This window comes from Aeromonas sp. FDAARGOS 1406, assembly GCF_019048565.1.
Classification (GTDB): Bacteria; Pseudomonadota; Gammaproteobacteria; order Enterobacterales; family Aeromonadaceae; genus Aeromonas; species Aeromonas caviae.
This window is the reverse complement of sequence record NZ_CP077378.1, coordinates 3,635,172-3,862,915: the sequence shown is the minus strand read 5'-3', so window position 1 is coordinate 3,862,915 and position 227,744 is coordinate 3,635,172. Positions and strand designations below refer to the sequence as shown.

Genomic DNA, 227,744 nt, shown 5'->3' with positions numbered 1-227,744 from the left:
ATCCATGATGATGGCGACGTGACGGGGCAAGGACGAGCTGGCGCTATCGCCTAGCGCTGCCAAAAGCGACATTCATTTCTCCCACAAAGACAAAAGCGCCGTGCAGGGGCACTACACGGCGCTCGTAATATACCTGTCGGAGGCTTAGATTTCCATTAGCTCCTTTTCCTTCACAACCAGGGCGTCATCCACCAGCTTGATGAAGGTATCGGTCAGCTTCTGGATCTCTTCCTGGGCGCGACGGTCGTCGTCTTCGGAGATCTCTTTCTCTTTCAGCAGGGCTTTCAGGTCGGCGTTGGCATCGCGACGGATGTTGCGAATGGCAACCCGGGCACCTTCGGCTTCGGCACGGACGATCTTGGTCAGATCACGGCGACGCTCTTCGGTCAGCGGCGGCAGCGGCACGCGCAGAGTCTGGCCATTGCTGGACGGGTTCAGGCCCAGATCGGAGGTCAGGATGGCTTTTTCCACCGCCTGGATCATGGAGCGATCGAAGATGGAGATGGAGAGAGTACGGGCATCTTCTGCCACCACGTTGGCCAACTGCTTCAGAGGAGTGGCAGCACCGTAATACTCCACCTGGATGCCGTCGAGCAGGCTCGGGTGAGCACGGCCGGTACGGATCTTGGACATCTGGGTCTTCAGCGACTCTACGCTTTTGCCCATGCGGTCCTTGGCGTCGTTTTTAATCTCGTTGATCACAGTGGTTTTCCTTTTGGCGAACGAGCCGACGGGCGGCTCGTATCTATCTTGTTGACTGGCGTAATGGACAAGCGAGCCTGGGGCTCACACTTGCCTTACTTGCTGGCCTGGTGGATCAGGGTACCTTCCGGCTCACCCATGATCACGCGGCGCAGCGCGCCCGGTTTGTTCATGTTGAACACCCGGATCGGCAGATCGTGGTCGCGGGCCAGGGTAAAAGCAGCAAGATCCATCACTTTGAGTTCTTTTTCAAGAACTTCATCATAACTCAGTTCCTGATAGAGCACGGCATCCGGGTTCTTGACCGGGTCATCGGTGAACACGCCATCGACCTTGGTGGCTTTCAGCACGACGTCGGCTTCGATCTCGATACCGCGCAGGCAGGCTGCCGAGTCGGTGGTAAAGAAGGGGTTGCCGGTACCGGCAGAGAAGATCACCACCTTGCCGGCGCGCAGCTGGCTGATGGCTTCGGCCCAGCTGTAGGAGTCGCAGACCCCTTGCAGGGAGATGGCCGACATCAGGCGGGCATTCACATAAGCACGATGCAGGGCATCACGCATGGCCAGGCCGTTCATGACGGTCGCCAGCATGCCCATGTGGTCACCCACCACGCGATTCATGCCTGCCTTGGCAAGGCCGGCACCACGGAACAGGTTGCCGCCACCGATGACCAGACCGACCTGAACACCCAGCTCAACCAGCTCTTTGATCTCTTGGGCCATCCGTTCCAGCACCGCCGGATCAATGCCGAAACCCTCGGATCCTTGCAGGGCTTCACCACTCAACTTCAGAAGAACACGTCTGTATGCAGGCTTGGGATTGGTACTCATGTCACTGATTCCTGGTCATATAAAGACCGCGACATAAGTCGCGGTCTGGGGAAACGGAAAAACCGGTTCGATTAGGCCTTCTGAGCGGCCGCGATCTGGGCTGCTACTTCAGCAGCGAAGTCGGTCTCTTGCTTCTCGATGCCTTCGCCCACTTCGAAACGGGTGAAGGAAACAACGTCAGCGCCTTCTTTCTTCAGCAGCTCGGCAACGGTCATGGAAGGATCTTTCACGAACGGTTGACCAGTCAGGGAAACCTCACCGGTGAACTTCTTCATGCGGCCTTCAACCATCTTCTCGGCGATCTCTTTCGGCTTGCCGGAGTTGATGGCGATGTCGATCTGGATTTCGCGCTCTTTGGCAACGACTTCGGCAGACACGTCTTCCGGTTTGACGAATTGCGGGCTGTTGGCAGCAACGTGCATGGCCAGATCTTTGGCCAGCTCGTCGGTACCGCCAACCAGCTTGGTGATAACACCGATGCGGGAGCCGTGAACGTAGGTGCCCAGGTTGTCACCTTCAACCAGCATCACGCGACGCAGGTTCATGTTCTCACCGATCTTGGCGATCAGGTTGGTGATGGTCAGCTCGACGGACTCGCCGTTGCCGAAGTCGGCGGCTTTCAGCACGTCAACGTCAGCGATTTTCTGGGTAGCAGCGATCTCGACGATCTTCTGACCCATGGCCAGGAAACCGGCATCCTTGGAAACGAAGTCAGTCTCGCAGTTCAGCTCGATCATGACGGCAACGTTGCCTTCGGTACGGGCGAAGATCACACCTTCAGCGGCGATACGGCCAGCTTTCTTGGCGGCCTTGGCCTGACCGGATTTACGCATGTTCTCGATAGCCAGCTCGATATCACCGTTGGCTTCTTCCAGCGCTTTTTTGCAATCCATCATGCCAGCGGCGGTGCGCTCGCGCAGTTCTTTTACCAGGGCGGCAGAAATGTTTGCCATGTCCAGTATCCTCGGTCTTGAATTGACAAGAAACAGGGGCCACAAGGGCCCCTGCTAACCAATTACATCAGCTTGGTTAATAAGGGCTTTTCAGTCCTTATCAATTACTCAGCTTCAACGAAGCCATCTTGTTCGGCTTGAACAACGATGTCCTGCTCGCGGGCTTCCAGAACGGTGTCAGCAGCAGCGTTCAGGTACAGCTGTACGGCACGGATAGCGTCGTCGTTACCCGGGATGACATAGTCAACGCCGTCCGGGTTGGAGTTGGTATCAACGATGGAAACTACCGGGATACCCAGGTTGTTGGCTTCTTTGATAGCGATGTGCTCGTGGTCGGCATCGACAACGAACAGAACGTCAGGCAGGCCGCCCATGTTCTTGATACCACCCAGGCTCTTCTCCAGCTTTTCCATTTCGCGAGTACGCATCAGCGCCTCTTTCTTGGTCAGCTTGTCGAAGGTACCGTCTTCGCTCTGGGTTTCCAGATCTTTCAGGCGCTTGATGGACTGACGAACGGTTTTCCAGTTGGTCAGCATGCCGCCCAGCCAGCGGTGGTTAACATAGAACTGGTCGCAACGCTCAGCGGCTTCTTTGACGGCTTCAGACGCGGCACGCTTAGTACCTACGAACAGTACCTTGCCTTTCTTGGCAGCTACGGAGCTGATGAAGTTCATTGCATCGTCAAACATCGGAACGGTTTTTTCCAGGTTGATGATGTGAACTTTGCTGCGGGCGCCGAAGATGTAGGACTTCATTTTCGGGTTCCAGTAACGAGTCTGGTGACCGAAGTGAACGCCGGCTTGCAGCATGTCGCGCATAGAAACTTTAGCCATTTTATACCTCTGTATTGGGGTTAGGCCTCCACACATCCCATATAACCGACCCGTTAAGGCACCCCGGCATATGTGTCGATGTGTGTGTGTTGTTGAGTAAGGGTGATGGCATGAGGACACGAGTTCCCCATTCCGGCGCGCTTTATACCATAACTTTGGTCATGACACCACCAGCCCGGGTGCTAAAAATGGATCCCGGACCATGGTGCGACCGCCTGATGACGTTGCGATGACGATCACACTGGAAGTAAACGGGGGTTGGGGATAAAATTTCGCCCTGATTGCAAACGCATCTATTTTTCATTACCTGGTTGTTGGGCATCGGCAGGATGCGCAATCAGGCCCCAAGAGAGATCCCATGTCCATTAAAATCAAGACACCGGAAGAGATTGAAAAAATGCGTGTCGCCGGCCAGCTGGCCGCCGACGTGCTGGTCATGATCGCCCCCCACGTCAAGGCGGGCGTCACCACAGACGAACTGAATACCCTCTGCCACGACTACATCGTCGACGTGCAGCAGGCCATCCCCGCGCCGCTCAATTACCACGGCTTCCCCAAGTCCATCTGTACTTCGGTGAACGATGTCATCTGCCATGGCATCCCGAACCACAAGAAACTGCGGGAAGGGGACATCATCAATCTGGACATCACCGTCATCAAGGATGGTTATCACGGCGATACCTCCGCCATGTTCATCGTGGGCCAGACCACCCCCCTGCGTCGCCAGCTCTGCAAGGTGGCCCAGGATAGCCTCTATGCCGCCATCAAGCGGGTGCGCCCGGGCATGTGCATCACCGAGATCGGCGCCGTCATCCAGCCCATCGTCGAGCAGGCAGGCTTCTCCGTGGTACGCGACTACTGCGGCCATGGCATCGGTGCCGAGTTCCACGAAGAGCCGCAGATCCTCCACTACCGCAACGGCGGCAAGCTGGAGCTGAAAGCGGGCATGTGCTTCACCATCGAGCCCATGGTCAACAGCAAGAAGTACCATTGCAAGGTCAATCCGAAGGATGGCTGGACCGTCACCACCAAGGACGGCGGCGACTCCGCCCAGTGGGAGCACACCCTGCTGGTGACCGAGGATGGCTGCGAGGTCCTGACCCTGCGCCCCGACGACACTATCGAGCGTTTTATCCGCCACGTTTGACATTCAACCCCGGCCGCGCGCCGGGGTTGCTCTTTACCCGGCCCGACCGAGAGTGTGACATGCCATGGATGCCAGCCTGCTTTCTCCCCATCTGCTCCCAGACGATCAGCTCACCCGTGACAACTGCAAGGAGTACCTGAGCCGCTTTCTCGCCTGGCTGCACGAGCGCTTCGACGCCGGTGACAACATCATCGAACTGGTGGCCACCCGCTCCGAATACATGGACGCGCTGCTGACCAGGCTCTGGCACAAGTTCGGCTTCGACAGGACCGAGCTCACCCTGATCGCGGTAGGCGGCTATGGCCGCGGCGAACTCCATCCCCACTCCGACATCGACCTGCTGCTCCTCTACGAAGGAGATGAACTGGACGAGGTGCTGGGGCTTCGCATCGGCGAGTTCATCACCCTCTTGTGGGATCTCAAGCTGGAAGTGGGGCAGTCGGTGCGCAACGTGGCCGAGTGCATCGAGCAGGGCCGCAACGACATCACGGTTGCCACCAACCTCATCGAGGCCCGTTACATCACGGGTCGCCTGGCGGGATTCGAGCAGTTGCAGGTGGCCACCCAGCCCCAGCACTTCTGGCCGAGCGAAGCCTTCTTTCGTGCCAAACGCGAAGAGCAGGCCCTGCGCCACCAGCAGTTTCTCGGCACCGCCTACAAGCTGGAGCCGGATCTCAAGAACAATCCCGGGGGCCTTCGCGACATCCAGACCCTGGCCTGGGTCGCCCGCCGCCACTTCGGCGCCACCACCCTGTTCGAGATGACCAGCCACGGTTTTCTCAACCGGGCCGAGTACCGGGAGCTGCTCGACTGCCAGAATTTCCTGTGGAAGGTGCGCTTCGCCCTGCACATGGCCATCAACAAGGGGGACAACCGCCTCTTGTTCGACCGCCAACGCACCGTGGCCCAGATGCTGGGGTTCGAGGGGGAAGGAAACGGCCCGGTCGAGCAGATGATGAAGCGCTTCTACCAGACGGTGCGACGGGTGGCCGAACTCAACGAGATGCTGCTGCAACTCTTTGACGAGGCCATTCTCGGCAACACCGCCATGGACGTGCGCCGCATCAGCGACGAATTCCAGCTGCGCGGCCGCCTCATCGATGCGGTGGACTCCGAGCTGTTCGGCCGGGATCCTGCCGCCATCCTGCGACTCTTCTACCAGATAGCCCAGCACCCGGAGATTGCCGGCATCCACTCCGCCACCTTGCGCCAGTTGCGCGAGGCCAGACGCACCCTCAACTGCTGGCTGCAAGATCTACCCGAGTGCCGCCGTCTCTTCATGGCGCTCCTGCGCCACCCCAACGGCATCGGCCAGCCGCTCACCCTGATGCACAAGTACGGGATCCTCGCGGCCTACCTGCCCCAGTGGAACCTTATCGTCGGCCAGATGCAGTTCGACATGTTCCACGCCTACACGGTGGACGAGCACACCCATCGGCTGCTGCAAAACATCCATCGCTTCCCGAATCCGGCCAGCCGCCAGACTCACCCGCTCTGCCACGAGGTGTTCACCCAGTTGCGCAAGCCCGAGCTGCTCAGCATCGCCGCCCTCTTCCACGACATCGCCAAGGGCAGGCGCGGCGATCACTCCGAACTCGGGGCCGTGGATGCGCTGGAGTTCTGCCAGTTGCACGGGCTGGATCGCTACGAGAGCCGACTGGTCGCCTGGCTGGTGCGCCACCATCTGCTGATGTCGGTCACCGCCCAGCGCCGCGACATCTACGACCCGGATGTGGTCACCGACTTCGCCCAGAAGGTGCGGGATGAATTGCACCTCGACCTGCTCTATTGCCTGACCGTGGCCGACATCTGTGCCACCAACGACAGTCTGTGGAACGACTGGAAGGGCACCCTGCTGCGCGAACTCTACTTCGCCACCCAGAAGGCCCTGCGCCAGGGGTTGGAAAACCCGCCGGACATGCGCCTCAAGATCCGTGAAAACCAGCGCCAGGCCAGGCAGATCCTGACCCAGCGTGAGGTGCCACAGGAGGCGGTCACCGCCCTCTGGAACGACTTCAAGGCCGATTACTTCCTGCGCCACAGCCCGGAGCAGATCGCCTGGCACTGCCGCAAGATCATCGCCCACGGTGACAACCCGGCCCCCCTGGTGCTCATCGGCAAGCATCCCATACGGGGCGGTAGCGAGGTGTTCATCTATTGCCGCGATACCCCCAACCTCTTTGCCACCGTGGCCTCGGCGCTGGATCAGAAGAACCTCAGCATCCACGACGCCCAGATCATGAATTCGCGCAACGACTACGTGCTCGACACCTTCATCGTGCTGGAGCCAAACGGCGAGCCCATCAGCCCCAACCGTACCGCCACCATCAAGAAGGCGCTGGAGAAAGCCCTTCAGGAGCCGGGCAAGCTGGTCCTGCGCAGCAAGCCCCTGTCTAGACGCCACCGCCAGTTCAGCGTGCCGACCAGGGTGGTCTTCCTGCCCCACAAGGGGGAAAACCGCCACACCCTGCTGGAGCTGACGGCCCTAGACACTCCGGGCCTATTGGCCCGTATCGGTGCCGTGTTCCAGCAGTGCGGCCTCTCCCTCCATGCCGCCAAGATCACCACCATCGGTGAGCGGGTGGAGGACTTCTTCAGCCTCACCACCCTGGCCGGAGAGCCGCTGAACCCGGAGGAGCAACAGGCCCTCGAGGAGAGGCTGGTCAATCAGCTCAACCCCCAGGAACCGGTTGGCGAGAGTGCCTGACACGCTCGGATGAAGCCTCGAAAGAGGCTTTTTGACGTATTGATTCCTCAATCAGAACAAATGGTTGGACCACTCAAGTACAATAAATCGCCCTGATTCTGAAGAAATCGGCGAGAGCCCTTAAAAACGATTGGAAAAGTGTGATACAACAAACAGAATTTTATAAAGGAAACCTGTCATGACCCAGTTGCAACAGACCATCGAAGCGGCCTTCGAGCGCCGTGACTCCATCACCCCCGGCTCCGTCGATGCCGCCACCAAGGCCGCCATTCTGGAAGCCATCGACCTGCTGGACTCCGGCAAAGCACGGGTTGCCGAGAAGATTGCCGGCGAGTGGGTCGTCCACCAGTGGCTGAAGAAGGCCGTGCTGCTCTCCTTCCGCATCAACGACAACGGCATCATCAAGGGCGACGATGCCCAGTACTACGACAAGGTTCCCTTGAAGTTCTCCAACTACACCGAAGAGCAGTTCAAGGCTGCCGGTGTACGCGTCGTGCCGCCCGCGACCGCGCGCAAAGGCTCCTTCATCGCCCCAAACACCGTGCTGATGCCCTCCTACGTCAACATCGGCGCCTTCGTCGATGAAGGCACCATGGTCGACACCTGGGCCACCGTGGGCTCCTGCGCCCAGATCGGCAAGAACGTGCACCTCTCCGGCGGCGTCGGCATCGGCGGCGTACTGGAGCCACTGCAGGCCAACCCGACCATCATCGAAGACAACTGCTTCATCGGTGCCCGTTCCGAAGTGGTGGAAGGGGTGATCGTCGAGGAAGGCTCCGTCATCTCCATGGGGGTCTTCATCGGCCAGTCCACCCGCATCTATGACCGCGAAACCGGCGAAATCCACTACGGCCGAGTCCCGGCCGGCTCCGTGGTCGTTTCCGGCTCCCTGCCCTCCAAGTGCGGCAAGTACAGCCTCTACGCCGCCGTCATCGTCAAGAAGGTGGATGCCAAGACCCGCGCCAAGGTCGGCATCAACGCCCTGCTGCGCTCCATCGACGAGTAATCCACGCCGATGTCATCAAGGGCACCTCTGGTGCCCTTTTTCATGCCCGCTCTCATGGGTGGACGCCAACTCTCCTGCCCCACCAGCACTGCACACCCCCATGAGACGATACCGCTTATGGCAGTGCTGACAAGGCGTTCACCCCTCCCCCTTGGCTCGCTGATTAAAAAAGACCTTTTTGACACCAATTTGAATTTGGCGCGCCTGTCACAGGCAAGGCGTCCGGACTCGGGTAAGATAGAGGGGTCAGGATCGTTTCAAACCAAGGAAGCCCGATGTACGAGAATCTCAAGAGCCTGGGGATCCAGGAACCCACCTCGGTGGACAGCTACACCCTGCGCCAGGAAGCCAACCACGACATCCTCAAGATCTATTTCAAGAAGCAGAAGGGTGAATTCTTCGCCAAGAGCGTCAAATTCAAATACCCTCGCCAGCGCAAGACCATGCTGGTCGACTCGGGGACCCATGAGTACAAAGATGTCACCGAGATCAACGCCAACCTCAAATACGTGGTGGATGAGCTGGACAATCTGACCCAGGGCGGCCAGCCTTCCGCCGATCCGGACATCAAGCAGAAAATACTGCGCGACTTGCGTCATCTGGAAAAGGTGGTGCAGAACAAGATCAGCGAGATAGAACGGGATCTCGAAAAGCTTTAAGCCGGTCTGATGCAGCAAAGGCGCCCAGGGGCGCCTTTTTCATTGGGTCACACCATGCTGGCGCCGTCAGGAAAGCCCCCGCACATGTCCCGCCACCAAACGCAACCCAGCAAAAAGGGAGGCTTGCGCCTCCCTTTTCGGAACTCGGATATCGGAGCGACAATCAGTTGCTCTTCATCCAGATGTCCATTTCAGTTTTCAGGTTGTCGGACTTGGTGCCGAAGATGGCTTGTACACCGGAACCCGCCACCACCACACCGGCGGCGCCCAGCTTCTTCAGACCAGCCTGGTCAACCTTGGCCACATCCTTCACACCGACACGCAGACGGGTGATGCAGGCGTCCAGAGAGGCGATGTTCTCTTTGCCACCGAAGGCGGAGACCAGTGCAGCAGACATCTCGTCCTTGCTTTGACCGGCAGAGGACTCTTGGGCAGCTTCGTCTTCACGACCCGGGGTTTTCAGGTTCATGGCACGGATGACCACGGTGAAGACCACGTAGTAGATGACTGCGTAGACCAGACCCAGACCCACCAGCAGCAGCATGTTGTCGGCACGCGGAGATTGCACCACGAAGTCGATGAAGCCGTTGGAGAAGGTGTGACCGTGAACGACACCCAGCATGTTGGTCAGCACGTATGCCAGACCGGCCAGCAGAGCGTGGATGGCGTACAGTACCGGGGCCACGAACAGGAAGGAGAATTCGATAGGCTCGGTGATACCGGTCAGGAAGGAGGTCAGGGCAGCAGAAGCCATGATACCTACGATCTTGGCGCGGTTTTCCGGCTTGGCGGAGTGCGCAATGGCAAACGCGGCAGCAGGCAGACCGAACATCTTGAACAGGTAGCCACCCGCCAGCTGACCGAAGCCGTTGCCGGCAGCACGGGAAGCGTCATCAGCAGTCAGGAAGCAGGTCATGATGCCGTGTACGGTTTCACCGGCGGCGTTGACGCAAGTACCAGCCTGATAGAAGAACGGCACGTTCCAGATGTGGTGCAGACCGAACGGGATCAGGGAGCGCTCAACCACGCCGTAGATGCCGAATGCCAGGACCGGGTTCTGGTTGGCAGCCCAGTCGGAGAAGGCACCGATGGCACCACCAATCGGCGGCCAGATGAAGGAGAGCACGACACCCAGACCGATGGAAACGAAACCGGTGATGATGGGCACGGCGCGCTTGCCGGCGAAGAAGCCAAGGTACTCTGGCAGCTGGATCTTGTAGAAGCGGTTGAACGCCCAGGCAGCCACGCCACCGGCGAGGATACCACCCAGCACACCGGTATCGATCTTCTCGACACCCATCACAGGCGCCATCACAGTCAGGGTGGCGGTCATGATGCCGTAGCCGACGATGGCGGACAGGCCGGACACACCGTCGTTATTGGTGAAGCCAAGGGCGACGCCCACGGCGAACAGCAGAGCCATCTGGCCGAATACGGAACCACCGGCCTGCTCCATCAGTTGGGAGACGATTTCCGGCAACCAGCTGAAGTGGGCAGCCCCCACCCCCAGCAGAATACCTGCAACGGGCAAGACCGATACGGGCAGCATCAGCGCCTTACCGACCTTTTGCAGATTAGAGAAAGCATTTTTTAACATGTGTGCGCTCCTGAATGGATTTTTTTCCGACAACGACTCAGGGCAGTTTATTGATGACGATGTTTTTCATCCGTCACTGCGCCAAGTGAGTTTCCCGGGTTGCTTATTTTGACCAGCAGAATATAACCCAGCGGGGGTGGAAATGCCTCTGTCGGAAACAAGGGAATAATAAATTTGGAGGAGAGATCACAAGATAATAAATAAGCAGAGAGGGGACTATCTTGAATATTATTTCGTATTGTTATAGCTTCGCCGCAAAAAGAAATAAACCACTTCAAAATAAATCACAAAGAAACCAAATAATACTGAACAATACCCACCGTAACAAAATGTAACTTGTTGCGGATTTATATTATCCAGTCTACCGATTAAAAAGGCCTCCAACAAGGGAGGCCTCCAATAAATATCGATTTTAATAAACCGAGATATTTAGTTCTTCTGTGAACGTTTCACTGCATCAATAAAGACCGATTTCGCCTTGGTTGAACCTGCACGCTCGGCTTCATTCACGAGTTGCATCGCCTTGTCGATGTCACCGGCCTTCACCGCTTTCTCGATCTGGGCGTTGTAGAAGCTCTCGGTCTCGCTCAGCATGGCGGGAGCCGGTTTGCTCGGCGCTGCGGCAACGGCTGCCGTGGTGGCCGCCGTCGCAGCCACGGCAGTGGTAGCAGGCTTGGCCTGGCTCATCGCCACCTTGTCGGCGTATTCAGGCTTGAACACGGCTTCCAGGCCTTGTCCCTTGGCCATGTCCGTGACCTTGATCTGTACCAGACCCCAGGGCGAATGGGGGATCACGGGGTCCTTGATATCCGGCTCGACCGTGCCGTTGGCACGGGCAAAGGCTTTGGCGGGGTGCAAGATGGTGGTGCTGCCCGCCGTCTCGTTGGCTGGCGCATAGACCACCATATAGGTTTCAGTGGCGGGATTGCCCGGCATGCTGCGGTCCACAAACACACGCCCCTCAATCCTGTCGTTGTCGAGCAGGTGGGCTGGTTGATAGGCAAAGACCGACTCACCCAGCACGCGAGTCACCTTGAACTGGGCATCCAGCATGATCACCTTGGGAACCAGGACCGTCTTGCTGACCTGGGAGGCCAGGGTGATGGCCAGATTGCCGGTATTGGCCGGCAGACGATAGGCGGCAAAATAGCTCATGCCCTCGTCAAACTGATAACTGGGCTGCTTGCCGTCGATGGCCAGCAGCGTCTCGCCTTCCGGCAGGGAGACATAATTGAATTCGTTGAACCCTGTGCAACAACTGGTTGCCTGGGAGAGCGCCTGCTTGGCCTGATCGGCATTACTCAGAATGGAGGCGTGCTCCTGCACGGGCACCACCATGCTACCGGAACAACCGGCCAGCAGCGCGGTAACCATGGCCGCGATAGACATCTTTACCAGTTTCATTCTTCTTATCTCCATAACCCGGTTGCCACATCATGCGAAACAAAACTGCCCCCATAAGGGGGCAGTGACTAACTTAACTGAAGATATTGCTTACCACCAGGCTTCTGCTTGTACGCCAACCTGATAGGTGTCTTTGGAGGTGTTGCCTTCAAAGGCGTTCTGGTCTTCGGTGTTATTCAGGTAGGTGGCGAACACGCGGATTTCCGGACGGGCCCAGAAGCTGGAGCCGGCAGACCAGGCCTGAGCCAGGGTCAGCTTGTAAGCGCCATCTTTGTCGGTGGTACCGGAAGTGGACTTGCTCTTGTCCTGGAAGTAGCCGCCTTCGAAGATGGTCTTGTTGAAGTCATCCCACTTGTACATCGGGCGAGCGACGACAGACATGGTTTCGTACTTGTCGTTGCCGTTCCACATCTCGTTGCCTACCCCGTAGACCAGCTGGTGACCCATCTCCCAGGAGTTGCCCATCGGGATGACGCCCCAGTTGATGATACGGTAGCCATCGGCACCGGCTTTGGCTTCGGCACCATACCAGGAACCGTCACCGTAGAAGGCCATGGTCTTGGAGTAGCCTTCGGTACCGTACTGCAGCACGGTCTTGTTGAAGCCACCGAAGATGCCTTGAGTCAGTTCGGCAGTCAGCATGACGCCGTTCTTCATGTTGTCGTTCTTCAGATCTTTCTGGGCGTCGGTCTCATTGACCAGGGCATACATGGCGCCCACTTCCAGAGAGCCGTCCTGCCACAGCGGGATGCCGGCATAACGCACGTCCAGGGTGTTGACGTTCAGATCTTCGTTCTTCTGGTAAACCGGATCACCGTTGCCATCTACACCAGTCTGGGTGTACTGACCGAAGACATCACCCGCGCTGCGGTCGTTGCGTACCCAGGCCAGGGAGAGCTTGCCAGGACCAGCCTGGATGCCTTCGATACCGGCGCCGGCACCGGAGATGTTCCAGTAGTAGAAGTCAGAGATGTGGATGTCGTGACGTTGGTAGAAACGCTTACCGGCCCACAGGGTGGCTTCCGGCGCGAAGCCCAGCAGCCCCTTGGCTTGCACGTTGAACTGACGCAGGGCGAAGTCGGAGTCGCCGTTGCACTGCTTGGCATCGAAGTTACAGACGGTGCCGGTACCTTCCCAATCGTTGGAGCCGTTGGACGCCATGGCGAACATGGAGTCTACGTAGAAAGTCTTGCCATCTTTGTTGAAGACTTCCTGACCCAGCTGGACTTCGCCGTAGGTATCATTTTCGTTACCCAGACGACCAACCTTGTTGACGTTGTATTTGACCATGTCCCCGTCACCGGAAACACCGACACCGGAACGGAAGTAGCCGTGGAAATCAACGGCGAAGGCGGCTTGGGAAGCCAGGGCTGCGGTTACTGCTGCAGCGATCGGGAGCCACTTTGCTTTCATTTTCATTTTCCTTATTCCCGCTGAGAGGAGTGTGATCCTGATATTCAAGTTCTTATCACCGGAAAAACGTTTTGGTGATAACCGAGGTCGATTATAGGTACCCAAATTCCCTGCAAACATGAGCTGATTCACAAAACGATGACAAATCGCACGCCACAGACAGCCACAGCAACAAAATGTCAATAAATTTTCATTTTTTGGCACAAACCACCCGAGATAAGCACAAAAAATAAAAACAACAACCAAAGAAAGCGCTTTCAAATATTAATTCGCGACGAGAGTTAAGTGATAAATCCGTGTCACAGTAGCAAAAACATGACTGAAATCGCTTTCAATGCGGAACTTTTAATTTTTCAATTTGTCGTGGGTGATGATGAATATGGCCAACCGGTTATCATGATTGGCGAGAAAAATAACCGGACGAAAGAGAGGATATATTTGGGGGCTGAGGCGTGACGCCCCAAAAATAAAACACCCCCGTCAGCACACTCACGGAGGTGAATTTATTCTCGGGGAGAAGGGTCTGGCTACAGTCTATTTTCCCAGGTTTTCAACCAGGCCAGCGCCGCCACTTCAGGCTCATCTTCTACCGTCGCATCGATTTCCAGACGCACAACCAGTGGCTCGGCAGCCAGCTCCTGCAACAGAGCATCCAGCGTTCGCCCCGCTCCGCAGAAGTGTTCATAGCTGCTGTCTCCCATGGCGATGAGGGCATAGCGCCATCCCTTCATATAAGGAGCACGATCGGCCAGGGCACTGGCAAAGGGCTGCAAATTGGGCGGTATATCCCCCTGCCCCGTGGTGGCGGTCACGATGAGCAGAAAGCGGGAGGCATCGATGTCGGTCAGCGCCGCGTCATCGAAGATCTGGCAGACATGGCCATTGGCTTGCAGGTGGTCACAGAGGGTCTCGGCCACCAGCATGGCCGAGCCGTAGACGGTGCCGACCAGGATGTCGATCTCGGCCATCAGCGACTCCTCAGGGACAGATATTGGACCCGGCAAGACCGGGATGGGTAGGAAGAGCCCCCCTGAACAGGCGGGGGGCACGCGATTGCGCAGGCGATATCTCGTTGAGCCATAAGTCATTCCTCTGACGTACCTGGGCTACAGCATGCCACAGCCCGGTCAGAGGCAACAGATGGAAAGAGGCTCAGGCGCCGTAGTCTTGCTCGCTGGCAGGCCAGCCCAGACGGGCGAACAGACCCAGCACCTCGGGGCCCAGGGGCGCCTGGATCCGCATCGGCACCTTGAGCACCGGATGCTCGAAGCTCAGACGGTGCGCGATCAGCAGTAGGCGGTCGCACCCGTAATGCTCGCGAAAGAAGCGGTTGTGCCGGCCATCCCCGTAGGTGGTATCACCGACGATGGGGTGGAACAGGTGATCCAGATGGCGGCGCAGCTGGTGCTTGCGCCCCGTCTTGGGAAAGAGGCGGACCAGGCTGTAGCGACTGGTGGGATGCTTCTTGGAGACGGCGAAGGGCAACTCGACCTGATGCAGACGACGAAACGCGGTCACCGCCTCCTGGGCGGGGCGATCCGGGTCGCTGAAGGCATCGGCAATCTTGTCCAGCTGCTCCTTGAGCGGATAGTCGATGAGCCCCTCTTCGGGGGCCCATCCCCGCACCAGTGCCAGGTACTCCTTGTGGACCTTACGGGCAGCAAAGGCCTCGGTCAGGGTGCGGGCCACGGCAGGATCGAGAGCAAACAGCAGCACACCCGAAGTGGGCCTGTCCAGTCGGTGCACGGGGTAGACATGACGACCCCCGATCAGATCCCGGGTCATCTGCATGGCGAAACGGGTCTCGGCCTTGTCGAGCCAACTGCGGTGCACCAGGAGACCGGACGGTTTGTTCACCGCCACCAGCCAGTCATCCTGATAAAGCAGTGTCGGCTGCAAGGCATCCGCTGTCCGGGTCTGCTCGTCCATCATTGTTCGACCACTTTGCCGGAGAGCAGCAGATCGAAACGGGCGATCAGACGAAGCAGGGCCTCGACCTCCGCCAGCTCCTCTTTATAGACCTCACTCGCCATGGGATAGAGGGAGACGCTGGTCGGCAGCGGAGCCTGCAGCAGCACCAGCTGCTCCATGCGCGGGATCAGCACGAACTGCAGCCACTGATCGAAACTCAGGGTATCGACACAAAACGGCAGCTCGCTTGCCAGCGCCTCGCTCCCCGGATGGTCGGCTTGCCAGCGTTCCAGACGTTGCAACTCGGCAGTCAGCTCTCCCAGCAGACCGGCAACCAGCAGATATTGATTCATCTCGCTCACTTCCTCATCGCGGGCCCGGTCTGCGACGGGGCCCCACTCAATACGGCCATCAAAAAGGGGCGCTACTATACACCGACCCCGCAATGGCTGCCATGTTACCGTCACCTTCATCCCCTGCATCACCGCCTCTGGCTATCTGGTGCAGCCCCCTTATAATCGCCCGCATTATCTTCAAGCGGGATCTCTTCATGTCTTCCATCAACACCCTGACCGAGTTTCTGACCCAGGCCGATACCCAGTTCCAGCTGTTCGATCTGGGCCGCCAGGTGCGCCCGCTCCCCAGCGACCTCTTCGTGCGCATCGAGCAGCAGCAGGAGCCCTACCCCTGGCCGTTGCAGCAGCACGCCTGGCTCGGCGTGCACTTCTTCCAGCCGACCGAATCCAGGCACTACCTCTGGTTCCTCAAGTTCGCCCTTGATGAACGCGGCCTGCTCATCTCCAGCGGCCCCAAGCATTTCATGGATCAGGTGGTAGAGACTCTGGGCTACAAGCTCACCGGTGAACTGGACGAAGAGAAGGCCCAGCGTCTGGCGGACAACCCCTACACCTTCCGTCCGGCCGAGGCCAAGATGGCCAGTGTGCACGCCAAGCTGGCCCGCCAGCTGGAACAAGCCCCTTCCGCTTACTACGAGGCCCTCTGCCACTATCTGGCGGCGCCGGGGGAAGAGGGGTGGCAGGCCCTGGGACTGCAAGGGTTTGCAGATCTCGCGGAGCAGCTGCAGGTTGAACGCAACCTGGCACTGGTCTGCAAGGCCTTGCCCGTACTGCCGCAGGCCCCCCTCTACGCCCTGTGCCAGAGCCTGGAGAACGCCCCCCTGCCTCCAGCCCTGCAAGGCGCATTGCTGGAGCGCATCGGCAAGGAGCAGGAGTGCGCCGAGCCTGACCCCGAAACCCTGGCCTATCTGTGCCGGGCACTGGCCTCCTGCCCGGGCAACGGACTGCGCACCAACAAGCTGCTGACCCTGCTGCAAACCCGGCCAAGCCCCTCCCTGCTCCTCGCCATCGCTGGCCGCCTCTGGCCCGATCTGAAACACCCCGAACTGCTCGGCCTGTTTCTGGAGCAGCTCGCCCTGCAACCCACCCAGTTCTTCAACCAGGTATTTGCCGAGCTCGTCACGCTACCGGCATTGCGCAATGATATGCTGGCAAAACTGCGTGACCCCGAACGCAGCGAGGCCCTGGGTCTGGCCATCGGTCGCCTGTTCGCTGCCACCTAGGCCCGACACAACGGCCCTGTTGCCTGAGGTGAACAGGGCCCCACACACATCACAGAAGGAACCCGCTGATGGGAGAAATGCTTGGGATCTTGCTGCTCGGCCTCGTTGGCTGGGCCTTCTGGCAACAGCGCCGCCAGGCGGAGTTGGCTTGGCAATACATGCGCCGCTACTGCCAGCACCACGACCTGCAACTGCTGTCGCTGGCGCGGACACACCGTGCCCTGGGGCACAAGCCCCTGCGCCTGCTCACCTACTACCAGTTCGAGTTCTCCAGCGACGGAGAGAGCCATTATCAGGGGCAGCTCTGCATGCAGGGGCTGCATGTCGCCGGTGTCGAACTGCCACCCCATCGTCTCCCCTCCTAGATTTGAGAGCACGGGGGCTGGCTATACTCTTCCACAGCCCCCTTCCAAGGAGTACCGACATGGAATTGCTCACCCATGACATGGCCGCCCTGTTTGCCCAGCTGGGGCTGGCCAGTGACGACATCAGCCAGCAGCGTTTTATCCGCGACCATCCCATCGATCGCCATACCCAGTTGCCCGACGCGCCGTTCTGGACGCCTTCCCAGGCAGGCTTTCTGCGCGATGCCCTCAGCCACGACGCCGACTGGGCGGAAGCCATCGACCAGCTGGATGTGATGCTGCGCCAGGGGACCTGATCCCCGCACTCCCGGCGGCCAGCGTTGGGTAGACGCGGAGCCGCCAATCCCCTCCCTCTCGCCACCCACGCCCTTCGCTCCGCTTTCCTGATGGACAGGCTTTGATTAAGCTCTGTGCCACTATCCACCCGCAGCAAGACGGCCGTGCAGGAGCCAAGATGTCAGCCCAAGAGATCATCCAGATAGCCAACGAACTCAGTGCCAGGGGGATCACCCCCTCTACCGCCATGGTCAAGGCCCGCCTCAGCCATCCCGTGCCCATGGCCGAGCTGCTCAAGGTGTTGAGCCAGTGGAAGCAGCAACCCCAGCCCGCGTCGACAGCGCCCGCCCCCGCCAGTGCCCCCGAGGCGTCCCCCCTGGCCACGGAAAGCGTCACTCTTCAGCAGCTGAGCGAGCAGCTCGCCCGGCTGGAGCAGAAGGTCGATCGCCTCACCGATCTGCTGCTCAACCAGAAGCCGGATTGACCCATCGCCATGTATATCCTCGAACTCACCTTTGAGTGCTACCGCGATACCTCCCTCGGGGAGGCCGAACGGGCCATCGTCCACTACCTCGACATGCTGCGCTATCAGGGTCAGATCCTGGGGCGGGAGTTTCCCACCAGCATGCACGAAGGCTATTTCGTCAGCCGGGTGGTCTGCCCGGAGCAGGACAGCCTGCACCCTGACAACCAGAGCGAGCTGGTCGCCCTTGCCGAGCAAGGTCTGCACCAGGCGGGCCTGCTCGCCCCCAAACTCCACCTGCAAGGGGCGGATCTGCTCTCGGACAGCACGGACCCGTGCGCAGAGCAGGGGGAGCGTTCCAGCTGGATGCTGCTCTACACCAGCTTCCTGCACAGTTGCTCTCCCCTGCGCTGCGGCGACCACTTCGCTCCCATACCGCTCTATCGGCTGCCCGCCGTCGCCAACGGTGACCACAAGCAGATCATCAAGTGGCAGGAAGATTGGGAAGCCTGCGATCAGTTGCAGATGAACGGCTCCATCGCCGAACACGCCGCCCTGCACGAAATCGGCGAGGTGGGCAGCCGCCTTCATCGCCGGGGCAGCGATCTCGCCAGACGGCTGGAGCTCCTGAGCGGCATCCCCACCTATTACTATCTCTACCGGGTAGGTGGCCTGAGCGCTACCGAAGAGCGGGCTCGCCCCTGCCCTGGCTGTGGTGGCCCATGGGCGCTGGCCGCCCCCCTGCACGAGATCTTCGACTTCAGGTGCGAGCCTTGCAGGCTGGTCTCCAACCTCTCCTGGGACTTCAAGGAGTAGGTGCCCACCGCGCACAATGGCGCATTAAAAAGAGAGGGCCTTGCCAGGTGGCAAGGCCCTCTCTTTTGGGGCATCACTGGGGCAAGGTTTCCAGTCGCGCCAGAAAGGCCGGCAACGAGGAGGCCAGCGTCAGGCGCCGCCCGGAGTCCAGCCACTCCAGCCACACCTGGCCGCTCTCGTTATCGAGGGAGACCAGCGTCATCTCGTTGCGGGTCGTGGCAATGAAGAGTGAAGGGGATCGCTTCAACTTGCGCAGCATCAGCAGGTGGCCGATGAGGTTCTCCTTGAGCAGATCCAGATCGGCATCGTTCCACGGCAGGATGAGTTCGATGCGCAACCCCTTGAAAGAGCAGGATAGAGGGCGGCTGAACCAGTGGCCAAACAGGGCGATGGCGCTGGGATGCAGGGTCAGCTCCAGGGCGTTCGCCATGGCCGTGAAGTCGGCTGCCTGCTCCCGCTGGAACGGACGCCAGGCGACCCGCCCCTCCCTGGGTTCATCCAGCTCGCAAGGAGAGCGCCAGTCGGCCTCCCAGTCACACAGGGGCAGCCCCCGCCTTCCTTCGCCATCGCGCTGCCAGCGTAAAAAGAACTGCTCCAGGGCAGACAGGACTTGATCCGACATCGATATTCCCCACAATAGCGGCCTCTGATGGCCGCAAGTACCTGATCGAAAAATCGGGCCATTGCACCATCAAACCCCTTATCAGACAAGCGTGAGCAAACCAGCATGAGCAAACAAGAGAGATACGCCGGCGCCAGTGTGCTGCAAGGCCTGAGCCTGGGGCAGCAGTCCGCCTACATCAGCCAGTACACCCCGAGTTTGCTGCAGCCCGTGCCACGCAGCCTGAACCGCGACGATCTTGGCCTGAGAGGTGAACTGCCGTTCCAGGGGTGCGACGTCTGGACCCTGTATGAACTCTCCTGGCTCAATGCCAAAGGCAAGCCCGTGGTTGCCATCGGGGAGGCCTTTGTGCCTGCTACCAGCCCGAATCTCATCGAGTCCAAGTCGTTCAAGCTTTACCTGAACTCCTTCAACCAGACCCGCTGCGACTCCCTGGAGGCGGTGCAGGCGCTGCTGGTTCAGGACCTGAGTGGCTGCGCTGGTGCCCCGGTGAGCGTCACCCTCTTCACCCTCGACCAGGCCCCCCACCAGATAGCCCAGCTGCCCGGTGAGTGCATCGACAGCCTGGATATCGAGGTGGACGGCTACGAGTTTGACGAGACCCTGCTGCAAGGGGCCGCCGGTCACGAGATCGTGGAGGAGACCCTGCACAGCCACCTGCTCAAGTCCAACTGCCTGGTGACCAGCCAGCCGGACTGGGGATCCGTGGTGATCCACTATCGCGGCCCGCGTCTCGACCGGGAGAAGCTGTTGCGCTACCTCATTTCGTTCCGCCAGCACAACGAGTTCCACGAGCAGTGCATCGAGCGCATCTTTACCGATCTCAAGCACTTCTGCGCCCCGGAAAAACTGACCGTCCATGCCCGTTACACCCGCCGCGGCGGCCTGGACATCAACCCTTTCCGCAGCGACTGGGAGCCGGTTCCGGCGAACCTGCGCCTCATTCGCCAGTAATCACCGGCGCCGCCATCCTGCGGGCTGCGGCCCGCTGCGCATCACCTCAGTAAACTCTGGACGGGCGGGGGTGGGCTTGGATAACATGCCTGCACCTCCGTGCCGTTCTTAATCCAATGAATCAACTGTTTTTTCTGGCAATGATGATGTCCTCCCTGTCGGCTCCTGATCTGGATCTGGCCAAGGAGCAGTTGTCCATCGACCTGCAGCAGGCCCAGACCCTGGTGCTGACCGATCCCGCCAGATGTGCCCAGATTGCCACCTCCTTCCTCGAACGCACGGCCAACAATCCCAAGCAGATCATCAGCAACCGTCAGGAGTACGGCTATCGCGAGCCGATGCTGAACTACGGTACCGCCACCCAGACCACGGGCGCCTATCTGCTCAAGGGGGAGTGTCTGCAGCAGCTAGGGCAGTTCACCCAGGCACAGGAGTCCTTTGAGCAGGGCATCGCCATGGCCGAGAAAGAGCAGCAGTTCGAGCTGCAGGCCCATGGGCTCTATCTGCTGGTTAGAAGCCGCAACCTGCAACAGCATACCCATGGCGCCGCGTCCCCCCTGCTCGACAAACTCGACAAACTGCTGGCCAATCCCGACCTCAAGGAGAGCCAGTTGCAGGTCTACAGCCGCTTGCTGCGCGTCAACGCCAGCATAGAGGAGCGGCAATTCGATCTCGCCAAACAGCAGCTGGCAGAGACCCGCAAATGGGCGGATCACGCCAAACAGCCTCTGGCCAGGGCCTGGACCAGCGCCGTGGGCGGGGATCTCTATCAGGCTCTGGATCAGCCCCAGCTTGCACTGGGGGAGTACATCGAAGCACAACAGCAAGCCAAGCCCCTGCAGGATCCCCTCTTCCTCGGCCTGCTCTCGAACCAGATGGTCAGCCTCTATCAGGAAGAGCAGGAGCCACAAAAAGCGCTGCAATACGCCAGCGAGGCGGCCAACTATTTTCATGCTCTCGGCAATCCTTCCATGCTGAGCGACGCCCTGATCGTGCTCGCCCGTCTCAACCGGGATCAGGGCGAGATGAACATGGCGCTGGTCTATTTCTTCAATGCCCTCGACCTGCTGGACGAGAGCAGCAACCGTACCCGCATCGCCCATCTCAAGTTCGAGATAGGCAAGACCTACCTGCAGACCGGCAACCTCAACCTGGCGCGAAACTACCTGAACGCCGCACGCCAGTCCCATGAGCTGGGGGATGACAAGGAGTCGCTCATCGACACCCTGCTGTTGCTGGGAGAGCTGCACCTCAAGCAGCAGGAGGCGGGCATCGCCATCCTGCAGTTGGAGAACGCCCTCACCCTGGCCAACCGGATTGGGGACATCCGGCGCCAGTTCGAGATCTTCCGCCTGCTCTCCGTCGCCTATGAGCAGAAGGGTTACCTCCAGCAGGCCCTGGAGAGCTACAAGAATTACCACCAGCGCAGCGAACTGGTTCGCCAGCAACAGCTGGCGCTGGAGCAGGAGGCGGTGCGCGACAACTACGCCCAGGTGGAGCGTGTGCAACAGGTCAAGGAGCTGGAACAGCAACTCGACGTCAGCCAGCACCAGCAGGAGCGATACCTCTGGACCAGCGTCAGCACCGGGCTGCTGCTGGCACTCTTCATCTATCTGTTCTTCACCCTCTGGCTGAAACTGCGGGTCGCGCGCCTTCATGCCAAACAGCTGGGAGAGGCCCTGCTGGTAGAGCCGCGCAGCGGCCTGGCCAACTGGCAGCGACTGATGAGCCGCTGGCCGCGGGAGATGGCAAAGCGCCAGCAAAAATCCGAGCGCTGGTACCTGAGCGAACGCCCCACCAGCGAATTTGACGACAAGCTGCACTACCTGCTGTTCCGGGTTCCCTTCCTGATCAACAGCCTGGAGCAGCACGGCTATCAGGTCAGCCGCGAGATAGAGCAGGCCTTCGGCCGTTACGTCAACGAACTGACCCCGCAGGATGGCCGCATCTACGACCTGCGCGAAGGCCACCTGCTCTATGTGGTGCCCCAGCGCCACGTGGCCCAGTTGCATCAGCTGGCCCAGACCCTGCTCGACACCCTGGCAGCCTTCCCCTGCGAGCACCAGCTGGACAGGCGCATCAGCCTCGGCATCGTCAGCCATCCCTTCCTGCCCAAGGCAGCCATGGCCCTCGATCACCACGGCCTGTTCGATCTCTGCTACCTGGCCCTCTCGGGTGCCATTCAGCTCAGCGAAAAATGCCAGCAGAGCGTCTGGCTTGAGCTGGCCGCCATCGATTGCCAGCAGGCCGCATTTTTTAACGGAGATGTGTGGCAATGCTGCTTGATGGCAATTGACAAGGGACTGGTAAAAGTAAATTCTTCTCATGAAAAGCAATGGGTTAACTGGCTTGCGCTTTCACGGATGAAGGTTGCGGACAATCCTTGACAAAAAGGTACTCAACGGGGTCTTTGATTGGCTTTCTGTTGCTGGACGAAACAAAAACGATAATGACAACAGGGCGACCTGAAGAATGAATGATATGGCTGCCGTAACAGGACAACTGGCAAGACTCAGGGAATCCCTCCAGCAGAAACAGCAGGAGCTTGACGGCATGGCGAGCTTCTCCGATGCCGAACGCACCCGCAGTATCCAGTTCATCGGCAAGTTGATGCAAGCCTGTCGCGGCCACGATCGCGAGCTCGACAACCGGCTCGCCAAGCTCAAGCAGAAACTTGAAGGCAACCCTCCGCTCACCTCCATCGATGCCGATCTGATCGCCATCGAGAAGCTGTTGCAGCAGCACAGCCACACCATGGAAGAGTCCATCAGCCTGACCCGGGCAGCCATCGATCTCGGCAGCAAACAGCTCAAAACCATCAAGGGGTTTCCGGAAGATACCCGCCGCGCCCTCAAGGAGTTTCTCGCCAGCCCGGAGAGTTACGGCATCGGCGATCACCAGAAGAAGGTGATCCGGCTGCTGGAGTTCTACCAGCAGGCGATCAAGATCCAGCTGCTGCCGCGCAAGCCGCTGATCCCCCCTTCGGCGGAGATCCCCACCGAGCTCTCCAGCCCGGCCCCTACCGACTCCTTTGACATCAAGGCACATGCCCAGATTTCAGACGAGTTGCAGCGTCTCATCACCGAGCTCGACTTTGCCGGCGCCGTGGGCGAGAGCCTCGCAGACATCCGCCGCCAGTTGCTCGGGGGCATCACCCCTGCCCTGCTGGCCGAAGTCTGCCTGCAGATCATCGAACTCATCATCGAGGGTACCCGGGAAGAGCGCAAAGCCTCCCAGGCGTTTCTCAGTACCCTGAACGAGAGTCTCTCCTCGGTCCATTACAGCTTTACCGAATCCCTGGATGAAGGGCGGGCGCTGCAAAATGCCGCCCATCTCAGCGGACAGGCGCTGGAGCGGGAACTCGCCGCCATCGATCGCGCCATGGCAGCCCATGACTCGCCACAGATACTCAGGGGCGCCATTTCTGGGCATCTGGACACCATCCGCCGGCTGCAGCAGGAGCGGGAGGAGATGGCCAACCGCGAGCGCCACCTGCTCACCCACCTCTCCAACATGGAAGCCAAGCTCAGGTTGATGAAGGACGAGACCGCCGAGTACAAGAAGCGGCTCAGCATCCAGAAACACAAGCTCTTCCTCGACAGCCTGACCCAGGTACACAACCGGGCGGCCCTGGACGAGCGGCTCGAGCTCGAATACAAACGCTGGCTACGCTATGGCACCCCCCTGTGCCTGGCCATCATCGACATCGACCACTTCAAGCACATCAATGACAATTACGGCCACATGGCCGGCGACAAGGCATTGAAGGTGGTTGCCAAGGCCCTGCAGAACGCCTTGCGCGACACCGACTTCATCGCCCGCTTTGGCGGTGAGGAGTTCGTGGTCCTGCTGCCGAACATCAATCCGGACAAGTACCAGAAGCCGCTGGAGAACCTGCGTCAGACCATCAAGAGCATCCCGTTCCGCTTTCGCGATGCCAGGGTCGAGATCACCATCTCCATCGGTGCCACCCTGTTTCGGACCGGCGACCATACCACGGATGCGTTCGAGCGCGCCGACAAGGCGCTTTACAGTTCCAAGCACTCCGGCCGGGATCAGGTCAATCTCGCCTGAATCCGCTTTGAGGGGCGGCTAAAAAAGCGGCAAACGCACAGTCCCCCTATTCCCCTGCCCACCCCCTTGCCTCTACTATCGAACCCGAGGGATGCCAAAGCATCCCGTTTTCTCCCCAGGGAAAGCACAACGATAACAAGCGAGTGAAAGGGGAAATTATGATTACACACATCAATCCCGTGGGCAGCATGGACCTGCTGTCCCAGCTCGAGGTGGATCGCCTCAAGCAGACGGCCTCCAGCGATATCTATCAACTGTTTCGCAACTGCTCGCTGGCGGTCCTCAACTCCGGCAGCCATACCGACAGTTCCAAAGAGATACTGGAACGTTTCAAATCCTTCGATATTCACGTGATCCGGCGCGAGCGCGGGGTCAAGCTCGAGCTGTTCAACGCCCCCGAGCACGCCTTCGTCGACGGCGAGATCATCCGCGGCATCCAGGAGCACCTGTTCTCCGTGCTGCGGGACATTCTCTATGTGTCGACCCAGCTCGAGTCCAATCGTCTGGTCAACCTGACCAGCTCCACCCATATCTCCAATGTGGTGTTCGCCATCCTGCGCAACGCCAAGGCGATCCTGCCCGGCGCCGATCCCAACCTGGTGGTCTGCTGGGGCGGCCACTCCATCAACGAGGTGGAATACCAGTACACCCGGGCGGTGGGTAGCGAGCTGGGTCTGCGCGAGCTCAACATCTGTACCGGCTGCGGTCCGGGTGCCATGGAGGGCCCCATGAAGGGGGCCGCCGTCGGCCACGCCAAGCAGCGGGTGCGCAACGGCCGTTACATCGGTCTCACCGAGCCTTCCATCATCGCCGCCGAACCGCCGAACCCCATCGTCAACGAGCTGGTGATCCTGCCGGACATCGAGAAGCGGCTGGAAGCCTTCGTGCGTCTGGGTCACGGCATCATCATCTTCCCGGGCGGGGTCGGCACTGCCGAGGAGCTGCTCTACCTGCTCGGCATCATGATGCACCCGGCCAACGATCGCCAACCCATCCCCATCGTGCTGACCGGCCCGAAAGAGAGCGCCGACTACTTCCGCGCCATCGACGACTTCGTCAAGGCGACCCTGGGGGAAGCCGCCACCAGTCTCTACCGGATCATCATCGGCGATGCGCCCGAGGTGGCCCGCGTGATGAAGGAGGCGATGCCGAAGATCCGCGAATACCGCAAGTCGGTGGGAGATGCCTACTCCTTCAACTGGTCCCTGCGGATCGAGCCCGAGTTCCAGCTGCCGTTCGAGCCGGATCACGCCAGCATGGCCAGCCTGGATCTGCATCGCAACCAGCCACCCCAGCTGCTGGCAGCCAACCTGCGCCGCGCCTTCTCAGGCATCGTCGCAGGCAACGTCAAGGAAGGGGGCATCAGGGCCATCGAGAAGAAGGGTCCCTTCAAGCTGCACGGCGACAAGGAGCTGATGCACCTGATGGACAGATTGCTGGAAAGCTTCGTCAAGCAGCAGCGCATGAAGCTGCCGGGCAGCCAGTACGTTCCCTGCTACGAGATAGTCAAATAGTCGGGACATCACAATGCACCGCACCGGAGGGGCCCATGGGCCCCTCTTTTATTGACTGGTCTTCTACGGGGTTAGCAGGAGACGCCACCATTGTTACAATGGCAATCCCCGACGCCCGGAGTGCCCCATGCCACACCTGCTCATCATCGATGCCCTCAACCTCATCCGCCGACTGCACGCGGTGCAGAGCCAGCAGGGACTGACCCCGGCTCAGGCCCTGCTCGCCACCCGTGCCAACCTCATCAACACCTGCAAGAAGCTCCTGGCGGCCAGCAAGCCGACCCACGCCATCGCGGTCTTTGACGGTGAGGTCCACAGCTGGCGCAAGACGCTCTATCCCCCCTACAAGGAGGGCCGCACCCCCATGCCGGATGAGCTGAGAGAAGGGCTTGCCGACCTGCAGGACGCCTTCTGGGAGTGCGGTGTGGATGCCCTGCTCTCCCAGACCGACGAGGCGGACGATCTCATCGCCACCCTGGCAAGCGGCATTGCCCAGCACGGCGCCAGCGCCACCATCATCTCCACCGACAAGGGGTTCTGCCAGCTCATCTGCCCGCAGATCCGGGTGCGGGATTACTTCAACAAACGCTGGCTGGATGCCGCCTTCGTCCAGCAGCAGTACGGCGTTACACCGACCCAGCTTGTGGACTTCTGGGCCCTGACCGGTATCAGCGGCTCCAACATCAAGGGGGTGCCCGGCATTGGCCCCAAGACCGCCACCCAGTTGCTGCAGCAATACGGGGACCTGGCTGCCATGCTGGAGGCCTGTGAGCGGGAGGAGGCCACCAGACCCCTGCTCAAGCTGCGCCAGCACCGGGAAGAGGCCCTGCTGGCCCAACGCCTGGTCCGGCTGCAGCACGATATCCCGCTCGGGTTCAACCTGCGGGAGATCCGCTACCCTCCCATCCCTGATGCCGGGGCGTGATCCCCAGCACACCATTTCCCAAGACAGGCCGTACCTGTTGACATAAATGGGTAAAATGTAAAGAAACATGGAGAATGTGGTGCAAAAATGGTATAAAGCCGACGAATCCTCCCCCTCTGTTCCCTAGAAGTGGATACGCCTCATGTCAAAAAGAAAGATTACCGTCATCCCGGGCGACGGCATCGGCCCCAGCATCATCGAATCCGCCATCCAGATCCTGACCCACGCGGGTTGTGACTTCGACTACGAATACGCAGACGCCGGTCTGGTAGCCCTGGAAAAACATGGCGAGCTGCTGCCCCAGGCCACCCTCGACCTGATCGAGAAGAACAAGGTCAGCCTGAAAGGCCCGCTCACCACTCCGGTCGGCGGTGGCTTCACCTCCATCAACGTCTCCCTGCGCAAGAAGTTCAATCTCTACGCCAACGTGCGCCCCGTCCTCTCCTTCAAGGGCACCAAGAGCCGTTACGACAACATCGACATCATCACGGTGCGCGAGAACACCGAAGGCATGTACTCCGGTGCCGGCCAGAAGCGCAGCGATGACAACCAGAGCGCCGAGGCGATGAGCATCATCACCCGGGAAGGGGCCGAGCGCATCGTCACCTTCGCCTTCGAGCTGGCGCGCCAGGAAGGACGCAAGAAGGTCACCATCATCCACAAGGCCAACATCCTCAAGTCCACCTCCGGCCTGTTCCTGGAAGTGGCCCGTCAGGTCGCGGCCCGCTACCCGGACATCCAGAACGAGGAGATGATCGTCGACGCCGCCTGCATGAACCTGGTGATGTACCCGGAGCGCTTCGATGTGATGGTCACCACCAACCTGTTCGGCGACATTCTCTCGGATCTCTGTGCCGGTCTGGTGGGGGGGCTGGGCATGGCGCCAGGCGCCAACATCGGTGAAGGGGCCGCCATCTTCGAAGCGGTACACGGCTCTGCGCCGGACATCGCCGGCAAGAACATCGCCAACCCCACCTCGGTGATCCTCGCCTCCATCCAGATGCTGGAGTATCTCGGCATGCAGGACAAGGCGGAGCGCATTCGCGAGGCCGTGCGGACGACCATCGAGTCCGGCGATCGGGTGACCCGTGACCTGGGGGGCACAGCGTCCACCAGCGAATTCACCCAGGCCATCATCGACCGTCTATAAATAGAATCCAACCATATGATTTTAAAAGGGAGCTTCGGCTCCCTTTGTTTTATGCCAACGCCTCCCTACCTCCCTCGCCAGATGAATACTATGTTGATATGAGGGATAAGGAGATCCACCATGCGTGCTACTTTCATCTTGCTGATTGTCAGCAGCAGTGCCACGGCATTAGACAGGCCAGTCGACAATGCCTGGTTGACGCCGCCTCCCCAGCACGAGGCGCCAGCCAAGCAGACCTGGCAATCCACCCTGGATACCAACGATCTGCTCAAACAGCCCAAGCCGCTCTCCCTGGGGGTGGATATCACCACCGACAGCAACGGTAATCGGCAGATCACCCCCTATCAGAAACTGAACCTCACGGCAGAGAAGAGCGTCAGCCTCTCCTTCGAAAAGCAAAAGCCCAGGATCAAGTTCAACGCTGGCGGCATCAACACCTCGGTCAAGCTTCGCGGGGATGGCGTCAAGATGCAGTTCAACCCCAGTGACAAGACCATTCCCCTGCAAATTGAGCTGAAGATCACCGACGACGAGTCCATGATGCGTCTGGACTACCGCTTCTGATGGCCCAGACACAAAAAAACCGGACGTCACCGTCCGGTTTTTTCATGCCCTGTTCCCGATGCTGCTTCAAGACTTGGGAGACAACTTGGAGACCCAGAACTTGTTGTAGACGTGCACCGTGATCTCTTCGCGATCGTGATAGAGCTGTTTGGCCTGAATGATGAAGCCGCTGTCGATCTCGGCCAGCAGTCCGCGCAACACCTCGATGTTGTGCACCGCCTCGGCGTAGCGCTTCTTCATCGGCAGCTTGAGGTTGAACATGGCTTCCTGACAGTCGTTCTCCCTGAACCAGTCGGCCACCATGTGGGTCACTCGCGCCGGTTTGTCCACCATGTCGCACACCAGCCAGTAGGTATTCTTCTTGCTCGGCCGCCACACGAAACCATCGTCACGGATGTGCTTCACCTGACCTGTGTCCATCAGGGATTGGGCCATCATGCCGTTGTCCACCGCCGTCACCATCATGCCGCGACGCACCAGCTGATAGGTCCAGCCACCCGGGCAGGCACCAAGATCCACGGCCTTCAGGCCGGAGCACAGGCGTAAGTCCCACTCTTCCTTCGGCACGAAGACGTAGAACGCCTCTTCCAGCTTGAGGCTGGAGCGGCTCGGGGCATCGGCCGGGAATCGCAGGCGCGGGATCCCCATGTGGAAGGCAGAGTTGTTGAAGGAGTAGGAGTACCCCAGCATCAGGTGGTCGTTGGCCAGGAAGAAGGCGTGGAACACGGGACGGTTCGGGGTCTCCTTCTTGGTCAGGATCTCGTTGCTGCGCAGCGCCTGGCGAAGCGGCACGGTGAACTTGCGGCAGAAGGCGGAGAGCTCCTTCGCCTCGTTGGTGTCGGCCGTCTCCACCCGCAGATCCCCGCAAATGGCGTAGCCACTCGCCGCCTCCAGGATGGGAGAGACCCGATCGCTTATTTCCAGATCTTTCAGCTCGTGGGTCACCACCAGCATCTGGCGAATGAAGATGAGCTCGCGGAACGGCAGCTTGCGCGCCAGCAGATCGGCCTGCTCCTCGTCATACAACTCGAAGATCACATAGCCGCTGTCGTCCTTGACCCGGGCAAAGCCGTAGCACTGCATGTTGCCGGCACGCTCGGTGATCTCTGCCGCCGCCTCTTTCTCAAAACCCGGGCGGCAATAAAGCAGCAGATTATTCATTCTTTCCTCCAAGACGACAGCCGACCCACATCAGAGCCGCCCATCCCAACATAAAACAGAGGCCACCGGCCGGGGTGATGAGCCCCAGCCCCTTGCTGCCAAGCAGCACCATGGCGTAAATACTGCCGGAGAATCCCAGGATCCCCAGCACAAAGACGGCGCCCGCGAAGGTGATCACCTTGCCGCGCACGCCGCACAACCCCAGCACCAGCAGGGCCAGGGCGTGGAAAAACTGGTATTGCACGGCGGTGTTGAACGCCGCCAGCAACGAAGGGGCGATGCCGGTCGCCGCCAGCCCATGAGCGCCGTAGGCCCCGAGCATGGTGGCCGTCAGACCGAAGAAACCTGCCAGCACCAGCCAATGTCGTTGGATCTGCATCTTCTCTCCTTGCACGCTTCTTCTCTCGACCCGCTCGAGATGGTCAGGAGCGGCCCAACGCCGCGATAAAACCCTTGATCCGCTCCGCACCCAGGCGCAGGTTCTCCTGCTCACTCATGCCGCTCGCCTTTCTCGGTTTGAAACCATGATCCCCGTCGGTCAGCCAGTGGACCGATACGGCGGGTGAGAAGGGGAAATCGGCCAGCTCGGCGCGGGAACCGAAGGTATCGCGCTCCCCCTGCAGCAGCAGCGTGGGCGTCGTGATCTGCTTGAGCACCTCGCCCCGCCATGCGTCGGGCTTGGCCGGGGGGTGGAAAGGATACCCGAGAACGATCAATCCTGCAGCATTCATCTTGTCGCCCCCCTCGCAAAATAGCTCGGCCGCCATCCTTCCCCCCATGGACTTGCCCGCCAGAAACAGCCGGGGATGGGCAAACTGGCGCACCATCTCGCGCCAGTGCGCCAGCAGCACGGGTTGTCTGTCCGGCGGCCTGCGTTTGCCGTCCTGAGCCCGTTTGGTCATGTAGGGGAAGTTGAAGCGCACCACCTCGATCTCCGGCCCCGCCAGCAGTCGCGACAACTCGGCCAGGAAGCTGTGCTCCATGCCCGCCCCCGCGCCGTGGGCCAGCAGAATGCGAACGGGGGCGTCACTCGCCCCCTCTCTTGTCAGGTCAGTCACCAGGTCAACTCCTCAGGCATCGGCAAGGCGGGCACGCCTGCGGGCCTCTTCCTGCTCGACCAGTTCCAGCATCCAGTCGCGAAAAGCCACTATCTTGCCCTGATCGGACTGCTGCTCCTGACACACCAGATAGAAAGCGTTCTTGCTCACCAGCACCTGCTCGAACGGGCAGATGAGACGCCCCGCCTCGATCTCCGGCTGGGCCAGCACGCTGTGGCCGAGCGCCACCCCCTGACCGTGGATCGCCGCCTGGATCACCATGGTGGAGTGGCTGAAGATGGGCCCCTGATTGACATTGGGCGCGTCGATATCGAGCTGGCGGAACCAGGCCTTCCAGTCGCGCCGGGAGGTGTCGTGCAGCAGGGTGTGACGGGTCAGATCGTCCGGGGTGCGCAGGGGCTTGGGGCCGGTCAGCAGCAGGGGGGAGCAGACCGGGATCAGGTACTCGGTGTGCAGCTTGTCCGAGCGCAGCCCCGGCCAGTTGCCGCGGCCGTAGTAGATGGCCACGTCCACGTCGTCGGTGAGGGAGCCCTCGTCCATGTCCACCGCCTTGATCCGCACATCGATGTCCGGGTGGCGTTCGCTGAACTTGACCAGGCGGGGCACCAGCCACTGGATGGCGAAGCTCGGCTGCAGGGAGACGGTGAGCGCCCCCTTGGCGCTGCGGGCCAGCAGCTTGTCAGTCGCCTCGGAGATGGAGGCAAAGATGTCCTTGATATCGAGGAAGTAGCTCTGCCCCTCCTCGGTCAGTAGCAGGGAGCGATTCTTGCGGCGAAACAGCTTGATGCCGAGATACTCCTCCAGCGCCTTGATCTGGTGGCTGATGGCTGCCTGGGTCACGAACAGCTCTTCTGCTGCGCGGGTAAAGCTCAAGTGACGAGCCGCGGCTTCAAACGCTTTCAGTGCATTGAGCGGAGGTAAACGACGAGACATGGAATCGGCCGACGATGAATTTTTCTAATGGGGCGCATTATAAATTGTCGGTTGCGGGTCGACCAGTGAATAAACATAATTCGCCACGCAATTCGTTGTCATATGGCTCACACCTTCTCTTCCATGTTGGTTTACATGTGGTTTTTGTGAGTGAGTCGACAGTGATTGTGGTGTTGTGTTTCTTCCTCTGCGGGAAGAAGGGCTAAATCAGGTCGATTTAACCCAGTCTGTCATCTGAATGTGTTTGGCGCCTCCGGTTGGATGGCGCCTTTTTTCTTATCCTCCCCTACACCCGGAACTGGCCCACCAGTTGCTGCTGCTTGTCCGCCAGTTGCGACAGCTCGCGCCCGTTGTCAGCGGAGGTCGCCGCTTCCGCCCGAATGGTATGGCTCACATCGCGAATGTTGCTGACGTTGCGATTGATCTCGTCCGCCACGCCGCTCTGCTCCTGCGCGGCCCTCGCGATCTGCTCATTCATCTGGTGGATGGTGCCGACAGCCTGGATGATCTGCTCCAGCACGCTGACCGACTGCTCCACCTTGGTGAGGGTCAGATCCGCCTGGTGATGACCGGTCAGGATCGCCTTCACCACCGCCTCCGTCCCCGACTGCAACTGGCCGATGAGGTTCTGGATCTCGACGATGGCGTTCTGGGTTCGGCCCGCCAGGTTGCGCACCTCGTCGGCGACCACCGCAAAACCGCGCCCCTGCTCACCGGCTCGGGCCGCCTCGATGGCCGCGTTCAGGGCAAGCAGGTTGGTCTGCTCGGCAATCCCCTGGATCACCACCAGGATGTCGTTGATGTTGTCGCTGTTGGCGGAGAGGTGTTCCACCACTGGTTTGGCGTCGCTTATCACCGTCATCAGTCTGGACATGGCCTCCTGGGTCTGCGCCACCACGGACTTTCCCTCCTGAGCCGCCGTGTCGGCCTCATCGGCCGCCGCCACCGCCGCATTGGCATTGCCGGCGACCTGCAGGGCGGTAGCGCTCAACTCTTCAAACGCGGTCGCCACCAGATCCACCTCCTGATACTGGGACTGCATGCCGGCGCTGGTACGGGCTGCCCCTTGCGCCGCCAGGGCCGCACTGGCCCGAGTGCCCGCAACGGTGTCGATCACCTGGCTGATGGTGGATTGCAGTTTGTCCAGGAAGTTGTTGAACCACTTGGCCAGCTCGCCTATCTCGTCATCCCTGCGCAGATCGATGCGCTGGGTGAGATCCCCCTCCCCGCTGGCGATGTCCTTGAGGCGTGCCACCACGGCACGGATGGGCGCCACGATGCGCTGGGCCATCAGCCAGATGCAGAGCAGGGCGAGCGCCGAAATCCCGCCACCTATCGTGAGCTGGGTGGCCACGATGCGCTGGGCCTGATCCTCAAGCTCCCCTTGCAGTTGCAGGGCCGAGGCGAGCACCACGGCGCGGGGCAGCTCGATATAGGTGCCCCACTTGCGATCCGTACCGCGCATGCTGACCGGCACGAAGGTCTGCAACAGTGCGCCATCCGGGCTCCAGCGCGTCACCACATCTCCCTTGGTCAGCCACCCCTTGAGATCCTGCGCCAGCCCTTGCTGCTCCAGCAGATTGCCAAGGGCGACGGGGAACCCTTCCACGCCGGCCACCCGCCCTTCACTGCTGAGCAGAAGCATCTTGCCCTGCCCCTTGTAGAGGGTCCGGCCCATCTCTTCCACCAGGCTCTGCAGGGTCCCCAGGGAGATGTCGACCCCCACCATGCCAAGCAGGGAGCCCTGGTCCAGCAGCGGCACGGTTACCGAGGTCATCAACACCTGCTGGGTCCCCACCTCGTCCACATAGGGTTCGAGCAGACAGAGCGCCTTGCTGCGGATGCTGCAACTGTACCAGTCGTTCTCAAGGCCGCCGTGTCCGGAGGGCTTGTCGTTGGCCAGTATCGCCTCGTCCATCACCTCCAGGGTCACCTTGCCATCGACCCTGGCCCAATAGCTGGAGAAACGCCCCTTGTCGTTGGCCCCGAGCGCCGTCGACCCCTGATAGTTGTCATCCTCCCCGTCGAGCTGGTTGGGTTCGAATACCGCATAGACACCGAGCAGGTTCGCTGACGACTCCGCCGCATCCTGCAACTGCTGGTTGACGGCATTGCGCAGCGCCTCGGAGTGAACGAAGTTGTCGGCCGCGTTCTTGCGCTGGAACAAGATACCCTCGGCAAGCAGGGTCGCCCTGAAGTAAGCCTCATCGAGGTAGCTGGTCACCCGGGCTGCCTGGGTCGCTCCCATGGCCTGCATCCAGTTTTCTGCCGCGTGCTGCCCCTCCAGGGTGGTGGAGGTGAGCACCTGCTCCTGCATGCGGGCCGCGTTGAAAAGAGAAGAAGCCACCAGCGCGACGGCACTGGCCAGCAGACAGCAACCGGCGATCAGGGTGATCCGTCCCTGAACAGAAAGAGAACTCATGCCACTATTTCCTAACGTCTACAGATGTGAACACTGTATCGGTTTTGGATACAAAAACTTAACTAAATCAGCAGAAATCCAGGCTTAATTGATTGATTTCACCCGCTCCGGGCAAACCAACGACCAGACCGAGCAGGCGAATGGGCTTTCCTTGAGCCCGTTGCAGTCCCTCGTGCAGCAGATCGTGGAAGCGGGCCGCCTGATAACTCCCCTTGCGATAAACGGTGGTCTGGTGAAAATCGGCAAACTTCAGCTTGATCCCCTGCCCCATCAGCATCTCCGCAGGGCAGGCCTTGGCAAAACGCTGCTCCAGCTCGGGAATGAGCCGGCTAAGCACCTGCCAGCAGGCGTCCTCGTCCAGCACGTCGCTGGCGAGCGTCGTCTCCACACCGATGCTCTTGCGCACCCGCCTGGCCTGCACCGGCTGATCGTCATGCCCCCAGATGCGGCCGGCCAGCATCTCCCCGAGCTTGCCGAAACGGGCGATCAGCTCCTCGTTGCCGAGCTGGCGGGCATCTTCGCACGAATACAGCCCGAGGGACTCCAGCCGCTCTGCCGTCTTGCGGCCGATGCCGGGCAACTTGCCAAGAGGGAGCTGACGCACGAACTCGTCCACCTCCTGGGGGCGGATGACGAACAGGCCGTCAGGCTTGCGCTGCTCCGAGGCGAGCTTGGCCAGAAACTTGTTCCGCGCCACACCGGCCGAGGCAGTCAACCCAAGCTCGGCGCTGATGGCGGCGCGGATCTCCGCCGCCATCATGGTGGCGCTGCCACCGCAGCGGGGACTCTGGGTCACGTCGAGATAGGCTTCATCGAGGGAGAGCGGCTCCACCTGCTCGGTGTAGCGCAGGAAGATGGCGCGCAACTGGCGCGAAGTTTCTTTGTAGACGGCCATCCGCCCGGGGATCAGCACCAATGGCGGACAAAGCTTTCTGGCCAGGGCGCTCGGCATGGCGGAGCGCACCCCGAAGCGGCGCGCCACGTAGTTGCAGGTGGAGATGACCCCGCGTCGGTCGGCGGCGCCACCAATGGCGAGCGGCACCTCCCTGAGGGCCGGGTTGTCCCGCATCTCCACCGCGGCGAAGAAGCAGTCCATGTCGATGTGAATGATCTTGCGCATGGCCGTGTCTGTTGCTATGTCGACAGCCTCCCGAACAGATCATAGGGATAGACCCTGGGCATCCGGCGAGGAGACATGTCGAACGCCAAAAATACTGTATGGATAACCAGTTGGACGTTCCATGCTACCCCAAGCCTGTCATTTCTGCCAGTCTGCGCGCGGGCGCGGCGGCATAGACTCTCAAGGCCACATCCACACGAGACTCAAGGAGGAGAAGCATGAGCATCATCCGGGCGGGGCTCTGCCTGCTGCTGTTGCCGCTAGCGACCATGGCCAAGGATCACCCGACAGCCGAATGCAGCTGGCTGTACAAGCGCATCGAGATACTGGAAACCGCCATCAGGCAGGGAGATGAACTGGGCACCAGGGAAGAGCTGGCAAAGCGAAAGAAAGAGTTCAAGGCAAAGGCATGCAGCCAATATGACTACTGACCCCATGCCACATATAAAAACGAGCCGACCCAGGGGTCGGCTCGTTTCGTTGCAAGGCTGCCTTCAGAGCGATATCCACCGTTAGATGATGCGGTTGTCCACCAGCATCTTGCGACGGGCCTCTTCTTTGGCCATCTTCTTCTTGCGGTTGTCACAAGGCTCGGGGCAGTCGCACTCCTTCTCGATCCCGATGGAACCCAGGCCGCCACAGGAGCCGGAGATGGACTTGCGCTGGAAAATGTAGCCGATGGCCATGGCCACCACGACCATCAGAAACACCCCGAAGGTGATCAGAAAGATCTGCATGTAGTTACCCCTTACTTCTTGACCAGATATGGTTTGAAGGCATCCGAATAGGCCTCTTCGAACCCGTCATCCGTCTTGGTGATGGTGAAGATGGCCAGCCCCCGTTCCTTGGCATAGGCCAGGCTCTTCTCCGGCCCCATGACCATGAACACGGTCGCCAACCCGTCTGCAGTCATGCAGGAGGGGTGGATGACGGTCACCGACACCAGGCGGTGCTGGATGGGCTTGCCCGTCAGCGGATCCATGGTGTGGGAGAAGCGCTTGCCGTCCAGCTCGTAATAGTTGCGGTACTCGCCCGAGGTGGCCACCCCGTTGTCACCGGGCAGGATCACCTCCTGTACGGAACCGGCATTGACGGTCGGCTTCTCGATGGCGACACGCCAGGGATGCCCCTTGCCGTTGACACCATTGATGCGCAGCTCGCCGCCGATCTCCACCAGATAGTTGCGCGCCCCCTGGGACTCCAGGTACTCGGCCACCTTGTCCACGCCAAACCCCTTGGCAATGGCGGAGAGATCCACGTAGAGGTCCGGGATGTCCTTTTGCAGGGTATCGGCATCGGCAGAGGTTATCACATGCAGATTGCCAAGGCCCGTCTTCTGCCGGGTCTGGGCGATCAGCTCGTCGGACGGCACCTTGGTCGGTCTGGCATCCGGCCCAAAGCCCCACAGATTGACCAGAGGACCGACGGTGACATCCAGCGCCCCGCGGCTCTCGCGGCCAATGTGAATGGCCTCGGTCACCACCCGCGCGGTATCGCGGGAAACCACCACAGGGGTATTGCTCTTGTGCTGGTTGAAGCGTGACAGCTCGGAATCCGGGCGATAGGTCGACATCTGATCGTTGACCCGCTCCAGCAAGACGTCGACCTCGGCTTGCAGCCTGGCGGCATCCTGAACAGCGCTATCTGCCACCTTGATGGAGTAGTAGGTACCCATGGTGCTGCCGGTGATGTGGATCTCCGGCTTCGATTGGACCGTTTCCTGACCGCACCCAGTCAAGAAAAAGGCTAGCCCGAAGGCTAGCCAGGTCTTTACAACGCTGCGCATGGATTAACCACCGAAGTCATCCAGCAGGATGTTCTCGTCTTCAACACCGAGGTTTTTCAGCATGTTGATGACGGCGGCGTTCATCACGGGAGGCCCGCACATGTAGAACTCGCAATCCTCAGGCGCCTCGTGGTTCTTGAGGTAGTTCTCGAACAACACGTTGTGGATGAAGCCGGTGTAGCCATCCCAGTTGTCTTCCGGTTGCGGATCGGACAGGGCGACGTGCCACTGGAAGTTGTCGTTCTCGGCCTGCAGCATGTCGAAGTCTTCGACATAGAACATCTCGCGCTTGGAACGGGCACCGTACCAGAAGCTCATCTTGCGCTTGGTCTTCAGACGGCGCAGCTGGTCGAAGATGTGGGAGCGCATCGGCGCCATACCCGCACCACCACCGACGAACACCATTTCGGCGTCGGTGTCCTTGGCAAAGAACTCGCCGAACGGACCGGAGATGGTCACCTTGTCACCGGCCTTCAGGCTGAAGATGTAGGAAGACATCTGGCCGGGAGGGGCAGTCCAGTTGCTGGGCGGCGGGGTTGCGATCCGCACGTTCAGCATGATGATGCCGAACTCTTCCGGATAGTTCGCCATGGAGTAGGCACGGATGATCGGCTCGTTGACCTTGGACTCCAGCTCGAAGATCTTGAAGCGATCCCAGTCGCCACGATACTCCTCGGGAATATCGAAGTTCTTGTACTGCACGTGGTGGGCAGGCGCTTCGATCTGGATATAACCACCGGCGCGGAACGGCACGCTCTCACCATCCGGGATCTGCAGCTTGAGCTCCTTGATGAAGGTGGCCTTGTTGTCATTGGAGATGACGGTACAGTCCCACTTCTTCACGCCGAAGATCTCTTCCGGCAGCTCGATGTCCATGTCGGAGCGGACGGTGACCTGGCAGGCCAGACGCTCGCCATGACGGGCTTCGCCCTTGCTGATGTGATCCAGCTCGGTCGGCAGGATGTCGCCGCCGCCGGATTTCACACGCACCTTGCACTGACCACAGGAGCCGCCGCCGCCACAGGCGGAGGAGACGAAGATACCACTGCCGGCGAGCACGCCAAGCAGCTTGCCACCCGCCGGGCTGGTCACAGCCTTGGCCGGGTCGCCGTTGATGCTGATTGTCACGTCACCGGCGGTCACCAGCTTGGACTTGGCGAACAGAATGACTGCCACCAAGGCCAGCAGGATCACGGTGAACATGACCACACCCAGAATAATTTCCATCTATATTTCCTTTCCGATTACAGGGAAATACCAGAGAAGGACATGAAGCCCAGCGCCATCAGACCCGCGGTGATGAAGGTGATGCCAAGGCCACGCAGGCCTTCCGGAACATCGGAATATTTCATCTTCTCGCGGATCCCTGCCATCGCGACGATGGCCAGCATCCAGCCTGCACCCGAACCCACGCCATAGACCACGGACTCAACGAAGTTGTAGTCACGCTGCACCATGAAGGAGACGCCGCCGAAGATGGCGCAGTTCACGGTGATGAGCGGCAGGAAGATACCGAGGGCGTTGTAGAGGGCCGGGAAGTACTTGTCCAGGGCCATCTCCAGGATCTGTACCAGGGCCGCGATCACCCCGATGAAGGTGATGAAGCTCAGGAAACTCAGATCCAGACCGGATACCAGGGCACCGTCTTTAAGCACGTAGTTGTAGATCAGGTTGTTGGCCGGGACGGCAACGGTCTGAACCACGATAACGGCAATCCCCAGGCCCATGGCGGTCTTGACCTTCTTGGACACCGCCAGGAAGGTACACATCCCCAAGAAGAAGGAGAGCGCCAGGTTCTCGATGAAGATCGAGCGAATCAACAGACTGATATAGTGTTCCATACCTTAATCCTTCGCCTCCACCTGCTTGGGATCCTTGGTGCGCACGCCCCAGATGATCAGACCAATGATGAAGAACGCACTCGGCGGCAGCAGCAGCAGGCCGTTGGGCACATACCAGCCACCATTGTTCACCAGCGGCAGCAGCTCGATGCCGAACCAGGTGCCGGAACCCAGGATCTCGCGCACGGTGGCCACGGTCAGCAGCACGGCGCCATAACCCAGACCGTTGCCGATACCGTCCAGGAAGGAGGGCAGCGGGGCACTCTTCATGGCGTAGGCTTCGGCACGACCCATCACGATACAGTTGGTGATGATGAGGCCGACGAACACCGACAGTTGCTTGGAGATGTCATAGGCATACGCCTTGAGCACCTGGTCAACCACGATAACCAGCGAGGCAATCACCGCCATCTGGGCGATGATCCGCACGCTGTTCGGGATCTGGTTGCGGATCAGGGAGATGAACAGGTTGGAGAAGGCGGTGACCGCGGTAACGGCCAGCGTCATCACGAACGCCGTCTTCATCTGGCTGGTAACGGCCAGCGCGGAACAGACACCCAGCACCTGCAGTGCGATGGGGTTGTTGCCGAGCACAGGCGTCAACAGCAACTTTTTCATTTCGCTCTTGTCAGCCATTGTTGATTTCTCCTGCACGTACCTTGGCCAGGAAGGGACCGAAGCCCTTGGGGCCCATCCAGAAGTCGAAGGTGTGCTGTACACCATTACCGGTCAGGGTTGCACCAGACAGGCCGTCGATTTCATGCTCGGAACCAGCCGGAGCATGGCCCTTGATCACCCGCAGCGCAGGCTGACCGTTCTGGTCGAACAGCTTCTTGCCGACGAACAGTTCGCGCCAGGCCGGGTTCTCGATCTCGCCACCCAGACCCGGGGTTTCACCGTGGTCATAGTAGGTGATGCCCTTGATGGTCTGACCGTCGGCCGCGACCGCTACGAAGGCATACATGGTGGACCACAGACCCTGGCCGTAGATCGGCAGGATGATGTTGTCGACCTTGCCTTCGGCATCTTTCGCGAAGAACACGGGAACCAGCTTGGAGATCTGACGCAGGCCGGCCTTGTCGTCGGCCGGGGCCAGACGGATGCTCTTGGCCGGATCCTTGGCGGCGACTTTGGTGTCGAAGTTGTCGGCGTCGCCGTCAACGAACTCACCGCTGGTCAGATCCACCAGACGCGCTTCAATCTTGTCGCCATAGAGCTGGGCCAGATCACGCTTGGCCACGGCGCTGATGTCGACGCCGGCGACGGACAGGATGTTGCTTTGCTTGTCCAGTGCCTTGTTTTCCAGCTGGGCCGGACGCAGACCCACGGCAGCCACGGAGACCACGATGGAGCAGACCAGACACAGACCGGTCACTACGGCGAGGGTGCCGGTAGTAGAGTCTTTATTAAACGCCACGTGCGATCCTCCGCTTGATGTTCGCCTGCGCCACGAAATGGTCAAACAAGGGGGCAAACAGGTTGGCGAACAGAATGGCCAGCATCATGCCTTCCGGGAAGGCGGGGTTCACTACCCGGATCAGCACCACCATCACGCCGATCAGGGCGCCATACCACCACTTGCCCTTGTTGGTGAAGGCAGCGGAAACGGGGTCGGTCGCCATGAAGGCCATGCCGAACGCGAAGCCACCCAGCACCAGGTGCCAGTGCCACGGCATGCTGAACATGGGGTTGGTATCGGAACCGATGACGTTGAACAGCAGGGAGGTCGCAACCATGCCGACCATGACGCCGGCGATGATGCGCCAGGAGGCGATACGCATGTAGACGATCATGGCCGCACCGATGAGGATCATCAGGGTGGAAACTTCACCGATGGAACCGGGCAGGTTGCCAAGGAAGGCGTCCATCCAGCTGATGGCTTCACCGGTGGCACCGTTGATCAGCGCCATCTGGCCGCCCTGGGCCCACTGGCTCAGTGCGGTTGCGCCGGAGAAGCCGTCAACGGCAACCCAGACCGCATCGCCGGAGATTTGACCCGGGTAGGCGAAGAACAGGAAGGCACGACCCGCCAGCGCAGGGTTCAGGAAGTTTTTGCCGGTACCACCGAACACTTCCTTGGCCAGCACCACACCGAAGGTGATACCCAGGGCAGCTTGCCACAGGGGCAGCTCGGGCGGCACGATCAGGGCAAACAGGATGGAGGTCACGAAGAAGCCTTCGTTGATCTCGTGCTTGCGCACCATGGCGAACAGCACTTCCCAGAAACCACCGACGATGAAGACGGTGATGTAGATCGGGAAGAAGTGCGCCGCACCGATCAGCATCTTGCTGCCGATGCCGGCGACGGCCGGATCCAGCGAGGCACCGAACAGGGTGGCCAGGGCGTATTGCCAGGAATCGGCACCGGCCGCGCTGCCCATGTGGGCGATGGCGGCGATGGACTGGTTGCCGACGTTGTACATGCCCCAGAACATGGCCGGGAACACAGCCAGCCACACCATGATCATCATGCGCTTCAGATCGATCGCATCACGGACGTGGGCGGCATTGCGGGTCACGGAACCCGGGGTATAAAACAGGGTGTACGCCGCTTCGAACAGGGCATAGTACTTGGCGTACTTGCCACCCGGCTCGAAGTGATGTTCCATATTTTCAAGAAGTTGCTTGAAACTCATCGCTTAACCTTCCAGTTCGATCTTGGTCAGGCACTCACGCAAGACGGGGCCGTACTCTGTCTTGCCGGGGCAGACGAAGGTACAGAGCGCCAAATCTTCCTCATCCAGCTCCAGGCAGCCGAGCGCCTGCGCGCTGTCGGTGTCACCGGAGATCAGATCCCGCAGCAGCAGGGTCGGCAGGATGTCGAGCGGCATCACACGCTCATAGTTGCCGATAGGCACCATGGAGCGATCACTACCGTTGGTGGTGGTAGTGAAGTTGATGAGTTTGCCCTTCATCAGGTGAGAGAGGGTGGTACGGGTGATGGAGAACTTGTTGGCACTGGGTTTGACCCAGCCCATGAACTCTTTCTCACGGCCTTCGCCCAGCACGCTCACCTGGTTGTGGAAGCGACCCAGATAGTCATGGACCCCTTCGGCCTTGGCACCGCTCAGCAGGGAACCGGAGATGATGCGGTTTTCGTCCGCACGCAGCTCGTTGTTGGTCAGCTGGCTGAGGCTGGCACCCAGACGGGTACGCAGCAGACGCGGCTTGATGACGTTCGGGCCAGCCAGGGAGATCACCTTGTCGGTGAAGATCTGGCCAGTGGTGAACAGCTTGCCGTAAGCGATCACGTCCTGATAGTTGATGTGCCACTGCACCTTGTTGGCACCGACCGGATCCAGGAAGTGGATGTGGGTGCCCGGCAGACCGGCGGGATGCGGACCGACGAACACTGCTTCCTTGACCTGGGCCAGGGAGGAGTGCGGCAGGCTGGCTTCGCCCTTGCAGACGTGGACGGTACCATCGGTCAGGCGGGTCAGCACGGCCAGACCGTCGAGGAAGGCCTGGGCCTGCTCCTTGATGATCAGCTCCGCACTGGCGGCCAACGGGTTGGTGTCCATGGCGGTAACGAAGATGGCGCGCGGGGTGGAGCCCACGGCCGGCACCTTGCTGAACGGGCGGGTACGCAGCGCGGTCCATTGGCCTGATGCGACCAGGATCTCCTGCACCTTGCTGCGCTCGAGCTGTGCCAGCTCGGCGGAGGCAAAATGCTCAAAGGTCACCTGCTCGTCGGACCCATCGATGTCGATGACAACGGACTGGAGAACACGCTTGGCACCACGGTTGATCTCAGAAACCACACCGGTGGCAGGGGCCGTGAATTTAACGCCGGGATTCTTCTTATCTTCGAAGAGCTCCTGACCTTTAATGACGCGATCACCTACTTTGACAAACATAGTAGGACGCATCCCCACGAACTCTTCGCCGAGTGTAGCAACACGGGTGATGGCCGGGCCATCGTAGATTACTTGCTCCGGAGCACCCAGCACGGGGATGTCCAGTCCTCTTTTAATTGTAATCATACTCACTTGCACTACCGTTAAGGGAAGACAGGTTGGTTAGCGCCGAGAAATACATCACGACGAGTTGTTGAATGAGCCCGTCAACATCGCGGAAAGCTGTCGAAGAAATAAACAAATCAGCAACATACAGGATCATTCAAAAGCACCTGAGTTTACCACCTTAGGCGAGTTAGCCGCCACGCCAAATGGGGAAAATCCCCGCCCTATCACAAAATTAACCTTCACTGAATATTTCGCGCACGTCCTTGCAAACCGTGGTTTTAAAGGACTTTTCGCAAAACCAACCATATAGAGGTATTCTTCAGGCACAAGAAAAAGGATTAGAAAAAATAATGCTCCTCCCCCTCATCCCTGGCTGCACACCATTCGTGATAGCGCTGTTAATGGCCCGAGGAAGGCGCCATCAGAAGGTCCAACGGCTCACGCAAAGGGGGATTTGCTGACGCAACCCGGCGTCTTTGGCGCCTGCTCCCGGGCCTGCCACTCGGATTCGGTATAGGTATGCAGCGCCAATGCATGAATGGCTCCCGCCAACTCGTCGGCCAGCACCCCGTTCACCTGACGATGGCGCCCCAGCAAACGCTGTCCCTCAAACGCCTGGCTCACCACGACTACCTTGAAGTGGCTTTCGGAGCCCGGTGCCACCCTGTGCATGTAGCTTTCATTGATCACTTCCAGGTGGCTCGGGGAGAGCGCGGCGGCCAGCTTGGCCTCTATCTGTTGTTGCATGCTCACGGTAAGGACTCCTCGTTGAATATCCGGCCATTGTAGCCAGGGTTGTGCGCCCGATGCATCAGGTACGAAGGATCCGCTCGCTCTCGCCGTACCGGACTGGTGAATTTCTCCGCCGCCGCTAGAATAGCGCCACTTTCACCGCTGCCGGGCAACACGGGGCAGACGGTCGCCATTCATCAATCACACGTTGGACTCTTGCCTATGCAAACCCTGCTCGACACGGCCCACTGCCGCCTGACCCTGTATCGTTACCCGCGGCAGAGCCAGGATCCCCTGCAGGCCTGGGATGCGGCGGACGAGTACCTGATAAGCCACCTTGCCGAATCGCAGCAGGCACCTGACGGCCCCGTCATCATCATGAACGACGGCTTCGGTGCCCTGGCCGGCTATCTGCATGCCCACGCCCCCGTCTGCGTGACCGACTCCCACATCAGCGAGCGGGCCACCCTGGCCAATCTGGCGGAAAACGGGCTGGATCCCCACGCCATCACCCTGCAGGATGCCCTGGCCCCCCTGCCCGATGCCCCCGTCCTGGTGGTGATCAAGGTCTCCAAGTATCAGGCGCTGCTGGAGCAGCAACTGCTTGCCCTGCGCGGGGTCGTGACCCCTGCGACCCGCATCATTGCTGCCGGCAAGGCCAAGGACATCCACACCTCCACCCTCAAGCTGTTCGAAAAGTATCTGGGGGAGACCCGCACCTCGCTCGCCTGGAAGAAGGCACGCCTCATTCATTGCACCCCGGCCGCCGAGCGCCCGTCCCTGACCAGTCCCTTCCCGACCGTCTGGCCGCTGGAAGGCACCGACATGCTCATCCACAACCATGCCAACGTGTTCTCGCGCACGAGCCTGGATATCGGCGCCCGCTTCATGCTGGACAACCTGCCCATCCACAGTGCCCGCAGAGTGATCGATCTGGGATGTGGCAATGGCGTGCTCGGGCTCTCCCTGCTCGCGCGCGACAGCGAGGTGGAGGTGACCTTCATCGACGAATCCCGGATGGCGGTGGCGTCCGCACGGCTCAACGTCGAGCACAACCTGCCCGATGCCCTGCCCCGTGCCCACTTCATGGTCAACAACTGTCTCGATGACGTTCCCGTCGGGGCAGCGGACAGGATCCTCTGCAATCCCCCCTTCCATCAGTTGCAGGCGATCACCGATCACATCGCCTGGCAGATGTTCAGCGATGCCCACCGGGTGTTGCCTCAGGGGGGCGAACTCTGGATAGTAGGCAACCGTCATCTGGACTATCACAACAAACTCAAGCGCCTGTTTGGCAACGCACAAGTCGTTGCGTCGAACAGCAAATTCGTTATTTTGAAAGCCATCAAACGCTAAAGATAAAGCTAAAGGAAACCCATGATGAAAAAGTCACTCTTGCTGCTGGCCGCTCTGGTATTGGGCGGTTGTGCTACTCACTGGCCCGAGAGCGCCCTGCTCAACCCGCAAGTCATCCCCTCCAACCAGCAGTACTACTCCGGCAACCGCATCACCATGGAAGGGGTGGACAAACGTGAAGCCGCCTATGTTTTCTCCATCAAGAAAAAAGAGAAGGCCCCTGTGCTGGTGAACAGCAGTCAGCCTCTCAACAGCCTGCTGGCTGAAAAACTGGCGGAAGGGCTGCGCAGCCAGGGCCTGGAAGTGGGCAACAGCGGCACCACCAACCTGACGCTGGCCATCTCCACTGCCGCCGTCACCGTGGAAGAGAAGACCTTCACCTATGTCACCAAGTCCCGCGTCAGCCTGCAGGTGATTGCCGACTTCCAGGGCAGCAAGCTGACCAAGCAGTTCAACATGTCCTCCAGCAAGGAGGGCCCGGGCGAACCGAGCATGGCCGATCTGGAATCCACTCTGAACCAGCAGCTGGGCAGCGTGCTGCAGCAGATCATGGCCGACGAGGCACTGCGCGGTTATCTCAAGGGCCAGCCGAGCTGAGCGAGGACATATAAATGAAGAAACTCTGGTTACTGGTCACCCTGATCGCCCCCCTGGCTTTTGCCGGTCAAAAAGTCCAGATGGAGACCAACCATGGCACCATCGTCGTGGAGCTGGCCCCCAAACTGGCGCCCCAGACCGTGAAGAACTTCCTGCGCTACGCGGCAGACGGCAGCTATGACGGTAGCCTGTTCCACCGGGTGATCCAGAACTTCGTGGTGCAGGGTGGGGGCTACAACCAGCAGTTCCAGCCCCTGCCGACCTTCGATCCCGTGGTCAACGAGTCCAGAGGCGGCCTGCCCAACAAGCGCGGCACCATCGCCATGGCCCGCACCCAGGCGGTCGACAGCGCCACTCGCCAGTTCTATTTCAATCTGGTGGACAACGACAACCTCAACGCTAATGCCGGCGCCGGTTACACCGTGTTCGGCCAGGTCGTGAAGGGGATGGAGGTGCTGGACAAACTGGCCCAGGTCCAGACCGGCTACAGCTCCATCCTGCGTGCCAACGACGTCCCCACCAGCCCCATCATCCTGAAGAAAGTGGTGCTGCTCGCGGACAAATAACGCGGCCCGGATCACATTCCACCGCGTCCCTGAACGGGTCACCAATCTCTTTTTCTATACTCTGCTCCCCGATGTGTGCCACGCATCGGGGAGCAGAACCAGAAGGAGGAGCCGGTGACCTGTCATGATTACATAACCCAACACGCCGGCCCGCTGGCCCAGGCGGTTCGCCATTTTCTGGCACGCAAGATTCCCTATCAGCAGCTGGAAGACTTGAGTTGGCAGCTCCTCTCCCATTGGCAGGCGCTCTGCGTGATCCCCATGGACAAAGCCCCCGCCAACGAGCAGGAAGGGGTGTTCTGGCATCTGCTTCACAGCCTGCACCTGTGGGATGAGCAGCACCTCCTCTGTGATGACGCGCTGCGTCTGCAACTCATGGCCTGCGCCAATTTTCTCGCCGACGGGGGCCCCTGCCCGCACCACTGCATCGGCTCACGCCCCTGAAACCTGCCGCTCCCCCCTCGGCTTGCCTTGGCTACGCCTGCCGAACCTGACAAAATGACCCCCTTTTCCCCGAGGAGTCAGGCAGTTGAACAATCTCCGCCCGCCCAGCCACACACCGGGCCGCGCCACCCGCTGGCGAGATGCCCTCGCCGTCTATCTGGAAGCGCGGGTACTCATCCTGTTTGCCATGGGATTCTCCTCCGGCCTGCCCTTGCTGCTGGTCTTTGGCACCCTCTCGTTCTGGCTGCGCGAAGCGGATGTCAGCCTGACCGACATCGGCTACATGAGCTGGGTAGCGCTGGCCTACGGTTTCAAGTGGCTGTGGTCGCCCCTGGTGGATCGGCTGCCCCTGCCCCTGCTGTCACGGCTGCTTGGGCGGCGACGCAGCTGGATGCTGTTCTCCCAGGTGCTGATCGCCCTCTCCCTGGTGGGGATGGCCTATTGCGATCCCAAGACCCAGCTCGCCCAGCTGGCCCTCTTCGCCCTGCTGGTGGCCTTCTCCTCTGCCACCCAGGACATCGTCATCGACGCCTATCGCATCGAATCCGCTCCCGAGCGGCTGCAGGCGGCCATGGCCGCGTCCTATATGACGGGGTATCGACTCGCCATGATCATGGCGGGAGCGGGGGCGCTTGCGCTGGCGGCCTGGCTCGGCAGCAACAGCGGCTATGACTATCGCGGCTGGCAGCTCACCTATCTGCTGATGGGAGGGCTGATGTCTCTTGGCATCCTCACCACCCTGATGAGTCACGAGCCGCAGATCGATCTCAAGAGTCAGGACGAGCAGCAGATGGCGCGCAAGGCCACCCTGCTGGCACGGGGTTGGTCACCCACGCTGGCCGGGCTGGGGGCCTGGACCTACGAGGCCATCTGGTGTCCCTTCGCCGACTTCTTCCGCCGCTACGGCTCCTCGGCCCTGCTGATCCTGGGGCTTATCGCCTGCTATCGCATCTCGGACGTGGTGATGGGGGTGATGTCCAACAGCTTCTATGTGGATCTGCAGTTCAGCAAGACGGAAGTGGCCACCATCACCAAGGTCTATGGCGTCATCATGACGCTGGTGGGAGCCGCGCTCGGGGGCGTGCTGGTGATGCGCTTTGGCACCCTGCGCATCCTGTTCCTCGGCGCCGTGCTGACCGCCAGCACCAACCTGCTGTTCGCTCTCCTCAACGAAGTGGGCCACAACCTGGAGCTGCTGACTCTGATCATCTCGCTGGACAACCTCAGCGCCGGCATCGCCACGGCTGCGTTTGTGACCTATCTCTCGAGTCTCACCAACGTCGCCTTCTCCGCCACCCAGTACGCCCTGTTCAGCTCCATCATGCTATTGCTGCCCAAGTTGCTGGCGGGGTTTTCCGGTCGGGTAGTGGAGCAGATCGGCTACAGCCACTTCTTCATCGGCACCAGTCTGCTCGGTATTCCGGTGATGATCCTGATCATCATGGTTGCCAAACGAGGCAGCACCTTGTCACCACAAACGCACAAATAGCAAGCGTTTGCGCATTTTAGGGGGTGATTAGATTCACAAATCCTGACAAAGTTCCCTGGTGCTTGTTTATCCGTTGAATTTATTTGGCTAGAATCCCTCCCGCTCCTTGTGGGCAGGCTACGGAAAACCTCAACTAACGCACAAGAGACCAATAAAATGGCCAAATTTACCAAGACTCTGATCGCTGCCGGTCTGCTGGCTGCCTCCGCCACTCCGGCCTTCGCTGCCGACTACAGCGGCGACATCCACAAGAACGACTACAAGTGGGTGCAATTCAACGTGATGCACACCATCGACCAGCGCCCCTACATGGGCAGCGACTACAATGACACCTACTTCGAAATGGAATTCGGTGGTCGTTCCGGCCTATTTGACTTGTACGGTTACGTCGACGTCTTCGATATCTTCGACTCCCGTCACAGCGACAAGCACGGTGGCCAGAACATCTTTATGAAGTTCGCTCCGCGTCTGTCCCTGGATGCGCTGACTGGTAAAGACCTGTCCTTTGGTCCGGTTCAAGAGCTGTATATCGCCTCCCTGAACAACGTTGACGACTCCATGATGGAAAACCAAATCGGTCTGGGCGCTGACGTCATGGTTCCGTGGTTCGGCAAGGTCGGTATGAACCTGTACGCACGTCACGCCACCGAGAGCAGCTTCGACACTGAAGAAGGCAAGTGGAACGGTTATCAGTTCTCCATGAACTGGTTCAAACCCTTCTACACCTTCTCCAACGGTTCCTTCCTGTCCTATCAGGGTTACCTGGACTACCTGTTCGGTCGTGACACCTACGACAACGAGAACCAAAACGAGACTGGCGTGGCCACCTTCCACGGCCTGTACTGGCACTCCGACCGCTACGCCGTCGGTTACGGTCTGAAGTACTTCAACGACGTATACGGTCTCAAGAACGGTGCCTTTGGCGGTCTGAACACCACTGGTTTCGGCCACTACTTCTCCGTGACCTACAAGTTCTAATCGAACCTGTCGTCGACGGACGCAAAAAACCGGAGCCATGGCTCCGGTTTTTTTATGGCTTGATGCCGGGAGAAGGGGGAGAGCTTACCCTCCCCGCCCGCCATCAGTCGCGGAAGTTCTGGAACTGCATCGGCTGGCCCAGTTCGGCGCCACGCACCAGGGCCATGGTCTCTTGCAGATCGTCGCGCTTCTTGCCGGTGACCCGCACCTCGTCGCCCTGGATGGCGGCCTGCACCTTGATCTTGGAATCCTTGATGAGCTTCACCAGCTTCTTGGCCACTTCCTTATCGATCCCCTGCTTGAACTTCACGGTCAGGTGGAAACGCTTGCCGGAGTGGACGCTGTCACCCACGTCCATGGAACTGTTCTCGATCTGGCGCTTGAGCAGGGCGCCGCGCAGGATCTCGACCATCTGCTTGAGCTGGAAATCGGCGTCGGCTTCCAGCTTTACTTCTTCCTTGTTCAATTCGAAGCTGGCTTCCACACCACGAAAATCGAAACGGGTCGCCAGTTCACGGTTGGCGTTATCAACGGCGTTCAACACCTCGTTCATTTTGACTTCAGAGACAATATCGAATGACGGCATAGCCGGGCTCCTCATGCTGTACTTCAGGTTGTGCTGACAGGTGGGCAAATCTACCAGAAAACGGGCAAATTTGCTGATTTCGATGGGATTGCTCTGCTAGAATCCCCTGCGCACAGGAATGGTGAGACCCGTTAGAACCCGTCCAGGAGCGGTCGCGAGAGGTCCGACACTCGGTGAAGTGCAGCCCAGGAACCCGTATGGTCATGCATACATGAGGCTCCCTGGCTGCGCATGAGCCTTGAGCACGACCCGGCAGTCAGCTCATGCACCGGTTCCAGGTATTCACCAAGCGACATCTTCCCTTATCCCGGGTTGGCGGTTGACAGGATGGCAGCCCTTCCCATGATCGAGCCTCTTCATGCCAAGCGGATTACGCGACAACAACCTGAAAACACGCCGTCACCCTGTCTCTCCCGAGTGGACCTTGCTGGGCTGCGGCGCCCTGGGCGGCGTCTTCGCCTCCCTGTTGACCCAAAGCGGCCAAGCAACCCGCCTCCTGCTGCGCGAGCGCCATCGTGCCACCTTGCACCCCGGCGTCGACTTTACCTCCCTTGAGGGGCATACCCAGCTCCTGGCCATCGAACGCGCCTTCATCGACAAGCCGGGCAGCATCAAACGCCTGCTGGTGATGACCAAAGCGGGGCAGGTGATATCGGCCCTCACTCCTCTGGTCGGGCAACTGGCGGCAGGGGTGCCCATCGTGCTGCTGCACAACGGCATGGGGATCGCCGATCAGGTGGTCGCACTCTTCCCCGACAACCCGGTGATCGCCGGCGTCACCAGCCATGGCGCCATGCAGAGCGGCCACTTCGTGTTCCGCCACACCGGCAAGGGGGAGACCTGGCTGGGCCCTGTCAACGAAGCGGCCCGTGCCCATGCCCACCTCGCCGACGAGCTGGCCAGCGCCCTGGGTCAGGCCGGCTGGGATGAGCAGATCCTGACACGCCAGTGGCAGAAACTCGCCGTCAACTGCGCCATCAATCCCCTCACCGCGCTCTACAAGCTCAAGAACGGCGAATTGGCCGGTCCGCGTTTTGCCGATGCCCTGCAGCAAATCTGTGTGGAAGTGGCTGACGTCATGCGGGCCGAAGGTCAGCCTACCGGCAGCGAAGAGCTGTTGCGCCGTGTCATGATGGTGGTGGAGCTCACCGCCGACAATTACTCTTCCATGTATCAGGACATGGAACAGGGCCGCGAGACCGAGATCGAAGCCATCACCGGCTTCCTGCTGAACAAGGCCGCCCTTCACGGTATCGCGGTGCCGGTCAATCAGGGCCTCTATCAGGCCGTCAAAGAGAAGCGCTGAGCAGAGCAGCTGGCAAGCAAGGAGTGCTAGATGAGCGTACTGGTATTGGTGGCCCCCGGGTCGGAAGAGATAGAGACGGTTGCTATCGTCGATACCCTGGTTCGGGGTGGCATCGATGTGGTGCTGGCCTCCTGCTGCCCCACCGGAGCGCGCCAGATCCGCGCCTCTCGCGGGGTGCAACTGGTGGCGGATTGCCATCTCGACGAGCTGACCACCCGTGACTTCGATGCCATGGTCGTACCGGGCGGTCTGCCCGGCAGCGAAGTGATCCGCAACACCCCCCTCGCCATCGACCTGCTACGGGAGCAGGCAGGCCTCGGCCGCTGGCGCGCCGCCATCTGCGCCGCACCCGCCGTGGTACTGCACCATCACGGCTTGCTGGGGGATGCGAGCATCACCTGCCACCCGGGCTTTCAGGCCCGTCTGCCCGCGACACAATTGAGCACGGCAAGGGTAGTGACCGATGAAGCCCATCGCCTGATCACCAGCCAGGGCCCGGGTACCGCCATCGAGTTCGCTCTCGAGATAGTACGGGTACTGCGAGGTGACGAGGCAGCCCGTACGGTGGCCGGTCCCATGGTGTTGCCCCCTTCGGTGTTGCCATAATCGCATCAATCACTTCTCTGAAAACGGCAGAGCCCCCTTGTTTGGTCTATGTTGGCTGCTCTTGTGCTAGATAAAACAATCCGGGCTTCCCCGGCCTGGCACCGGCTGTTAACATGCGCCCCTTATGCCTGTTATGTGCTCTGGGGTGGCCGTCACGCCGCCCTGACCCTGCCCTGTGCGGCCTCTGCCGCCTGACTCCGGTTATGCCGACCGGCCGGTTTACCCGGCCATCAACAGCCAATCCAACCCTGTGATCCCCGCCATTTCCCCTGATTTGCGGGCCTGTGGCCATGGATCCTCAACGAGCGAGAAAATCTCCATGCTGGAACGTGCAAGACAAGAGTGGTTCTCCAACATACGGGGCGATCTGCTGTCGGGCATCGTCGTCGCCCTGGCGCTGATCCCGGAGGCCATCGCCTTCTCCATCATTGCGGGCGTCGACCCCAAGGTCGGCCTCTATGCCTCCTTCTGCATCGCCGTGGTCATCGCCTTCGTCGGCGGTCGTCCCGGCATGATTTCCACCGCCACCGGCGCCATGGCACTCCTGATGGTGACCCTGGTCAAGGAACATGGCCTGCAGTATCTGCTGGCAGCCACCCTGCTCACCGGCCTCTTCCAGATAGCGGCGGGCTACCTCAGGCTCGGCAGCCTGATGCGATTCGTCTCCCGCTCCGTGGTGACCGGCTTCGTCAACGCCCTGGCCATCCTTATCTTCATGGCCCAGCTGCCCGAGCTCACCAACGTCACCTGGCAGGTCTACGCCATGACCGCGGCCGGGCTTGGCATCATCTATCTGTTCCCGCTCGTTCCCGTGGTGTGCAAACTGCTCCCCTCCCCCCTGCTGTGCATCGTCATCCTGACGGCGGTGGCCATCACCCTGGGCATCGACATCCGTACCGTGGGCGACATGGGCGAGCTGCCCGATACCCTGCCGGTCTTCCTCTGGCCCGACGTGCCCCTCAATCTGGAGACCCTGGTCATCATCTTCCCCTATTCAGCGGGGCTGGCGGTGGTGGGACTGCTCGAGTCCATGATGACGGCAGCCATCGTCGACGAGATGACCGACACCCCAAGCGATCGCAACCGCGAGTGCAAGGGTCAGGGGATCGCCAACATCGGCGCCGGTCTGCTGGGAGGCATGGCGGGGTGCGCCATGATTGGCCAGTCCGTCATCAACATCAAATCCGGTGGCCGCGGCCGCCTCTCCACCTTCGTGGCGGGGACCCTGCTCATCCTGATGGCGGTCTTCATAGATGAGTGGATCCGTCAGATCCCCATGGCAGCCCTGGTGGCCGTGATGATCATGGTCTCCATCGGCACGTTTTCCTGGGAGTCGGTATGCAACCTGAAGAGCCACCCCCTCTCCACCAACCTGGTGATGGTGACCACCGTCGCCGTGGTGGTCGCGACCCACAACCTGGCACTCGGGGTCTTCGTGGGGGTGCTGCTCGCCTCTCTCTTCTTCGCCCACAAGGTTGCCCGCGTCATGCTGGTCAAGAGCGACAGCGAGCGCAGCGGCGCCGTGCGTACCTATCTGGTGCGGGGCCAGGTCTTCTTTGCCAGCGCCGAGCAGTTCCTGGCCGGTTTCGATTTCAGGGAGGAAGTGGAGAAGGTGGTCATCGACCTGACGCACGCCCACTTCTGGGACATCACCGCCATCACGGCCCTCGACAAGGTGGTCATCAAGTTCCGCCGTGAGGGGAAAGAGGTGGCGGTCATCGGCCTGAACGACGCCAGTGCCACCCTGGTCGATCGCTTTGCCATCCACGACAAACGCCAGGAGGGAGAGCCCCTGCTGGCCGAGCATTGATCCCGGCGCCCCATTAGGGCGCTGCCTGCAAGCCATAAAAAAGCCCGTCTCTCCCCATGAGATGGGCTTTTTTTGGGCTGTTGGATCACAGTCAACACACGCGCCTCGGCTTGCCCATACTCAACCGATGCGGCAATACGGGGTCATGGCCTGCCGTCAGGGTGCAAGAGGGGCCATGAAAGCAGGAACAGGGTGCCGCCCCGCCCGCCGGGTTGGCAAACAGCACTGCCGCCGTGGGCCTCGGCAATGGCCTTGACCACGGCCAGCCCGAGCCCGCTGCCGCCACTCTTGCGTGAGCGTGACGGATCCCCCCGGCGAAACGCCTCGAAGATATGGGCGGCGACCTCCTCGCTGATGCCAGGCCCTTCGTCTTCCACGCTCAGGATGCACTGGGTGCCCGAACGATGCAGGCGCACGGTCAGCATGCCCGGTACCGCGTGCTTCTGGGCATTTTCCAGCAGCGCCATCAGGGCCTGACGGATGCGAAGTGCATCGCAACAGACACAGAGTTCGGCATCGAGCTCCCGTTTGAGGGTGAAACCGCTCGCAGCCAGAGGGGTGGCAAACGCCTCGAGCACCACGGCAAGCTCATCAGCCAGCCTGACCTCTGTTCGTTGCAACTCCAGGTGGCCGCTGTCGTTGAGGCTCAATACCCGCAAGTCTTCGATCAGGTGGGTCAATCCCTCCACCTGGCGCAACAAACCTTCAAAGAGCGCACGCTCTGGCGGAAATACCCCTTCGGCCAGCCCCTGCAATCGGCCACGCAAGATGGTCACCGGGGTGCGCAATTCGTGGGCGATGGCGGCATTCCAGAACTCCCGCTCGCGGGTCATGCTTTGCAGTCGCTCGGCCATGGTGTTGAAGTCCCGCACCAGTTGCGCCGTCTCCCCGATCGCCTGTTCATCCAGCGGCACGCGCGCATCGAGTTTGCCCTCTGCCACCTCTCGCAGGCTGTTCGCCACCGAATTGAGCGGGGTCAGGATGCGCCGAGAGAGGCGCACCGCCACGTACAGCGCCATCCCCAATGCAATGAGAATGGTCGAGCCAATCCAGATCATCTCGACCCTGGAGGGCATCCAGCTCTCGGAGATGCTGCCAGGCACATAGGTCACGGCAATGGCGTAGAACACATAGGTGCCGATCACCGCGAGGCAGATGATGCCGAGCGCCATCAGCCCCAGGGAGCGGATGATTTGCCTGCGCAGGCCGGGTGCCGATGTCACGCATCGCCCCCGAAGCGATAGCCGACGCCCCAGACACTGGCGGGCACCCCCTGGATGCCCTGTGCCTCCAGCTTCTTGCGCAGCTTGCTGATGTGGCTGTCCACCGTGCGCTCCTGGGTATCCCCCTCCGGCAGGCAGTGGGTCAGCAGTTCGGCGCGGCTGAACACCCGCTTGGGTGCCCGCATCAGGGAGGCGAGCAACTTGAACTCGGTCAGGGTCAGATCCAGCATCTGTTGCCCCTCATCACGGCAAATGCTGGCCTCGTGGCTCTCCAGATCGATCTGGAAGGGGCCGACCCGCAGTACCCGGGCCGTGGTCTGTTTCGCAGCCTGGCTGCGTCTGAGCACCGCCTGTACCCGGGCCACCACTTCGGCCGGGTTGAAGGGTTTGACCACATAGTCATCCGCCCCCATGCGCAGCCCCATCAGCTTGTCGAGGTCCTGATCCAGGGCGGTCAACATGATCACCGGCGTGTCGCAACGGGCACGGATCTCGCTGAGCACCTGCCAGCCGTCGAGCTGCGGCATCTGCACATCCAGCAGCAGGAGATCGGGTTTGCATGCCTGGTGCATGGCCAGGGCTTCGCGGCCATCGGCGGCATGCAGGGTGCGTAATCCGTGGCGTTGCAGGTAAGCAGCGAGGATGTCGGCTATCTCGGCTTCATCCTCTGCAATCAGTACCAGTGACTGGGCCGCCGGGTTGGCGGAAGCAGGAAGATACGACATGGTCGGCCTCGAAAATGGTGGGTTTGAACTTTATCACCGCCTCCATGGATTCTCCACAAAGCCTCGAATCATTCGCAATAGCCCCTCGCCATAATGCCCGCTCGATGTGCTCTCGCGGCAACACCATGCCCGGGAGGCGGTTTAACGAGGTGAATATGATGTTTGTCAAACAGCGGTATGCGGGCGCTTTGCTCGCCGTCATTGCCGTATTCGGATTGGCAGGTTGCGATGGGGCGACGCAAGCGCAAGATGCGCCGGCCCTTCCTCAGGTGTCGGTGATGACGCTGGCAGGTCAGGACCTGGTCATCAGCGAGGATCTGCCCGCCCGGGTAGCCGCGGTGCGCAGCGCCGAAATTCGGGCCCAGATCAGCGGCATCGTGCAGCGCCGCCTGTTCGAGCAGGGTGCCGAGATCAACGCAGGCACCCTGCTCTTCCAGATAAATCCGGCCCCCTTCAAGGCGGATGTCGACAGCGCCGCCGCCGCATTGCAGCGCGCGGAGGCCGTGCTGGCCCGCGCCCGTATCCAGATTGACCGTCTGGTGCCGCTGCTGCGCACCGAGGCCATCAGCCGCCAGACCTATGACGATGCCGTCTCCCAGCGTGATCAGGCGGCCGCCGACGTGGCTCAGGCCAGGGCGACCCTGGCCCGGCACCAGCTGAACCTGCAATTTGCCAGCGTGGAAGCCCCCATCGCCGGGCGCATCGATCAGGCGCTGGTGAGTGAAGGGGCCCTGGTGTCCCCCACCGATGCCACCCCCATGGCCAGGATCCAGCAGATCGATCAGGTCTACGTCGATGTGCGTCAACCGGCCTCTGTGCTGGACACCCTGCGCCAGCAGGCTGGCTCGACGGCACCGGAACTGGCGGTGGACATCCTCGGCAGCGACGGCAAGCCGCTCGGCATGCAGGGGCACATCCTCTTCTCCGGCATCGAGGTGGATGCCGGGACCGGTGACGTACTGCTGCGGGTACTGGTGGACAACCCGGAGCGGCGGCTCTTGCCCGGCCTCTACGTACAGGCGCGCATTCCCCGTGCCCGCTATGCCAACGCCCTGAGCGTGCCTCAGCAGGCGGTGGTGCGCACATCGGGCCAGACCAGCGTGTGGGTGGTGGATGGCCAGGGGCAGGCACAACTGGTTCCGGTCAACACCGCTGAACTGGTGAATAGCCAGTACCGCATCGCGTCCGGGCTCAACGCCGGACAGCGGGTGGTGATCGAGGGGATCGACCGCCTGACCCCGGGGACGCAAGTCATTGCCCATCCCTGGCAATCCCCCGCCGTCAGCCAGCAGGCTGACGGCGGTAACCGTTGAATCGGAGACATTTTCATGCCGCAGTTTTTCATTCATCGCCCGGTGTTTGCCTGGGTGATCGCCCTCTTCATCGTGCTGGCGGGGGTCATCGCCATCCCCAAGCTGCCCATCTCCCGCTATCCCTCGGTGGCGCCGGTGTCGGTGACCCTCTATGCCACCTATCCGGGCGCCACGCCGCAGACCCTGAACGATGCGGTGGTGAGCCTTATCGAGCGCGAGCTGTCTGGGGTGAAGAACCTGCTCTACTTCGAGTCGTCGGTAGATGCCTCCGGCAGCGCGCAGATCACCGCCACCTTCAAGCCGGGCACCGATCCGGAGCTGGCCCAGATGGACGTGCAAAACCGCATCAAGGCGGTCGAGCCTCGCTTGCCACAGGCGGTGCGGCAAACCGGCCTGCAGGTGGAGTCCGCCTCGTCCGGCTTTCTGATGATGGTCGGCATGACTTCACCGGATGGCCGCTTCGATGAGGTCGCGCTGAACGACTACATGGCCCGCAATATCGTGCAGGAGCTGCGCCGCATCGACGGCGTGGGGCGAGTGCAGCTGTTCGGCGCCGAGCAGGCCATGCGCATCTGGGTGGATCCGGGCAAGCTCGCCGCCTACGGGTTGACCATCAGCGAGGTGGCGCAGGCCATCGAGCAGCAGAACGTGCAGATTGCACCGGGGCGCCTCGGCGACGAACCCGCCCTGCCTGGCCAGCGACTGACGGTTCCCCTCACGGTACAGGGGCAGCTGACCACTCCCGAGGCATTCGCCGCCATCGTACTGCGGGCAGGTGCCGATGGCGCCAAGCTGGTGCTGGGTGACGTGGCCTGGGTCGAGCTGGGGGCGCAATCCTACGCCTTTTCCAACCGCGAGAACGGCGTGGCCGCCACCAGCGCTGCCATTCAGCTCTCCCCCGGCGCCAACGCCGTGCGCACCGCCGATGCGGTGCGCACCCGTCTCGCTCAGCTCGCCCCCACTCTGCCGGCGGGCATGGCCTATTCGATCCCGTTCGACTCGGCCCCCTTCGTCAAGGTCTCCATCGACAAGGTGATCCACACCCTGCTGGAAGCCATGGTGCTGGTGTTCCTGGTGATGTTTCTCTTCCTGCAGAACCTGCGCTACACCCTGATCCCGGCCATCGTCGCCCCCATCGCCCTGCTTGGCACCTTCGCGGTGATGCTGCTGGCCGGTTTTTCGATCAACTCCCTCACCATGTTCGGCATGGTGCTGGCCATCGGCATCATCGTCGACGACGCCATCGTGGTGGTGGAGAACGTCGAGCGCCTGATGGCCACCCAGGGGCTATCGCCCAGGGAGGCGACATCGCGGGCCATGAAGGAGATCAGCGGGGCGGTGATCGGCATCACCCTGGGGCTCACGGCGGTGTTCATCCCCATGGCGTTCGGCAGCGGCTCCGTGGGGGTCATCTACCAGCAGTTCACCCTGTCGATGGCGGTGTCGATCCTGATTTCCGCCTTCCTCGCCCTGACCCTGACGCCGGCGCTCTGCGCCACCCTGCTGCGTCCGGTCAGCCCGAGTCACCATGAGAAGCGCGGCTTCTTCGGCGCCTTCAACCGGGGCGTCGAGCGACTCACCGCAGGCTACGGCGTTCGGGTCACCCGGCTGGTCGGGCGCAGCGGACGCGTGATGGCTATCTTCGCCGCCCTCTGCGCCGTGCTGGCCATTGTGGCCACCCAGCTGCCCTCCTCTTTCCTGCCGGACGAGGATCAGGGCTATTTCATGACCTCCATCCAGTTGCCGACCGGCGCCACCAGCGAGCGCACCCTGGCCGTCATCAAGGAGTTCGAGGCCCATGTGGCCTCTCGCGAGGCGCTCGACACCAATCTGGTGGTGCAAGGCTTCAGCTTCTCCGGCGCCGGCCCCAATGCGGCCATGGCCTTCACCATGCTCAAAGACTGGGACCAGCGTCATGGTGCCACGGCTGCCGAAGAGGCTGAGCTGGCACAGGCCGCCATGGCCAACAGCAAGGAAGGCACCGTGATGAGCCTGCTGCCGCCCGCCATCGACGAACTGGGCACCTCTTCGGGTTTCACGCTCTTCCTGCAAGACAGGGCTAACCGGGGGGACGCCGCGCTGCTGGCCGCCCAGGCGCAACTGCTGGCACTGGCGGCCCAAAGCGAAGTGGTGAGCGATGTCTATCCGGACAGCCTGCCCCCCGGCGAGAGCATTCACCTCGAGATCAACCGGCAGAAGGCCGAGGCCATGGGACTCTCGTTCACCAGCGTGAGCAGCACCCTGTCGGCGGCGATGGGATCGCTCTATATCAACGATTTCCCCAACGGCGGGCACATGCAGCACGTCATCCTGCAGGCCGACGCGTCGGCGCGCATGCAGCTCGATGACGTACTCGGCCTGCGGGTGCGCAATGCCAGCGGCGGCATGGTGCCCCTGCGGGAGGTGGTGACGCCGACCTGGCGCCAGTCGCCGCAACAGATGATGCGCTTCGAGGGCTTCCCCGCCGTGCGTCTCTCCGGGAGTGCCGCCCCCGGGGTGTCCAGTGGCGCCGCGATGGCGGAAATGGATCGCCTGGTGGCGCAACTGCCGCCAGGCTTTGCCCTGGCCTGGACGGGACAGTCGCTGCAGGAGCGCCAGTCGGCGGCCGAGGCCCCCCTGCTGATGCTGCTGTCGGGACTGGTGGTGTTCCTGGTGCTGGCCGCGCTCTACGAGAGCTGGTCCATCCCGCTCTCGGTGATGCTGGTGGTACCGCTGGGTCTGCTCGGCGCCGTGGCGGCGGTGATGCTGCGCGGCATGCCCAACGACGTCTTCTTCAAGGTGGGCATGATCACCATCATCGGTCTGTCGGCCAAGAACGCCATCCTCATCGTGGAGTTTGCCCGCCAGTTTCATGGCGAAGGACGCTCGCTGCTTGATGCCGCTGTGACCGCCGCCCGCCTGCGTCTGCGCCCCATCCTGATGACATCACTCGCCTTCACCCTCGGTGTGGTGCCGCTGATGCTTGCCAGCGGTGCCAGCGCGGAGACCCAGCATGCCATCGGCACCGGCGTGTTCGGCGGCATGATCAGCGGCACCCTGCTGGCCATCTTCTTCGTGCCGGTCTTTTTTGTCTTCGTCATCGGCACCCAGGCGCGCATTCAGGCCTGGAGGGCCAGACGAGCCACGCAGCGGAGAGCGTCATGATGTTGCCCCCTGATGTCTGGCGCTCGGCAATGCCGGCAGGGGGCTGCAGGGAGTGGCTCTCAGCCCTCACTTCCAGTGTCATCACGGGCGCTGTGGTGGCGGCCAAGGTGAGAAGGCATGGGCTGGCAGGAGAGCACGGGAGGCGGGATTATCGTCACTGGCGGCAGCAATCTAACGGCCCAGACAATGACAGCGTTCAGACAACAGAGGCCATCGAGACCGTGAAAGAGACAGGCTCGGCGTTCGAGCCAGACATCCACCGGACTGACGGGCAGCCTGGCCGTGCTCGTCCGCATCTTGTTGGCCACCATTGAAGGAACTGACGGGTGGGAGAGCCCCGCTCAGGTTGTCACTCAATGGCACCTGCATGTAGCACGCGAATACGAAAAAGCCCAACTGAATAAATCAGTTGGGCTATATAGATGGCGGAGGAGGTGGGATTTGAACCCACGGATGGTCGCCCATCGCCGGTTTTCAAGACCGGTGCATTCAGCCGCTCTGCCACCCCTCCGCAGCAGTGCGACGCATATTACCCATGCCCCCAGCCCTTGTAAATCCCCACTCCGTTTGTTTGCCCATTTATTGGGCTATCTGGCGCACAAAACCGGCAAAACCGCTACAAACCGTGCTTTTTCAAGCGTATGGCTTGACTTGAAAACAGACTCACCCACTATAGGGGCCACTACCACATCCCCAGCAAGATGGACTTATGAGAATCAAACATGCCCTGTTCGCCGCCCTGACCGGCGCGACCCTGCTTGCGGCGCCCGTGCAGGCGAGCGAGCTGACCAAGAGCGATGTCGAGCAGATCGTGCGCGACTATCTGGTCAAGAATCCGGAGATCCTGGTCGAGATGTCCAACGCCCTGCGTGCCAAGCAGGAGAGCCAGCAGGCCGAGAACGACAAGACGCTGATAGAAGCCCATGCCAAGCAGCTCTTCGCCAACCAGGATCCCGAGAGCGGCAATCCCAAGGGCAGCCTGACGGTGGTGGAGTTCTTCGACTACAACTGCGGCTACTGCAAGCGCGCTCATCCTCTCATTCAGCAACTGCTCTCTGAGGACAAGGAGATCCGCTACATCTACAAGCAGTTCCCCATCCTGAGCGAAACCTCCTACTACGCCGCCCGCGCGGCGCTGGCGGTGAAGCTCGGCCAGCCCGACAAATACCAGACCTTCCACGACAAGCTGTACGCCCATCAGGGGCCCCTCTCCGACGAAGCCCAGGTGAAAGACATCGCCAGAGCCGCCGGCGTGGACTGGAGCAAGGTCGAGGCGAAGATCAAGGACGGCAGCATCGATCAGAATCTGGGTACCAACCGGGCGCTGGCCGAAGCCATGGCTATTTCCGGCACCCCGGCCTTCATCATCGGCGATCAGATCCTGCGCGGCGCACCGCGGGATCTGGCCAGCCTCAAGGCCATCATCAAGGATGTCCGCGCCGGCAAGAGCATTCAGTAACCCGCGCGTTGTGCATGAAAAAACGCCCCGGCATGCCGGGGCGTTTTGCTATTCATGCTGCAAACCATCAGGTCTGATGGGCCGTCGCGAGAAGCTGTCAGCAAGGCGAAGAGCAGCGCAGGGACCCGAGTTTATATGAATAAATGAGGTTCCTGAGCAGCGCATGACCCTTGATCACGGCTTCGCAGCAGGGCCATAACCGTTCGGGTTCTGGCTTTGCCAGCGCCAGGTATCCACCATCATCTGCTCCAGACCCCGCTCAGCCTGCCAGCCCAGCTCGTCACGGGCCAGGGCCGGTTCAGCCCAGCACTCGGCAATGTCGCCGGGGCGACGGGGCTTGATCTGGTAGGGAATGGCACGGCCACTGGCTGCCTCGAACGCCTTGACCATCTCCAGCACGGAATAGCCCTGACCGGTGCCAAGGTTATAGGTGAAGACGCCGGTATCACTCTTGATGCGGGCCAACGCTTTGAGGTGACCGATGGCGAGATCCACCACGTGGATATAGTCGCGCACCCCGGTGCCGTCTGGGGTCGGATAGTCGTTGCCAAAGACCCCCAGCTCCTTGAGCTTGCCCACGCCGACCTGACTGATGTAAGGCAGCAGGTTGTTGGGGATGCCGTTGGGATCTTCACCGATGAGGCCGCTCTCGTGAGCCCCCACCGGGTTGAAGTAGCGCAGCAGCACGATGGCCCAGCGAGGATCGGATTTGGAGAGGTCACGCAGGATCTCTTCAACCATCAGCTTGGAGCGGCCATAGGGGTTGGTGGCGCTGGTGGGGAAATCTTCCCGCAGGGGTACCGAGGCCGGATCCCCATAGACGGTGGCCGAGGAGCTGAACACCAGCCGGAACACGCCGGCCCTGGCCATCTCTTCGCACAGCACCAGAGTGCCGGTCACGTTGTTCTGATAGTAGGTGAGCGGGATCTGGCCGGATTCCCCCACCGCCTTGAGGCCGGCGAAGTGGATCACGGATGCTATCCTGTGTTCGGCAAACAGCCGTTGCAGGCAGGCTCTGTCCAGAATGTCCCCTTCCACGAAGGTGACCGGCTTGCCGGTGATCCGCTCGACCCGCTTGAGAGACTCGGGGGAAGCATTGGAGAGGTTGTCCAGTACTACGACCTGCTGCCCGGTACCAAGCAGCTCGACCAGGGTGTGGGAACCGATGTAACCGGCTCCCCCCGTCACCAGAATTGTCATTTTTTATCCCGTACTTTGCTGAAACTGGGGTTGAGTCTACCCGCACGACCCGCCCGAGAAAAGCTCGGGATACCAATGACGCCCGTCAATACTCCAGGCTCACATCCCCTCTGGCGGTGCAGGAACAGGCCAGCGCAACCCCGTTCTCGAGGTCCTGCGCGCTCAGGGTCATCACGCTCTGGCGCTCGATTTCGCCTTCCGTGGTGCAGCGACAGGCGCCGCACACCCCGGCGCGGCAAGCGGCCATCATGGTCTCCCCCACCCCCTCCAGTGCCGCCAGCAGGGTCTGGCCAGGCAGTATCTTCACTTTCTTACCGCTCTTTTTGAGGGTTAGCCAGAAGTGGTCGCTATCGGCCGCAACTGGCGCCGCGCTTGAGGCCACTCCAGGCAGGCCGAACGACTCCTGATGCAACTGCTCGGGGGGCAGCCCGAGCCCGGCCAGCATCTCGCTCACCACCGCCATATAGGGGGCTGGCCCGCACAGATAGACATGGCGGCTCAAGAGATCCGGCGCCAATTCCTTGAGCATCCCCGGTGTGAGCCGGCCAACCCAGGGATGAGCCGTTGGCGCCTCTTCCCCTACTTTCTCCAGCACTAAAGCATGGCGCACACCGGCATGAGCCTCGGCCAGCGAAGCCAGTTCCCTCGCGAAGATCACATCCCCGGGGGTTCTGGCGCTGTGAATAAAGCGGATATCGGCGTCCGGCCGCTTGGCGAGCTCGTCCCGCAGCATGGCCCACATGGGGGTGATACCGGAGCCGGCGCTGAGCAGCAGCGGCCGCTCGCAGGGGAGCGCGGTCAGGTGAAAATCGCCGAAGGGGCCGTCTACCCGGATCTCGTCCCCCACTTGCAGGCTCTGGTGCAGATGGTGAGAGACCAGCCCCACATCCTTGATGGTGACCTGCCAGAAAGGATCCTGCGGGCTGGAGGAGAGGGTGTAGGCGCGGCAGTGGGGATGGCCGTCAATCATCGTGTGCAGGGTGACGCACTGGCCAGCCAGCACGGAGGGCAGGTCGCCAGCCAGGGGTTCAAATTGCCAGCTCGCCACGTCGTGGGTCTCTGCCCGGCGGGCTATACAGCGCAGGCTCAAAGAGGTGGAGGTCATCGCAAGGCTCCTCTTGCTCGGAAATAGCGTTGAAAAAAGGCGAGCCATCAGGCTCGCCAAAGGCTTACAACATGCTGAGCGTGTAAGGCTGTATCTTTGCTCAGGCCGCCAGGATCTCGGCGAGATCCGCGTCTGCCGTGGTGGTTCCTTTCAGGCCGAACTGCTCCTCCAGCACCTTGAGCAGGGCCGGGGTGAGGAAGGCCGGGGCGGTCGGGCCGGTGCGGATGTCCTTCACACCGAGCGCCAGCAGGGTGAGCAAAATGACGATGGCTTTTTGCTCGAACCAGGAGAGCACCAGGGTCAGGGGCAGATCGTTGACGCCGCACTCGAACGCGTCGGCGAGCGCCAGCGCCAGCTGGATGGCGGAGTAGGCATCGTTGCACTGACCCACGTCCAGCAGACGGGGAATGCCGCCGATGTCGCCGAAGTCGAGCTTGTTGAACTTGTACTTGCCGCAGCCCAGGGTCAGCAGCAGGCTGTCCTGCGGGATCGCCTTGGCAAACTCGGTGTAGTAGGCGCGCTCGGCACGGTCACCGTCACATCCCCCCACCAGGAAGAAGTGGCTGATTTCGCCAGCCTTGACCTTGTCGATCACCGCAGGAGCGGCCTGCATCAGGGCGTTGCGGGCAAAACCGATGGTGATGAAGTGCTCGAGCTCAACGTGCTTGAAGCCTTCCAGCGCTTGCGCCTTGGCGATAACGGCGGAGAAATCTTCCCCTTCCAGGTGGGTCACACCGGGCCAGCCGACGATAGAGCGGGTGAAGATGCGATCCGAGTAGTTGCCCACGTTCGGGTCGATGATGCAGTTGGAGGTCATCACCACGGCGCCCGGGAAGTTGGCAAACTCCTTCTGCTGGTTCTGCCAGGCGGAGCCATAGTTACCCACCAGGTGCGGGTACTGCTTGAAGAAGGGGTAGGCCAGGGCCGGCAGCATCTCGCCGTGGGTGTAGACCTTGATGCCAGTGCCCCTGGTCTGCTCCAGGATGAGCTTGAGATCCACCATGTCGTGGCCGGAGACCAGGATGCACTTGCCCGGTACCGGAGTGACGCGTACCTGGGTCGGCTCGGGGTGGCCGAAGGCGGTGGTTTCACCGAGATCCAGCATCTCCATGATCTTGAAGTTCAGCAGGCCAATATCCATGGCGCACTTGAACAGGAGATCCAGATCGCAGGGATCCGTGCCGAGCCAGCTCATGATGCGATGGAATTCGGCGGCGACCCCGGCATCCTGCTGATCCAGCACCCGGGCGTGTTCCATGTAGGCGGCGGCGCCCTTGAGGCCGTAGAGGCAGAGCAGGCGCAGCCCCATGATGTCTTCGTTGACCTCGTTCTTGCCCCGGTTGACCGCGGTCTGCGGCGCCTGGGCAAGCTGGGCCAGCAGATCGGCACCCGGTTCGAAGCTGGCCGCGGCGGGCAGCGTGTCGGCCTGCACCGCCAGCGGTGCCAGCTTGGCGGCCAGTTGCTGGCGATAGGCCAGCGCCTGGTTGACGTAGGCGACGATGCGAGCGGAGTCGAAGTTGACGTTGGTGAGGGTGGCAAAGAACGCCTTGGGCACGAAAGCGTCTATTTCGCTGTCGACGATGCCGTGCTCGCGGGCCGCCAGGGCCCAGGCGCTGAGCCCTTGCAGGGTATAGATCAGCACATCCTGCAGATCAGAAGTTTCAGCCGTCTTGCCGCACATGCCTTGTGCATAGGCGCAGCCGTTGCCTGCCGGGGTACGAATAGTCTGTTCACATTGCACACAAAACATCATGTCTCTCCTAATTGGACATTTCAGTTATCTGTTTTGTGGCGATTCTATTCCGCTCCTGGAAAACTTAATAGGCATTCAATTTACCAATTAACATTTCATTGATGCAGATCAAATAGAAAAAAGCCGCCCAAATCGGGCGGCAAGCGGGTGGGAAATCAAGGAGAGACAACTCGGGTTTGCAACAACAGGGGCAATGATACGGGCCGGGGCATGGGCAGCCGGCCCCAGGTTCATCAGGCCAGATAGGCGCGCAGCATCCAGACCAGTTTTTCCTGCTGCTGCACATAGTCGGAGAGGATGGATGCAGTCCCTTCATCACCGGCATCAGCGGCCTGACCCAGGATGCGGCGCTGGGCGACCAGCAGTTCGCGGAAGCTCGCCAGCAGGGATTCCACGCAGGCACGACCGTCATGCAGCCCCTTCTGCTCGGGGATGGCGGACACCTGGATGTAGTCGCTGAAGCTGTGCAGGGGCACGCCATCCAGGGTCAGAATGCGTTCGGCCAGGGCATCGACTTTCAGCAGCAGGTCGTTGTAGATCTCTTCGAATTTCAGGTGCAGCTCGAAGAACTGGTTGCCGCGGATGTTCCAGTGGAAGCCACGGACGTTCATGTAGAGGATCTGGTAGCTGGCCAGCAGCTTGTTGAGCTCGGCGGCCAGGGCTTGTGATTGAACGGTATCAAGACCAATGGGGCTCTTCATGATTCACCTCCAGGTGGTAAGCATTATCGGGAACGGAGTCAGCTTATCCAGAAGCAGACTCAAAGGACAATCGTCTGTGCCTTGCCGATCCATAGCCAGTGGCTATCGTCGGCAAAAAATGCATCGGCTTTCATTGCTCAAGCCGTTCGATATAGAGGATCACCTCGCCGAGGTGAATGCCGAACTTGCTGATCTTCGCGCGGTTGATCAGGCGATCGTCGTCCAGCAGATACATCCAGTCATCAAAGCTCACCCTCACCACGCTCTCATCCGGCAGTGCCAGATCGAGTTGATAACGCCAATTGAGGGCAAAGACCTCTGTCTTGCCTACCGCCTCCCCCACCACGTCTGAAGCCGTGCCGCGCCAGTGGCCATCCGCCCCCTTGCTCAAAAACCAGGTGCGGGTCTGCCGACGACCATCATCGAAGTAGAACTGCTCGAACAGCTCCCCCTTGCCCTCTCGCCAGTGCCCCTGCATCTCGACCCGAAAGCGACTGGTCACTTCGCCGCTGCGGTCCGTCACCAGGCCGTGGGCCACCAGCTTGCCATTGAAGAAACGGGCGAGATCCCAGCCCGGCCGGGAGCCGCGATAATCGTCAAGACCCGCGCCGCAACCAGAGAGCCACAGCAGGGGCAGCAACCAGGCAAGACGCCACCAGGAAGAGAACTTCATGGAATACTCCATCAGGATTGGCCGCGCAGGCGGCGGGTCAGGGCGGGATCCCGGCTGTCGTCAGTCAGCCAGATGGCAAGAAACGCGGGGGCGAAGGCGGGATCATCAAGAGAGCCAAGGAGGCGATCTCGCAACCAGAAGTGGCCCGTGCCTTGCTCGTCCACATAAAAAACCAGCTTGTCGCCGGGGACGACATCCGGCCAGAGCGTGGCCAGTCGAGCCAGCCAGCGTTGGCGCTCACTCTCGCTGCCAAGGCCGAGCCGCTGCCACTCGGCGGCGGTCGCCTCCAGCAGATCCTGGCGCTCGATGGCCCTCGCGTAGGTAATGCTGAGGGCCTGCGGGTAGCGCCCCGGCTGATAGCGACCGCTCTCGCTGTAGAGGGTGGCGTCATAGAGCTTGAACCAGAGCCAGCGCATCTCCCCCTGTCCCACGGTTCGCAGCCCCTGCCAGGGGGCGGCAACACTCTGGGCGGTCGCAAGCAGTGGCAGGCTCAAGGCCGCCAGCAGCAGGCTAGTTCCACCCCATGTGCCAACGGGCGGGATCCTCCAGTTCATGCCAGTCCATCTCCTGTTCCTGCAGGGTGTTGATATCCTGCATCACCACGCTTGCCAGATGCCCCTGGGCATCGCGCTGGCAGGCCACCACCAGGTAGAAACGATCGGCCAGCTCGCACTGGCCATCCCTGGTCCACTTGGAAAACAACAAGGTGTCGGTCGAAAAGGTGTTCATCTCGTCTCACCCTCCAGCTTGACCGTTACCCACAGGAGTACGGGTAACCACCACATCCAGATCACCGCCAGCAGCACTGTGCTTGTCCAGATGCCCCAGGGTAAGTTTACTGCCCCCATGGCGGCCCCCGCCATATAGGAGGAGGCGCCCCCCACCATGCCGAACAGCCCCTGTTGCCAGCGCGGCAAGGGGCGAAGCCAGGGAAGGCCGTGGGAGAGGGTCAGGGCGAAACCGCACCAGAGCAGCAACAGCCAGAGCGGAAAACCGGACGGAAAGTGAAACAGGCCGAGGCGCCAGAGCAGGATGTCGAGCAGGCAGCCTGCCAGGGCGACCGGGATGAGGCGCCAGTCCTGCCCGCGGCGGGGGGAGAAGATGAAATGGAGCAGCAGCATCCCGAGCAGCGGGCCCGGTTGCTGCCATCTCACCGCCAGCAACCAGTAGAGGTTGAATCCCAGCAGGTGGGCCCACTGCCACATGATCAGCGACCGTGTGCCGGCAAGTCCCCGGACCAGCCATGGGGCCCCGGCTTGGCGGCCTCCAGTTGCACCAGGCTGATGGCCCGCTCCCAGAATCCCCCTTCACAGTAGGCGAAATAGAAGTGCCAGAGCCGGATGAAATCCTGGCTGTAACCGAGCTTGGGCAGCTCCGGGGCCAGCGCCAGGAAGCGTTCGCACCAGTGGGCCAGGGTACGGGCATAGTGGTGGCCGTGATCGTGCAGCCGTACCAGCTGCATGTCGGTCTCCCGCGCCAGCAGACCCGCCATCTGGGAGACGCAGGGCAGGCAGCCTCCCGGGAAGATGTAGCGCTGGATGAAGTCCACCCCGCGCAGATACTGGGCGTGACGCTGATCGGCGATGGTGATGGCCTGGATCAGCAGGCGTCCGCCGGGCTTGAGCAGGCGCGACAACTGGCGGAAATAGTCGGGCAGGAAGGCGTGCCCCACCGCCTCGATCATCTCGATGGAGACCAGCTTGTCATAGCGTCCCTCCAGCTTGCGGTAATCCTCCAGCAGCAAGGTGATGCGATCCCCCAGCCCCTCCCGCTCGATCCACGCCTTGGCATAGTCGTGCTGGGCCCGGGAGATGGTAGTGGTGGTGACCCGACAACCATAGTGACGGGCCGCATAGACGGCAAGACCGCCCCAGCCGGTGCCTATCTCCAGCAGGTGGTCGTCCGGCCCAAGCTCAAGCCGCTCACAGATGGTGCGCAGCTTGGCCTGCTGCCCCTCCTCCAGGGTGGCGTCCGGGTGGGGATAGATGGCGCTCGAATACTGCATGTGATCGTCGAGAAAGCCCTGATAGAGGGTGTTGCCAAGGTCATAGTGGGCGGCGATGTTGGCGCGCGAACCGGTCAGGGTATTGCGATTGAACCAGTGGCGCACCTTGTTGAACGGGAAGCTGAGCCAGCCGAGGCGGCGTTCCAGGGCGTCGAGCAGCGGCAGATTGCGGGCCAGCAAGCGCACCAGTGCCACCGGCTCCGGGCTGGTCCAGAGACCCTCCACCCAGGTTTCTCCTGCGGCGATGCTGCCCCCCAGCAGCAGGCGGCGATAAAACGCCGGATCCTGCACCACCAGCTCGGCATGCAGGTCGCTGCCCGCCTTGCCGAAACGGTGGCACTCGCTGCCGTCGTGGAGCACCAGCTGGCCCTGCTCAAGGCGCGCCAGCAATTTGAGCAGCAGTTGCTTGGCCCCCTTGTCGATGAAAGAGGCAGAGAGGGTTGATTGAGCAAGTTCCATTAGCGGCTCTCCGAATGGGTCAAGAGTGGGGTCGTTCGGTTGGGATGAACCCGCACCATGGGCTGCTGACAACACCAGGAAGCGGAATTAAACGGGTGTGTCAGCGTCACGGGCGGCTCTCCGGATGGGTGAAGACGGGGGTGCGTTTGATAAAAAGGCGCAGGGCCTGCCAGTAGATCCCGAGCAGCACCTTCAGGGTCATCCAGGGCCAGCGAGCCAGCAGTGCCGCCAGCCCCTTGCGCGACAGCGGCGCGCGGCGCAGGGCCAGGGTGGCGTCAAACAGCTTGCTCTCACCGGATACGGGGTGGCTCTCGATATGGATCAGCGCCTCCTCTTTCGGCGCCCGGATGCGCCAGTGGTAGCGCATCCCCAGTCCCATGAAGGGGGAGACATGAAAATCCTTGTCATGGGGGGAGAGCGCCGCCAGATCCAGCAGGTAGTAGTGGCGCTCGTTCCAGGGGGTATTGGAGACCTCCGCCAGCAGGTAGCGGGTCTCCCCCGCCCGATCGCAGAAGTAGAAATTGACCGGGCTGAAATAAAACCCGAGGCAGCGCACGTTGCCAAGGAGCAGCACCCGCCCGCCGGGCTCCGCATCCCCCCCGAGGGCCGCCACCTTGTCCCAGACCGCCTGCTTGAGGGGCCCTTCGCTGCCCCGCAGATAGTCCTCGCGGCGAAACGAGAGCAGTCCGGCCCGCTCCACGGCAAACCAGCGCCCCTGCTCAAGCCTGGGCAATTCGTCCAGATCCAGCCCCAGCATGAAGAGGCTGTATGAAAAAGCGTGGGCCCTTGGGGCGAAGCGGCGATGGCGCACCGAGCCTTGCCAGATGGCGCTGATCCCCTCCCCCATTCCCTCGTCCCCTTGCGTCAAGGCCGCGGCGCCGCTCATAGCTCGGCCCCGAAGCGTCTGGCCACGTCCAGGGCGCTGCGCACCCCGTCCTCGTGAAAACCGTTGTACCAGTAAGCCCCGCAGAAGTGGGTGCGCTGATGGCCACAGATCTCGCCCCGTCGCTGCTGGGCGGCGATGGAGCCCTGATTGAATACCGGATGATGATAGACGAAACGGCGCAACACCTTGCTCTCGTCCACCCGTCCACGGGGATTGAGGCTGACGCAGAAAGGCGCTGGGGAGCTCACCCCCTGCAGGATGTTCATGTTGTAGCTCACCAGGGGGCGCGCCCCGTCATCCTCACCGAGCTGGTAGTTCCAGCTCGCCCACGCCTTGCGGCGCATCGGCAGGCAGGAGGCGTCGGTGTGCAGCCAGACGTCGTTGGCCTGATAGGGCATGTTCCCGAGGATGGCCCTCTCTCCCTCGCTCGCATCCGCCAGCAGGGCCAGGGCCTGATCGCTGTGACAGGCGAAGATCACCTCGTCAAAATGGGCCTCCTGCCCCTGGCTGGTGACCACGACGCCATCCGCCACCCGGCGCACCGCCTCCACCGGGGTAGCGAGGCGGATGCGCGACTGCCAGCCCGCCGTGAGCGGCCCTATGTACTCTCGCGAGCCTCCCGGGATCACATACCACTGAGGTCGGTTCGCCACCTCCAGCAGCCCGTGGTTGGCGAAAAACCGCAGAAAGAAGCTCAAGGGGAAGGCACGCATGTCCGCCAGGGTGGAGGACCAGATGGCCGCTCCCATGGGCAGGATGTAGTGGCGGGCGAAATAGTCGCTGAATTTCCCCGCCAGCAGGAAGTCCCCCAGGGTCAGATCGGGGGTCAGCTCCCGCTGGCGATGCGCGGCCAGCCAGGCCCGCGCCTCCCGGTTGAAGCGCAGGATCTCGGCGACGAAGCGATAGAAGCGCGGGCTCAGCAGATTGCGGCGCCGGGCGAACAGGGTATCGAGGTTGTGGCCGTTGTACTCCATCCCCTCGGGACTCTTGACCGAGAAGCTCATCTCGGCGGGTTGGCGCCCCACCCCGATGCGCTCCAGCAATTTGAGGAAGTTGGGATAGGTACGGTCATTGAAGACGATGAAGCCGGTGTCGATGGCATAGTGGCGCCCAGCCTGTTCCACCTCCACGGTGGCGGTGTGGCCTCCCAGGGTCGGCGCCGCCTCTAACAGGGTGATGTCATGCAGCTTGTGGAGCAGAAAACCGGCGGTGAGACCGGAGATACCGGAGCCGACGATGGCGATCTTTTTCTTCATGAAGGGCGTCCTTTCGAAACGAGTGTGCGGCCAAGGCGCAGCCAGAGCCCCGTCGGCAGGGCGCCGAGCAGGCGCAGCAGCCAGATGAAGCGACGGGGAAAGTGGATCTGGTGGCGACCGGCGGCAAGCCCCGTCATGATGGCACGGGAAGCCTCTTCCACCGTCACCAGGCAGGGCATGGGAAAATCATTCTTGTCGGTGAGCGGCGTCTGCACGAAGCCCGGGCGGATCAGGGTCACCCCGATGCCCTTGCTGGCCAGATCCAGGCGCAGCGTATTCGCCAGATAATCGAGGGCCGCCTTGGAGGCGCCATAGGCCTCCGCCCGTGGCAGGGGCAGCCAGCTCACCGAGGAGCTGACGATGGCAAGCCGTCCACCTGCCCCCAGCCGCGGCAGCAAGGCGGCCAGGGCGTTGCCGGTGGCGATGAGGTTGGTCTCGATGACCCGGGCAAACAGGGCGCCGTCAAAGCCTTCTGCCGGATCCATGTACTCGCAGTTGCCCGCATTGAGAATGAGCAGGTCGAGGGCGGGCAGGCTTGCGGCCACCCCGGCCATGGCGGCGCTGTCGCGCGCATCGAATCGCAAAGGGGTGATCCCCTGGTCGGCAAGTGCCTGCAAGCGCACCTCGTCCCGGCCACAACCCCACACCTGCCAGCCGGCGCGCCGATAATCCAGCGCCAGCTGGCGGCCGATGCCCGAGGTGGCCCCGGTGATCAGCACCCGGCCGCTCATGTTCCCAGCCTCCCCTTGATGGCCCGTACCACGGGCCCCAGCAGCGGCAACTGCTCGTAGAGCATGGCCCCGAGATCGAAGTAGTCCCGGTGCAGGCACACCTTGCCCCAGGAGTCGAACGTCAGCCGGGTGGCCCCCTCCACCCTGACGGCCCGGCCACCGGCAATCCTGGGGTGGGAGAAGGTCATGACCCAGGCGAGCCAGGCTTCGTTGCCCGACTGCTGCTGACTCGTTATCTCGAAACTGCACTGGGCAAGGCGCTCATATAGGGAGGAAAAGTAGCGGATGAGCGCGGCCAGCCCCTCTATCCGGTGCGCAGGATCGATGAAGAGCACCTCATCGGCATAGACCTCCGGCAAGCGGTGCAACTGATGCTTGTCCAGTTGCAGGTAGAGGATGACAAAGCGGGCCAGCGCGTCATTCATGCTAGTTTTTCTCCAGTTCGCGGAACATCTCGATGGCCCTCACCCGTGCAACGGCATGATCCACCATGGGGGCCGGATAATCCTGCCGCCCCTTGAGCCGCAACCAGTCGTGGGGCTCGTGGAGATAGGCAGCAGGCACATCCGCCAGCTCAGTGACCCAGGTACGAATGAACTCCCCTTGTGGATCAAATCGTTGCCCCTGGGTGGTGGGGTTGAAGACCCGGAAATAGGGCGCCGCATCGGCCCCGGTCCCCGCCGCCCACTGCCAGCCGCCATTGTTGGCCGCCAGATCCCCGTCGATGAGCCGACTCATGAAGTAGTCCTCCCCAAGCCGCCAGTGGATATGGAGATCCTTGGTGAGGAAGCTCGCCACTATCATCCGCAGCCGGTTGTGCATCCAGCCGGTGGCGTTGAGGCAACGCATGGCCGCATCGACCACGGGGTAGCCGGTGCGCCCCTCGCACCAGGCGGCGAAGGCATCCGGATCCCAGCTCCACGGCAGGGCCGCCGTCTCCGGCTTGAAGGGGCGGTTCATGGAGAGGCTCGGGATCAGCACCAGCAAGTGGCGGTAGAACTCGCGCCAGATGAGCTCGTTGAGCCAGACGAAACCGGGTTGGGCCTTCGACTGGGGCCGGTAGCCGAGACGCTGCTGCAGCGCCCCCACGCACTGGCGGGCACTGATGATGCCCGCCGCCAGATAGGGGGAGAGCACGGAGGTGCCCGCCAGCGCCGGAAAGTCCCGGGTCTCGCCGTAGTCGAGCACCGCCTGATCCAGAAAAGCGTGCAACCGGCGGCTCGCCTCGGCCTCCCCCACCGGCCAGCGGGTGTCCGCCGTCAGATCCCCCAGCCCGTCGTCCACCCACTCTCGCTCGGCCAGGGGCAGCCACGGTAACGGCTCGCCGCGTGGTGCGGGGGCACGGTGAATGACGAAGCCATCCTCCTCGAGAGCCTTGAGCCAGGCGCGGCTGAAGGGGGTGAAGACCTTGAACATCTCCCCCGACCCGGTCAGTACCCGACCGGGCGGCAGCACGCAGCAGCCGTTGAACCAGTGGCTGGTCATGCCCTGCTCCCCCAGCGCGGCGCTGACGGCGTGGTCGCGGCGCAGCTCGTCAATCTCGATGGCCTGGTTGGCGTAGAGCTGGCTCACCCCGAGCTCCCGGCAAAGCGCCGTCAGCGCCGTCGGCACCTCGGCAAAGGTCTCGACCCGCAGCAAATGAAGCGGAATGCCGAGGGCCGCCAGCTCTCGTCCCATGGCATCCACCTGTGCCAGCATGAAGCGCTGGCGGACCGGGGCCAGCTTGTGCGTCTGCCACTGGGTCGGCGAGACGATGAAGAGTGCGGCGACCGGTTCATCTCCGGCGCAGGCGTGGCGCAGGGCCGGGTTATCGGCCAGACGCAGATCGTTGCGAAACCAGACCAGCCTCATGACGGTGTTCTCCCGCCCTTGCCCTTCGCCTTGGCTGTGCGGGTCGTCGCACTGACCTCTGCCAGGGTGGCGTGCCAGTTGCGGGCACGCCGCCACGGCTCATCGTAGAGGCGTCCCAGCTCGCCAAAGAAGCGGGTACCCTCAGGCCATTCGGAGGCCAGGTCCTGCTTGCCGAGCCCGGCCCCCAGCAGGATCAGCCAGGGAGGAGTGGCGCGCCCCTCCAGCAGGGTGGCATGGCGGGGCTCCACCGCCCCCAGCAGTTGCACCTCATAACCCTGACCGATGAGCTCATACGCAGCCCAGACCAGATCCAGCGGCCCCACCTGCCCCCAGCTTGCCAGGGTGACGGGGATGCCCTTCTCCTGCTCGATGAGGTGGCGGGCGAAGCGGGTATGCAGCCAGCCGAGCCACACCTGTTGCAGCAGCTCGCCATCGGGGCGCTCGCGCCACAGCCCCAGCAGCCGCTCCACCAGGGGCTGCAGCACCCGACTGCGCACCAGCTCGAAGGGGTAGCTCGCCAGCAGATCGCCAAGCTCGGCCTCCGCCTTGCGCTGGTTGAAGGCAAGCAGCGCCTGGCTGAACTGCTCCAGGGTCTGCTGCCAGTGATCGCTCACTGGCGCACTCTGGGGCTCGCTCAGGAGCCCCTTCACCTGACCTATGCTCACCCCCCGCTCCAGCCAGCTCAGGATCTCGCCTATCTGGCGGATATCCTGCTCGCTGTAGAGGCGATGGCCCTTCTCGGTTCGGGCCGGTTGCACCAGCCCGTAGCGGCGCTGCCAGGCGCGCAGGGTGACGGCGTTGACGCCGGTGAGGCGGGAGACCTCGCGAATGGGGTAGACGCCCTCGTCGGGGAGAGGCGCGGCTGCTTGTGATTCATCAGACATGAGAGAGTCCATCAGACGTTGGGAAGAGGCCCCGGTGATCCGCCGGGGCCTGCACAGGGTGTTCAGAGCCCGTAGCGCAGCTTGAGCGTGTCGGGATGAAGGTCGAGGTAGGCCTGATCGGCCAAATCCAGCCACACCTTCACAGCCCGTAACGCAATTTCAGCGTGTCGGGATGGGGATTGAGGTACACCTGCTCGGCGAGATAGGGGTTCGGGTACTCGCGCAGGTAGTGGCGGATCAGGGTAAGGGGCACCAGCAACGGGAAGACGCCGGTGCGGTACTTGTCGATGGTGTCGCACAGCTCCTGCTTCTGGGCCGGGGTCAGCACCCGCTTGAAGTAGCCCTGCAGGTGCATCAGCACATTGGTGTGGCTGCGGCGGTTGGCCCGCAGGGTCAGCGCCGCCATCAACCCCTGGATGTAGCTGTCGGCCACCTCCTGCAGGTTGGCCTTGCCAAGGTTGGCGAGCAGGCGCCCCAGCGCCCGGTAGTGGGTGGTGGCGTGGGAGAGCACCAGGTACTTGTAGCGTGAATGGAAGCGGATCAGGGCTGAGGCGGTGATCCCCCGGGCGCAGAGCTGCTGCCAGTCGTGGTAGGCGAAGACCCGCAGCACGAAGTTCTCCCGCAGGATGGGGTCGCACAGGCGGCCATCTTCCTCCACCGGCAGCAGGGGGTTGGCCTCCATCAGCGCCTTGGCGAAGAGGCCGACCCCCTCCTTGGCGCTCCCCTCGTTGTTGGCGCCATAGATACGCACCCGCTCCATGCCGCAGCTGGGGGACTTGGCGCAGAGGATGTAGCCGGAGAGGAAGTCGAGCTGTCGTGCCTTCTGCTCACTGAAGGCAATCAGCTTGTCGGTGACGTCGAAGCTGCCGTTGCTTGCCTCGGCCCGCACCTCGCCCTGGCGCTTCACCAGCCGGATGGCGGCGCGGGGTGCGCCCAGGCCAATGGCCATCTCGGGGCAGACGGGGTGATAGTCGAAATGGGCGCCCAGATCCCGTTCGCAGAAACTGGATCGTTTGTGGCCCCCGTCGAAGCGCACTTCCTGGCCGAGCAGACAGGCACTGATACCGACCTTGATCTTGTACATGATGAAGCCCCTTGTATAAGCCTTGAGTAAGTTATAGCAGTTATACAAAAAATTGGAAGCTGTATAACTATTGCGAACTGATACGGCCAGGGGGCGGCGGGCGGATCAGCCCCCATAAAAAAAACCCATGACCGAAGTCATGGGTAAAGGTGAAGACCCTGCAGGAAGGATGATCAGAAGCTGTATTTCACACCCAGGCTGGAGATCGAACCTTTTTGCAGATCCCAGTTGCGATAGGTGTAGTCGGCGGTGAGGGCCAGGTTCTGGGTCAGCTTGTAGGCCGCCCCCGCCTTGAAGTCGTGCATGTCGTCGGTCATGTTGGCGTAGCGATAGCCGGTGGAGAGCTCGACGGCGCCGATGTCGTAGCGCAGGCCCACTTCTCCGTAGAGGCTGCCGCTCTTCTTGCGGGCCAGGGTATCCCAACCGGAGTGGTTCACGTCGGAGGCCAGCTCCCGTTCCAGGCTGTAGCCCATCAGGCCGGTTTCACCGTAGAGGTTCAGGCCGGTTCTGAGGGGGGTGTAGACACCCATCCCCAGGCTGGAGATGGCCATGCTGTCGTTGCCGCTGCTGCGGGAGGTGTATTCGCTGCCGATCCGGCCATAGACATTGCTGGTGAAGCTCTTGGAGAGATCCAGGCTCAGGCCGCCGAAGTCGCGGTTCTCCCCATCCTTGCCACCGATGTAGTCAGACTTGGTGTGGGCCCAGGTGGCAGAGCCCTTGGCATAGCTAAAGGCATCTTGCGCCAGGACGGAGGTGGAAGAGAGACCGGCCAGAACCAGAACAGACAGTGCGATCTTTTGCATTTTGTTGACTCCATGGGTTGAGTTAGGCGGACCTAACTGGAATGGAGCCATTGTGACGGGCAAAGGGGGCAACGCCGAGGAGCAAGCTGTTGCCAAACCATGTCAGATGTAAGCGGATATTGCTGGCAGTTACCGGTGCAACACTCTGCGGGGGAGCGAGGGCTCCCCCGCCGTCATCCTAGCGGAACTCCACCTCGTCGATCTGCACCCGCACCAGCGGCTTGCCGGTGAGGCCGGCGGGTCGTGCCAGCTCGATGGCCCGGGAGGTGCGTGCCTCCCCCTTGCGCAGGTAGGAGTCAGGCAGGCGGTTCTCCCCGACCCAGAAGCGCACGGGCTCGCTCGAGAGCTGCACCCCGTCGGCGCTGAACAGGGTCAGGCTGCCGTTGACGCGCACCACGTTGCGACTGCCGGTGTTGCTCACCACGAACTGCAGGCTGAGGGGATCGTCCCCCGCCACCTGGTCCAGCTTCACCGTGATGCCGTCCCGGGTCGCCTGGGAGAGCAAGTCGGGATGGGCCATGGCCTGCTCGGTCAGCACCGGGGCCGCGACACTCGCCGTCACTGCCTGACCGGCTACCGTGGCTGCCGGCTTGACCAGCAGGTATTCCCAGGTGAAATCGTCATTGAGTTGCACCTGGCGACCATCCGGCAAGGTGATCTGGTGCAGGGGAGCCGCCTCGGCCAGCAGAGGGCACAGACAGAGGGCGACCAGCAGTCGGGAGAGGGGTTTCATGGGCAGGCACTCGATAAAGGATGCGAAGGGGGCAGTATAAAGAGTCGCGCCCTCCTTGCCTATGACCCCCCTCACGTTACGCCCCGGCTCAGATGACCAGGGGGTGGGGATCCTCCAGCGTGGCCAGATCCAGGGTCACCAGATCGAACTGGGCACTCCTGAGGGCCTTCTGGATGGTGGGCTGCATGTCGAACACCAGGGCCCGCAGCCGTTCGGGCACCCGGATCCTCGCAAGGGTGGTGACCCTGTCACCCAGGGTATGGAAGAAGACCTGGGCTCCCCCCAGCCCCATGTCCACCAGCATCTGCTCGGCCATGTCGACCATCCGCAGGTGCCGCCTGTCCAGGGAGGTCATATCGACAAATCGCCGGCTCAGGCAGGCCTCCCCCACGTCTCCCCAGAGCGCCAGTTGCCGCTTGTGAAAGCCGTAGCGAAAATCCCGGTTGGTCATCCCCTGCTCGGCAAAGATCCAGAGGGTGTTGGCGGGCAGGCTGTGGAATCGGCGCAGGTACTCCCGCTTCTCCTCCACCGAGGCCGACATCAGCAGCGGCGGGCCCTCTTCATGTTCGAGCTGCTGGCAGAGGTAGCGCACCGGGTCGGTCACCTCGGCGAGGTGGCCCAGGTGGGCGCTGAAGATCATCTCGTCGGTCTTGAGCACCTGATGGGGGATGCCGTAGTGCCGGCAGTAGCGCTGTGCCCTGGCCACCGACTGGCGGCTGAGGGTGGGGTTGTCCAGGGTGATGGCGCGAAATCGCACCCCGCTGGCCCGGCACAGATCCATGCTGTAGCAAGATTCCAGTCGGCCGGAGAAGGAGACAAGCAGTTCGCTGTAACCGGCCAGGGTGTTGATGAGCCTCTGTTCCCTGGCTTGAAAGGTCTGATCGTATCCCCGATGCAGCGCAACGACATTGGCATCCATAACAACAACTCCGGATGATGAACTGGATACCATTTTGCCCGCACCAAGCTGAATATACACTTAAAGAGCATGGATAAAGCTGTACGTTATTTGCCCTCAATCAAGGTTTTGCACACTTTTTTCGCTGCGAAGCGAAACTGGCTCTCCTCAGGCAGGCAACAACCCCTGAGCGATCAGATGCGCCCGGCACCGGGCCGGATCGGTGAAGATCAGCCCCCGCAGACCGAGCGCCTCGGCCGCCGCCACGTTGGCCGGGCTGTCGTCAATAAAGAGGCACTCCCCAGCCTTGAGGTCGAACGACACCAGCAGATAGCGGTAGATGTCGGGCTCGGGTTTGAGCATCCGCACCCGGGCCGACACCACCTTGCCGCTGAAGAAGCGCCAGAAGGACTGATGCTGCTCCAGCCAGTCGATGCTGGCGTGCCCCATGTTGGAGAGGGCATAGAGGGGGTGGCCTGCACCGTGCAGTTCTTCGATGAGCGCCACCATGGCGGGATCCGGCACAAGGGAGGACGGCACCGCCTGCAAGATGGCCAGATTCTCCGCCATCGACAGGCCGGTGCGCCCCTGCGCCTGACGGGCCATGGTGTGCAGAGAGAGGGTCCCCCTGTCCACCTCCAGCCAGTCCGGGTGGTTGAACAGCTGCTCCGCGATCGCTATCGCCCCCTCGGGTCCGCGCACCCCACTCACTATGGCCACCGGATCCCAGCGCACCACCACCCTGCCCAGATCGAAGATCACCGCCATCGTCTCGTCCCCTCTATGTGTTGTTGCCACGGATGTGGTCACGGCGGTTGCCACAAACAGGGACCAGAACGACGCTCACTCCCCTCGGCAACCCGAGCCACCACCCTGCCCCGTTCAACGCCCCCGGGCAAGTTTTACTTGCATCGCACCGCCAAATCCCTTAATGGTTATGGCGCTACATTCAGGACACGCCCATGAACACACCATTCTTCTTTGTTTTCTCGTTTACCCGGCCCACATGAGGGAAGGCCCGTCGTCACGTGAACCATTCGCGTAAACAGAAACCAAAGACGAATCGAGCCTCCCCAGCGGAGGCTTTTTTTTGCACCACACACCACAGAATCACTGGATAGGGAACCACCATGGCAACGCTCGACGAGATCAGACACGACATCACCCAGTTGGATCAGGAGCTGCTCGCCCTGCTGGCCAAACGCAAGACCCTCAGCATCGAGGTCGCCCGCGCCAAGCAGGCCAATCCCCGTCCCATCCGTGACCACCAGCGCGAACAGGACTTGCTGGTCGCCCTGATCCAGAAAGGGCGCGCCCTCGGACTGGATGCCCAGTACATCACCCGCATCTACCACACCATTATCGAAGACTCCGTGCTCTCCCAGCAGGCCTACCTGCAGAGCCTGCTCAACCCCCAGCAACAGGAGCCCATGACCAGCGTCGCCTACCTGGGACCGCGCGGCTCCTACTCGAGCCTGGCCGCCCGCAAGTACCTGGCCCGCTACAAGGATCAGGTGATCGAGGTGAACTGTCAGAACTTCCGCGAGGTGCTGGACACGGTGGAGTCGGGCCGCGCCGCCTTCGGGGTGCTGCCCATCGAGAACACCAGCTCGGGCTCCATCAACGAGGTATACGACGTGATGCAGCACACCACCCTCTCCATCGTGGGTGAGCTCACCTATCCCATCGAGCACTGCATCCTCACCGCCGTGCCCACCGAGATCGAACGCATCAAGACCTTCTACGCCCATCCCCAGGTGTTCCAGCAGTGCTCCCATTACCTCAGCAAGCTGGAAGGGGCGCGCCACGAAATCTGCGACTCCTCCTCCAGCGCCATGATGAAGGTCAAGGAGCTGGCAAGCCCGGAAGCGGCGGCCATCGGCAGCGCCGCCGGCGGCGAGCTCTATGGCCTGGACGTGCTGGCCGAGCAGCTCGCCAACCAGAAGGAGAACTACAGCCGCTTCATCGTGGTGGCGCGCAAGCCCATCGACGTGGCGCCCCAGATCCCCGCCAAGACCACCCTCATCATGTCCACCTCCCAGAAGCCGGGCTCCCTGGTGGAGGCGCTGCTGGTGCTGCGCAGCCACGAGATCAACATGACCAAGCTCGAATCCCGTCCGGTGCAGGGCAACCCCTGGGAGGAGATGTTCTACCTGGATGTCTCCGCCAACCTGCAGACCCCGGCCATGCAGGCCGCCCTGCTGGAGCTGACCAAGATCACCCGCTACATCAAGGTGCTGGGCTGCTACCCGAGCGAAGACGTCAAGCCGACCGCCGTGCCGCCCGTCTTGATGGGAAGCTGATGGGGAGCGGATCCCGCCCCTGCCACACAAAGGCGAGCACCGGCTCGCCTTTGTGCTCTCTGCGCCCTCCCCGTGAGACGCGGCCCAGTCCCGCCCCTCCCTTCCGGCGTTAAACCGCCCTCCACCCCCTTCCTCGTGGACCCGGGATCCTGGCGCTGCTGTCTTTCCACTCACCATCAGGCCATCTTCCTCCCGTTGCGGCCTCCTTTTGCCGCCTGCCGGGCCTTTCTATCGTTTGAATTTATTTAACGACATGGCAGCATCGTTAGATTTCCCTAAACAAAAAAAGCCGCCATTCCGGCGCCCGGGCACCTCTTGTTCGATCTCAGCCCCCTTTTTCCTCGCTACAGGCCGGATCCCGCCCGGCACCTCAACCCCGTTTCTCCTGCCGAAGACCAGCTCCTCCCAAGACGCCAACCCCGGTTATCCTCCCCAGGCCCTATCCCGTCCAACGCGGCAACCCCGGTTATTCCCCGCAGATCCGAGCCCCTTCCCGACCAAACAAAAAGGCGAGCCTGCGCTCGCCTTTGTCTGTGCCGTGATGATCGCCCGGCTCATGCCGGCGCCCCCCGGACCCGCCCTAGAACTGGCCCGCCATCAGCTGGTTCAGGTGATAGAGGTTGCGGGTGTCGAGCTCCAGCTCGGTGGCATAGGTGTTGCCACGGGGATAGGTCGCCACCACCCGGGCACCGCGCACCATGCCCGCCACCGACACATCCAGGGAGTTGGAGGTCTGGGTCAGGTCCTTGTAGCTGCTCTGGCCGCGCACCTGCTGGCCATTGAGCTGCTCCGCCAGCTCCCGGTAGGCGTCCATCTTGGAGGCGCGGATCGCCTGCAACATCTTCTCGGACTGGGAGGGACCGGGCTGGATGTCGATCACCGCATAACCCACCGCCTTGAGCACCGGGAAGTCATCGGGCTTCTCGCCCACGTCATAGTTCACCACCCGGTTGCCACTGCACGCCGTCAGCAACATAGCCATCAGGCAACCCAACAAGATTTTCATCGCTGTTTCCCCGTTTTCCTGTTCACCACACCCGATGTGTCACGGCTCAATGTCAGCCAGCCCGCTTCACGCTTCATGACGCGCCACCTCAAGGGGTCAGGTTGACCAGATGGCCGGACGGGCTCTGGCCCCCCCGCATCAGGTAACCGCGATTGATGGAGGCCCGGCCAAAGGAGTTGCTGGCACCGGACAAATATTGTTTCGGGATCAGGCTCTGGGCCGTGGTCTCCACCATCTTGGTGCGCAGATCGATGATGCGGGCGTTGACCAGGATCCCCTGCTGATTGCGGCTGAAGGTGCCGGTCAGGATGCGGGAGATGGGCAGCCGGGACGAGAGATCCTTGTAGTTACGGCTCATCACGAAGTCCCCCTGCGGGGTCACCTGGATGTTGCCCGTGGTCTTGAAGTCCACCACCACCTCACCGCGCCGGTTCAGCTCGTAGATGAAGCTCTCCTCGATCTGCTGCCCCATCCAGTTGGTGTCCTTCAGGGTGTCGAGATCGACAAAGGAGGCGACCGCAATGGGCTCGGTCAGGGTCGTGAGGGACTTGCGCTCCATCAGCTGATCCGTCATGCGGGCCACCAGCCAGTTGAGCTCCATCCCCTTCGCCGCCTGGCGAGGGTCTCCCAGCTCCCGATTGATGGGGTCGGCCGACCCGCAACCGACCAATGCCAGCGCCACCGCCAGCACCGTGATAACTCTCTTCATGGATACCTTTCCTGTATCTGCACCTGACCTGTTATCGGTCGCAACCGCCAACACTTGAGGCGGGAATGCGCGCAGGATCCTCGATGATCCCCAAGCAGAGGCGCGTACTGTGCCACCGGAGCCCACCGCGCGGGCTCCGGCCAGGGAAGAAGGCATGGTTCTTGCTTTTATTTGGTCACCCGCTCCGGTGCAGACCGGATCTGTGTCCAGGATCCCTGACCCGCCCCACCGGCGGCAGGGGGTCGCCCACTCAAGGTGTTTGTTATGAAAGTTTCGCTGCTGTTCACCCTGCTGCTGGCCAGCCTGTCGGCCAGGGCCGAACTTATCGAGGCCCAGGGCAGTGCCGCCATTCTGGGGGGCGACGAGGTCTACGCCCGCGAGCAGGCGACCCGGGATGCCCTGCGCCAGGCGCTGCTGGCCAGCGGTGCCTCCGTCTCCAGCATCCAGCGCCTGGAAAACGGCAGCCTGCGCTCCGAGCAGATCCAGATCCGCTCAGGCGGCGACATCCGCCAGTACCGCCTCAAGCGCGAAGAGGTGCGCAACGGCCGCATGTACATCACCCTCGTGGCCGACATCCAGGCGGAGCGGCAGATCTGCCAGACCCAGCACTACGCCAAGGATTTGACGCTGGTGCGTCTGCGCATGCGCTACCCGGACCAGGCGAGCACCGGTGCCCTGGACGACATGCCCGCCGACCTCTCCCGCCGGCTGTTTGAAACCCTGGCGACGACGCCCCAGGTGGTCGCTCGCCAGTGGCTGGACGAGAACCTGCGCATCGACCCTCTCCATCTGCAACAGGGGGATCGCAGCGCCCTCGAGGAGATCAAGGCCCTGAGCCTGCGCACCGACAGCCAGTATCTGGTGCTCGGCAGCATCGACGACCTCTCCCTCGAGCCCCAGGGCAACGCCCTCACCAGCTGGTATGAGGATCCCGTGCGCAACTTCTCCATGCAGCTCTACCTGTTCGACGGCATCAACGGCAGCCTGCTCGGCCGCAAGGAGTACAAGGGCCGCGCCAACTGGACCTTCTCCAAGCGGGAGCAGGTGGGCAGCAGCGGTGGCCAGTTCTGGCAGTCGAGCTTTGGCCAGGAGGTGGGCTACCAGTTGAAGGAGGCGGCCCAGGACATCGCCGCCGAACTCGCCTGTGCCCCCGTCACCGCCCGGATCGTGGCCCAGCACGAGCGCGGCCCCCACATCAACCTGGGCCGTCGCAACGGGGTCAAACTCGGGGACCAGTTCCGGGTCCAGCACAGCGCCGACTTCGTCGACCCCTATGGCAAGTCCCGCATGATGCGCAACCCCGCAGACGGTCTGTTCGAGGTGGTACAGGTGTTCGAGGATGGCGCCATCATCAGCAGTCAGAACAAATATTCGCCGTTCAATGTCCAAATCGGTGACCTGGCCGTATTGGAATAGGAATCAAGGGTTTAAAAGCACAATGCTTCTTGTATAATGCCCGCCACAAGGTTCCCGTAGCTCAGCAGGATAGAGCGGTCCCCTCCTAAGGGATGTTTATTGCTTAAAAATCTATCTAAACAGGCTGTTATAAGATTTTTTAAATATTAGGAATTATAAATATTTCCTTTAAAAACATAGCCTTATAGCTCAAAAAGCATTCATAAACAACCGAGCTGCTTGTTTTTTGATCTGCTCAATCGATGTCTGTTTTGCGCTATTTAAGAGCTATTCACGCCATTCAACTCTACTTTTGCGCTATTTTGCCGCTATAATGTCTCAATAGAACATTTTTCGGTGGTACCTAAGGAAAGTGCGAACAAGTATCCCACGAACAAAAAATGAAAATTTTAGTCATTTAATATCAATGGGTTACCAGTAAATGCTCTCGTGCCATATGACTTATTCGCACCTTCCCTAATGGCTCCCAAAAATCCGGCTACATCCATACGCAAAGAAGAGTTCGATCTTAAGACGCTGCTCCAGGGTCACCCTGCGGCCATAATTAAAGGGAAATTCTCATTTACCTTTAAAGACCAGTACATAGATAGTCTTCCATTTATTAATGATAAAAATAAATGTGTTGAATTAACGCACTATAGTTCTGACGATGAAAAATATAATGAAAAGAACAAACCAAGATTAAAACTAAGAATCGGAAACAGTGTTAAGACATTCTATATTGTTTACGATAAAAATCGGAGGCAGAAAATTGGCAATTGGATGCCTCGCACTAAAAGTGGACATTACCAAAAAGGTTTTTTTAGCGTTACACAGGCTAAGGAAGAGTTTAAGAGATTAGTTAGTGATGCTGAAAAGATTAATCCAGAAAAGTGGAAATATCAGTCTTTTACATTGAGAACTTATCTTTTAGAGCATTATAAAAACGACCGTGAAAATAAATCAAACAAGAGGAATTCATTAAGCCCTGTTACCGACAAAACAATAAGGGAAATCTCATCTGCCTTTGAACCATGGTTAGACCTAAAGCTATCTGAATTTAATGAAGATCATCCAGTAATATTCAAAAAGTATTGGCAGAACAAAGAAACGCCAATAACATCAGAAACAATGAGGAAATACTATTCCTTATTAAATAGCTTGTTTAATATGTGTGTTACGTGCACCTATTTACCAAAGAATAAAATTGATAGGCATATTTTTCTGTTCCCCAGAAACCCTAAGAGGCCTGTCACAACATATACTGACCCCACAAATGAAGTCGTGGAATTTATTTTTAATGAAGACACTCCAGGTGGTGGGGATTCCAAGATCATAGTTGCAACCATGTTCCTATGCGGGGCAAGAAACTCTGAAATATATAGAAACACAAGCAACAACTTTAATATTAATGATAGAACCATACGTATTCCTGAGCACATTAGTAAAAACAAGGCTGCACGCATTGTTGCTATTGAGTCAGACTCATACTGGAATTATGTAGCGAAATACAAAACTCTAAAAAGCTTGAGTGATAGAGAGGGTGAGTTAATGTTTCCTTGTTGTCGCGAAGCAAAGGCCCCCCATGTAACTTCGAGCCTTTATCAGAAAACTTGGCAGGCAGTTAAAAAAGAGTTTAATTTTCCTAAGATAGGCCGATTATATGATGCCAGACATACTTTTGCCAAAAAAGCACTAGAAAGCGGAGTGCCTATTCAAGATTTATCCAAGATCACTGGACACAGCCTCCAAACGCTGATGGATTACTATATTGACAACAACATCAGCAAAGCTACAAGAGAAAAGTTAAGGGATGCAACAAATTCTAATGCAGCTATAAAGGTGCAACAGGAAACAAATTTCCCTCCATCTGTTAATAGCCTATATGAAAGCTATATTAGGAGATGTATAAAGAAGAATATAAAAGATGAACTCTCTACGTTCGTACAAGAAATGAAAGATTTGGGTGACCAAAACCAACTAAATGCAGAGCAAATTTTTTGGCTTAAAGAAATGCTGTAGCGTGAATATAAAGCTATTATTTTCTTGAAATGGATTTGCTGAATGAGGCCATATTTCAGGTATAGGCCATGAACATGATTTAGTTCGCTCATTCGCTAATGGAGGGGGCGAGTGCCCTCCATATCAGCAACATCAACAATTATAACCAGTGAGGTAACTGTCAGAAAATCTGAACATCGAGTACGATGATGAGAACAAATCATTGTCAATATGGGAACAGTAAAATATGTCACTTTCAGTTTATCAACCCAGTACGCTGGCTAGTTCAGCCCCCACCCTTATGACAACTCTCAACATCCCTCAAGATCCACTGAGTGCACATCTCTGGTTCATAGCTGGCGTAGGGAAGGTGCGAATAAGTCATATGGCACGAGAGCATTTACTGGTAACCCATTGATATTAAATGACTAAAATTTTCATTTTTTGTTCTTGGGATACTTGTTCGCACTTTCCTTAGCTTAAGACATCAATGCTCCATCACTCAGTAATAAATTAGATTCATATAAACAGAAAACAGAAAACAGAAAACAGAAAACAGAAAACAGAAAACAGAAAACAGAAAACAGAAAACAGAAAACAGAAAACAGAAAACAGAAATGTAACCTCAGTTAAGATGTGGTTATATTCGCCCTGTAGGGCGGAAAATTTAAAAGGTGTTTTTGCTAGGCACGATAACCCTACCTGTGCAAGCGCTTCTCTGTTAACATCCGCAGCCCATGAACAAGTCGCATACTGGCGTGACTGTAACGCCGCCTTAAATAACTGATCCCAATAGTGCTACACCTTCGCTGTGCCATAGCCATTCCCCGGGAAAGGAGACACGGTATCCATGAAGTGTTTCACTCGGGCCAGCAGGTTTGCCATCCCTCTGCATTGATGATTGCGCGTGATGGTTTCATGTAACTTGTGCCATAGCCGTTCTATGTGATTAACCCAAGGGCTGTAAACTGGCTGGAACACCAGGCAGAACTTGGGATTCTTCTTCAACCATCGCTCGGTCTGTTTGCTTTTGTGAATGATGTAGTTATCGAGGATCAACGTGATGGTTTTGGCTCGTCGGTAGTGGTGGCGCAGCTTTTCCAGCATGGCAATAAACAGCGATGAGTTTTTCTTGATCCCGCTGACGTAAAGTACCCTTCCGTTGCCTGCGTGGAGAACGCCTGCCAGATAATGCTTGGCATTCTGCCCCGGTGTGACAACCCGCTTTTGCTGCGCTCTGAACATCCAGTCGGCTCCTAATTTGGGATTGAGGTCTATATCGACTTCATCCTCATAAAACACCGGATTATCGGCATCACAGCGGGCCAGCGCGGCGTCGATATTCGCCATTTTTTCCTGATAGGCTGGGTCTTTTATCCGCAAGGTCGGCACGGGCCTGCGCCAGACAATGCCCATACGAGGTAACCATCGGCGGAGCGTGGAGGCTGCCACATTGAGCCCTGTTAACCGATTGATTTTTATAGCCAATAGTTCAGTACACCAACGGCTGCGCTGATAACCAAAATCTTGCGGAGAAAACTGCATGAGCAGCACCAGTAAGGTGACAATCTTGGCGATAGGTAAGACTGGGGCACGGCCAGCCGGTAAGGCTTCTAGCGCATCTATGCCTTCATCTCGATACCACCGAAGCCAACGACCGATGGTCGAGCGCGCAGCGCCGGTAAGGTGATGAACATCGGTGATCGTGCGTCCTTCATGTAACAGCAAGATGGCCATCAAGCGACGAGCATGTCCTTTATCACGGGTGGCATGGATGATTTTGTGAATGCGGCGCCGTTGTGGTCGTGGCAGAGGTGGTAGGATAGGCATCAACTCAGTCCTTTGGGTGTGGCTTGTTTTGTTTAGCGACTAATCAGATCGCACAAACTGGACTGAGTTCCCTTCCTCCGGTGATCTACTATTCGGAACAGCTATTTAGTACAGTTTTCGTCAGCCAGTGTTGAGGTTGCTCCTATGCAGGGACACAGCCATGATAGTGCTCGACATGTGCCAGGTAGTCCGTGGATTGCAGCAACTGGAATACCCCATTTGACAAGCTCCCGGTGGAATACTTGGCCAGATAGATAACTGGATCAGATGCACCACGCCAGTGGTGCAACATTGAAAATTGCTATCGAGCTATCCTGTCTACCTGGGAGAGCCAGCGCCGAAAGATCTATGGACAATCCTCGCTATGCGAGAATGATGTAGCCACATCGTTACCTGTTAGGTGAGAGGGGTGCGCTTTATCTATATATATAAAAACAATGCCTCTCAGCTGTGCACCTCAGCTCTAGTGCCACCAAAACACCTTCAACGAATGGTCCAATGGAAACCACGGGTAGATAACTGGATCACATGCACCACGACCAGTGGTGCAACCTAGAAAAAATGGCTACTGAGCTATCCTGCCTGGGGGGCGAGTACCGACAGATCTATGAACAATCCTCGCTACGCGAGAATGATAGCCATAGCTATTCACCTTTTCAGGTGAGAGGGATACGCTTTATCTATATATATAAAAACAATCCCTCTCAGCTACGCAACTCAGTTACCCTGCTGGACCTCAGAGTTTCTCTCGCTCCTGGGCGGTTGGCTGCTCACGTTCGGCCATGAAGTCGGCGCTCATACAAGGCTCATCAAACCACCTATCCCAGGACTCACCTACAGGTGTGATTATGCGAGTACGACCAACCACGACGATCTCAACATGCGTGACCTCATCTCTGGCAGGGCCACTTCCTCGGGCAGGTATACCCCCTGGCCACGACCACACCTAAAAACTGTTGATTCCATCACGCGTCCTATGAACACAGTACCATGTGAACCGAACATAGCTAATGGGCCCGGTATGTCAACTGACACCGGATGCACACGTTATGCAATACGGCTATACTGTATATAAAAACAGTAACCAGTGAGCCACCATGTTCGCCATCCCACATCCAACCCCGGACGCTCTAGAGCTGCCGCTTTTTCTGTCCCCTGTGGTTTGCGGCTTTCCTAGCCCAGCACAGGACTATATTGAGCAAACCATAGATCTGAACCAGATCTGTATTGAGCATCCCGCTGCCACCTTCTATGTCAGGGCCAGTGGCCACAGCATGGTGGAAAAGGGCATCAATGACGGGGATCTTTTGATCGTAGATAGGGCGCTCAAGGCCCGCCACGGCGCTATCGTTCTAGCCTGCCTTGATGGAGAATTCACTGTCAAACAGCTGCAAGAACGCCCGTTCCCTGCCCTGCTACCCGCCAATCCGGATTTCCAACCCATCCATCTATTGGACGGGCAGGAACTAGAAATTTTTGGCGTCGTAACCTATGTGCTCCACAAGACCAAACTGGGGTAAACCATGCCCAACGCCATTGCCCTCGTCGATGTGAACAACTTCTATGCGTCCTGCGAGCGCCTGTTTAGGCCAGACCTCAAGGGGCGCCCGATCGTGGTGCTATCAAACAACGACGGCTGCGTTGTGGCTCGCTCGGCAGAAGCCAAGGCGCTTGGCATCAAGATGGGTGTTCCCTACTTCCAGATCCGTCAGTTCTTCGAGACCGTAGGCGGCGTTTGGTTCTCGAGCAACTACGCCCTCTATGGTGATATGTCACAGCGCGTAATGACCACGCTGGAAGGCATGGTGCCAACTGTCGAGGTGTACAGTGTTGATGAGGCGTTTATTGAACTGAACGAATCATGGGCGGGAGACCTGACAGCATATGGTCGTCAGATCCGTGAACGAATACAGCAATGGACTGGACTCACAGTCGGCGTCGGGATCGGGCCAACCAAAACACTCGCCAAGCTGGCAAACTACGCCGCGAAGAAGTGGCCTGCGACTGGTGGAGTGGTTGATTTGCGTGATGAGGCACGTCGAGCGCGTTTGATGGCTATCACTCCGGTCGGGGAAATATGGGGAATAGGTAGAAAACTGACCAGCAGGCTCGAAGCGCACGGGATCAATAGTGTGGCGGACCTAGTCGCTGTCGATGGTAAAAACCTACGGCATCGTTATGGGGTCGTTGTTGAGCGAACCGTGCTAGAGCTACGCGGCTACCCATGCGCCAGCCTGGAGCAGGACACACAAGCCAAACAGCAGATCATCTGCTCCCGATCATTCGGTGAACGGATCACACACATGAATTCCATGCATCAAGCACTCGCAGGATATATGGAACGTGCAGCTGAAAAACTCAGGGCAGAGGGAATGTGCTGTCGCCATGCCACTCTATTCATTCGCACCAGCCCCTTCAATGACAAAGAGACCTACTACGGCAACCACGTGAGCACCAAGCTGGCTGTGCCTACCAACGATACTAGGGAGCTGCTGGGAGTGATCCACTCACTGCTCTCTCATATCTGGCGGGATGGGCATCGCTACCAAAAAGGGGGCGTGATGCTAGCCGACTTCACTCCTATCGGCAGCCAGCAGGGAGATTTGTTCGACCATCATCAACATAAGCCCCGCAGTCAGGACCTAATGCAGATGATCGACCGAATCAACCAGGGACGATTAGGAAAAATTCATTTTGGAGCTCGTGGGAGAGACAACAGTGATTGGATTATGAGGCGTGAAAAACTCAGTCCCCGCTATACCACGGCATTAGACGAATTACCCATTGCAAAGTGACAACCCGGATTTGCACTCAGCAAGGCGCTCTTGCGCCATCATCAATTCGCAACCGGTGATTCGGTCAACGCCTTTAACATCACGCATTGGTGGTTTAATCTCATGTCCGTTGAGCATTCCAGTTAGCATCCACTGCCGCAGTTGGCCCAATGAGAGCCCCAATTGCCTGGCAGCATCCAGCATTCGCCATGGCAGCTTAAATTGCAGATCGTCGGACACAGGGTCAGAGTTACCTGCCTGCAATTTTAACAAAGCACGGTGGGCAAGGGTCTCTGCCATTGCTCCAAACCGCGCTTCGCTATATGTGACTTTCTGCCCTAAGTAGCTGGCCTGCCACAGGCCACGAGATGTTTGAACTGTAACGCTGCCGGAACCAAATGGTTTACTCATTACACACTCTATCCTCTATAGAGGCCCAGTATGAGGCGGGGATTACCCCTCGATCAACAAGTTAGCTGGAGATTTATCTTTAATAGCCTTCTTTATCAGCGACAATCTTACTGTTCTATGATTATCTGGAAGCATTTTTTCAAAATCATTCTGCTTATAACCAGAAGCTGCTGTAATCAATAAATAACAATCTTTATCTCCCAAGAAAAGAGAAAACCATTCCTTCATTGTGAAAGGATTTTTTTTATGAATTTCAATTAGTGCATTTAAAATGTTATTGAACACTTCAGACAAACGACCTTTTTTTCTCAACTCAATAATATTTGAGTATAACGAGTTGTTAGACTCAACAGATTGTATGGGTGACGACAGTGGGATTTGATTGATGATTACACCAATAAATTCACCAACCCTACAATCTGGAATATACCCATAATGATCTCGATACTTATCATCGTCGCTCTTATTACGTTTGATAACAGGACACCCGCCAATTAGTCCTTTTTTCTGATTTTCCATGTAAGCATACTGGACCAGTCGTTGCTGCTCCTGGACCCATAGCTTTGCATTTTTTGCGTCAGCCTCGGTTAACTCTTTTATCAGAGAAAAATCAGAATTCACATCAACTGTACCTAGGTGAACATTTACAGCCCTATACCTACGAACACATTTACCTGAACTGAGCTCCAGCTCTTCCAGTACACTCACGGTTTTGCTAAATGATACTGTTCTAAGATTTGCATTCAACCTCATGTTAGCCATGCCACACCTCTCATTATTATTGTTATTTTATGTTTTTTTCTTTGGTTTGTTCGTGTGATATGGGATCCCCATACCAATCAGCAATCCATTCATTGTTCGTCAAAATTTCATTCTTAAGTTTTTCTCTGTCTAAGAAAAACATGTTTGGCTTATCAATAGTATCTTTTTCTGAGTTGATATCCTGGACATATCCATCAGGAATCAATGCGTTTGATCCTACATGAACGCTCTCCAGCCCTTTCCTAAAAATTGTAGCCAAAACGTCTTTCAACAGTGATCGTGCATTTGATATAAAACTATCTGACGGTTCTTCGATTGATAGCAAAACAAAATCCAATCTTAGAAGCCGGAAAAAGAATGACGATGTACCATATGTTTTTTTATCCACAAATGACTGCACTGATCTTTTCATCTTTGCATATTGTTTTTTAGTACAACGAATCCATGCAGTAAATAGTATAACCTTAAGCTCGCTTAATTGATTTGATTCACCTAATTGCAAATTTAAATCATCTCGCCGAGGTGAATATTCAATGCCCTGGTCGAGCAGCTTAGACCAGGTAGCCCGCAATCTCTTAACCTTAGACCCTGATATCCATTTCTTACCGTCTATACTATAACAAATACCTTTTGGCTCGTGATTATCTGCTCTCCTCACCCTGACCATTACATTATGCTCACGCAACCCAGTGACAAATTCAGTCATGTTGTTTGGCTGGTTTTTAAAAACCACGTCCATTGCATCCCTAATTATACAGGCGGGATCATGCATAGCATGAAAGCTCCCTCTACCACGGCCATTTTTAATATTGACTATGCTATACTCATGACCGAAATTTGCTTCAGGACTTTTACAGTTCGCCAATCCCAATTCAATTTCTATTTTTCGAGCAGCGTCAACTCCCCGAGCATAGTCGTTACTATCATCAACTAAGGTTCTGTCAAGTTTTACTCTACATGCCACAACATGTACATGTAGAGACCTTGTATCGCGGTGTATAACAGATGTCCATCGAGTATCGCTACCATATCCCAGTTCAATCATTAGCAGCCTAGCTGCAACTAGACATTGATATGGCGTTAATGATTCATCGGGGCTTAATGATAGTGAATAATGTGCACATAGTTGGTTTCCTGTGCCTGCATACAATGATGCCTGCATATTCAACTCCATGAGTAGTGGCCCGATGTCATAATCAGAGACCTCACCTCTTTCATTCAATGTAATATTTGGTCTATTAATTACACCACCACCGAGATGATAAACCTGTGATGGCATGGATTTTCGTTTCCTACCAATATGTATAGCTCGGTAAATATAAGACAGTCTGTACTGGAAGTTTTGGCCGAACCTGTGTTTTTCAAAATTCATTTCAACTTCACTCCAATCAGAGCTTTTTCAATTCCTATAAACAGAGAATTTATAGATGAGAAAGCCTGCATCACTGGAGAGTTATCACTACTGTCAGTAATAAATTTATAAACGTCACTACCGACTTCAGCTTGTCTAATCAACAAAATGATTTGATTTAAATTCGATGATATATTGTATACCCCCTCTAGCAATCTCACACGATCATCATATGAAAAATCTGGTGAGATAATACTGTCTGGTTCCCTGAGAGCCAAAAACCGAATCAGGCTAGACTTTTTGGGAATGCCATAGGTTTTACTATGCTTAGTTAAAACACGTTGCTCAGCTGCATTAAATGAGATTCGGAGTATTAAGCTGCGTTTTTCGTCAGCTGATTTTTGGGGTCTACCTGAGCGTGGTTTTATGTTCATTGCGTGCACCTTTATAATAATTATTAGTAGTGTTATGCGTTTTATTTTTCAAGCCAACCTATTTAACAGACATTAAAACATAGCTGGTTTAGCGTTTTTTCAAAAAATATACAATAAATTTATACGAAGTCACATTCAGAAGTGAGCTAAATTATTCAGTGACATTTAATGCTCACTCTAATTATAGTATTGCAAACACTAAATATAATATCAACAATTTTTTGAGTTAAATTATTAATTTAACGACTAACGTTATCAATGGCATTGGCGAAAGTTAATATTTAAAATATGAAATTAACTAGACTTATATGGTGATTTTAATTTTCTTCCGTGAAATTAAAACTATGACATAGGCTGATTAAAGTTATATAAAAAGGCATGCTCTCATCCTATGACAGACATACCTTTTCTAGATCTAGCCGAACCAATGATGTCATATAAGCTCAAGACTGTGAGATAAAATCCTCCCAAATGATTGATCATCAACATAACCCGCATGATCATTTTTACGCATATTTTTATCTGACTCAGCACAGTAAAAAAGCACTCCTCACATAGATGCACCTCATATGCCGCACCATCATTTTTCGAACCATAACCCCATTTTGCAGTCAGGGCTCCAAACTGAGGATTATACAAATTTGGGTTCATATGTGGGGTTGTGCTTTTATGGCATACGTCATACTGAATATCAGCTATAACCTCAACCTCTTTTGTGGTCATTATTTTCATCGAACACTCGCGATACATGTAGAGTAATGGACGAATAGCATTAACAAAAATGTCTCATGCCACCCTAAACAAAATTTATTATAGTAGAATGAATAAAAAAAGCAGCCTTACGGCTGCTTTCAATACCACTATAATTGTGGATTAGATCAGATAATCCTCTAAGGACTTTCCGCTAGGGAAAGTGCGAACAAGTATCCCACGAACAAAAAATGAAAATTTTAGTCATTTAATATCAATGGGTTACCAGTAAATGCTCTCGTGCCATATGACTTATTCGCACCTTCCCTAGCATTATCTCCTAGCTGTAGTTTGGTGCCAATATTTATCATTAAAATTATTGATCTTTATATAGCCACTGTAGTGGTCTAATCATCCCGGACACCATTTTGGGTGGTACAGTTGCCACCATAACCTGAGGTGTTCAATGACAAGATTACGTCGCTCATTTACTGCCCAATTCAAACTCTACGCAGTCGCAATATAGGTTTCGTGAAATGGAAACCTGGCTGCTGACGACTGGCCGAGCTTCTCCTTAATGGTCTCTGGCAGTCACATTATCGGTATCGTGAAATGGGATCCTTCCCATCCAGTGATGGCGATTGTCAGCTGACAACGGACCAATCTTCGCCTGAGTACCTGAGGCCGGAACAGCTATAGGTATCGTGAAATGGAACTCCGACCCAAGCCGATAGCGATTGTCGGCTGACAACGAGCTGATCTGCACCTGAGTACCCGCTGGCCCGAAGTGCTACAGGTATCGTGGAATGGAATTTTGACCCCGGCAAACATCGATTGTCGGCTGACAACGGGCTGATCTGCGCCGGAGTACCCGCTGGCCCGATGTGCTACAGGTATCGTGAAATGAAAATTTGACCCCAGCGAGCTCGATTGTCGGCTGACAACACGCTGTTTTGTGCTGCTCGACATCGGGGCTTATCAGCTATAGGTATCGTGAAATGGAATTTGGCTCATTGCAGGCAGCGATTGTCGGCTGACAACACGCTGATCTGTGCATGAGTACCCGCTGGCCGGAACTGCTACAGGTATCGTGAAATGGAAATCTGACCCCAGCAAGCTCGATTGTCGGCTGACAACGGGCCGATCTGCACCTGAGTGCCCGCTGGCCGGAACTGCTATAGGTATTGTGAAATGGAAATCTGACCCTGACAGGCAGCGATTGTCGGCTGACAACGAGGTGATCTGCGCCAAAACTCAAATAGGCCGGAACTGCTACAGGTATTGTGAAATGGAAATCTGACCCTGACAGGCAGCGATTATCGGCTGACAACAGGCTGATCTGCGCCAAAGCCACAGCAGGCAGGAACAGCTACAGGTATCGTGAAATGGAAATCTGACCCTGACAGGCAGCGATTGTCGGCTGACAACAGGGGTTATCTACGTCAGACCCCAGCAGGCCAAAACGGCTACAGGTATCGTGAAATGGAATTATGACTCTGGCTAAATTCGATTGTCGGCTGACAACGAGGCGATCTGCACCAGAGCATCCGCTGGCCCGAACTACTACAGGTATCGTGAAATGGAAATTCCGCCCCAACAAGCTCGATTGTCGGCTGACAACGGGGTATCTGCACCAGAGCATCCGCTGGCCCGAACTGCTACAGGTATCGTGAAATGGAATACTGACCCAGGCAGGCCGCAATTGTCGGCTGACAACAGGGGTGATCTGCGCCAGACCCCAGCAGGCCCGAACTGCTACAGGTATCGTGAAATGGAATATGCAACTGACCCAGGCAGGCCGCAATTGTCGGCTGACAACGGGGTATCTGCACCAGAGAACCCGTTGGTCGGAACGGCTACAGGTATCGTGAAATGGAAATCCCGCCCTAACAAGCTCGATTGTCGGCTGACAACGGGGTATCTGCACCAGAGCATCCGCTGGCCCGAACTGCTATAGGTAGCGTGAAATGGAAATCTAACCCTGGCAAACATCGATTGTCAGCTGACAACGAGGTGATCTGCGCCGGAGTGCCAGCAGGCCGCAACTGCTACAGGTAGCGTGAAATGGAAATCTAACCCTGGCAAACATCGATTGTCAGCTGACAACGAGGTGATCTGCGCCGGAGTGCCAGCAGGCCGCAACTGCTACAGGTAGCGTGAAATGGAATCCCGCCCCTAACGAGCTCGATTGTCGGCTGACAACGAGGTGATCTGCACCAGAGCGCCAGTAGGCTGGAACTACTACAGGTATCGTGAAATGGAATTCTGCCACTGGCCAACATCGATTGTCAGCTGACAACGAGGTGATCTGCACCAGAGCGCCAGTAGGCTGGAACTGCTACAGGTAGCGTGAAATGGAAATCTAACCCTGGCAAACATCGATTGTCGGCTGACAACGAGGTGATCTGCACCAGAGCGCCAGTAGGCTGGAACTGCTACAGGTAGCGTGAAATGGAAATCTAACCCTGGCAAACATCGATTGTCAGCTGACAACGAGGTGATCTGCGCCGGAGTGCCAGCAGGCCGCAACTGCTACAGGTAGCGTGAAATGGAAATCTAACCCTGGCAAACATCGATTGTCAGCTGACAACGAGGTGATCTGCGCCGGAGTGCCAGCAGGCCGCAACTGCTACAGGTAGCGTGAAATGGAAATCTAACCCTGGCAAACATCGATTGTCAGCTGACAACGAGGTGATCTGCGCCGGAGTGCCAGCAGGCCGCAACTGCTACAGGTAGCGTGAAATGGAAATCTAACCCTGGCAAACATCGATTGTCAGCTGACAACGGGATATCTGCACCATAGAACCCGTTGGTCGGAACGGCTACAGGTATCGTGAAATGGAAATCCCGCCCTAACAAGCTCGATTGTCGGCTGACAACGGCAGTATCTGCACCAGAGCATCCGCTGGCCGGAACGGCTACAGGTATCGTGAAATGGAAGTCTCGCCCCAGCAAGCTTGATTGTCGGCTGACAACAAGGTGATCTGCACCAGAGCATCCGCTGGCCCGAACTGCTACAGGTATCGTGAAATGGAAATCCCGCCCTAACAAGCTCGATTGTCGGCTGACAACAGGGGTGAACTGCACCAGAGAACCCGCTGGCCGGAACTGCTACAGGTATCGTGAAATGGAAATCCCGCCCTAACAAGCTCGATTGTCGGCTGACAACGGGGAGATCTGCACCAGAGCATCCGCTGGCCCGAACTGCTACAGGTATCGTGAAATGGAATTATGACCCTGGCAAACAGCGATTGTCGGCTGACAACGGGATATCTGCACCATAGAACCCGTTGGTCGGAACGGCTACAGGTATCGTGAAATGGAAATCCCGCCCTAACAAGCTCGATTGTCGGCTGACAACGGCAGTATCTGCACCAGAGCATCCGCTGGCCGGAACGGCTACAGGTATCGTGAAATGGAAGTCTCGCCCCAGCAAGCTTGATTGTCGGCTGACAACAGGCTTATCTGTGCCTGAGTACCCGCTGGCCGGAACTACTATAGGTATCGTGAAATGGAAATCTGACCCTGACAGGCAGCGATTGTCGGCTGACAACGAGGTGATCTGCGCCAAAACCCAAATAGGCCGGAACTGCTACAGGTATCGTGAAATGGAACTCAGACCCTGGCAAACAGTGATTGTCGGCTGACAACGGGCCAATCTGCGCCTCGGTGGCCGCAGGCGATCCAATTATCGATACCATGAATGGCAAAAAGGGCACTACATAAGCCTTGATGAGGTCAGATTGGAGTTAGCAATCGAGGACTAAAAATCATTTTTTTGCCGTGTGGTGGCTCCCTACCAAAAAATCTGAACAACAAGCACCCAATCAGGCTAAAAAAGAAGCTTTCCGACAGAAAATCTACGCAGCTGTTTATTTTTATTAGTATTTTTATATAATGCGCGCACGTCCCAGTGGCACAGCTGGATAGCGCGCGCCCCTCCTAAGGGCGAGGTCGCAGGTTCGAATCCTGCCTGGGACGCCATCTCGTAACCTCATTTCACCACCCAATAATGCATTTGCGCATGCGTTGCAAGCATTATTTTGCGCTATTTCAGCGCTATTCAAATCCAAAAATGCACTCAACCCATTGTTTTTTAACGATATTTTTTATTTAAAAGCTCTTATAACCATCCCCTCCTAAGGGACAGGCCACTGGTTCGACTCCAGTCGGGAACACCATACACAGCAAGGGGCTGGCATCGTCATGATGCCAGCCCCTTGTGCGTTTCTGCGCCATTTCCCCTGCATCCATGGCGGCCAGGTCCCGCCTCCCTCTTCAATGTCTCACTGCCACCAACAACCCCGCGAGCCCCACCAAAAATGATCCCGGCCATCCCCCGGTAGTTCCCACCCCCGGTGGCGGTAAACCGTCATCTACCCTTGAAGGGCGCCGTCCGGCAGGACGGCCCTCCATTCGCCGAGACACAGAGAAGGACATCATGGGCAGCAAACGAAAATCCAGAACGGAAGAACCGGTCGTGGCCGAGGCGCAAAAGCCCCTTGGCAACAAGGCATACGAAAAAGCGCTGCGCCTCTTGCACGTGGAGCTGGTCAGGCTGCAGCAGTGGGTGGTGCACAAGGGGCTCAAGGTCTGCATCGTCTTCGAGGGGCGCGACGGGGCCGGCAAGGGGGGCACCATCAAGGCGATCACCGAGCGGGTCAGCCCCCGGGTCTTTCGGGTCGTCGCACTGCCCGCCCCCACGGAGCGGGAGAAGAGCCAGCTCTACTTCCAGCGCTACATCCCCCATCTGCCGGCGGCGGGGGAGATCGTCATCTTCGATCGCAGCTGGTACAACCGGGCCGGGGTGGAGCGCATCATGGGTTTTTGCAGCGAGGAGGCGAGCGACAAATTCCTGGCTGGCACCCCCATGGTGGAAAAAGCCCTGGTGGACTCTGGCATCATTCTGCTGAAGTACTGGCTGGAGGTGACCCCACAAGAGCAGGAGCGGCGGCTGCGTGATCGCATCGACGATGGCCGCAAGATCTGGAAGCTCTCCCCCATGGACATCAAGTCCTTCGATCGCTGGGATGACTACACCCGGGCGCGGGATGCCATGTTCATCGCCACCGACACCGCCTGGGCCCCCTGGTTCGTGGCCCACTCCGAAGACAAGAAACGGGTGCGCCTCAACATCATCTCCCACCTGCTGGCACACATCCCCTACGAGGCGCTGCCGGCGGAGCCGGTGAAGCTGCCCAAGCGCAAGATAGGCAAAGTCAAACCATCGGATCACCCGCTTCGCATCGTGCCAGCCCTCTTCTAGCCAGAGGGGGTGAGCCCTGGCTCACCCCCTTTCCCTTCCTGCCCCAAAGGACAACCGGCGCCGCCTGTATCACCCAATGGCTTGTTGTTGCTCACGTTTTCCCGTTTGCCTCCCCTATACTTCAGCGACATTCAGGTCTGGCCGAGCGAGGAGGCCCCCATGTTGCGACTGTTTGCCCTGCTGCTTGTCTGCCTGGTGCTCCCGGTGCGGGCACTGACCCTGACCCCGGTGGCGGGGGAGCTGCGCCACCCCTGGGGGCTCGCCTTCCTGCCGGATGGCAGCTACCTCGTCAGCGAGCGCCTTGGGCGCCTGCTGCGCATCGACGCGGGTGGCAACCGCCATGTGGTCTCCGGCCTGCCGCCCCTCGCCGCCACGGGTCAGGGGGGTCTGCTCGATCTCGCCCTGGACGGCGATGGCTGGCTCTATCTCAGCTACAGCGAGCCGGGGGACGGAGGCGCCGGCACCGCCGTGGCCCGGGCCCGACTACAAAAAGACGCCCTCATCGACTGGCAACTGCTGTTTCGCCAAGAGCCCAAGGTGGCCGGCGGCGCCCATTTCGGCTCCCGCCTGGTGCTGACGGATGACCACCTCTTCATCACCCTGGGGGATCGCTACAGCGAGCGGGAGCGGGCCCAGACGCTGGACAACCACCTCGGCAAGACGGTGCGTCTGCACAAGGATGGCCGGGTCCCCGCCGACAACCCCTTCGTCAAGACGCCGGGGGCCCTGCCGGAGATCTGGAGCCTGGGCCATCGCAACATGCAGGGGGCGGCCCTGCGCCCGGGCAGCCAGCAGTTCTGGGCTCACGAGCACGGTCCCCAGGGCGGGGACGAGGTCAACCTCATCCTGCCAGGCCACAACTACGGCTGGCCCAGAGTGACCTTTGGCGAGGAGTACGGGGGCGGCAAGATTGGCGTGGGCCAGAGCGCGCCGGGCATGACGGCGCCGCGCTGGATCTGGGTGCCCTCCATCGCCCCCTCGGGCATGACCTTTTATCAGGGGGACCTGTTCAGGGAGTGGCAGGGGGATCTGCTGGTCGGCGCCCTGCGTGGTCAGGCCTTGTTGCGCCTGCACCTCGACGGAGACAAGATAGTGTCGGCGGAGCGGCTGCTGACCGATCTGGGGGAGCGGATCCGTACCGTCAAGGAGGGCCCCGACGGCGCCCTCTACCTGTTGACGGATTCAGGCCAGGGGCGCCTGCTCAAACTGACCCCATAGCATGAAAGGAGCAAGGATGAAGACGAATCGCATGCTGCTGGTGCTCTGCACCAGCCTCTGGTTGCTGGGCTGCAACACCATCCACGGGATGGGGCGGGACATCGAGAAGGCGGGGGAGGTGATCCAGGGCTCCGCCAAGCTGACGGACGCACCGGCCGCAGAGGGTCGCTGATCCCGGCCGGGTGGCGCTGTGGTTCGCCCCCTGTCGCCCCTCTCCTTACCCCTGTTCGGCGCCGGCCACCAGACTGGCCAGCGGCGCCATGGTCACCCTGACCCCGTGCTGTGCCAATGCCTCGCGGGCGCTCTGGGGCAGTTGCTCGTCGGTGATCACCTGATCGATCGCATCCCAGCTCACCACGTTGAAGGTCCCCACCTTGCCATATTTGGACGAATCGCAGATGAGGATGCGCGTCGCCGCCGACTCCACCACGGCTCGCTTCACCGGCACCTTCTGTTCGCTCGGGGTGGAGATCCCCTGACTGTCCCAGGAGGAGGCTGACAGGAAGGCGATGTCCAGATGGAGGTTGCGCAGGAAGTGGGCGGTAGCCTCCCCGGCACAGGACTGGTTCTCGCGAATGACCTGCCCTCCGGTGTGATAGAGGCGGCAGCGGCCGTGCTCGATGAGGTAGGCGCAGACCATGAAGTCGTTGGTCACTATCATCAAGTCTTCCCGAAGCGCCAGCTCCCGGGCCAGCTCCAGGGAGGTGGTACCGGCATCCAGATAGACGGTGCTCCCTTCGCTCACCTGGGCGGCGGCGAGCCGGGCAATGGCCAGCTTGGCCCCCTGCATCAGACTGCGCTTGGCGGCGTGGGAGGGCTCGCTCTTGATCCGCTGGGAGAGGCTGACCCCGCCGGAGACAGAGAGTACCCGCCCCTGCTCCTCCAGCTTCTGGATGTCGCGCCTGATGGTCATGTGGGAGACCTGCAGCCAGTCGGTCAGCTCCACTATGCTGACCACGCCGCGCTCTGCCAGCAGTTGCAGGATACGTTGCTGTCGCTCTACGGGAATCATCTTGCCTCGCGCCTCGGGAAAAGGAAGGTGCCATTCTACCCCAGCGACCTGGGAAAAAATGATAAATAACCTGAAACGGGCTCACAAATCACATTTATTCACAATAAAAACGCCAAAATTTGACTCGAAAGAATCTCAATCCTCATAAATAACAAAAATTAACACGCGATAAGTTATTTTTTGTGATGGCTGCCTGATATTTCATCGCCGCAAGCCTCTACTATCTGCTCATCAGTCGTAATCGAGGAATCACGAGATGAGCACTCCCTATCATGTTGCGGTCATCGGCCTGGGCGCCATGGGCATGGGCGCCGCCCGTTCCTGCCTGCGGGCCGGGCTCACCACCTATGGCATCGACCTCAGCGAACAGGCTCGCGGCCAGTTGCAGCAGGCCGGTGCCGCCGCCGTCATGGCCGATGCCAGGCCCCTGGCCGAGACGCTCGATGCCGTGCTGTTGCTGGTAGTCAACGCCACCCAGGTTCGCCGCATCCTGCTCGGCAACGAGGGGCTGGCTCGCCACCTCAAACCGGGCACCGCCATCATGGTCTCTTCCACCATCGCCGCCGAAGAGGCGAGCGCCCTGGCTGCCGAGCTGGCGCAGATGGGACTGCCGATGCTGGATGCGCCGGTTTCCGGTGGTGCCATCAAGGCCGATGCCGGCGAGATGACGGTGATGGCCGCAGGCTCCGACGCCGCCTTCGACAAGCTGGCCCCGGTGCTGGATGCGGTGGCCGGCAAGGTCTACCGGGTCGGCAGCGAGCCGGGCCAGGGCAGCACGGTCAAGATCATCCACCAGCTGCTGGCCGGGGTGCACATCGCGGTGGCCGCCGAAGCCATGGCCCTGGCCAGCCGGGCAGGGGTGTCCCTGGATCTCATGTATGACGTGGTGACCCATGCCGCCGGCAACTCCTGGATGTTTGAAAACCGCATGCCCCGGGTGCTGGCCGGTGACTACCAGGCCCGCTCCGCAGTGGACATCTTCGTCAAGGATCTCACCCTGGTAGCGGACACCGCCAAGGCGCTGCGCTTCCCGCTGCCGCTCGCGAGCACGGCGCTGAACATGTTCCTCGGTGCCAGCAACGCGGGCCACGGTCTGGAAGATGACAGCGCCGTCATCAAGATCTTCTCAGGCATCACCCTGCCGGGTCAGGAGGAGCAAGCATGAAACTCGGAGTCATCGCAGACGACTTCACCGGCGCCACCGACATCGCCGGTTTCCTGGTGGAGAACGGCCTCGCCACCATCCAGTTTGCCGGCATCCCGGCAGAGGCGGATTTGACCGGGGTCGACGCCGTGGTGATCAGCCTCAAGAGCCGCTCCTGCCCGGCCGATGAGGCAGTGCGCGACTCCCTGGCGGCCCTCGACTGGCTCAAGGCCCGCGGCTGCCCGCGCATCTACCAGAAGTACTGCTCCACCTTCGACAGCACGGCGGCGGGCAACATCGGCCCCGTCACCGACGCCCTGCTGGCGGCGCTTGGCCAGCACTTCACCCTGATCTGTCCGGCCCTGCCGGTAAACGGTCGCACCGTCTATCAGGGCAACCTCTTCGTCGGCGCCCAGCCGCTCGCCGAGTCCGGCATGCGCCATCACCCCATCACCCCCATGACCGACAGCAACCTGCTGCGGCTGATGGAGGGGCAAGCCCAGGGCCGCGCCGGTCTGGTGCCGTTCAATACCATCGCACAGGGTCCCGGCGCCATTGCCGACGCCTTTGAGCAGCTAACGCAAGCTGGTGTGCGCTACGCCGTGGTCGACACCCTGACCGAACAGCACCTGCTGGACATCGCCACCGCAGCCCTCGACATGCCCCTGGTGACCGGCGGATCCGGCCTCGCCATCGGCCTGGCCCGTCAGCTTGGGAGCGGCGATCTGCAGGGTGCCCGCGAAGCGGGCTGGCCCAGAGGCACCCGCGCCGCGGTGCTGTCGGGCTCCTGCTCCGAGATGACCAACCGTCAGGTGGCCCGCTATCGCCAGCACGCTCCTGCCCTGGCGCTGGATGTGGTGCGCTGCCTCGAAGAGGCCGACTACCCGGCCGAGCTGGCGCGCTGGGTACTGGACCAGCCCCGGACCCCGGCGCCGCTGGTCTACGCCACCACCAGCCCGGCAGAGCTGGCCCGCATTCAGGAAACCCACGGCCAGCAGGCGGCCAGCGACGCGGTGGAACACTGCTTTGCCCGCCTCGCCCAACTGCTGCAAGGCGCCGGGGTGGACCGCTTCATCATCGCCGGTGGCGAGACCTCGAGCCGGGTCACCCAGGCCCTCGGCGTCAAGGCGTTCCACATAGGCCCGCAGATCGCCCCCGGTGTGCCCTGGGTGCGGGCCATCGACGCCCCCCTGTCGCTGGCCCTCAAGTCCGGCAATTTCGGGAGCGACGACTTCTTCGACAAGGCTCAGGAGTACTTCCATGACTGAACAGGCACTGCGCGACACCATGGTGATGCTGGGGGCCTCCCTCTTCCAGCGCGGATATGCCACCGGGGGCGCCGGCAACCTCTCCGCCCTGCTGCCGGACGGCACCCTGATCGCCACCCCGACCGGCTCCTGCCTGGGACGGCTCAGCGCCGACAGGCTCTCTCACGTCAACCTGCAGGGGGAACACCTGGGAGGTGATCGCCCCTCCAAGGAGGTGGCCTTCCACCTCGCCATCTACCACAACAATCCGGACTGCCGGGCCGTGGTGCACCTGCACTGCACCCACCTGACCGCCCTCTCCTGTCTGGAGGGGCTGGATCCGGCCAACGTCATCCGCCCCTTCACCCCCTACTACGTGATGCGGGTCGGCCAGTTGCCGCTCATCCCCTACTACAAACCGGGGGATGCCCGCATCGCCGAGGAGCTGGGGCGCCGCGCTCCCGAAGGCAACGCCTTCCTGCTTGCCAACCACGGCCCCGTGGTGACGGGCAAGGATCTGGTGGATGCGGTCAACAACATGGAAGAGCTGGAGGAGACGGCGCGCCTGGCACTGATGCTTCATGGCCAGTCCATCCGCTACCTGAGCGAACCCGAAATTGATGAATTGAGGAGGATGAAACCATGAGCAAGTTTGCAGCCAATCTCACCATGCTGTTTACCGAGGTGCCGTTCCTGGAGCGCTTCGCCGCCGCCCGCGACGCAGGCTTCGAGGCGGTGGAGTTCCTCTTCCCCTACGAGTGGCCGGCCGCAGAGCTGGGCCGCCGCTTGCGCGAGCAGGGGCTCTCCCAGGCCCTGTTCAACATGCCGCCGGGCAACTGGGGCGCGGGGGAGCGCGGCATGGCCGCCATCCCGGGGCGGGAAGCGGAGTTTCGCGGCCACCTGCCAAGCGTGCGTGACTATGCCCTGGCGCTCGGCTGCACCAAGGTACACGCCATGAGCGGCATCGTGGACCCTGCTCATAGCCTCTCGGCCCACCGCCAGACCCTGATCGACAACATCCGCTTCGCCGCCGACTTCCTGGCCGAAGACGGCATCAAGGTACTGCTCGAGCCGCTCAACGATCGGGATGTGCCCGGTTACTTCCTGGCCCACCAGCTCGACGCCCTGGCCTTGGTGCAGGAGATAGACAGACCCAACGTGGGGGTGCAGCTCGACCTCTATCACGCCCAGATCATGGACGGGGATCTCACCCGTCTCATCGGCAAGCTGGGCCCGGCCATCGGCCACGTCCAGATCGCCTCGGTGCCGGATCGCCACGAGCCGGACGAGGGGGAGATCGCCTACCCCCACCTGTTCAAGGCGCTGGCGCAGGCGGGCTACCACGACTGGATAGGCTGCGAGTACAACCCCAGAGCCGGCACCCGGGAAGGGCTGGGCTGGCTGACACAACAATAACGACCCTGAACATGAACGAGTCTGAGGATAACAAGATGCAGATCATCATCACCGGCGGCGGTGGCTTCCTGGGCCAGAAACTGGCCCGGGCCCTGCTGCAAGGCCCCCACCCCTTCACCGAGCTGCTGCTGGTGGACATCCAGCAGCCGCAACCCCCCCTGCCGGACCCCAGGGTTCGCTGCCTGCGGGCCGACCTCACCGAACCCGGTGTCGCCGAGTCCCTCATCAGCGAGCGGACCGCCGTGGTCTACCACCTAGCCGCCATCGTCAGCAGCCACGCGGAGCAGGACTTCGATCTGGGCTGGAAGGTCAACCTGGACACCACCCGCACCCTGCTGGAGGCGTGCCGCCATGCCCGGCCCGGCATCCGCTTCGTCTTCACCAGCTCGCTCGCCGTCTATGGTGGCCCGCTGCCGGAGCTGGTGAATGACGGCACGGCGCTCACCCCCACCTCCTCCTACGGCGCCCAGAAGGCCATGGGGGAACTGCTGGTCAACGACTACAGCCGCAAGGGCTTCGTCGACGGTCTGGTATTGCGCCTGCCCACCATCTGCGTACGGCCGGGCAAGCCGAACCGCGCCGCCTCCTCCTTTGTCAGCAGCATCATCCGCGAGCCGCTGCAAGGGGAGAGCGCCATCTGCCCAGTGAGCCCGGATCTGCGCCTGTGGCTCTCCAGCCCCGCCACCGTGGTCGCGAACTTCCTGCTGGCGGCCAGACTTCCCGCCACCGGTGACGCCCGCAGCATCAACCTGCCCGGCATCAGCGTGACAGTTGGCGAGATGCTGGAGGCCCTCGCACGGGCCGGTGGCCAGGCGGCCCGGGATCGGGTGCAGTTTGCCGCCGATCCGGCCATCGAGCGCATCGTGGCGAGCTGGCCGGGACGCATCGACAACCAGCGGGCCAGCGCCCTCGGCTTCGCGGCAGACAGGACGTTTGCCGACATCATCGACAGTTTCATCACCCATGACATGCAGGAGGCATCATGAGCGACATCCCAACCCCCATCATCGGTCTCATCATCGCGGTCTTCGTGCTGGTGTTCCTGGTCATCCGCACCCGGGTGCACGCCCTGATCGCCATGCTGGCGGCGGCCTGCATCGCCGGGATCACCGGCGGCATGAGCATCGACAAGACCCTCACCGTGATCACCCAGGGCTTTGGCTCCACCCTCGGCAGCATCGGCATCGTCATTGGCCTCGGGGTCATGATGGGTCGCCTGCTTGAGGTCTCTGGCGCCGCCGAACAGATCGCCTACAGCTTCATCAAGTGGCTCGGCAAGCGCCGCGAGGAGTGGGCACTGGCCATCACGGGCTACATCGTCAGCATCCCCATCTTCGTGGATTCCGCCTTCGTCATCCTCTATCCGGTGGCCAAGGCGCTGGCGAAAAGCGGCAAGCGCTCCCTGCTCACCCTGGGGGTGGCGCTCGCGGGCGGCCTGGTGGTAACCCACCATACCGTGCCGCCGACTCCGGGCCCGCTGGGGGTTGCCGGCCTGTTTGGCGTGGACATCGGCGCCATGCTGCTGACCGGCATGGCCCTGGCCATCCCCTGCGTGCTCGGCATCGTCTTCTACGCCCAGTGGCTCGACAAGAAGTACCCCGAGTTCGGAGCCCAGGCCGCCCAGACCCCGGACGAGCTGCAAGCCACCTATGAGCAGTACCTCAAGGAGAAGGAGGGCAAGACCCTGCCGAGCCTGACCCTGTCGCTGCTGCCGATCCTGGTGCCCATCGTGCTCATCTTCGTCAAGGCCATCTTCACCACTCTGGCCACCCTGGAGGGCATGGACGGCCTGATGGCGAACCCCCTGGTGCAGGGCATCAACTTCATCGGCACCCCCATCATAGCGCTGGCCATCAGCGTGCTGCTGGCGGTCTATACCCTGGTCCCGCACATGGACAGGCATGCCACCGCCGCCCGCCTGGAAGAGGGGCTGCAATCCGCCGGCATCATCCTGCTGGTGACCGGTGCCGGCGGCGCGCTGGGGGCGGTGCTGCGCGACAGTGGCGCAGGCCAGCAGCTGGCCGAGCAGATCGCCCTGCTGCCCATCTCACCCATCCTGATCCCCTTCATCGTGGCGACCCTGGTGCGCCTCATCCAGGGGTCCGGCACCGTGGCCATGGTGACGGCGGCCTCCATCTCCGCCCCCATCCTGGCGCAGATCCCCGGGGTCAACATGCTGCTGGCCGCCCAGGCCGCCACCATGGGGTCGCTCTTCTTCGGTTACTTCAACGACAGCCTGTTCTGGGTGGTCAACCGCATGATGGGGATCTCCGACGTCAAGCAGCAGATGATCGTCTGGTCCATCCCGACCACCATCGCCTGGGCCATCGGCGGCACCGGCGTCGCCCTGCTGAACCTGCTGTTCGGCTCCGGCGGCACCTGGTTCGACCCCGTGCTGCCGCTGCTGGTGCTGGCCCTCATCGTCTGGTACGTCAAGGGGCAGTCCCTGGCTCCGGCGGCAGGGGCCGTCCCGAGCCGGGAGTCATAACTCGCGCCGTCACGGCAACGCTGTGTGACGAGGGCCAGTCTGCTAGACTGGCCCTCTTTTTCGTTCATTCATCTTGCAAAGGAGTGTTGGATGCCTGCGTCTTCCTGGTGGGACAAGTCCACCGGTTTTGCCCTGCTCACCATCTTGCTGTGGGCCTCCCTCGCCGCGCTCACCTCCCGGATCACCAGCGTCTCGCCGCTGGTGCTGGTGGGGCTGGTGCTGCTGTTCTGCGGGGCGGGCACCCTGCCATTCTGGCGCCAGTGGCGCGCCAGCCCCCTCACCTGGCTGGTGACCATCACCGCCCTGCTGCTCTATCACCTGCTGCTGTTCACAAGCTTTCGCCACGCCCCCGTGCTGGAGGCAAACCTCATCAACTACCTGTGGCCGCTGTGCATCATCCTGTTCACCCCCTTGCTGCTGCCGGGTCATCCCCTGAGCCTGCACCATCTGCTGGCCGGGGCCCTGGGTCTCGCGGGATCGGTGCTGGTGATGGTCGATGGTCACCTGCAGTTGCAACAGGCCCATCTGCCCGGCTACCTGCTGGCCCTCGGCGCCGCCATCGTCTGGGGCGCCTATTCCGTGCTCTCACGCCGCCTGCCTCCCGCTCCCGCCGTGGTCACGGCCGCCGCCTGCCTGCCCGCCGGGCTCCTGGCCCTGCTGCTGGCATGGATGCTGGAAGGCCCCTTGCCATTCGCCCGGATCCCCCAGGGGGACTGGCTGCTCATCGCCGGGCTCGCCCTCGGCCCCATGGGGGCGGCCTTCGTCACCTGGTATCTGGCGCTGCGGGACGGGGATCCGCGCCGCATCGGCGCGCTCGCCTACCTCACTCCCTTGCTGAGCACCCTGCTGCTGGTCTGGCTCAACGGCGAGGCGCTCACCCCGCGCCATCTGCTGGCGGGGGGGCTCATCATGGGCGGCGCCCTGCTCGGCCTGCTGGTGAAAAGCCCAAGTCAACGGGAGCTGGCACGGCCACTGTCATAAAAACGCCATCAGACCTGATTAAGCTCGCGCCCATTGCGTGATTCAAGCAGGAATCTGATGTGAAAATTGCCCATTTTGCCTCCCTCTCTTCCCTCGTCTTGCTGCTGGTGGCCGGTGTCCAGGCCACCGCGCTCTATCATGGCTGGCAACAATTCAACCACTCGGCCCAGGCCCAGCGTCTGCAGGAGCGCCTGCAACAGCAACTGAGCGGTCCGTTGCAGGGGGCGCTTCGCGACTATCTCGGCAGCGGGGATCCCCTGCTGCTAGCCCAGGCACAGGGAGTGCGCCAGCAGGCGCTGGCGCTGTTGTCCCGCCTGGAGGATCCCCAGACCCAGCCGCTAAACACCCGGCTTGAGCAGATGAAAACCCGCATTGACGGCGACTATCTGGCGGCGGGCAAGCTCTCCGGCAACAGCCAGTGGTTGCTGCAAAATGCCGAGAACGAGTTGACCACCCAGGCCAAAGCCTTGCTCCGTTACGGCCAGCAGGGAGCAGCCGCCGGGCGGGATCCGGTCCTGGCCGAGCAGTATCGCCAGGGGGCGGCCGACATCCTGACCGCCCTCCCCTCCCTCGCCCACCAGCGCCAGAACTACATGGAGCAGGCGAGCGCCAAGCGTCTCGAAGGGCTGCAATTCGAGCTGGCTGCCCTGCAAAAGCAGGCCGACTCCCTGGCCGCCCTGCCGAGCATGGAGCTTTTCGAGGAGGCACCGGCCGACGAATTCACCCTGGGAGAGCCGATACGCAAGGAGCTCGGGGATCAGCCCAAAGCCGAGCTGACCTCCCTGCTCAAGCGCTATCCCCAGGAGCTGGAAAACAGCCGCAAGGCGCTGCAACAGCAGCAGGCCGCTCGTCAGATGGTGCAGCAGGACATCACCCAGCTGCTGCAAGCGGGGGAGCAATTGGGCGAACAACTCGCCGCCGCCCGTCAGACCATGAACCGGGAGCTGGCCACCGTGCTCGGCGTGCTGGCGCTCTGCCTGGTCGTGGTGGCCCTGCTGTTCGCCCTGGTGCAGCGTCGCTGGCTGGTCAGGCCCCTGCTGCAACTGCGGGCAGCCTTCCTGCAGCTCGACGCCACGGGTCAGGCCCAGCTGCTGACCCCGGGGCGCGAGCGCAACGAACTGGCGGACATCGTCGCGAGCTACAACCGCCTGATACGGCGCCTGCAACAGGATCAGCAGCAGAAAGAGGGCCAGCTATCGGCGGTGTCGCAAAGTCTGCAAGGGATGGTCAACCAGGTGCAGGAGATCCATCACAGCACCCGCACCACGGAGCAGGCGGTGGATGAGAGCGACACCATGATGCAGGAGCTCAACCAGCTCGCCAGCGAGGTGCACCAGGTTGCCGCCGAAATAGCCCAGCACGCCCAGCACAATGAACACTCCATGAGCCAGAGCGAGCGGCTGGTCGGGGGCATGCTGACGGCTACCGCCCAGACCGGGCTCGCCATCGACGAGAGCAGCGGCGCCCTGGCCCAGCTGACCCGCTCGGTGGAGGACGTGACCGCCATCGTCGACGTCATCGGCCATATCTCCCAGCAGACCAACCTGCTGGCCCTCAACGCCGCCATCGAGGCGGCCAGGGCCGGGGAGCAGGGACGCGGCTTCGCGGTGGTAGCCGACGAGGTGCGCCACCTCTCCGCCGACACCCAGCGCTCCCTCGGCCAGATCACCGAAATCCTGGCGAGCCTCACCCAGGCGGGGGATCAGCTCGCCACCGTGCTGGCCCGCATCACCGCAGAGGCCGCCGAGCAGCGCCAGCAGGCGGAGCAGCTGCGCCAGACCACCCTGACGGTGCGGGAGATGGCGCGCAGCACCGCCGTCATCGCCCTGCAGGGCGCCGACAATGCCAAGAGCCAGGAGCACAGGCTGGCGAGCTTCGCCGCCCTCATCGGTCGCATCAGCCAGCACGCCCGCCAGGGCAGCCGCCTCTCGGTACAGGTCTCGGAGCATATCCACCACCAGGCCCAGCAGATCCCCCGGATCCTGAGCCAGGCCTGATCCCGGGCCCGGCGCCGTGCCGGGCCTGCGTTTCCCCCCCATACTCGCCCCCGGGATCTCCAGTCCGGGCCCACAGGCCGGCGAGGCCGGAACAATGCCGCGCGACTCTTCCCCCATGCCGGCACCCTGGTTGCAGACCAGGCTCCCCAGTCTGCGTCGGCGACGCACATCCGGAGCAGGCCGAATCTTTTTTTGTGACACAAAATTATATGTTGCCATCAAGTTAACAAAGAAAGTTCTGCCTTCCCGACAAGATCCGCACAGGATAACGGTGAACACCATATGAAAGCGCTCTCATTGCCGATGTACGTGGGCTTGGAGTGCCCACATCAAGAATCATGATTATTTGCACTCGGTCATATTTTTGAAACTTGCCGGGAACTTTACATTGATATTTCGCACCGCGAACGTACTCTTGGTGATGTCAGATCGCCTAGGATCGACAGCCAAAAAATAACGACTGTAACGATGCAGATAGCCCCGACCGATGCGCCAAGGCATCAGGCACAAGGGCACGACAGAGAACCATTTTTTTGCCCTTCGGGGTGTTGATTGCAATGCAAATACCGAGCGGCGGGTGCCTACCCGGCTGCCGGATAAAAAAGCTAAGTCCATAAAATCAGGAGCAATAACAAATGGAAAAAGTGATCTTCAAGCGCGCCGCGTTGAGTGCTGCCGTGGTCGCGGCACTGGTCGCACCCGGCATGGCGTTCGCCGCTCAAGACATGATGAGCCCGGAATACGGCAAGTCCTACAGCGCCTTCATCGACGAAGGCAAGCTCACCGGTGGCCTGTTCTACTTCCAGCGTGAGCGTGATCGCGTCCAGGCCGGTCCGGGTCAGGATGGCAAATACCACTCCAACCTGAGCCATGCCACTACCCAGGCAGCCCTGAACTTCAACTCCGGCTATGCATGGGGTGTGGTCGGCGTCGACGTGGGCGGCTTCGGTGCCTACGATCTGGCCGTTGACGAGAGCAATGGCGTCAACGAAGAGAACGAGTTCTCCTTCTGGGGCGACAAGTGGGGTTCAGGTGGTGACGGCGTTCCCGAGAACGGCTTCAGCCTCTCCAACGCCGCCCTGAAATTCAAGTTCGGTGACGCCGTCACCGCCAAGGGTGGTTACACCCAGCTCTATGTACCCGGCATCCTCGGCGTCAACTGGTCCTATCAACCCGGTACCTACCGTGGTGGCCAGATCGAAGGCACCTTCGGCGGCCTCTACCTGACCTACGCCATCGCCGACGAGTACAAAGCTCCCTGGTTCAAGAACACCACCGGCTTCTCCAAGAGCAGCCCCTATGCCAGCGATCCCTTCACCGATGCGAACAAGATCGACTACATCCACGGTCTGGCCGCTCGCTACACCTTCGAGAACGGCACTGCCGTCACCGCCGGCTTCGGTCAGTCCGAAGGCTACATGGACAGCTACCACTTCAAGCTGGCCCACAAGTTCGACGTACTGGGTGGCCTGAACACCAGCTACCAGTTCTACGGTTCCGACACCGAGAACAGCGACTATGACGGCCTGGCCTGGCAACAAGCCCTGACCGCCAGCTGGGCAGCCGGCCCCTATGGCTTCCGTCTGGAAGGCCTGTGGACAAAGGCTGAAGGGGATCTGGGCAACTACCTGCCCCGTCTGACCCGCGGCTACGGCAACTCCCAGGGCGCGAACGAAATCTGGTGGGATTCCCGCTCCGACTGGAACCACAACGACGAGAAGGCCCTGTTCTTCGGCGTGACTCGTTCCCTGGATGATCTGGTGGGTGCACCGGGCTGGGGCGTGGGTGTCTCCGGTGCCTACGGCTGGGATGCCAACAACGGCGACAAGTCCCTGGAAGGTGGCAAAGAGTGGGCAGCCAACTTCGACGTCATGTACACAGTGCAGGACGGCAAGCTGAAGGGCACCCTGTTCAAGCTACACTACACCGACTACAACAACGAACAGGACGACAAGGGCAGCTGGTACTACCCGAACATGTTCAGCTCCGAGCATGACGTCAAGTTCCACATCATCATGCCGTTCACCATCATGTAATCAGGCATCTGACGTGACCGAAAACCGGGCCTCTGGCCCGGTTTTGTTTTTGGTGGCACCACGCTACCATGCCAGCTTCGGGCCACCTGCCGGCCGTCAATCAGGACCATGCTCATGCCCCATCCCTTCGTGCTCGTCACCGGCTGCTCCAGCGGCATCGGCCTCGCCGCCGCAAGAACGCTCGGCGCCCGGGGCTTCACCGTCATCGCTTCCGCCCGCAAGGCCGAGGATGTGGCCCTGCTGCAGCAGCAGGGTCTGTTGGCGGTGCAACTGGATCTGGCGGACAGCGCCAGCATAGAGCGAGGGGCGGCAGAGGCGCTGGCCCTGGCCGAGGGGCGCCTCTACGGGCTGTTCAACAACGGCGCCTACGGCCAGCCATAGTTACTTTGTCGGGGGTATCTTGTTGGTGAGCTCCATATGAGTTAAGCAAGATTATTTCCGTTGTCGCTGTTGGAATGTCGAATGAAAAATCAAACTATTAGTGCCGGGTCGGTCGTGTTATCTGTTCGCTCTCGTCTGCTGTCTGTTCACCTCCCCTGCGGTTGCCGCGTGTCTGGAGGCCATCAGACCCACCACTGTGGATGCGTGTGCGAGTGGTTTCAATGGAGCGAGCGCGAATTATCACAGGCAGGGAAAAGGGCGCTCTGGACGCTACTGATCCAGAGTGGCTTCGATGACATCCAGCACGTTTCACCCGCTGATGTGCTGGATTATCTCGACGATAGCGACAACGAAACGCTCCCGGTGTCTGCTGCCGATTTCAATCTGTGCCTGATGCTGGGGCGTGATGTTCTGGGGGTTACTCGTCAGGTGGTGGCATAGCTGCGAAAGGTTTGATTCTGGGGGCCTAGAACGCCCCCTGTGCGTTTTTGTCGCTATGCCATTTGGTACGGTGCCGGATGCTCGCTGGAGTGCTCTAAAGCGGTTTTTGTAAATCGTCCCGGTACTGTCTCACACGTTTACGATCCCCCTTACACCTGACACACCCCGTACATCTACTTTTAATACCGGGTCATTAACCGTCCATTACCGGGTCAGCTCTCCTTGCATCTCTTCCCTTCCGAAGTGAGTGGCTGCCCACTTGTCCAACTCTACGAGCATGGCATCAAGGGCACTGTCTTCAGGTAGCCGGGGCTGGTGGACTTGTTGGTCCTCTATGTCGCCAACGCTCACATAATCGCTTTTAACCGCCTTGTTGGTGCTTGTGCTGTCTTGGGGTGCTTTTGGGTTTGAAATTGATTCTGGCGCGTCCTGTGGGCCTTCATGAGCGTGTCCGGGTGTGGCTGCACAGCCATTGGCCTCGATTTTCAAAATTGCATTACTGACTTTCTCACTGGGGGATGCATAGGGAGCTGGTTTTTCTAGGACTTTGGTTTGTGTGGGGCTGGTGATCTGACTGTTCCGGGTGTGATAGTCAGTCAGCTTGGCTTTCACGTAGGCAAACAGCTCTCTGCCTGCTGCGGTCAACGCATTGGATTCGTAGAGGATGGCGTCCTTGTCCTTGGTCATGTATCCGACCCATCCAAGCATCCACTCGAAACCATAACCGCCATCGATCACAAGCTGGTGATCTTCGGCCTCCGGGGTATAGGCTCCGCCAATTTGCAAGAGTGCGGCTTTGTGCTGCTCCTCGAACACCTCATAGTGGACACCATGGACAATCATGTGAAGGTGCCAACCGGAGCGTGCTCTCTCCATCACAAAGTTAAACGGCAATCCTTGCAGAGCTTTGTTTAGTGCCGTCGTCATCCGCTTGTGCCATGCCATGCGCCCATTCGCCTTGCCCTTGAACTTGTCCAGCTTCCCCTTTCCAAAGTTAAGGGACACGGCGGTGTAGACACCTGTCCGGCTATACATGCTCGCCAGCTTCAAGAGCTGCTTCATAGTGGGGCTGAGTTTGTCGAAGGTTGAGGTAATCAGGGGCTTCAATGCTCTCTGACATTCCTCTGCTTGGAATACATCATCGAGGGAGTATTTGGAGCATATATCCGTGTTAACTACAAAGCCCCTAGATTCGTTACGCATGGACAGGGCGCAAAGCCTTGCCAGCTCTAGGGTTGCACGGTGATCTCTAGCATCGTTATCTGCGGCAATTGCTGGAAAATTTCCGGGGTCTTTTCCTGCTGCTTTTAGCTGGTTTTTGGCAGCCCATTGATAGGGGTGATGTCCGTGGCTTTGTGCAGATCTGACCGCTAACCAGCCGCCAGCCATAATCCAACGCGAACGACTCTCAATGACGGTCCATTCATCGTCGGAAACGGGGCGATCAGCGTATGGTGGGCGAACTTGACGCCCTCGCTTCTTAGTCTCACTGACTGAAATATCAGGTTCTAGCGTGTCGAACTGATCCCATTCCTGCCACTTGTACTCCGTGAAAGCCTCTCCAGATACAAGGGCTTGCCGGTACTCTGCGAGAAATGCTTGCGCCATAGCACACCACTGAGGCCACGCTAATTTTGATGACCAGTCATTGAGCACCGAGTTCTCTGCTGATACTCTATCCATAGTTAAAACCTTTTGTGCCGCCTCATTTGGCGGCTTTTTTTGTTTTTGCCTGCTTGCCAGCGGCAAGCCCTCTTTTAAATGTCTCCCGTCCCATCCCCTAAGTGCCTGTAAAGCGCGTACAGCGACAACTGACCGGTTAGGGCCGGTGTCAGTACCTATGGGGATTCCAACGAAAGGACGCCGCGAAATGGGCGTTAGCGAAGAGGTAGGGCCGACTCATCGGCCAAAATTACGGAGTTACTTTGCGACATGGGCGGGGCCGCCGTCAACCTGCATCACTCTGGCGGCACATCGCCCCAGCAATCGCGCTCGGCCCTGATAGCCAATATCTCCTCGTCTGTGTAGTCTCTCACAACCAGCTCCGGCAGGGCTTCGACCACCTCCGGCTCCGCTGCCAGTGTGAGTACCCGGCGCAACCCATCAGCGGCTAGCTTACTGGCTGTGGCACACGCTGAAAGGATCTTGGCCGCTTGGTGCCTGTCACATTCACTATCAATTGTCAGGCTCTCTAACAGCTCGGCTGTCTTGGTATGGATTTGGTTGCAAAGTGCAACCTGTGACCGGACGAGGCGAGCGCCCTCCGAGGCGGCGAACTCAGAAGATAATGAGGCCCGCAATCCGGCGCGGGCCTCCTCTATCAACTCCTCCCGCATCGAGTCGGGGCGAACACCTGAACGCCCCCGGATCCGTTTCACTGTGGATAGGCTGATCCCCGTCTGCTCGGCGATAGCAACAATCGGCCATCCTGCCGCGAGAGCTGCGGCAACCTGCGCTTCAAGGGCGGGGGAGGTGCGACGCATCGCGGCCCCCCTCTATTCCGAGCGCATCACACGGGGTCAATTGCTCCCACCGGGTGATTGCCAGCTCCACAATTTGCGTAGGCGACATATTCAGAGCACTGGCCCATATCGCAACACGTTCCGCGACTGGACGGGATAACCGTATTACTTGGACTGTTTTTTGCGGCTTCATGCTTTCCCCTCTCCATGCTCCAAACCCTGCTGCTGTTCGCAGAACATCGTCCATAAACGCGCATTCCCATTTTGATATGTCAGGGTTGCCGCCCGCTCATTGTCATTGGCTATGGGGGCTACTGCCGCCGATTGTGGGATCCTAGACAGCATGGAGACGAAGAAATCATTTTCTACTGGCACATGCATAGAGATCAGATCCACCCCGGCAGGTGATACGAGCAAGGAGCGGACGATCTCGCGCAACCCTAACACCTGCTGCAATGCGAAAAATCTCCGGCTATCCATACGCCTCGCCTCGCATAGATTACGAACAGCCCCATAAAGCCGGGTATCAATAACCCGGGCCTGCTCTTCATTGGTCTTTTGAACCTCAAGGATTACATCGCGAGCCGCCACAACGTCCCCCTTATCCATCAGTTCCAAAGCGTATGAGAGCTTGCCCGCTGTCACACCATGCGCCTGTTCGAAACGCGTTTCTGGGATCATGCTTTACCTCCTTTGCGGGCCAATGCCGCCGCTATACGATACGAGCCGCCAAGGCTTCCACGCTCAATAGTGCGCTGACGCTGCTTCTCGATTTCCTCCTTAACTTCCATGCGCATCCTGTCCGCCAAATCTAGATTGGTCTCACGCTCTTCAATCCAGCCGGTTTCCCCTTCACCAGTGATGATCTCGTCGTCTTCAATCTGCTCAACCGGTATACCGGCAAGCTCTGCTAAAAACGCTTTGTCCCTACCTTCCAGATAGTGCGCATCCTCACCCATCCGCTCCGCGAGCTGACGCTTCAATATTGAAACCTTCATGTATAAGCCTATAAATCTCAATAAGTTACAATGATTACATGTTACACAAATAGATGACCGATCACCATACTTGAGACAAAAAAATACCGGCGCTTGGCCGGTATGTTGTTGCTTTATTCGCGTGTTGTTTGGATCGTCATTACGCTGCTTTGCAGGCTCGCTTCACACTGGCGGGTGAAATCCCAAAATGTTCGGCGGTCGCCTGGATGCTTGCGCTGTTTTCCTTCCGCCAGATAGCAACGGCGGTATCGTCGATGGTCTTCTCACGCCCTAATGCTTTGCCCTCTGCCTTGGCTTTAGCGATCCCGGCCATCTGACGGGCCTTGATATTTGAGCGCTCCAGCTCTGCGACAGCGGCCAGCATGGTCAGCATTGCCTTACCGATTGGCGTGGATAGGTCGAACCCCTCCCGCAAGCTGATAATCGACACGCCCTTGGCTTGCAGCGCTTCAACCGTGTGTAGAACGTCGATGGTGTCACGCCCAAGACGGTCAACGGCGGGAACAATTAGCGTATCCCCCTTCCGCACAAACTTGAACAGCTCGGAGAATTCCGTGCGCTCTAATGCCTTCACTGCGCCAGATATGCCTTCGTCTGCGAACCACGTTTCTACCTTGTGGATCTGCTCAATGCTGTGTCGCTGAGCCTCTACGCTTTGCTCGCCAGTGCTCACCCTCAGATACCCGATAACCGCCATGACAATCCCCCACAGATGGCTCACAAACTATAGCTCATAATATAGAGCTGGCTCATAACTAAATCAACACTTTTGAGCCACTCTTTTCGATGGGGTGTTTGGGTGGCTCAAAAGGTACAAATTTTGAGCCAAAGCAAGAAAGGGATTAGTCTCGGATTAACAACAGCCACACACAATGTTCAACGTTCGTTGTGCGTGTAATTTCATTTATTGGGACTGGTGAGATTTTGATCAAGTGAGCAAATTGGCAACCAGATGTGGTGATTTCCGTGTTGTTCCCGCTCCATTTTGAGATCCCAGAAATCCACCGATGCTGTCATCTGCGGTAAGATGCGAGGCAGTATCAATAAAACGGTAACATATAGATGAAAAAAGGAATTTTTGCACTGATGATCATTGGGGCTTGTTGGGGGGCGCCATTACAAGCGACAGATTGGAACAACGCCCCCCTTACTGATGTTCAGAATGCAGCCAAGCAGGGCAATGCTGAGGCACAATTCATCCTAGGCTTGAAATACAATAATGGCGAAGGGGTGCCCAAGGACGATAAGAAGGCTGCGGCTTGGTACCTCAAGGCAGCAGAACAGGGTAATGCCGATGCACAGTACTATTTAGCATTTTTGTACAATGTGGGGTGGGGAGTCGATGAGGATGATAAACAAGCCGTAGCTTGGTACCTCAAGGCGGCAGAACAGGGCTATGTCGATGCGCAATACCAAGTTGGTTTGATATACGACTTTGGTATTCTTGGAACTAAACAGGATTCTAAGCAGGCTGAAGCTTGGTACCTCAAGGCGGCAGAACAGGGCAATGTCGATGCGCAATCCAACCTCGGCATGTTGTACAAAACGGGATGGGGAGTTGGGATTGGTTCTGGAGGAATACGGAACGATGAGAAGGCTGTGTTCTGGTTAAGCAAAGCTGCAGAACAGGGTGATGTAGATGCACAATCCAACCTCGCCGATATGTATATAAATGGCCAAGGGGTGACCAAGGACTATAAAAAGGCTGAGGCTTGGTACCTGAAGGCGGCAGAACAGGGTAATGTCGATGCGCAAGCCGCCCTTGGCGTGATGTACGCCAAAGGCCATGGGGTGGTACAAAATTTCAAGCAGGCCACGACTTGGTTACATAAGGCCGCCGAACAAGGCCATGACGTTGCGCAATCCAACCTCGGTGTGATGTACGCCAATGGGCAGGGGGTGGCACAAGATGACAAACTAGCTTACGTCTGGTGTTCTGTAGCTGCTGCCAATGGAAACGAGGCGGCAGCCAAAAACCGTGATGAATTAGCTGAGAGTTTGACACCTTCCGAATTAGCAAAGGCGCAGGCACTGGCTTCCCAGTATTTTAAGCAGTACCAGCCCAAGTCATAGCCCGTTGGCTAGTGCGTATATGGGGCGTTGCGGTAAACGAACACCCATTATTGCCGCCTGTCATCCTGTGAGATCAGTGAGATCAGTGAGATCAGTGAGATCAGTGAGATCAGTGAGATCAGTGAGATCAGTGAGATCAGTGAGATCAGTGAGATCAGTGAGACAAAAGATTGATGCGTTATCTCCCAGAGAGTCCAACACAATCCCTCGAGCTGGAGCGTTTAACCCATCATTGGTCGCTGGTCTCCCTGTTGGTGGGGAAGCCTTTAAACTCCTCCTGCAACCATGCCTCGTCATCCAGGCTAATCGGGGCGTATGTGTTGAAGAGGCTCGCGGGCGCCTCCCCTAGCTGTGCCTTTACTTCCGGCGGTAGCTGCTCCCTCTCAATGCCAGCCACTGCGATAGGGCCGTTTCTGCCTATTGTGACAACCCGGCGCGTCCCGTTTATGAACTCCATTTCCAGTACGACCGTAAAGCGCTCATGCCCTTTAGATTTTCCCTCATCATTGAAAAGACTATTCCTCACGCCTTCCAAAAATTTGCGCTCATCCTCCTCAAGCACAATCGCCCCCCTTGCGGCTGCGTCCAACATCTCCCTTGCTTTCAACGCATTCTCTCGGTCTTCAACACCCATGTAACTTGGCCGCCCGATACGGAACGATTTTATGGAATCTCGCAGTAACTCGCGCATATGGTGGCGAGACTCATCGTTGGTCGGATCTAAGACGTTATCCGTGATAGCCTTCCAGCGCTCGCGGATTGATGCTGCACTGTGTACCTGCTTGGCGACCTCTTCGACTCTGGCTTGTTCGAGCTCGCTATCAAGGCGTTCTATTTTCGCTTCCAGATCGGCTATCTCCGAGATCAAGATCTTGGGGAATCCTTTATCTCTCGCCATCTCCACAAGATTATCGAGACTAGCTTGTAACCGGTAGATTTCCCCTTGAATCACTGGCACTCGGCTTGATGGCAACTGCTCAGGATCTTTCCAAGTCTCGGCGAGACAGACACTTAACAAGGCGCTTTCAATGTCGCGGGCTCGCTTACTCCAGCCGGGGCAGGCCAATTCAGTCTTGAAGCCGCTGCATCGGTAGTTGACATACCCTCCCGCCTCTGAGTTGAGATGCACTCCTGCACCACAATGCCGACACTGCACCTGTTCCACCCCTGCAAACAAACTAATAACCTTGGCTCGGCCAGATGACTTTGGGCGCATACTGCAAGTCCGGGCGTGAACCAGCCGGAGGTATTCATCCTCCGTCAGGACTGCCGGGTAATATCCATCCAACACCGTCTGGTTGATTCGCTTCTCACCCATAAGCGCCCGGTTTAAGTGGAATCGGCGTATAACGTGGTGGCTCCACGCACCTTTCGCCTTCTTGTCGCTGCGATTGATGGGACAGGTGATGCCCTCGGTATTCAACCACTTGGTGACATTCAGCGGGCTCTCTCGGGCAATCAATCGAAGCGCGATCTGTTTCGCCAGCGGGGCATATTGTTCGTGGGGACGGACAACGCCATCAGAATTATCGACCCACCATACGTCATTCCCCACGACCTTAATCGAGTAGGCAAAGCCAGACTCGTGGCGCTCTCCTCGCAGATGGCGAGCGATTGCAAGATCGCGGATTTTGTGGGTGCGGGCCTGCTTGGTGGCGCTTTCGTTGTTTGCTCGGTCGAGCACTGCGGTAGCGTACTGAATATCAGCTGAGTCGTTGCCTCTGTTGCCTTTCGGGTCACAGAAGCATCTGCCCTCGTAAACAGAGTAAACCCCCACTTCGGCATCCAGCACGTTAACTAGGTCGCGGGACGCTCGGCGAACCTGCTGACGGCTAAATCGATCGAGACTGCTGACAACAAGGATCGAGCCGGGGGCCACTTCCCCTGACTGGACGGCAGCCAAGAACCAACCCAGTTGCCCGTCTGCGATGTGCTTGCCGTGGAATGCGGACTTTCCGCTGTCGACCATGCGCCCCCCGTAAATCTCCATGCCATAGCGCTCCTTTAGCTTTTCAAGCAATTCCTCCTCCTGCTGCATGGCAAGACCCTGGCCCTTGGCCTGCTTGGCTGAACTTATCCGGGAGTAGGGGTAGATCATGGGTTTTGGCTTTGGCATGTTGACTCCGTGCGGCGATTGGCCTGACTGGTGCGGATAGCATACTGCCATCATCGAAAAGATCCATCTAACATTGACACTACGGCCAGCCCGGTGCGCTGGAAGATCTGCCCACCGAGGCGCTGCGCGAGCAGTTCGAGACCAACCTCTTTGGCTGGCATCACCTCATTCGCCAGGTATTGCCCCCCATGCTGGCGGCAGGCGAGGGGCGCATAGTGCAGAACAGCTCGGTCCTTGGCCTGGTGGCCATGAAGTATCGTGGCGCCTACAACGCCAGCAAGTTCGCGCTGGAAGGCTATACCGACACCCTGCGCCTGGAACTCGCGGGCAGCGGCGTGCACATCAGCCTGATCGAACCCGGCCCCATCGACACCCGGTTTCGCGCCAATGCCCGGGAGGCCTTCCTGCGCCACATAGACCCGAGCGCGAGCCGCCATCAGGACGCCTATGCCCAGACGCTGGCCAGGCTGGAGCGTGAAGGGGGTGCCCGGGGCTACACCCTGCCAAGCGAGGCCTGCATCCCGCCGTTAGTGCATGCGCTCACGAGCAAGCGTCCCAGGCACCGCTACCCGGTCACCTTCCCGACCAAATTGTTTACCGTGCTGCGCCGCCTGCTGCCAAGCCGCTGGCTTGACAAGCTGCTGATCAAATCCGTCTGATAAAGGTGCCCTCGGCGGGCCCTCCTCTTGACATGCACCTGTCTTAGCAACGATGCCCGCTCAATAGTGCTGGCCGTTGCTGTAGTAGTGACTCTTGACGATGGGCAGCACCTGCACCACCACATAGGTCTGCTCCCCCAGCACCCCTTTCAGGTGGCGGGTGATGAGGGCGGCGGCGGCATCCTGCATCTCCTGCGGTCGCTCGAACCAGACCAGCTCCACGAAGGGAAAACCGGCTTCGGGCTGGCCATCTCGTACCCACTGGCTCGGCACGCACTCCAGGGTGACGAACTCCGGCTTGCCACCGGTCAGGGCGCAGAGGTCCGCCATCAGGGGGGCGCTTATCCGCTGCAGGGTGTCGACAGAAACTGCCCGAAAACGAAGGTGGGGCATGGGAAACCTCTTGGCTGTGACAAATGAGGACTTATCATAGAGCACTCATCCCGCTCACATAAGGTGCCTCATGAGATTCCATCCCACGCTGCTCTCCTTCCTGCTCTGCCTGCTGCTGCCGCTCCATGCCATGGCCGATCCGGCCTTTTACCGCATCAACAAGGGCAACGAACAGCACTGGCTGCTGGGGTCCATCCATGCGGGCAAACCCTCTCTCTATCCCCTGCCGGACCCGGTGGAGCGCGCCTGGCAGCAGAGCCGCGCCCTGGTGATGGAGGTGGACATGACCCACATCAGCCAGGAGCAGTGGCAGGAGATGGGCGCCATCACCCGGCTCGTCGACGGCAAGACCCTCAAGGATCACCTGCCCATCGACCTCTACCGTCGCACCCTCATCGCCGCGGGCCAGAACGGTCTGAACGAGAGCATGCTGGCCCCGCTGCGTCCCTGGTTTGCGGCCATTACCCTGACCCAGGCAGCCCTGGAGCGCACCGGCTATCGCGGTGAATACGGTGTCGACCAGCACTTCGCCAAGCGGGCGAACGACGGCGGCAAGCCCATCGTCGGGCTGGAGACCCTGCTGGAGCAGCTCGGCTATCTCGCGAGCGTCGGCGACAACCAGACCTTGATGCTGGAGAGCACCCTGGACGAGCTGCCCGACATCCAGCAGGGGTTCGACGCCGTGATGACCGCCTGGCAGAACGGGGACGAGGCCACCCTCATCAATCTGCTCAGGGAGGAGATGGCGCCGCCCAAGCTGCAAGCCTGGCTGGAACAGACCCTGCTGGCGGAGCGCAACCGCAACTGGGTCAAGAAGTGGCCCAGCCTGCCGAACGAGAGCTTTATCGTGGTAGGAGCCCTGCATCTTTACGGCGAGCACGGGCTGCTCGCCCTGCTGGAGCAGCAGGGCTGGCGCATCACGCCCCTCACCGAACCGACCCTGGAGAAAGCAAAATAGCGTCCAGTCCGGCGACCTGACGCGCCGGATGCGCGTCGGCTCACAGAATTTGCTGCCGATTAAATAACCAGAGAGGGAGTTGATCGAGATCATCCCCTCCCTCCTGAAGAGGTATCTATCATGCCTGTCACCGCCCAGTGACAGGAGTGAACGAGATGGAATTCTGGATGAACCTGATGTTCGGCAACAGCGTGGGGCTGATGTCCATGCTGGTGATTTTCGGCACCTTCCTGCTCATCAGCGCCTATGCGGTCTATTTCATCTACAAGGTGATGCACGCAGAGCCGCCCAAAGAGGGGCAATAACCAGGCTCGCTCAGACCGCCTTACCCGGCAGGGGCCGGGGCCTGCGAGCGTTGCCATTCTAAGGCCCACCAAGGCCCGCTATACTGGCTCCCTCATTTTCATGCGGGGAGCCTGCCGTGTCTCATAACGACGAACTCTCACTGTTCCTGCAGGAAGTGGCCGACGTGCGGCCCCTTCGCAGCGACCATATCGCCCCCGTTGCGGGCAACAGCCAGCCCACCGAGGCGCAACTCGCGCGCCGGGAAGCCGCCACCGCCGAACAACTCACCCTGGATCACCTTGGCACGGAAGCAGTCGAGATGCTGGACCCCCATGCCATCGTCGGCTTCAAGCGTGACGGCGTGCAGGAGGGGGTCTACAAGAAGCTGCGCCTTGGCAAATACGAGCTGCAAGGCTCCCTCGACCTGCACCACAAGACGCTCAACGAGGCCCGTATCGCCCTGGTGCAGTTCATTGCCGAATGCGAAGTGCGGGATATCCGCTGCCTGCTGATCCTGCACGGCAAGGGGGAGCGCAGCACCCCGCGTGCCCTGCTCAAGAGCCATGTCAGCGCCTGGCTGCCACAGTTGCCTTCGGTGATGGCCATGCACAGCGCCGAGCGCCGCCACGGCGGCAGCGGTGCGCTCTACGTATTGCTGCGCAAGAGCGAGCGCAAGAAGGCGGAAAACCGCGAACGGCACCAGAAGCGCCTCGGCTGACTGCCTGAGGGTGGCACCAGGGGGGATGGCAGTGCTAGCATCGGGCGGCCCCGATCATGCCAGGTACGGGGTGCATACCATCAGGGACGATAACAAGGACAATCCCATGTCATACCAGAAACTCGAACAACATCAGCAACAACTGCACCGCCTCTCCCACCTCTCCGCCATCTGCGGCTGGGATCAGGCCGCCATGATGCCGGAGGGGGGCAACGAGGCCCGCGCCGAAGCGATGGCGGAGCTCGGCGTGCTGATCCACGGCAAGCGCACCGCCCCCGAGCTTGGGGAGTGGATTGCCAAGGCAGAGAGTGAACCGCTGGACGAGCACCAGCGTGCGAACCTGCGGGAGATCAAGCGCCAGTGGCAGGATGCAAGCCTGCTGCCGGGGGCGCTGGTGGAGGCGCTTTCCCTGGCCGGCAGCAAATGCGAGCACGCCTGGCGTCGCCAGCGCAAGGAGAACGACTGGGCAGGTTTTGCCCCGAACCTCGAGGAGGTGGTGCGCCTGTCGCGGGAGGTGGCTCGCCTGCGCGCCGACGCGCTCGGGGTGCGCCCCTATGACGCCATGCTGGCGCTGTACGAGCCCGGCATGACGAGCGCGAGGCTGGATCAGATCTTCGGCGATCTGACGAGCTGGCTGCCCGGCCTCATCCAGACCGTGAGCGAGCGGCAGAAAATCGAGACCATCCTCACCCCGCAAGGCCCGTTCCCGGTTGCGACGCAGCAGGCGCTCGGCCAGGAGGTGATGGGACTGCTCGGCTTTGATTTTGCGCACGGCAGGCTCGACGTGAGCAGCCACCCGTTCTGCGGCGGCGTGCCGACGGACGTGCGCATCACCACGCGCTACAACGAGCAGGAGTTCGTCTCCAGCCTGATGGGCATCATCCACGAGACGGGCCACGCACGCTACGAGCAGGGCCTGCCGCGCGCACTGCTCGGCCAGCCGGTGGCCGAGGCGCGCTCCATGGGCATTCACGAGAGCCAGAGCCTGTTCTGCGAGATGCAACTCGGCCATCACCCCGCGTTCCTTGCACAGATTGCACCGCGCATCCGCGCACACTTCGGCGAACAGGCCGCGCTCGCCCCCGCGAACCTCGAGAAGCTGTACAACAGGGTCGAGCCCGGCTTTATCCGCGTCGATGCGGACGAGGTCACCTACCCTGCCCACGTCATCCTGCGCTACGAGCTGGAGCGGGACCTGATGGAAGGGCGCATCGAGGTCGCGGACATCCCCGAGCTGTGGGACGCGAAGATGCAGCGGTGGCTCGGCTTGTCCACGAAGGGCAATTACCAGAACGGCTGCATGCAGGACATCCACTGGACGGACGGCTCGTTTGGCTACTTCCCGAGCTACACGCTCGGCGCCATGTACGCGGCGCAGCTGCGCTTTGCACTCGAGCGTGAGCTCGGCGACATGGGCACGCTCGTAGAGTCCGGCCGCCTGCCGGAGATCTTTGGCTGGCTCGGTCGCCATATCTGGTCCCAGGGCAGCCTGCACGGCACGGACGAGCTCATTCGCCGCGCGACCGGCGAGGCGCTCAATCCCCAATGGCTGCGCAAACACCTCGAACAGCGCTATCTGAAATAAGCGAGGTTGAACCCCCTCCCAGCCTCCCCCTTCACAAGGGGGAGGAGCTAACCCCGCCCCCGTTCACAGAGGGGAGCTGTTTGTCCCCTCCCCTTACGAAGGGGAGGGTTAGGGTGGGGTCCTGCCCCCCTAACCTTACAAAGGGAGGACTGGGATTCCTCGGATCGCACTATTTTTGCTATCCCTGTCCGTTTTTGGCTAGTCACCCCTCTCGCCCCCGCTTAGTCTCTGGGACATGCCCACAGCAACCCGAGCCATGCCATGACCATAGAGCCCCCGCATTCATCCCAACGAGACGAGATCATCCCGGGTCTCACTCGGGAGCAGTGCCACGCCGCACGCCTCGCGCGAGACGCGCGTTTCGATGGTCGCTTCTTCACCGGGGTGCTGTCCACCGGTATCTATTGCCGCCCCGTGTGTCCGGCGCGGGCACCGCACGAGCACAATGTGCGCTATTTTCGCTTCGCGGCGGCGGCGGAGCAGCACGGGCTGCGCCCCTGCCTGCGCTGTCGCCCCGAGCTCGCACCGGCCCAGAGCGGGGATCTGCCACCGCTCGTCGCCCAGGTGCTGGCGCGCATCGAGCGCGGCGAGCTTGCGGAGCACAGCCTGGGCTCCCTTGCAACGCAGGCCGGGATCACGGAGCGCACGCTGCGGCGCCAGTTCGAGCAACACCTCGGCGCCTCGCCGAAACAGGTGGAGCAGACGCGCCGCCTGCTGCTTGCGAAACGGCTGTTGACGGAGACGCGCCTGCCCATCACGGACGTGGCGTTTGCCGCAGGCTTTGCGAGCATTCGTCGCTTCAACGACGCCTGGCTGCAGGCGTATGGCATGACGCCGGGCGCCCTGCGCAAGCAGGAAGGGGGTGCGCCGCAGGAGACGCCGCAATCGAGCCTGCAACTGCACCTGCTGTATCGCCCGCCGTTCGACGTCCAGGCCATGCTCGCGTTCTACCGGTTGCGCGCCATTCCGGGGCTGGAGCGGGTGGATGAGCACGGTTACGAACGCCGTCACCGGGTCGGCGAACAAGAGGGGCTCATCCGCATCGAGCCCGTCGAGGGGGAGAGGCTCAGACTCACGGTGCGGGATCTGCCGCCGGGTGCGCTGCCAGACATCCTGTACCGCGTGCGCCGCATGTGGGATCTCGACGCCGACATGAGCCGCATCGGCGAACACCTGGGGCAGGATCCGCTGCTCGCCGGCATCCAGGGACGATGGCCCGGGGTGCGGCTGCCGGGGGGGTGGGATGAATACGAGGTGATACTGCGCGCCATCGTCGGCCAGCAGGTGTCGGTCAAGGGTGCCATCACCATCATGGGGCGCCTGGTGGCCCGCACCCAGGCTCAGTTTGGCACGGCTCAGCTGCCCACCCCGACCCAGCTGTGCGAGCTGGATCTCGACGGCATCGGCATGCCGGGCAGCCGCATCCGCACCCTGCAAGGGCTGGCCTCGGCGCTCGCAAGCGGCGCACTCACCCTCGCCACGGCAAGCGACGAGCAACTGCTCGCGCTGCCGGGCATAGGTCCCTGGACGGTCGCTTACTGGCGGCTGCGCTGCGGGCTCGACACGAATGCCTTCCCCGCCTCGGATCTCGTGCTACAAAAGGCGCTGGGGGGCGGTGACAAGCTGCCGGTGAAAGAGGTGACAGCGCGCAGCGCCCCCTGGCAGCCGTGGCGCGCCTATGCCGCGAGCTGGCTGTGGCACGCCATGAGTGAACAACCGGCGCTGCTCACCCGGCCAACACAGACACAAGACGAGGAGAAGAGCCCATGATCCGCTATGACATGATGCCCACCGACCAGGGCGAACTGCTGGTCGCCATCGACGAGCGCGGCCTGGTCCATGTGGATTTCCTGGCCGGACTGCGGCCGCTCCCCGACATGCAGGACTGGCAGCAGGACGGCGAGGCGCTCGCCCCCTTCCTCGCCGAGTTTCGGGACTACTTCGCGGGCCGGTTGCAGCGCTTCACCCTGCCGCTCGCCCCCAGGGGCACGGCGTTTCAGCAAGCGGTGTGGCAGGCGCTGTGCGACATCCCCTACGGGGAGACCCGCAGCTACGGCGACATCGCCCGCACCATCGGCAAGCCAAACGCGGTGCGGGCGGTGGGTGCCGCGAACGGCCGCAATCCGCTCTCCATCATCATCCCCTGCCACCGGGTGATCGGCCAGAATGGCAGCCTCACCGGCTATGCGGGAGGCCTGCCCATCAAGCAGGCACTGCTGACGCTGGAGAGGGCCTCTCGTTGATCCGGCGCCACCCGGCCAGGGCTCACTGCCGCTGCGCCAGCCAGCCGTGAAACCCCAGCGCCTGAAAGAAGCGGTGCGCCGCCGCGAAACCGGCCCCTTGCAAGAGGCGCCGGGTCTGTCCCTCGTCCAGGGAGGTGAAGTCCTCTCCGAGGCGGCGCACCATCTGCTCGCAGGCAGGAAGCGGCAGACCGGCGAGGGCGGCTTGCAACCCCATGGCCTTGCGCTCGAGCGGGTCCGTTGGCGCCATCAGATCCGCCAGCAGCAGGGGAGCGCCAGGATTGAGCTGGCGATAAATATCACCCAATAGCGCAGCTTTGGCATCTTGCGCCAGAAAATGCAGCACCAGCAGACAGAGTGCGCCATCGCAAGGCTTATTCACCACAGGCAATGCGCCCAGGTGCCAGCACACCCTGTCCCCCATGCCCGTCTGCTCGGCCCGCATCCTGGCCTGGGCCAGCATGTCCGCCGAGATATCCTGGGCCACAAAGGTCCAGCGGGGGCAGAGACGGCCAAGCAGCAGCAACTCGCTGCCCGTGCCCACCCCCACCAGCAGCACCCGGGCCTGCTGGCCCAGCGCGGCCATCAGCCGGGAGGCACAAAGCTGGTGCAGCAGCTCGTAGCCTAGCACCAGCAGGGGGATGCGGCTGTCATAGGCCTTCGCCCCTTCTCCTTCGAATCGCTCCGTCATCTTTTGCTCCTTTGGTGTGAGCCCCCTTGATAGGGGCTGCCGCCGGGAGAAGGTCAAGAGCCACAGGGACGAGCCAGTTGCCAGCCCAGCCCTTCCCATGAAGGGAGAGCCCTAGCCCCCCTTGCCCAGCGCCGCTTTCAGAGCCGGATTGAAGACGCGCTGGAGGGAGGCGGGGTTGTTCAGCAGCTTGGCCGCCGGGCGGCGCGGGCGCCTGACCAGCTCGCCGCCACAGTTGGGGCAGGTCAGGTGCAGATACTGATCGTTGCACTCGGCGCAGAAGGTGCACTCGAAGGAGCAGATGTAGGCCGTCGCCGTGTCGGCGGGCAGATCCCGGTCACAGCACTCGCAGTTGGGTCTGAGTTCAAGCATGGCAAGTTCCTGAAGCGCAAGGTGAAAGCGGGAAAGAGGGCGGCTCAGTCGACGATAAAGAGGCGAGCGCCCAGTTCGGTGTAGGAGCGATGGGGTTCGGCGTTGTCCGCCACCTGGTAGCTCATGCCCGGCGTCAGGGTGAAGACGCGGCCATCCTGCAACTCGGTGTGCAGCTCCCCTTCGAGGCAGAGCAGCACATGACCCTTGCTGCACCAGTGATCCGCCAGATACCCGGGGGAGTACTCCACCATTCGCACCCGCAGCTCCCCGAACTGCCGGGTGTGCCAGCGGGCGACGCCGCGCTCTCCCTTGTGTTCGGTCGGCGGGACCTCGGCCCAGTTCGTGGTGCAAAACGGCAGTGCATGGATGTTCATGACGGATCCTTTGTCAGAAGAAGGCTGGGGGAAGGTGTCTCACCACGGGATATCCGTGACAAGACCGCGCCCCATACTGCCATCAAATCCGCTCCATCCCCATGCCCACACGGGCAATCATCCCCTCTTCAGGCTGCCCATCACCTGCATCTCGCAGCGGTGGCAGTCAAAACGCAGGCGGAAGCTCTCCTTGCCCATCTTGAGCTCCAGGGGCTCGGCCTTGAGACCGGGCACCTCCTTGGGGCAGAGCTGCTGGCTGTAGCGGATGCAGTGCTTCGTTGTCATCAGCACCACTTCCCGCTCCTCCTTGTTCGCCTCATACGCGGGGGCGATGCTCCCCACCCCGTGTTCGCGAAAGAACTGCTCCGCCGCGCTGTTCAGCACGTTGCCGAGGTAGGAGAGCCGATGCTGGGGATAAACGGCGCCTCGTAGGGGAATGCGCCGCTCGGGTCGCCGGTAGGCAGCCAGACGGGCCGCCTCCAGGGCGGCGATCCCCTCCCGGCGCAAGCCGTTAAGCTGTGAAGCCGCAATAAATAGCGGGCGAGTGAATGCCAACTCAATCTGGCGAGCCACAAACAGGGTGTTGCCGAGTTTGCCGAGCTGATCCCTGGCCTGCTGCAGCGCCCGTTCCGGGTTGTCGGCCGGCGGCTGGTCGCAGGGGAGCGTGACGGCGGCGCCAATGCCCTGCTCGTCCACAAGTTCGAGCCGCAGTCCCTCGTCGCACTCCGATAACCGCATATCGACCCGGATGCGGCGATCCGCGCTCCCCTTTTCGAGCTGCTTGCTGAAGGCCTGATCGTGGTTGCGAAAGATCTCGGTGCCCACCTTGAGACCGGGCATGGGTTCCGACAGGAGTAACCGCTTGCTCTGTGCCTTCTCCTCCACTTTATTGAGGCGCATCCCCACCAGCTCGCCCCCCGGCTTGAAGAAGCCGAGGCCATCGCCGTTGTTGAGGGCAACGGCCTGGCCGTCGATCTCGATGCCATCGCGGGTCACGCTGGTGACGCGCCCGAGCGGCTCCCCGACGTATTTCGGGCTGCGCGGCGAGTCGATGCCTGGCTGTCGGCCATGGAGGAAGTAGTCGGTGCTGCCCCGGTTGAAACTCTTCTTGGGATCCGGCGTAAAGGTGTAGCTGCAACGACCGGCGGAAGCGGCCACCAGATCGGGGCGGCTCGCCAGGATGGTGTCCAGCTTCTGGCGATACCAGGCGGTGACGTTCTTGACGTAGTCGAGCCCCTTGAGGCGCCCTTCAATCTTGAAGGAGCGGATCCCTGCGGCGATCAGCGCCTCCAGGTTGTCGGTCTGATCCATGTCTTTCAAGGAGAGCAGGTGGCTGTTTTCCACCAGCACCTCCCCCCCTGGCGTTTGCAGGGAACAGGGCAGCCGACAGAGCTGGGCGCACTCGCCGCGATTCGCGCTGCGGCCGGTGCGGGCGTGGCTGATGTTGCACTGGCCGCTGTAGGAGACACACAGGGCGCCGTGGATGAAGAACTCCAGCTGCACGCTGGTGGCGGCGCTTATCTCGCGGATCTGCGCAAGGGAGAGCTCGCGGGCCAGCACCACCTGGGAGAAGCCCACGTCCTGCAGAAACTTCACCTTTTCCGGGGTGCGGTTGTCGGTCTGGGTGCTGGCGTGCAGCGCGATGGGGGGCAAATCGAGCGCCAGCAGCCCCATGTCCTGCACGATCAGCGCATCGGCGCCCGCCTGGTAGATCTGGTGGGTCAGGCGCCGGGCCTGCTCCAGCTCGTGGTCGTGCAGCAGGGTATTGAAGGCGACGAAGACCTGGGCGCCGAAGCGGTGAGCATGGCGGGCCAGGGCCTCGATGTCCTCGAGGCTGTTGCCCGCTGCGCTGCGGGCACCGAAGGCGGGGCCCCCCATGTAGACGGCATCGGCGCCGTGGTTGATGGCCTCGATGCCATAGGCGAGGTTCTTGGCCGGGGCCAGCAACTCCAGGCGGTTGTGATGGTTCTGATCGCGCATAACGTCCGGTTCGAAGGGCTGCAAATGGCCGCCACTCTAGCCAGACTCCCCGCCCCCCGCCTTGATCCCGCTTAAGATCACCGCAGAATGCAGGATTGACCAGGTACAAGGACATCTGGCGGCCCCCTTATTCCCCGGCCCTGACAGAATGCCGACTACGCAGGCACCCGACGCGGAGCTAGATCACGACCTTGAGGGCCAGCCCCAGCAGCACCAGGCCGCTCACCTTGTCGATCACGGTGGATTTGGCCTTGAGCCAGGCGAGTACGGGCCCGCGAGAGAGCACCTGGGCCACCAGCACATACCAGAGCGCATCGATGCCGCCTGCGGTCAGCATCATGATGCCCCCCTCACGCCAGCCGGTGTCGGCGTGCACGAACTGGCTGAACAGGGCGATAAAGAAGATGGCGAGCTGGGGGTTCAAGAAGGCCACCATAAAGCCCTCGAACGCCCCCTGACGTCCCCGTGGCGGATGTCCCTCCTCCTTGCCTGCCTCACCCCCTGCAGGCCTGGCCAGCAACGCCTTGATCCCGAGCCAGGCGAGGAACGCCGCGCCGCCGTAGCGGATGAGATCGAACAGCAGCGGGGTCTGGGTGATCAGGATGGCGAGGCCGAGGGCCGTGATCAGCGCATAGATGCCGACTCCCAGGCCATGTCCCAGCGCCGTGGCAACCCCGTGGCCCTGCCCTCCCTGCACCGTATTGCGGATGATCAGTGCCAGGCTGGGCCCCGGGCTGATGGCCCCCATCACGCAAATGGCGGCCAGCGCCAGCCAACTCGTCAGCTCCATACCTTCTCTTCCTTCGTGTCGATTGTTGTCACCCGGGATCAGGGTAGGGGGTGGCTCGCTATGCCAGAAGTGAAAGTTAAGAATAGAGTCCATAGCCAGTGGCTATAGAGTGGCACAACCCGCTGCCATCAGCGGCTCACCTGCGGCCCTCGGGCCAACTGCTTGCGACTCTCCCCCAGGGTGAATTGCAGGTGATCCCGCAGGAAGGGATAGGCCAGCTCGCGGAACCAGCGGTGAGCCGGATCCAGGTGGTGGCGCTGGTGCCACAGCAGATGATACTGCTGGACCCGGGTGGCGAAGGGGAGATCGCAAAAACTCAGGGCATGTTCCCGGGAGAGCTGCCAGGCGATATGGGCCGGGGTGGTCATCAGACAGTCTGTGCGCAGCAGCACCTCCACCGCTGCCTGGAAGAAGGGCACCCGGGCAAACCAGCGGCGGGAGAGCCCGCGGGGGGCCAGCACCTGCTCCACCGGGCTGTCCTTGTCCCCGCCCCCGCTCACCTGCAGGTGAGGCCAGGCGAGGTAATCCTCCAGACTGGGCGCCATGCCAGAGAGCGGGTGATGGCGCCCCATCAGCACCACCAGCCTGTCCTCCCCCTGATGCAGGCCACGGATCTGGTCCGGCACCAGTTCCGTGATGGTGGAGACCATGTCCAGCTCCGATTGCCAGAGCTGGGGCAACTGGCGCTTGTCCCACAGGCTGTACTCCAGCGCCGCCCGGGGGGCGGCCCTCGCCAGGGCCGCACAGATGTCCGGCAGGATGTGCTGGGCCACGTAGTCGGAGGAGGCGAGCCGAAACACCCGCTCGCAGCGCTCGGGGGCAAATTCCGGCGCCTCGTAGAGCCGCTCCAGGGCACCGAGGGAATCGGCAAGCTGGGCCGCCAGGGCCTCGGCCCGCGGGGTCAGCAGCCAGCGCTGCCCTTCCCGCACCAGCAGCTCGTCGCCAAACTCGCTGCGAAGCTGGCCGAGCTGCTTGCTGATGGAGGGCTGGCTCAGGTTCAGCAGCTCCGCCGCCCGGCTGATGTTGCGGGTCTCCAGCAGCACCTTGAGGGTGGGCAAGAGATTGAGATTCGCTTTGTGCACAGGAGTCACCTCGGGAAGGGGTCGCCGGGATCGGGCCTTCATCTTACGGCAAGGAGAAGCGGAAATTTAAGCAAAATCACGGTCTTGCTCCCGCCACTCCCCTTACACTGGGGGGACCGCAGGATGACAGTGAACGCCCCGTGCGGCATAATTTCGCCACTTTCCGCCCCAGGGCGGCCATCACGATAAGCGACGACAAGATGACATACGCCACTATCACCGGGTGGGGAAAATGCCTGCCCCCCGCCTCGCTGACCAACGATGACCTCGGCACCATCATGGATACCTCGGACGAGTGGATCTACCCGCGCACCGGTATCAAGGCCCGCCGGGTCTCCCATGTCAGCACCCAGGCGCTCGCCACCCTGGCCGCCCGTCGCGCCCTGGCGTGCGCAGGTCTGGACGCCGCCGCCCTCGATGGCATCATCCTCGCGACCGCCACCCCGGGCACGCTGGTCCCCAATGGTGCCTCCGCCGTGCAGCAGGCCCTCGGCGCCCACAAGGCAGCGGTGTTCGACCTCAACGCCGCCTGCACCGGCTTCGTCTATGCCCTCTCGGTCGCCACCTCCCTGGTGCAGACCGGCATGATGCAAAGGGTGCTGGTGATCGGTGCCGAGCGGCTAACCCAGTTGCTGGACTGGGCCAAGCGCGACACCGCCGTGCTGTTCGGGGATGGCGCCGGCGCCGTCATCATCGAGGCGAGCGAGCAGGAGAGCGGCCTGATTGCCAGCAAGCTCGGTTGTGACAGCGAAGCGCGGGAGATACTGCACGTGCCGAATTTCGGTACGGATCGGGTGCGTTTCGCCGACATTGACGGCCTCTTCACCTTCAACTTCGAGGGGCAGGAGATCTTCAAGCGCGCCGTGCGCGGCATGGGTGAAGCCACCAGCACCGTACTGGCCCAGGCGGGCATCGCCCCCGAGCAGATCGACCTCATCGTGCCGCACCAGGCGAACGTGCGCATCATCGAGACCCTGGCCAAGCGGATGAACGCCCCCATGGAGAAGGTGATGGTCAACATAGAGCAGTACGGCAACACCTCCGCCGCCACCGTGCCCATCGCCCTGTGCGAGGCGCTGGAGCAGGGTCGGGTCAAGCCGAACAGCTACCTGCTGACCGCCGCCTTCGGGGCCGGGCTGACCTGGGGCGCCGCCCTCATCAAATGGGGAGATCGCGTCACCCCGATCGCGAATTGCGACGAGGTGCTGCCCCCCTGCGAGCAGAGCGCCCTCGAACTCATCGCCCATGCGGTGCAGGGTTGCCAGCAGGCCCGCCCCGCCGACGCCTGAGCGAGCGCCCGCTCCCCATGATCCGCCAGGAGCCCCGGGGCTCCTGGCTGCCAGCCCCCCTACGCCCCCTCGCCGTTTCGGCAGCGACATAAAAGTCATTGAAAAGTGTGAATTTTGAGCGAAACATATCAAAAAATGACCACTTGACACTTTTTTGTCGTCAGAATGCGGCCAAGGGGTTCACAACCTTGCCGGATCTGGTAGTATGCGGCCTCGCACTTGGGGAGGGGTTCCCGAGCGGCCAAAGGGATCAGACTGTAAATCTGACGGCTCTGCCTTCGAAGGTTCGAATCCTTCTCCCTCCACCATTCAAGTGCGTCAAGTAAGTAAAAATCAGGAAAATACCCCGTGGAGGGGTTCCCGAGCGGCCAAAGGGATCAGACTGTAAATCTGACGGCTCTGCCTTCGAAGGTTCGAATCCTTCTCCCTCCACCATCTTCCTGAACACAATATGCAATGCCCCTGTGGAGGGGTTCCCGAGCGGCCAAAGGGATCAGACTGTAAATCTGACGGCTCTGCCTTCGAAGGTTCGAATCCTTCTCCCTCCACCATCCTTCAGACAACCCGGCCTCGCGCCGGGTTTTCACTTTTCTGGATAGAATCCATATGGCGCTGTCAGATCTGACAATTGCCCTCCCCGCACTTTTTAGAAACACTGGAGCCTCATGTCGCAAGGAGTGCACACAGATGTTTGAAATCTGGGATGAAACGGGTCGCGAGCACGGGCTGACACTGCCCGAGCTGCAACTGCGGCTGCGGGATTATCAGGGAGACGTGATGGTGCGCTACCTCAACCGCCTCGGCCTGCCAAGCACCCTCTTCCTGACCATCCGCCAGGGATACGCCTATCAGCGCTTCAAGGCGGGTTCCCCCATGCTCGACTGGTCCTGGCTTGCCCAGGCCATGCACGCAGCCCCCCAGGCTGGCGCCGCACCTGCACAGGGCCATGCCCTTCCCTGACCCCCTCCTTCCTGCCCACGCCCAAGCAGGGCCCATTATCAGACTCTTCCTACAGCCTCCCTTTAGACCCTCCCTGTATGATGCGTAACCATGTTCCCGTCAGGTGAGAACCATGTTTGCGTTCAAAGAAGAGTCTCCCGTAAGGGCCATGGCCAACATGGCGGATATCGTCGTCCCCTTTTATCAGCCCATCATCGGCCAGGATCGTCAAGTCAAGGGGTATGAGGTGCTGGCCAGGCGCTGGGATGCCGATAGCCAGGGTTATCAGTGCATCGATTTTGCCGCCCTCGGCGAAGATGACGCTCTGCACCTCGATATCGTCATGCTCAGGGCCATCATGCGCGATCTGCCCGTGCTCGCCCAAAAAGGCCCCTATGCGCTCTCCATCAACCTCAATCCGGCGCTCTCCAGCCCCACCTACCGCAATCTGCTGTTGCTGGTGCTGCTCCAGGCCCGCAAGCTGGGGATCGACATCTGGTTCGAGGTGCTGGAGCACGTCAGGATCAAACACCAGCACAGGGAGATGATCGAGGTGTTGCGGGCCCATGGCGCCCACATCGCCTGTGACGACTTCGGCTCCCTGGCGTGCAATTTCCAGCGCCTGATGATGCTCCCCTACGAGATCGTGAAGCTGGATCGCTCCCTGCTGCTTCAGGCTGCGCGAAGTAGCCACGCCCTCAACATGCTGACGGGTCTGGTGAAATACCTGCAACGACTCGGCATGGCCGTGGTGTGCGAGGGGGTGGAGACCCAGGCCCATATCGAGGTGGCGAACCGGCTGGGCTGCGACTACCAGCAGGGCTACGCCTACGCCATTCCCTCCCCTCTCTCCCGCTGGGCCTGAGCCGGGCGCTTGCGTGTCACGGGGGAAACCCGGGCACCTTTCCCATGAAATTCGGCAGGGTGCTGCCATTTTCCTGCCAAAGATGGCAGGCTGTCCCGGCCACACTGACGCCGAGGCCCGCCATGGTTCGCTTTGCCACCTTCAATCTCGCCTTCGATCGCACTGCACCCGGCATGCTGGGGGAAGAGCTCGCCCTGACCCGCACCGAGCAGGATGCCCTGCTGGCGCGCCTCGCCGACGGCACCTTGAGCGGCGCCGAGAAGACCAAGGCCCTCGACGTGCAGCAGATCCGCAACATCGCCGAGATAGTGCAGCGCACCCGGCCGGACGTGTTGCTGCTGAGCGAATTCGACAATGACGGCAAGGGCAGCGACACCACGGACCTCAAAGCCTTCAACGCGAACTACCTGGCCTATGCCCAGCACGACGAGGTGAAGGCCATCGGCTACCCGGTGCTGCAGAACTTCGCCACCAACACCGGCCTGATGAGCGGCCATGACCTCAACCTGGACGGAAAGCGCAACAACGGGCCGGACGACGCCTGGGGCTTTGGCAACTATCACGGCCAGTACGCCTTCGCCGTAATGTCCCGGTACCCCATCGATACCAGGCAGATCCGCACCTTCCAGAAATTCAAGTGGAAGGAGATGCCGGGCGAAGCAAACCCGGTCATCGACGATTGCCACAACCCCAGGGCACCGATCCCGAGCGGCCGCCAGTGTGGCGATGCCTGGTATTCAGATGCAGCCTGGCAGCAGTACCCGCTCTCGTCCAAGAACCACGCCGACGTGCCGGTGCACATCAGGCAGGGAGACAGGGAGGAGGTGATCCACTTCCTTATCTCCCACCCGACCCCGCCCATCTTCGGCAACGCGGCGCGCCACAACGTCAGGCGAAACCGCGCCGAGGTCGCCTTCTGGCAGGACTATGTGGAAGGGGAAAGCTACATGGTGGATGACGCCGGCAAGGCCGGTGGCCTGCCCGTGGGCGCCAGGTTCGTCATCGCCGGCGATCTCAACGCCGATCCCCAGATTGGCGACGGGGATCGCACCGCCATCCGGGATCTGCACGACCATGTGCTGGTCAACCAGGCCGTCACCAAGGGCGCCCTGATCCCGGTCAGCCAGGGCGGCCCCGAGTGCCTCGCCAGCCAGCCGGATCAGTGCAAGCGCAACAACAACCGCCCCACCCCGGAGCGCATCACCAGCAGCAGCGGCCTGCAGCTCGACCACGTGCTGCCTTCCGCCAACCTGAACGCGGTCGCCTCCGGCGTGTTCTGGCCGGCCAGCTTCGAGACTGGCCATCACCTGGTGTATGACGCCAAGCTCGGCATCGCCAAGGGGGTCAGCTCGGATCACCGCCTGGTGTGGGTCGACGTCGCGCTCGATTGACCGGCAGCCAGGGTGAAGGGATGCCTTTGGCTCAGGGTGCCGGCAAATCTGTGCGCAGGCGCGCTATTCCGGCGCCCGCGGCTTGCGGCGCAAATCGGGGTTTGCTAATACTCCGCGTCCATTGGATGAGTATCCCTTTCGAGATAGTGTGCCGTGGCTTTCGAACAATTCGCGCTCGTGATATCTCTCTTCCAGCAGCTCTGCGTCTATCTGGTGATCGCCTGGCTGCTCTCCAAGACGCCGCTCTTCATGCCGCTGACCCAGGTGACCCTGAGCTGGCCCCACAAGATCCTCTGCTACCTCATCTTCTCCGGCTTCTGCGTCATGGGTACCTACTTTGGCCTGAGAGTCGAGGACTCCATCGCCAATACCCGCGCCATCGGCGCCGTGCTCGGGGGCATAGTCGGCGGCCCTGTGGTGGGTCTGCTGGTGGGGCTCACCGGCGGCATCCATCGCTACTCGCTGGGGGGCTTCACCGCCCTGGCCTGCACCTTCTCCACCATCGCCGAGGGACTGCTCGGCGGCCTGGTGCACCGCCACTTCGTCGCCCGCCACCGGCTCGATCTGCTGTTCAGCCCCTGGGTAGTGGGATCTGTGGCCCTCATCGCCGAGCTGATGCAGATGGGGATCATCTTGCTGGTGGCCCGTCCGTATGACGACGCCGTCCATCTCATCGAGAACATCATCGCCCCCATGCTGGTGGCCAATACCCTGGGGGCCGCCATGTTCATGCGGATGATCCTCGATCACCGCGCCATGCTGGAGAAGTACTCGGTCGCCTTCTCCGCCCGCGCCCTCAAGATCGCCGAACGGGCGATGCGGGTGCTGGACAAGGGCTTCACCCAGCAGGCGTGCCAGCAGATGGCGCGCATCCTCTACGAGGAGACCGGGGTGGGCGCGGTGGCCATCACGGATCGGGAGAAGCTGCTCGCCTTCATCGGCATCGGCGAGGATCACCACCTGCCGGGCACCGCCATCAACTCGGCCCACACCTTCAAGGCGATCCAGCACAACGAGGTGGTCTATGCCGACGGCAACCTCATTCCCTACAGCTGCAACCTGCATCCCCAGTGCCGGCTCGGCTCCTCCCTGGTCATTCCGCTGCGGGGGGAAGAGGGCTCCGTGGTGGGCACCATCAAGCTCTACGAGCCCAAGCGCAAGTTCTTCTCCTCCATCAACCGCACCCTGGGAGAGGGGATTGCGCGGCTGCTCTCCGGCCAGATCCTGGCGGGCAAATACAACGAGCAGAAGCGGCTGCTGGCCCAGTCGGAGATCAAGCTGTTGCAGGCGCAGATCAACCCGCACTTCCTGTTCAACGCCCTCAACACCCTGGCGGCGGTGATCCGGCGCGACCCCGAGGATGCCCGCACCCTGGTGCACCACCTCTCCACCTTCTTTCGCAAGAACCTCAAGCGGCAAGGGGACGAGGTGACCCTGGCCGACGAGCTGGAGCATGTGAACGCCTACCTGCACATCGAGCAGGCCCGCTTCGCCGAGCACCTGAGCGTGCAGATCGACATTCCCGAGCCGCTGCTGGAGTACCGGCTGCCCACCTTCTCCCTGCAGCCCATCGTCGAGAACGCCATCAAGCACGGCATCTCCCAGATGTTCGAGCCCGGCCGACTGACCCTGACCGCGCGACAGGAGGGCGAGCAGCTGGTGCTGGAGGTCTGTGACAACGCCGGCCTCTATCAGGCCAAGCGGGAGGAGAGCGGCCTTGGCATGAACATAGTGGACCGGCGCATCAAGGCCCGTTACGGCGCCGAGTACGGGGTCACCATTCACTGCGTCCCCCATCAATTCACCCGGGTGAGGATCACCCTTCCCCTGCAGGAGAGCCCATGCTGACCGCCCTGATCGTCGACGATGAACCCCTCGCCCGCGAGGAGCTGCGGCTGCTGCTGGAGCAGGCGGGCAACATCCGCCTGCTGGGGGAGTGTGCCCACGCCATGGAGGCGCTGCCCGCCATCCATCGCCTGAAACCCGACTTGCTGTTTCTCGACATCCAGATGCCGCGCATCAGCGGGCTGGAGCTGGTGAGCATGCTGGACCCGGACTTGCGCCCCCACATCGTCTTCATCACCGCCTACGACGAGTTTGCCCTGCGCGCGTTCGAGGAGAACGCCCTCGACTACCTGCTCAAGCCGGTCACCAGCGAACGGATGAACAAGGCGCTGGAGCGCATCCAGCGGCTGCTTTCGCCAAAGGGTGAGCTGGCGGGCCAACCGCTGCCGGATCCGACCCGCATCGCCCAGCCCCTGCGCAGCATTCCCTGCAGCGGCCACAACCGCATCCTGCTGCTGCCCCTTGGCGAGGTGGAGTTCGTCCACAGCGATCTGGCCGGCAACAAGGTGGTGAGCGCCCAGCAGCAAGGCACCACCGAGCTGACCCTGCGCACCCTGGAGGAGAAGACCGGCTTCGTGCGCTGTCACCGCCAGTACCTGCTCAACCCGGGCCAGATCCGCGAGATCCTGCTGCTGGACGGCGGCCTGGCGGAGGTGGTGACCCAGGGCGGCCACAAGGTGCCGGTGAGCCGGCGCTACCTCAAGCCCCTCAAAGAATTGTTGGAGATCCCCTGAGGGGCGGGCCACTCGCCCCGTCCCCTGCCCGTTACCGCTCACCCGCTTCCCGCGCCCGCCGGCTCATCCCTCAAACCGCTCGGGGCCGCTTTTCTGCCGCTCGCGGGCGGCCCTCTGCCACTGACCCTTTCTGCGCTCCCCTTTCCCTGCCGCCTGCGTAGAGTGCAGCCTGAGCCCGGCCAGATTGGCCGCAGGAAAAGGAAACTCCGTCATGCAACACGCAATCACCTTCGTCATTGCGGCCCTCTGCATCCTCGCCATCGCCTATCGCCTCTACGGCGTGTTCTTTGTGCGCAAGGTGCTGCGGGCCGACGACAAGCTGGTCACCCCCTCCCACGAGCTGGAAGATGGCAAGAACTATGTGCCGACCAACAAGTGGGTCAACTTCGGCCAGCACTTCGCGGCCATCGCCGCCGCCGGCCCCCTGGTGGGCCCGGTCCTGGCCGCCCAGTACGGCTACCTGCCGAGCTTCCTCTGGCTGCTGATCGGCTGCGTCATCGGCGGCGCGGTGCACGACACCGTGGTGCTGTTCGCCTCCATGAAGCATCAGGGCAAGTCCCTCTCCGAGGTGGCCAAGGCCGAGCTCGGCCCCATCGCCGGCTGGTGCACGGGGCTCGCCATGCTGTTCATCATCACCATCACCATGGCGGGTCTCTCCATGGTGGTGGTGCACGCGCTGGAGCGTAACGCCTGGGGCGTGTTTGCGGTCTTCATGACCATCCCCATCTCCATGGTGGTGGGGATCTGGCACAAGCTGACCGGCAACCTGCAAGCCGCCTCCTGGGTGGGCTTCATCGCCGTGCTGGCCTGCGTCTTCTTCGGCCCCTACGTGCAGGAGAGCGCCTTCGGTGCCTGGCTGACCCTGCGCGCCGAGACCATCAGTCTGGCGCTGCCCATCTATGCCTTCTTCGCCACCGCCCTGCCGGTCTGGCTGCTGCTCACCCCGCGCGGCTACATCTCCAGCTTCATGAAGATCGGCGTGTTCGGCGCCCTGGTGATCGGCGTCATCTGCATCAACCCCGAGATCCAGTTCCCCGCCATGACCCAGTTCGTCCACGGCGGCGGCCCGGTACTGGGCGGCCCGGTCTGGCCCTTCATCTCCATCACCATCGCCTGTGGCGCCATCTCCGGCTTCCACGCCTTCATCGGCTCGGGCACCACCCCGAAACTGGTGGACAAGTGGAACGACATCCTGCCGGTCGCCTTCGGTGCCATGCTGGCCGAATGCGTGGTGGGCGTGATGGCGCTGATCGCCGCCACCGCCCTGCACCCGGCGGACTACTTCGCCATCAACGCCACCCCGGAGGCCTTCGCCAAGCTGGGGATGCAGGTGGTGGACCTGCCCTTCCTCTCCCAGGAGATCGGCATGGATCTGAACGGTCGCACCGGCGGCGCCGTCACCCTGGCGGTGGGCATGTCCTACATCTTCACCAAGGTGCCCTGGTTCAGTAACCTCGCCTCCTACTTCTTCCAGTTCGTGGTGATGTTCGAAGCGGTCTTCATCCTGACCGCCGTCGACTCCGGCACCCGGGTCTCCCGCTACCTGATCCAGGACTTCTTCGGCGAGTTCTACCCGCCCCTCAAGCGCATCGACTGGATGCCGGGCGCCATCGGGGCCAGCGTGCTCGCCTGCGTGATGTGGGGCTATCTGCTGATGTCCGGCGATATCGGCTCTGTGTGGGCGCTGTTCGGGGTCTCGAACCAGCTGATGGCCTCGGTGGGCCTCATCATAGGCGCCACCATCATCTTGCGACTGGCCCACAAGCGCCGCTACATGCTGACCTGCCTGATCCCGCTGGCCTACCTGTTCGTCACCGTCAACTACGCCGGTTACTGGATGATGCGCAACGTCTACTTCAACTCGGCCGCCAAGGGCTACAACCCGATGAACGGCGCCATCTCCCTCATCATGCTGGTGCTGGGGGCGCTGATCCTGATCTCCGCCCTGCGCAAGTGGAGCGAGCTGTGGAAGCTGCGCCAGCAGCCCGAGTTCCGGGTGGCCGAGGCGACCGCCTCCTGATCCGTCCAGCCCTCCTCGGACCCCGCCTCGGCGGGGTCTTTCATTGGCGCTGCGCATTCATCCATTGGCATTGACCCGCCCCTTCGCTGTGGTTGAATGGGTCCCCGGATCACAGAACCGCCCGGCCCGGGGTGCTAGCATGCCCCGACGGCCACTTGGCCGCACCGGCCCAAGTGATCCTCCCTCCTCCGCTTTCACCCTTTGAGGACAGCTTTCATGGAACTGCTTCTGCTCAGCAACGGCAAAACCACAGAACACCCCGGCCTGCTCGGCTGGGCCCGGGAGCGGGTACAAACCCTGCTCGCCCGCAAACAGGTCAAGCGCATCCTGCTCATCCCCTACGCGGTGATCCGCAGCGACTGGGACGCCCGCGCCTTCGAACTCAGCGAGAGCCTGGGGGTGAAGGCCATCAGCATCCACCACTTCGACGATCCGGTGGATGCCATCCAGCGGGCCGACGCCATCTTCATCAGCGGCGGCAACACCTGGCGCCTGAACCAGCTGCTGCACGAATACGGCCTGGTGGTGCCCATCCAGCGCGCCGTGCGCGAGCGGGGCGTGCCCTATGTGGGCTGGAGCGCCGGCTGCAACGTGGCTACCCCCAGCATCCTCACCACCAACGACATGCCGGTGTGCAGCGCCGCCGTGCTGCCGGCGCTGGGCCTGTTCCCCCTGCAGATCAACCCCCACTACCTGGATGCCGGCATCAGCGGCCACATGGGGGAGACCCGGGACGAGCGGCTCGCCGAGTTCTGTGCCATCAACCCGAGCGAGTCCGTGGTGGCCCTGCGCGAAGGGAGCCTGCTTCAGGTAAGCGGCGAGCACGGCGGCGAGAGCATCGAATACTGGAGCGCCCGGGGCGAGGGCTTCAAGATCTTCAAGCACGGTGAGACCACTCAGGAGTTCATCACGGCCGCGCCCCTGGCCGGGCTGACGCCGTTTCACCCCCTGGCCGGGGCCATGACGACCGCGGTGACCTGAGCGTTCGCCCGCGGGATTTGCCATGCTGTGAGGGGCAAGGGATCTTCCCTCGCCCCTTTTCCTGCCGGCGGGAGGCACCATGACCATCAGGATTGAACACGACAGCCTCGGGGAGATCGCCGTCCCGGTCGATCGGCTCTGGGGCGCCCAGACCCAGCGCTCCCTGCACCACTTCAACATCTCGGGAGAGCGCCAGCCCAGGGAGATCATCCATGCCCTGGCCCGCATCAAGTCCGCCTGTGCCAGGGTCAATCACGCCCTGGGACTGCTGCCCGCGCGCAAGGCCCAGGCCATCATGGCGGCCGCCGACGAGATCCTGTGCGGCCAGCACGACGCCGAGTTTCCCCTGATGGTGTGGCAGACCGGCTCCGGCACCCAGACCAACATGAACCTCAACGAGGTGCTGGCGAACCGGGCCAGCGAGCTGCTCGGCGGCCCCCGTGGCGAGGGGCGGCTGGTACACCCCAACGACGAGGTGAACAAGAGCCAGTCCAGCAACGACGTCTTCCCGAGCGCCATGAACCTGGCCGCCGTCACCGCCATCACGGGCCGGCTGCTGCCGGCGCTCGTCCCCCTGAAAGAGACCCTGGCGAGCAAGGCCGCCGCCTTCGACGACATCGTCAAGATAGGCCGCACCCACCTGCAGGACGCCACGCCCCTCACCCTGGGGCAGGAGATCTCCGGCTGGGTAGCCCAGCTCAGTCAGGGGGAGCGCCACATCCGGGCCGCCCTGCCCCATCTGTGCGAGCTGGCGCTGGGGGGCACGGCGGTGGGTACCGGCCTCAACTGCCCCCCAGGTTTCGCCGACGCGGTGGCCAGGACCCTGGCCGAGCAGACCGGTCTGCCGCTGGTGAGCGCTCCCAACAAGTTCGAGGTCCTGGCGGCGAGCGATGCCCAGGTCCATGCCCACGGCGCCCTCAAGACGCTGGCGGCCTCCCTCATGAAGATCGCCAACGACGTGCGCTGGCTCGCGAGCGGCCCCCGCAGCGGGCTGGGGGAACTCATCATTCCGGAAAACGAGCCCGGCTCCTCCATCATGCCCGGCAAGGTCAACCCGACCCAGTGCGAGGCGCTCACCATGCTGTGCGCCCAGGTGATGGGCAACGATGTGGCCATCAACATCGGCGGCGCCAGCGGCAACTTCGAGCTCAACGTGTTCAGGCCGATGATCGCCTACAACGTCCTGCAGAGCGTGCGGCTGCTGGCGGACGGCATGCAGAGCTTCCACGACCACTGCGCCGTCGGCATCACCCCGAACCAGGCCAGGATCGACGAGCTGCTCTCCCGCTCCCTGATGCTGGTGACGGCCCTCAACCCCCATATCGGCTATGACAAGGCGGCCGAGATCGCCAAGCGGGCGCACCATCAGGGGCTGAGTCTGCGGGAGGCGGCCATTGCCTCGGGCCACCTCAGCGCGGAGCAGTTTGATGCCTGGGTGATTCCCGCTGACATGGTGGGTCGCACGCCATAAGGCAGCTCAGCGCACTGCAATCCCAATCCCATGCCCGGGGCATACCAGCGCAGGTGGCAGGCGCAGCAAATAGGGACTGTGATGGGCAATAAAGATGAAAAGGGCGCCATGGCGCCCTTTTCATTGCAGATCTGCCGTCAGGTCTTGCTCTGGCAGTTGAACATCCAGTGGGTGCCGAACTTGTCCACCAGGGATCCGAAATAGTCACCCCAGAACATCTCCGCCAGCGGCATCTCCACCTGACCTCCCTCGGCCAGGGCTGCGAACAGGCGATCGGTCTCGCCCCGGCTGTCCGGCTCCAGGTTGAGGTAGCTGTTGTTGCCCTGTACCAGGGTGAACCCCATGCTGGCCGGAGCATCCGTGCCCATCAGCACGTGACCCCCAAGGATGGACAGGGCCACATGCATCACCAGCTCCCCGTCTTCCTCCGACAAAGGGGGCTGGCCCGGGCAACCCGGGGACTCCTTGAACCTGTGGATGGGGCCGCTGAAGTCTCCGCCGAACACTTCGCGATAGAAGAGGAAGGCAGCCTCCGTCTCCCGGGCAAAATTGAGATAGGTACTGACACGCGCCATGGGTTTCTCCTTGTCACCGATAGCTGGCCCCTGTGGCCAGCTAACAGCATAGAAGAGCACGGGGCTCTGTCAGGTGGCGCTCCGCCCCCTTCTGCGCACGGGGGAGCCGCGCTCACAGCCCGGGCTCGGTCGAACACGCAAAAGTGCAACCCGATTCGCAGTGGGTTGCACCTCATGTAGGCATTCATAAGATGCATTGCCAACCCATTAATAATGCTGTGAAAAGCGGACAAGCGGCGGGCTTGAAAGGAGCCTGATGGAGACCGGATTCATGGAAGAATTCAACAATGTAACCAATACATTAAAATTTCTTGCTTGAAGGTTCCACCTGGTTGCACCATCATCGGCGAAATTTAACCGTCCGGTAATATTGTTACCTTCTAGACACAGGAAGTCCCATGGCCACTACCACCCTCGGCGTCAAACTCGATGAAGCGACCCGCGACCGCCTCAAACAGGCTGCGCAGACCCTGGATCGCACTCCCCACTGGCTGATCAAGCAAGCCATCTTCACCTATCTGGAGCAACTGGATCTCGGTCTGACCCCGCCCGAGCACTCCGGGCTGGCTGCCGCCGCCGGGGAAGAGGCCGCCGAGACCCTGACCGAGCAGGGCATCCAGGTCTTCCTCGAGTTTGCCGAGAGCATTCTGCCCCAGTCCGTGCTGCGGGCCGCCATCACGGGGGCTTATCGCCGCCCCGAGACCGAAGCCGTCCCCATGCTGCTGGAGCAGGCTCGTCTGCCCAAGGAGAAGGCTGACGCGACCCAGAAGCTGGCCATGGGCATCGCCGAGAAGCTGCGCAACCAGAAGAGCGCCAGCGGCCGTCAGGGCCTGGTGCAGGGGCTGCTTCAGGAGTTCTCCCTCTCCTCCCAGGAAGGGGTGGCCCTGATGTGCCTGGCGGAGGCGCTGCTGCGCATCCCCGACAAGGCGACCCGGGATGCCCTGATCCGCGACAAGATAAGCGGCGGCAACTGGAGCCAGCACCTGGGCCAGAGCACCTCATTGTTCGTCAACGCGGCCTCCTGGGGTCTGCTCATCACCGGCAAGCTGGTGGCCACCCACAACGAGGCGGGCATGAACAGCTCCCTCAAGGGACTCATCGGCAAGGGGGGTGAGCCGCTCATCCGCAAGGGCGTCGACATGGCGATGCGCCTGATGGGTGAACAGTTCGTCACCGGCGAGACCATCGCCGAGGCGCTGGCGAACGCAGGCGGCATGGAGAGCAAGGGGTTCCGCTACTCCTACGACATGCTGGGGGAAGCGGCCCTGACCGAGGAGGACGCCAAACGCTATCTGGCCTCCTACGAGCAGGCCATCCACGCCATCGGCAAGGCCTCCCACGGTCGCGGCATCTACGAGGGGCCGGGTATCTCCATCAAACTCTCCGCCCTGCATCCGCGCTACAGCCGCGCCCAGTACGATCGCGTCATGGAGGAGCTCTACCCCACCTTGCTGGGCCTGACCCAGCTCGCCAGGCAGTATGACATCGGCATCAACATCGACGCCGAAGAGGCCGATCGCCTGGAGATCTCCCTCGATCTGCTGGAGAAGCTCTGCTTCGATCCGTCCCTCGCCGACTGGAACGGCATCGGCTTCGTCATCCAGGCCTACCAGAAGCGCTGCCCCTATGTGATCGACTACGTCATCGATCTCGCCAAGCGCAGCCGTCACCGCCTGATGATCCGTCTGGTGAAGGGCGCCTACTGGGACAGCGAGATCAAGCGCGCCCAGCAGGAAGGGCTGGAAGGCTACCCGGTCTATACCCGCAAGCCCTACACGGACGTCTCCTACCTCGCCTGCGCCCGCAAGCTGCTGGCGGTGCCCGAGGCCATCTATCCCCAGTTCGCCACCCACAACGCCCACTCCCTGTCTGCCATCTATCAGCTGGCGGGTCAGAACTACTACCCGGGCCAGTACGAGTTCCAGTGCCTGCACGGCATGGGTGAACCGCTCTACGAACAGGTGGTCGGCAAGGTGGCCGACGGCAAGCTGGGTCGTCCCTGCCGCATCTATGCTCCGGTGGGCAGCCATGAGACCCTGCTCGCCTACCTGGTGCGCCGCCTGCTGGAGAACGGGGCCAACACCTCCTTCGTCAACCGCATCGCGGACAACAACATCTCCCTCTCGGATCTGGTGCAGGATCCGGTGCAGCAGATCGAGCAGATGGCCGCCCGTGAAGGGACCCTGGGTCTGCCCCATCCGCGCATCCCCCTGCCCCGGGATCTCTACGGCGAGGCGCGCCCGAACTCCGCAGGTCTGGATCTCGCGAACGAGCACCGCCTGGGGTCACTCTCCGCCGCCCTGCTCGCCAGCACCAACACCGCCTATCAAGCCGTGCCCATGCTGGGTTGCGACACCGAGGCGCCGACCCAGTTCCAGCCCGTGCTCAACCCGGCGGATCACCGCGATGTCGTCGGTCAGGTGAGCGAATCCACGGTAGCGCTTGTGGACAAGGCGCTCGCCTGCTCCCTCACGAGCGGCCAGATCTGGCAGTCCACCCCGCCAGCCGAGCGGGCCGCCGTGCTGGACAGGGCAGCCGATCTGATGGAATCCGAACTGCAACCCCTGATGGGCCTGCTGGTTCGCGAATCCGGCAAGACCTTCGCCAACGCCATCGCCGAGGTACGCGAGGCGGTGGACTTCCTGCGCTACTACGCCGCCCAGGCGCGCAACCACTTCGCCAACGACACCCACAGACCGCTCGGCCCCGTGGTCTGCATCAGCCCCTGGAACTTCCCGCTGGCCATCTTCAGCGGCCAGGTGTGCGCGGCCCTGGCCGCCGGCAATACGGTGCTGGCCAAGCCTGCCGAGCAGACCCCCCTCATCGCGGCACAAGCGGTGCGCATCCTGCTGGAAGCGGGGGTTCCCGCCGGTGCGGTGCAACTGCTGCCGGGCCGTGGAGAGACCGTGGGTGCGGCGCTCATCGCGGACGAACGGGTGCGCGGCGTCATGTTCACCGGCTCCACCGAGGTGGCGGGCATCATCTCCCGCAACCTGGCCGGTCGCCTCGACGCCCAGGGTCGCACCATTCCCCTCATCGCCGAGACCGGCGGCCAGAACGCCATGATCGTCGACTCTTCCGCCTTGACCGAACAGGTGGTGATGGATGTCATCTCCTCGGCGTTCGACAGCGCCGGTCAGCGCTGCTCCGCCCTGCGAGTGCTGTGCGTGCAGGATGACGTGGCGGATCGGGTGATCCGGATGCTCAAGGGCGCCATGGCCGAGTACAAGGTCGGCAGCCCCGAGCACCTCTCCACCGACATCGGCCCCGTCATCGACACCGAGGCCAAGACCAACATCGAGCGCCACATCAAGGCGATGGGCGACAAGGGGCGCAAGGTGCATCAGATCGCTCGCACCCAGGGGGATGCCTGCAGCCGCGGCACCTTCGTGCTGCCGACCCTGATCGAGCTCGACAGCCTGGACGAACTGGGACGCGAAGTGTTCGGCCCTGTGCTGCACCTGGTCCGCTACCCGCGCACCCGGCTCGGGGAGTTGCTCGAGCAGATCAACGACAGCGGCTACGGCCTGACCCTGGGTGTTCATACCCGCATCGACGAGACCATCGCCCAGGTGGTGAACGTGGCCAAGGTGGGCAACCTCTACGTCAACCGCAACATCGTGGGCGCCGTGGTCGGGGTGCAACCCTTCGGTGGGGAAGGGCTTTCCGGCACCGGTCCCAAGGCCGGTGGCCCGCTCTACATGTATCGCCTGCTCGGCGCCCGTCCCCAGGAGGCGGTGGCCAACCAGCTGCACCAGGAGTCCGGTGCCCTGCATGCCGAGGCGAAAGCCCCCCTCGTAGCCCTGCGCGACTGGGCGAGCAAGCAGGAGCCGGCCCTCGCCGCCCTGTGCGATCACTACGCCGCGCTCTCCCAGAGCGGCCGTACCCAGCTACTGACCGGCCCCACCGGCGAGCGCAACAGCTACAGCCTGCTGCCCCGGGAACGGGTGCTCTGTCTTGCCCAGGAGAAGGCCGACCTGCTGGCCCAGCTGGCCGCCTGTCTGGCGGTCGGCAGCCAGGTGCTGCTGCCGGACGATGCCCAGACACGCGCCCTCCTCTCTTCCCTGCCGACCGAGGTGCGGGATCCCATTGCGCTGGTGGCGGACTGGGCAACGGGGGAGACGGACTTCGATGCCCTGCTGCACCACGGCGACTCGGATCTGTTGCGAGAGGTGAGCAAGCTCGCCGCCGCGCGCCAGGCAGCCCGTAACGGCGCCATCATCGGTGTGCACGGCCTGCATCGCGGCGAGACCGACATCCCGCTGGAGCGCCTGCTCATCGAGCACGCCCTCTCGGTCAACACCGCCGCCGCCGGTGGCAACGCCAGCCTGATGACCATAGGCTAAGCGCCACATAGTGACGGAGACTCAAGCCCCGCAGATGCGGGGCTTGTTCTTTCGTCTCTGGGACACGCCCATGAAAAAGGCCGCCCTTGTCGGGGCGGCCTTTTGGTTCTCCCTTCTCCCCTCGCGGGAGAAGGATGGGGGATGAGGGGCGACTCGCCTACACGTACTCCATAAAGACGCGGGAGGTGAGCTTGGTGATGAGCTCATAGGGAATGGTGCCGATCTGGTCGGCCACCCGCTCTACCGGCAGCCCTTCCCCCCAGAGCACCGCCTCGTCACCGGCCTTGTCGGTGGCGCCGGGGCCGAGATCCACCGTGGTCATGTCCATGGAGACACGCCCCACCAGAGGCACGATGCGGCCATTGACCAGCACTGGCGTGCCGTTGGGGGCCATGCGCGGATAACCGTCGCCATAGCCGATGGCAATCACCCCGAGCCGGGTATCGCGATCCGACACCCAATTGGCGCCATAGCCTACCGGCTCGCCCGCCTTGTGATCGCGCACCGCGATGAGCTGGGTCTTGAGGGTCATCACCGGCTTGAGGTCGTAATCCGCCGCCACCGTATTGGGGAAAGGCGACACGCCGTAGAGGATGACGCCGGGGCGCACCCAGTCGCAGTGGGAATCCGGCCACGCCAGGATGCCCGCCGAGTTGGCCATGGCGCGCTCGCCCGACAGCGGCGCAGTCAGCTGGCTGAACAGGTCGATCTGCTCGCGGGTGGTGGGTTGCTCCAGCTCATCGGAGCGGCTGAAGTGGGTCATGACGTTGAACGGCTGCACCACGTTCTTGCACTTGGCGAGGCGCTCGATAAAGGCGGGCATCTCCTCGGCCCGTACCCCGAGGCGGTGCATGCCGGTGTCGAGCTTGAGCCAGGCCACCACGGGGGCAGGCAGCTCCGCCTGCTCCAACGCTTCGAGCTGCTCCCAGGTGTGCACCGCGGTCTGCAGGTTGTTGGCCGCCAGCACCGGCAGGTCGGCGGCGCTGAAGAAGCCCTCCAGCAGCACGATGGGCTTGACCACGGCGCAGGAGCGCAGCATCAGCGCCTCTTCGATGCGGGCCACCGCGTAGGCGTCCGCATCCACCAGGGTGCGGGCAACCGGCAGCAGCCCATGGCCGTAGGCATTGGCCTTGACCACGGCAATGATCTTGCATTGGGGGGCGTGGCGTTTCACCACAGCGAGGTTGTGGCGCAGGGCCGCTGTATTGATCTGGGCGATAGCCGCTTTCATCTGTTTTCCCTTACGAGGGCATGATAATCAGGCACCGGGTGGTGTCAGCCCTCAAATCTCATCGTCTAAGGCCGGACCGGCAGAATTGTCGAACCGGGAAAACTGTGTCTGGATACCGGGAGCAGGCTCCCGACTTAGTAGTCATCATCAAACGCCGGGCCCGCGTAGTTGTCAAAGCGCGAGAACTGACCCTGGAAGGTGAGCCGCACTCGTCCTATGGGGCCGTTACGCTGCTTACCGATGATGATCTCGGCGATCCCCTTGTCGGGGCTGTCGTCGTGATAGACCTCGTCGCGGTAGATGAACATGATCAAGTCCGCATCCTGCTCGATGGAGCCGGATTCCCGCAGATCCGAGTTGACCGGGCGCTTGTCGGCACGCTGTTCCAGGCTTCGGTTCAGCTGGGAGAGCGCCACCACGGGGCACTGCAACTCTTTCGCCAGCGCCTTGAGGGAGCGGGAGATTTCACCGATTTCCAGAGTTCGGTTGTCAGACAGCGCCGGCACCCGCATCAGTTGCAGGTAGTCCACCATGATCATGCTGATGCCGCCGTTGTCCCGCGCCACCCGGCGGGCACGGGAGCGCACTTCGGTCGGGGTGAGGCCGGAGGAGTCGTCGATGTACATCTTCCCCTTCTCCAGCAGCAGCCCCATGGTGGAGGAGAGCCGCGCCCAATCCTCGTCGTCGAGCTGGCCGGTCCGCACCTTGGTCTGGTCGATGCGCCCCACGGAGGCGAGCATACGCATGATGATCTGCTCGGAGGGCATCTCGAGGGAGAAGATCAGCACCGGCTTGTCGGCGGTGAGGGCCGCGTGCTCGCACAGGTTCATGGCAAAGGTGGTCTTGCCCATGGAGGGACGGGCGGCGACGATGACCAGATCCGAACGCTGCAGGCCGGCGGTCATCTTGTCCAGATCGTTGTAGCCGGACGACACGCCGGTCACCCCGTTGTGGGGGGTCTTGAACAGCTCTTCAATCTTGTCGACGGTCTGCTCGAGGATGAGCTTCAGGGGCTGGGGGCCCTCGTTGGCGCTGGTGCGCTGCTCGGCGATCTGGAATACCTTGCTCTCGGCCAGGTCCAGCAGATCGTTGGAGGTACGCCCCTGGGGCTCGTAGCCCGCTTCGACTATCTCGTTGGCGACCGAGATCATCTCCCGTACCACGGCACGCTCGCGCACGATTTCGGCGTAGGCGCTGATGTTGGCGGCACTCGGGGTGTTCTTGGCGATCTCCACCAGATAGGCGAAGCCACCGGCCTCTTCCAGCTGTTCGGAGCGCTCCAGCTCCTCCTGCAGGGTGATGAGGTCGATGGGGTTGCCCGCATTGGAGAGGCGGGTCATGGCCTGGAAGATCAGGCGGTGCGGACGGCTGTAGAAATCCTTGTCGATCACCCGTTCGGCGACCCGATCCCAGGCCTCGTTGTCCAGCATCAGGCCGCCCAGTACGGACTGTTCGGCCTCAAAAGAGTGGGGAGGTACTTTCAGCTGTTGTGTCTTGGCGTCTTTTTTCGCCGTCACTTGCTCTGCCATACACATAAAAACCGCAGCGGGAAGGGGACGGGAATTTTACAAAAGAAACCCCGCCATCGCGAGTGCTAATACGTCCCGTCATCGCATCCGGCGACAAGACGGGACCCTGGCCTCGTCAGCGTCATCCACTTCTGCGCCGCAGACCTGCCTCACAGTACGAGAAAGGGCCAGACCAGGGTCTGATCTTTCGTTCTTGCTCTTTGCTTGTTGCGCAACCTGCGCACCGAGCAACTCGGCCGTCTGTGTCTCATGGGTGCCCCCCTGTCGGACGACTCAATCTGTTCATGAATAATTCATGCCATCCGTGATAATCATACCCGCAAGCTGCAACACAAAAAGGGACTGGCAGCCTGCCATGCGCCTCGCTGAGCTTGCACAAGCAGAGCATGCCCCCACCTACATGAGAGTGAAAGAGTCAAAATGAAAAAGATGCTGACCCTGTTTGCCCTGATCCTGGCCATTGGCCTTGGGGCACCCATCGCCGAGGCCAAGAAACTTGGTGGCGGCAAATCCTTTGGCAAGAGCTACAAGACGGCTCCGGCCCAACCTGCGGCCAAGCCGGTCGACACCAAGAACCCGACCGTGGGCGCCCAGGCACCCAAGAAAGGCGGCATGATGGGCGGCCTGCTGGGTGGTCTGCTGGCCGGCGGCCTGTTTGCCTACCTGCTGGGCAGCGGTGCCTTCGAAGGTCTGCAAGGGATGGACTTCCTGCTGATCGCCCTGCTGGCACTGGGCGGTGTCTTCCTGTTCCGAGCCCTGCGCAGGAACAAGGCGGCAGCGGCCCAGCCACAGACGGCCTATGCGGGTTATCAACCGCCCCAGAGCGCGGCGCCCCAGCAGTTCGAGCAGAGCCACAGCGCCCCGCAGGCCACCGGTTTTGCCGACAGCGACGTGCCCTTCCGTCTGCCTCCGGGCTTTGACATGAACGGCTTCCTGGCCGGTGCCCGCGATCACTACCGCACCCTGCAAGAGGCCTGGAACAAGAACGACCTGGAGAAGATCCGCGAGTACGTGAGCCCCGAGCTGTTCGAGCACCTCAAGGCTGAACGCGCCGAGCTCTCCGGTGAGCAGCACACCGAGGTGATGTACGTGGACACCCAGCTGGTCCGTGCCGACTACGGCAGCGACTGGGCCCAGGTGAGCGTGCGCTTCAGCGGCCGCTACATGGACCGTCAGGAGCAGGTCGAGGAGGACATCAAGGAGGTGTGGCACCTCGAGCGTGATCTCGCCAAGGACAATGCCCCTTGGCATATCGTCGGCATCGAGCAGCTCTAAGGCTCAACCGACCCATTTCATCAAGGCGACCTCAGGGTCGCCTTTTTATTGCCATCAGATCGTGTCATGCCCTATTTCGGGGCAGCTTCCCGTAGCAGGATATATTTCCCGAGAGACAATGCTGATGACATTGAAAATAAAAAGAGAGGCAGCCATGGCTGCCTCTCTTTTTTATTGGCTCGGGGTGCAGGGATTATTTGCAACCCTCTACCGAGGTGGAGTTGATATAGCTGACCTCGCCGGCCGGCTGATAATCGGCGACCTGAATGGTCTTCTTCGCCGCGATATAATCCTTCAGCACACCGGCATCCACCAGACCGGCATTGATGGTGTCGATCTTCGGATAACCGTCACCACCGGCCGCGCTGAAGCTCGGGATGGAGAAGCTGTAGGTTGCTGCCGGATCGAAGGCCTTGCCGCCGATGGTGGCGATGTCCACGCTCTTGGCCTGGCAATCCACCGTCATCTTGATGCCGCCGAACTGGGCATAGCCACCGGTATTGGCGGTCTTGGTCGCGACCTGACCCAGGTAGGTCAGCAGCTCGTTGCCGCTCATGGTCGCCTTGTTGACGGTGTTGCCGAACGGATGCACGGTCAGCACGTCACGGTAGCTGATGTCCCCTGCCGCGATGGAGGCACGCACCCCGCCGGAGTTGACGATGCCAAAGTCGGTGCTCAGCTTCTCGGCAGTCGCGGTGGTGATGAGACGACCCAGGTTGGTCTGCTTGTTGCGCACGTTGGCGCGCTCACCGTCCAGTACGCCATCGGTGGCACCGATGACCACACCCAGCTCCTGCTGTCCCTTCTCCTGATAGGTGAGCAGGGTGTTGTAGAGCTCGGGATCCTTGACGATCTCTTCTTGGATGAAATCACCGTCCGCATTCTTCAGGTTGACCGGGATCAGATCGTACTGGGTCAGGGTCAGCTTGCCATTCTGATAGTCAAACTGGGCACGACCCACATACTTGCCCCACTCGTGAGCCTGCATGATCCAGGTGCCGTTCTGCTGATCCGGCTGGCAGTCGTCGCCCGGCTTGAAGTCGGCGTACTTGTCCGGGGTGCCCGGCTCCATGCAGACCGGGTTCTGGGAGTGACCACCGATGATGGCGTCCAGGGTGCCTGCCGGCAGCGCACGGGCCATCTCCACGTCACCCGGTGCGTTGCTGCCGTGCTGACCATTCTCGTAATGGCCCATGTGGGTGATGGCAAGAACCAGGTTCGCCTCTTTGTTGTCGCGGATCTGCTTGCCGAGATTGGCGGCTTCCGTGGTCGGATCGCGGAACTCGAGGGTCTGGACGTTGTTGGGATCCACCAGCTGGGCGGTGTCCTCTGTGGTCAGACCCAGCACGGCGACCTTGAGGCCGCTCTCCAGCTTGAACACCTTGTAGGGATCGAAGTAGCGCTTGCCGCTCGTCTTGTCATAGATGTTGGCGGAGATCATCGGGAACTGGGCCCACTGACGCTGTTTCTCGAGGATGGTCAGGGGGTTGTCGAACTCGTGGTTGCCCACCGCCATGGCATCGTAACGGATGCTGTTCATGGCCATGAAGTCCGGCTCTGCATCCTGCAGATCCGACTCTGGCACCCCGGTGTTGACGTCACCGCCGGAGAGCACCAGCACTTCGCTGCCCGCCGCTTTCGCCTCGGCACGCAGCCGCTCGACCAGGGTCTTCTGGGCCGCCATGCCATATTCGCCCTTGTCGTTGTGCCAGAAACGACCGTGGGTATCATTGGTATGCAAAATGGTCAGCTTGCAGACATTTTCGGTGCAGGGGGCGACGCTGTCGTTGCTTGAGGTATTGCAGCCGCTCAATGCGGCAAACACTGCCAGTGCGATACTTCCTTTGACAAATTTATAATTCATTTCCATATCACCTTGTTATTTTGTTATTGGACGACCCTATCCAGGATCGGGCGGTAATATAACAAACAACATGTGACGGTTTTTCATCGGCGACTCACAAATTCCGCCAAATGTGATCATCCACGCAACCTGTTTCCCCTATTTGGAACAGAGGCACCCCACTCGCAGAGCAATTTCCCCCATGATGGCAGCCCGCCGGTAACGGTTATGGCATACTGCCCGCCAATCAATGCCAAGGAGTGCCTGGAATGGCCAAGTACGACAAAATTTCCCCCGAAACCCAGCAGGAGGCGATGAAGATCGCCCGTGCCAACCAGAAGCCGGGGCAGACCAAGGAGCAAACCCAGCTCATCGCCCAGGGGATCCAGAAGGGCATAGACGAATACAAGAAACAGATGAAGGCGAAGGCCCGCGAGGCCAGCCGCCAGAAGAAACTGCAAGCCAAAGCCAGGCACTCTTCCCAAGAGACACCGGAAGAGGAGAGCGAAGCCGAGGTCATCGAGCTCATCCGCCAGCACCCGCTGCCCTGGATCCTGCTGGTGCTGAGCTGGCTGGTATTTGCCGTGCTCTGGTTCTGGTTCCGCTGATCCTGCCCAGGCAAACCTTTGCCCTGCGATCCGCTTCACAGCCCGGGCGCGGGGGACTGGTCATTCCCCACCCGGACTGCCTACACTCTGCCCCCCTTGTCAGGAGACACTCATCATGAACCCGGCCCCGCTCTATCTGCTGGCTCCCCTCGCCCTCTTCCTCGTGACCCTGGTGCTCTATCGCATCTCGCCACTGCGGGCGGTTGCCGCCGGCCATGCCCGCTGGTTTATCCTGCCCGCCTTCACCCTCTTTATCCTGCTCATCGTCATCAATGGCGCTGCGGATCCCGCCCTGAGAAGCCCTGCTTTCCACTGGCTGATGCCGGGGTTCGGCTTTGCCCTGAGCCTGTTCCCTGCCCTGCCCAAGGCACTGGTACCGCGCCTGGCTATCAAGGAGGGAGCCTTTGCTGCCCTGGGTCTGATGCTGATGAGCCTTGCCATGGTCTACTGATCGGCAAGCGCTGGCGTCACGATGGCGCCAGCCCCCTTCTTGTACAAAGAATGGCCTTCAGGCATCTTGGTGGGCGGATAACCGGCATGGAGGCCAGATGAACAATCCGCCCGATTTCATGGCACTGTGGGATTATCAGGATCCCGTTGCCAGCGCCCAGCGTTTTCAAGCACTGCTGCCCGAGGCGCGTGCCGCCAACCTGCAATGGGAGCTGGAGCTCCTCACCCAGATAGCCCGCACCCATTCGCTGCAACGCCAGTTTGCACAGGCGCACCAGCTGCTCGACGAGATAGAACCCCGCCTCACCGAGGCGACTCCACGGGCCCGCCTGCGCGCCTTGCTGGAGCGTGGCCGCACCTTCAACTCCGCCGGTGACAAGGCCAGCGCCAGAGCCCTGTTTGAACAGGCCTGGCAACTGGGAGAGCAGTACGAAGAGCACTATCTGGCCATCGATGCGGCCCACATGGTGGCCATCGCCGCCCCCCTGGAGGAGCAGAGCCACTGGCACCAGCTGGCGATGACCCTGGCCGAGCGCAGTCACGACAAGCGGGCGCGAGGCTGGCTCGCCACCCTCTATAACAATCAGGGCTGGACCCTGTTCGAGCTGGGTCGCCTCGACGAGGCCATCGCCTGTCAGCAAAAGTGCCTGGCCTGGCACGAGCAGCACAACAACCAGGGCAAAGCCTTTATCGCCCGCTGGAGTCTGGCGCGCCTGAGCCGGGCCCAGGATCGCCATGAACAGGCCATGGCCGAACTGGCGCAGTTGCGCGACGACATGACTGCCGCAGGCGCCCCCGAGGATGGCTATGTGTTCGAGGAGCTGGGGGAGAATGCGCTCTTGCTCAATGATCCCGCGGCGACCGAGTACTTTGCCCGTGCCTGGTTTCTGCTGTCACAGGATGGCTGGTTCACCGCTAACGAGGCAGAACGACTGGCCAGGCTCAAGCTGCTCGCCAAACTCTGATAAGCGTGCGGGGCGACCAATTGGCCGCCCCGCACATCAGCATGTCTGCCCGGGAGTAGAGGTGACGGCTCAGGCCGGACTCGCCTCTTCCCAGCTCTGCTTCTTGCGATAAATCGTGGAAGGGCTTATTTCCAGCAGGGCCGCCGCCTTGGGGATGTTGCCGTCACAACTGGCGATGGCCTGCTCGATGGCCTCCTTTTCCACCTGCCAGAGCGGACGGACCTGCCTGCGAACGACGACGGATTCTGACTGGGGATCCGCGATCCCGACCACAGGCTCCGGGGCCAGGGTTCGCCCCCCGTTGAGGGGAGGTGGCAGGATATCCGGGCTCACCAGCTCGCCATCGTTGAGCACCACTATGTTGCGCACCACGTTTTGCAGCTCGCGCACGTTGCCGGGCCAGGGGTAGTCGAGCAGCACCTGCACTGCGTCCGCATCAAAGTCCCTGAACCGCTTGTTCTCCTCACCGGCATAACGCAATAGCAACTCCCGGGCCAGCAGCAGGATGTCCTCTCCCCGCTCCCTCAGGGGGGGCAGCGCCAGCGGGATCACGTGCAGGCGGTAGTAAAGGTCTTCACGAAACCGTCCGGCCTTGACCTCCACCAGGGGATCCCGGTTGGTGGCGCAGACAAAGCGCACATCCACCGTCTCCAGCTTGCCGCTGCCGACCCGCTGCAGGGTGCCGGTCTGGATGAAACGCAGCAGCTTGCTCTGCAGGTCGAGATCCATCTCGCAGATCTCGTCGAGGAAGAGGGTACCGCCGTCCGCCAGACTGGCCGCCCCCTTGCGATCCCCCTGGGCACCGGTAAACGACCCCTTCACGTGGCCGAAGATCTCGCTCTCCATCAGGTCATGGGGAATGGCGGCGCAGTTGAGGGCGATGAAGGGCTGATCCCGACGCGGGCTGCACTGGTGGATGGCCTCGGCGCACACCTCCTTGCCGGTGCCGCTCTCGCCAGTGATGAAGACGGTGGCCTTGCTCGGCGCCGCGCTCTCGATGATGCGATAGACCGCCTGCATCGCCATGGAGGCGCCGATGAAACCGGCAAAGGAGCTGCGCTCGAAGTTTTCCCGATACTGGGCCACCAGCGAGCTGAGCTGCTGGTGCTTCAGGGCATTGCGCGCCGTGGCGCACAGGCGCTTGCCATCGAACGGCTTGGTGAGAAAATCGAAGGCCCCGAACCGCATCGCCTCCACCGCCACATCCACCGAGCCGTGAGCGGTGATCACCACCACGGAGCAGGGCAGTTGCCGCTCCGTGATCTGCTGCAAGATGTCCATGCCGGACATGTCGGGCAACTCCAGGTCGAGCAGCACCACGGGGGGCGGGCTTGCCAGCAATTGTGCCAAAGCCTGCTGGCCACAATCTGCCAGCTGCACCTCGTAGCCATCCTGGGCCAGATACTGCTCATAGACGACCGCCAGACTGCGGGTATCTTCCACCAACAGGACACGGGGTTTGCTTTCAGCCACGAGATCCATCCTTGCGCTTGATTTTGTTGTCTATTCTGGGGGCTAGCCGCCACACACTCAAGACGGCCTCATCGCTTTATCCGGGGGATTGCGACAATACACAAGCAAAAACGGCTCCCTGGGGAGCCGTTTTTATGGTGCTTTGAGCTTATTTCTTGGCGTTGTCGCCATCGGCAGCCGGTTTTTCGATGGCCAGCAGCTCTACGTCAAATACCAGCACGGCGTTGGCCGGGATGGAACCTGCACCGTGCTCGCCATAGGCCAGCTTGGACGGCAGGAAGAACTTGAACTTGGAGCCGACCGGCATCAGTTGCACCCCTTCGGTCCAGCCCGGGATCACCTGGTTGAGCGGGAAGGTAGCCGGCTCGCCGCGATCGACGGAGCTGTCAAACTTGGTGCCATCAGTCAGGGTACCGGTGTAGTGTACCTTGACGATGTCGGTGGCCTTCGGCTTGGCGCCGTCACCCATCTTCTCGACCTGATATTGCAGGCCGGACTCAGTGCTCTTCACGCCCTCTTTCTTGGCGTTGGCAGCCAGGAACTCTTCACCCTTCTTCAGGTTTTCCACGGCATCCTTGTCGGCCTTCGCCTTGGTCAGCTCGTTGATCTTGGCGTCGTATTCCTGCAGAACCTTCTGGATCTCCTCGTCGGTCATCTTGGCTTCTTTGCCCAGACCGTCGGTGACACCCTTCAGGATCACGGTGTTGTCCAGCTTGATGCCGAGCTCCTGCTGGCGCTCCAGGGTATTGGCGATATAACGACCCATGGAGAGGCCGATCGCATAGCCGGATTGCTCTTCAAAGCTCTTGGCCTCAGCCTTGGGGGCCTCTGCCGGCTTGCTGGCTTCTGCCTTGACCTCTGCGGTGTTGGTCGCAGCAGGTTTCTCATCTTTTTGGCAAGCAGTCAGACCGACGGCAACCGCCGCAGCCAACAGGGACACCTTCAGAAAATTGTTCATCAGTTTCTCCAAAACTCTAAATACCGCTCTCGGTTCCTTCGTGAAATGAGAGGTTTATCGTGATAAGCGCCTTATACTAACGCCGTGATCGCAGGTAACGAAAGCATGAGACAGGAAAAATGATCAAAAGTGCCATTTATCTCATCGGTATTTGCCTGATGCTGACGGGGTGCGAACAACGCTCACTTCCCAGCCAGCAGATCCACCTCGCCAACCAGGGGCTGCTGAGCGCGGATCTCGCCAGTTCCGGCAAGCTCGCGCTCGTCTCCAGCCTGGGTCAGGGCACTGTGGTGTGGGATCTGGAACAGGGCAAGGAGCGCTGGCGCTGGCGCCAGAGCGACGACCAGGAGGAGTTCGTCACCCTGACCCGCTTCTCCCCCGATGACAGCCATGCCATCACCGCCACTCAGCACACCTTCGCCATCTGGCGCTTGCAGGATGGCCGCTCCCAGGGCTACTACTCCCTGCCAGAATCCCGCCTGCGCGATGCGGCGATCTCGGCGGATGGCCGCCAGGTGCTCATCGGCCGTGAAGACGGCAAGGCGGAGGTGGTCGACACCCAGACCGGACGCCGGCTGCAATTTCTTGGCCACACCGAACAGGTCAACACGGTGGATCTCTCCCCCAATGGTCGCTATGCCCTCACCGGCGGCAACGATTACAGCGCCTATCTGTGGGATACCCGCACGGGCCAGGTGGTGTGGCGCTTCAACCACGCCGGGCGAGTCGTGATGGCGAGACTGGATCCGTCCGGACGTTTCGCCTTCACCGCAGACAGTCGCCAGGCCAGCATCTGGGATCTCAAAACCGGCAAGGAGCACAGCAGGTTGCAATATGATCACCGCTTCGAGGTCTACACCAGCGCCCGCTTCGCCAACGGCGGCAACTGGCTCATCACCGGCGCCCCCTCCCGCCAGCTCACTCTGTGGCAGGTGAGTGACGGCCAGCCGTTGCAGAGCTGGCGCGTCTCGCCCCATCCCAAGGTGAAACCGCCGAGCGCTGTGGTCTATGGCGTGGCTTTGCGCGACAATGACCACCTCGTCAGTGCCAGCTCCAGTGGCCTGGCTGAAATCTGGACTATCAAGTAAGGACCAAAAGGCCCATGAGTCAGCAACTAAACGAACGCCTCGAAACCCTGGAAAGCCGCCTCGCTTTTGCCGAATACACGGTGGAGCAGCTCAACGACGAGGTCACCACCCAGGGTCGCGAGCTGGACCGGCTCAAACACCAGATCCATCTACTGGTGGATAAATTGCAGAGCGTACAGCCGAGCCAGATCGCCAGCATGGCCGAAGAGACGCCGCCACCGCACTACTGATGAGTGCCAGCCATAAAAAAACCCGCGCCATGCGCGGGTTTTTTTATCATCGGCCAGGCCGTGATCAGTGCTGATGGCCCTTGCCACCACAACCGCCACCACCGCAGCAACCACCGTGACCGTGATCGTCGCCGTGATCGTGTGCATGGTTGTGACCATGGCCGCCACAGCAGCCACCGTGGTCATGATCGTGATCATGGCCGTGATCATGGTCATGACCATGATCGTGACCGCAGCCACCAGCGCCGTGCACATGGCCATGGGCCAGCTCTTCGGCGGTCGCGGCACGCACGTCCTTGATCTCGACCTTGAAGCCCAGGGTCACGCCAGCCAGGGGATGATTGCCGTCCACCTTGATGAACTCCTCGGACACCTCGATGACGGTCACCGGGCGGTGGCCGTCGTCGGTCTCGGCCACAAAAGTATCCCCTTCAGACACTTCCATACCGTCGAACAGCTCGCCGGGCACTTCCTGCACCAGATTCTCGTCGTACTCGCCATAGGCCTGGTTCGGCGTCAGGGTGACGTCGAACGCCTCGCCCACACTGCGACCTTCCAGCTCGGCTTCGAGGCCGGAGACCAGGTAACGGGTACCGTGCAGATACACCAGCGGCTCTTTACCGACAGTGGTGTCGATGACTTCACCGTGTTCGTCGGTGACCGTGTATTCCAGCGTAACCACGCTCAGGGGAGCTACTTTCATGTCAGGGATCCTGCGGATAGAAAAAAACGGGCTCAGAATACCTCAAAAAGGCAGACAAGCATATGGTCGGCCCGGCTTCAGTGTGATGAAAAAGTCATCAACAGCGACCAGCCTGACCGGCGTACCATCACCTTGAGGCATGGCACTCACTCGGGACGAAACACCCCTATCACCTGCTCCGCCTCGCGCGTCGCCTTGTCCACCTGCTCCTGGGTCTGCACCTGGGTATCCCCGCACTCGACACAGGTCACCTTCTCGACTCCATGCTCCATATACAGCATCATGGTGTCCATCTTGCCGCACGCCGGGCAAACCGCCCCAGCAATGAAGCGTTTTTTACGTCTGGTTTCCATTTTCGTTACCTCCATGCAGCATCATATCAGGGTTTTTACATGCATCACGCCATCGAATATCAGCATTTTTCCACTTCCACTCTTCAGGTAGGCCCCCGCAAGCGCTCCCCCATGGGCCAATTGCTGCGCGTCACCCAGGGGGCGGCGCTGCTGAAATTGGGTGTCCATGAGCTGCTGCTGACACCTGGCAGCCACTTCTGGCTCTGTGCCGATGCCCTCGCCGCCTTCACCCCTCTGGCTGACTGCCAGCATGATCTGCTAGCCTGCTCCGTGCGGGTGCCCCAGCCCGCCCAGGCTGGCTGGTTGCAGGCAAGCCCGTTGATGGACGCACTGCTGGACAGCCTGACGGCCTGGTCACGCCCCCGCGACTGGCAAGGCCCCTATGGGCAGCGGCTGCAAGTGGTGGGGGATGAGTTGCACGGCTGCACCATCTCGTCACTGGGGGATCAGGCACTGCAAGATGCCTGGCAAGCCCTGGCCAGAGCGCAGCCGGATAGCGTGGCTGCCTGGCAGACCCTGCTGGGCACTCGCGGTCTCGAGGGCCCGGACGCCCAGGCACTGCAGGATCAGTGGCAACTGTTGCAGGGGATTCGCCTGCTGCGAAGCGGCAGCACACCGTCACAGGTGGTGAGCAGGCTGGGTTATCGGGATGAAAGCGCGCTGGCCGAGGCTCATCTGCAATGGCTCGGGGCGCCCCTCTCCCCTCAGCCGTCCGCGACCCGATAAGAGAGGCATAAAAGGATGGCAAAAGAAATCCAGTTTTGCGGCTCACCGCCGCTAACAACAAAGGAGTCATTCATGTCACCATCTTTTATGCTGAACACCCGATTGACCGTCACCGACTAGATCAACAGGACATCCGCCATGACGAGCAAGGCCAACCAATCCCAGGGCATGTTGCTGTTCCACCTCTCTGCCAGACAATCCTTCGCCATCGGTACCCTCAAGGTGAAGGAGATCGTGCCCTACACCCAGCTCACCGCCCTGCCACAATCCCATCCCACCGTGCTCGGGGCCGCCAGCATGCGCGGCACCACCATCCCGGTGATCGACATGGCAATGGCCGTGGGCTACCGCCCCATCAGCCGGGAGGAGATGCCCCACTGCTTCATCATCATCACCGATTGCCGCCGCACCCTGGTGGGCTTTCTGGTGCGGGGCATCGACAAGATCACCGAGTGCAACTGGCGTGACATCGAGCCGCCCCCTCCCTCCTTGGGACAGAACGTCTTCGTCACCGGCGTGACCCGGGTGGGAGCTCAGTTGATCCAGTTGCTGGATGTGGAGCTCATCCTGTCACGGGTCTATCCGGACGATCCCAGCCATCTCTACCCCGTGCTGACCGACGTGCAGCGCGAGCGGCTCAAGCCGATGCGGATCCTGCTGGTGGACGACTCCTCCGTTGCCCGTCGCCAGCTCATGGCGGCGCTCGATTACATCAATATCCCCTACGAGGTCTGCACCAACGGACGCGACGCCCTCACCCTGATGCAGACCCGGGTCTCCCAGGGCACGCGGATCGACATCCTGGTGAGCGATATCGAGATGCCGGGGCTGGATGGTTACGAGCTGGCCTTCGAGGTCCAGAGCGATGCCAAGCTGGCGGGAGCCTACATCATCCTGCACACCTCCCTCTCCAGCGAGATCAGCGTGGAGCGGGCCCATCAGGTCGGCGCCCACGAGGCGCTCACCAAGTTTGAAGCCAACGAACTGATCCAGGCCATGCTGCGCGGCGCCGAGCACCACGATCGTCTGCTGGCCTGATGTCGCGGCGAGCCAAGGGCTCGCCGCCCCCTTTTCCTCCTTGCTCTTCCGAGTCGCTGCATGTTGACAGAAAGCCACTTCCACGCCCCCTGGTGGGCGCGCAACCCCCATCTGCAAACCATTTTGCCCAAGTGGCTGCGCCGCTCGCCTGCCCGCTTCATCCAGGAGCGCTTCGAACTCCCGGACGGCGATTTCGTCGATCTGGCCTGGAGCGGCGAACCCGGCCAGGATGAACAACCCCTGGTGGTGGTGTTCCACGGACTGGAGGGGAGCATTCACTCCCACTATGCCAAGGGGCTCTTTGCCCACCTGCAGCGGCAAGGGAACGAGGCGGTGCTGATGCACTTTCGGGGGTGCAGTGGCGAGCCGAACCGGCTGCTGCAGGCCTATCACTCAGGCGCCATCGAGGACGCTCAGGCGGTGATTGCCGAGCTGGAGCGGCGTTTTCCTGGCCGCCCCCTGGTCGCCATCGGCTATTCCCTGGGGGGCAACATGCTGGTCAATCTGCTGGCGCGGGCCTGCCCGGCACCATTGAAGGCGGCGGTGGTAGTGTCGGCCCCGCTGCAACTGGCAAGCTGTGCCGATCGGGTCAATCAGGGCTTCTCACGGGTCTATCAGAACTACCTGCTGCGGACCATGCGAACCAACCTGCAAAGCAAGATCCGGCGCCAGAGCGCGGCACGGGCGCGCTGGCAGCCGACCCAGATCACCCGCATCGCCACACTGAGGGAGTTCGACGAGCTGGTGACGGCACCGCTCCATGGTTTCGAAAGCGCCGATCACTACTACCAGACCTGCTCCGGCCTGAGCCTGCTGGCCCGCATTCCCATCCCGACCCTCGTCATTCACGCCGCCGACGATCCCTTCATGACCGATGCCGTCATTCCGGCGGCGGAGCAGCTCTCCCCTCTGGTGCGCTACGAGCTGAGCCGCCAGGGCGGCCACGTGGGCTTCCTGCACGGCTCTCCCTGGCGCCCCCGTTTCTGGCTGGATGAGCGCATCAGCCAGTGGTTGCGGCAACAGACTCAGGGCGCGAACCGGTAACCGTTGCGCCCCTCTTCCTTGGCCTGATAGAGGGCGCCATCGACCCGCTCGAGCAGCATGACGAGGCTCTCCCCGGCTCGCCACTGGGCTATCCCCTGGCTCAGGGTGAGGTGGGGGGCTACGTCGGAATCCTCATGGGGCAGAGCCCTGGCCGCCAGAGTGGCGCGAATGCGCTCCGCCACCTCCTGGCCACCGGCCAGCGTCGTCTCCTGCAGCAACACCACGAACTCCTCTCCCCCGTAGCGCGCCACCAGATCGCCGGGCTCCCGCACACTCTCCTCCAGGCACTCGGCCACCAAGATCAGGCACTCATCCCCCGCCTGATGCCCATAGCGATCGTTGTAGCGCTTGAAGAAATCCACATCGAGCAGGATCACGGTGAGCGGTACATCCTGGGTGGTGCCTTGCGCAATGGCACGCTTGCACGCCTGATCGAAGTGGCGACGGTTGGCTATGCCGGTCAGGGGATCCCGGTTGGCCATGGCATTCATCTTGTTTGCCAGCATCAGGTTGTCGTGCTCCCTTGACACCGCAAGCTCGAACCAGCCGTTGAGCATGCGCCGTCCCGTCTCCAGCACCACTAGCAAGACCCCGACCACTATGGTGTTGACCAGAACAAAGGGCTCAGGACTCCAGGAGGCTCTCACCAACAAGAACAGCAGGGGGACCGACACCAGTGCGTAAAACAGCCGCACATCGCAATACGCTGCGACGAGACCGGTCAGCAGCAACAGACTGACCATGTTGAAAATGAAACTGAAGCCCCCCTTCAAGTCGACGATCGAGATGGTGTAACCCACCATGGCCCAGGCTAGCCCCCAGGCCAGGGCACAGACGCACAGGGACACCAGCCAGATGGCATGGGATTGACGGGAGAGCCAGCCCCACCCGAGCGGCAGCAGCAGGCCAACACCTATCATGGCAAAGAGCTGCCATTTGTATGACCAGGGCAGGTTGCCGACCAGTACCAGGTGTGCATCCCGATAGATGTAGAAGCGGGTCAGCAGAAATACGAGGGCGATGAGATTGATGACCCAGTACCAGCGCAAACCGGCGCTCAGGGCGCGGCGGCGGGCATCGAACAGGTGCTGTTCGAATTGACTGGAGGGTCGGCGTGCGTCAATGGATTGCATGGCACCCCTCGTCCAAAACGAGACAAATCCCTTGCGCTTGCCGACCAGACATCGACAATATCCGCAACCCACTGAGTGAAGATGAAATCATGATTATCCCCTGGCAAGAACTGGAGCCAGACACCCTCACCAACCTGCTCGAACACTTTGTGCTGCAAGAAGGCACCGAATACGGTGAACAGGATGTCAGCCTGACCGACAAGGTCGAAGCAGTCAGGCAACAATTGCTACAAGGTAGCGCCGTGCTTGTCTACAGCGAGCTGCACGAAAGTGTCAATGTCGTCCCAAAGGCTCATTTAAGCAAGTCACCCACTGACGACTTCCCCCAAGCGTAACGCGGTCACGGCTTATCGGGCGGCTCACCCCGCCCTCCACCTATCCAGCTCACATCATCAGGCCGCATGACCAGTTCGCCACCCAGCAGCACCTATTCCAACGTACCCAGAGCACAGGGCAGCCCTTGTTCACCGCTATTGCCGGGAAGCGTGGGGGCAGCGGGAGGATGACGGCGCACTTGACCGCACTTTGGGCCACCCCTTATAACGGAACTCCCAAGGAAGAGAGAATTCTATGTCCGCCAAGCATCCCATCATCGCGGTCACCGGTTCGTCCGGTGCCGGTACTTCCACCTCCACCAACGCCTTTCGCTCCATGTTCCACCAGCTTGGATACAAGGCGGCCGTGGTCGAGGGGGACAGTTTTCACCGCTACACCAGGCCCGAGATGGACGTGGCTATCCGCAAGGCCCGGGAGCAGGGGCGGCATATCAGCTACTTCGGCCCGGAGGCCAACGACTTCGGTCTGCTGGAGTCCTTTTTCCAGGAGTATGGCCAGAGCGGCACAGGCCAGTACCGGCGCTATCTGCACAGCTTCGACGAGGCAGTGCCTTTCAACCAGATGCCTGGCACCTTCACCCCCTGGCAGGATCTGCCCGGCGAGACGGATCTGCTGTTCTACGAAGGACTGCATGGCGGCGTGGTCACGGGGGAACACAACGTGGCGCGGCACGTGGACTTTCTCATCGGCGTGGTGCCCATCGTCAACCTGGAGTGGATCCAGAAGCTCATTCGCGACACCTCGGAACGCGGCCACTCCCGCGAGGCGGTGACCGACTCCATCGTGCGTTCCATGGACGACTACATCAACTTCATCACGCCGCAGTTCTCCCGCACCCACATCAACTTCCAGCGGGTGCCGACCGTCGATACTTCCAACCCCTTCAGCGCCAAGGTGATACCCAGCCTGGACGAGAGTATGCTGGTGATCAGGTTTCGGGGCATCAAGCAGGTGGACTTCCCCTACCTGCTGTCGATGATAGACGGCGCCTTCATGTCCAGGATGAACACCATCGTCGTGCCGGGTGGCAAGATGGGCTTTGCAATGGAACTGATCCTGCGCCCCCTGATCCAGCAACTGATCGAAACGGGCAAGATCACCTGAGCCAAGGAGCTTAATGATGCGCGCTGCACTTCTCTCATTCACGCTGGCAACCCTGCTGGGCGGTTGCAGCTCCGGCCCCGCCGCACCCACGGTCGAAACGGGCACCATGGTGGTTCGCCCGGCGGAGCATTGGACCTACGGGACGACACCACGCTATGCGCTGGCCGAACAGTTCCAGTATGCGGGCAACAGCGCCGCGTCCTGGCTCGAGCCGGTACAGCAGGCCGTCATCCGGCAACTGGACGGCAAAGGCTGGCGCAGCGTTCCCCTGGATGAGGCCGACGTCTGGGTCGCCATCGGGGTAGCTGGCAGCCAGGACATGAGCGATGGCGAGATCTTCTCCCGCCTCGGCATGACACCGGGCCTGAACGCCGCCGCCAATGCCCGCAAGGGGACCCTGGCCGTCGTGCTGCTCGACGGGCATAGCCAGAAAGCTGTATGGAGCAGCGCCATCCAGCTCGCCAGCGACGCGCCTGTCGCAGAGGAAGCCCGTGGCCAGCTTAGCCAGCAACTGGCCGCCCAGCTGCTGGGCTCGCTACCGTCAGAGTGATGTCTCTTTCAACAAAAACGGCCTGCTTCACGCAGGCCGTTTTCCATGCACGCCGTGACGGCATCAGGGTCACTTCAACTCGCAGGTCAGCTGGGTCACACCGCTCTTGACCAGGGTAGCCTGCTTGTCCTGACGGGAGAAGGTAGTCACCCCGTCGGAATAGCTGGCAGTCTCTTTGGGCGACTCGATGCGCCCCAGCTTGTGATAGACACCGGCATAAGGGAACTGCACCATGTCGGCCTGGGCATCATAGGTGATGGCCAGCAACTCTTCCCCGCACTGATACTGGCTGTATTGATACTGGGTCGGCTGCGGCATGCTGCAGGCGGCCAGACCGAACAGGGGAAGCAACATCATCATTTTTTTCATCGCACTTTCCTTATGTCATGGCGTTATCGACGGGACAAACTATAGCGGTCAACCCTCAAGAATTTGATAACTATGGGTAATTTCTACCGCTTTTTCCAACATCAGGGAAACTGAACAATATTTTTCCATGGACAGATCCACCGCACGGGCGACCTGCTTCTCCGCCAGCCCCTTGCCGGTCACCACGAACTTGAGGTGGATCTGCTCAAATACCCGGGGAACGGTATCGGCGCGGGTCCCTTCCAGTTCGACATGGCAGGCGGTCACGGACTGACGGGCCTTCTCCAGGATGGAGACCACATCGATGGAGCTGCAACCGCCGACAGCCAGCAGGATCATCTCCATCGGGCTGGCACCTTCACCCGGGTTGGCGCCATCCAGGGTCACCTGATGACCGGACTCGCTCTCCCCCACAAACTTCATGCCTTCCACCCAGCTGACCTTGGCTTTCATCTCTCACTTTCCTCTCAATGACGACGGTTCTAACGCCCATAGCATACCTCAAGCCGGGGTCGAGTGGCACATGCGCCAGGATCTTGCCCGTTCCCGACGATAAAGCCCCGTTTGTGGCGACAGCAGCCTCTCCTGCGAAACGGACGACGACCCAAAGGGAAATAGATCGAAATCAACATCCGACCTCCTCTTCTTGCCTAGAATGCCCCGGACGACGCAGCAAATGGCGGCTCACCGGTGGACGGCAAAACCCCAAAGCCTTGTCAGCACAGGCAAAGGCTCTTATTCTACTGCGACCAAAGAGTAAGGAATGGCAAGCTTGGCAACTTGCCTGGACGCACAGTCCATAAAAATGACACTACAGAGGAAGTCTCATGATCATTGGCAAACCGCAAAGCGATCCCACCCTTGAGTGGTTCTTGTCGCATTGCCACATTCATAAGTATCCCGCCAAGAGCACCCTGATCCACGCCGGTGAAAAAGCGGAAACCCTCTACTACATCGTCAAGGGCACCGTCGCCGTCCTAATCAAGGATGACGAAGGCAAGGAGATGATCCTCTCCTACCTGAATCAGGGGGATTTCCTGGGCGAGATGGGGATGTTCGAAGAGAACGAGAATCCGGAGCGTTCCGCCTGGGTGCGTGCCAAAGGCGCCTGTGAAGTCGCCGAGATCTCCTACAAGAAGTTCCGTCAGCTGATCCAGGTCAACCCGGACATCCTGATGCGTCTATCCGGTCAAATGGCCAAGCGCCTGCAACACACCAGCCAGAAGGTCGGCAACCTCGCCTTCCTGGACGTGACAGGCCGCATTGCCCAGACCCTGCTCAACCTGGCCAAACAGCCGGATGCCATGACCCACCCGGATGGCATGCAGATCAAGATCACCCGCCAGGAGATAGGCCAGATCGTCGGCTGCTCCCGTGAAACCGTCGGCCGCATCCTCAAGATGTTGGAAGAGCAGGAGCTCATCTCCGCCCACGGCAAGACCATAGTGGTGTTTGGTACCCGCTGACCGGGTTCCGCCGACGGCGCCCGCACAGCGCCGTTGGATAAAAAGGCTGCCCATGGCAGCCTTTTCCGATCCTCTCCCCTATAATCCCGAACGCCCCGCCGTCATGGCCTTCGCCAAGAGAACTTCTATGCACCTTCAATGCCCCCTTTGCCGCAGCCCCCTGCACCTTCATGCCGCCTCCCGCGGGGTCTATTGCGACAACAAGCACCACTTCGATCCCGCACCGGAAGGCTATCTGGACCTCATCCCCGGCAAGAAGAACCCCAAGGACAGTGACAGCCGGGCCCTGCTGCGCGCCAAGCGCCGCTTCCTGGAACAAGGCCACCAGCTGCCTCTGGTGGACGCCATGGCGAACCTGCTCGCTCCTCTTGGCGAGCGCGAGCTTGTCCACCTCGGCTGTGGCGAGGGGTACTACTGCCGCGCCCTGGCTGAGCGGCTGTCCGGCTGGCAGGTCGGCGGTTTCGATCTGGCCAAGAATGCCATCTTCGCCGCCAACAAGGCGCAACCGGAAGGCCAGTTCGTCATCGCCGACCCGGCGCGCGCCCCGCTACTGCCTGGCACGGCCCAGGTGCTGCTGGTCAACGACCTCAAGGTCAAGACGGAACTCCTGGTCAGCTGGCTGGCGCCGGACGGCTATCTGCTCCACGTGCAGCCAGGCCCTCGCCATCAGTGGCAATTGCGCGTCAGCCTCAATCCGGTGAGCATGGAACATCCCCTGAGTTGGCCCGCCCTCACCGGGCTTGTCAGTGTTGCCCAGCAACGCGCCCAGTTCAGTACGGCGCTGGATCAGGGCCTGCGCGAGCACATTCTGGAGACCAGTCGCCTCGGCTGGCGTGCCAGCGGCGAGCAGCGCCATGCCTTCACCCACCAGGGGCCCGACGCCCTCGAGCAGGATCTGCTGCTCAGCCTGTGGCAAAAACCGCTGTAAACCGGTGACAAACCATGAAAAAAGGCCCTGACGGGCCTTTTTGACAAAGCGAGTGCGCCTTTCCCCTGACAGGAAGAGACACCCGACCACGCAGCAAGACAAAAATGGGGCCCTCGGCCCCATTTCTCATCACGGCAGATCAGTTGCAGCTCTCCGCGCCCTGATCGACCCAGACGGCGGCCTTGCCGGGCTCATCGCCCTTGGTCCAGTACTGGGCCTTCCACTTGCGGCCGTTGTGGCTGGTGACATCACCGCCGTTGTAGACCACTCCGGCATCCCAACCCAGTTGCACCTGGCTCACCAGTTTCCACTGATCGGCGGTGCGGCTCGGCTCGTTGCCCTGGGTCCAATACTTGGCCTGCCACACCAGTTGCTTGTGGCTCACCTTGTCATTGGTGTTGTAGACGGTACCAGCACTCCAGGCAGGATGGTTGGCCGCATCCGGATCGCTGGCCTCGCAGCCACCACCTGTACTGGCCGGCTTGACGGTCAGGCGGGTAACGGCTGTGGCATCCAGCGCCCCGTCGGTGACCACCAGGGTCAGATCGTAGGCCGTATCACTGGTCACGTTCGAGCCCGTGACCACCAGGGTCGCGCTGTCCAGACCGGTGGCGCTGAGTCCGGCCGGCACTGTCCACTGATAGCTCAGGGCATCACCATTGGGGTCGGAAGCGGTGGCCTTGATGCTCACCTGCTTGCCGGCCTCGACGGTCGCACTGGCCGGTACGCTGACCACGGGGGGCAGGTTCGGCTGCGGCGCCTTGTTGGTGACCACCACCTGATCCTTGGCCGAGAGCCCCTGATCGTCTGTCACGGTCAGCTCGAACACCAGATTGATGTCGCTGCTGACGGCATCCAGTACCACACGGGCCTTGGCCTGGGTGGCATCCAGCAGGCTGGCCTGGGGTCCGGAGACCTGTTTCCAGCTGTAGGTCAGCGCCCCGTTTTCCGGATCATGGGAGGCGCTGCCGTTGAGGGTCACCTCGGCCGGACCGGTGGCACTCAGATCGCTGCCGGCATTGGCAACCAGCGGCTTGTTGACCGGCGGCAGCGTACCCTCGCCGTGGCCCAGCCCCTCGTGCATGGCGTTGAGGATGTCGCCGTTGTCCGCATCAATTTCCCAGGCGAACAGACCGCCGAGCTGGTTCGCCAGCACGTACTGCCCCTTGGCCTTGACCGAGCGGTCGTTGTCAAAGGTGATGAGGTCGCCACTGCTGGCCTTGAAGACATAGGGGGCCTCGGCCGACTCGTCATAGCCCTGCTCCCAGCCTGCGCCCATGCGGTTGTTGACGATGTCGCGGTAATCCACCACGCCATTTTCCCAGGTACCGCTCACCGGTCCGGTGGCGGTGCCGGTGAAGGGGTTGCCGGCCTGGTAGTTCTTCACTCCGGTCCAGCCACGGCCATACATGGCCGCCCCCACCACTATCTTGCCCGGTGTCACCCCCTGACCCAGCAGCGCCTTGACGCCCTTGTCGGTGGTGTACTTGGTGGCCGGATCCCAGCTGGAGGCAAAGAGGTTGGTCTGGTGGGCCAGATTCGTCAGGTCGAAGGCGCCGCTGAAGTCGTAGCTCATCAGGAAGATGTGGTCCATGTACTGCTGGGCCGCCTGATAATCCACCTTGGCAATCTTGTCACCGCCGTCGCTGATGGCCGAGGTCAGCTCATACTGGCGGCCGGTCTCGGCTTCCAGTTCATCGAGCATGGCTCGCAACTCCTTCATCAGCACCACATAGGTAGCGCCGTCATTCGGGCCGCCCAGGCTGGGGTTGGCCCCCTGTCCGCCCGGGAACTCCCAGTCGATGTCCACGCCGTCGAAGAATTTCCAGGTCTGCAGGAACTCTTTGACCGAGGCGACGAAGGTATCGCGCTTGGTCTTGTCACCCAGGAAATAGAAGGGATCGGAGAGGGTCCATCCGCCGACAGACGGCAGGATCTTGAGGTCCGGGTGGGCCTGTTTGAGGGCCATCAGGTTGCCGAAGTTGCCCTTGTAGGGCTCATCCCAGGCGCTGAGGTTGCCCTGAGACATCTGGATCGCCGCCCAGGGATCATGGATGGAGACCTTGAAGTCTTCGCGGCCCGCACAGGAGCGCTGCAACGCCTCGAAGCTGCCGGAGATCTCTTTGAGGCTGTCGTTGATGCCGTTGCCACCGCAGATGGGGGTGAAGCCGTAGAGGATATGGGTCAGGTTCTGGGCCGGGATCTTGTCCACGGTGAACTTGCGACCATAGACACCCCACTCCACGTAGTAGGCCCCCACCACCTTGCCGGACTTGTTGGCGTAGGGCTTGTTGTTCTCCTTGAGGGGCGCATTGAGCGGCGCCAGGTGGCTGCCGTCGGTATCGGCGACCATCAGCTCCTTCTTGTCGGAAAGGGTGCAGCCATCGACGTTGCACAGGGCCACCTGCATCTGGTAACGCCCCCCCTTGGTGACCTTGAAGTTGGCGGTACCCGCGGCGGAGGCCGGGCCTGACCACACCTCCTTGCCGTCGAGCAGTACCTTGGCGGTCTGTCCGACGTCACCGGACCAGAGGTTCCAGGTCACGCTGACGGGAGCGCCATCCTTGTGGACGGTCACCAGCTGGTTGTAGGCCGAAGCGGCCTGATTGACTTCAACGATGGCAAACTTGGTGGGGCCGGAGCCAATGGTGGGTTTGCCCGGGGCAGCGGCGAAGGCGGAGGTAGTGCAAAGCCCCCCGACCAGAAGCGCCAGCAGGGAAAGTTTTGGACTTAACATATTTGAACTTCCTTATTTCGTTATTGGAATTAACAACGAAAAAGGCAACGCAACCTGCCAGGTAACGCAGACAACATCGCAACCATGGCTTGGCCCATGGACGATACAACCTGTGGTGGCCCCGCTATCCTAGGTACGCAGACCCTTAGACCGGAAGCTTTGCGTCCCGGACTTTCATCCGGTTTGCCTTTTTGCACAACTTGATTTGCGACAAAAATAATCGACGAATGACTATAGAGGAGAGTCGCCCGGGTGCCACCTGCCAAAAGTGACACCCAACAAGACTCAATTATCACCAAATCTGGAAAATGGCGACGAAAGAGGCGCAATCATCGGCGATCATGACGTCTGGATGGCATCCAGAAAATGTTCAGCCAATGCTCGATTCTGTGAGACCAGTCACTGAACCGGCATCAGCAGGCTGTTCATCAGGGCGCGCAGCTTGAGAGGTTTGACCGGTTTGCTCACGTAGCCGAAGCCGTGCTCACGGATCTGTGCCTGCAACTCGCTCTTGCGATCCGCACTGATGATGATGCCGTCGATACCGTTGCCGTGGGCCAGCCTGATCATGTGCAGCGCCTGCAACCCTGTCTTGCCGTCATCCAGGTGATAATCCGACAGCACCAGCGCAGGAAGGAAGCCGCCGCCGATGATCTCTTCCGCCTGCTCCTGGCTCTGGGCACAGCGCACCTCGCAGCCCCAGCGTCCCAGCAGGGACGCCATCGCGATGAGGATATCCTCCTCGTTGTCGATGCAAAGGATCCTGACCCCTTCCAGCTGACTGTCTCGCAAGGCCGGGGTCGTCACCTGGCTGGGGATGACGGGCCGGGTCGCGAGGTTCAGGGTGATGGCAAAGACGGACCCCGCTCCGGGCCAGCTGCGCAGGGAGAGCTGATGACCCAGCACCTGCGAAATGCCGCGGGCGATGGCGAGCCCGAGGCCAAGCCCCTGCTCCCTGGCGGTGCGGGAGTGATCGAGGCGGGAAAACTCGTCGAAGATCGCCTCCTGCTTGCCCTCCGGGATGCCGGGGCCGTTGTCCCACACCTCGATGCGCACCTTATCCCCCATGCGGCGACAGCCGAGCAGCACCCGACCGCCGGGGTTGTAGCGAAATGCGTTGGTGAGGAAGTTCTGCAACACCCGCCGCAGCAAGCGCACATCGCTGTAGACCGCAAGGCGGCTCTCCACCACGGAGAACTGGATCCCACCGGCCTGGGCCAGCACGCCGAATTCCGCCTTGAGATTGTCCAGCACATCGCTCAGGGCGAAATCGAGCTTCTTCGCCTTGAACTTGCCCGCCTCGAGGCGCGAGATGTCCAGCAAATCCGTGATGAGATCCTCGGTCGCCCCCAGGGCGTCGTCGATGTGGCGAGCGATGCGGGCCGGTTCGTCCTCCGGGGGCAGCATCTCCAGCAAGGAGGAGGTAAAGAGCTTGGCCGCGTTCAGCGGCTGGGTCAGGTCGTGGCTCACCGCCGCAAGGAACCGGCTCTTGGACTGATTTGCCCTCTCCACCTGCTGGTTTACCAGCAGCAGTTGGCGATTGAGTTCGGAGAGCTCGTGGGTGCGCTCGGCCACCCGCGCCTCCAGGTGCTCGTTCGCTTCTCGCAGCACCCGCTCCGCCGCCCTGAACGGGGTGATGTCGGTGAAGGTCATGACAAAGCCCCCCGCAGGCATGGGGTTGCCCTGCATCTCGATGACCCGGCCATCGGGACGCTCCCGCGCCGAGACATGGGGGCTGCCACGCTTCATGAAGGCAACCCGCCGCGCCACCTGGGCTTCGATGTCTCCCTGGCCGCACAACCCCTGTCCGGCGTTGTAGCGGATGATCTCCTCGATGGAACGGCCCACCTGAATGAGACCGGGGGGATAGGAGAACAGCTCGATGTAGCGTCGGTTCCAGGCCACCAGCCTGAGCTCCCTGTCCACCACGGAGATCCCCTGCCCCATGTGTTCGATTGCCCCCTGCAACAGGCCGCGGTTGAAGCGGAACATGTCGGAGGCCTCGTCCACTATGGTGGCGATCTCCTCGAGCTGCATGTTGCGTCCCTGCAGGGCGGAGGCCAGCACCAGGCGGGCGGACGAGGTACCGAATACCCCCGCCAGCAGTCGCTCCGTGTGGGCGATGAGCTCGGCGGAGGCCTGCATCTGGGGCGCCAGGGTGCCTCCCCGTTCGCCCGCGAAGCGGCCGAAGGCCCGCTTGACGCGGCTGGAACCGACGAAGCGGGCCGCCAGCATCTCCAGCTCCTTCACCGAGACCCGCGCATGATAGAGCGCCGAGGTGTCCCGGCTCGTCTTGCCGACGAAGTTGGCTGCCTGCAGCCGCTCGCTCACCGCCGCCCGTGACAGCAGGGAGCCCGCCACATAGCCGACCAGGTTGAGCAGAAGACTCAGGAAGAGGCACCAGGCCCCCAGACTCAGATCCCGCACCGCCGGCCAGTCTGGGGGCGCCAGCAGGGCTTCGAGGGGGGAGCCTGCCAGCAGTCCGCTCTCCGCCAGCAGGGTCACGAACCAGAGGCTGACCCCGAGGGCGAGCCCGAGATAGACGCCCTTGCGATTGCCATGACGCCAGTACAGGCCAAGCAGCAGGGCCGGTGCGAACTGGGCCACGGCCCCGAACGAGAGATAGCCGATGCGCGACAGACTGGTGAGATCCCCGAGCCAGAGATAAAGCGCCCAGGCCGCCAGCAAAATCAACAAGATGGCGCCCCGACGCACCTGCAGCAGCAACCGCATCAGGCGCTCGTCCCGCCCCTGTTGCCAGACCCGGCGCAGCAGGACCGGCAACACCAGATCGTTGCTGACCATGATGGCCAGAGCGATGGTGCAGACGATCACCATGCCGGTGGCCGCCGAGGTGCCGCCGAGAAATGCCAGCATCGCCATGCCGTCGTAGCCGAGCGACATGGGGAGGCTTATCACATAGGTGTCCGAGGCCATGTCTGCCCCGACCCACTGCTTGCCTGCCAGCGCCAGCGGCCAGATGAAGAGCCCCATCAGAAAGAGATAGAGGGGGAAGATCCAGCGGGCCCAGTGCAGATCCTGCCCCTGGTTGTTCTCCACCACGGTCACGTGAAACTGGCGCGGCAGGCAGATGACGGCGCACATGGCGATCAGGGTGTAGATGGCGAGCTCCAGCAGGCCGCCCGGCGTCACCGCCACCACCGCATCGAGGAAGTCGCCCGCCACCAGGGTACGCGCCTCGCTCGGTCTGGCGATGATGAGCCAGAGCGCAAAGCCCCCCACCGCCATGAAGGCGAGCAGCTTGACCACGGACTCGAAGGCGATGGCCACCACCATGCCCCTGTGGTGCTCGGTGGCATCCAGGTTGCGGGTGCCAAACAGAATGCTGAACAGGGCCAGCAGCAGGGTGACCCCCAGCGCCAGCTCCGCCATGTTGCTGGTGGGGCTGACCCCCGTGCTGTTGGCCATCAGCAGATCGAGCCCGGTGACGATCGCCTTGAGCTGCAGCACCAGATAGGGAAGTATCCCCATGACGGCGATGAGGCTGATCACCATGGCCAGGCGCTGGGACTTGCCATAACGGGCGGCAATGAAATCGGCGATGGAGGTGATGTGCTCGCGCTTGGCCACCAGGATGAGGCGGGCCAGCAGGCGCCAGCCAAACAGGAACACCAGCATGGGGCCCAGGTAGATGGGCACCGGCGACCAGGGGGATTCGCTGGCCTGGCCCACTGTGCCGAAGAAGGTCCAGGAGGTGCAATAGACCGCCAGCGACAGGCTGTAGAGCAGAGGCTGCCCCTTGGGGCGACGGCGCTTGTTCTTGTCCGCCACATAGGCGATGAGGAACAGCAAGCCCAGATAGGCGAGCGACAACCCGATCAGCAGCCATCCTTGGTGCATCTCTCTACTTCCCTTGTCCAGATAAGTCGGAGGTCTGCCGCGCCAGAGACCGGCAGACCTGTGTCATCGGCCCTGTTCAGGGCTCTCTTCACGCAGCCGCAACACGAAGACCGGCAGCACTACCAGCACCATGATAAAGAAGATGCCGCCCCCCAGCGGCTCGAACAGCACGCCGCAGATCGCCATCAGGGCCGCCACCGTCATGCCAAGGCCCAGGGCCGCATAGAGCGCCTGGGTGGGGATCTGCTGCTCCGCGGGCAACTGGCGGGTCATGAAGCGGATGGCGCCGAGGTGACTGACGCAGAAGGTGACCCCGTGCAGCAGCTGGCCGAGCACCAGCACCGCCAGATCGGTAGAACTGCCGAGCAGCACCCAGCGCACCACGCAGCCAAGGGCCCCCACCAGAAACAGGGTCTGGGCGCCAAAGCGCTGGAGGAAGCGCTTGTCCGCGGCGAACATGGCGATCTCCGCCACCACTCCCAGAGCCCAGAGATACCCGATCAGGGTGCCGCTGTAGCCGGCGCTCTTCCAGTAGATGGCGCTGAAACCGTAGTAGGCCGCGTGGCTCCCTTGCAGCAGGGCGGTGATGAGCAGGAAGCGGCGCACCGGGGCCGACCTGAGCGTGACGAGCAGCGAGGCCTTGGCCCGCTCCCCTTGCAGCTCCCGGGGGGCGGGTCGCAGCGGCAGCGCGCTCAGCCCCAGCATGATCAGCAGCCCGGCCACCATGGTGTGCAGCACCCAGTCGCTGCCGAAGTTGCCCACCAGGGCCCCCACCAGGGTCGAGGCAACGATAAAGGCGAAGGAGCCGCACAACCGCACCTTGCCGTAATCGAGGTGGGTCTGCACCACCATGCGGGTGGCAAGTGCCTCCCCCATGGGCATCAGGGTCGGGTAGATGAAGTTCGCCGCCAGGGTCAGCGCCACCAGCCACCAGAGGCTGTGGTCGAGATAGAAGCCCATAAACGCCAGCAGGCTCAGCAGGCAGAGCAGCCGGGTGACGGGCAGCAACTGGCCCGCCCCCTTGACCCGTCCCATCACCATCAGGTTGCCGGCGAAACGGATGGCCATGCCGATCCCCAGCAGCAGGCCTATCTGTTCGGCGCTCACTCCTATGCCTTCCAGCCAGAGGGACCAGAACGGCAGGTAGGCGCCATAGACGAAATAGAAGGCGCCAAAGAACAGGGCTAACCAGGAGAACGCGGGCATAGGGGCTCGGCTGCGGAACAAGGGGCACAAATGATAACCGATTTCGGGGCGGGGATCCCCAGGCATCGCCCAGGGTAAAAACCAGAAATATCAATAAAGTTGAACCTTTGTCACATCCCCCTGTCTATCTGGATAACACCGCTTCCTGATGAGTGTTGCAATCCTTCCACCCGCCCCTGGCGGGTTTCTTTTTGGGGTCGGTTTGGGCCGCCAGAAACAGAGAAGGGGCCCAGAGGCCCCTTCATCATTTTCATTGGCAAATATCAGAACACGTATTTTACCCTTGCACTCAGGTTGCGACCCGGCTCGGTCTGACCGCTGGTGTCCGCGCTGGCGGCCTGGCCCGTGATGCTCTCGTAGCTCACGTACTCCTTGTCAAACAGGTTGAAGACCCCGACGTTGAGCTGCAGATCCTGCATCGGCTTGAACTGGGCGTAGAGATCCACCACACCCCAGCCGGCGCTCTTGATGTTGTCGTTGCCGCGGGAATCCTTGCCCACCTTGTCCATGTCGTCGGCGAAGCGCAGGGCGGTGTTGATATTCCAGTTCGGCTGCTCCAGACGCACCCCGACACTGCCGTTGAGGGGGCTCAGGCTGTTGATGTAGTTGCCCTCGCCATCCTTGCCCTCGATGTAGGCCAGGTTGCCCCAGACGTTCACCAGATCGCTGAGCCAGTAGTCCGCCCTGACCTCGGCCCCCTTGGTGGTCGCCTTGTCCAGGTTCTGATACTGATACAGCGCGGTGCGCCCCTCTGTGCCCACCCCCGTCAGCTCGATGAAGTCGTCGAACTTGTTGTAGAAGGTCGCCACTTCATAGCTGAACCCGCCACGGCTGCCACGCACGCCGAGATCGATGCCATCGCTGCTCTCTGGCTTGAGGTTAGGGTTCGGCTCGATGCGATAACCGTACGCCTGGTGGTTCAGGGTGGAGAAGGCGTTGTCATACATGGGCGCCTTGAAGCCGTGGCTGTACTGGGCGAACAGGTTGGCCGCCTCGTGAGCCTTGAACACCAGCCCCAGCTTGGGAGAGAACTCTCCTTCGGAGATCTTCTTCATGTTCTCGCCCGTGTAGGCGGGATCCTCGTCCGGGGTCATCTTGTAGTAGTCGTAACGGGCGCCCGGGGTCAGCACCCAGCGCTCGCCGAACTTGATCTCGTCGAAGGCCCAGAGCGCGCTGCGCTCGCTGGTGGTGGACGGGAAGCTCAGCTCGCTGTAGCCGACGAAGTCCCCGGGCACTGTCGGTGCCTTGAAGCGGGTACGCTCGTTGTCGGTGTGCTCATACTCCACACCCCAGGCCAGACGCTGATTGACGAGCGCCTTGCTGAACTTCACCTGGGCCCCCAGGCTCTCCTGCTCGAAACCGTTGTGATCCAGGGAGTTCTTAGTCACATAGGGGTTGCCCGGCATGACCGGATACTTGGAGGAGGCGTACTGATCCAGGGTCTGCTTGGCGCGGCTGTAGTAAATCTTGCTGTCCACGCGATCCGCCCAGGGGGCGTTCAGGGCGAGGCCGTGATCCAGCACCAAGGAGAGGTTGTCGGTCTCCTTGTCGGTGATCGGCTGGTTGAAGACGGAACCAGCCTTGGTCAGGTCGACCGCGTGCGGATCCTGCCCCTCGGTGAAGTAGTCGACCGTCAGCTTCAGGAACTGATCGTCGCTGAGATTCCACTTGCTCTTGAACAGCACCGCCTGGCTGACGATGTCGAACTCCTCCTTGTCGCCGTCATGGTTCTGGGTGACCCCGCCGTCGCGCCAGGTGTAGCGCAGCAGGTTTTCGAACTCCCCGGTGCGCAGCGCCCCCGTGATGCCCCCCATCTTCTGGTGGCTGCTGGAGGCATAGCCCGTGGTCGCGTCCAGGTAGCTGTCGCGGCCCTTCAGGAAGTCGCCGGCATCCTTGGTGGTGATGGCGATGACGCCCCCCAGGGCATCGGAGCCGTAGGCGGCGGACGCCGGCCCCTTGGCCACCTCCACCTGCTTGATCATGTCGGTGTCGAAGTAGGTCTGACCCACACCGCCGTTCTTGTAGGCGTCGTTCTGGCGCACGCCGTCCTGCACCACCTTGACCCGGTTCTCGCTCATGCCGCGGATGGTGAAGGTCTGGGCATCTCCTGCGCCTCCCTGCACGCTCACCCCGGGCTCATAGCGGAACAGATCGGCGACGTTGCTGACGACCTGCTCTTCAATCTGCTCCGAGGTAATGACGCCGATGGGACCGGAAACATCTTCCAGCTTCTGTTCCATCCGGGAGCCGCTGACGACCATGACTTCATCGGCTTTCTTGTCTGCGGCGAAAGCGGGGGAGATCAGCCCGGCCGCCACGGCGAGGGCTATCAGGGAGGGGGTGTTGTTGTGCGCCACTGCAAAGTCCTTATTGAGAATTATTATCAAGCGGAAGGCATATTACCCCGCCAGAGACAAAGATCAATAATAAAGTGAATCATTCTCATTTCACTTTATCGTCATTCCCCCTTACACTGGCGCCACTTTTTGCTCGCCATGCCGCCATCCCATAGTGCAGCCTTTTCCCATCCCCTGTTTCTTGAGTGAGTAACCATGATCCGACGACTCCCCCTGCTCGCCCTGCCCCTGCTGCTGGCCGCCTGCGCCACCACGCCACAGAACACCCCACCCGAGACCCTCTATCACGCTCGGCTCGATACAGCCCAGGGGCAGGCGCTGACCTTCGAGCAGGCGGTGACGCGGGTGGCGGATGCCGACATCGTGCTGGTGGGGGAGCTTCACACTCACCCGGCCATCCATCTGTTGCAGGCCCGTCTGCTGGCAGGGCTTGACGAGATGTCGCAAGCCGATGGCCGGGTCCTGGTGCTCTCCATGGAGCAGTTCAGCCGCGCCGATCAGCCGGTGCTGGATGCCTACCTGGCCGGACGCATCGGCGAATCGGCCCTCATTCGAGATGGCCATGCCTGGCCCAACTACCAGAGTGATTACCGCCCTCTGGTGGAGTTCGCCAAGGCGCAGCACCTGCCAGTGATTGCCGCCAATGCCCCCAAACCTCTGGTGAGCTGCGTCGGTCAGGAGGGACCGGCCTGGCTCGACAAACTGCCGGCCAATCGCCGCAGCCAGCTTGCCCGCGAGCTGACTCTGGGGGATGACGGCTACCGCCAGAAGTTCATGGCCTCCATGCACCATGGGGATGCGGACGGCAACGCCCGTCGCTTCGCCGCCCAGACCAGCTGGGACGACACCATGGCCGAAAGCATGGTGGATTATCTGGGCAAGCATCCCGGCAGGCGCATCATGCATATCGCAGGCAACTTCCACGTGGAGGGGGGACTCGGGATCGCCAGTCGCATCGCCAGCCGCAATCCGGCACTCAAGGTGGCGCTCATCGTGCCGCAAACCGGTGACGAGACAGCCCCCGGGAGAGACGCAGATGTCAGGGTCCACATCGCTCCCCTGCCGGAACGCTGGCTAAATGCAAAGGAAATGAAGCAAGATATGGGCGCACTGCATCAATCCCGAAGCCGTGACTGCAGCCAATGGTTGCAACCCTCAAAATAGCCCAAGGATTTCATATGGATGTGCTACTCGTCATCGACATGCAACAGGGGTTGTTCGATAACCCCCGCCATCAGGATGCTCAGGTCATCGCCAACATCAATCGTCTGGCCGATCGCGTGCGGGGCCAACACGGACGGGTCATCTATGTGCAACACGACGAACCGGGTTCCGAACTGGAACCTGGCAGTGCGGGCTGGCAACTGCACGCCGATCTGGCCCCATCTCCCCACGACAGCCGGGTGCGCAAGACCGCCTGTGACAGCTTCCTCGATACCGAGCTCGGCTTCCTGCTGGCAGAGCAGTCGGTAGACAGACTGCTCATCTGCGGCTGTGCCACCGACTTTTGCGTCGATACCACGTTGCGCAGCGCCGCCGCCAGGGGCTTTGACGCCTTTGCGGTGACCGACGCCCATACCACGGCGGACAGGCCGCACCTGAGTGCGGAGCAGATCATCCAGCACCACCACTTCATGTGGCGGCATCTGAGCCTGCCTCAAGGCAGAAGCGTGACCCTGCTCACGACGGATGAGCTGCTGGCCACCATTCAACCCGAGCGGGCGTGTTAAGCTGCCCGTCCTGATGTGAACACCCGATTGGAGTCTTGCGTGCCTCTACTCTCTGCCATTGCCCTCACGCTGCTGTTACCGGCGCTCACCGCCTGCTCCGGATTGCCGGGGGCAGCACCCGATGGCCCGGCCCCCCTGTTCCACACCCATATCAGCGACGACGGGAGCAAGCGCTTCACCTTCGAGGCCGCCCCTCTCGACGTCCTGCCCACCCGGTTGCAGGAGGGAGATGACAACCGGCTGAGCCACCGCGACAAGAGCCTGCTGGAACGCCGGGAAGCCCTGCAGGACGAGCAGCTCACCCAGATGCTGGCCACGCGCAAGTATTGCCGAAGCGGCTATATCGTCCTCAGCCAGACCTCCTGGAAGATCCGCGGGGAATGCAACGAAAGCGCCACCCAGGCCGATCGCGATGCCTTCCCCAACCAGGCAGGCTGGCAGGAGTAACCCGGGACATAACAACAAAACGGGCAGCCCAGGCTGCCCGTTTCTCATCTCGCTAACTGTCCCCTCAAACGGGTTCATCCGCCGGGCTGGTCAGCTCGGCGCCGTTGTCGATGCGTTTGTGTCCTTCCACCAGGTGAACGAAGTCAACCAGCTCGTCGCCGGAGACACGGAATGCCTGACCGAATCCCTTGACGAACAGTCCCTGCTCGGGCTTGAGCCGAAACAGCACGAAGTCCTTGAGGTTGGAGAGCCCTTTGACGATCTCGCCGAAACGCCCTTCCAGCGCCGCAACGGCCTTCTCCCAGCGTGCGTCGTCGCGCGCCACCACCTCGGCGACCGCATCGAAGGTCAGACGCTTGCGGGCAAACAGCTCGCGGGCCCCGGTTTCGTCCTCGATCAGCATCAGCGATACCTTGGGCACCTGTTGCAGGTTGCGGGCGTGGCGAGCTATCTCGGAGATGAGCACATAGTATCCATCTTCCTGCAGCACGAAGGGGGCATAGCTGGCATTGGGGTTGCCTTCGCCATCTACAGTGGCGAGCTGCAGGGTACGGCAACCGTCGCGGAACTCGCGGATCTCCGGTTGCAGGCGGTTTTGCAGGCGCTCCTGACGTTCACTCATGCTTTCACTTCCTCTTGATACTGACGGCGCAGGGCCATGAAACGCTCCACCTGCTCAGGCAGCAGTTGACGCTGCTCGTCCCGGCCCAGGTAGATCTTGAAAATGCAGCGGCCACTGTGGCCGAAGAACTGGAAGGAGTGCCCCTCCTTGCCCATGAAGAGCTTGCTGACCAGGGCGATGCCCGCCACGTTGTCGAGCTTGAGGTGGCCGTGCAGTTCGCCGTCCCGCCCCATCAGGTTGTAGTAGCCGCGCGCGTTCTTGCCCTTGGGGAAGGGAGCCTTCACCTCGAAGATGGAGCCATCGGATTCGACGATGGTGGTCACCTGCCCCCAGCTGGACAGGTCCGCCAGCAGGGCTTCGGCCTCCCCGGCCGGCACTTGCGTCATCAAGGCGGCAGGCAGATGGCGTACCACCTCCCACTCGCTGACGGCCAGCTCGGTGGCGAGGGTGGACGGGTGGGCGCTCGGGTCTTGCTCCAGCAGCGCGTGAATGCGTTGTGCAATGCTCATCGGTTCTCCCTGGATGATCTGGCGATGGTGCTCGGTGTCGCGGCGGATACTGTAATAAAGCGCCCCAAGTAACGCAATTGATAATCGCTTTCATTCTCAGTGCATTTTGATGGACGACTTGATATTCTCGGCGGCAACCCTATTTCATTCACCCTTCGGAGGTTCGCATGGGCCGTCGTTTTGCCCTCGCATTCAGCCTGCTCGGCTGTGCCCTTTCCCTCTCTTCCCCATCCGTCATGGCGGTGGCGCGTATCGTCAGCATAGGCCCGGCCACCACGGAACTCATCCTGGCACTGGGAGGCGAGCAGAGCCTGGTCGCCACCGATGTCAGCAGTCCGGAGCCCAGAGGCGTGCCCAAGGTCGGCTATCACCGCGCCCTCGCCGCCGAAGGGATCCTGAGCCTCTCTCCGACCCTGGTGGTCGGCAGCGACGAGATGGGCCCGAACAGCACGCTTGATCAGTTGCGCCGTGCCAACGTCAAGGTCGAGGTCATGGCCACAGCCCCTACGCTGGCCAACCTCAACGAGCGTATCGATACCCTGGCCCATCTCCTGGGTGACCAGGCGGCAGGGAGCAAGCTCAAGGAGGAAATTGCCGCCCAGAGCGACACCCTGGCGGCGCAGGCGAAGCAGAACAAGCCCCTCAAGGTCGCCTTCCTGCTGCTGCACAAGGGTCAACCCACCAGCATCGCTGGCGGCAACACCACCGCCAGCGCCCTCGTCACCCTGGCGGGCGGCGTCAATCCGGTGGCTGGGCTCCACGACTACAAGCCCGTTTCCACCGAATCCCTCATCGAGCTGCAACCTGATCTGGTGCTGGTGAGCGGCCGCGACTGGCAGCAGTATCAGGATCCCGACGCCGTCCTGAGCCAGGTGCCGGCTCTGTCAGCCACCCCGGCAGGCAAGAACAAGGCTATCCACGCCATCGACGGACATGCCCTGCAAGGGGGCCTCAGCCTTCGTTCCCTGCAACAGGCGAACCAGATCGCCAAGTGGATCAAGCAGGGTTCCTGATGCGCCTGCCTCTGCCCTGGCTGCTCGCCCTGACCGGCTGCGCGCTGGCGTTGCTGCTGGTCGGGTCCCTCGCGACCGGCCCCATGTCCCTCTCCCTTGGCGAGAGCCTGCGCGCCCTGTTTGCCGGACCACAGAGCGGGATTGAGGCTCACAAATTATTGATCGTGCAGGAGATCCGTCTGCCACGAACCCTGCTCTGCATTGCCGTGGGGGGCATTCTCGGCCTCTGCGGCGCCGTCATGCAGGGACTGTTTCGCAACCCCCTGGCAGACCCCGGCATCATAGGGGTGTCGGGTGGGGCGGCACTCGGCGCGGCCCTGGCCATCGTGCTGCTCGCCCCATTGGGCTCGCACCTGCAGAGTCTGCTCGGCCTGGGGTTGCTGCCCCTGCTCGCCTTTCTCGGCGGAGCCCTCACCACCACCCTCGTCTATCTGCTGGGTACCCGGGAGGGGGGCACCTCGGTCACCGTGATGCTGCTGGCCGGGGTGGCCATCACGGCGCTCTCCGGCGCCGTCATCGGACTGCTCACCTACCTCGCCGACGATCAGATGCTGCGCAACCTGAGTCTGTGGCAGATGGGCTCCCTGGCGGCAGGCAAGCCGGTCGATGTGACGCTGGCGCTGCTGACCCTGGCCGCTTTGCTGCTGCTGTTCATGCGCGATGCCAATCCCCTCAACGCCCTGCTGCTGGGAGAGGGAGAGGCCCGGCATCTGGGGGTGAACGTGCAGACACTGAAGCGTCGCCTCATCCTGCTCACCGCTGCCGGTGTCGGCGTGGCGGTGGCCGTGGCGGGCATGATCGGCTTTGTCGGCCTGGTGGTTCCCCATCTGGTACGGCTGCTGGCCGGTCCCAACCATGTCCGCCTGTTGCCGCTGTCTGCCCTGTTGGGGGCTGGCCTGCTGCTGGGGGCCGACATGCTGGCACGCACCCTGCTCGCTCCGGCCGAGCTGCCCGTCGGCATCATCACCGCCCTGCTGGGGGCCCCCTTCTTCATCTGGCTCTTGGTCAAGAGCCGCCGAACCCTGTAACAGGAGATCGTCACCTTGCCCGGATCCCACTCCCCCCTGCTCAGTTGCCGGGGTCTTCGCCTCAGTCGTGGTAACCGGCTTATCCTGGGCAGCCTGGATCTCGACCTGCATGCCGGCAGCCTGACCGCCCTGCTCGGCCCCAACGGGGCGGGCAAAAGCTCACTGCTCAAGTGCCTGACCGGCGAGCTGGAACATGAAGGGGAGATCCACCTGTTCGGCCAGACCCGCAGGGGGTGGGCCGGCAACGCTCTGGCCCACCGGGTCGGTGTGCTGCCGCAAAGCTCCTCCTTGAGCTTCCCCTTCCTGTGCGAAGAGGTGGTGGCCATGGGCCGGCTGCCCCACAGCGAGCCTGCCAGCCGGCGCGACGAGATAGTCCGCGCCGCCATGACCCACGCCGGGGTCGACCATCTGGCGAACCGCCTCTATCCCGGTCTCTCCGGCGGGGAGCGTCAACGGGTGCAGTTCGCCCGGGTGCTGGCCCAGATCTGGCAGGCCCCGGAGGAACCGCAGCAAGCGCGGCTGCTGCTGCTGGACGAGCCCACCTCGGCGCTGGATCTCAAATACCAGCACCAGTTGCTCGCCATGGCCCGGGCGCTGGCCGGTCGCAACACCGCCGTGTTGGTGGTGTTGCACGACCTCAATCTGGCCGCCCGCTACGCCGATAGGCTGGTGATGCTGGAGCAGGGCAGGCTGATGGCTGACGGCAGCGCAGGCGAGGTGCTGACCCCGGCGCTCATCGCGCGACTCTACGACTACCCCGCACAGGTGATCCACCACCCCGAGAGCGGCGTCCCCATGGTGGTGTGACCCCCAGGGGCAGATAGCAACAGAGCGCCATCAGGCGCTCTGTCTTTTTGCGGTATCCAGCCCTGGGCTGACCAGCAGGGCAATCCCCACGGGCACATCAGGCTATCTGGTAGCGCCCCGGCTTGTGATTGAGTGTCAACACCAGATTACAGATGATGGCTGCCACCACGGAAAGCGCCAGCAGCCAGGGGGAGACCACGAAGAAAGAGGCGACCACGATGGCGCAATCCAGCCCCATTTGCAGCTTGCCTGCCCGCACACCCCATCTGTCCTGAATGAAGAGCGCCAGGATGTTGAAGCCCCCCAGGCTCGCCTTGTGGCGGAACATGATGAGCAGCCCCATGCCGATCAGGGTGCCGCCGATCAGCGCCGCATAGACGGGTTCGATCTTGCCGATTTGCAGCACGGCGTTGAGGTGATCCGTCATGAAGGAGACGGTGGCCACGGCGGCAAAGGTATTGAGGGTGAAACGCGGCCCCATTCTGAGCCAGGCCAGGGCATAGAAAGGCAGGTTCATGGCGAAGAACAGCAGGCCGAAGCTGATGCCGGTCACCTGTTGCAGCAGCAGCGCCAGGCCGGCGGTGCCACCGGTGAGCAGGCCGACCTGATGGAACAGGAAGATGCCGAGGGAAACGAAGCCTGCTGCGGTCAGCAAGGCGAGCACATCCTCATAGAGCGGGTGCGCAGAGCGTGAAGTGTTGTCCATAACCAGGTATCCAGTCGCGAAGCAAGAGAGTGTTGGCCGCCCGTCGGGCGGAGCGAGCCCCGTTAACCGGGGCTTCGTTATGCCGACAGTCTCCAATTTGAGTGAGATGGATCACAAGTCCCGCCCTTCACGCGCCAAAATGGTGCGCGTCATCCAGGCGTTACAATCCTTGCACCAAAATGTCCCACACTCACCGCCGGCCTGATGCTGAAAAACCTGAAACGGGCCGCTGCCCCCGCGCCCGAATCGTTCTAGAATGAGTCGCTTGTCACTGCCAGCGGAACAACAGCGGATGAGAGTCACCGTATTCGGAATAGGTTATGTCGGGTTGGTTCAGGCCGCCGTACTGGCGGAGATGGGTCACAAGGTGATCTGTGTGGATGTGGATGCCGACAAGGTCGCGGGCCTGAAAGAGGGGCGCATTCCCCTCTTCGAGCCCGGCCTCGCCCCTCTGGTGCTGCGCAATCATCAGGCCGGCCGCCTGATCTTCACCACAGACCCGGCACGGGCGGTGGAGTTTGCCGAGCTTATCTTCATCGCGGTCGGAACGCCGCCGGACGAGGACGGATCCGCCGACCTCCATCAGGTGATGACGGTGGCGGACACCATAGGCCGCCTGATGCAAGGGGGCAAGGTGGTGGTCAACAAGAGCACTGTCCCTGTCGGCACCGCCAGCCGGGTACGGCGACACATTGCGGAGCGCCTCGCCGACCGTGGTCTCGATCTTCCGCTCGACGTGGTTTCCAACCCCGAATTTCTGAAGGAGGGCGCCGCCGTCGCCGACTGCCTGCGGCCGGATCGCATCATCATCGGCACCGACTCCGATCACGCCTTCTCCCTGCTGGAGGAGCTCTACGCCCCCTTCAACCGCAAGCGAGACCGCATCCTGCGGATGGATGCACGCAGCGCCGAACTGAGCAAGTACGCCGCCAACGCCATGCTGGCGACCCGCATCTCCTTCATGAACGAGATGGCCACCCTGGCCGAAGCCCTGGGCGCCGACATCGAGGAGGTGCGCAAGGGCATTGGTGCCGATCCGCGCATCGGCCACCACTTCATCTACCCGGGCTGCGGTTATGGCGGATCCTGCTTCCCCAAGGATGTCAGGGCGCTGATCCACACCGCGAAGGAGGCGGGGTGCGAGACCCCCCTGCTGCGCTCGGTGGAGCAGGTCAACGAGGCGCAGAAGCACAGGCTCATGAACCGGCTGCACCACCATTTTGGCGCCAGTCTGTCGGGGCGCACCTTCGCGTTATGGGGACTCGCCTTCAAACCCAATACCGACGACATGCGCGAAGCCCCGAGCAGGGTGCTGATGGAGGCGATCTGGGCGGCAGGAGGCAAGGTGCAGGCGTTCGACCCCGAGGCCATGACCGAGGCCGCCCGCCTCTATGGCCAGCGGGCGGACTTGACCCTGTGCGACACCCAGGAAACCGCCCTCCAGGGGGCTGATGCCCTGCTCGTCTGCACAGAGTGGCAACAGTTCCGCGCACCGGATTTCGACCTGCTTCGCCAGACCCTGAAGCAGGCCATCATCTTCGACGGCCGCAACCTCTATGATCCGGCCCGTCTGCGCCAGCGCGGTTTCACCTACTATGCCATCGGCCGTGGCGACAGCCTGGCTCATCAGGAGGAGCGATGAAGTACCTCGTCACCGGCGCCGCCGGGTTTATCGGATTTCATGTGGCGCGCAGGCTCTGTGGCGACGGCCATCAGGTGGTGGGGATAGACAACCTCAACGACTACTACGCGGTGAGTCTCAAGGAGGCGCGCCTCGCCCTGCTCACGCCTCTGCCCGGCTTTCGCTTCGAACACCTCGATCTCGCGGACCGCGCGGCCATGGCCTCGCTCTTTGCCCACGAGCAGTTTGACCGGGTGATCCATCTGGGGGCCCAGGCCGGGGTGCGCTACTCCCTGGACAACCCCTTCGCCTACGCCGACAGCAACCTCACCGGCCACCTTACCGTGCTGGAGGGGTGTCGCCAGACCCGGGTGCAGCATCTGGTCTATGCCTCCTCCAGCTCGGTCTACGGGCTGAACGAACAGATGCCGTTCAAGCCGTCCGATGGGGCGGATCATCCCGTCTCCCTCTATGCGGCGAGCAAGAAGGCGGGGGAGCTGATGGCCCACTCCTACTCCCATCTCTACGGCCTGCCCACCACCGGGCTGCGCTTTTTCACCGTCTACGGCTCCTGGGGCCGACCCGACATGGCCCTGTTCAAGTTCGTGCACGCCATCCTGAACGGCGACCCCATCGACCTCTACAACCAGGGCCAGCTCAGCCGGGATTTCACCCATGTCGACGACATCGTCGAGGGGATAGTGCGCATCTCAGACAGCCCCCCCGCCGGCGATGCCCACTGGCAGGGGGCCCCGGACGCCAGCCCGGCCCCCTATCGCCTCTTCAACATCGGCAACGGCAGCCCGGTCAGGCTGCTGGACTTCGTGGATGCCATCGAGTCGGCCCTCGGCAAACGGACCATCCGCAACATGCTGCCCATGCAGCCCGGCGACGTGCTCGCCACCTGGGCCGACACCCGCTCGCTGTTCGACGCCACGGGCTATCGCCCCCGTATCGGGCTCAAGGAAGGGATAGACAGCTTTGTCCGCTGGTATCGGGACTACTACCGGGTCTGAGCCAAACGAGGTGGCAGGGTCCCCTGGCTCAGACCCTGCGCTCAGGATGAAGGGGTATAGCTGAAGGGCACCATGGTGGGGGAGAGCCCACGACAGGCAGGTTTGAGGGCCTGCGGGCCTGCCAGCAGCCAGTCGGTGCGGTGACGGTTGCCGAGGTTTTCCATCTTCGCGGGGTCAAAACACCTCACCATCAGGTCGGCGCTCCCCAGTACCCAGCGCCCGGGGGCAGCCCCTATCCAGGCGGCAGCTTCCCTGGCCTGCTCCCCGTCCCCCATCAGATAAGGGTAATGTTTCACTGGTTGCAGGCTAAACAGCAGATGCTGCTCCTTGAATCCCGCCAGCAGCAGTTCATCCCCCGCAGGCACCTTCTGCGCCGCTAATGCCATGACTGCCTGAGGGGTGCGCACCTCGTTGAGGCGCACGCTTATCCAGCAGGAGTAGATCAGCCACCCCACCGCCAGGGAGCAGAGAATGGCGGTCAGTGGCGCCCGGCGAAGCCAGGCATTGATCAGCAGCAAGGATCCCCCCAGCACCAGCAGGGGAAGCCAGGGATCCGGCCCCAGTTCCCCCAGACGGCTGGCCACTCTATCGCTAAATGCCAGCACCAGAGCCCCCACCAGCCCTGCCCCTCCCAGCAGCCAGCCGAGTCCGGCCAGTAGTCGCCCCGGCCAGACCCGGACCAGCAGGGTGCCGATGAAGGGTGCGGTCAGGAGCGCCAGGGCGGGCGTACCGGGCGTGATGTAGACGCCCCGCTTGCCCGGCGAGCAGGAGAAAAACAGCACCATCAGCACCAGATAACCTAGCAGCAGCAGGATACGCCTGTCCTGCGCCCGAATGGCGCGCCGCCAGGCCACCACCAGCCAGGGCAGCAGCAGGGAGAGCGGCAGCCAGAACGGCGGGATCACCGAGGTGAGGTAGTACCAGAAGGGTTTGACGTGGTGCCAGGCGCTGGTATAGCGAGTCACCGTCTGGCGCAGCAGTATGTTGTCTCTGTAGGCCAGCAGGAGGGGATCTCCGCTTCGGGTCACGGCCTCCAGCATGGGGACCAGCCAGAGGCCCATCGCCAGGGCCATGGCCAGCGGCCCGAGCAGGGCCTTCAGCCAGGCTGACAAAGGCGCGGCGCGGATTTGTGCCCTGTGGGTCCAGAGCGCGGGAAGCAGCACCAGCAGGGCCAGTACTCCCACCCCCTTGGTGATGACGCCAAGCCCCGCGGCAAACCAGCCGAGCCAGTACCAGCGCCACCCGCCACCGCAGAGGAGGAAGCGCAGAAAACCATAGAGACCGAGGGTGATGAAGAAGGTGACCAGGCCGTCGATCTGCGCCGTCTTGGCCTGCAGGGTGAACTGGACGGTAAAGAGCAGCAGCAAGCCCGCCAGAAATCCCGTCGCCGGATCCCACAGGCGGCGCCCCAGATCCCACACCAGCAAGATGGTCAGCAAGCCAGACAGCAGGGAGGGCAGCAGAAAGGCCACCTTGATAGAGCCAGTCAACACATAACCGATCGCGATCCCCCACATAAACAGCGGCGGCTTGTCCGGATAGAGCTCCCCGCCGCGCATGGGGAAGAGCCACTGGCCACTCTCCACCATCTCCCGGGCGATCAGGGCGAAACGCGGCTCGTCCGCCGGCCAGGGGTCCCGCAGACCCAGCCCGGCCCCCAGCACCACCAGCGCGATCAGCAGCAACCAGCCAAGGGACGTCTGATTGAGCAGGGTGCGATCACTCACCATGACGAGCATCCCCGGTCACTACCTTGTCCCGCCGCCAGCCCCGATGCTGGATATCGAGATAGAGGCTGTAGAGCGCGGTGAAGGTGGGGAAGAGGTTTTGCAGCACGCCGACAGAGTCCTGCTTGGGAGAGAAGGTGAAGTAGCTGAGCGTCATCAGGCTGCCGATCACGCTCATGTACCAGAACAGGCGCGGGATGACGGGTCGTCCCGCCCGCCTGGACGCCAGAAACTGCACCAGCCAGCGTCCGCCGAACATCAGCGCCCCTGTATAGCCGATCAGCTTCCAGCCGGTGACATGCACCCCGGTCCAGTCCAGCCAGTCGATGGGGGCAGACAGCCAGGCGTCCATCACTCCAGCATCTCCCGGATTTCAACCACCTTGGATCGGCGCTGCAACCACCAGACCCCGACCACATCCACCAGCCCGACCCAGAGCCGGTTCCAGACCCCGTATTTGGAGATGCCCGCCTGGCGCGGCCTGTGGTTGACCGGCCAGGGTGCCATGCGCCCCCCTTGTGCCTGGATCAGCGCGGGGATGTAGCGGTGCATATGATTGAAGGCGGGCAGTTTCAGATACCAGTCGCGACGCACCACCTTGAGCCCGCAGCCGGTATCCGGAATGCCGTCGCGCAGCAGCAGATCGCGAAAGCCGTTGGCCAGCTTTGAAGAGAGGCGCTTGACCCAGTCGTCACGGCGGTTGACCCGGTGGCCGATGAGGCCCACCTGGTATGGATCGCTCTGGTAGCGGCGCATCGCCTCCTCCAGCATGGCGGGGATGTCGGCGGGATCGTTCTGACCATCGCCGTCGAGTACCACCAGCCAGTCGCCACGCCCGTGGCGCACTCCGCTCAGCACCGCCATGCTCTGGCCCACGGCATGGACATGGCGTAGCACCTTCAGCCTGGGGAAACGCGTCTGCAAATCGCGCAGTACCACATGGCTGTCGTCCACACTGCCATCGTCCACATAGATCAGTTCGTACTCGAACCTGCCCCCAAGGGCGGCATCTATTTCGCCGACAAGCGGGGCCAGATTGTCCCGCTCATCCTTGGCGGGTACCACGACAGAGATATCGACCGATTCGACCATATGCATATCCTGCCCTCATCAGAGGCGCTATCGATTCACCCGGCAGACCCGACGACATTGCATCGTGGCCTGGCTGACATCATGCAAATACAAGGCGTTAGAAAACAACTCTGTCAGCATATTGAACTTCAATTAACAAATCTATCAAAGCAGTCACTGTTCCAGGTGCCTGCCGCTTCTCCCCTGCACCAAAAGTTCCATACCGTTTTCATCTCTGCCGCTCACCCACATAACCAGATGTTCCATCTGCTGGCTGGCGTCCCTCCCCGGATCGGGCCTATATGTTGCGGATACCAAAGACGAGGTTTCCATGAAAAAACGACTCTGGGGGTGGGGACTCCTGATACTGCTGGCAACCACTTCCCACGCAGATCCCTTTCGTCAGGCCCCCAAGGCCATGAGCGCACTGCGCCAGGGGGCCGCCATGGAACAGGGAAACCCGCGGCAGGCCATCGCCCACTACTGCACCGCCGCCAACCTTGGCAACCCGGAAGCCTATTACCGCATCGGCCGCCTGCTGGCCCGCGGCCCCCAGGGGATCCGCAATGCCCGCAGCGCCAACGCCTACCTGGCCATGGCCATGCGCCTTGGCAACCAGCAAGCCGCCCGTTACTACAACGAGCGGGTCGGCAATGCGCCCCTGGGTACCTGCGGCATCGGAGGCGGTGGCGGAGCCCCCTGGGTGCGCCCCAGTACCCCCTTCGATCAGGAGCGCTACCTGGCCAGACAGTCACAGGCCAAGCAAAAGCTGGCCGTCATGATCCGCCAGGCCGCCCAGCGTCACAAAGTGGACCCCCAGCTCGCCCTGGCCATCGCCATCGCCGAATCCAATCTGAACAGTACCGCTGTCTCCCCCAAGCAGGCGCAGGGCGTCATGCAGCTCATTCCCGAAACCCAGGCCCGCTTCGGCGTGACCCGGCCGTTCGATGCCCAGCAGAACATCCGTGGCGCCATGATCTACCTGAAGTGGCTGGAGAAGCAGTTCGGTCCGGACTGGGTTAGGATCAGCGCCGCCTACAACGCCGGGGAGCAAGCCGTGCTGCGCCACGGCGGTGTGCCGCCCTATCAGGAAACCCAGGAGTATGTGCAGCGGGTGCTCTACTACTCGGGGCAGGATCCTGACAAACCGGCCCGCCGCAGCTCACCGCGCTGAGCTTGCCCGGTTGCCCCTCTTCCCTCGCGCCTGTCGGCCGTCCCGGCCTGCGGCGCCCGGCTTTGCCGCCCCTCTCCCATTGGTTTACAATCGACGGGTTTTTTGGAACCGGGTTGACGGCCCGTCGACCCGGCCCCACCACGACATCAGTTTGTTAATGCCAAGACATTAAACTGCTGAAAGGAAGAGAATTAGCCAATGGCTCAATTTATTTACACCATGAACAGGGTTGGCAAGGTCGTGCCGCCCAAGCGTCATATTCTCAAGAACATCTCCCTCTCCTTCTTCCCGGGGGCCAAGATAGGCGTGCTGGGTCTGAACGGCGCCGGGAAATCGACCCTGCTGCGCATCATGGCGGGCATCGACACCGAGATCGAAGGGGAAGCCCGTCCGCAGCCCGGCATCAAGATCGGCTACCTGCCCCAGGAGCCGAAGCTGGATCCGGAGCAGACCGTACGCGAAGCGGTCGAAGAGGCGGTCGGCGACGTCAAACGCGCCATGGCGCGCCTCGACGAGGTCTATGCAGCCTACGCCGACCCGGATGCGGATTTTGACAAGCTGGCCCGCGAACAGGGCGAGCTGGAAGCCATCATCGCCGCCCAGGGCGGCCACAACATGGAAAACCAGCTGGAGCGCGCAGCCGACGCCCTGCGCCTGCCGGCCTGGGATGCCCAGATCAAGCACCTCTCCGGTGGTGAGCGCCGCCGCGTGGCCCTGTGCCGTCTGCTGCTGGAAAAGCCGGACATGCTGCTGCTGGACGAACCGACCAACCACCTGGATGCGGAATCCGTGGCCTGGCTGGAGCGCTTCCTGCACGACTACGAAGGCACCGTCGTGGCCATCACCCACGACCGCTACTTCCTCGACAACGTGGCGGGCTGGATCCTGGAGCTGGACCGCGGCGAAGGCATCCCCTGGGAGGGCAACTACTCCTCCTGGCTGGAGCAAAAAGATGCCCGTCTGGCCCAGGAAGCGAGTTCCGAAGCCGCCCGTCGCAAGTCCATCGAGAATGAACTGGAGTGGGTTCGTCAGAACCCGAAAGGCCGTCAGGCCAAATCCAAGGCCCGTATGGCTCGCTTCGAAGAGCTCAACACCAACGACTACCAGAAGCGCAACGAGACCAACGAGCTGTTCATTCCGCCCGGACCGCGCCTGGGCGACAAGGTGGTGGAGGTGGCCAACCTCTGCAAGTCCTATGGCGACCGCCAGCTGATCGACGATCTCTCCTTCTCCATTCCGAAGGGTGCCATCGTCGGCATCATCGGTCCGAACGGTGCCGGTAAATCGACCCTGTTCCGCATGATGTCGGGTCAGGAGCAACCGGATTCCGGTTCCATCACCCTGGGTGACACCGTGGTGCTGGCCTCCGTGGATCAGTTCCGCGACCAGATGAACGACAAGAAGACGGTGTTCGAGGAAGTCGCCGACGGCCAGGACATCCTGCGCATCGGCAACTACGAGTTCCCGAGCCGCGCCTACATCGGCCGCTTCAACTTCAAGGGTTCCGACCAGCAGAAGCGGGTCGGCGAGCTCTCCGGTGGTGAACGTGGCCGTCTGCACCTGGCCAAGCTGCTGCAGACCGGCGGCAACGTGCTGCTGCTGGATGAACCGACCAACGATCTGGACATCGAAACCCTGCGCGCCCTCGAGAACGCCCTGCTGGAGTTCCCGGGTTGCGCCATGGTCATCTCCCACGACCGCTGGTTCCTCGACCGCATCGCCACCCACATCCTGGACTACCAGGACGAGGGCAAGATCGAATTCTTTGAAGGCAACTTCACCGAATACGAAGAGTGGAAGAAGAAGACCTACGGTGCCGAGGCTATCCAGCCGCGCCGCGCCAAGTACAAGCGCATTGCCAAGTAAGGCGAGGCAACAGCCGCGCCGCCAGGCATGACATCACAAGGGGAGCCGGGGCTCCCCTTTTTTGCCTCTTCTGACTTACAATCTCCACCTCTACCCCAGCGATAGCGACCCATGACCCAAGCCTCCACCACCAGACTCACCATCCAGATCCGGCTCGAACCCGGCTGTCTGGGGCCGGATGGCAAGCAGCACATCGATACCTTCTGCGCGGCCGCCAACCGGATCCTCGCCGCCATCGAACCCCGACGGGTGCACTGGGTGCTGCTGCCCCGCCATGACAAGCAACTGGCCGAGCAGGCCTACTTCCTCGATGGCCGCCCCTTGAGTGAAACCCAGGCCACCCTGCTGCTGCAACGCATGGGGTTGACCCTCGATCCCTTGCTGGAGCAGAGCGATGCCGTGCTGAGCCAGCTTATCGAACGCTACCAGAAAAACCGTTGATCCCGATGTGGAAACGGGGCTCTATTGATCCCCTTTTTCCTGCCTCCGGGGGAAAACGTTTGAATTTTTACTCTATTCATTGATCCGCCTCGCACATCCGGGGTTTGTAAACCTGGCCGCCTGTGTGAAAATGTGCGCGCTGTCACGGTATCAGGACGAGTCTGGTCACTTCACCGCCAGAATCAGGGTCCGTCGCCCCGCATGGATGGGCCGGGCCCCCTGCTGCCTATTTCACGTCACCCATTGGAATCCAACATGAATCAACCACATCACGCTACCGGGCAGACCGCCAGCCCGGCTGCCGGGCAGGGATTGCTCGAGCGCCTGTTTGCCCTGCGCGGTCATGGCACCACGGCCCGCACCGAGGTGATCGCGGGCATCACCACCTTCCTGACCATGGTCTACATCGTCTTCGTCAACCCGCAGATCCTCTCTGCGGCAGGCATGGACACCCAGGCCGTGTTCGTTACCACCTGCCTCATCGCCGGTGTCGGCAGCATCCTGATGGGTCTGCTGGCGAACCTGCCCATCGCCCTGGCTCCCGCCATGGGCCTCAACGCCTTCTTCGCCTTCGTGGTGGTGGCTGGCATGGGCTACTCCTGGCAGGTCGGCATGGGCACCATCTTCTGGGGTGCGCTGGGCCTGCTGATCCTGACCCTGCTGCGGGTACGCTACTGGCTCATCGCCAACATTCCCCTGACCCTTCGGGTCGGCATCACCGCCGGCATCGGTCTGCTCATCGCCCTGCTCGGCCTGCACAATGCCGGCATCGTGGTCGCGAGCCCCGCCACCATGGTGACCGTGGGCAACCTCACCTCCCTGCCCTGCCTGCTGGGGCTGCTCGGCTTCTTCCTCATCTGCATCTTCTCCGCCCGCGGCGTCCACTCAGCCGTGCTCATCGCCATCGTGGTGACCACCACCCTGGGCTGGCTGTTCGGGGACGTCACCTTCAAGGGCTTCGTCTCCGTGCCGCCGAGCATTGCCCCGGTCTTCGGCCAGCTGGATCTGATGGGATCGCTGGACATCAGCCTCGCCGGGATCATCTTCTCCTTCATGCTGGTCAACCTGTTCGACTCTTCCGGCACCCTGATCGGCGTGACCAACCGCGCCAAGCTGGCGGATGACAAGGGGCACTTCCCGCGCATGAAGCAGGCCCTGGTAGTAGACAGCGTCAGCTCCGTCGGCGGCGCCTTCATGGGGACCTCGTCCGTGACGGCCTACATCGAGAGCAGCTCCGGCGTCGCCGTCGGCGGTCGCACCGGTCTGACCGCCATCGTGGTGGGCATCCTCTTCCTGCTGGCCATCTTCTTCTCTCCGGTCGCCGCCATGGTGCCGGCGTATGCCGCAGCGGGGGCCCTCATCTACGTGGGCGTGCTGATGTGCTCCGAGCTGACCCGGGTAAAGTGGGAAGACCTGACCGAAGCGGTGCCGGCCTTCATGACCGCGGTGATGATGCCGTTCAGCTTCTCCATCACCGAGGGGATCGCCGTCGGCTTCATCTCCTACTGCGTGATGAAGGCGGGCACCGGCCGCTGGCGCGAGATCAACCCCTGCGTGCTGGTGGTGGCCCTGCTCTTCGTCCTCAAGTTTGTCTGGGTCGATGCCCACTGATTTTTCTTCCATGAAAAGAAAAACCAGACTCTAAAAACAAAAATGCCCGTCATCGACGGGCATTTTTTTATGGCGGGATCAGGGCTCAGCGAATGCCGCGGGCCTCACGGATCCACTCCCAGGCCTGCTGGATCTCCTGGGTCTTCTCCTTGGCCATCTCCATCATCTCGGGGGGCAATCCCTTGGCGGCCAGCTTGTCAGGGTGATGCTTGCTCATCTCCTTGCGATAGGCACGCTTGATCTCCTGATCGCTGTCGCTCTCGTTCACCCCAAGCAACTGATAGGCATCCTTGAGGCGATCCTGGGAGGGGGGCTCCTGGCGGTATTGCTGCCCCTGGCCACTGCCCTGCTGTTGCTGGCGGTGGAAGAAGTTCATCTGGGCCTCGGCCATGGCCAGAATGCGGGCAAGCTCGATGCGACTGAACCCCAGCTCGTCGGCGATGGTTTGCAGGATGGCCCGCTCGTTCGCCTCCACCTGACCGTCGGCGAAGGCGGCCTGCAGTTGGACCTCGAGGAAGAAGCGCAGGATGTCGCGCTGCCCCAGGCTCGCCTGGCGAAACTCCGCCAGGGTCTCGCGCAGGGGGAAGTCACTCTCCTTGCCAAGGCGGAACGACTCCTGGGCCCGTACCCGCTGCTCTCCGGCCAGCCGCATCCTGTCCATCAGGTTGGACGCGACCCGTATTTCGTGCTCGGTGACCTGGCCGCTCGCCTTGGCGATGTGGCCCATAACGGCGAAGGTGGCATGGAAAAAGACGGCCTGTTGCTGCTGGCTGGGTGCCCGCTGGAAGGCCCCGCGGATCCCCATGCCCCGATCGAAGCGATGGCCGATCCACAGGCCCAGCAGGGCACCGAAGATGTTGCCGAGCAAAAAACCGAAGAAGGTGCCAAGCACCTTGCCCCAAATACGCATGGTTCAAGACCTCGTGAAGTTAATGGGTGCCGGCGAGCAGTTGCTCGTCCAGCTCGCGCAGCCGATCCACTGTGCCGATGTCGCGCCACTCGCCTGCCAGCAGGCTGCCACCCACCCGTCCCTGCACCATCCAGTCGCGCAGCAGGGGGGCCAGCTTGCGCGCCCCGCAGGGCAAGCCGGCAAAGGCGGCGGGCTGATAGAGGCCGACGCCGCTGAAGGTGAGGGCCGGGGTGTCCAGCACCCGACCCGCTTGCAGGGAGAAGTCCCCTTGCGGATGCTGGGGAGGGTTGGGCACCAGCCAGAGGTGGGCGAGATCCTCCCCAAGCGGCTGGTTCACCAGAGCGCGATAATCCAGGTCGAGCCAGGTATCGCCGTTGATCACCAGAAAGGGTTCGCGGCCCAGCAGGGGCAGCGCCTGCACGATGCCGCCGGCGGTCTCGAGCGCGCTCTCTTCGGCCGACCAGTGGATGGAGACCCCGAGTGCACTGCCATCGCCGAGGGCCGCCACCAGCTTGTGTCCGAGCCAGGCGTGGTTGATGACAAGTGTGGTCACGCCGGCTGCCTTGAGTTTTTCGATATGGTGCACGATGAGCGGCTTGCCCCCCGCCGCCAGCAGCGGCTTGGGCAGCAGATCGGTGAGCGGACGCATCCGCTCGCCGCGCCCGGCGGCCAGGATCATCGCCTTCATGGTGTCACCCCGGTGCGCGCCAATCCGGGCAGCACCACCTGCTCCAGCCACTGGCCGAAGCGGGCCAGCACCGGATAGGCGGCGCCATGGCTGCGACAGACATCAACGACGTAGCCCAGGGTACGGGGAATGTCCTTGAGGTAGCCGGCCTTGCCATCGCGGTGATAGAGGCGGGTGAAGATCCCCGCCGCCTTGAGGTGTCGCTGCATGCCGGTGAGATCGGCTGCGCGACGAAACGCGGCATAGTCCAGATTGCCGAGCAGGCCGGCCTCTTGCAGGGTGCCGAAGCCAAGTCGCATGCCCTGCTCGATCACCGCGTCCGGCCAGCGCACGTAGCAATCTTTGAGCAGGGAGACCAGGTCATAGCTCAGCGGCCCGATGACCATGTCCTGGAAGTCGATAAGGGCGAGGTCGCTCTCCTTCGGGTTCATCCCGCCGCACACCATCAGGTTGCGGCTGTGGAAGTCCCGGTGCATTACTCCTTGTGGCTGGGCCAGGTTGCTCGCCGTGAGGCAGGCGAAGGTCTCCGCCAGCAACTGCTGCTCTTCATCGCTCAGGGGCAGTTGCAGGTGATGCCCCAGCAACCACTCGGGGAAGATGGCATTTTCACGGGCCATGAAGGCCTCATCGAAGGGCTCGAGCTCGAGCGCCACGGCGCCGAGCCCTGGCAGCAGGGCGATGGCCTTGCCATACCAGGCCAGTACGCTCTCTTCGTTCAGGCAGCCGATAAGCTGGGTATCCCCCAGATCCGTCACCGCCAGCAATCCCTGCTCGTAGTCGACCCCCTTTACCTCGGGGGCCAGCAGCCCCGCATCGTGCAGGGCGGCCGCATTGCGAACGAATTCATGATTTTTTTCGGTTTTCGGATTAGCATCCACCCACACCAGACCGCCGCCCCGGAAGTAGCGGCGGAAACTGGCGTCACCGGAAATAAGCGTCAACGAGAGGTTGGCGTCACCGGAAATCCGGCGAGCCCATTGCAAAAGCAGGGAAGCGCGATCGTGCATGAGTCGGGAACCAAATTGGAAAGCAGCACTTGGCTGTTAGCCCTGGCCGCAATAATGCTTTATCATTGCCGGCTAACATAAAGCAATGACATGCAATGTCAACTCGATGGATCCTGACATAAAATGCATGCCCTGAATCCACCGTTTTTACTACGGATTGCGCGAGCCTTTCACATGACAAAATGGACACTGGGATACTCCTGTCCCATCGCCCTGACCATCAGCCTTGTTCCTGCCCTGAGCCCGCTCATGGCCCAGGCAGCGCCACTCAATGAGCCACCCGCTACCGGGATCCTCGACAGCCTCTGCTATGATTATGTTCCCAAGATAGAGAAGCCCAGTGCGGACCAGGACGCCAATGCCCAGCCCGTCGAGGTGGATGCCGATCGCCTGGAGGCCAAGCAGGGCGGTACCGCCGTCTACGAGGGTGACGTCAAGGTGCGCCAGGGCGTGCGCAAGTTCGACTCCGACTATGCCCAGCTCGACCAGAAGAGCCGGGATGTCATCGCCATCGGCAACATCTATTACAACGATGGCCAGATCACGGTCACCAGTGACAAGACCCTGAAATCCAACCTGGACACCAAGAACTCCGAGCTGGAAGAGGGCAAGTATCAGGTCCATGGCTCACCGGTGCGCGGCTTCGCCGAAAAGGTGAGCATGACCAACAACAACCAGAACATCACTCTGGAAGGGGCCCAGTACACCACCTGCCCACCGGGCCAGGAGGCCTGGACCCTGAAGGCCGGCAGCATCGACATCGATCAGTCCGAGGTATTTGGGGAGGCCTGGAACGCCAGCCTCTGGCTCTATGACTATCCGGTCTTCTACTTCCCCTATATCAACTTCCCCATCAAGGATGAGCGCAAGACCGGTCTGCTCTACCCGGGCTATACCCAAAGCTCCAAGAACGGTATGGACATCACCCAGCCGTTCTACTGGAACATAGCCCCCAACTACGATGCCACCATCACCTCCCGCTTCATGGACAGACGGGGCCTGATGGAACAGGTCGAGTTCCGCTACATGCCGGACCCGGCCCACGTGGGGAGCCTCTACTTCGAGAACCTGGCGGACGACAAGCAGTACGACGAGACGGCCAGCCTCAATCAGCATCTCTCTGATGGTCACCGTTACCTGCTCAGTGCCCGCCACACCTCCATGTTCATGGACAACGCCATGCGGGTGTCGGTGGACTACACCAAGGTACGGGACCAGGACTACAACTACTTCAACGACTTCACCCCCAAGGTGGGGACCCAGGTCGACAACCAGTTGCAGCAATCCCTGAAGGCGGGTTACTACCAGCAGAACTGGAACCTCGATGCCGAGGTACGGACCTACCAGATCCTGCTGGCCAGCGCCCAGCAGCCCCACGAGCTGATGCCGCGCATCAACCACAACTACTACCAGCAGGGCAGCTGGTACGATCTGGCCTGGAATACCGAGCTGACTAACTTCGGCTACAACAACGATCAGGCCATCGAGCAGAACAAGGGTGAAGCCTACACCGGCACCCGGGTCTACACGGCCCCCACCCTGACCATCCCCCTCGTTGACGAGGCGGGTTACTTCCTCGACAGCCAGTACAAGCTGATGTACACCCGTTACGACCAGACGGTGCCTGACCAGATGAGCAGCACCTTCACCAATCGTTTCACCCCGAGAGAGGGCGGCGACGTCACCCTGGAAGAGGGGACCATCACCCGGGTACTGCCCTCGTTCCGTCTCAAGGGCGGCATGACCTTCGAGCGGGATCAGCAGTGGTTTGGCGAGGGAGCCAACCAGACCCTGGAGCCTGAATTCCAGTACCTCTATGTGCCCTACAAGGATCAGGACAACATCGGTGTCTATGACTCCACCACCATGCGCCAGGACTACTACAGCCTCTTCAGCGATCGCCGCTTCGCCGGTCTGGACCGCATCAGCGACTCCAACCGGCTCTCCTTGGGGGTCACCACCCGCATTTATGATCCGGCCGGGGATGAACGAATCCGGTTGGCCGTTGCCCAAGCCTTCGACTTCGTTGCGCCCAGGGTCAAGCTTTACAGCAGCGATGAGCTGAGCACCAATACCCGCTCCCCGCTGTCGTTCGAGGGTGACGCCAAGATCAACGAGCAGTGGTATGCCCATGCGGGGGCACAATATGATATGGAACAGCGCCAGATAAGCTCTGCCAACAGCGCCCTGGAGTACCGTCACGAGAAGTTGATCAGCCAGTTGAACCACCGCTTCGTGCGGGATGCCAACTACGACCTCGACCACAAGGGGCAGGTGACGGATCTCAACCAGATCGGCCTGCTGCTGACCACCCCGCTGGACGATCGCTGGCACCTTTATGGCGGCTACTATCAGGAGCTCAATCAGAACGTCAAAGTGGACCGCAAGGTGGGTCTGAAATACGACTCCTGCTGCTGGAGCATCAACTTCAACCTGGAATGGGTCAACACGCCAGACAACGTGAACCTGACCCCGACGTCCGAGCGCAGCCTCGGCATTCAATTTGAAATGAAAGGATTGGGTAGCGTGGGTACCGGCTCCAAGGGCACTTCCCTGGACACCGAAGCACTGCCTTACATTCGTCCGTTTAACCTGCGAGACCAGTAACCGGTCTGGCAAACGCCTTGAGAGATGGATATGAAGAAGACGTTGATTTCCCTGCTGACCGCAGGCCTGTTCGGAGTCATGAGCCAGGGTGCCCTTGCCGCCCCCGAGCTGATGGACAAGGTGCTGGCCGTGGTCAACAAGGATGTGGTGCTGGCCAGTCAGCAGGAGGCTCTGGTGCAAAAGGTCAAGGCCTCTGCCCAGGAGAGCGGCCAGTCCCTGCCCGATGACGTCACCCTGCGCAAGCAGGCGCTGGATCGCCTGATCCAGGAGAGCCTGCAACTGCAACTGGCGGAGCGCCAGGGGCTCAAGATCAGTGACACCCAGCTGGAACAGGCCATTCAGAGCATCGCCGCCGACAACAAGATGAATCTGGAGCAACTGCGCGCCCAGCTGGAGCGGGAAGGCCTGACCTACGCCCAGTACCGTGAGGAGGTGCGCCGCGAGATCCTGATGAACGAGGTACGCCGCAGCCAGGTCCGCCGTCGCATCAACATCTCCGATCAGGAGGTCAAGCAGGTGGTCGAGGCCCTGAGCAAACAGGGCCAGCAACAGACGTCATATCATATCGGCCATATCCAGGTCGCGCTGCCGGACAACCCGAATGCCGAGCAGCTCAACGCTGCCAAGGCCAAGATCGAGCGCATTCTGGCGTCCCTGAAAGAGGGGGCCGACTTCCGCAAGCTGGCCATTGCCGAGAGTAACGGTCCCAAGGCGCTGGAAGGGGGTGACTGGGGCTGGTTGAGCCCGCAGGAGATGCCCACCCTGATGGCGGAAGCCGTGCAAGGGGCCGGCAAGGGTGACATCGTCGGCCCGCTGCGCTCCGGCGCCGGTCTGCACATCATCAAGATTTTCGACACCAAGGGTCAGCAACAGGTCATGCAGACCGAGGTCAAGGCGCGCCACATCCTGATCAAGCCCTCCATCATCCTGAGCGAGGCGAAGGCCAAGGGCACCCTGGACGGCATCCTGCACGACATCAAGAGCGGCAAGGCCAGCTTTGCCAGCATGGCAGAGAAATACTCCGAAGATCCGGGCTCTGCGGTGCAGGGTGGTGAGCTGGGCTGGTCTGATCCCAACGTCTATGTGCCGGAATTCCGCGACATGCTGGGGCGCCTGCAACCGGGCCAGATCAGCGAACCCTTCCGCACCAGCCACGGCTGGCACATCGTGCAGCTCGAGGAGCGCCGCAGCCAGGACGCCACCGGCAAGGCCCAGGAGCAACGCGCCTACCAGCTCATCTTCAACCGCCGCTTCGCCGAAGAGTCCCAGGCCTGGCTGGATGAGCTGCGCGACGAAGCCTACATCCAGATCGAACCCAATTGATGGGCGACAAGCAGATGAACAAGGCGCATCCAGGGCACGCCGAGGCACAGCTGAGCTGCCACCGGCTTGCCATCACCCCGGGTGAACCGGCTGGCATAGGCCCGGATCTGGTCCTGCAGATTGCCCAGCGGGCCTGGCCCCATCAGCTGGTTGTGATCGCCGATCCCGCCCTGTTGCGCGAACGGGCCGCCCTGCTGGGGCTGTCCGTCGAGCTTGAACCCTATGACGAAAGCGCCCCCACCCGTCCGCAGCGGGCGGGGACTCTGACCGTCTGCCCCGTGCCGCTCGGCGCCCCCGTGGTGCCAGGCAAGCTGGATGAGGGCAACGGCGCCTATGTGCTGGCTACCTTGCAGCGCGCCTGCGACGGCAACCTGAGCGGCGAATTTGCCGCCGTGGTGACCGGGCCGGTGCACAAGGGGATCATCAACCAGGCGGGCGTCTCGTTCAGCGGTCACACCGAGTTCTTCGCCCAGCAGTCCGACACCGCCGATGTGGTGATGCTGCTGGCCACCGAAGGGCTGAGAGTGGCCCTCGCGACCACCCATATTCCCCTTGCCTATGTGGCCAAGGCCATCACCGAGGATCGCCTTGGCAAGGTGATCCGCATCCTGGATGCGGATCTCAAGCGCAAATTCGGCATCGAACAGCCCCGGATCTATGTCTGCGGCCTCAATCCCCATGCCGGGGAAGGGGGTCATCTGGGCCGTGAAGAGATCGATGTCATCGAACCCGCCCTGGTCGCCCTGCGCCAGGAAGGGATCGATCTGGTCGGCCCGCTGCCGGCCGATACCCTGTTCCAGGACAAATACCTCAAGGATGCGGATGCGGTACTCGCCATGTACCACGATCAGGGGCTGCCCGTGCTCAAGTACAAGGGCTTTGGCAACTCGGTCAACATCACCCTCGGACTTCCCTTCATCCGTACCTCGGTGGACCACGGCACCGCGCTGGATCTGGCAGGCAAGAACCTGGCAGACCCCGGCAGCCTCACCACCGCGATCAACCACGCCATCCAGATGGTAGAGAAAAAAAGATATGAGCAGTAAGGTGCACATGGGCCACACGGCCCGTAAGCGTTTCGGTCAGAACTTCTTGCACGACCGGTATGTGATCGACCAGATAGTGGCCGCCATCAACCCGCAACCGGGTCAGAATCTGGTGGAGATAGGCCCGGGTCTGGCCGCGCTCACCGAGCCGGTCGCCGCCCAGATGGACAAGATGACCGTGGTCGAGCTGGACCGGGATCTTGCCGCACGTCTGCGCGAACACCTCACCCTGAAAGAGAAGCTGACTGTCATCGAAGCCGATGCCATGCGCTTTGACTTCAGCACCCTGATGGGGGAAGGCAAGGGGCCGCTGCGCATCTTCGGCAACCTGCCCTACAACATCTCCACCCCCCTCATCTTCCACCTGTGCGAATTTGCCGACCGGGTGGAGGACATGCACTTCATGCTGCAAAAGGAAGTGGTACTGCGTCTGGCCGCCGGCCCGGGCAGCAAGGCCTATGGCCGTCTGAGCGTGATGACCCAGTACTACTGTCAGGTAGTGCCGGTGCTGGAAGTGGGCCCGGGCGCCTTCAAGCCGGCGCCGAAGGTGGATTCCGCCGTGGTGCGTCTGATCCCGCACAAGAACCCGACTATCGTCGCGAAAGACATTCGTTGCCTGAACCGGGTCTGCACCGAAGGCTTCGGCCAGCGTCGCAAGACCATTCGCAACAGCTTCTCCAACTTCATCACCGACGCCCAGCTGACCGAGCTTGGCATCGATGGCAACCTGCGCCCGGAGAATCTCTCCCTCGAGCAGTTCGTCACGATCGCCAACTGGCTGGCCGACCAGCAACAGGCCTGATCCCATGACCCAAGCCCGGATAGTGGTCCGCCCCCACCCCAGCTATGTGGCGGGAACCGCAGATCCCTACCATTTTCTCTATCGCATCGAGATTGAGAACCTGGGTCCGGGCACGGTGCAACTGCTGCATCGACGCTGGCTCATTACGGATGCCAATGGCAAGATGCTGGAAGTGGAAGGTCCCGGCGTGGTCGGTGAACAACCCCTGATCGCCCCCGGCGAGACCTTTTCCTACCAGAGTGGCGTTCCCCTCGCCACACCGCTTGGCGTGATGGAAGGCAGCTACATCCTGCAGGATGAATCGGGGCAACAATTCGAAGCCCCCATCGCCCCCTTCACGCTGGCCGTCCCCAACATAATCAACTGAGGTTTCATGGCGAACTGTTTCGTCGGTGATATCCAGGGCTGCTACGACGATTTGCGCCGTCTGCTGGATCTTGCCGAGTTCGACTTCGATAACGACACGCTCTGGCTGTGCGGCGATCTGGTCGCCCGGGGGCCGGACTCCCTCAACACCCTGCGTTTCGTCAAATCACTGGGGCAGCAGGCCGTCACCGTGCTCGGCAACCACGACCTGCACCTGTTGGCGGTGGCCCACGGGGTCGCCCCGCTCAAGAAGAAAGACAAGTTGCAGGCGCTGATGGAGGCGCCGGATCGGGACGAGCTGCTGGAGTGGCTGCGTCACCGTCCCCTGCTGGCAGAACACCCCGACCTGCCCATCATGATGGTGCATGCGGGCCTCTCCCCCGCCTGGGACGCCCACACCGCCCGCAGTTGTGCCCGGGAGGTGGAGAGTCTGCTGCGCGGGGATCAGTACAGCTGGCTGCTGCACAACATGTATGGCGATCAGCCCGACAGCTGGAACGACAACCTGCTGGGCATAGAGCGTTACCGCTACATCATCAACAGCTTCACCCGGATGCGCTTTTGCTATTTCGACGGGCGCCTCGACTTCAAATGCAAGAAGGGCCCCACCGAATCGACCCCGGGCCTGCGCCCCTGGTTCGAGCAGCGCGAGCACCATGTGGATGACCCCATCCTGGTCTTCGGCCACTGGGCGGCCCTGATGGGCAACACCGGCAAATCCGATATCAAGGGACTCGACACCGGGTGCGTCTGGGGCAACAGCCTCACCCTGTGGCGCTACGAGGACGACGCCCTGATCGCCACCCCCTGCCCGGCCTATGCCAAGTAGATCGGTTCTCTGCGGAACAAGGGAATGATCCGCCGTTGAGAGGAGCGCAATGCCCTCTCCTGCGAAATGGGGCTGAAAACAGAACGGGCCCGGCAATGCCGGGCCCGTTTTTTCATGATCAGCGGATCAGAGCCTGCGCCCCAGCCGTTTCTCGACCTGGCGCCGCTCCCATTCCGGGCCAAACAGCTTGAAGGGCTGGAACAGGTTGATGGCGTGAGAAGCCAGCCCCAACCCCCATCCCAGCATGGGCCACCAGGCCCAGATATAGTCCGGGTTGCTCAGGTAGTTGATGACAAACAGCCCCCCTATCACCAGCACATAGCTCATGAGGTGGCCGTAGAAGCCCCTGAGCCCCTCCACGAACTTCATCGCCTCCCGCTCATCCCGCGCCACCTGCACGCGTCCCCGATCTTCGCCCTCATTCCCTTTCATCTCGCTCTCCTGCAGTTGGGTCACATCGAGCTCGAAGACGGCGGCCAGGGCCTTGAGGGATTCCAGTCCGGGTTGCTGGCCCTGCTCTATTCGCTGAATGGTGCGAACGCTCAGGCCAGTGAGGGTCGCCAGCTGTTCCTGGGACCATCCCCGTTGCAATCTCAACTTCCTGACGATCATCTTGCGCTCCTTGTGGTGATTGACAGGGCCAGCATAGGGAAAGGGGATGATAGGCGACACGACAGATGGCCGACACTCCCCTGACTTCCTTTAAAAATCATAAAGTTACTACCACGCAATCGTGGCTTTTGCGCCCCGAGCAGCCAGGCTTGGCGTGCCGCTGGCGGCCAGGCGTCGCGGGGGTTACAACCCCTGCATCAGCTCGGCACCAATCTCGAAGGAGCGCAGGCGCGCCTGATGATCGACGATGGGACCGTTGAACATCAGCTCGTCCGCTCCGGTCTCTGCCAGCAGAGCCTTGAGGCCGTGGCGTACCCGATCCGGCTCCCCCACCAGGGAGCGAGCCAGAGTCTGCTCCATCGCCATCAATTCGCGGGGAGACCACTCATCCCCCAGCGTCTGCACCGGCAGTGGCAGCTTGCCGGCATCCCCCCGGTAGAGACGCAGGAACTGCTGCTGCAGGGTGGTGAACAGGAAGCGGGCCTCACGATCGGTGTCGGCGGCGATCAGATTGACGCACACCACCGCATGGGGTTTGGGCCAGCGGGCAGAGGGACGGTATTGGGTACGGTAGATCTCCAGCGCCTGCAGCAACATGGCGGGAGCGAAGTGGGAGGCAAAGCCGAACGGTAGCCCCATGGCCGCAGCCAGTTGGGCACTGTAGAGGCTGGAGCCCAGCAGCCAGATGGGCACATGGAGTCCCTGACCCGGCACCGCCTGCACGGCACCGACCTCGTCGCCAAAATAACTCATCAGTTCGCGTACATCCGCCGGGAAGTCATCCACCTCGCCGCTGCGCTGGCGGCGCAGCGCCTGCATGGTGCGCTGATCGCTGCCAGGGGCGCGGCCCAGGCCGAGATCGATGCGATCCGGATAGAGGGAACTCAGCGTGCCGAACTGCTCCGCAATGACCAGGGGGGAGTGGTTCGGCAACATGATGCCGCCAGCCCCGAGCCGCAACGTCGTGGTCCCCCCGGCCAGGTGGCCAATCAGCACCGCTGTGGCGGCGCTGGCAATGCCCGGCATGTTGTGGTGCTCCGCCAGCCAGTAGCGGTGGTAGCCCCAGCGCTCCGCATGGCGAGCCAGATCCAGCGAGTGGCGAAACGACTCGGCCGGTAGACCACCTTCGGGAACGGGCACCAGATCCAGCACGGAATAGGGGACGACAGACATGGGACACTCCATTGGTTCACAGGGCGTTTATCAGGGGAGCAATGTAGCACGAGATATCTGAACGAATCATCTCACCACAGGGCAAGGGGGCAGCCCGGAGGCCGACTGTTGATTTCGGGCCGAAGAGCGCAAGATCGAGTCCTAGGCTTTTTGTCATCCAGCAAGCACACTGTTAGGTGACCAATACGGCGATCGCCAGGGGACAAGGATCCGTCCATGACAAACGCAAGTCTCAGTCGCAGACCCTTTTACGTATACATTGCCACCCTTTTCATCCTGCTCTTCTCCTTGCTGGGGGGCGCCCTCATCGTGCTGCAGTTCCAGCAGGGCATGCAGCAGGGGCTGGAGCACGAACGTCAGAGCTTCCAGCAATACCGGGAGCAGCTTGCCCTCGCCATCAAGCTGAACCAGCGACCGGCCCGCATGTCCCTGAATCTGCTGCGCAGCGGCCAGCTGTCCGCCATGACAGGGCTGGAGACGCGGCTAGCCTTCCTGCCCCATCTGGCAGAAGTACTGGCCAACAGCACCAGTTACGGCGCCATCTATGCCGGTTACGAGGACGGCGATTTCTTTCTGGTACGCAAGCTGACCGAACGGGCGAGAGGGGCGTTGGAGGCGCCTCCGCCCGAGAGCCGCCTGCTGGTCCAGAGCCTGCATCAGGGACAGGGAGAGTTCCTCTATTTCGACCAGCGGCTGCGGCTGCTGGAGCGGCGCCCCATGCCGGATTACCGTTTCGATCCGCGAGATCGGGGCTGGTACAAGGAGGCGCGCTGGAACACCGGCATCATAGTGACCCACCCCTACCTCTTCTTCACTACCCGGGAGCCAGGCATGACACTGGCGGTGGAGAGCGACGATCGCCGGGCGGTGATCGGACTCGATGCGGGCATGGAGGGGCTCTCTTCCCTCATCGGCGAGTTGCCCCTGCCCGGTCACAGCCAGTTGGTGCTGTTTGACGAGGTCGGGACCCTGCTGGCCACGGATCCCGAGCGCCTTCCAAGCTTCGAGCAACTGAGCCGCCTGCCCATGCTGTCGGCCCTCAATCACCCCATTCTCACCAGGCTGCAACAGGAGATGGCCGCGCGGCCAGCCCTGCTGCATCACCCCGCCGAGCTGACCCTGGCAACGGTTCAGGGTCAGGAGTGGCTGGTCAACCTCTCCTCCCTCGGGGAAGAGTCTCCGTTTTATCTCGCCCTCCTGGTGCCCACCGAGGTGCTCACCGCCCCGGCGCGCCAGGATGCACTGCACAATCTCGCCTGGGCCCTTGCCGGTCTGCTGCTCCTGCTGCCCGTCATCTGGCTGGCAGCCCGGCGCACTGCCGCCCCTTTGCTGGTATTGACCGGGGAGGCTGAGCGGATCCAGCACTTCGACTTTGGCGAAAGCCCGGGGCCGGATTCGGCGATCCGCGAAATTGACGACCTCGCCCGCGCCATGTCCAGCATGCGCCTGACCCTCGGCAATTTCATGAACATGGGCCGGGCGCTGGCGGCAGAGCATCGCTTCGATTCATTGCTCAGCCGCATCCTGCACGAGACGGTGGCGGCTGCCCAGGCCGAGGGCGGCTGCCTCTTCCTGGCCCAGGAGAGCGAGATGCAGGCCGTTCACGCCATCTGGCAGGGGCAGCCGCTGGCGTGCGAACAGGTACAGTGGCAGGCGGCGCTGCTCGGCGGTCTCTACCACACGGAGCGCCTCTGCCTGCCCCTCGACGAGGCACAGTGGGCCCGCTACCTCACCGACTGGGGCCCCTTCCCTGGTGCCTGCCAACTGCTGGTCGAGCCCCTTCACAACCACCGTCAGGAGCTGATCGGCTGCCTGCTGCTGATCCTGCCAGACTGCTCGGCCCGCGAACTGGCCTCGCGCATCAGCCTCATCGAGGCGCTGGCGGGCACTTCCTCCTCCGCCATCGAAAACCAGCGCCTGCTGGAGGAGCAGAAGCAACTGCTGGAAGCCTTCATCGAGCTCATCGCCGGTGCCATCGATGCCAAGAGCCCCTACACCGGCGGCCACTGCCAGCGGGTGCCGGAACTGGCCAGGATGCTGACCCAGGCTGCCTGCTCACAGCAGACGGGGCCCTTTGCCGATTTCCGGCTCAACGAAGAGGAGTGGGAGGCCATCCATATCGCGAGCTGGCTGCACGACTGCGGCAAGGTCACCACCCCGGAGTTCGTGGTGGACAAGGCGACCAAACTCGAGACCATTTACGACAGGATCCACGAGATCCGCACCCGCTTCGAGGTGCTCAAGCGGGATGCTCACATCGAGGCGCTCTGCGCCCTGCTGCCTCCATCCGGGCAGCAGGCCGCCCTCAAGGCTGTAACCCCCCTCTGGCACACCCTGGATCAGGAGTTCGCCTTCGTGGCCGAGTGCAATCTGGGGGGCGAGTGGATGGCGCCGGAGAAGCTCGCCAGGCTGGATACCATTGCCAGCCGCACCTGGTTGCGCACTCTGGACGATCGGCTCGGCATCAGTCAGGAGGAGCGCAAGCGCCACCAGGAGGCCCCCTCTCCCCTCCCCTGCCGAGAGTCGCTGCTCGCCGACAAGGCGGTCCATCTCATCCCTCGCCCCGAGCACGACAATCTCGCCCGACACAACCCATGGGGCTTCAAGGTGCGGGTGCCCACCCACCTCTACAACAGGGGGGAGCGCTACAACCTCGCCATCGGCCGCGGCACCCTCACCGAAGAGGAGCGCTACAAGATCAACGATCACATCATCCAGACCATACGCATGCTGGAGAAGCTTCCTTTCCCCCGCCATTTGCGCAAGGTACCGGAGATTGCGGGGGGCCATCACGAACGGATGGACGGCACGGGCTATCCGCGCCAGTTGCAAGGGGGACAGATGAGCATTCCAGCCCGCATCATGGCCATTGCAGACATCTTCGAGGCGCTGACGGCGAGCGATCGCCCCTACAAGTCAGGCAAGACGGTCTCCCAGTCCCTGGCCATCATGGTGAAGATGGTGCAGGAACAGCACATAGACCCGGCCCTGTTTGCCCTCTTCATCGAGAGCGGCATCTGGCGGGACTACGCCAGACGCTTCCTCGCCCCCGAGCAGCTGGACGAGGTAGAATGCCAGGCCCTGCTGGCAGGATCACACTGACCTTCCGCTGGCACTCGCCCATAAAAAAAACGGTCAACCCGGGTTGACCGTTTTTCGTTCCACTGCGCCCCTTAGAACAGCAGGTGCGCCACACCGGCAATCACCGGCAGGGTGACCAGGGTGCGCAGCAGGAAGATGACGAACAGCTCCCACAACTTGACCGGGATCTTGCTGCCCAGCAACAGAGCGCCCACTTCCGACATGTAGATGAGCTGGGTGACCGACATGGCGGCGATCACGAAGCGGGTGATGTCGCTCTCGATGGTGGAGGCCAGCACCGCCGGGATGAACATGTCGGCGAAGCCCACCATGATGGTCTTGGAAGCGGCTTCCGCCTCCGGCAGTTGCAGCAGCTCGAGCAAAGGCACGAAGGGCGCCCCCAGCCAGTTGAACACTGGGGTGTGCTCCGCCAGCATCAGGGCACAGGTCCCGACGGCCATCACCACCGGCAGCACGCCAAATACCATGTCCAGGGCGTTTTTCACCCCTTCACGCGCCACGGCGCCGAGATCCGTCATGCTGTCGGCCTTGGTCAGGGCACGATGGTAGCCGTAGCTCAGCACGCTGTGCTGATGGGGGATTGCCTCCTGCTTGCGGCACAGGGGAGTACCGTCGCTGTAGACATCCTTCTTCCAGGAGAGCGGCGGCAGGCGCGGTACCACGATGGCGGCCACCACACCGGCCAGGCAGACGGTCAGGTAGAAGGGGACGAACATATGCTCCAGCTTCACCTGGGAGATCACCACCAGACAGAAGGTGATGGAGACGGCGGAGAAGGTGGTACCGATGACGGCCGCTTCCCGCTGGGTGTAGAACTTGCCTTCATACTGCTTGCTGGTCAGCAGGATCCCGACGCTGCCATCACCGAGCCAGGAGGCGAAGCAGTCCACCGCAGAACGACCCGGCAGACGGAACACCGGACGCATGATGCGGGTCATCATGGTACCGACAAACTCCAGCAGACCAAAATCCAGCAGCAAGGGCAGCAGCAGACCCGCAAAGATGAAGACGGAGAACAGTACCGGCAGCAGATCGTGCAGCACCAGGCCGCCGGTCGCCCCTGAGCGCAGTACCTCGGGACCGGCTTCAAAGAAGGTCAACAGCACGAAGACCCCGCCCAGCACCCGCACGCACGCCCAGAAGGGGGAGACGTTGAACAGGCTGTTGAGGAAGGGGCGTTTCACCAGGATCGCCGGTTTGAACAGCCAGGCGATCAGGGTCATCAGCATGGTGGTGGTGATGATGGCGCTGACCATGGCCACCAGATGATCGGCAAACACCGTTTGAACCAGCTTCGCCAACACGGCGACGGGAATGGTGACATTGCCGTCATAGATGACCGGGGTCATGAACAGCAGGATCCCGATCAGTGACGGGATCAAAAACATCAGCACGTTGCGGCGAGTACGGATTGCCGGTGCTTCCAGGGTCTTTTCCAACATATAAACAGCCTTAAATGTGACTTTTCCTTCAGCCGGGCCGCCTGCATACTCACGCCCTCGCCCGGAAAACGGGCGCAAGAATAACCCAAAAAACTGCACAAACAAGCCGTTAATTGATCATTTCAAGCATAAATATTTTATCAGGCGAACCATCCATAAGAACAAACCAAAACAGTCATGCATATCGATTCAATTTGAATGGTTAGCATAATGTTTCATACAGGTTACATTCAGGTGCGCAGTATAATCCGCAGCCACTGTCAGGCAATAAGAGACATGAAAAATATATCTATAGGGTGACCCCGTCGATCCTCCCATAAAAAAACCGGAGCCTGTCTGGCTCCGGTCTTGTCACGAACATGATGCTCAATCGCGAACGTAAATGACTTCGACGCCGTCGTCGTCCTCATCGTCCCAGTCGTCATCGTCCAAGCCATCATCGAAGGCCTTGGACGCCGCCAGGGCATCGGCTTCCGCCTTGGCCAGCTGGTTCTTGTGATAGTCGTCCCACTTGAACTCCACCTTCTCGATGGCGTCTCTGGCATCTTCCGCCAGCTGACGAGGCATGGTATCCAGCAGATCCAGGATATCGTAGCACACCTTCTTGGTGCCTTCCTTGCTGATGGCGGTGATGGCGTAGACCGGACCTTCGTGGTTGAGGGCTGCCTTGACTCTGTCCATCACTTCCTGAGCCTCTTCTTCCAGGATCAGGTCCATCTTGTTGAACACCAGCCAGCGCGGCTTGCCCGCAAGCTCGGGGCTGTATTTTTCCAGCTCCCGGACGATGGTCACGGCGTTCTCGGCAGGATCGGAGCCATCCACCGGGCAGATATCCACCAGGTGGATCAGGACGCGGCAACGCTCCAGGTGCTTGAGGAAGCGGATACCCAGGCCTGCGCCCTCGGCAGCCCCTTCGATGAGGCCGGGAATGTCGGCAATGACGAAGGAGCGGGAGTTTTCACCGCGTACCACACCCAGGTTCGGTACCAGGGTGGTGAAGGGGTAGTCTGCCACTTTCGGACGGGCCGCAGAAACGGCGCGAATGAAGGTGGACTTGCCTGCGTTGGGCAGACCCAGCATGCCGACATCTGCCAGCAGCAGCAGCTCCAGCCTCAGGGTACGCACTTCACCCGGGGTGCCGTTGCTCTTCTGGCGCGGCGCCCGGTTGACCGAGCTCTTGAAGCGGGTGTTGCCAAGGCCGTGGAAGCCGCCCTTGGCAACCAGCAGCTTCTGATCGTGACTGGTCAAATCCCCCAGCAGTTCGCCGGTGTCTTCATCGGTGGCACGGGTTCCCACCGGCACGCGCAGGATCTTGTCCTTGCCGCGACGACCGGTACAGTTGGCACTCTGGCCGTTCTCGCCACGCTCGGCGGCGTGGAAGCGCTCGAAACGGTAGTCGATCAGGGTGTTCAGGTTTTCATCGGCCACCAGATACACGTCGCCACCATCACCGCCGTCACCGCCGTCCGGGCCGCCGTTCGGGATGTACTTCTCGCGGCGGAAGCTCACACAACCGTTACCACCGTCACCGGCATCGACTCGAATCTGGACTTCATCAACAAACTTCATAGGTAACCGTCACCTTAATTCGAAAAACCGATACGCAATTATAGTGATACGGGCCCCTTCGGGCGAGGCGCATCTGGCCGATGAGGGCTGTCAGCGCCGGCTCATCCGCGTGCCGTTTTTTCGTCAAACTCATCAGAAAAACAAAAGCCCCGCCAGGTTGGCGGGGCTTCGGATCCTTGCGGTCCGTAATTACTCAGCAACGATGCTGACGTACTTACGATTCTGCGGACCTTTAACTTCGAACTGCACTTTACCGTTCGCGGTAGCGAACAGAGTGTGGTCCTTGCCCAGACCAACGTTCTCACCAGCGTGGAACTTGGTGCCGCGCTGACGAACGATGATGCTGCCAGCCAGAACTGTTTCGCCGCCGAAACGCTTCACGCCCAGGCGTTTAGCTTCAGAATCGCGACCGTTGCGGGATGAACCGCCAGCTTTTTTGTGTGCCATCTATCGGACTCCTCTAATTAAGCGCTGATGCCAGTGATTTTGACTTCAGTGAACCACTGACGGTGGCCCGCTTGCTTACGGTGGTGCTTACGACGACGGAACTTGACGATAGTCACTTTCTCGCCACGGCCGTGAGCCACAACTTCAGCCACAACTTTGCCACCTTCAACGAAAGGAGCACCTACTTTGAAAGTGTCGCCTGCAGCAACCATCAGCACTTCGTTGAAGTCGATGGTAGCGCCAGTCTCAACGTTCAGCTTTTCCAGACGAACGATTTGACCTTCGGCCACACGGTGTTGTTTTCCGCCGCTTTGGAATACCGCGTACATTTGATTAACTCCGTAAAGGCGTGTCTTTTGCTCAAGGCCAGACACGCACAAAAACCTATAACAATGGGCGGGCATTCTACGCAGAACGATTTGCCGAGGCAAGGCCAATTTAGCAAAAAGTTTATTTTGTGCGCATATCTGCCCCCGTGAATAAACGCCTAACTGTAACCCATTGTGAAATCGTGTAGAATCCCCGCCATTGCTAAAAACGCAGTAAATGCTGCCGTCACGTTACGAGACTTATGGACCAACAGACTATCCGTGCGCTCTGTGCCGCCGACATGACGGCGGTCAATGAACTGATCCTGGCGAGACTCCAGTCCGATGTCAGCCTGATCAACCAGCTGGGTTTCTATATTGTCAGTGCGGGCGGAAAACGGATGCGCCCCATGCTGACCGTGATGGCCGCACGCGCACTGGGCTATGAGGGTGAAGATCACCTGAAACTGGCCGCCATCATCGAGTTCATTCACACCTCCACCCTGCTGCACGACGACGTGGTCGACGAATCCGACCTGCGCCGCGGCCGGGAAACCGCCAACGCCCTGTTTGGCAACGCCGCCAGTGTTCTGGTGGGTGACTACCTCTACAGCCGCTCCTTCCAGATGATGAGCGAACTCTCCAACCTGAAGGTGATGGAGATCCTCTCCGATGCCACCAACACCATCGCCGAAGGAGAAGTGCTGCAGCTGATGAACTGCAACGATCCGGATACCACGGAAGAGAGCTACATGACGGTCATCTACTGCAAGACCGCCAAGCTGTTTGAAGCCGCGACCCGACTCGCCGCCGTGCTGACCCATCAGCCCGAGCCCGTCGAGCAGGCCATGACCGACTACGGCAAGTACCTGGGTACCGCGTTCCAGATCATCGACGACGTGATGGACTACTGCTCCCAGAGCGAGGAGATGGGCAAGAACGTGGGTGACGATCTGGCCGAAGGCAAGCCGACCCTGCCGCTGTTGCGCGCCATGGAAGTGGGTACCCCGGAAGAGCGTCAACTGGTGCGCGATGCCATCGAGCACCGCAACGGTATGGATCACCTGGAGCGTATTCTGGGCATCCTGGATCGCACCGGAGCTCTCGAATACTCCCGCCAGCGGGCTCGGGAAGAGGCTGACAAGGCCATCGCCGCCCTCGCCATCCTGCCTGACTCCCGGCACAAGCAAGCGCTGGAGACCCTGGCCCACATGGCGGTGCAGCGCAGCGCCTGATGCCAGCCGGCGGACAATAAAAAAGAGGCCCTCTGGCCTCTTTTTTATTGTCCGAATTCCCCGTGCCACTGTCGTATCAACACAGGCTCTAACGGGCCAACGCCCACAAGATGACACCACCAGCCACCACCAGACAGCCGCCGATGCGGCGCAGCTGTTCCGGCGGCAACTCCCCGAGCAGGCGCAGCATCTGCTGCCATGCCCTGGGAGCGAGCAAGGGCCCCAATCCTTCGAAGAGCAGCAGCAACCCCAGCCCCATCAACATGGATGTCAGCATCACCTCTCCCTATCCCTGTTCCCCTGCCGGTCTGTGGCCGGCAAACAAAAGGGCCTGAATCATCAGGCCCTTGGGTCATATCAACACATGTTTACTGCTTGTTGCCGTGCGGCGACTTGAGGTAGCGGAAGAACTCGCTGTCCGGTTTCAGGACCATGAGGTCGTTGCCACCGGCGAAGCTCTTGCGATAGGCCTCCATGCTGCGCACGAAACTGAAGAACTCCGGGTCCTTCTTGTAGCTGTCGGCATAGATCCTGGCGGCTTCGGCATCCCCTTCACCACGCAGTTGACGGGCATTACTCTCGGCGTCGGCGATCATCACGGTCACCTTGCGGTCGATGTCGGCACGCAGGATCTCGGCCTGCTCGCGGCCCTGTGAACGGTGTTCACGGGCAACCGCGGTCCGCTCGGCACGCATCCGCTGATAGATGGAACTGGAAACTTCAACCGGCAGGTTGATCTGCTTGATGCGCACATCCACCACCTTGATGCCGAGCTCGGAGGAGCGCGCCATCTTCATCAGGGCATCTTCCATCACGGTACTGCGCTCGCCGGAGACGATGTCCTTGATGGTGCGGTTACCGATCTCGGAACGCAGGCCGTTGTTGATCTTGCGCTTGAGCAGGTCTTCAGCCTGGATCTTGTTGCCACCACCGGTCGCCAGGTAGTACTTGGAGAAGTCCTCGATCTTCCACTTCACGTAGGAGTCGATGATGAGATCCTTCTTCTCGGACGTAACGAAGCGATCCGCCTGACCTTCCAGGGTCTGGATGCGGGCATCCATCTTGCGTACCTGGTCGATGAGCGGCACCTTGAAGTGCAGGCCCGGCTCGTACAGGCGCGGTTCACCGGAGTCGACCCGTTTCACCTTGCCAAACTGCACCACGATCCCCTTCTGTCCTTCATCGACGATGAAGATGGAAGAGAAGCAGACCATGGCGGCCACAGCGATGACACCAATAGCTAGCTTTTTCATCTATCAGTTTCTCCCTGTGCTGAAACGATCACCGCCACGCAGCGGGGTCGGAGTGGAGTTGGCCCCTTCGTTGGACGGCTGCGCCGCCTCGACTGCCGGGGTGCCCGCAGGACGTGCCGGTTGCACGGCATTCGCCTTGCCAGAGAGCTTGTCGAGCGGCAGGTAGATCATGCTGTTGTTGCCAGCCGGCATGTCGACCACCACCTTGTTGGCCTGCTGATAGAGCTCTTCCATGGTTTCCAGGTAGATACGATCACGGGTCAGCTCGGGCGCGGCCTGATACTGGGGCAGCAGCTCGTTGAAGCGAGCGACTTCCCCCTTGGCCTTCAACACGATCTGGGACTTGTAGGCTTCGGCCTCCTGCTCCAGACGTTTGACCTGGCCACGAGCCTTGGGCTCCACTTCACGGGCATAGGCTTCCGCTTCACGGATGAAACGCTGCTCATCCTCCTGGGCGGAGATGGCGTCATCAAACGCATCCTTCACCTCTTCCGGCGGACGCGCCGGCAGGAAGTTGACGTCCACGATCTGCAGACCCATCTGATAAGGCTCGATGATGCTGTCGATCACCTGCCAGGTTTCCTGACGCACCTTCTCACGACCCGTGGTCAGCACATCGTCCATCCGGGTGTGACCCACCACGTAGCGCAAGGCGCTGTCCGTGGCCTGGCTCAGGCTCTCGTCTGCATTGGTCACGCTGAACAGGTACTGCTCGGGATCGACCACGCGATACTGCACGTCCATCTCGACCCGCACCACGTTCTCATCCTGGGTCAGCATGAAACCGGACGCCGGCAGGGAACGGACAGACTCCACGTCCACCGGGATCACCCGGTCGATGAAGGTCGGTTTCCAGCGCAGGCCGGGATCCACGTTGTGGGAGTATTCACCAAAGCGCAGCACCACGCCCCGCTCGGCTTCGCGAATGGTGTAGAAGCCGCTGACGACCCACACCACCACGGCCACCACCAAGGCGATGGAGAGGCCGAATTTGCCGACGTCACCACCACCGGATTTGCCACCACCGAGCAGACCGCCAAAACGACGGCTCACCTTGCGAAGCATCTCGTCCAGATCAGGGGGGCCCTGATTCTTGCCGTTGTTCCCCCAGGGGTCACGGTCTTTGCCATTGTTACCAGGCTCATTCCAAGCCATCAGCGTCTCCATTAATACATGCGGATGGATATCATCTCTATCGGGCAACAGAGGGGCGATGAAATCAGCAAACCAGTTATATTCATCGACCCATCAATGCCTGATAAAGCGTTGTAAACTCTCACCTTCTTGTTTCATGAGGCGGTTCCAGTCAGCCAGTTGCAGGCGAACTTCCAGCACAAAGTCCCCCTCCTCGCTGAAACCTTCCTGCTCGATACCTTTCAGCCGATAGAGCGCACTGCGCAGTCTGGCGGCGGAAGGGGGCAGTTGCAGGGTGTGATGCACCATGGAGCCGGCCAGCAGTTCGGTCAGTGCCTGGAACAGGTATTCACTGCCCTCGCCGGTCTGGGCCGACAACCAGACTCGCACCGGTCGTCCAGCCTCATCCCGTTCAAGACCAGCTGGACGATCCCCCAGCTTGTCGATCTTGTTGCAGATCATCAGTTGGGGACGGTCATCCGCCTCGATCTCGGCCAGCACACGCTGGACCGACTCGATATTCTCCTGCATCTGTTCATCGGCGCAGTCCACCACGTGCAGCAGCAGGTCCGCTTCGCGAGTCTCCTGCAGGGTCGCCTTGAAGGCCGCGACCAGATCATGGGGCAAGTGCCGAATAAATCCAACTGTATCCGCCAGGATCACATCACCCACATCCTGGATCACCAATTTGCGCAGGGTGGGGTCCAGGGTTGCGAACAATTGGTCGGCAGCATACACGCTGGCATCTGTAAGTTGGTTGAACAAAGTGGATTTTCCGGCGTTGGTATACCCCACCAGAGAAACGGTCGGCACTTCGTTGCGGTTGCGGGCACGGCGCCCCTGCTCCCGCTGCTTGGCCACCTTGTCGAGGCGGCGCAAAATGGCCTTGATGCGCTCACGCAGCAGGCGTCGGTCGGTTTCAAGCTGGGTTTCACCCGGGCCGCGCAGACCGATCCCCCCCTTTTGTCGCTCAAGGTGGGTCCAGCCTCGCACCAGACGAGTGGAAAGATGGCGCAACTGGGCCAGTTCGACCTGCAACTTGCCTTCGTGAGTGCGGGCGCGCTGGGCGAAGATATCGAGGATAAGGCCAGTCCTGTCCACGACCCGGCACTGGAACAGACGCTCCAGGTTGCGCTCCTGGGCGGGGGTCAGGGCATGGTTGAAGATGACCACATCGGCGTCCAGCATCTGGACCTGGGACGCGATCTCTTCCGCCTTGCCGCTGCCGACAAAAAATTTGGCGCTGGGTGCGCTGCGACTGGTGGTGATCACCCCCAGTGCATTGACCCCGGCCGAGCTCACCAGCATCTTGAGCTCGTCCAGATCCTCCCGCTCGCCCTCATCGCTGAAGTTGACATGTACCAGAACGGCCTGTTCACCAGCTTCGTAACGGTCAAACAAGCGCTTGCTCCTTGACAGGTATCATGATGGATCTGATTTGGCGAGTGAACTCGCCGCAGGATATCACGCCTCGGCTTCACCCTGCTCTTCACCGGCAGCGCCCGGGGCGTGCTGGTGATGGTTGACGGCACGGGCCGGCACCACGGTGGAAATGGCGTGCTTGTAGACCATCTGGCTCACGGTGTTCTTCAGCAGAATGACAAACTGGTCAAACGATTCGATCTGACCCTGCAGTTTGATGCCGTTCACCAAATAGATAGAAACAGGAATACGCTCACGGCGCAGCGCATTCAAAAACGGGTCTTGGAGAGATTGCCCCTTAGCCATCTTTCTTTTCCTTATAGTTTGTTGTTTTTAAACACCGGATATTCAATATAACAACCTGATTATACAGGAGTGTCAAGCCGGACCAGCTTGGGCGACGACCCTGGCCAGATTGCCAGACTCACCAGATTCCAACCAGGTCACATCAGGCCAACCGCGCAACCAGGTCATCTGACGCTTGGCCAACTGGCGGGTGGCAACAATGCCGCGATAACGCATCTCATCATACTCCACTTCCCCCGCCAGGTAGTCCCACATTTGGCGGTATCCCACGCAGCGAATGGAGGGAAGATCCGGGGTGAGATCCCCCCGCTCGTAAAGCGCCCTGACCTCCTGCTCGAAGCCGCTGCCCAGCATCTTGTCAAACCGCTGTTCGATGCGCTGGTGCAGCACGGCCCGATCCCTCGGCGCGATGGCAAACTGCAGCGCCCGGTAGGGCAGCCCCTCTCCCTGTACCTGGGTCAGCTCGGTGAGGGTCTTGCCGCTGATGCGGTAAACCTCGAGCGCCCGGCACAGGCGCTGGGGATCGTTGGGGTGGATGCGGGCACCGGCCACCGGGTCGATGCGCACCAGTTCGTCATGGAGCGCCTGCCAGCCGAGGCGGGCAGCCTCTTCCTCGATGCCGGCACGAATGGCGGGATCGGCGGAAGGCAGCGGAGAAAGCCCCTCCAGCAGCGCCTTGAAATAGAGCATGGTGCCGCCCACCAGCAGCGGAATGCGACCACGGTCGGCGATCTCTTTCATCTCCCGCAGGGCATCCTTGCAAAAATCCGCCGCCGAATAGCTCATGGCGGGATCCAGGATGTCGATCAGCCGGTGCGGGGCCTGTGCCAGCTCGGCTGGCGTCGGCTTGGCTGTGCCTATGTCCATGCCGCGATAGATGAGCGCGGAGTCCACGCTGATGATGTCGCAGGGCAGGGCCTGGCACAGTTCAATGGCGAGATCCGTCTTGCCGGAGGCCGTCGGCCCCATCAGAAAAATTGCAGTCGGCAAGTCAGCCACGTTAAACACTCCCTTCGGCCGCCCCTTCACGGGCGAGCCGGCATAAAACTGGTCATATGGATGCAGCAGACGACGAGACGCCGTCAGTTGCCATCGGCAAACTCGGCCAGCACGTTCGCCAGCGGCAACGGACGCACCATGCGAACGTCTGCCAGTTGGTCACTGAAATCGGCAACAAGTTCCGTCAACAACCGGGTGGCAGTGGCAAAATCGTATATTTTTTCGGCACTTATGCCTTGTTCCACCAACCACTGGCATAGTACTCCAGCCTGCGCATCGGCATCACTGTCAGATCCGCTCTCGACCAGTTGCAACAATTCGGGTAAGAGACGGGCCAGATCGGTCTGGCGCAGCAGGGCGGGCACCCGAGTCAGGATCATGGTGTCGCGTCCCCCGCTTTTCAACTCCAGCCCCATACGTTTGAGCAGACGTTCCCGCTCCTCCACCAGGGCGACCAGGTTTTTCGGCAGCTTGAAGGAGACCGGCAGCAACAAAGGCTGGGCCGCCAACCCCTGGCCCCAGGCATCCAGCAGCCAGTGGCGCAACAACAGACGCTCGGCGCGCACCAGGGAGAGCAGCGCCAGCTGCCCCTGACGCTCCATCAGCAGATAGGCCTGCTCGACCAGGCTCAGGGCGCGCCACTCCCCCGTTCGGGCTGGCGTCTCGACGGCACCGCTCTCGGCTACGGGCCGGGATGCCGACATCGCCACCTCGGGCAGGGTGGTGAGCAAGGCGCCCATGCCTCGCATGGCGGCCCGGCTCGGGGGTTCGGGAGGCTGGTAGTGTCCTCCCCTGCCACCACTGCCTTCCCGCACGCCGTCGCCATCTCGCGCAGGGGCAGGAGCTCGATAGCCGTGTTCGGCACCGTACCACTCGGTGCGCGGCGCCTGACCCGGATAGGTGACCTCCGGGCTGCCCGGCAGCTCGACCTGGGTCTCGGCCAGGGGGGCATCGGTGGCGCTCCCTGCCCCGTCCTGGCGCAGTGCGGTGAACAGCGCCTGGAAGATGAAATCGTGGATGAGACGCGCCTGATGGAAACGCACTTCGTGCTTGGCCGGATGGACGTTGACATCCACCTGGCGGGGATCCAGCTCGATATAGAGCACATAGGCCGCGAAGCGATCGGCGGGCAGCAGCTCGTCATAGGCCTGGCGAATGGCGTGATTGATGAGCTTGTCCCGCATCATGCGGCCATTGACATAGGTGTATTGCAGGTCGTTCTGCGGCCTGGCTCCTGCCGGGGTGGCCAGCCAGCCCCACAATCGCACGTCGCTGTGTTCGCTCGATACCGCCAGGGCATGGTGCATGAAGGGGGAACCGCAGACGGCGGCGAGGCGGCGCTCCTGCTCCGCCACCGTGTTGGCCGCCTTGTACTGGCGCACCACCTTGCCGTTGTGGCGCAGGATCAGGGTAGCGTCGAAGCGGGAGAGCGCGATGCGGCGCACCAGTTCGTCGATGTGGGCAAATTCGGTCTTTTCGCTGCGCATGAACTTGCGCCGCGCCGGGGTGTTGAAGAAGAGATCCACCACCTCCACCGTGGTGCCCACCGGGTGGGCTGCCGGCTTGACGGTGACGCTCATCTCACGCCCTTCCGCCTGGGCCTGCCAGGCCTCGCTCTGCTCTGCCGTGCGGGAGGTGAAGGTGAGGCGGGAGACGGAGCTGATGGAGGCGAGCGCCTCCCCGCGAAAGCCCAGGCTGTTGATCCCTTCCAGATCGTCCAGGGTCGCCACCTTGGAGGTGGCGTGGCGCGACAGCGCCAGCACCAGCTCATCCCTGGCGACACCGCAGCCGTTGTCACGAATGCGGATAAGCTTGGCGCCTCCCTTGTCGATGTCGATCTCGACCCGGTCAGCCCCCGCATCCAGGCTGTTTTCCACCAGTTCCTTCACCACGGAGGAGGGCCGCTCCACGACCTCACCGGCAGCAATCTGGTTGGCCAGAATCGGCGGCAATATACGGATTGGCATCGCTTGCTCCTGCAGATGAAAAAGGGGAAGAGGTGGACCTGGCGCCATCAACGCTCACCGCCCCTCCCTGCCATCGGCAGAGAAGGGCGGCGTTCTTCAGCCCGCGCTATTTTCGCGGAATATAGAGCACCTGCCCTATCTGGATGTCCCGTGACTTGAGCTTGTTGATCTCCACCAGTCGCGCCTGACTCACCCCATGTTTCTCGGCGAGACGGGAGAGACTCTGGCCACGGGTGACCACGTGGCGGATCATGTTGGACTTGTCGTTGCTCTGCACGCTGGCTACCGGCGCACTCGGCTCCTGGGCTGCGACCTTGTAAGGTTTGATCACGCCGGCACCGGAGGCGCTGTCGACGCTGCTGACCGGGGCGCCGCCCTCACCGACGCGATAGGGCTCGCTCGCCGGCATCCGGTTGGTTACGACCTGCTGCGTTGGCTGGGCAGCCGGCTTGCTGACAGCGACCGGCTTGCTGGCAGGCGCCTGACGCGGCGGGGCAGCAACCTGGCCCTTGCCGGTGAGCATGGGCCCCTTGGTCGGATGACTGCGGTAATAGTTGCGGATCCCCTCGAAGATGGCCCGGGCCAGCTGATCCTGATAGCTGGCAGTGGCCAGCAGCTTCTCCTCAGCGTGGTTCGAGATAAAGCCCGTCTCCACCAGTACCGAGGGGATGTCCGGCGCCTTCAGCACCGCCAGACTCGCATGTTCCGGCGCCTTCTTGTGCAATCTGGCCACCCGGCCGAGCGAGCGCAGGATCTGGCGGCTGACGTCATAGCCTTCGGCCCTGGACTTGTCCATGGAGAGATCCAGGAAGGTCTGCGCCAGATAGGGGTTGGGATCAGACTCGGCCAATACCTTGCCAACGCCTCCCAGCAGCTCCCCCTGTTTCTCCTGCTTCTCGAGCCAGCTACCCATCTCGCGGTTGGCGCGGTTGGTCGACAGCACCCAGACGGAGGCGCCGCGAGGAGTCGAGTTGTGGAAGCTGTCGGCATGCACTGACACCAGCAGGTCTGCCTTGGCCTTGCGGGCAATCTCGGAGCGTTTGTTGAGATCGACGAAGTAGTCGCCACGGCGGGTCAGCACGGCGCGCATGCCGGGCTCCCGGTCGATGAGGGTCGCCAGCTTCTGGGAGACCGCCAGGGTCACCCGTTTCTCGTAGGTGCGGCGCGGGCCGATGGAGCCCGGGTCTTCCCCGCCGTGACCAGGATCGATGGCGATGACGATGGCCTTGCCGTGCCCCCCGACGGGAGCGGGCTGCGCCGCAGCGCTCCCCTTCTCTTCATAGGGAAGATCGATCACCAGACGGTGGCCATAGGGACCTGCCGGCGCCAGCGGGAAGACCACCGGCTTGATGGCAGAGCCGAGATCCAGCACCAGTCGCAGGCCGCCCTTCTCCAGCGGCGTGCTCTCGCGGATCTTGCGCACCAGCTCGCTCTTGTTCTCGATGCGGGCCAGGTTGGTGGCGTTGCTCGCCCCTTTCAGGTCGATGACCAGACGGTTCGGACCGGTCAGGGTGAAGTAGTTGAAATTGGGGGCGCTGCTCATGTCGAGCACCACCCGGGTGTTGTCCGGTGATGGCCACACCCGCACACTCTTGAGCTGATTGGCCCAGGTGGGCAATGCCATCAGGGAGAGAACAAAAACAAGGATCACGCGCACTGAGATGACAACCGTTCCAGAATGGCTTCGCCGATAGCAGTGCGGGCATCAATCTGCACCGCGCGCTGCTCGTTTGCATAACTCAGGGTGATCTCGAGATCCGGGGCTGGCAGCCAGCCCTCGCCCTTCTCTGGCCACTCCACCAGGCAGAGGGTATCGGCGGCGAAATAGTCGCGAATGCCCATGAACTCCAGCTCTTCCGGGTCGGCCAGTCGATAGAGATCGAAGTGATAGACCTGCCACTGGGCAAGCTCATAGGGCTCCACCAGGGTATAGGTCGGACTCTTGACCTTGCCCTCATGACCCAGTCCCTGCACCCAGCCTCGGGTCAGGGTGGTTTTGCCGGCCCCGAGGGCACCGTGCAGAAATACCGTGGTGGCCTGTTGGCACGCCTTTGCCAGACGGCCACCCAGCGCCACTGTTGCTGCCTCGTCCGGCAGTGTCATCATCAAGGTTTTTGCCATGTTCTTCTTGTTACTTGTTACTGTGTCGGATTGACCAGACGACGGATCCAGGGCAGCAGATCCGATGCCAGCATGCCCCTCTCACCCTCGGCAGCGGCCAGATCGGCGGCCTCTGCGTGGATCACGGCCCCGAGTCGGGTGGCCATGCCCGCAGACCAGCCCTGAGCCAGAAGGGCGGCGATTATACCAGACAAGAGGTCACCCATGCCGCCACTGGCCATGCCGGGGTTGCCCTCGTCGCACAGGGAAATGCGCCTGCCGTCGCAGATGAGCGACCCCGCCCCCTTGAGCAACACCACACCACCGTAGCGCTGTTGCAGTCGCGAGACGGCCGCAAACCTGTCCCCCTCGACCTCGGCGATGGAGCAACCCAGCAGGCGAGCCGCCTCCCCGGGGTGGGGCGTGAGCACCCAATTATCCTGATGACGGGGGGCCTGCGCCAGCCAATTCAATCCATCGGCGTCCAATACCAGTGGCACGGCGGCTCCGATGCCCTGT

General features: G+C 61.2%; 209 protein-coding genes, 5 tRNA genes, 4 pseudogenes, 1 riboswitch and 1 other annotated feature (2 of these 220 cut by a window edge). Of the genes and pseudogenes, 104 read left to right on the top strand and 114 right to left on the bottom strand.

What is annotated here, in order from left to right; translation table 11 throughout:
* The 5 genes from uppS to rpsB all read right to left on the bottom strand — a co-directional run.
* Positions 1-72: the start of a polyprenyl diphosphate synthase gene (gene uppS / locus I6L36_RS18330; protein WP_039039427.1), read on the bottom strand. Its footprint begins 705 nt before the window's first position; the window shows 72 of its 777 coding nt (coding positions 1-72); its start codon is at positions 70-72; the stop codon falls past the left edge of the window.
* Between the two features lie 72 nt (positions 73-144).
* A complete protein-coding gene (frr, locus tag I6L36_RS18325; protein ID WP_010673406.1) occupies positions 145-702 on the bottom strand; it encodes a ribosome recycling factor in 558 nt (185 codons plus the stop codon).
* Between the two features lie 95 nt (positions 703-797).
* Entirely contained in the window at positions 798-1,532 is a 735-nt protein-coding gene (pyrH, locus tag I6L36_RS18320; RefSeq protein WP_010673405.1) for a UMP kinase, read from the bottom strand.
* Positions 1,533-1,603: 71 nt separating this feature from the next.
* Entirely contained in the window at positions 1,604-2,485 is an 882-nt protein-coding gene (gene tsf / locus I6L36_RS18315) for a translation elongation factor Ts (RefSeq protein ID WP_216986763.1), read from the bottom strand.
* Between the two features lie 104 nt (positions 2,486-2,589).
* Positions 2,590-3,318 (bottom strand): 30S ribosomal protein S2, encoded by a 729-nt coding sequence (gene rpsB / locus I6L36_RS18310; RefSeq protein WP_010673403.1) that lies wholly within the window; start codon positions 3,316-3,318, stop codon positions 2,590-2,592.
* 358 nt (positions 3,319-3,676) lie between these two features.
* Between rpsB and map the strand changes: the two genes are divergently transcribed.
* From map to I6L36_RS18290, 4 genes are all read left to right on the top strand, one after another.
* On the top strand, positions 3,677-4,465 hold the full coding sequence (map, locus tag I6L36_RS18305) for a type I methionyl aminopeptidase (protein ID WP_010673402.1): 789 nt from the start codon (positions 3,677-3,679) through the stop codon (positions 4,463-4,465).
* Positions 4,466-4,529: 64 nt separating this feature from the next.
* Positions 4,530-7,172 (top strand): bifunctional uridylyltransferase/uridylyl-removing protein GlnD, encoded by a 2,643-nt coding sequence (gene glnD / locus I6L36_RS18300; protein ID WP_045523585.1) that lies wholly within the window; start codon positions 4,530-4,532, stop codon positions 7,170-7,172.
* Positions 7,173-7,350: 178 nt separating this feature from the next.
* A complete protein-coding gene (gene dapD, locus I6L36_RS18295) occupies positions 7,351-8,178 on the top strand; it encodes a 2,3,4,5-tetrahydropyridine-2,6-dicarboxylate N-succinyltransferase (RefSeq protein ID WP_010673400.1) in 828 nt (275 codons plus the stop codon).
* Positions 8,179-8,453: 275 nt separating this feature from the next.
* On the top strand, positions 8,454-8,837 hold the full coding sequence (locus tag I6L36_RS18290) for a DUF3461 family protein (protein ID WP_039039426.1): 384 nt from the start codon (positions 8,454-8,456) through the stop codon (positions 8,835-8,837).
* A 163-nt stretch (positions 8,838-9,000) separates the two neighbouring features.
* On the opposite strand, the gene ptsG is transcribed toward I6L36_RS18290, so the two are convergent.
* From ptsG to I6L36_RS18275, 3 genes are all read right to left on the bottom strand, one after another.
* The gene (ptsG, locus tag I6L36_RS18285) at positions 9,001-10,434 is read right to left on the bottom strand and encodes a PTS glucose transporter subunit IIBC (protein ID WP_010673398.1); all 1,434 of its coding nucleotides are present in this window, start codon (positions 10,432-10,434) and stop codon (positions 9,001-9,003) included.
* A 429-nt stretch (positions 10,435-10,863) separates the two neighbouring features.
* On the bottom strand, positions 10,864-11,838 hold the full coding sequence (locus I6L36_RS18280) for a MalM family protein (protein WP_042015533.1): 975 nt from the start codon (positions 11,836-11,838) through the stop codon (positions 10,864-10,866).
* A 90-nt stretch (positions 11,839-11,928) separates the two neighbouring features.
* On the bottom strand, positions 11,929-13,251 hold the full coding sequence (locus tag I6L36_RS18275) for a maltoporin (protein WP_109112917.1): 1,323 nt from the start codon (positions 13,249-13,251) through the stop codon (positions 11,929-11,931).
* A gap of 315 nt (positions 13,252-13,566) precedes the next feature.
* Between I6L36_RS18275 and I6L36_RS18270 the strand changes: the two genes are divergently transcribed.
* Positions 13,567-13,707, top strand: a complete 141-nt coding sequence (locus tag I6L36_RS18270; protein WP_154670447.1) for a hypothetical protein — start codon at positions 13,567-13,569, stop codon at positions 13,705-13,707.
* A 71-nt stretch (positions 13,708-13,778) separates the two neighbouring features.
* Here the strand turns inward: I6L36_RS18270 and I6L36_RS18265 are convergent, their stop codons facing one another.
* The 3 genes from I6L36_RS18265 to I6L36_RS18255 form a co-directional block, all read right to left on the bottom strand.
* Positions 13,779-14,219 carry a flavodoxin gene (locus tag I6L36_RS18265; RefSeq protein ID WP_039039423.1) on the bottom strand — a complete coding sequence of 147 codons (441 nt, stop codon included), beginning with the start codon at positions 14,217-14,219 and terminating at the stop codon, positions 13,779-13,781.
* A 184-nt stretch (positions 14,220-14,403) separates the two neighbouring features.
* On the bottom strand, positions 14,404-15,183 hold the full coding sequence (truC, locus tag I6L36_RS18260; RefSeq protein ID WP_103858155.1) for a tRNA pseudouridine(65) synthase TruC: 780 nt from the start codon (positions 15,181-15,183) through the stop codon (positions 14,404-14,406).
* Positions 15,180-15,515 carry a YqcC family protein gene (locus tag I6L36_RS18255; RefSeq protein ID WP_010673392.1) on the bottom strand — a complete coding sequence of 112 codons (336 nt, stop codon included), beginning with the start codon at positions 15,513-15,515 and terminating at the stop codon, positions 15,180-15,182. The genes truC and I6L36_RS18255 overlap by 4 nt, the downstream gene beginning before the upstream one ends.
* Before the next feature lie 197 nt (positions 15,516-15,712).
* Here I6L36_RS18255 and I6L36_RS18250 point away from each other — a divergent pair, with 197 nt between their 5' ends.
* The 5 genes from I6L36_RS18250 (at position 15,713) to I6L36_RS18230 (ending at position 18,661) form a co-directional block, all read left to right on the top strand.
* A complete protein-coding gene (locus tag I6L36_RS18250; protein WP_049636270.1) occupies positions 15,713-16,741 on the top strand; it encodes a DUF3549 family protein in 1,029 nt (342 codons plus the stop codon).
* A gap of 68 nt (positions 16,742-16,809) precedes the next feature.
* Positions 16,810-17,106, top strand: coding sequence for a DUF3301 domain-containing protein (locus I6L36_RS18245; RefSeq protein ID WP_039039421.1), 297 nt, complete (start codon positions 16,810-16,812; stop codon positions 17,104-17,106).
* 59 nt (positions 17,107-17,165) lie between these two features.
* Positions 17,166-17,402, top strand: coding sequence for a DUF2789 domain-containing protein (locus tag I6L36_RS18240; RefSeq protein ID WP_039039420.1), 237 nt, complete (start codon positions 17,166-17,168; stop codon positions 17,400-17,402).
* Positions 17,403-17,560: 158 nt separating this feature from the next.
* Positions 17,561-17,866 carry a DNA-binding protein gene (locus I6L36_RS18235; protein WP_052816317.1) on the top strand — a complete coding sequence of 102 codons (306 nt, stop codon included), beginning with the start codon at positions 17,561-17,563 and terminating at the stop codon, positions 17,864-17,866.
* A 9-nt stretch (positions 17,867-17,875) separates the two neighbouring features.
* Positions 17,876-18,661, top strand: a complete 786-nt coding sequence (locus tag I6L36_RS18230; RefSeq protein ID WP_109113046.1) for a Zn-ribbon-containing protein — start codon at positions 17,876-17,878, stop codon at positions 18,659-18,661.
* Between the two features lie 73 nt (positions 18,662-18,734).
* On the opposite strand, the gene syd is transcribed toward I6L36_RS18230, so the two are convergent.
* Positions 18,735-19,283, bottom strand: coding sequence for a SecY-interacting protein (syd, locus tag I6L36_RS18225; RefSeq protein WP_109113045.1), 549 nt, complete (start codon positions 19,281-19,283; stop codon positions 18,735-18,737).
* 105 nt (positions 19,284-19,388) lie between these two features.
* On the opposite strand from syd, the gene queF reads away from it, so the two are divergent.
* The 7 genes from queF (at position 19,389) to I6L36_RS18190 (ending at position 28,464) form a co-directional block, all read left to right on the top strand.
* Entirely contained in the window at positions 19,389-20,237 is an 849-nt protein-coding gene (gene queF, locus I6L36_RS18220) for an NADPH-dependent 7-cyano-7-deazaguanine reductase QueF (protein WP_109113044.1), read from the top strand.
* Positions 20,238-20,353: 116 nt separating this feature from the next.
* Positions 20,354-22,624 (top strand): hypothetical protein, encoded by a 2,271-nt coding sequence (locus tag I6L36_RS18215; protein ID WP_109113043.1) that lies wholly within the window; start codon positions 20,354-20,356, stop codon positions 22,622-22,624.
* An 85-nt stretch (positions 22,625-22,709) separates the two neighbouring features.
* Positions 22,710-24,311 carry a diguanylate cyclase gene (locus I6L36_RS18210; protein ID WP_043152479.1) on the top strand — a complete coding sequence of 534 codons (1,602 nt, stop codon included), beginning with the start codon at positions 22,710-22,712 and terminating at the stop codon, positions 24,309-24,311.
* A gap of 158 nt (positions 24,312-24,469) precedes the next feature.
* Positions 24,470-25,825, top strand: coding sequence for a nucleotide 5'-monophosphate nucleosidase PpnN (gene ppnN, locus I6L36_RS18205; protein ID WP_010673382.1), 1,356 nt, complete (start codon positions 24,470-24,472; stop codon positions 25,823-25,825).
* Between the two features lie 127 nt (positions 25,826-25,952).
* On the top strand, positions 25,953-26,750 hold the full coding sequence (gene xni, locus I6L36_RS18200) for a flap endonuclease Xni (RefSeq protein ID WP_103858151.1): 798 nt from the start codon (positions 25,953-25,955) through the stop codon (positions 26,748-26,750).
* Between the two features lie 142 nt (positions 26,751-26,892).
* Positions 26,893-27,900, top strand: coding sequence for an isocitrate dehydrogenase (locus I6L36_RS18195; protein ID WP_049636264.1), 1,008 nt, complete (start codon positions 26,893-26,895; stop codon positions 27,898-27,900).
* Between the two features lie 120 nt (positions 27,901-28,020).
* Complete coding sequence (locus tag I6L36_RS18190; protein WP_010673379.1) at positions 28,021-28,464, top strand: hypothetical protein; 444 nt, start codon at positions 28,021-28,023, stop codon at positions 28,462-28,464.
* A 66-nt stretch (positions 28,465-28,530) separates the two neighbouring features.
* On the opposite strand, the gene rlmM is transcribed toward I6L36_RS18190, so the two are convergent.
* From rlmM to dinB, 6 genes are all read right to left on the bottom strand, one after another.
* On the bottom strand, positions 28,531-29,625 hold the full coding sequence (gene rlmM / locus I6L36_RS18185) for a 23S rRNA (cytidine(2498)-2'-O)-methyltransferase RlmM (RefSeq protein ID WP_042864272.1): 1,095 nt from the start codon (positions 29,623-29,625) through the stop codon (positions 28,531-28,533).
* Positions 29,618-30,004 (bottom strand): DUF423 domain-containing protein, encoded by a 387-nt coding sequence (locus I6L36_RS18180; RefSeq protein ID WP_109112117.1) that lies wholly within the window; start codon positions 30,002-30,004, stop codon positions 29,618-29,620. Before I6L36_RS18180 ends, rlmM begins: the two co-directional genes overlap by 8 nt.
* A gap of 43 nt (positions 30,005-30,047) precedes the next feature.
* Complete coding sequence (locus I6L36_RS18175; RefSeq protein ID WP_109112118.1) at positions 30,048-30,683, bottom strand: alpha/beta fold hydrolase; 636 nt, start codon at positions 30,681-30,683, stop codon at positions 30,048-30,050.
* Positions 30,684-30,695: 12 nt separating this feature from the next.
* Positions 30,696-31,616 (bottom strand): transcriptional regulator GcvA, encoded by a 921-nt coding sequence (locus I6L36_RS18170; RefSeq protein ID WP_029313926.1) that lies wholly within the window; start codon positions 31,614-31,616, stop codon positions 30,696-30,698.
* A gap of 286 nt (positions 31,617-31,902) precedes the next feature.
* A complete protein-coding gene (locus I6L36_RS18165; RefSeq protein ID WP_109112119.1) occupies positions 31,903-34,038 on the bottom strand; it encodes a methyl-accepting chemotaxis protein in 2,136 nt (711 codons plus the stop codon).
* Between the two features lie 67 nt (positions 34,039-34,105).
* Positions 34,106-35,158 (bottom strand): DNA polymerase IV, encoded by a 1,053-nt coding sequence (gene dinB / locus I6L36_RS18160; protein ID WP_109112120.1) that lies wholly within the window; start codon positions 35,156-35,158, stop codon positions 34,106-34,108.
* 218 nt (positions 35,159-35,376) lie between these two features.
* Here dinB and I6L36_RS18155 point away from each other — a divergent pair, with 218 nt between their 5' ends.
* Entirely contained in the window at positions 35,377-35,589 is a 213-nt protein-coding gene (locus I6L36_RS18155) for a hypothetical protein (RefSeq protein WP_039040708.1), read from the top strand.
* 81 nt (positions 35,590-35,670) lie between these two features.
* Here the strand turns inward: I6L36_RS18155 and nqrM are convergent, their stop codons facing one another.
* The 9 genes from nqrM to I6L36_RS18110 form a co-directional block, all read right to left on the bottom strand.
* The gene (gene nqrM / locus I6L36_RS18150) at positions 35,671-35,895 is read right to left on the bottom strand and encodes a (Na+)-NQR maturation NqrM (RefSeq protein ID WP_010673371.1); all 225 of its coding nucleotides are present in this window, start codon (positions 35,893-35,895) and stop codon (positions 35,671-35,673) included.
* 11 nt (positions 35,896-35,906) lie between these two features.
* Complete coding sequence (locus I6L36_RS18145; RefSeq protein WP_109112121.1) at positions 35,907-36,944, bottom strand: FAD:protein FMN transferase; 1,038 nt, start codon at positions 36,942-36,944, stop codon at positions 35,907-35,909.
* A 3-nt stretch (positions 36,945-36,947) separates the two neighbouring features.
* Complete coding sequence (nqrF, locus tag I6L36_RS18140; protein ID WP_010673369.1) at positions 36,948-38,171, bottom strand: NADH:ubiquinone reductase (Na(+)-transporting) subunit F; 1,224 nt, start codon at positions 38,169-38,171, stop codon at positions 36,948-36,950.
* 17 nt (positions 38,172-38,188) lie between these two features.
* Positions 38,189-38,785 carry an NADH:ubiquinone reductase (Na(+)-transporting) subunit E gene (nqrE, locus tag I6L36_RS18135; RefSeq protein ID WP_005303538.1) on the bottom strand — a complete coding sequence of 199 codons (597 nt, stop codon included), beginning with the start codon at positions 38,783-38,785 and terminating at the stop codon, positions 38,189-38,191.
* Between the two features lie 3 nt (positions 38,786-38,788).
* The gene (locus I6L36_RS18130; protein ID WP_005303545.1) at positions 38,789-39,421 is read right to left on the bottom strand and encodes an NADH:ubiquinone reductase (Na(+)-transporting) subunit D; all 633 of its coding nucleotides are present in this window, start codon (positions 39,419-39,421) and stop codon (positions 38,789-38,791) included.
* Positions 39,414-40,202 carry a Na(+)-translocating NADH-quinone reductase subunit C gene (locus tag I6L36_RS18125; RefSeq protein ID WP_029313922.1) on the bottom strand — a complete coding sequence of 263 codons (789 nt, stop codon included), beginning with the start codon at positions 40,200-40,202 and terminating at the stop codon, positions 39,414-39,416. The genes I6L36_RS18130 and I6L36_RS18125 overlap by 8 nt, the downstream gene beginning before the upstream one ends.
* Positions 40,192-41,421: an NADH:ubiquinone reductase (Na(+)-transporting) subunit B gene (locus I6L36_RS18120; RefSeq protein ID WP_010673367.1), complete on the bottom strand. Its 1,230-nt coding sequence runs from the start codon at positions 41,419-41,421 to the stop codon at positions 40,192-40,194. Before I6L36_RS18120 ends, I6L36_RS18125 begins: the two co-directional genes overlap by 11 nt.
* A 3-nt stretch (positions 41,422-41,424) precedes the next feature.
* Positions 41,425-42,768, bottom strand: a complete 1,344-nt coding sequence (locus I6L36_RS18115) for a Na(+)-translocating NADH-quinone reductase subunit A (protein WP_029313920.1) — start codon at positions 42,766-42,768, stop codon at positions 41,425-41,427.
* A gap of 420 nt (positions 42,769-43,188) precedes the next feature.
* Complete coding sequence (locus I6L36_RS18110) at positions 43,189-43,497, bottom strand: BolA family transcriptional regulator (protein WP_010673364.1); 309 nt, start codon at positions 43,495-43,497, stop codon at positions 43,189-43,191.
* Positions 43,498-43,704: 207 nt separating this feature from the next.
* Between I6L36_RS18110 and I6L36_RS18105 the strand changes: the two genes are divergently transcribed.
* From I6L36_RS18105 to I6L36_RS18080, 6 genes are all read left to right on the top strand, one after another.
* Positions 43,705-44,838 (top strand): methyltransferase, encoded by a 1,134-nt coding sequence (locus I6L36_RS18105; RefSeq protein ID WP_109112122.1) that lies wholly within the window; start codon positions 43,705-43,707, stop codon positions 44,836-44,838.
* Between the two features lie 24 nt (positions 44,839-44,862).
* Positions 44,863-45,435, top strand: coding sequence for a YajG family lipoprotein (locus I6L36_RS18100; RefSeq protein ID WP_039040711.1), 573 nt, complete (start codon positions 44,863-44,865; stop codon positions 45,433-45,435).
* Positions 45,436-45,449: 14 nt separating this feature from the next.
* Positions 45,450-46,001: a peptidylprolyl isomerase gene (locus tag I6L36_RS18095; protein ID WP_109112123.1), complete on the top strand. Its 552-nt coding sequence runs from the start codon at positions 45,450-45,452 to the stop codon at positions 45,999-46,001.
* A gap of 114 nt (positions 46,002-46,115) precedes the next feature.
* The gene (locus I6L36_RS18090; protein WP_042015623.1) at positions 46,116-46,445 is read left to right on the top strand and encodes a hypothetical protein; all 330 of its coding nucleotides are present in this window, start codon (positions 46,116-46,118) and stop codon (positions 46,443-46,445) included.
* 187 nt (positions 46,446-46,632) lie between these two features.
* Positions 46,633-47,934, top strand: a complete 1,302-nt coding sequence (locus I6L36_RS18085) for an MFS transporter (RefSeq protein ID WP_041215845.1) — start codon at positions 46,633-46,635, stop codon at positions 47,932-47,934.
* Between the two features lie 156 nt (positions 47,935-48,090).
* Positions 48,091-48,912 carry an outer membrane protein OmpK gene (locus tag I6L36_RS18080; protein ID WP_104454601.1) on the top strand — a complete coding sequence of 274 codons (822 nt, stop codon included), beginning with the start codon at positions 48,091-48,093 and terminating at the stop codon, positions 48,910-48,912.
* A gap of 103 nt (positions 48,913-49,015) precedes the next feature.
* On the opposite strand, the gene I6L36_RS18075 is transcribed toward I6L36_RS18080, so the two are convergent.
* Positions 49,016-49,498, bottom strand: a complete 483-nt coding sequence (locus I6L36_RS18075) for a YajQ family cyclic di-GMP-binding protein (RefSeq protein WP_010673357.1) — start codon at positions 49,496-49,498, stop codon at positions 49,016-49,018.
* 358 nt (positions 49,499-49,856) lie between these two features.
* Between I6L36_RS18075 and I6L36_RS18070 the strand changes: the two genes are divergently transcribed.
* The 3 genes from I6L36_RS18070 (at position 49,857) to I6L36_RS18060 (ending at position 53,220) form a co-directional block, all read left to right on the top strand.
* Positions 49,857-50,804: a ketopantoate reductase family protein gene (locus I6L36_RS18070; RefSeq protein ID WP_045523610.1), complete on the top strand. Its 948-nt coding sequence runs from the start codon at positions 49,857-49,859 to the stop codon at positions 50,802-50,804.
* A 30-nt stretch (positions 50,805-50,834) separates the two neighbouring features.
* The gene (locus tag I6L36_RS18065; protein ID WP_109112124.1) at positions 50,835-51,410 is read left to right on the top strand and encodes a DJ-1 family glyoxalase III; all 576 of its coding nucleotides are present in this window, start codon (positions 50,835-50,837) and stop codon (positions 51,408-51,410) included.
* Positions 51,411-51,729: 319 nt separating this feature from the next.
* Complete coding sequence (locus I6L36_RS18060; RefSeq protein WP_109112125.1) at positions 51,730-53,220, top strand: SulP family inorganic anion transporter; 1,491 nt, start codon at positions 51,730-51,732, stop codon at positions 53,218-53,220.
* A 143-nt stretch (positions 53,221-53,363) separates the two neighbouring features.
* On the opposite strand, the gene I6L36_RS18055 is transcribed toward I6L36_RS18060, so the two are convergent.
* Together I6L36_RS18055 and I6L36_RS18050 are read right to left on the bottom strand one after the other, a co-directional pair.
* On the bottom strand, positions 53,364-54,443 hold the full coding sequence (locus I6L36_RS18055) for an ATP-binding protein (protein ID WP_216986762.1): 1,080 nt from the start codon (positions 54,441-54,443) through the stop codon (positions 53,364-53,366).
* A complete protein-coding gene (locus tag I6L36_RS18050; RefSeq protein WP_109112614.1) occupies positions 54,440-55,168 on the bottom strand; it encodes a response regulator in 729 nt (242 codons plus the stop codon). The genes I6L36_RS18055 and I6L36_RS18050 overlap by 4 nt, the downstream gene beginning before the upstream one ends.
* Before the next feature lie 155 nt (positions 55,169-55,323).
* Between I6L36_RS18050 and I6L36_RS18045 the strand changes: the two genes are divergently transcribed.
* Together I6L36_RS18045 and I6L36_RS18040 are read left to right on the top strand one after the other, a co-directional pair.
* Positions 55,324-56,481 carry an efflux RND transporter periplasmic adaptor subunit gene (locus I6L36_RS18045; protein WP_162540588.1) on the top strand — a complete coding sequence of 386 codons (1,158 nt, stop codon included), beginning with the start codon at positions 55,324-55,326 and terminating at the stop codon, positions 56,479-56,481.
* 15 nt (positions 56,482-56,496) lie between these two features.
* Positions 56,497-59,625, top strand: a complete 3,129-nt coding sequence (locus tag I6L36_RS18040) for a multidrug efflux RND transporter permease subunit (RefSeq protein ID WP_109112611.1) — start codon at positions 56,497-56,499, stop codon at positions 59,623-59,625.
* A gap of 423 nt (positions 59,626-60,048) precedes the next feature.
* Here I6L36_RS18040 and I6L36_RS18035 read toward each other — a convergent pair.
* Positions 60,049-60,136: transfer RNA gene (locus I6L36_RS18035), tRNA-Ser, on the bottom strand.
* 198 nt (positions 60,137-60,334) lie between these two features.
* Between I6L36_RS18035 and I6L36_RS18030 the strand changes: the two genes are divergently transcribed.
* Complete coding sequence (locus I6L36_RS18030; RefSeq protein WP_103858963.1) at positions 60,335-61,084, top strand: DsbA family protein; 750 nt, start codon at positions 60,335-60,337, stop codon at positions 61,082-61,084.
* 174 nt (positions 61,085-61,258) lie between these two features.
* Here the strand turns inward: I6L36_RS18030 and galE are convergent, their stop codons facing one another.
* From galE to I6L36_RS17930, 20 genes are all read right to left on the bottom strand, one after another.
* Positions 61,259-62,284 carry a UDP-glucose 4-epimerase GalE gene (gene galE, locus I6L36_RS18025; RefSeq protein ID WP_042017704.1) on the bottom strand — a complete coding sequence of 342 codons (1,026 nt, stop codon included), beginning with the start codon at positions 62,282-62,284 and terminating at the stop codon, positions 61,259-61,261.
* 85 nt (positions 62,285-62,369) lie between these two features.
* Positions 62,370-63,389 (bottom strand): hybrid-cluster NAD(P)-dependent oxidoreductase, encoded by a 1,020-nt coding sequence (locus I6L36_RS18020; protein ID WP_103858962.1) that lies wholly within the window; start codon positions 63,387-63,389, stop codon positions 62,370-62,372.
* 100 nt (positions 63,390-63,489) lie between these two features.
* Positions 63,490-65,139 (bottom strand): hydroxylamine reductase, encoded by a 1,650-nt coding sequence (gene hcp, locus I6L36_RS18015; RefSeq protein WP_109112613.1) that lies wholly within the window; start codon positions 65,137-65,139, stop codon positions 63,490-63,492.
* Positions 65,140-65,375: 236 nt separating this feature from the next.
* Positions 65,376-65,843, bottom strand: a complete 468-nt coding sequence (locus I6L36_RS18010) for a Dps family protein (RefSeq protein WP_010673329.1) — start codon at positions 65,841-65,843, stop codon at positions 65,376-65,378.
* Between the two features lie 130 nt (positions 65,844-65,973).
* Entirely contained in the window at positions 65,974-66,516 is a 543-nt protein-coding gene (locus I6L36_RS18005; RefSeq protein WP_109112610.1) for a DUF3833 domain-containing protein, read from the bottom strand.
* A gap of 11 nt (positions 66,517-66,527) precedes the next feature.
* Positions 66,528-67,070 carry a chalcone isomerase family protein gene (locus I6L36_RS18000; protein ID WP_039041350.1) on the bottom strand — a complete coding sequence of 181 codons (543 nt, stop codon included), beginning with the start codon at positions 67,068-67,070 and terminating at the stop codon, positions 66,528-66,530.
* Complete coding sequence (locus I6L36_RS17995) at positions 67,027-67,245, bottom strand: TIGR02450 family Trp-rich protein (RefSeq protein WP_042880015.1); 219 nt, start codon at positions 67,243-67,245, stop codon at positions 67,027-67,029. The genes I6L36_RS18000 and I6L36_RS17995 overlap by 44 nt, the downstream gene beginning before the upstream one ends.
* The gene (locus tag I6L36_RS17990) at positions 67,242-67,721 is read right to left on the bottom strand and encodes a DUF2878 domain-containing protein (RefSeq protein WP_109112609.1); all 480 of its coding nucleotides are present in this window, start codon (positions 67,719-67,721) and stop codon (positions 67,242-67,244) included. The genes I6L36_RS17995 and I6L36_RS17990 overlap by 4 nt, the downstream gene beginning before the upstream one ends.
* Positions 67,722-67,723: 2 nt before the next feature.
* Positions 67,724-68,980, bottom strand: coding sequence for a cyclopropane-fatty-acyl-phospholipid synthase family protein (locus I6L36_RS17985; RefSeq protein ID WP_039041352.1), 1,257 nt, complete (start codon positions 68,978-68,980; stop codon positions 67,724-67,726).
* Between the two features lie 106 nt (positions 68,981-69,086).
* Positions 69,087-69,866, bottom strand: a complete 780-nt coding sequence (locus I6L36_RS17980; RefSeq protein WP_160836555.1) for a DUF1365 domain-containing protein — start codon at positions 69,864-69,866, stop codon at positions 69,087-69,089.
* A complete protein-coding gene (locus I6L36_RS17975) occupies positions 69,863-71,122 on the bottom strand; it encodes an NAD(P)/FAD-dependent oxidoreductase (RefSeq protein WP_109113187.1) in 1,260 nt (419 codons plus the stop codon). The genes I6L36_RS17980 and I6L36_RS17975 overlap by 4 nt, the downstream gene beginning before the upstream one ends.
* Positions 71,119-71,853, bottom strand: a complete 735-nt coding sequence (locus I6L36_RS17970; RefSeq protein ID WP_109113188.1) for an SDR family NAD(P)-dependent oxidoreductase — start codon at positions 71,851-71,853, stop codon at positions 71,119-71,121. The genes I6L36_RS17975 and I6L36_RS17970 overlap by 4 nt, the downstream gene beginning before the upstream one ends.
* Positions 71,850-72,278, bottom strand: a complete 429-nt coding sequence (locus I6L36_RS17965) for a nuclear transport factor 2 family protein (protein WP_109113189.1) — start codon at positions 72,276-72,278, stop codon at positions 71,850-71,852. The genes I6L36_RS17970 and I6L36_RS17965 overlap by 4 nt, the downstream gene beginning before the upstream one ends.
* 1 nt (position 72,279) lies before the next feature.
* Positions 72,280-73,704, bottom strand: a complete 1,425-nt coding sequence (gene phrB / locus I6L36_RS17960) for a deoxyribodipyrimidine photo-lyase (RefSeq protein ID WP_103858959.1) — start codon at positions 73,702-73,704, stop codon at positions 72,280-72,282.
* Positions 73,701-74,588 carry a MerR family transcriptional regulator gene (locus tag I6L36_RS17955; protein ID WP_103858958.1) on the bottom strand — a complete coding sequence of 296 codons (888 nt, stop codon included), beginning with the start codon at positions 74,586-74,588 and terminating at the stop codon, positions 73,701-73,703. Before I6L36_RS17955 ends, phrB begins: the two co-directional genes overlap by 4 nt.
* Before the next feature lie 139 nt (positions 74,589-74,727).
* On the bottom strand, positions 74,728-75,672 hold the full coding sequence (locus tag I6L36_RS17950; protein WP_010673317.1) for a DUF523 and DUF1722 domain-containing protein: 945 nt from the start codon (positions 75,670-75,672) through the stop codon (positions 74,728-74,730).
* A 173-nt stretch (positions 75,673-75,845) separates the two neighbouring features.
* On the bottom strand, positions 75,846-76,475 hold the full coding sequence (locus I6L36_RS17945) for an outer membrane beta-barrel protein (protein WP_109113041.1): 630 nt from the start codon (positions 76,473-76,475) through the stop codon (positions 75,846-75,848).
* A gap of 178 nt (positions 76,476-76,653) precedes the next feature.
* Positions 76,654-77,208, bottom strand: coding sequence for a DUF3157 family protein (locus I6L36_RS17940; protein ID WP_010673315.1), 555 nt, complete (start codon positions 77,206-77,208; stop codon positions 76,654-76,656).
* A gap of 88 nt (positions 77,209-77,296) precedes the next feature.
* Positions 77,297-78,160 (bottom strand): hypothetical protein, encoded by an 864-nt coding sequence (locus I6L36_RS17935; RefSeq protein ID WP_162540653.1) that lies wholly within the window; start codon positions 78,158-78,160, stop codon positions 77,297-77,299.
* A gap of 114 nt (positions 78,161-78,274) precedes the next feature.
* Positions 78,275-78,874 carry an HAD family phosphatase gene (locus I6L36_RS17930; RefSeq protein ID WP_109113042.1) on the bottom strand — a complete coding sequence of 200 codons (600 nt, stop codon included), beginning with the start codon at positions 78,872-78,874 and terminating at the stop codon, positions 78,275-78,277.
* A gap of 190 nt (positions 78,875-79,064) precedes the next feature.
* Positions 79,065-79,198, top strand: a sequence feature (Phe leader region).
* Positions 79,199-79,236: 38 nt separating this feature from the next.
* On the opposite strand from I6L36_RS17930, the gene pheA reads away from it, so the two are divergent.
* Positions 79,237-80,409: a prephenate dehydratase gene (gene pheA / locus I6L36_RS17925; protein ID WP_010673312.1), complete on the top strand. Its 1,173-nt coding sequence runs from the start codon at positions 79,237-79,239 to the stop codon at positions 80,407-80,409.
* 580 nt (positions 80,410-80,989) lie between these two features.
* On the opposite strand, the gene I6L36_RS17920 is transcribed toward pheA, so the two are convergent.
* Positions 80,990-81,415: an LPP20 family lipoprotein gene (locus tag I6L36_RS17920; protein ID WP_010673311.1), complete on the bottom strand. Its 426-nt coding sequence runs from the start codon at positions 81,413-81,415 to the stop codon at positions 80,990-80,992.
* Between the two features lie 88 nt (positions 81,416-81,503).
* The gene (locus I6L36_RS17915; RefSeq protein ID WP_010673310.1) at positions 81,504-82,124 is read right to left on the bottom strand and encodes a FlgO family outer membrane protein; all 621 of its coding nucleotides are present in this window, start codon (positions 82,122-82,124) and stop codon (positions 81,504-81,506) included.
* A 264-nt stretch (positions 82,125-82,388) separates the two neighbouring features.
* Here I6L36_RS17915 and I6L36_RS17910 point away from each other — a divergent pair, with 264 nt between their 5' ends.
* Together I6L36_RS17910 and I6L36_RS17905 are read left to right on the top strand one after the other, a co-directional pair.
* Positions 82,389-83,540, top strand: a complete 1,152-nt coding sequence (locus tag I6L36_RS17910) for a flagellar assembly protein FlgT (RefSeq protein ID WP_109113080.1) — start codon at positions 82,389-82,391, stop codon at positions 83,538-83,540.
* Between the two features lie 459 nt (positions 83,541-83,999).
* Entirely contained in the window at positions 84,000-85,541 is a 1,542-nt protein-coding gene (locus I6L36_RS17905; RefSeq protein WP_109113081.1) for a tyrosine-type recombinase/integrase, read from the top strand.
* A 777-nt stretch (positions 85,542-86,318) separates the two neighbouring features.
* Here the strand turns inward: I6L36_RS17905 and I6L36_RS17900 are convergent.
* Both I6L36_RS17900 and I6L36_RS22205 read right to left on the bottom strand, forming a co-directional pair.
* Complete coding sequence (locus I6L36_RS17900; RefSeq protein WP_001809438.1) at positions 86,319-87,350, bottom strand: IS630-like element ISAhy2 family transposase; 1,032 nt, start codon at positions 87,348-87,350, stop codon at positions 86,319-86,321.
* A 736-nt stretch (positions 87,351-88,086) separates the two neighbouring features.
* A complete protein-coding gene (locus tag I6L36_RS22205) occupies positions 88,087-88,218 on the bottom strand; it encodes a hypothetical protein (protein WP_269475265.1) in 132 nt (43 codons plus the stop codon).
* A 229-nt stretch (positions 88,219-88,447) separates the two neighbouring features.
* On the opposite strand from I6L36_RS22205, the gene umuD reads away from it, so the two are divergent.
* Together umuD and umuC are read left to right on the top strand one after the other, a co-directional pair.
* The gene (gene umuD, locus I6L36_RS17890) at positions 88,448-88,870 is read left to right on the top strand and encodes a translesion error-prone DNA polymerase V autoproteolytic subunit (RefSeq protein ID WP_010676201.1); all 423 of its coding nucleotides are present in this window, start codon (positions 88,448-88,450) and stop codon (positions 88,868-88,870) included.
* A gap of 3 nt (positions 88,871-88,873) precedes the next feature.
* Positions 88,874-90,145 (top strand): translesion error-prone DNA polymerase V subunit UmuC, encoded by a 1,272-nt coding sequence (gene umuC, locus I6L36_RS17885; RefSeq protein WP_216986761.1) that lies wholly within the window; start codon positions 88,874-88,876, stop codon positions 90,143-90,145.
* Here the strand turns inward: umuC and I6L36_RS17880 are convergent.
* The 5 genes from I6L36_RS17880 to I6L36_RS17860 all read right to left on the bottom strand — a co-directional run bounded on the left by I6L36_RS17880 (position 90,128) and on the right by I6L36_RS17860 (position 93,814).
* A complete protein-coding gene (locus I6L36_RS17880) occupies positions 90,128-90,535 on the bottom strand; it encodes a hypothetical protein (protein WP_216986760.1) in 408 nt (135 codons plus the stop codon). The two genes, umuC and I6L36_RS17880, sit on opposite strands and share 18 nt — an antisense overlap.
* A gap of 42 nt (positions 90,536-90,577) precedes the next feature.
* The gene (locus I6L36_RS17875) at positions 90,578-91,297 is read right to left on the bottom strand and encodes a hypothetical protein (RefSeq protein WP_101531700.1); all 720 of its coding nucleotides are present in this window, start codon (positions 91,295-91,297) and stop codon (positions 90,578-90,580) included.
* 22 nt (positions 91,298-91,319) lie between these two features.
* Positions 91,320-92,576: a relaxase/mobilization nuclease domain-containing protein gene (locus I6L36_RS17870; protein WP_216986759.1), complete on the bottom strand. Its 1,257-nt coding sequence runs from the start codon at positions 92,574-92,576 to the stop codon at positions 91,320-91,322.
* 89 nt (positions 92,577-92,665) lie between these two features.
* Positions 92,666-93,082, bottom strand: coding sequence for a hypothetical protein (locus I6L36_RS17865; RefSeq protein ID WP_141116462.1), 417 nt, complete (start codon positions 93,080-93,082; stop codon positions 92,666-92,668).
* A 384-nt stretch (positions 93,083-93,466) separates the two neighbouring features.
* A complete protein-coding gene (locus I6L36_RS17860; RefSeq protein WP_216986758.1) occupies positions 93,467-93,814 on the bottom strand; it encodes a hypothetical protein in 348 nt (115 codons plus the stop codon).
* Positions 93,815-97,679: 3,865 nt separating this feature from the next.
* Here I6L36_RS17860 and I6L36_RS17855 point away from each other — a divergent pair.
* The 3 genes and pseudogenes from I6L36_RS17855 to I6L36_RS17845 form a co-directional block, all read left to right on the top strand.
* Positions 97,680-97,756, top strand: a tRNA-Arg gene (locus I6L36_RS17855).
* 457 nt (positions 97,757-98,213) lie between these two features.
* Positions 98,214-99,038 (top strand): polyphosphate kinase 2, encoded by an 825-nt coding sequence (ppk2, locus tag I6L36_RS17850; protein WP_010673303.1) that lies wholly within the window; start codon positions 98,214-98,216, stop codon positions 99,036-99,038.
* Between the two features lie 159 nt (positions 99,039-99,197).
* Positions 99,198-100,392: pseudogene (locus tag I6L36_RS17845) on the top strand (PQQ-dependent sugar dehydrogenase); the annotation flags it as partial.
* An 81-nt stretch (positions 100,393-100,473) separates the two neighbouring features.
* Here the strand turns inward: I6L36_RS17845 and I6L36_RS17835 are convergent.
* Entirely contained in the window at positions 100,474-101,268 is a 795-nt protein-coding gene (locus I6L36_RS17835; RefSeq protein WP_041211238.1) for a DeoR/GlpR family DNA-binding transcription regulator, read from the bottom strand.
* 256 nt (positions 101,269-101,524) lie between these two features.
* Between I6L36_RS17835 and ltnD the strand changes: the two genes are divergently transcribed.
* The 11 genes and pseudogenes from ltnD (at position 101,525) to I6L36_RS17780 (ending at position 113,399) form a co-directional block, all read left to right on the top strand.
* The gene (ltnD, locus tag I6L36_RS17830; RefSeq protein ID WP_109113012.1) at positions 101,525-102,433 is read left to right on the top strand and encodes an L-threonate dehydrogenase; all 909 of its coding nucleotides are present in this window, start codon (positions 101,525-101,527) and stop codon (positions 102,431-102,433) included.
* On the top strand, positions 102,430-103,680 hold the full coding sequence (gene otnK, locus I6L36_RS17825) for a 3-oxo-tetronate kinase (RefSeq protein WP_109113011.1): 1,251 nt from the start codon (positions 102,430-102,432) through the stop codon (positions 103,678-103,680). The genes ltnD and otnK overlap by 4 nt, the downstream gene beginning before the upstream one ends.
* Positions 103,673-104,305, top strand: coding sequence for an aldolase (locus I6L36_RS17820; RefSeq protein ID WP_043758491.1), 633 nt, complete (start codon positions 103,673-103,675; stop codon positions 104,303-104,305). Before otnK ends, I6L36_RS17820 begins: the two co-directional genes overlap by 8 nt.
* Positions 104,302-105,075, top strand: a complete 774-nt coding sequence (gene otnI / locus I6L36_RS17815; RefSeq protein WP_010673296.1) for a 2-oxo-tetronate isomerase — start codon at positions 104,302-104,304, stop codon at positions 105,073-105,075. The genes I6L36_RS17820 and otnI overlap by 4 nt, the downstream gene beginning before the upstream one ends.
* Positions 105,076-105,086: 11 nt before the next feature.
* Positions 105,087-106,061, top strand: a complete 975-nt coding sequence (denD, locus tag I6L36_RS17810) for a D-erythronate dehydrogenase (protein WP_223918088.1) — start codon at positions 105,087-105,089, stop codon at positions 106,059-106,061.
* On the top strand, positions 106,058-107,563 hold the full coding sequence (locus I6L36_RS17805) for a GntP family permease (RefSeq protein ID WP_109112743.1): 1,506 nt from the start codon (positions 106,058-106,060) through the stop codon (positions 107,561-107,563). The genes denD and I6L36_RS17805 overlap by 4 nt, the downstream gene beginning before the upstream one ends.
* Before the next feature lie 90 nt (positions 107,564-107,653).
* Positions 107,654-108,544, top strand: coding sequence for a DMT family transporter (locus tag I6L36_RS17800; RefSeq protein WP_039041063.1), 891 nt, complete (start codon positions 107,654-107,656; stop codon positions 108,542-108,544).
* 59 nt (positions 108,545-108,603) lie between these two features.
* The gene (locus I6L36_RS17795) at positions 108,604-110,541 is read left to right on the top strand and encodes a methyl-accepting chemotaxis protein (RefSeq protein WP_109112742.1); all 1,938 of its coding nucleotides are present in this window, start codon (positions 108,604-108,606) and stop codon (positions 110,539-110,541) included.
* A gap of 635 nt (positions 110,542-111,176) precedes the next feature.
* On the top strand, positions 111,177-112,577 hold the full coding sequence (locus I6L36_RS17790) for an OprD family outer membrane porin (protein ID WP_010673291.1): 1,401 nt from the start codon (positions 111,177-111,179) through the stop codon (positions 112,575-112,577).
* A 114-nt stretch (positions 112,578-112,691) separates the two neighbouring features.
* Positions 112,692-112,955, top strand: a pseudogene (locus tag I6L36_RS17785) (SDR family NAD(P)-dependent oxidoreductase); the annotation flags it as partial.
* 84 nt (positions 112,956-113,039) lie between these two features.
* The gene (locus tag I6L36_RS17780) at positions 113,040-113,399 is read left to right on the top strand and encodes a hypothetical protein (protein ID WP_141712013.1); all 360 of its coding nucleotides are present in this window, start codon (positions 113,040-113,042) and stop codon (positions 113,397-113,399) included.
* Positions 113,400-113,603: 204 nt separating this feature from the next.
* On the opposite strand, the gene I6L36_RS17775 is transcribed toward I6L36_RS17780, so the two are convergent.
* From I6L36_RS17775 to I6L36_RS17755, 5 genes are all read right to left on the bottom strand, one after another.
* On the bottom strand, positions 113,604-115,148 hold the full coding sequence (locus I6L36_RS17775; protein ID WP_141712014.1) for a hypothetical protein: 1,545 nt from the start codon (positions 115,146-115,148) through the stop codon (positions 113,604-113,606).
* Positions 115,149-115,357: 209 nt separating this feature from the next.
* Positions 115,358-115,882 carry a helix-turn-helix domain-containing protein gene (locus I6L36_RS17770; protein ID WP_167824804.1) on the bottom strand — a complete coding sequence of 175 codons (525 nt, stop codon included), beginning with the start codon at positions 115,880-115,882 and terminating at the stop codon, positions 115,358-115,360.
* A gap of 168 nt (positions 115,883-116,050) precedes the next feature.
* Positions 116,051-116,542 (bottom strand): hypothetical protein, encoded by a 492-nt coding sequence (locus tag I6L36_RS17765; RefSeq protein WP_069651784.1) that lies wholly within the window; start codon positions 116,540-116,542, stop codon positions 116,051-116,053.
* Complete coding sequence (locus I6L36_RS17760; protein ID WP_141712016.1) at positions 116,539-116,844, bottom strand: hypothetical protein; 306 nt, start codon at positions 116,842-116,844, stop codon at positions 116,539-116,541. Before I6L36_RS17760 ends, I6L36_RS17765 begins: the two co-directional genes overlap by 4 nt.
* A gap of 154 nt (positions 116,845-116,998) precedes the next feature.
* Positions 116,999-117,580: a recombinase family protein gene (locus I6L36_RS17755; protein ID WP_226014373.1), complete on the bottom strand. Its 582-nt coding sequence runs from the start codon at positions 117,578-117,580 to the stop codon at positions 116,999-117,001.
* A gap of 341 nt (positions 117,581-117,921) precedes the next feature.
* Between I6L36_RS17755 and I6L36_RS17750 the strand changes: the two genes are divergently transcribed.
* Positions 117,922-118,932: an SEL1-like repeat protein gene (locus tag I6L36_RS17750; protein WP_216944570.1), complete on the top strand. Its 1,011-nt coding sequence runs from the start codon at positions 117,922-117,924 to the stop codon at positions 118,930-118,932.
* Between the two features lie 229 nt (positions 118,933-119,161).
* On the opposite strand, the gene I6L36_RS17745 is transcribed toward I6L36_RS17750, so the two are convergent.
* Positions 119,162-121,048: a recombinase family protein gene (locus I6L36_RS17745; protein ID WP_216944571.1), complete on the bottom strand. Its 1,887-nt coding sequence runs from the start codon at positions 121,046-121,048 to the stop codon at positions 119,162-119,164.
* Positions 121,049-121,128: 80 nt separating this feature from the next.
* Here I6L36_RS17745 and I6L36_RS17740 point away from each other — a divergent pair.
* Positions 121,129-121,707, top strand: a pseudogene (locus I6L36_RS17740) (SDR family NAD(P)-dependent oxidoreductase); the annotation flags it as partial.
* A gap of 60 nt (positions 121,708-121,767) precedes the next feature.
* On the opposite strand, the gene I6L36_RS17735 reads toward I6L36_RS17740, so the two are convergent.
* A complete protein-coding gene (locus I6L36_RS17735; RefSeq protein ID WP_041214640.1) occupies positions 121,768-122,100 on the bottom strand; it encodes a DUF1904 family protein in 333 nt (110 codons plus the stop codon).
* 70 nt (positions 122,101-122,170) lie between these two features.
* On the opposite strand from I6L36_RS17735, the gene I6L36_RS17730 reads away from it, so the two are divergent.
* From I6L36_RS17730 to I6L36_RS17705, 6 genes are all read left to right on the top strand, one after another.
* Positions 122,171-123,058 (top strand): TraB/GumN family protein, encoded by an 888-nt coding sequence (locus tag I6L36_RS17730; protein WP_041214639.1) that lies wholly within the window; start codon positions 122,171-122,173, stop codon positions 123,056-123,058.
* A 155-nt stretch (positions 123,059-123,213) separates the two neighbouring features.
* Positions 123,214-123,363: a DUF3149 domain-containing protein gene (locus I6L36_RS17725; RefSeq protein ID WP_010673287.1), complete on the top strand. Its 150-nt coding sequence runs from the start codon at positions 123,214-123,216 to the stop codon at positions 123,361-123,363.
* Positions 123,364-123,479: 116 nt separating this feature from the next.
* Positions 123,480-124,061 carry a DNA endonuclease SmrA gene (gene smrA / locus I6L36_RS17720; RefSeq protein ID WP_010673286.1) on the top strand — a complete coding sequence of 194 codons (582 nt, stop codon included), beginning with the start codon at positions 123,480-123,482 and terminating at the stop codon, positions 124,059-124,061.
* 106 nt (positions 124,062-124,167) lie between these two features.
* Positions 124,168-125,646, top strand: a complete 1,479-nt coding sequence (locus I6L36_RS17715) for a carboxypeptidase M32 (protein ID WP_162540604.1) — start codon at positions 124,168-124,170, stop codon at positions 125,644-125,646.
* A 261-nt stretch (positions 125,647-125,907) separates the two neighbouring features.
* Positions 125,908-127,416 carry a DNA-3-methyladenine glycosylase 2 gene (locus I6L36_RS17710; RefSeq protein ID WP_109112811.1) on the top strand — a complete coding sequence of 503 codons (1,509 nt, stop codon included), beginning with the start codon at positions 125,908-125,910 and terminating at the stop codon, positions 127,414-127,416.
* On the top strand, positions 127,413-127,889 hold the full coding sequence (locus I6L36_RS17705) for a methylated-DNA--[protein]-cysteine S-methyltransferase (protein ID WP_109112810.1): 477 nt from the start codon (positions 127,413-127,415) through the stop codon (positions 127,887-127,889). The genes I6L36_RS17710 and I6L36_RS17705 overlap by 4 nt, the downstream gene beginning before the upstream one ends.
* Before the next feature lie 22 nt (positions 127,890-127,911).
* On the opposite strand, the gene I6L36_RS17700 is transcribed toward I6L36_RS17705, so the two are convergent.
* The 6 genes from I6L36_RS17700 to I6L36_RS17675 form a co-directional block, all read right to left on the bottom strand.
* The gene (locus tag I6L36_RS17700) at positions 127,912-128,577 is read right to left on the bottom strand and encodes a class I SAM-dependent methyltransferase (RefSeq protein ID WP_109112809.1); all 666 of its coding nucleotides are present in this window, start codon (positions 128,575-128,577) and stop codon (positions 127,912-127,914) included.
* 111 nt (positions 128,578-128,688) lie between these two features.
* Positions 128,689-128,946 (bottom strand): DUF1272 domain-containing protein, encoded by a 258-nt coding sequence (locus I6L36_RS17695; protein ID WP_041211221.1) that lies wholly within the window; start codon positions 128,944-128,946, stop codon positions 128,689-128,691.
* Between the two features lie 44 nt (positions 128,947-128,990).
* Positions 128,991-129,320 (bottom strand): DHCW motif cupin fold protein, encoded by a 330-nt coding sequence (locus I6L36_RS17690; protein ID WP_041214635.1) that lies wholly within the window; start codon positions 129,318-129,320, stop codon positions 128,991-128,993.
* 117 nt (positions 129,321-129,437) lie between these two features.
* Entirely contained in the window at positions 129,438-131,300 is a 1,863-nt protein-coding gene (locus I6L36_RS17685; RefSeq protein ID WP_109112808.1) for a U32 family peptidase, read from the bottom strand.
* A 178-nt stretch (positions 131,301-131,478) separates the two neighbouring features.
* On the bottom strand, positions 131,479-132,090 hold the full coding sequence (locus tag I6L36_RS17680) for a LysE family translocator (RefSeq protein WP_160836568.1): 612 nt from the start codon (positions 132,088-132,090) through the stop codon (positions 131,479-131,481).
* Between the two features lie 128 nt (positions 132,091-132,218).
* Positions 132,219-133,172: a LysR family transcriptional regulator gene (locus I6L36_RS17675; protein ID WP_109112806.1), complete on the bottom strand. Its 954-nt coding sequence runs from the start codon at positions 133,170-133,172 to the stop codon at positions 132,219-132,221.
* A gap of 200 nt (positions 133,173-133,372) precedes the next feature.
* Here I6L36_RS17675 and I6L36_RS17670 point away from each other — a divergent pair, with 200 nt between their 5' ends.
* The 12 genes and pseudogenes from I6L36_RS17670 (at position 133,373) to fumC (ending at position 144,707) form a co-directional block, all read left to right on the top strand.
* Positions 133,373-134,461: a ketoacyl-ACP synthase III gene (locus tag I6L36_RS17670; protein ID WP_109112805.1), complete on the top strand. Its 1,089-nt coding sequence runs from the start codon at positions 133,373-133,375 to the stop codon at positions 134,459-134,461.
* A gap of 223 nt (positions 134,462-134,684) precedes the next feature.
* A tRNA-Tyr gene (locus I6L36_RS17665) sits at positions 134,685-134,769 on the top strand.
* A gap of 42 nt (positions 134,770-134,811) precedes the next feature.
* Positions 134,812-134,896, top strand: a tRNA-Tyr gene (locus tag I6L36_RS17660).
* Between the two features lie 31 nt (positions 134,897-134,927).
* Positions 134,928-135,012 (top strand) — tRNA-Tyr (locus I6L36_RS17655).
* A 136-nt stretch (positions 135,013-135,148) separates the two neighbouring features.
* A complete protein-coding gene (locus I6L36_RS17650) occupies positions 135,149-135,421 on the top strand; it encodes a hypothetical protein (RefSeq protein WP_109112804.1) in 273 nt (90 codons plus the stop codon).
* A gap of 112 nt (positions 135,422-135,533) precedes the next feature.
* On the top strand, positions 135,534-136,265 hold the full coding sequence (locus I6L36_RS17645; protein WP_109112803.1) for an EAL domain-containing protein: 732 nt from the start codon (positions 135,534-135,536) through the stop codon (positions 136,263-136,265).
* An 82-nt stretch (positions 136,266-136,347) separates the two neighbouring features.
* A pseudogene (locus tag I6L36_RS17640) lies at positions 136,348-137,656 on the top strand (endonuclease/exonuclease/phosphatase family protein).
* A 153-nt stretch (positions 137,657-137,809) separates the two neighbouring features.
* Positions 137,810-139,504 (top strand): sensor histidine kinase, encoded by a 1,695-nt coding sequence (locus I6L36_RS17635; protein ID WP_109111694.1) that lies wholly within the window; start codon positions 137,810-137,812, stop codon positions 139,502-139,504.
* Positions 139,498-140,235 carry a two-component system response regulator BtsR gene (gene btsR / locus I6L36_RS17630; protein ID WP_043167151.1) on the top strand — a complete coding sequence of 246 codons (738 nt, stop codon included), beginning with the start codon at positions 139,498-139,500 and terminating at the stop codon, positions 140,233-140,235. The genes I6L36_RS17635 and btsR overlap by 7 nt, the downstream gene beginning before the upstream one ends.
* A 211-nt stretch (positions 140,236-140,446) precedes the next feature.
* Entirely contained in the window at positions 140,447-142,255 is a 1,809-nt protein-coding gene (locus I6L36_RS17625; protein ID WP_109111695.1) for a carbon starvation protein A, read from the top strand.
* A 216-nt stretch (positions 142,256-142,471) separates the two neighbouring features.
* Complete coding sequence (gene pepE, locus I6L36_RS17620) at positions 142,472-143,236, top strand: dipeptidase PepE (RefSeq protein WP_109111696.1); 765 nt, start codon at positions 142,472-142,474, stop codon at positions 143,234-143,236.
* A gap of 79 nt (positions 143,237-143,315) precedes the next feature.
* Complete coding sequence (fumC, locus tag I6L36_RS17615; RefSeq protein WP_216986756.1) at positions 143,316-144,707, top strand: class II fumarate hydratase; 1,392 nt, start codon at positions 143,316-143,318, stop codon at positions 144,705-144,707.
* Positions 144,708-144,844: 137 nt separating this feature from the next.
* On the opposite strand, the gene I6L36_RS17610 is transcribed toward fumC, so the two are convergent.
* Positions 144,845-145,282: a VOC family protein gene (locus I6L36_RS17610; RefSeq protein ID WP_104454669.1), complete on the bottom strand. Its 438-nt coding sequence runs from the start codon at positions 145,280-145,282 to the stop codon at positions 144,845-144,847.
* A gap of 398 nt (positions 145,283-145,680) precedes the next feature.
* Between I6L36_RS17610 and putA the strand changes: the two genes are divergently transcribed.
* A complete protein-coding gene (putA, locus tag I6L36_RS17605; protein ID WP_216986755.1) occupies positions 145,681-149,628 on the top strand; it encodes a trifunctional transcriptional regulator/proline dehydrogenase/L-glutamate gamma-semialdehyde dehydrogenase in 3,948 nt (1,315 codons plus the stop codon).
* Between the two features lie 157 nt (positions 149,629-149,785).
* Here the strand turns inward: putA and alr are convergent, their stop codons facing one another.
* Together alr and dnaB are read right to left on the bottom strand one after the other, a co-directional pair.
* Positions 149,786-150,859: an alanine racemase gene (gene alr, locus I6L36_RS17600; RefSeq protein ID WP_109111699.1), complete on the bottom strand. Its 1,074-nt coding sequence runs from the start codon at positions 150,857-150,859 to the stop codon at positions 149,786-149,788.
* Between the two features lie 134 nt (positions 150,860-150,993).
* Positions 150,994-152,388, bottom strand: coding sequence for a replicative DNA helicase (dnaB, locus tag I6L36_RS17595; RefSeq protein WP_039040054.1), 1,395 nt, complete (start codon positions 152,386-152,388; stop codon positions 150,994-150,996).
* Positions 152,389-152,808: 420 nt separating this feature from the next.
* Between dnaB and I6L36_RS17590 the strand changes: the two genes are divergently transcribed.
* Positions 152,809-153,663 carry a Tim44 domain-containing protein gene (locus tag I6L36_RS17590; protein ID WP_010673257.1) on the top strand — a complete coding sequence of 285 codons (855 nt, stop codon included), beginning with the start codon at positions 152,809-152,811 and terminating at the stop codon, positions 153,661-153,663.
* A gap of 193 nt (positions 153,664-153,856) precedes the next feature.
* Here I6L36_RS17590 and ushA read toward each other — a convergent pair whose 3' ends face one another.
* A complete protein-coding gene (gene ushA, locus I6L36_RS17585) occupies positions 153,857-155,527 on the bottom strand; it encodes a bifunctional UDP-sugar hydrolase/5'-nucleotidase UshA (protein ID WP_043152639.1) in 1,671 nt (556 codons plus the stop codon).
* Positions 155,528-155,775: 248 nt separating this feature from the next.
* Here ushA and I6L36_RS17580 point away from each other — a divergent pair, with 248 nt between their 5' ends.
* The 3 genes from I6L36_RS17580 to I6L36_RS17570 all read left to right on the top strand — a co-directional run bounded on the left by I6L36_RS17580 (position 155,776) and on the right by I6L36_RS17570 (position 157,529).
* Positions 155,776-156,114 (top strand): DUF2956 domain-containing protein, encoded by a 339-nt coding sequence (locus I6L36_RS17580; protein WP_109111700.1) that lies wholly within the window; start codon positions 155,776-155,778, stop codon positions 156,112-156,114.
* Between the two features lie 115 nt (positions 156,115-156,229).
* A complete protein-coding gene (locus I6L36_RS17575) occupies positions 156,230-156,565 on the top strand; it encodes a hypothetical protein (RefSeq protein ID WP_010673254.1) in 336 nt (111 codons plus the stop codon).
* Positions 156,566-156,662: 97 nt separating this feature from the next.
* A complete protein-coding gene (locus I6L36_RS17570) occupies positions 156,663-157,529 on the top strand; it encodes a tetratricopeptide repeat protein (RefSeq protein ID WP_109111701.1) in 867 nt (288 codons plus the stop codon).
* Positions 157,530-157,598: 69 nt separating this feature from the next.
* Here I6L36_RS17570 and I6L36_RS17565 read toward each other — a convergent pair whose 3' ends face one another.
* Positions 157,599-159,002 carry a sigma-54 dependent transcriptional regulator gene (locus I6L36_RS17565; RefSeq protein ID WP_109111731.1) on the bottom strand — a complete coding sequence of 468 codons (1,404 nt, stop codon included), beginning with the start codon at positions 159,000-159,002 and terminating at the stop codon, positions 157,599-157,601.
* Between the two features lie 148 nt (positions 159,003-159,150).
* Complete coding sequence (fkpA, locus tag I6L36_RS17560; RefSeq protein ID WP_029313875.1) at positions 159,151-159,960, bottom strand: FKBP-type peptidyl-prolyl cis-trans isomerase; 810 nt, start codon at positions 159,958-159,960, stop codon at positions 159,151-159,153.
* Positions 159,961-160,079: 119 nt separating this feature from the next.
* Here fkpA and I6L36_RS17555 point away from each other — a divergent pair, with 119 nt between their 5' ends.
* Positions 160,080-161,048 carry a WD40 repeat domain-containing protein gene (locus tag I6L36_RS17555; RefSeq protein ID WP_109111702.1) on the top strand — a complete coding sequence of 323 codons (969 nt, stop codon included), beginning with the start codon at positions 160,080-160,082 and terminating at the stop codon, positions 161,046-161,048.
* A 14-nt stretch (positions 161,049-161,062) separates the two neighbouring features.
* Positions 161,063-161,278: a SlyX family protein gene (locus I6L36_RS17550; protein WP_010673249.1), complete on the top strand. Its 216-nt coding sequence runs from the start codon at positions 161,063-161,065 to the stop codon at positions 161,276-161,278.
* Positions 161,279-161,342: 64 nt separating this feature from the next.
* Here the strand turns inward: I6L36_RS17550 and I6L36_RS17545 are convergent, their stop codons facing one another.
* Together I6L36_RS17545 and I6L36_RS17540 are read right to left on the bottom strand one after the other, a co-directional pair.
* Positions 161,343-161,981 (bottom strand): peptidylprolyl isomerase, encoded by a 639-nt coding sequence (locus I6L36_RS17545; protein WP_010673248.1) that lies wholly within the window; start codon positions 161,979-161,981, stop codon positions 161,343-161,345.
* A 146-nt stretch (positions 161,982-162,127) separates the two neighbouring features.
* Positions 162,128-162,334, bottom strand: a complete 207-nt coding sequence (locus tag I6L36_RS17540; protein WP_010673247.1) for a YheV family putative zinc ribbon protein — start codon at positions 162,332-162,334, stop codon at positions 162,128-162,130.
* 39 nt (positions 162,335-162,373) lie between these two features.
* On the opposite strand from I6L36_RS17540, the gene I6L36_RS17535 reads away from it, so the two are divergent.
* The 3 genes from I6L36_RS17535 to I6L36_RS17525 all read left to right on the top strand — a co-directional run bounded on the left by I6L36_RS17535 (position 162,374) and on the right by I6L36_RS17525 (position 165,142).
* Positions 162,374-163,060, top strand: coding sequence for a hypothetical protein (locus I6L36_RS17535; RefSeq protein ID WP_109111703.1), 687 nt, complete (start codon positions 162,374-162,376; stop codon positions 163,058-163,060).
* 138 nt (positions 163,061-163,198) lie between these two features.
* Positions 163,199-164,098 carry a chemotaxis protein gene (locus I6L36_RS17530; protein WP_109111704.1) on the top strand — a complete coding sequence of 300 codons (900 nt, stop codon included), beginning with the start codon at positions 163,199-163,201 and terminating at the stop codon, positions 164,096-164,098.
* A gap of 60 nt (positions 164,099-164,158) precedes the next feature.
* The gene (locus I6L36_RS17525) at positions 164,159-165,142 is read left to right on the top strand and encodes a hydrolase (protein ID WP_109111705.1); all 984 of its coding nucleotides are present in this window, start codon (positions 164,159-164,161) and stop codon (positions 165,140-165,142) included.
* Here I6L36_RS17525 and I6L36_RS17520 read toward each other — a convergent pair.
* Positions 165,124-166,275, bottom strand: coding sequence for a GGDEF domain-containing protein (locus tag I6L36_RS17520; RefSeq protein WP_042864339.1), 1,152 nt, complete (start codon positions 166,273-166,275; stop codon positions 165,124-165,126). The genes I6L36_RS17525 and I6L36_RS17520 overlap by 19 nt on opposite strands.
* An 89-nt stretch (positions 166,276-166,364) precedes the next feature.
* Here I6L36_RS17520 and I6L36_RS17515 point away from each other — a divergent pair, with 89 nt between their 5' ends.
* The 3 genes from I6L36_RS17515 to I6L36_RS17505 all read left to right on the top strand — a co-directional run bounded on the left by I6L36_RS17515 (position 166,365) and on the right by I6L36_RS17505 (position 168,265).
* Positions 166,365-166,610, top strand: coding sequence for a YheU family protein (locus I6L36_RS17515; RefSeq protein ID WP_109111706.1), 246 nt, complete (start codon positions 166,365-166,367; stop codon positions 166,608-166,610).
* Positions 166,611-166,845: 235 nt separating this feature from the next.
* Positions 166,846-167,715 (top strand): phosphoribulokinase, encoded by an 870-nt coding sequence (locus I6L36_RS17510; protein ID WP_010673241.1) that lies wholly within the window; start codon positions 166,846-166,848, stop codon positions 167,713-167,715.
* Positions 167,716-167,731: 16 nt separating this feature from the next.
* A complete protein-coding gene (locus I6L36_RS17505) occupies positions 167,732-168,265 on the top strand; it encodes a DUF4136 domain-containing protein (RefSeq protein WP_109111707.1) in 534 nt (177 codons plus the stop codon).
* Positions 168,266-168,334: 69 nt separating this feature from the next.
* Here I6L36_RS17505 and I6L36_RS17500 read toward each other — a convergent pair whose 3' ends face one another.
* Positions 168,335-168,634, bottom strand: a complete 300-nt coding sequence (locus I6L36_RS17500; protein WP_010673239.1) for a hypothetical protein — start codon at positions 168,632-168,634, stop codon at positions 168,335-168,337.
* A 48-nt stretch (positions 168,635-168,682) separates the two neighbouring features.
* Positions 168,683-169,087, bottom strand: coding sequence for an OsmC family protein (locus I6L36_RS17495; RefSeq protein ID WP_010673238.1), 405 nt, complete (start codon positions 169,085-169,087; stop codon positions 168,683-168,685).
* 374 nt (positions 169,088-169,461) lie between these two features.
* Between I6L36_RS17495 and crp the strand changes: the two genes are divergently transcribed.
* Positions 169,462-170,100: a cAMP-activated global transcriptional regulator CRP gene (gene crp, locus I6L36_RS17490; protein WP_010673237.1), complete on the top strand. Its 639-nt coding sequence runs from the start codon at positions 169,462-169,464 to the stop codon at positions 170,098-170,100.
* A 127-nt stretch (positions 170,101-170,227) separates the two neighbouring features.
* A complete protein-coding gene (locus I6L36_RS17485) occupies positions 170,228-171,028 on the top strand; it encodes a putative RNA methyltransferase (RefSeq protein WP_109111708.1) in 801 nt (266 codons plus the stop codon).
* Positions 171,029-171,167: 139 nt separating this feature from the next.
* Here I6L36_RS17485 and I6L36_RS17480 read toward each other — a convergent pair whose 3' ends face one another.
* The 4 genes from I6L36_RS17480 to I6L36_RS17465 form a co-directional block, all read right to left on the bottom strand.
* The gene (locus tag I6L36_RS17480; RefSeq protein WP_216986754.1) at positions 171,168-173,765 is read right to left on the bottom strand and encodes a glycosyl hydrolase family 18 protein; all 2,598 of its coding nucleotides are present in this window, start codon (positions 173,763-173,765) and stop codon (positions 171,168-171,170) included.
* 111 nt (positions 173,766-173,876) lie between these two features.
* Positions 173,877-173,963: riboswitch (cyclic di-GMP riboswitch) on the bottom strand.
* 201 nt (positions 173,964-174,164) lie between these two features.
* Entirely contained in the window at positions 174,165-177,626 is a 3,462-nt protein-coding gene (locus I6L36_RS17475) for a PAS domain-containing hybrid sensor histidine kinase/response regulator (RefSeq protein WP_216986753.1), read from the bottom strand.
* Between the two features lie 63 nt (positions 177,627-177,689).
* Complete coding sequence (locus tag I6L36_RS17470; RefSeq protein ID WP_109111711.1) at positions 177,690-178,832, bottom strand: 3-phenylpropionate MFS transporter; 1,143 nt, start codon at positions 178,830-178,832, stop codon at positions 177,690-177,692.
* Between the two features lie 263 nt (positions 178,833-179,095).
* Positions 179,096-181,189 (bottom strand): TonB-dependent hemoglobin/transferrin/lactoferrin family receptor, encoded by a 2,094-nt coding sequence (locus tag I6L36_RS17465; RefSeq protein WP_109111712.1) that lies wholly within the window; start codon positions 181,187-181,189, stop codon positions 179,096-179,098.
* 195 nt (positions 181,190-181,384) lie between these two features.
* Between I6L36_RS17465 and I6L36_RS17460 the strand changes: the two genes are divergently transcribed.
* The 3 genes from I6L36_RS17460 to I6L36_RS17450 are packed head-to-tail and all read left to right on the top strand — an operon-like array spanning position 181,385 to position 183,366.
* Positions 181,385-182,353 (top strand): ChaN family lipoprotein, encoded by a 969-nt coding sequence (locus I6L36_RS17460; RefSeq protein WP_109111713.1) that lies wholly within the window; start codon positions 181,385-181,387, stop codon positions 182,351-182,353.
* Between the two features lie 14 nt (positions 182,354-182,367).
* Positions 182,368-182,919, top strand: coding sequence for a cysteine hydrolase family protein (locus I6L36_RS17455; protein ID WP_039040040.1), 552 nt, complete (start codon positions 182,368-182,370; stop codon positions 182,917-182,919).
* Between the two features lie 39 nt (positions 182,920-182,958).
* Positions 182,959-183,366, top strand: a complete 408-nt coding sequence (locus I6L36_RS17450; protein WP_109111714.1) for a hypothetical protein — start codon at positions 182,959-182,961, stop codon at positions 183,364-183,366.
* Positions 183,367-183,430: 64 nt separating this feature from the next.
* Here the strand turns inward: I6L36_RS17450 and hutZ are convergent, their stop codons facing one another.
* Both hutZ and hutX read right to left on the bottom strand, forming a co-directional pair.
* Entirely contained in the window at positions 183,431-183,988 is a 558-nt protein-coding gene (gene hutZ, locus I6L36_RS17445) for a heme utilization protein HutZ (RefSeq protein WP_010673228.1), read from the bottom strand.
* Entirely contained in the window at positions 183,985-184,497 is a 513-nt protein-coding gene (gene hutX, locus I6L36_RS17440; protein ID WP_069784549.1) for a heme utilization cystosolic carrier protein HutX, read from the bottom strand. Before hutX ends, hutZ begins: the two co-directional genes overlap by 4 nt.
* 167 nt (positions 184,498-184,664) lie before the next feature.
* Here hutX and I6L36_RS17435 point away from each other — a divergent pair, with 167 nt between their 5' ends.
* The 3 genes from I6L36_RS17435 to I6L36_RS17425 are packed head-to-tail and all read left to right on the top strand — an operon-like array spanning position 184,665 to position 187,345.
* A complete protein-coding gene (locus tag I6L36_RS17435) occupies positions 184,665-185,510 on the top strand; it encodes a hemin ABC transporter substrate-binding protein (RefSeq protein WP_109111715.1) in 846 nt (281 codons plus the stop codon).
* Positions 185,507-186,538: an iron ABC transporter permease gene (locus I6L36_RS17430; RefSeq protein ID WP_039040072.1), complete on the top strand. Its 1,032-nt coding sequence runs from the start codon at positions 185,507-185,509 to the stop codon at positions 186,536-186,538. Before I6L36_RS17435 ends, I6L36_RS17430 begins: the two co-directional genes overlap by 4 nt.
* A gap of 15 nt (positions 186,539-186,553) precedes the next feature.
* A complete protein-coding gene (locus I6L36_RS17425) occupies positions 186,554-187,345 on the top strand; it encodes a heme ABC transporter ATP-binding protein (RefSeq protein WP_109111716.1) in 792 nt (263 codons plus the stop codon).
* A gap of 97 nt (positions 187,346-187,442) precedes the next feature.
* Here I6L36_RS17425 and I6L36_RS17420 read toward each other — a convergent pair whose 3' ends face one another.
* Positions 187,443-188,051: a YitT family protein gene (locus I6L36_RS17420; protein WP_039040037.1), complete on the bottom strand. Its 609-nt coding sequence runs from the start codon at positions 188,049-188,051 to the stop codon at positions 187,443-187,445.
* 292 nt (positions 188,052-188,343) lie between these two features.
* On the opposite strand from I6L36_RS17420, the gene I6L36_RS17415 reads away from it, so the two are divergent.
* Entirely contained in the window at positions 188,344-189,693 is a 1,350-nt protein-coding gene (locus I6L36_RS17415; RefSeq protein ID WP_109111717.1) for a UDP-glucose/GDP-mannose dehydrogenase family protein, read from the top strand.
* The gene (locus I6L36_RS17410) at positions 189,690-190,688 is read left to right on the top strand and encodes an NAD-dependent epimerase (protein WP_109111718.1); all 999 of its coding nucleotides are present in this window, start codon (positions 189,690-189,692) and stop codon (positions 190,686-190,688) included. The genes I6L36_RS17415 and I6L36_RS17410 overlap by 4 nt, the downstream gene beginning before the upstream one ends.
* Before the next feature lie 41 nt (positions 190,689-190,729).
* Here I6L36_RS17410 and I6L36_RS17405 read toward each other — a convergent pair whose 3' ends face one another.
* Genes I6L36_RS17405 through I6L36_RS17395 form a run of 3 tightly spaced genes read right to left on the bottom strand, consistent with a single transcriptional unit; the run spans position 190,730 to position 193,507 of the window.
* Positions 190,730-192,418 carry a glycosyltransferase family 39 protein gene (locus tag I6L36_RS17405; RefSeq protein WP_174213868.1) on the bottom strand — a complete coding sequence of 563 codons (1,689 nt, stop codon included), beginning with the start codon at positions 192,416-192,418 and terminating at the stop codon, positions 190,730-190,732.
* The gene (locus tag I6L36_RS17400) at positions 192,408-192,767 is read right to left on the bottom strand and encodes a lipid-A-disaccharide synthase N-terminal domain-containing protein (protein WP_042881297.1); all 360 of its coding nucleotides are present in this window, start codon (positions 192,765-192,767) and stop codon (positions 192,408-192,410) included. The genes I6L36_RS17405 and I6L36_RS17400 overlap by 11 nt, the downstream gene beginning before the upstream one ends.
* Positions 192,767-193,507, bottom strand: coding sequence for a glycosyltransferase family 2 protein (locus I6L36_RS17395; RefSeq protein WP_124813446.1), 741 nt, complete (start codon positions 193,505-193,507; stop codon positions 192,767-192,769). Before I6L36_RS17395 ends, I6L36_RS17400 begins: the two co-directional genes overlap by 1 nt.
* A gap of 310 nt (positions 193,508-193,817) precedes the next feature.
* Between I6L36_RS17395 and I6L36_RS17390 the strand changes: the two genes are divergently transcribed.
* From I6L36_RS17390 to I6L36_RS17375, 4 genes are all read left to right on the top strand, one after another.
* A complete protein-coding gene (locus I6L36_RS17390; RefSeq protein ID WP_010673217.1) occupies positions 193,818-194,660 on the top strand; it encodes a lytic transglycosylase domain-containing protein in 843 nt (280 codons plus the stop codon).
* A gap of 198 nt (positions 194,661-194,858) precedes the next feature.
* The gene (gene ettA, locus I6L36_RS17385) at positions 194,859-196,526 is read left to right on the top strand and encodes an energy-dependent translational throttle protein EttA (RefSeq protein ID WP_109111720.1); all 1,668 of its coding nucleotides are present in this window, start codon (positions 194,859-194,861) and stop codon (positions 196,524-196,526) included.
* 111 nt (positions 196,527-196,637) lie between these two features.
* Positions 196,638-196,967 carry a hypothetical protein gene (locus I6L36_RS17380; RefSeq protein ID WP_045523765.1) on the top strand — a complete coding sequence of 110 codons (330 nt, stop codon included), beginning with the start codon at positions 196,638-196,640 and terminating at the stop codon, positions 196,965-196,967.
* A gap of 255 nt (positions 196,968-197,222) precedes the next feature.
* Entirely contained in the window at positions 197,223-198,578 is a 1,356-nt protein-coding gene (locus tag I6L36_RS17375) for an NCS2 family permease (protein WP_010673214.1), read from the top strand.
* Between the two features lie 85 nt (positions 198,579-198,663).
* Here the strand turns inward: I6L36_RS17375 and djlA are convergent, their stop codons facing one another.
* The 3 genes from djlA to I6L36_RS17360 are packed head-to-tail and all read right to left on the bottom strand — an operon-like array spanning position 198,664 to position 201,183.
* Entirely contained in the window at positions 198,664-199,488 is an 825-nt protein-coding gene (gene djlA / locus I6L36_RS17370; RefSeq protein WP_109111721.1) for a co-chaperone DjlA, read from the bottom strand.
* Positions 199,489-199,507: 19 nt separating this feature from the next.
* Positions 199,508-200,176 (bottom strand): N-acetylmuramate alpha-1-phosphate uridylyltransferase MurU, encoded by a 669-nt coding sequence (gene murU, locus I6L36_RS17365; RefSeq protein WP_109111722.1) that lies wholly within the window; start codon positions 200,174-200,176, stop codon positions 199,508-199,510.
* Entirely contained in the window at positions 200,173-201,183 is a 1,011-nt protein-coding gene (locus I6L36_RS17360; protein ID WP_109111723.1) for an aminoglycoside phosphotransferase family protein, read from the bottom strand. Before I6L36_RS17360 ends, murU begins: the two co-directional genes overlap by 4 nt.
* Positions 201,184-201,357: 174 nt before the next feature.
* On the opposite strand from I6L36_RS17360, the gene lptD reads away from it, so the two are divergent.
* From lptD to I6L36_RS17330, 6 genes are read left to right on the top strand one after another with little or no spacing between them, the layout of a single operon-like run.
* Complete coding sequence (gene lptD, locus I6L36_RS17355; RefSeq protein ID WP_109111724.1) at positions 201,358-203,790, top strand: LPS assembly protein LptD; 2,433 nt, start codon at positions 201,358-201,360, stop codon at positions 203,788-203,790.
* Between the two features lie 30 nt (positions 203,791-203,820).
* The gene (surA, locus tag I6L36_RS17350; protein WP_109111725.1) at positions 203,821-205,113 is read left to right on the top strand and encodes a peptidylprolyl isomerase SurA; all 1,293 of its coding nucleotides are present in this window, start codon (positions 203,821-203,823) and stop codon (positions 205,111-205,113) included.
* A gap of 50 nt (positions 205,114-205,163) precedes the next feature.
* The gene (pdxA, locus tag I6L36_RS17345) at positions 205,164-206,159 is read left to right on the top strand and encodes a 4-hydroxythreonine-4-phosphate dehydrogenase PdxA (protein ID WP_042881321.1); all 996 of its coding nucleotides are present in this window, start codon (positions 205,164-205,166) and stop codon (positions 206,157-206,159) included.
* The gene (gene rsmA, locus I6L36_RS17340) at positions 206,149-206,961 is read left to right on the top strand and encodes a 16S rRNA (adenine(1518)-N(6)/adenine(1519)-N(6))-dimethyltransferase RsmA (RefSeq protein ID WP_216986752.1); all 813 of its coding nucleotides are present in this window, start codon (positions 206,149-206,151) and stop codon (positions 206,959-206,961) included. The genes pdxA and rsmA overlap by 11 nt, the downstream gene beginning before the upstream one ends.
* Before the next feature lie 4 nt (positions 206,962-206,965).
* On the top strand, positions 206,966-207,328 hold the full coding sequence (apaG, locus tag I6L36_RS17335) for a Co2+/Mg2+ efflux protein ApaG (RefSeq protein ID WP_010673206.1): 363 nt from the start codon (positions 206,966-206,968) through the stop codon (positions 207,326-207,328).
* 6 nt (positions 207,329-207,334) lie between these two features.
* Positions 207,335-208,156 carry a symmetrical bis(5'-nucleosyl)-tetraphosphatase gene (locus tag I6L36_RS17330; RefSeq protein ID WP_039040022.1) on the top strand — a complete coding sequence of 274 codons (822 nt, stop codon included), beginning with the start codon at positions 207,335-207,337 and terminating at the stop codon, positions 208,154-208,156.
* 126 nt (positions 208,157-208,282) lie between these two features.
* Here the strand turns inward: I6L36_RS17330 and I6L36_RS17325 are convergent, their stop codons facing one another.
* Both I6L36_RS17325 and I6L36_RS17320 read right to left on the bottom strand, forming a co-directional pair.
* Positions 208,283-208,768, bottom strand: a complete 486-nt coding sequence (locus tag I6L36_RS17325) for a 2TM domain-containing protein (RefSeq protein ID WP_041211140.1) — start codon at positions 208,766-208,768, stop codon at positions 208,283-208,285.
* Positions 208,769-208,951: 183 nt separating this feature from the next.
* On the bottom strand, positions 208,952-209,941 hold the full coding sequence (locus I6L36_RS17320; protein WP_010673203.1) for a luciferase-like monooxygenase: 990 nt from the start codon (positions 209,939-209,941) through the stop codon (positions 208,952-208,954).
* A 216-nt stretch (positions 209,942-210,157) separates the two neighbouring features.
* On the opposite strand from I6L36_RS17320, the gene I6L36_RS17315 reads away from it, so the two are divergent.
* On the top strand, positions 210,158-213,043 hold the full coding sequence (locus I6L36_RS17315) for an HD domain-containing phosphohydrolase (RefSeq protein ID WP_109111726.1): 2,886 nt from the start codon (positions 210,158-210,160) through the stop codon (positions 213,041-213,043).
* 71 nt (positions 213,044-213,114) lie between these two features.
* On the opposite strand, the gene I6L36_RS17310 is transcribed toward I6L36_RS17315, so the two are convergent.
* From I6L36_RS17310 to rplU, 4 genes are all read right to left on the bottom strand, one after another.
* Positions 213,115-214,485, bottom strand: a complete 1,371-nt coding sequence (locus I6L36_RS17310; protein ID WP_010673201.1) for a YjiH family protein — start codon at positions 214,483-214,485, stop codon at positions 213,115-213,117.
* 366 nt (positions 214,486-214,851) lie between these two features.
* Positions 214,852-216,054 (bottom strand): Obg family GTPase CgtA, encoded by a 1,203-nt coding sequence (gene cgtA, locus I6L36_RS17305; RefSeq protein WP_010673200.1) that lies wholly within the window; start codon positions 216,052-216,054, stop codon positions 214,852-214,854.
* Between the two features lie 189 nt (positions 216,055-216,243).
* Entirely contained in the window at positions 216,244-216,501 is a 258-nt protein-coding gene (gene rpmA, locus I6L36_RS17300) for a 50S ribosomal protein L27 (RefSeq protein ID WP_010673199.1), read from the bottom strand.
* Between the two features lie 17 nt (positions 216,502-216,518).
* Positions 216,519-216,830 (bottom strand): 50S ribosomal protein L21, encoded by a 312-nt coding sequence (gene rplU / locus I6L36_RS17295; protein WP_005304210.1) that lies wholly within the window; start codon positions 216,828-216,830, stop codon positions 216,519-216,521.
* A gap of 242 nt (positions 216,831-217,072) precedes the next feature.
* On the opposite strand from rplU, the gene ispB reads away from it, so the two are divergent.
* Positions 217,073-218,044, top strand: a complete 972-nt coding sequence (gene ispB / locus I6L36_RS17290) for an octaprenyl diphosphate synthase (RefSeq protein ID WP_010673198.1) — start codon at positions 217,073-217,075, stop codon at positions 218,042-218,044.
* Positions 218,045-218,132: 88 nt separating this feature from the next.
* Here the strand turns inward: ispB and I6L36_RS17285 are convergent, their stop codons facing one another.
* From I6L36_RS17285 to I6L36_RS17240, 10 genes are all read right to left on the bottom strand, one after another.
* A complete protein-coding gene (locus I6L36_RS17285) occupies positions 218,133-218,321 on the bottom strand; it encodes a DUF2065 family protein (RefSeq protein WP_010673197.1) in 189 nt (62 codons plus the stop codon).
* A gap of 91 nt (positions 218,322-218,412) precedes the next feature.
* A complete protein-coding gene (gene hflC, locus I6L36_RS17280) occupies positions 218,413-219,297 on the bottom strand; it encodes a protease modulator HflC (RefSeq protein ID WP_010673196.1) in 885 nt (294 codons plus the stop codon).
* Between the two features lie 3 nt (positions 219,298-219,300).
* Positions 219,301-220,452: an FtsH protease activity modulator HflK gene (gene hflK / locus I6L36_RS17275; protein ID WP_010673195.1), complete on the bottom strand. Its 1,152-nt coding sequence runs from the start codon at positions 220,450-220,452 to the stop codon at positions 219,301-219,303.
* 93 nt (positions 220,453-220,545) lie between these two features.
* Positions 220,546-221,832, bottom strand: a complete 1,287-nt coding sequence (hflX, locus tag I6L36_RS17270) for a ribosome rescue GTPase HflX (protein WP_010673194.1) — start codon at positions 221,830-221,832, stop codon at positions 220,546-220,548.
* 63 nt (positions 221,833-221,895) lie between these two features.
* The gene (hfq, locus tag I6L36_RS17265) at positions 221,896-222,159 is read right to left on the bottom strand and encodes an RNA chaperone Hfq (RefSeq protein ID WP_011704864.1); all 264 of its coding nucleotides are present in this window, start codon (positions 222,157-222,159) and stop codon (positions 221,896-221,898) included.
* A gap of 72 nt (positions 222,160-222,231) precedes the next feature.
* Positions 222,232-223,149, bottom strand: a complete 918-nt coding sequence (miaA, locus tag I6L36_RS17260) for a tRNA (adenosine(37)-N6)-dimethylallyltransferase MiaA (RefSeq protein WP_080770083.1) — start codon at positions 223,147-223,149, stop codon at positions 222,232-222,234.
* 92 nt (positions 223,150-223,241) lie between these two features.
* On the bottom strand, positions 223,242-225,125 hold the full coding sequence (mutL, locus tag I6L36_RS17255) for a DNA mismatch repair endonuclease MutL (RefSeq protein ID WP_109111727.1): 1,884 nt from the start codon (positions 225,123-225,125) through the stop codon (positions 223,242-223,244).
* Positions 225,126-225,231: 106 nt separating this feature from the next.
* The gene (locus tag I6L36_RS17250; RefSeq protein ID WP_254052342.1) at positions 225,232-226,749 is read right to left on the bottom strand and encodes an N-acetylmuramoyl-L-alanine amidase; all 1,518 of its coding nucleotides are present in this window, start codon (positions 226,747-226,749) and stop codon (positions 225,232-225,234) included.
* A gap of 23 nt (positions 226,750-226,772) precedes the next feature.
* Positions 226,773-227,246, bottom strand: a complete 474-nt coding sequence (gene tsaE / locus I6L36_RS17245; protein WP_109111729.1) for a tRNA (adenosine(37)-N6)-threonylcarbamoyltransferase complex ATPase subunit type 1 TsaE — start codon at positions 227,244-227,246, stop codon at positions 226,773-226,775.
* Between the two features lie 17 nt (positions 227,247-227,263).
* On the bottom strand, positions 227,264-227,744 hold the 3' end of the coding sequence (locus tag I6L36_RS17240; RefSeq protein WP_210600671.1) for an NAD(P)H-hydrate dehydratase. 1,022 nt of this gene lie beyond the right edge of the window; 481 of the gene's 1,503 nt are visible here — the last part of the coding sequence; its start codon lies off the right edge, out of view — the gene reads right to left on this strand; the stop codon is at positions 227,264-227,266.

What these genes read in the sequence shown, in the direction of transcription:
- I6L36_RS18180 (WP_109112117.1), bottom strand. Translation starts at nt 30,004, where the DNA reads ATGCAGATCCAACGACATTGGCTGGTGCTGGCAGGTTTCTTCGGTCTG.
- I6L36_RS17325 (WP_041211140.1), bottom strand. Translation starts at nt 208,768, where the DNA reads ATGATCGTCAGGAAGTTGAGATTGCAACGGGGATGGTCCCAGGAACAG.
- I6L36_RS17835 (WP_041211238.1), bottom strand. Translation starts at nt 101,268, where the DNA reads ATGATTCCCGTAGAGCGACAGCAACGTATCCTGCAACTGCTGGCAGAG.
- fkpA (WP_029313875.1), bottom strand. Translation starts at nt 159,960, where the DNA reads ATGAACAATTTTCTGAAGGTGTCCCTGTTGGCTGCGGCGGTTGCCGTC.
- I6L36_RS17910 (WP_109113080.1), top strand. Translation starts at nt 82,389, where the DNA reads ATGAAAGTTTCGCTGCTGTTCACCCTGCTGCTGGCCAGCCTGTCGGCC.
- I6L36_RS18155 (WP_039040708.1), top strand. Translation starts at nt 35,377, where the DNA reads ATGAGCATCATCCGGGCGGGGCTCTGCCTGCTGCTGTTGCCGCTAGCG.
- I6L36_RS17805 (WP_109112743.1), top strand. Translation starts at nt 106,058, where the DNA reads ATGAGCGACATCCCAACCCCCATCATCGGTCTCATCATCGCGGTCTTC.
- hutZ (WP_010673228.1), bottom strand. Translation starts at nt 183,988, where the DNA reads ATGAGTGAACGTCAGGAGCGCCTGCAAAACCGCCTGCAACCGGAGATC.
- I6L36_RS18190 (WP_010673379.1), top strand. Translation starts at nt 28,021, where the DNA reads ATGCGTGCTACTTTCATCTTGCTGATTGTCAGCAGCAGTGCCACGGCA.
- I6L36_RS17435 (WP_109111715.1), top strand. Translation starts at nt 184,665, where the DNA reads ATGGGCCGTCGTTTTGCCCTCGCATTCAGCCTGCTCGGCTGTGCCCTT.
- I6L36_RS17920 (WP_010673311.1), bottom strand. Translation starts at nt 81,415, where the DNA reads ATGAAAATCTTGTTGGGTTGCCTGATGGCTATGTTGCTGACGGCGTGC.
- I6L36_RS17940 (WP_010673315.1), bottom strand. Translation starts at nt 77,208, where the DNA reads ATGAAACCCCTCTCCCGACTGCTGGTCGCCCTCTGTCTGTGCCCTCTG.
- I6L36_RS17645 (WP_109112803.1), top strand. Translation starts at nt 135,534, where the DNA reads ATGTTTGCGTTCAAAGAAGAGTCTCCCGTAAGGGCCATGGCCAACATG.
- I6L36_RS18290 (WP_039039426.1), top strand. Translation starts at nt 8,454, where the DNA reads ATGTACGAGAATCTCAAGAGCCTGGGGATCCAGGAACCCACCTCGGTG.
- I6L36_RS17380 (WP_045523765.1), top strand. Translation starts at nt 196,638, where the DNA reads ATGACCCAAGCCTCCACCACCAGACTCACCATCCAGATCCGGCTCGAA.
- xni (WP_103858151.1), top strand. Translation starts at nt 25,953, where the DNA reads ATGCCACACCTGCTCATCATCGATGCCCTCAACCTCATCCGCCGACTG.
- I6L36_RS17360 (WP_109111723.1), bottom strand. Translation starts at nt 201,183, where the DNA reads ATGCACGATCGCGCTTCCCTGCTTTTGCAATGGGCTCGCCGGATTTCC.
- I6L36_RS18075 (WP_010673357.1), bottom strand. Translation starts at nt 49,498, where the DNA reads ATGCCGTCATTCGATATTGTCTCTGAAGTCAAAATGAACGAGGTGTTG.
- I6L36_RS17395 (WP_124813446.1), bottom strand. Translation starts at nt 193,507, where the DNA reads ATGGTCGAATCGGTCGATATCTCTGTCGTGGTACCCGCCAAGGATGAG.
- I6L36_RS17500 (WP_010673239.1), bottom strand. Translation starts at nt 168,634, where the DNA reads ATGAAAAAAATGATGATGTTGCTTCCCCTGTTCGGTCTGGCCGCCTGC.
- I6L36_RS17550 (WP_010673249.1), top strand. Translation starts at nt 161,063, where the DNA reads ATGAGTCAGCAACTAAACGAACGCCTCGAAACCCTGGAAAGCCGCCTC.
- I6L36_RS18165 (WP_109112119.1), bottom strand. Translation starts at nt 34,038, where the DNA reads ATGAGTTCTCTTTCTGTTCAGGGACGGATCACCCTGATCGCCGGTTGC.
- pyrH (WP_010673405.1), bottom strand. Translation starts at nt 1,532, where the DNA reads ATGAGTACCAATCCCAAGCCTGCATACAGACGTGTTCTTCTGAAGTTG.
- nqrF (WP_010673369.1), bottom strand. Translation starts at nt 38,171, where the DNA reads ATGGAAATTATTCTGGGTGTGGTCATGTTCACCGTGATCCTGCTGGCC.
- I6L36_RS17780 (WP_141712013.1), top strand. Translation starts at nt 113,040, where the DNA reads ATGAAAAATCAAACTATTAGTGCCGGGTCGGTCGTGTTATCTGTTCGC.
- I6L36_RS17765 (WP_069651784.1), bottom strand. Translation starts at nt 116,542, where the DNA reads ATGATCCCAGAAACGCGTTTCGAACAGGCGCATGGTGTGACAGCGGGC.
- I6L36_RS18010 (WP_010673329.1), bottom strand. Translation starts at nt 65,843, where the DNA reads ATGAAGAGCCCCATTGGTCTTGATACCGTTCAATCACAAGCCCTGGCC.
- I6L36_RS18005 (WP_109112610.1), bottom strand. Translation starts at nt 66,516, where the DNA reads ATGAAGTTCTCTTCCTGGTGGCGTCTTGCCTGGTTGCTGCCCCTGCTG.
- I6L36_RS17950 (WP_010673317.1), bottom strand. Translation starts at nt 75,672, where the DNA reads ATGTACAAGATCAAGGTCGGTATCAGTGCCTGTCTGCTCGGCCAGGAA.
- I6L36_RS17715 (WP_162540604.1), top strand. Translation starts at nt 124,168, where the DNA reads ATGTCATACCAGAAACTCGAACAACATCAGCAACAACTGCACCGCCTC.
- I6L36_RS17700 (WP_109112809.1), bottom strand. Translation starts at nt 128,577, where the DNA reads ATGACGGAGCGATTCGAAGGAGAAGGGGCGAAGGCCTATGACAGCCGC.
- I6L36_RS18255 (WP_010673392.1), bottom strand. Translation starts at nt 15,515, where the DNA reads ATGAATCAATATCTGCTGGTTGCCGGTCTGCTGGGAGAGCTGACTGCC.
- I6L36_RS18080 (WP_104454601.1), top strand. Translation starts at nt 48,091, where the DNA reads ATGGCCAAATTTACCAAGACTCTGATCGCTGCCGGTCTGCTGGCTGCC.
- I6L36_RS17975 (WP_109113187.1), bottom strand. Translation starts at nt 71,122, where the DNA reads ATGAAGAAAAAGATCGCCATCGTCGGCTCCGGTATCTCCGGTCTCACC.
- queF (WP_109113044.1), top strand. Translation starts at nt 19,389, where the DNA reads ATGAGCAAACAAGAGAGATACGCCGGCGCCAGTGTGCTGCAAGGCCTG.
- I6L36_RS17690 (WP_041214635.1), bottom strand. Translation starts at nt 129,320, where the DNA reads ATGAACATCCATGCACTGCCGTTTTGCACCACGAACTGGGCCGAGGTC.
- I6L36_RS17770 (WP_167824804.1), bottom strand. Translation starts at nt 115,882, where the DNA reads ATGCGTCGCACCTCCCCCGCCCTTGAAGCGCAGGTTGCCGCAGCTCTC.
- I6L36_RS17880 (WP_216986760.1), bottom strand. Translation starts at nt 90,535, where the DNA reads ATGAGTAAACCATTTGGTTCCGGCAGCGTTACAGTTCAAACATCTCGT.
- pheA (WP_010673312.1), top strand. Translation starts at nt 79,237, where the DNA reads ATGGCAACGCTCGACGAGATCAGACACGACATCACCCAGTTGGATCAG.
- I6L36_RS17750 (WP_216944570.1), top strand. Translation starts at nt 117,922, where the DNA reads ATGAAAAAAGGAATTTTTGCACTGATGATCATTGGGGCTTGTTGGGGG.
- I6L36_RS17405 (WP_174213868.1), bottom strand. Translation starts at nt 192,418, where the DNA reads ATGGTGAGTGATCGCACCCTGCTCAATCAGACGTCCCTTGGCTGGTTG.
- I6L36_RS17905 (WP_109113081.1), top strand. Translation starts at nt 84,000, where the DNA reads ATGGCTCCCAAAAATCCGGCTACATCCATACGCAAAGAAGAGTTCGAT.
- hutX (WP_069784549.1), bottom strand. Translation starts at nt 184,497, where the DNA reads ATGAGCATTGCACAACGCATTCACGCGCTGCTGGAGCAAGACCCGAGC.
- I6L36_RS17575 (WP_010673254.1), top strand. Translation starts at nt 156,230, where the DNA reads ATGAACCCGGCCCCGCTCTATCTGCTGGCTCCCCTCGCCCTCTTCCTC.
- syd (WP_109113045.1), bottom strand. Translation starts at nt 19,283, where the DNA reads ATGTCGGATCAAGTCCTGTCTGCCCTGGAGCAGTTCTTTTTACGCTGG.
- I6L36_RS17730 (WP_041214639.1), top strand. Translation starts at nt 122,171, where the DNA reads ATGAGATTCCATCCCACGCTGCTCTCCTTCCTGCTCTGCCTGCTGCTG.
- btsR (WP_043167151.1), top strand. Translation starts at nt 139,498, where the DNA reads ATGCTGACCGCCCTGATCGTCGACGATGAACCCCTCGCCCGCGAGGAG.
- hcp (WP_109112613.1), bottom strand. Translation starts at nt 65,139, where the DNA reads ATGTTTTGTGTGCAATGTGAACAGACTATTCGTACCCCGGCAGGCAAC.
- I6L36_RS17985 (WP_039041352.1), bottom strand. Translation starts at nt 68,980, where the DNA reads ATGGAACTTGCTCAATCAACCCTCTCTGCCTCTTTCATCGACAAGGGG.
- nqrE (WP_005303538.1), bottom strand. Translation starts at nt 38,785, where the DNA reads ATGGAACACTATATCAGTCTGTTGATTCGCTCGATCTTCATCGAGAAC.
- I6L36_RS18095 (WP_109112123.1), top strand. Translation starts at nt 45,450, where the DNA reads ATGAAGAAACTCTGGTTACTGGTCACCCTGATCGCCCCCCTGGCTTTT.
- I6L36_RS18210 (WP_043152479.1), top strand. Translation starts at nt 22,710, where the DNA reads ATGAATGATATGGCTGCCGTAACAGGACAACTGGCAAGACTCAGGGAA.
- I6L36_RS18130 (WP_005303545.1), bottom strand. Translation starts at nt 39,421, where the DNA reads ATGGCTGACAAGAGCGAAATGAAAAAGTTGCTGTTGACGCCTGTGCTC.
- I6L36_RS17545 (WP_010673248.1), bottom strand. Translation starts at nt 161,981, where the DNA reads ATGAAAGTAGCTCCCCTGAGCGTGGTTACGCTGGAATACACGGTCACC.
- I6L36_RS17515 (WP_109111706.1), top strand. Translation starts at nt 166,365, where the DNA reads ATGATTATCCCCTGGCAAGAACTGGAGCCAGACACCCTCACCAACCTG.
- I6L36_RS17525 (WP_109111705.1), top strand. Translation starts at nt 164,159, where the DNA reads ATGTTGACAGAAAGCCACTTCCACGCCCCCTGGTGGGCGCGCAACCCC.
- ppk2 (WP_010673303.1), top strand. Translation starts at nt 98,214, where the DNA reads ATGGGCAGCAAACGAAAATCCAGAACGGAAGAACCGGTCGTGGCCGAG.
- djlA (WP_109111721.1), bottom strand. Translation starts at nt 199,488, where the DNA reads ATGCGTATTTGGGGCAAGGTGCTTGGCACCTTCTTCGGTTTTTTGCTC.
- I6L36_RS17680 (WP_160836568.1), bottom strand. Translation starts at nt 132,090, where the DNA reads ATGGAGCTGACGAGTTGGCTGGCGCTGGCCGCCATTTGCGTGATGGGG.
- ushA (WP_043152639.1), bottom strand. Translation starts at nt 155,527, where the DNA reads ATGAATTATAAATTTGTCAAAGGAAGTATCGCACTGGCAGTGTTTGCC.
- ppnN (WP_010673382.1), top strand. Translation starts at nt 24,470, where the DNA reads ATGATTACACACATCAATCCCGTGGGCAGCATGGACCTGCTGTCCCAG.
- I6L36_RS17510 (WP_010673241.1), top strand. Translation starts at nt 166,846, where the DNA reads ATGTCCGCCAAGCATCCCATCATCGCGGTCACCGGTTCGTCCGGTGCC.
- I6L36_RS17790 (WP_010673291.1), top strand. Translation starts at nt 111,177, where the DNA reads ATGGAAAAAGTGATCTTCAAGCGCGCCGCGTTGAGTGCTGCCGTGGTC.
- I6L36_RS17610 (WP_104454669.1), bottom strand. Translation starts at nt 145,282, where the DNA reads ATGGCGCGTGTCAGTACCTATCTCAATTTTGCCCGGGAGACGGAGGCT.
- I6L36_RS18000 (WP_039041350.1), bottom strand. Translation starts at nt 67,070, where the DNA reads ATGAACTGGAGGATCCCGCCCGTTGGCACATGGGGTGGAACTAGCCTG.
- ettA (WP_109111720.1), top strand. Translation starts at nt 194,859, where the DNA reads ATGGCTCAATTTATTTACACCATGAACAGGGTTGGCAAGGTCGTGCCG.
- otnI (WP_010673296.1), top strand. Translation starts at nt 104,302, where the DNA reads ATGAGCAAGTTTGCAGCCAATCTCACCATGCTGTTTACCGAGGTGCCG.
- I6L36_RS17705 (WP_109112810.1), top strand. Translation starts at nt 127,413, where the DNA reads ATGATCCGCTATGACATGATGCCCACCGACCAGGGCGAACTGCTGGTC.
- galE (WP_042017704.1), bottom strand. Translation starts at nt 62,284, where the DNA reads ATGACAATTCTGGTGACGGGGGGAGCCGGTTACATCGGTTCCCACACC.
- dinB (WP_109112120.1), bottom strand. Translation starts at nt 35,158, where the DNA reads ATGCGCAAGATCATTCACATCGACATGGACTGCTTCTTCGCCGCGGTG.
- I6L36_RS17935 (WP_162540653.1), bottom strand. Translation starts at nt 78,160, where the DNA reads ATGGTATCCAGTTCATCATCCGGAGTTGTTGTTATGGATGCCAATGTC.
- rpmA (WP_010673199.1), bottom strand. Translation starts at nt 216,501, where the DNA reads ATGGCACACAAAAAAGCTGGCGGTTCATCCCGCAACGGTCGCGATTCT.
- I6L36_RS18060 (WP_109112125.1), top strand. Translation starts at nt 51,730, where the DNA reads ATGCTGGAACGTGCAAGACAAGAGTGGTTCTCCAACATACGGGGCGAT.
- mutL (WP_109111727.1), bottom strand. Translation starts at nt 225,125, where the DNA reads ATGCCAATCCGTATATTGCCGCCGATTCTGGCCAACCAGATTGCTGCC.
- I6L36_RS18250 (WP_049636270.1), top strand. Translation starts at nt 15,713, where the DNA reads ATGTCTTCCATCAACACCCTGACCGAGTTTCTGACCCAGGCCGATACC.
- hflC (WP_010673196.1), bottom strand. Translation starts at nt 219,297, where the DNA reads ATGAAAAAGCTAGCTATTGGTGTCATCGCTGTGGCCGCCATGGTCTGC.
- I6L36_RS18115 (WP_029313920.1), bottom strand. Translation starts at nt 42,768, where the DNA reads ATGATTACAATTAAAAGAGGACTGGACATCCCCGTGCTGGGTGCTCCG.
- I6L36_RS17995 (WP_042880015.1), bottom strand. Translation starts at nt 67,245, where the DNA reads ATGAACACCTTTTCGACCGACACCTTGTTGTTTTCCAAGTGGACCAGG.
- phrB (WP_103858959.1), bottom strand. Translation starts at nt 73,704, where the DNA reads ATGAGGCTGGTCTGGTTTCGCAACGATCTGCGTCTGGCCGATAACCCG.
- I6L36_RS17590 (WP_010673257.1), top strand. Translation starts at nt 152,809, where the DNA reads ATGAAAAAGATGCTGACCCTGTTTGCCCTGATCCTGGCCATTGGCCTT.
- ispB (WP_010673198.1), top strand. Translation starts at nt 217,073, where the DNA reads ATGGACCAACAGACTATCCGTGCGCTCTGTGCCGCCGACATGACGGCG.
- I6L36_RS18195 (WP_049636264.1), top strand. Translation starts at nt 26,893, where the DNA reads ATGTCAAAAAGAAAGATTACCGTCATCCCGGGCGACGGCATCGGCCCC.
- apaG (WP_010673206.1), top strand. Translation starts at nt 206,966, where the DNA reads ATGACCCAAGCCCGGATAGTGGTCCGCCCCCACCCCAGCTATGTGGCG.
- I6L36_RS17485 (WP_109111708.1), top strand. Translation starts at nt 170,228, where the DNA reads ATGCACCTTCAATGCCCCCTTTGCCGCAGCCCCCTGCACCTTCATGCC.
- I6L36_RS17725 (WP_010673287.1), top strand. Translation starts at nt 123,214, where the DNA reads ATGGAATTCTGGATGAACCTGATGTTCGGCAACAGCGTGGGGCTGATG.
- dapD (WP_010673400.1), top strand. Translation starts at nt 7,351, where the DNA reads ATGACCCAGTTGCAACAGACCATCGAAGCGGCCTTCGAGCGCCGTGAC.
- I6L36_RS17865 (WP_141116462.1), bottom strand. Translation starts at nt 93,082, where the DNA reads ATGAACATAAAACCACGCTCAGGTAGACCCCAAAAATCAGCTGACGAA.
- I6L36_RS17285 (WP_010673197.1), bottom strand. Translation starts at nt 218,321, where the DNA reads ATGCTGACATCCATGTTGATGGGGCTGGGGTTGCTGCTGCTCTTCGAA.
- I6L36_RS17480 (WP_216986754.1), bottom strand. Translation starts at nt 173,765, where the DNA reads ATGTTAAGTCCAAAACTTTCCCTGCTGGCGCTTCTGGTCGGGGGGCTT.
- I6L36_RS17390 (WP_010673217.1), top strand. Translation starts at nt 193,818, where the DNA reads ATGAAAAAACGACTCTGGGGGTGGGGACTCCTGATACTGCTGGCAACC.
- murU (WP_109111722.1), bottom strand. Translation starts at nt 200,176, where the DNA reads ATGAAGGCGATGATCCTGGCCGCCGGGCGCGGCGAGCGGATGCGTCCG.
- I6L36_RS17420 (WP_039040037.1), bottom strand. Translation starts at nt 188,051, where the DNA reads ATGGACAACACTTCACGCTCTGCGCACCCGCTCTATGAGGATGTGCTC.
- hfq (WP_011704864.1), bottom strand. Translation starts at nt 222,159, where the DNA reads ATGGCTAAGGGGCAATCTCTCCAAGACCCGTTTTTGAATGCGCTGCGC.
- pepE (WP_109111696.1), top strand. Translation starts at nt 142,472, where the DNA reads ATGGAACTGCTTCTGCTCAGCAACGGCAAAACCACAGAACACCCCGGC.
- I6L36_RS17695 (WP_041211221.1), bottom strand. Translation starts at nt 128,946, where the DNA reads ATGCTTGAACTCAGACCCAACTGCGAGTGCTGTGACCGGGATCTGCCC.
- dnaB (WP_039040054.1), bottom strand. Translation starts at nt 152,388, where the DNA reads ATGGCAGAGCAAGTGACGGCGAAAAAAGACGCCAAGACACAACAGCTG.
- I6L36_RS17375 (WP_010673214.1), top strand. Translation starts at nt 197,223, where the DNA reads ATGAATCAACCACATCACGCTACCGGGCAGACCGCCAGCCCGGCTGCC.
- I6L36_RS18280 (WP_042015533.1), bottom strand. Translation starts at nt 11,838, where the DNA reads ATGAAACTGGTAAAGATGTCTATCGCGGCCATGGTTACCGCGCTGCTG.
- I6L36_RS17945 (WP_109113041.1), bottom strand. Translation starts at nt 76,475, where the DNA reads ATGCAAAAGATCGCACTGTCTGTTCTGGTTCTGGCCGGTCTCTCTTCC.
- I6L36_RS18030 (WP_103858963.1), top strand. Translation starts at nt 60,335, where the DNA reads ATGAGAATCAAACATGCCCTGTTCGCCGCCCTGACCGGCGCGACCCTG.
- I6L36_RS17900 (WP_001809438.1), bottom strand. Translation starts at nt 87,350, where the DNA reads ATGCCTATCCTACCACCTCTGCCACGACCACAACGGCGCCGCATTCAC.
- I6L36_RS17860 (WP_216986758.1), bottom strand. Translation starts at nt 93,814, where the DNA reads ATGAAAATAATGACCACAAAAGAGGTTGAGGTTATAGCTGATATTCAG.
- I6L36_RS18105 (WP_109112122.1), top strand. Translation starts at nt 43,705, where the DNA reads ATGCAAACCCTGCTCGACACGGCCCACTGCCGCCTGACCCTGTATCGT.
- I6L36_RS18020 (WP_103858962.1), bottom strand. Translation starts at nt 63,389, where the DNA reads ATGACCTCCACCTCTTTGAGCCTGCGCTGTATAGCCCGCCGGGCAGAG.
- I6L36_RS17455 (WP_039040040.1), top strand. Translation starts at nt 182,368, where the DNA reads ATGGATGTGCTACTCGTCATCGACATGCAACAGGGGTTGTTCGATAAC.
- I6L36_RS18245 (WP_039039421.1), top strand. Translation starts at nt 16,810, where the DNA reads ATGGGAGAAATGCTTGGGATCTTGCTGCTCGGCCTCGTTGGCTGGGCC.
- I6L36_RS17410 (WP_109111718.1), top strand. Translation starts at nt 189,690, where the DNA reads ATGAAGTACCTCGTCACCGGCGCCGCCGGGTTTATCGGATTTCATGTG.
- I6L36_RS17745 (WP_216944571.1), bottom strand. Translation starts at nt 121,048, where the DNA reads ATGCCAAAGCCAAAACCCATGATCTACCCCTACTCCCGGATAAGTTCA.
- rlmM (WP_042864272.1), bottom strand. Translation starts at nt 29,625, where the DNA reads ATGAATAATCTGCTGCTTTATTGCCGCCCGGGTTTTGAGAAAGAGGCG.
- cgtA (WP_010673200.1), bottom strand. Translation starts at nt 216,054, where the DNA reads ATGAAGTTTGTTGATGAAGTCCAGATTCGAGTCGATGCCGGTGACGGT.
- truC (WP_103858155.1), bottom strand. Translation starts at nt 15,183, where the DNA reads ATGATGGACGAGCAGACCCGGACAGCGGATGCCTTGCAGCCGACACTG.
- I6L36_RS17310 (WP_010673201.1), bottom strand. Translation starts at nt 214,485, where the DNA reads ATGTTGGAAAAGACCCTGGAAGCACCGGCAATCCGTACTCGCCGCAAC.
- I6L36_RS18265 (WP_039039423.1), bottom strand. Translation starts at nt 14,219, where the DNA reads ATGGCCGAGATCGACATCCTGGTCGGCACCGTCTACGGCTCGGCCATG.
- I6L36_RS17980 (WP_160836555.1), bottom strand. Translation starts at nt 69,866, where the DNA reads ATGAGCGGCGCCGCGGCCTTGACGCAAGGGGACGAGGGAATGGGGGAG.
- I6L36_RS18230 (WP_109113046.1), top strand. Translation starts at nt 17,876, where the DNA reads ATGTATATCCTCGAACTCACCTTTGAGTGCTACCGCGATACCTCCCTC.
- I6L36_RS17915 (WP_010673310.1), bottom strand. Translation starts at nt 82,124, where the DNA reads ATGAAGAGAGTTATCACGGTGCTGGCGGTGGCGCTGGCATTGGTCGGT.
- I6L36_RS17520 (WP_042864339.1), bottom strand. Translation starts at nt 166,275, where the DNA reads ATGCAATCCATTGACGCACGCCGACCCTCCAGTCAATTCGAACAGCAC.
- rplU (WP_005304210.1), bottom strand. Translation starts at nt 216,830, where the DNA reads ATGTACGCGGTATTCCAAAGCGGCGGAAAACAACACCGTGTGGCCGAA.
- I6L36_RS17710 (WP_109112811.1), top strand. Translation starts at nt 125,908, where the DNA reads ATGACCATAGAGCCCCCGCATTCATCCCAACGAGACGAGATCATCCCG.
- I6L36_RS17320 (WP_010673203.1), bottom strand. Translation starts at nt 209,941, where the DNA reads ATGTCTGTCGTCCCCTATTCCGTGCTGGATCTGGTGCCCGTTCCCGAA.
- I6L36_RS17735 (WP_041214640.1), bottom strand. Translation starts at nt 122,100, where the DNA reads ATGCCCCACCTTCGTTTTCGGGCAGTTTCTGTCGACACCCTGCAGCGG.
- I6L36_RS17535 (WP_109111703.1), top strand. Translation starts at nt 162,374, where the DNA reads ATGCATCACGCCATCGAATATCAGCATTTTTCCACTTCCACTCTTCAG.
- I6L36_RS17965 (WP_109113189.1), bottom strand. Translation starts at nt 72,278, where the DNA reads ATGAATGACGCGCTGGCCCGCTTTGTCATCCTCTACCTGCAACTGGAC.
- I6L36_RS17800 (WP_039041063.1), top strand. Translation starts at nt 107,654, where the DNA reads ATGCCTGCGTCTTCCTGGTGGGACAAGTCCACCGGTTTTGCCCTGCTC.
- surA (WP_109111725.1), top strand. Translation starts at nt 203,821, where the DNA reads ATGAAGAAGACGTTGATTTCCCTGCTGACCGCAGGCCTGTTCGGAGTC.
- I6L36_RS18275 (WP_109112917.1), bottom strand. Translation starts at nt 13,251, where the DNA reads ATGAAAGCAAAGTGGCTCCCGATCGCTGCAGCAGTAACCGCAGCCCTG.
- I6L36_RS17670 (WP_109112805.1), top strand. Translation starts at nt 133,373, where the DNA reads ATGACATACGCCACTATCACCGGGTGGGGAAAATGCCTGCCCCCCGCC.
- I6L36_RS18045 (WP_162540588.1), top strand. Translation starts at nt 55,324, where the DNA reads ATGATGTTTGTCAAACAGCGGTATGCGGGCGCTTTGCTCGCCGTCATT.
- ptsG (WP_010673398.1), bottom strand. Translation starts at nt 10,434, where the DNA reads ATGTTAAAAAATGCTTTCTCTAATCTGCAAAAGGTCGGTAAGGCGCTG.
- I6L36_RS18235 (WP_052816317.1), top strand. Translation starts at nt 17,561, where the DNA reads ATGTCAGCCCAAGAGATCATCCAGATAGCCAACGAACTCAGTGCCAGG.
- rsmA (WP_216986752.1), top strand. Translation starts at nt 206,149, where the DNA reads ATGAGCAGTAAGGTGCACATGGGCCACACGGCCCGTAAGCGTTTCGGT.
- hflK (WP_010673195.1), bottom strand. Translation starts at nt 220,452, where the DNA reads ATGGCTTGGAATGAGCCTGGTAACAATGGCAAAGACCGTGACCCCTGG.
- I6L36_RS17875 (WP_101531700.1), bottom strand. Translation starts at nt 91,297, where the DNA reads ATGGCTAACATGAGGTTGAATGCAAATCTTAGAACAGTATCATTTAGC.
- putA (WP_216986755.1), top strand. Translation starts at nt 145,681, where the DNA reads ATGGCCACTACCACCCTCGGCGTCAAACTCGATGAAGCGACCCGCGAC.
- I6L36_RS18050 (WP_109112614.1), bottom strand. Translation starts at nt 55,168, where the DNA reads ATGTCGTATCTTCCTGCTTCCGCCAACCCGGCGGCCCAGTCACTGGTA.
- I6L36_RS18070 (WP_045523610.1), top strand. Translation starts at nt 49,857, where the DNA reads ATGCCAAGCGGATTACGCGACAACAACCTGAAAACACGCCGTCACCCT.
- I6L36_RS17470 (WP_109111711.1), bottom strand. Translation starts at nt 178,832, where the DNA reads ATGCCCGCGTTCTCCTGGTTAGCCCTGTTCTTTGGCGCCTTCTATTTC.
- I6L36_RS17870 (WP_216986759.1), bottom strand. Translation starts at nt 92,576, where the DNA reads ATGCCATCACAGGTTTATCATCTCGGTGGTGGTGTAATTAATAGACCA.
- ltnD (WP_109113012.1), top strand. Translation starts at nt 101,525, where the DNA reads ATGAGCACTCCCTATCATGTTGCGGTCATCGGCCTGGGCGCCATGGGC.
- I6L36_RS18120 (WP_010673367.1), bottom strand. Translation starts at nt 41,421, where the DNA reads ATGAGTTTCAAGCAACTTCTTGAAAATATGGAACATCACTTCGAGCCG.
- I6L36_RS17530 (WP_109111704.1), top strand. Translation starts at nt 163,199, where the DNA reads ATGACGAGCAAGGCCAACCAATCCCAGGGCATGTTGCTGTTCCACCTC.
- glnD (WP_045523585.1), top strand. Translation starts at nt 4,530, where the DNA reads ATGGATGCCAGCCTGCTTTCTCCCCATCTGCTCCCAGACGATCAGCTC.
- I6L36_RS18085 (WP_041215845.1), top strand. Translation starts at nt 46,633, where the DNA reads ATGGGATTCTCCTCCGGCCTGCCCTTGCTGCTGGTCTTTGGCACCCTC.
- I6L36_RS17540 (WP_010673247.1), bottom strand. Translation starts at nt 162,334, where the DNA reads ATGGAAACCAGACGTAAAAAACGCTTCATTGCTGGGGCGGTTTGCCCG.
- alr (WP_109111699.1), bottom strand. Translation starts at nt 150,859, where the DNA reads ATGAAAGCGGCTATCGCCCAGATCAATACAGCGGCCCTGCGCCACAAC.
- I6L36_RS17505 (WP_109111707.1), top strand. Translation starts at nt 167,732, where the DNA reads ATGCGCGCTGCACTTCTCTCATTCACGCTGGCAACCCTGCTGGGCGGT.
- fumC (WP_216986756.1), top strand. Translation starts at nt 143,316, where the DNA reads ATGACCATCAGGATTGAACACGACAGCCTCGGGGAGATCGCCGTCCCG.
- tsf (WP_216986763.1), bottom strand. Translation starts at nt 2,485, where the DNA reads ATGGCAAACATTTCTGCCGCCCTGGTAAAAGAACTGCGCGAGCGCACC.
- I6L36_RS17685 (WP_109112808.1), bottom strand. Translation starts at nt 131,300, where the DNA reads ATGCGCGATCAGAACCATCACAACCGCCTGGAGTTGCTGGCCCCGGCC.
- I6L36_RS18170 (WP_029313926.1), bottom strand. Translation starts at nt 31,616, where the DNA reads ATGTCTCGTCGTTTACCTCCGCTCAATGCACTGAAAGCGTTTGAAGCC.
- I6L36_RS17970 (WP_109113188.1), bottom strand. Translation starts at nt 71,853, where the DNA reads ATGAGCGGCCGGGTGCTGATCACCGGGGCCACCTCGGGCATCGGCCGC.
- I6L36_RS18100 (WP_039040711.1), top strand. Translation starts at nt 44,863, where the DNA reads ATGAAAAAGTCACTCTTGCTGCTGGCCGCTCTGGTATTGGGCGGTTGT.
- I6L36_RS17570 (WP_109111701.1), top strand. Translation starts at nt 156,663, where the DNA reads ATGAACAATCCGCCCGATTTCATGGCACTGTGGGATTATCAGGATCCC.
- I6L36_RS17475 (WP_216986753.1), bottom strand. Translation starts at nt 177,626, where the DNA reads ATGCACCAAGGATGGCTGCTGATCGGGTTGTCGCTCGCCTATCTGGGC.
- I6L36_RS17625 (WP_109111695.1), top strand. Translation starts at nt 140,447, where the DNA reads ATGCAACACGCAATCACCTTCGTCATTGCGGCCCTCTGCATCCTCGCC.
- umuC (WP_216986761.1), top strand. Translation starts at nt 88,874, where the DNA reads ATGCCCAACGCCATTGCCCTCGTCGATGTGAACAACTTCTATGCGTCC.
- I6L36_RS18215 (WP_109113043.1), top strand. Translation starts at nt 20,354, where the DNA reads ATGAATCAACTGTTTTTTCTGGCAATGATGATGTCCTCCCTGTCGGCT.
- I6L36_RS17400 (WP_042881297.1), bottom strand. Translation starts at nt 192,767, where the DNA reads ATGGACGCCTGGCTGTCTGCCCCCATCGACTGGCTGGACTGGACCGGG.
- I6L36_RS17955 (WP_103858958.1), bottom strand. Translation starts at nt 74,588, where the DNA reads ATGTCTGATGAATCACAAGCAGCCGCGCCTCTCCCCGACGAGGGCGTC.
- I6L36_RS17555 (WP_109111702.1), top strand. Translation starts at nt 160,080, where the DNA reads ATGATCAAAAGTGCCATTTATCTCATCGGTATTTGCCTGATGCTGACG.
- I6L36_RS18145 (WP_109112121.1), bottom strand. Translation starts at nt 36,944, where the DNA reads ATGCGCAGCGTTGTAAAGACCTGGCTAGCCTTCGGGCTAGCCTTTTTC.
- I6L36_RS17495 (WP_010673238.1), bottom strand. Translation starts at nt 169,087, where the DNA reads ATGAAAGCCAAGGTCAGCTGGGTGGAAGGCATGAAGTTTGTGGGGGAG.
- I6L36_RS17930 (WP_109113042.1), bottom strand. Translation starts at nt 78,874, where the DNA reads ATGGCGGTGATCTTCGATCTGGGCAGGGTGGTGGTGCGCTGGGATCCG.
- I6L36_RS17580 (WP_109111700.1), top strand. Translation starts at nt 155,776, where the DNA reads ATGGCCAAGTACGACAAAATTTCCCCCGAAACCCAGCAGGAGGCGATG.
- lptD (WP_109111724.1), top strand. Translation starts at nt 201,358, where the DNA reads ATGACAAAATGGACACTGGGATACTCCTGTCCCATCGCCCTGACCATC.
- I6L36_RS17415 (WP_109111717.1), top strand. Translation starts at nt 188,344, where the DNA reads ATGAGAGTCACCGTATTCGGAATAGGTTATGTCGGGTTGGTTCAGGCC.
- I6L36_RS17820 (WP_043758491.1), top strand. Translation starts at nt 103,673, where the DNA reads ATGACTGAACAGGCACTGCGCGACACCATGGTGATGCTGGGGGCCTCC.
- I6L36_RS17330 (WP_039040022.1), top strand. Translation starts at nt 207,335, where the DNA reads ATGGCGAACTGTTTCGTCGGTGATATCCAGGGCTGCTACGACGATTTG.
- I6L36_RS18240 (WP_039039420.1), top strand. Translation starts at nt 17,166, where the DNA reads ATGGAATTGCTCACCCATGACATGGCCGCCCTGTTTGCCCAGCTGGGG.
- rpsB (WP_010673403.1), bottom strand. Translation starts at nt 3,318, where the DNA reads ATGGCTAAAGTTTCTATGCGCGACATGCTGCAAGCCGGCGTTCACTTC.
- I6L36_RS17650 (WP_109112804.1), top strand. Translation starts at nt 135,149, where the DNA reads ATGTTTGAAATCTGGGATGAAACGGGTCGCGAGCACGGGCTGACACTG.
- I6L36_RS18270 (WP_154670447.1), top strand. Translation starts at nt 13,567, where the DNA reads ATGACTGAAATCGCTTTCAATGCGGAACTTTTAATTTTTCAATTTGTC.
- I6L36_RS18110 (WP_010673364.1), bottom strand. Translation starts at nt 43,497, where the DNA reads ATGCAACAACAGATAGAGGCCAAGCTGGCCGCCGCGCTCTCCCCGAGC.
- otnK (WP_109113011.1), top strand. Translation starts at nt 102,430, where the DNA reads ATGAAACTCGGAGTCATCGCAGACGACTTCACCGGCGCCACCGACATC.
- I6L36_RS17315 (WP_109111726.1), top strand. Translation starts at nt 210,158, where the DNA reads ATGACAAACGCAAGTCTCAGTCGCAGACCCTTTTACGTATACATTGCC.
- I6L36_RS18065 (WP_109112124.1), top strand. Translation starts at nt 50,835, where the DNA reads ATGAGCGTACTGGTATTGGTGGCCCCCGGGTCGGAAGAGATAGAGACG.
- umuD (WP_010676201.1), top strand. Translation starts at nt 88,448, where the DNA reads ATGTTCGCCATCCCACATCCAACCCCGGACGCTCTAGAGCTGCCGCTT.
- map (WP_010673402.1), top strand. Translation starts at nt 3,677, where the DNA reads ATGTCCATTAAAATCAAGACACCGGAAGAGATTGAAAAAATGCGTGTC.
- nqrM (WP_010673371.1), bottom strand. Translation starts at nt 35,895, where the DNA reads ATGCAGATCTTTCTGATCACCTTCGGGGTGTTTCTGATGGTCGTGGTG.
- tsaE (WP_109111729.1), bottom strand. Translation starts at nt 227,246, where the DNA reads ATGGCAAAAACCTTGATGATGACACTGCCGGACGAGGCAGCAACAGTG.
- I6L36_RS17460 (WP_109111713.1), top strand. Translation starts at nt 181,385, where the DNA reads ATGATCCGACGACTCCCCCTGCTCGCCCTGCCCCTGCTGCTGGCCGCC.
- I6L36_RS18040 (WP_109112611.1), top strand. Translation starts at nt 56,497, where the DNA reads ATGCCGCAGTTTTTCATTCATCGCCCGGTGTTTGCCTGGGTGATCGCC.
- crp (WP_010673237.1), top strand. Translation starts at nt 169,462, where the DNA reads ATGATCATTGGCAAACCGCAAAGCGATCCCACCCTTGAGTGGTTCTTG.
- I6L36_RS17250 (WP_254052342.1), bottom strand. Translation starts at nt 226,749, where the DNA reads ATGGCATTGCCCACCTGGGCCAATCAGCTCAAGAGTGTGCGGGTGTGG.
- denD (WP_223918088.1), top strand. Translation starts at nt 105,087, where the DNA reads ATGAACGAGTCTGAGGATAACAAGATGCAGATCATCATCACCGGCGGC.
- I6L36_RS17990 (WP_109112609.1), bottom strand. Translation starts at nt 67,721, where the DNA reads ATGTGGCAGTGGGCCCACCTGCTGGGATTCAACCTCTACTGGTTGCTG.